At 46.5% G+C, this 230686-nt stretch carries 178 protein-coding genes, 1 tRNA gene and 1 pseudogene (2 of these 180 running past the window's edge); 92 read left to right on the forward strand and 88 right to left on the reverse strand.

Features of this window, described 5'->3' with window-relative positions:
- The 3 genes from KD145_RS24205 to KD145_RS24215 form a co-directional block, all read left to right on the forward strand.
- Nucleotides 1–280: the final stretch of a glucosaminidase domain-containing protein gene (locus KD145_RS24205; RefSeq protein WP_212002411.1), read on the forward strand. It extends 1193 nt beyond the left edge of the window; the window shows 280 of its 1473 coding nt (coding positions 1194–1473); the start codon falls outside the window, past its left edge; its stop codon occupies nt 278–280.
- A 53-nt stretch (nt 281–333) separates the two neighbouring features.
- Nucleotides 334–870, forward strand: coding sequence for a hypoxanthine phosphoribosyltransferase (hpt, locus tag KD145_RS24210; protein WP_113615188.1), 537 nt, complete (start codon nt 334–336; stop codon nt 868–870).
- 121 nt (nt 871–991) lie between these two features.
- Complete coding sequence (locus KD145_RS24215) at nt 992–2737, forward strand: von Willebrand factor type A domain-containing protein (RefSeq protein WP_212002412.1); 1746 nt, start codon at nt 992–994, stop codon at nt 2735–2737.
- A gap of 3 nt (nt 2738–2740) precedes the next feature.
- Here KD145_RS24215 and KD145_RS24220 read toward each other — a convergent pair whose 3' ends face one another.
- The 3 genes from KD145_RS24220 to KD145_RS24230 form a co-directional block, all read right to left on the reverse strand.
- Nucleotides 2741–3682, reverse strand: coding sequence for a class I SAM-dependent methyltransferase (locus KD145_RS24220; protein WP_249219543.1), 942 nt, complete (start codon nt 3680–3682; stop codon nt 2741–2743).
- Nucleotides 3683–3818: 136 nt separating this feature from the next.
- Nucleotides 3819–4988 carry a molecular chaperone DnaJ gene (gene dnaJ / locus KD145_RS24225; protein WP_212002414.1) on the reverse strand — a complete coding sequence of 390 codons (1170 nt, stop codon included), beginning with the start codon at nt 4986–4988 and terminating at the stop codon, nt 3819–3821.
- 109 nt (nt 4989–5097) lie between these two features.
- Nucleotides 5098–5691: a nucleotide exchange factor GrpE gene (locus KD145_RS24230; protein WP_249219545.1), complete on the reverse strand. Its 594-nt coding sequence runs from the start codon at nt 5689–5691 to the stop codon at nt 5098–5100.
- A gap of 109 nt (nt 5692–5800) precedes the next feature.
- Between KD145_RS24230 and KD145_RS24235 the strand changes: the two genes are divergently transcribed.
- The gene (locus tag KD145_RS24235; RefSeq protein ID WP_212002415.1) at nt 5801–6973 is read left to right on the forward strand and encodes a class I SAM-dependent rRNA methyltransferase; all 1173 of its coding nucleotides are present in this window, start codon (nt 5801–5803) and stop codon (nt 6971–6973) included.
- Nucleotides 6974–7060: 87 nt separating this feature from the next.
- On the opposite strand, the gene KD145_RS24240 is transcribed toward KD145_RS24235, so the two are convergent.
- The 4 genes from KD145_RS24240 to KD145_RS24255 form a co-directional block, all read right to left on the reverse strand.
- Nucleotides 7061–7417: a T9SS type A sorting domain-containing protein gene (locus tag KD145_RS24240; RefSeq protein WP_212002416.1), complete on the reverse strand. Its 357-nt coding sequence runs from the start codon at nt 7415–7417 to the stop codon at nt 7061–7063.
- Nucleotides 7418–7599: 182 nt separating this feature from the next.
- Nucleotides 7600–8631, reverse strand: a complete 1032-nt coding sequence (locus KD145_RS24245) for a PorP/SprF family type IX secretion system membrane protein (protein ID WP_212002417.1) — start codon at nt 8629–8631, stop codon at nt 7600–7602.
- 15 nt (nt 8632–8646) lie between these two features.
- Entirely contained in the window at nt 8647–11490 is a 2844-nt protein-coding gene (locus KD145_RS24250) for a PKD domain-containing protein (protein WP_212002418.1), read from the reverse strand.
- Between the two features lie 132 nt (nt 11491–11622).
- Nucleotides 11623–16470, reverse strand: a complete 4848-nt coding sequence (locus KD145_RS24255) for a PKD domain-containing protein (RefSeq protein ID WP_212002419.1) — start codon at nt 16468–16470, stop codon at nt 11623–11625.
- 93 nt (nt 16471–16563) lie between these two features.
- Between KD145_RS24255 and KD145_RS24260 the strand changes: the two genes are divergently transcribed.
- Together KD145_RS24260 and KD145_RS24265 are read left to right on the forward strand one after the other, a co-directional pair.
- Nucleotides 16564–17145: a methyltransferase domain-containing protein gene (locus KD145_RS24260; RefSeq protein WP_212002420.1), complete on the forward strand. Its 582-nt coding sequence runs from the start codon at nt 16564–16566 to the stop codon at nt 17143–17145.
- 6 nt (nt 17146–17151) lie between these two features.
- Nucleotides 17152–17841, forward strand: coding sequence for a rhodanese-like domain-containing protein (locus KD145_RS24265; protein ID WP_212002421.1), 690 nt, complete (start codon nt 17152–17154; stop codon nt 17839–17841).
- Between the two features lie 102 nt (nt 17842–17943).
- Here the strand turns inward: KD145_RS24265 and KD145_RS24270 are convergent, their stop codons facing one another.
- Together KD145_RS24270 and KD145_RS24275 are read right to left on the reverse strand one after the other, a co-directional pair.
- Nucleotides 17944–18732 (reverse strand): DUF4382 domain-containing protein, encoded by a 789-nt coding sequence (locus KD145_RS24270; RefSeq protein WP_212002422.1) that lies wholly within the window; start codon nt 18730–18732, stop codon nt 17944–17946.
- Nucleotides 18733–19015: 283 nt separating this feature from the next.
- Nucleotides 19016–20527, reverse strand: coding sequence for a carboxypeptidase M32 (locus KD145_RS24275; RefSeq protein ID WP_212002423.1), 1512 nt, complete (start codon nt 20525–20527; stop codon nt 19016–19018).
- Between the two features lie 57 nt (nt 20528–20584).
- Between KD145_RS24275 and KD145_RS24280 the strand changes: the two genes are divergently transcribed.
- From KD145_RS24280 to KD145_RS24300, 5 genes are all read left to right on the forward strand, one after another.
- A complete protein-coding gene (locus tag KD145_RS24280; protein ID WP_212002424.1) occupies nt 20585–21679 on the forward strand; it encodes a Nif3-like dinuclear metal center hexameric protein in 1095 nt (364 codons plus the stop codon).
- Between the two features lie 3 nt (nt 21680–21682).
- On the forward strand, nt 21683–22435 hold the full coding sequence (locus KD145_RS24285; RefSeq protein ID WP_212002425.1) for a zinc ribbon domain-containing protein: 753 nt from the start codon (nt 21683–21685) through the stop codon (nt 22433–22435).
- 279 nt (nt 22436–22714) lie between these two features.
- The gene (locus KD145_RS24290) at nt 22715–24202 is read left to right on the forward strand and encodes a lipopolysaccharide assembly protein LapB (protein WP_212002426.1); all 1488 of its coding nucleotides are present in this window, start codon (nt 22715–22717) and stop codon (nt 24200–24202) included.
- Nucleotides 24203–24241: 39 nt separating this feature from the next.
- Complete coding sequence (recN, locus tag KD145_RS24295; RefSeq protein ID WP_212002427.1) at nt 24242–25891, forward strand: DNA repair protein RecN; 1650 nt, start codon at nt 24242–24244, stop codon at nt 25889–25891.
- A gap of 116 nt (nt 25892–26007) precedes the next feature.
- Nucleotides 26008–26820, forward strand: a complete 813-nt coding sequence (locus tag KD145_RS24300; RefSeq protein WP_212002428.1) for an enoyl-ACP reductase — start codon at nt 26008–26010, stop codon at nt 26818–26820.
- Nucleotides 26821–26920: 100 nt separating this feature from the next.
- Here the strand turns inward: KD145_RS24300 and KD145_RS24305 are convergent, their stop codons facing one another.
- On the reverse strand, nt 26921–27142 hold the full coding sequence (locus KD145_RS24305) for a DUF2795 domain-containing protein (RefSeq protein WP_012794455.1): 222 nt from the start codon (nt 27140–27142) through the stop codon (nt 26921–26923).
- Nucleotides 27143–27243: 101 nt separating this feature from the next.
- On the opposite strand from KD145_RS24305, the gene KD145_RS24310 reads away from it, so the two are divergent.
- Complete coding sequence (locus KD145_RS24310) at nt 27244–27894, forward strand: ABC transporter ATP-binding protein (RefSeq protein WP_212002429.1); 651 nt, start codon at nt 27244–27246, stop codon at nt 27892–27894.
- On the opposite strand, the gene KD145_RS24315 is transcribed toward KD145_RS24310, so the two are convergent.
- The 3 genes from KD145_RS24315 to KD145_RS24325 are packed head-to-tail and all read right to left on the reverse strand — an operon-like array spanning nt 27891 to nt 31954.
- The gene (locus tag KD145_RS24315) at nt 27891–28793 is read right to left on the reverse strand and encodes a histone deacetylase (protein WP_212002430.1); all 903 of its coding nucleotides are present in this window, start codon (nt 28791–28793) and stop codon (nt 27891–27893) included. The two genes, KD145_RS24310 and KD145_RS24315, sit on opposite strands and share 4 nt — an antisense overlap.
- 9 nt (nt 28794–28802) lie before the next feature.
- Entirely contained in the window at nt 28803–29468 is a 666-nt protein-coding gene (pdeM, locus tag KD145_RS24320; protein WP_212002431.1) for a ligase-associated DNA damage response endonuclease PdeM, read from the reverse strand.
- Between the two features lie 20 nt (nt 29469–29488).
- Nucleotides 29489–31954, reverse strand: coding sequence for a ligase-associated DNA damage response DEXH box helicase (locus KD145_RS24325; RefSeq protein WP_212002432.1), 2466 nt, complete (start codon nt 31952–31954; stop codon nt 29489–29491).
- A gap of 51 nt (nt 31955–32005) precedes the next feature.
- Between KD145_RS24325 and KD145_RS24330 the strand changes: the two genes are divergently transcribed.
- Nucleotides 32006–33328, forward strand: coding sequence for an NCS2 family permease (locus tag KD145_RS24330; RefSeq protein WP_212002433.1), 1323 nt, complete (start codon nt 32006–32008; stop codon nt 33326–33328).
- Here the strand turns inward: KD145_RS24330 and KD145_RS24335 are convergent, their stop codons facing one another.
- From KD145_RS24335 to KD145_RS24350, 4 genes are all read right to left on the reverse strand, one after another.
- On the reverse strand, nt 33329–34360 hold the full coding sequence (locus KD145_RS24335; RefSeq protein ID WP_212002434.1) for an LD-carboxypeptidase: 1032 nt from the start codon (nt 34358–34360) through the stop codon (nt 33329–33331). It abuts the gene before it with no gap.
- A gap of 141 nt (nt 34361–34501) precedes the next feature.
- Nucleotides 34502–35107, reverse strand: coding sequence for a porin family protein (locus KD145_RS24340; RefSeq protein WP_212002435.1), 606 nt, complete (start codon nt 35105–35107; stop codon nt 34502–34504).
- 287 nt (nt 35108–35394) lie between these two features.
- On the reverse strand, nt 35395–36009 hold the full coding sequence (locus tag KD145_RS24345; protein ID WP_212002436.1) for a hypothetical protein: 615 nt from the start codon (nt 36007–36009) through the stop codon (nt 35395–35397).
- Between the two features lie 39 nt (nt 36010–36048).
- Nucleotides 36049–36546 carry an Lrp/AsnC family transcriptional regulator gene (locus tag KD145_RS24350; protein WP_113615159.1) on the reverse strand — a complete coding sequence of 166 codons (498 nt, stop codon included), beginning with the start codon at nt 36544–36546 and terminating at the stop codon, nt 36049–36051.
- 121 nt (nt 36547–36667) lie between these two features.
- On the opposite strand from KD145_RS24350, the gene KD145_RS24355 reads away from it, so the two are divergent.
- Nucleotides 36668–38059: an MFS transporter gene (locus KD145_RS24355; protein ID WP_212002437.1), complete on the forward strand. Its 1392-nt coding sequence runs from the start codon at nt 36668–36670 to the stop codon at nt 38057–38059.
- A 6-nt stretch (nt 38060–38065) separates the two neighbouring features.
- Here the strand turns inward: KD145_RS24355 and KD145_RS24360 are convergent, their stop codons facing one another.
- The 4 genes from KD145_RS24360 to guaA all read right to left on the reverse strand — a co-directional run bounded on the left by KD145_RS24360 (nt 38066) and on the right by guaA (nt 43792).
- On the reverse strand, nt 38066–39667 hold the full coding sequence (locus KD145_RS24360) for an ATP-dependent DNA ligase (RefSeq protein WP_212002438.1): 1602 nt from the start codon (nt 39665–39667) through the stop codon (nt 38066–38068).
- Nucleotides 39668–39671: 4 nt separating this feature from the next.
- Nucleotides 39672–40685: a ligase-associated DNA damage response exonuclease gene (locus KD145_RS24365; RefSeq protein ID WP_212002439.1), complete on the reverse strand. Its 1014-nt coding sequence runs from the start codon at nt 40683–40685 to the stop codon at nt 39672–39674.
- A 72-nt stretch (nt 40686–40757) separates the two neighbouring features.
- The gene (locus KD145_RS24370; RefSeq protein ID WP_212002440.1) at nt 40758–42062 is read right to left on the reverse strand and encodes an ABC transporter substrate-binding protein; all 1305 of its coding nucleotides are present in this window, start codon (nt 42060–42062) and stop codon (nt 40758–40760) included.
- Nucleotides 42063–42253: 191 nt separating this feature from the next.
- Complete coding sequence (gene guaA, locus KD145_RS24375) at nt 42254–43792, reverse strand: glutamine-hydrolyzing GMP synthase (protein ID WP_212002441.1); 1539 nt, start codon at nt 43790–43792, stop codon at nt 42254–42256.
- 95 nt (nt 43793–43887) lie between these two features.
- On the opposite strand from guaA, the gene KD145_RS24380 reads away from it, so the two are divergent.
- The 10 genes from KD145_RS24380 to KD145_RS24425 all read left to right on the forward strand — a co-directional run bounded on the left by KD145_RS24380 (nt 43888) and on the right by KD145_RS24425 (nt 53356).
- Entirely contained in the window at nt 43888–44619 is a 732-nt protein-coding gene (locus KD145_RS24380; RefSeq protein WP_212002442.1) for a head GIN domain-containing protein, read from the forward strand.
- Nucleotides 44620–44904: 285 nt separating this feature from the next.
- Nucleotides 44905–45825: a hypothetical protein gene (locus KD145_RS24385; RefSeq protein ID WP_212002443.1), complete on the forward strand. Its 921-nt coding sequence runs from the start codon at nt 44905–44907 to the stop codon at nt 45823–45825.
- 200 nt (nt 45826–46025) lie between these two features.
- A complete protein-coding gene (locus KD145_RS24390; RefSeq protein ID WP_212002444.1) occupies nt 46026–47162 on the forward strand; it encodes a beta-ketoacyl-ACP synthase III in 1137 nt (378 codons plus the stop codon).
- 25 nt (nt 47163–47187) lie between these two features.
- Nucleotides 47188–47586 carry a hypothetical protein gene (locus KD145_RS24395; RefSeq protein WP_212002445.1) on the forward strand — a complete coding sequence of 133 codons (399 nt, stop codon included), beginning with the start codon at nt 47188–47190 and terminating at the stop codon, nt 47584–47586.
- Nucleotides 47587–47688: 102 nt separating this feature from the next.
- Nucleotides 47689–48693, forward strand: a complete 1005-nt coding sequence (locus KD145_RS24400; RefSeq protein WP_212002446.1) for a BtrH N-terminal domain-containing protein — start codon at nt 47689–47691, stop codon at nt 48691–48693.
- A 9-nt stretch (nt 48694–48702) separates the two neighbouring features.
- Complete coding sequence (locus KD145_RS24405; RefSeq protein ID WP_249219549.1) at nt 48703–49449, forward strand: ABC transporter ATP-binding protein; 747 nt, start codon at nt 48703–48705, stop codon at nt 49447–49449.
- A 17-nt stretch (nt 49450–49466) separates the two neighbouring features.
- Nucleotides 49467–50759 (forward strand): ABC transporter permease, encoded by a 1293-nt coding sequence (locus tag KD145_RS24410; protein ID WP_212002447.1) that lies wholly within the window; start codon nt 49467–49469, stop codon nt 50757–50759.
- Between the two features lie 84 nt (nt 50760–50843).
- Nucleotides 50844–51101, forward strand: coding sequence for a phosphopantetheine-binding protein (locus tag KD145_RS24415; RefSeq protein WP_113615147.1), 258 nt, complete (start codon nt 50844–50846; stop codon nt 51099–51101).
- 13 nt (nt 51102–51114) lie between these two features.
- Complete coding sequence (locus tag KD145_RS24420; RefSeq protein WP_212002448.1) at nt 51115–52329, forward strand: beta-ketoacyl synthase; 1215 nt, start codon at nt 51115–51117, stop codon at nt 52327–52329.
- 16 nt (nt 52330–52345) lie between these two features.
- The gene (locus tag KD145_RS24425) at nt 52346–53356 is read left to right on the forward strand and encodes a beta-ketoacyl synthase chain length factor (RefSeq protein ID WP_212002449.1); all 1011 of its coding nucleotides are present in this window, start codon (nt 52346–52348) and stop codon (nt 53354–53356) included.
- Nucleotides 53357–53476: 120 nt separating this feature from the next.
- Here the strand turns inward: KD145_RS24425 and KD145_RS24430 are convergent, their stop codons facing one another.
- Both KD145_RS24430 and rpsT read right to left on the reverse strand, forming a co-directional pair.
- A complete protein-coding gene (locus KD145_RS24430; protein WP_212002450.1) occupies nt 53477–55201 on the reverse strand; it encodes a M14 family metallopeptidase in 1725 nt (574 codons plus the stop codon).
- Between the two features lie 88 nt (nt 55202–55289).
- Nucleotides 55290–55544 carry a 30S ribosomal protein S20 gene (rpsT, locus tag KD145_RS24435; protein ID WP_113615143.1) on the reverse strand — a complete coding sequence of 85 codons (255 nt, stop codon included), beginning with the start codon at nt 55542–55544 and terminating at the stop codon, nt 55290–55292.
- A 254-nt stretch (nt 55545–55798) separates the two neighbouring features.
- On the opposite strand from rpsT, the gene KD145_RS24440 reads away from it, so the two are divergent.
- The 6 genes from KD145_RS24440 (at nt 55799) to KD145_RS24465 (ending at nt 63070) form a co-directional block, all read left to right on the forward strand.
- Complete coding sequence (locus KD145_RS24440) at nt 55799–58555, forward strand: 2-oxoglutarate dehydrogenase E1 component (RefSeq protein WP_212002451.1); 2757 nt, start codon at nt 55799–55801, stop codon at nt 58553–58555.
- A 103-nt stretch (nt 58556–58658) separates the two neighbouring features.
- Nucleotides 58659–60212, forward strand: a complete 1554-nt coding sequence (odhB, locus tag KD145_RS24445; RefSeq protein WP_212002452.1) for a 2-oxoglutarate dehydrogenase complex dihydrolipoyllysine-residue succinyltransferase — start codon at nt 58659–58661, stop codon at nt 60210–60212.
- Between the two features lie 68 nt (nt 60213–60280).
- On the forward strand, nt 60281–61438 hold the full coding sequence (locus KD145_RS24450; protein ID WP_212002453.1) for an RsmB/NOP family class I SAM-dependent RNA methyltransferase: 1158 nt from the start codon (nt 60281–60283) through the stop codon (nt 61436–61438).
- A 163-nt stretch (nt 61439–61601) separates the two neighbouring features.
- Entirely contained in the window at nt 61602–61811 is a 210-nt protein-coding gene (locus tag KD145_RS24455) for a helix-turn-helix transcriptional regulator (protein WP_212002454.1), read from the forward strand.
- On the forward strand, nt 61804–62130 hold the full coding sequence (locus tag KD145_RS24460) for a HipA N-terminal domain-containing protein (protein ID WP_212002455.1): 327 nt from the start codon (nt 61804–61806) through the stop codon (nt 62128–62130). The genes KD145_RS24455 and KD145_RS24460 overlap by 8 nt, the downstream gene beginning before the upstream one ends.
- Before the next feature lie 4 nt (nt 62131–62134).
- On the forward strand, nt 62135–63070 hold the full coding sequence (locus tag KD145_RS24465; protein WP_212002456.1) for a HipA domain-containing protein: 936 nt from the start codon (nt 62135–62137) through the stop codon (nt 63068–63070).
- Nucleotides 63071–63072: 2 nt separating this feature from the next.
- On the opposite strand, the gene KD145_RS24470 is transcribed toward KD145_RS24465, so the two are convergent.
- Nucleotides 63073–63615 carry a GNAT family N-acetyltransferase gene (locus tag KD145_RS24470; protein ID WP_212002457.1) on the reverse strand — a complete coding sequence of 181 codons (543 nt, stop codon included), beginning with the start codon at nt 63613–63615 and terminating at the stop codon, nt 63073–63075.
- Between the two features lie 82 nt (nt 63616–63697).
- Nucleotides 63698–64804, reverse strand: a complete 1107-nt coding sequence (gene mnmA, locus KD145_RS24475; RefSeq protein WP_212002458.1) for a tRNA 2-thiouridine(34) synthase MnmA — start codon at nt 64802–64804, stop codon at nt 63698–63700.
- 200 nt (nt 64805–65004) lie between these two features.
- Here mnmA and KD145_RS24480 point away from each other — a divergent pair, with 200 nt between their 5' ends.
- The 6 genes from KD145_RS24480 to KD145_RS24505 all read left to right on the forward strand — a co-directional run bounded on the left by KD145_RS24480 (nt 65005) and on the right by KD145_RS24505 (nt 72042).
- Entirely contained in the window at nt 65005–66498 is a 1494-nt protein-coding gene (locus KD145_RS24480; protein ID WP_212002459.1) for a tagaturonate reductase, read from the forward strand.
- A 9-nt stretch (nt 66499–66507) separates the two neighbouring features.
- Nucleotides 66508–67902, forward strand: a complete 1395-nt coding sequence (uxaC, locus tag KD145_RS24485) for a glucuronate isomerase (RefSeq protein WP_212002460.1) — start codon at nt 66508–66510, stop codon at nt 67900–67902.
- Complete coding sequence (locus KD145_RS24490) at nt 67903–68901, forward strand: sugar kinase (RefSeq protein ID WP_212002461.1); 999 nt, start codon at nt 67903–67905, stop codon at nt 68899–68901.
- Between the two features lies 1 nt (nt 68902).
- On the forward strand, nt 68903–69565 hold the full coding sequence (locus KD145_RS24495) for a bifunctional 4-hydroxy-2-oxoglutarate aldolase/2-dehydro-3-deoxy-phosphogluconate aldolase (protein ID WP_212002462.1): 663 nt from the start codon (nt 68903–68905) through the stop codon (nt 69563–69565).
- A 36-nt stretch (nt 69566–69601) separates the two neighbouring features.
- Nucleotides 69602–70888 (forward strand): MFS transporter, encoded by a 1287-nt coding sequence (locus tag KD145_RS24500; protein WP_212002463.1) that lies wholly within the window; start codon nt 69602–69604, stop codon nt 70886–70888.
- A gap of 602 nt (nt 70889–71490) precedes the next feature.
- Complete coding sequence (locus KD145_RS24505) at nt 71491–72042, forward strand: inclusion body family protein (RefSeq protein ID WP_256441321.1); 552 nt, start codon at nt 71491–71493, stop codon at nt 72040–72042.
- A gap of 152 nt (nt 72043–72194) precedes the next feature.
- Here the strand turns inward: KD145_RS24505 and KD145_RS24510 are convergent, their stop codons facing one another.
- Nucleotides 72195–73841, reverse strand: coding sequence for a UxaA family hydrolase (locus KD145_RS24510; RefSeq protein ID WP_212002465.1), 1647 nt, complete (start codon nt 73839–73841; stop codon nt 72195–72197).
- 293 nt (nt 73842–74134) lie between these two features.
- On the opposite strand from KD145_RS24510, the gene KD145_RS24515 reads away from it, so the two are divergent.
- The 7 genes from KD145_RS24515 (at nt 74135) to KD145_RS24545 (ending at nt 84313) form a co-directional block, all read left to right on the forward strand.
- Nucleotides 74135–76096 (forward strand): heparinase II/III family protein, encoded by a 1962-nt coding sequence (locus KD145_RS24515; RefSeq protein ID WP_212002466.1) that lies wholly within the window; start codon nt 74135–74137, stop codon nt 76094–76096.
- Nucleotides 76097–76906: 810 nt separating this feature from the next.
- Entirely contained in the window at nt 76907–77749 is an 843-nt protein-coding gene (kduI, locus tag KD145_RS24520; RefSeq protein ID WP_212002467.1) for a 5-dehydro-4-deoxy-D-glucuronate isomerase, read from the forward strand.
- A gap of 20 nt (nt 77750–77769) precedes the next feature.
- Nucleotides 77770–79986, forward strand: a complete 2217-nt coding sequence (locus KD145_RS24525) for a DUF4861 family protein (RefSeq protein WP_212002468.1) — start codon at nt 77770–77772, stop codon at nt 79984–79986.
- Nucleotides 79987–79991: 5 nt separating this feature from the next.
- Nucleotides 79992–80753 carry a 2-dehydro-3-deoxy-D-gluconate 5-dehydrogenase KduD gene (gene kduD / locus KD145_RS24530; RefSeq protein WP_212002469.1) on the forward strand — a complete coding sequence of 254 codons (762 nt, stop codon included), beginning with the start codon at nt 79992–79994 and terminating at the stop codon, nt 80751–80753.
- A gap of 29 nt (nt 80754–80782) precedes the next feature.
- Nucleotides 80783–81835 (forward strand): LacI family DNA-binding transcriptional regulator, encoded by a 1053-nt coding sequence (locus KD145_RS24535; protein WP_212002470.1) that lies wholly within the window; start codon nt 80783–80785, stop codon nt 81833–81835.
- A 22-nt stretch (nt 81836–81857) separates the two neighbouring features.
- Nucleotides 81858–83051 (forward strand): glycoside hydrolase family 88 protein, encoded by a 1194-nt coding sequence (locus KD145_RS24540; protein ID WP_212002471.1) that lies wholly within the window; start codon nt 81858–81860, stop codon nt 83049–83051.
- An 8-nt stretch (nt 83052–83059) separates the two neighbouring features.
- Complete coding sequence (locus KD145_RS24545; RefSeq protein WP_212002472.1) at nt 83060–84313, forward strand: DUF2264 domain-containing protein; 1254 nt, start codon at nt 83060–83062, stop codon at nt 84311–84313.
- Between the two features lie 81 nt (nt 84314–84394).
- Here KD145_RS24545 and KD145_RS24550 read toward each other — a convergent pair whose 3' ends face one another.
- From KD145_RS24550 to KD145_RS24560, 3 genes are all read right to left on the reverse strand, one after another.
- Nucleotides 84395–84916 carry a GNAT family N-acetyltransferase gene (locus KD145_RS24550; protein WP_212002473.1) on the reverse strand — a complete coding sequence of 174 codons (522 nt, stop codon included), beginning with the start codon at nt 84914–84916 and terminating at the stop codon, nt 84395–84397.
- Between the two features lie 3 nt (nt 84917–84919).
- A complete protein-coding gene (locus tag KD145_RS24555; protein WP_212002474.1) occupies nt 84920–88876 on the reverse strand; it encodes a Pls/PosA family non-ribosomal peptide synthetase in 3957 nt (1318 codons plus the stop codon).
- A 234-nt stretch (nt 88877–89110) separates the two neighbouring features.
- Nucleotides 89111–89326 carry a hypothetical protein gene (locus tag KD145_RS24560; protein ID WP_212002475.1) on the reverse strand — a complete coding sequence of 72 codons (216 nt, stop codon included), beginning with the start codon at nt 89324–89326 and terminating at the stop codon, nt 89111–89113.
- A 484-nt stretch (nt 89327–89810) separates the two neighbouring features.
- On the opposite strand from KD145_RS24560, the gene KD145_RS24565 reads away from it, so the two are divergent.
- The gene (locus tag KD145_RS24565; RefSeq protein ID WP_212002476.1) at nt 89811–92918 is read left to right on the forward strand and encodes a TonB-dependent receptor; all 3108 of its coding nucleotides are present in this window, start codon (nt 89811–89813) and stop codon (nt 92916–92918) included.
- Between the two features lie 11 nt (nt 92919–92929).
- Nucleotides 92930–94375 carry a RagB/SusD family nutrient uptake outer membrane protein gene (locus KD145_RS24570; RefSeq protein WP_212002477.1) on the forward strand — a complete coding sequence of 482 codons (1446 nt, stop codon included), beginning with the start codon at nt 92930–92932 and terminating at the stop codon, nt 94373–94375.
- A 92-nt stretch (nt 94376–94467) separates the two neighbouring features.
- On the opposite strand, the gene KD145_RS24575 is transcribed toward KD145_RS24570, so the two are convergent.
- Entirely contained in the window at nt 94468–95301 is an 834-nt protein-coding gene (locus KD145_RS24575) for a methylated-DNA--[protein]-cysteine S-methyltransferase (protein WP_212002478.1), read from the reverse strand.
- Nucleotides 95302–95472: 171 nt separating this feature from the next.
- On the opposite strand from KD145_RS24575, the gene KD145_RS24580 reads away from it, so the two are divergent.
- Both KD145_RS24580 and KD145_RS24585 read left to right on the forward strand, forming a co-directional pair.
- Complete coding sequence (locus tag KD145_RS24580) at nt 95473–95898, forward strand: c-type cytochrome (protein ID WP_212002479.1); 426 nt, start codon at nt 95473–95475, stop codon at nt 95896–95898.
- Between the two features lie 286 nt (nt 95899–96184).
- On the forward strand, nt 96185–97453 hold the full coding sequence (locus KD145_RS24585) for a DEAD/DEAH box helicase (RefSeq protein WP_212002480.1): 1269 nt from the start codon (nt 96185–96187) through the stop codon (nt 97451–97453).
- A gap of 174 nt (nt 97454–97627) precedes the next feature.
- Here KD145_RS24585 and KD145_RS24590 read toward each other — a convergent pair whose 3' ends face one another.
- The 3 genes from KD145_RS24590 to KD145_RS24600 form a co-directional block, all read right to left on the reverse strand.
- Nucleotides 97628–98962 (reverse strand): DUF2252 domain-containing protein, encoded by a 1335-nt coding sequence (locus KD145_RS24590; protein ID WP_212002481.1) that lies wholly within the window; start codon nt 98960–98962, stop codon nt 97628–97630.
- A 115-nt stretch (nt 98963–99077) separates the two neighbouring features.
- A complete protein-coding gene (locus KD145_RS24595; protein ID WP_212002482.1) occupies nt 99078–99281 on the reverse strand; it encodes a KTSC domain-containing protein in 204 nt (67 codons plus the stop codon).
- Between the two features lie 44 nt (nt 99282–99325).
- Nucleotides 99326–100114, reverse strand: a complete 789-nt coding sequence (locus tag KD145_RS24600) for an SDR family NAD(P)-dependent oxidoreductase (RefSeq protein ID WP_212002483.1) — start codon at nt 100112–100114, stop codon at nt 99326–99328.
- Between the two features lie 151 nt (nt 100115–100265).
- On the opposite strand from KD145_RS24600, the gene KD145_RS24605 reads away from it, so the two are divergent.
- Nucleotides 100266–101276: a GlxA family transcriptional regulator gene (locus KD145_RS24605; RefSeq protein WP_212002484.1), complete on the forward strand. Its 1011-nt coding sequence runs from the start codon at nt 100266–100268 to the stop codon at nt 101274–101276.
- Nucleotides 101277–102212: 936 nt separating this feature from the next.
- Here KD145_RS24605 and KD145_RS24610 read toward each other — a convergent pair.
- Nucleotides 102213–103736, reverse strand: coding sequence for a TROVE domain-containing protein (locus KD145_RS24610; RefSeq protein WP_212002485.1), 1524 nt, complete (start codon nt 103734–103736; stop codon nt 102213–102215).
- 107 nt (nt 103737–103843) lie between these two features.
- Between KD145_RS24610 and KD145_RS24615 the strand changes: the two genes are divergently transcribed.
- The gene (locus KD145_RS24615; RefSeq protein ID WP_212002486.1) at nt 103844–104857 is read left to right on the forward strand and encodes a YafY family protein; all 1014 of its coding nucleotides are present in this window, start codon (nt 103844–103846) and stop codon (nt 104855–104857) included.
- Between the two features lie 90 nt (nt 104858–104947).
- Here KD145_RS24615 and KD145_RS24620 read toward each other — a convergent pair whose 3' ends face one another.
- The 7 genes from KD145_RS24620 to KD145_RS24650 form a co-directional block, all read right to left on the reverse strand.
- The gene (locus KD145_RS24620; RefSeq protein WP_212002487.1) at nt 104948–106513 is read right to left on the reverse strand and encodes a DUF6770 family protein; all 1566 of its coding nucleotides are present in this window, start codon (nt 106511–106513) and stop codon (nt 104948–104950) included.
- Nucleotides 106514–106530: 17 nt separating this feature from the next.
- A complete protein-coding gene (locus tag KD145_RS24625) occupies nt 106531–107919 on the reverse strand; it encodes a M48 family metallopeptidase (RefSeq protein ID WP_212002488.1) in 1389 nt (462 codons plus the stop codon).
- Nucleotides 107920–108091: 172 nt separating this feature from the next.
- Nucleotides 108092–109129, reverse strand: a complete 1038-nt coding sequence (locus KD145_RS24630; RefSeq protein WP_212002489.1) for a family 16 glycosylhydrolase — start codon at nt 109127–109129, stop codon at nt 108092–108094.
- Between the two features lie 3 nt (nt 109130–109132).
- On the reverse strand, nt 109133–110014 hold the full coding sequence (locus KD145_RS24635; RefSeq protein ID WP_212002490.1) for a PKD domain-containing protein: 882 nt from the start codon (nt 110012–110014) through the stop codon (nt 109133–109135).
- Nucleotides 110015–110027: 13 nt separating this feature from the next.
- Nucleotides 110028–111119 (reverse strand): PKD domain-containing protein, encoded by a 1092-nt coding sequence (locus tag KD145_RS24640; RefSeq protein WP_212002491.1) that lies wholly within the window; start codon nt 111117–111119, stop codon nt 110028–110030.
- A gap of 18 nt (nt 111120–111137) precedes the next feature.
- Complete coding sequence (locus KD145_RS24645) at nt 111138–112637, reverse strand: RagB/SusD family nutrient uptake outer membrane protein (protein WP_212002492.1); 1500 nt, start codon at nt 112635–112637, stop codon at nt 111138–111140.
- A 22-nt stretch (nt 112638–112659) separates the two neighbouring features.
- On the reverse strand, nt 112660–115872 hold the full coding sequence (locus tag KD145_RS24650; RefSeq protein ID WP_212002493.1) for a TonB-dependent receptor: 3213 nt from the start codon (nt 115870–115872) through the stop codon (nt 112660–112662).
- Between the two features lie 261 nt (nt 115873–116133).
- Here KD145_RS24650 and KD145_RS24655 point away from each other — a divergent pair, with 261 nt between their 5' ends.
- The 5 genes from KD145_RS24655 (at nt 116134) to KD145_RS24675 (ending at nt 126834) form a co-directional block, all read left to right on the forward strand.
- On the forward strand, nt 116134–119025 hold the full coding sequence (locus KD145_RS24655) for a triple tyrosine motif-containing protein (protein ID WP_212002494.1): 2892 nt from the start codon (nt 116134–116136) through the stop codon (nt 119023–119025).
- Between the two features lie 176 nt (nt 119026–119201).
- Nucleotides 119202–120191, forward strand: coding sequence for an AraC family transcriptional regulator (locus KD145_RS24660; protein WP_212002495.1), 990 nt, complete (start codon nt 119202–119204; stop codon nt 120189–120191).
- A gap of 281 nt (nt 120192–120472) precedes the next feature.
- Nucleotides 120473–121660 (forward strand): ROK family transcriptional regulator, encoded by a 1188-nt coding sequence (locus KD145_RS24665; protein ID WP_212002496.1) that lies wholly within the window; start codon nt 120473–120475, stop codon nt 121658–121660.
- 122 nt (nt 121661–121782) lie between these two features.
- Entirely contained in the window at nt 121783–124899 is a 3117-nt protein-coding gene (locus tag KD145_RS24670) for a SusC/RagA family TonB-linked outer membrane protein (RefSeq protein ID WP_212002497.1), read from the forward strand.
- A gap of 18 nt (nt 124900–124917) precedes the next feature.
- Entirely contained in the window at nt 124918–126834 is a 1917-nt protein-coding gene (locus KD145_RS24675) for a SusD/RagB family nutrient-binding outer membrane lipoprotein (protein WP_212002498.1), read from the forward strand.
- A 60-nt stretch (nt 126835–126894) separates the two neighbouring features.
- On the opposite strand, the gene KD145_RS24680 is transcribed toward KD145_RS24675, so the two are convergent.
- Nucleotides 126895–127830, reverse strand: coding sequence for a LysR family transcriptional regulator (locus KD145_RS24680; protein ID WP_212002499.1), 936 nt, complete (start codon nt 127828–127830; stop codon nt 126895–126897).
- Nucleotides 127831–127932: 102 nt separating this feature from the next.
- Here KD145_RS24680 and KD145_RS24685 point away from each other — a divergent pair, with 102 nt between their 5' ends.
- Entirely contained in the window at nt 127933–129051 is a 1119-nt protein-coding gene (locus KD145_RS24685) for an alkene reductase (RefSeq protein ID WP_212002500.1), read from the forward strand.
- Between the two features lie 124 nt (nt 129052–129175).
- Nucleotides 129176–130657, forward strand: a complete 1482-nt coding sequence (locus KD145_RS24690) for a rhomboid family intramembrane serine protease (protein WP_212002501.1) — start codon at nt 129176–129178, stop codon at nt 130655–130657.
- Here the strand turns inward: KD145_RS24690 and KD145_RS24695 are convergent.
- The gene (locus KD145_RS24695) at nt 130645–131331 is read right to left on the reverse strand and encodes a hypothetical protein (RefSeq protein ID WP_212002502.1); all 687 of its coding nucleotides are present in this window, start codon (nt 131329–131331) and stop codon (nt 130645–130647) included. The genes KD145_RS24690 and KD145_RS24695 overlap by 13 nt on opposite strands.
- Before the next feature lie 349 nt (nt 131332–131680).
- Here KD145_RS24695 and KD145_RS24700 point away from each other — a divergent pair, with 349 nt between their 5' ends.
- Nucleotides 131681–134101 (forward strand): DUF5686 and carboxypeptidase-like regulatory domain-containing protein, encoded by a 2421-nt coding sequence (locus KD145_RS24700; RefSeq protein ID WP_212002503.1) that lies wholly within the window; start codon nt 131681–131683, stop codon nt 134099–134101.
- A gap of 96 nt (nt 134102–134197) precedes the next feature.
- Nucleotides 134198–134437, forward strand: a complete 240-nt coding sequence (locus KD145_RS24705) for a GlsB/YeaQ/YmgE family stress response membrane protein (RefSeq protein ID WP_212002504.1) — start codon at nt 134198–134200, stop codon at nt 134435–134437.
- Nucleotides 134438–134538: 101 nt separating this feature from the next.
- Here the strand turns inward: KD145_RS24705 and KD145_RS24710 are convergent, their stop codons facing one another.
- From KD145_RS24710 to KD145_RS24735, 6 genes are all read right to left on the reverse strand, one after another.
- Nucleotides 134539–134952 (reverse strand): DsrE family protein, encoded by a 414-nt coding sequence (locus KD145_RS24710; RefSeq protein ID WP_212002505.1) that lies wholly within the window; start codon nt 134950–134952, stop codon nt 134539–134541.
- Nucleotides 134953–134972: 20 nt separating this feature from the next.
- On the reverse strand, nt 134973–135938 hold the full coding sequence (locus tag KD145_RS24715) for a c-type cytochrome (RefSeq protein ID WP_212002506.1): 966 nt from the start codon (nt 135936–135938) through the stop codon (nt 134973–134975).
- Complete coding sequence (locus KD145_RS24720; protein WP_212002507.1) at nt 135935–136633, reverse strand: hypothetical protein; 699 nt, start codon at nt 136631–136633, stop codon at nt 135935–135937. The genes KD145_RS24715 and KD145_RS24720 overlap by 4 nt, the downstream gene beginning before the upstream one ends.
- A 141-nt stretch (nt 136634–136774) precedes the next feature.
- On the reverse strand, nt 136775–137590 hold the full coding sequence (locus KD145_RS24725) for an AraC family transcriptional regulator (protein ID WP_212002508.1): 816 nt from the start codon (nt 137588–137590) through the stop codon (nt 136775–136777).
- A gap of 82 nt (nt 137591–137672) precedes the next feature.
- On the reverse strand, nt 137673–138560 hold the full coding sequence (locus KD145_RS24730) for a hypothetical protein (RefSeq protein WP_212002509.1): 888 nt from the start codon (nt 138558–138560) through the stop codon (nt 137673–137675).
- A gap of 28 nt (nt 138561–138588) precedes the next feature.
- Complete coding sequence (locus KD145_RS24735; RefSeq protein WP_212002510.1) at nt 138589–139821, reverse strand: hypothetical protein; 1233 nt, start codon at nt 139819–139821, stop codon at nt 138589–138591.
- 633 nt (nt 139822–140454) lie between these two features.
- Between KD145_RS24735 and KD145_RS24740 the strand changes: the two genes are divergently transcribed.
- From KD145_RS24740 to KD145_RS24765, 6 genes are all read left to right on the forward strand, one after another.
- Complete coding sequence (locus KD145_RS24740; protein ID WP_212002511.1) at nt 140455–141612, forward strand: sensor histidine kinase; 1158 nt, start codon at nt 140455–140457, stop codon at nt 141610–141612.
- Nucleotides 141613–141619: 7 nt separating this feature from the next.
- The gene (locus KD145_RS24745; RefSeq protein WP_212002512.1) at nt 141620–142360 is read left to right on the forward strand and encodes a LytTR family DNA-binding domain-containing protein; all 741 of its coding nucleotides are present in this window, start codon (nt 141620–141622) and stop codon (nt 142358–142360) included.
- A gap of 216 nt (nt 142361–142576) precedes the next feature.
- Nucleotides 142577–142777 carry a hypothetical protein gene (locus KD145_RS24750; protein WP_212002513.1) on the forward strand — a complete coding sequence of 67 codons (201 nt, stop codon included), beginning with the start codon at nt 142577–142579 and terminating at the stop codon, nt 142775–142777.
- Nucleotides 142778–142823: 46 nt separating this feature from the next.
- Nucleotides 142824–143192, forward strand: a complete 369-nt coding sequence (locus tag KD145_RS24755) for a LytTR family DNA-binding domain-containing protein (protein ID WP_212002514.1) — start codon at nt 142824–142826, stop codon at nt 143190–143192.
- Nucleotides 143193–143361: 169 nt separating this feature from the next.
- Nucleotides 143362–146496, forward strand: a complete 3135-nt coding sequence (locus KD145_RS24760) for a lantibiotic dehydratase (protein WP_212002515.1) — start codon at nt 143362–143364, stop codon at nt 146494–146496.
- A gap of 68 nt (nt 146497–146564) precedes the next feature.
- Nucleotides 146565–147842 carry an amidohydrolase family protein gene (locus KD145_RS24765; RefSeq protein ID WP_212002516.1) on the forward strand — a complete coding sequence of 426 codons (1278 nt, stop codon included), beginning with the start codon at nt 146565–146567 and terminating at the stop codon, nt 147840–147842.
- Between the two features lie 7 nt (nt 147843–147849).
- Here KD145_RS24765 and KD145_RS32510 read toward each other — a convergent pair whose 3' ends face one another.
- The 6 genes and pseudogenes from KD145_RS32510 to KD145_RS24790 form a co-directional block, all read right to left on the reverse strand.
- Nucleotides 147850–147972 carry a hypothetical protein gene (locus KD145_RS32510; protein WP_256441230.1) on the reverse strand — a complete coding sequence of 41 codons (123 nt, stop codon included), beginning with the start codon at nt 147970–147972 and terminating at the stop codon, nt 147850–147852.
- A 15-nt stretch (nt 147973–147987) separates the two neighbouring features.
- A pseudogene (locus KD145_RS32515) lies at nt 147988–148107 on the reverse strand (ATP-binding cassette domain-containing protein); the annotation flags it as partial.
- Between the two features lie 7 nt (nt 148108–148114).
- Nucleotides 148115–149224 (reverse strand): efflux RND transporter periplasmic adaptor subunit, encoded by a 1110-nt coding sequence (locus KD145_RS24775; protein ID WP_212002517.1) that lies wholly within the window; start codon nt 149222–149224, stop codon nt 148115–148117.
- A complete protein-coding gene (locus KD145_RS24780; protein ID WP_212002518.1) occupies nt 149208–152354 on the reverse strand; it encodes an efflux RND transporter permease subunit in 3147 nt (1048 codons plus the stop codon). Before KD145_RS24780 ends, KD145_RS24775 begins: the two co-directional genes overlap by 17 nt.
- A 13-nt stretch (nt 152355–152367) precedes the next feature.
- A complete protein-coding gene (locus KD145_RS24785) occupies nt 152368–153747 on the reverse strand; it encodes a TolC family protein (protein WP_212002519.1) in 1380 nt (459 codons plus the stop codon).
- Between the two features lie 305 nt (nt 153748–154052).
- Complete coding sequence (locus tag KD145_RS24790; protein WP_212002520.1) at nt 154053–154412, reverse strand: helix-turn-helix domain-containing protein; 360 nt, start codon at nt 154410–154412, stop codon at nt 154053–154055.
- Nucleotides 154413–154579: 167 nt separating this feature from the next.
- Between KD145_RS24790 and KD145_RS24795 the strand changes: the two genes are divergently transcribed.
- From KD145_RS24795 to KD145_RS24810, 4 genes are all read left to right on the forward strand, one after another.
- Nucleotides 154580–155749 (forward strand): MFS transporter, encoded by a 1170-nt coding sequence (locus KD145_RS24795; RefSeq protein WP_212002521.1) that lies wholly within the window; start codon nt 154580–154582, stop codon nt 155747–155749.
- A 90-nt stretch (nt 155750–155839) separates the two neighbouring features.
- The gene (locus KD145_RS24800) at nt 155840–157063 is read left to right on the forward strand and encodes a helix-turn-helix domain-containing protein (RefSeq protein ID WP_212002522.1); all 1224 of its coding nucleotides are present in this window, start codon (nt 155840–155842) and stop codon (nt 157061–157063) included.
- 172 nt (nt 157064–157235) lie between these two features.
- Nucleotides 157236–160028: a TonB-dependent receptor gene (locus KD145_RS24805; RefSeq protein ID WP_212002523.1), complete on the forward strand. Its 2793-nt coding sequence runs from the start codon at nt 157236–157238 to the stop codon at nt 160026–160028.
- A gap of 18 nt (nt 160029–160046) precedes the next feature.
- Nucleotides 160047–161249: a Ca2+-dependent phosphoinositide-specific phospholipase C gene (locus KD145_RS24810; protein ID WP_212002524.1), complete on the forward strand. Its 1203-nt coding sequence runs from the start codon at nt 160047–160049 to the stop codon at nt 161247–161249.
- Between the two features lie 53 nt (nt 161250–161302).
- Here the strand turns inward: KD145_RS24810 and KD145_RS24815 are convergent, their stop codons facing one another.
- Nucleotides 161303–161803: a hypothetical protein gene (locus KD145_RS24815; protein ID WP_212002525.1), complete on the reverse strand. Its 501-nt coding sequence runs from the start codon at nt 161801–161803 to the stop codon at nt 161303–161305.
- 324 nt (nt 161804–162127) lie between these two features.
- Here KD145_RS24815 and KD145_RS24820 point away from each other — a divergent pair, with 324 nt between their 5' ends.
- Nucleotides 162128–164947, forward strand: a complete 2820-nt coding sequence (locus KD145_RS24820) for a pre-peptidase C-terminal domain-containing protein (protein ID WP_212002526.1) — start codon at nt 162128–162130, stop codon at nt 164945–164947.
- Nucleotides 164948–165045: 98 nt separating this feature from the next.
- Here the strand turns inward: KD145_RS24820 and KD145_RS24825 are convergent, their stop codons facing one another.
- From KD145_RS24825 to KD145_RS24855, 7 genes are read right to left on the reverse strand one after another with little or no spacing between them, the layout of a single operon-like run.
- Nucleotides 165046–166374: a UDP-N-acetylglucosamine 2-epimerase gene (locus tag KD145_RS24825; protein ID WP_212002527.1), complete on the reverse strand. Its 1329-nt coding sequence runs from the start codon at nt 166372–166374 to the stop codon at nt 165046–165048.
- Nucleotides 166375–166390: 16 nt separating this feature from the next.
- The gene (locus KD145_RS24830; protein ID WP_212002528.1) at nt 166391–167542 is read right to left on the reverse strand and encodes a hypothetical protein; all 1152 of its coding nucleotides are present in this window, start codon (nt 167540–167542) and stop codon (nt 166391–166393) included.
- Entirely contained in the window at nt 167539–168789 is a 1251-nt protein-coding gene (locus tag KD145_RS24835; protein ID WP_212002529.1) for a DegT/DnrJ/EryC1/StrS aminotransferase family protein, read from the reverse strand. Before KD145_RS24835 ends, KD145_RS24830 begins: the two co-directional genes overlap by 4 nt.
- 12 nt (nt 168790–168801) lie before the next feature.
- Nucleotides 168802–169560, reverse strand: a complete 759-nt coding sequence (locus KD145_RS24840; protein WP_212002530.1) for a glycosyltransferase family A protein — start codon at nt 169558–169560, stop codon at nt 168802–168804.
- On the reverse strand, nt 169557–170252 hold the full coding sequence (locus KD145_RS24845) for a PIG-L family deacetylase (protein ID WP_212002531.1): 696 nt from the start codon (nt 170250–170252) through the stop codon (nt 169557–169559). Before KD145_RS24845 ends, KD145_RS24840 begins: the two co-directional genes overlap by 4 nt.
- On the reverse strand, nt 170249–171082 hold the full coding sequence (locus KD145_RS24850; protein ID WP_212002532.1) for a bifunctional 2-polyprenyl-6-hydroxyphenol methylase/3-demethylubiquinol 3-O-methyltransferase UbiG: 834 nt from the start codon (nt 171080–171082) through the stop codon (nt 170249–170251). Before KD145_RS24850 ends, KD145_RS24845 begins: the two co-directional genes overlap by 4 nt.
- Nucleotides 171079–172107 carry a radical SAM protein gene (locus KD145_RS24855; protein WP_212002533.1) on the reverse strand — a complete coding sequence of 343 codons (1029 nt, stop codon included), beginning with the start codon at nt 172105–172107 and terminating at the stop codon, nt 171079–171081. The genes KD145_RS24850 and KD145_RS24855 overlap by 4 nt, the downstream gene beginning before the upstream one ends.
- A 533-nt stretch (nt 172108–172640) precedes the next feature.
- Here KD145_RS24855 and KD145_RS24860 point away from each other — a divergent pair.
- Nucleotides 172641–173468: a hypothetical protein gene (locus tag KD145_RS24860; protein WP_212002534.1), complete on the forward strand. Its 828-nt coding sequence runs from the start codon at nt 172641–172643 to the stop codon at nt 173466–173468.
- 78 nt (nt 173469–173546) lie between these two features.
- Here the strand turns inward: KD145_RS24860 and KD145_RS24865 are convergent, their stop codons facing one another.
- Nucleotides 173547–176261 carry a hypothetical protein gene (locus KD145_RS24865; RefSeq protein ID WP_212002535.1) on the reverse strand — a complete coding sequence of 905 codons (2715 nt, stop codon included), beginning with the start codon at nt 176259–176261 and terminating at the stop codon, nt 173547–173549.
- A 341-nt stretch (nt 176262–176602) separates the two neighbouring features.
- On the opposite strand from KD145_RS24865, the gene KD145_RS24870 reads away from it, so the two are divergent.
- The 13 genes from KD145_RS24870 to KD145_RS24930 all read left to right on the forward strand — a co-directional run bounded on the left by KD145_RS24870 (nt 176603) and on the right by KD145_RS24930 (nt 190774).
- Entirely contained in the window at nt 176603–177148 is a 546-nt protein-coding gene (locus KD145_RS24870) for a hypothetical protein (protein ID WP_212002536.1), read from the forward strand.
- Nucleotides 177149–177186: 38 nt separating this feature from the next.
- Nucleotides 177187–178020, forward strand: coding sequence for a hypothetical protein (locus tag KD145_RS24875; RefSeq protein WP_212002537.1), 834 nt, complete (start codon nt 177187–177189; stop codon nt 178018–178020).
- A complete protein-coding gene (locus KD145_RS24880; RefSeq protein ID WP_212002538.1) occupies nt 178017–178952 on the forward strand; it encodes a hypothetical protein in 936 nt (311 codons plus the stop codon). Before KD145_RS24875 ends, KD145_RS24880 begins: the two co-directional genes overlap by 4 nt.
- 281 nt (nt 178953–179233) lie before the next feature.
- On the forward strand, nt 179234–181075 hold the full coding sequence (locus KD145_RS24885; RefSeq protein ID WP_212002539.1) for a type VI secretion system Vgr family protein: 1842 nt from the start codon (nt 179234–179236) through the stop codon (nt 181073–181075).
- A gap of 2 nt (nt 181076–181077) precedes the next feature.
- Nucleotides 181078–182424 carry a hypothetical protein gene (locus KD145_RS24890; protein ID WP_212002540.1) on the forward strand — a complete coding sequence of 449 codons (1347 nt, stop codon included), beginning with the start codon at nt 181078–181080 and terminating at the stop codon, nt 182422–182424.
- Between the two features lie 28 nt (nt 182425–182452).
- Entirely contained in the window at nt 182453–182788 is a 336-nt protein-coding gene (locus tag KD145_RS24895) for a DUF3592 domain-containing protein (RefSeq protein WP_212002541.1), read from the forward strand.
- Between the two features lie 12 nt (nt 182789–182800).
- Nucleotides 182801–187024 carry an RHS repeat-associated core domain-containing protein gene (locus KD145_RS24900; protein WP_212002542.1) on the forward strand — a complete coding sequence of 1408 codons (4224 nt, stop codon included), beginning with the start codon at nt 182801–182803 and terminating at the stop codon, nt 187022–187024.
- 2 nt (nt 187025–187026) lie between these two features.
- A complete protein-coding gene (locus KD145_RS24905; protein WP_212002543.1) occupies nt 187027–187602 on the forward strand; it encodes a hypothetical protein in 576 nt (191 codons plus the stop codon).
- A 38-nt stretch (nt 187603–187640) separates the two neighbouring features.
- Nucleotides 187641–188750, forward strand: a complete 1110-nt coding sequence (locus KD145_RS24910) for an ankyrin repeat domain-containing protein (protein WP_212002544.1) — start codon at nt 187641–187643, stop codon at nt 188748–188750.
- 29 nt (nt 188751–188779) lie between these two features.
- Nucleotides 188780–189280: a hypothetical protein gene (locus KD145_RS24915; protein WP_212002545.1), complete on the forward strand. Its 501-nt coding sequence runs from the start codon at nt 188780–188782 to the stop codon at nt 189278–189280.
- The gene (locus tag KD145_RS24920) at nt 189274–189663 is read left to right on the forward strand and encodes an SMI1/KNR4 family protein (RefSeq protein ID WP_212002546.1); all 390 of its coding nucleotides are present in this window, start codon (nt 189274–189276) and stop codon (nt 189661–189663) included. Before KD145_RS24915 ends, KD145_RS24920 begins: the two co-directional genes overlap by 7 nt.
- A gap of 78 nt (nt 189664–189741) precedes the next feature.
- Nucleotides 189742–190287, forward strand: a complete 546-nt coding sequence (locus KD145_RS24925) for a hypothetical protein (RefSeq protein WP_212002547.1) — start codon at nt 189742–189744, stop codon at nt 190285–190287.
- Nucleotides 190288–190321: 34 nt separating this feature from the next.
- Nucleotides 190322–190774: a hypothetical protein gene (locus KD145_RS24930; protein ID WP_212002548.1), complete on the forward strand. Its 453-nt coding sequence runs from the start codon at nt 190322–190324 to the stop codon at nt 190772–190774.
- Nucleotides 190775–190980: 206 nt separating this feature from the next.
- On the opposite strand, the gene KD145_RS24935 is transcribed toward KD145_RS24930, so the two are convergent.
- Nucleotides 190981–191415 carry a carboxymuconolactone decarboxylase family protein gene (locus KD145_RS24935; protein ID WP_212002549.1) on the reverse strand — a complete coding sequence of 145 codons (435 nt, stop codon included), beginning with the start codon at nt 191413–191415 and terminating at the stop codon, nt 190981–190983.
- Nucleotides 191416–191531: 116 nt separating this feature from the next.
- On the opposite strand from KD145_RS24935, the gene KD145_RS24940 reads away from it, so the two are divergent.
- Together KD145_RS24940 and KD145_RS24945 are read left to right on the forward strand one after the other, a co-directional pair.
- Nucleotides 191532–192371, forward strand: coding sequence for an AraC family transcriptional regulator (locus KD145_RS24940; protein ID WP_212002550.1), 840 nt, complete (start codon nt 191532–191534; stop codon nt 192369–192371).
- A 30-nt stretch (nt 192372–192401) separates the two neighbouring features.
- Nucleotides 192402–192899, forward strand: a complete 498-nt coding sequence (locus KD145_RS24945) for an Imm42 family immunity protein (protein WP_212002551.1) — start codon at nt 192402–192404, stop codon at nt 192897–192899.
- Nucleotides 192900–192978: 79 nt separating this feature from the next.
- On the opposite strand, the gene KD145_RS24950 is transcribed toward KD145_RS24945, so the two are convergent.
- On the reverse strand, nt 192979–194334 hold the full coding sequence (locus KD145_RS24950; RefSeq protein WP_212002552.1) for a RagB/SusD family nutrient uptake outer membrane protein: 1356 nt from the start codon (nt 194332–194334) through the stop codon (nt 192979–192981).
- Nucleotides 194335–194348: 14 nt separating this feature from the next.
- Nucleotides 194349–197309, reverse strand: a complete 2961-nt coding sequence (locus KD145_RS24955; RefSeq protein ID WP_212002553.1) for a SusC/RagA family TonB-linked outer membrane protein — start codon at nt 197307–197309, stop codon at nt 194349–194351.
- Between the two features lie 624 nt (nt 197310–197933).
- Here KD145_RS24955 and KD145_RS24960 point away from each other — a divergent pair.
- Entirely contained in the window at nt 197934–198989 is a 1056-nt protein-coding gene (locus KD145_RS24960) for a YhcG family protein (protein WP_212002554.1), read from the forward strand.
- Between the two features lie 105 nt (nt 198990–199094).
- On the opposite strand, the gene KD145_RS24965 is transcribed toward KD145_RS24960, so the two are convergent.
- From KD145_RS24965 to KD145_RS24995, 7 genes are all read right to left on the reverse strand, one after another.
- Nucleotides 199095–199874 (reverse strand): hypothetical protein, encoded by a 780-nt coding sequence (locus tag KD145_RS24965; protein WP_212002555.1) that lies wholly within the window; start codon nt 199872–199874, stop codon nt 199095–199097.
- A 29-nt stretch (nt 199875–199903) separates the two neighbouring features.
- Nucleotides 199904–200941 (reverse strand): DUF1735 domain-containing protein, encoded by a 1038-nt coding sequence (locus KD145_RS24970; protein ID WP_212002556.1) that lies wholly within the window; start codon nt 200939–200941, stop codon nt 199904–199906.
- 29 nt (nt 200942–200970) lie between these two features.
- Nucleotides 200971–202548, reverse strand: a complete 1578-nt coding sequence (locus tag KD145_RS24975; protein ID WP_212002557.1) for a SusD/RagB family nutrient-binding outer membrane lipoprotein — start codon at nt 202546–202548, stop codon at nt 200971–200973.
- Between the two features lie 26 nt (nt 202549–202574).
- Entirely contained in the window at nt 202575–206003 is a 3429-nt protein-coding gene (locus KD145_RS24980) for a SusC/RagA family TonB-linked outer membrane protein (protein ID WP_212002558.1), read from the reverse strand.
- 178 nt (nt 206004–206181) lie between these two features.
- Entirely contained in the window at nt 206182–207429 is a 1248-nt protein-coding gene (locus KD145_RS24985) for a FecR family protein (protein WP_212002559.1), read from the reverse strand.
- 79 nt (nt 207430–207508) lie between these two features.
- Entirely contained in the window at nt 207509–208186 is a 678-nt protein-coding gene (locus KD145_RS24990) for an RNA polymerase sigma factor (protein ID WP_212002560.1), read from the reverse strand.
- Between the two features lie 50 nt (nt 208187–208236).
- On the reverse strand, nt 208237–208788 hold the full coding sequence (locus tag KD145_RS24995; protein WP_212002561.1) for an antibiotic biosynthesis monooxygenase: 552 nt from the start codon (nt 208786–208788) through the stop codon (nt 208237–208239).
- Between the two features lie 166 nt (nt 208789–208954).
- Between KD145_RS24995 and KD145_RS25000 the strand changes: the two genes are divergently transcribed.
- Nucleotides 208955–210079: an FAD-dependent monooxygenase gene (locus tag KD145_RS25000; protein ID WP_212002562.1), complete on the forward strand. Its 1125-nt coding sequence runs from the start codon at nt 208955–208957 to the stop codon at nt 210077–210079.
- Nucleotides 210080–210325: 246 nt separating this feature from the next.
- Here the strand turns inward: KD145_RS25000 and KD145_RS25005 are convergent, their stop codons facing one another.
- The 3 genes from KD145_RS25005 to KD145_RS25015 all read right to left on the reverse strand — a co-directional run bounded on the left by KD145_RS25005 (nt 210326) and on the right by KD145_RS25015 (nt 213331).
- Nucleotides 210326–210871 carry a dihydrofolate reductase family protein gene (locus KD145_RS25005; protein WP_212002563.1) on the reverse strand — a complete coding sequence of 182 codons (546 nt, stop codon included), beginning with the start codon at nt 210869–210871 and terminating at the stop codon, nt 210326–210328.
- A 65-nt stretch (nt 210872–210936) separates the two neighbouring features.
- A complete protein-coding gene (locus KD145_RS25010; RefSeq protein ID WP_212002564.1) occupies nt 210937–211671 on the reverse strand; it encodes a helix-turn-helix transcriptional regulator in 735 nt (244 codons plus the stop codon).
- Between the two features lie 178 nt (nt 211672–211849).
- Entirely contained in the window at nt 211850–213331 is a 1482-nt protein-coding gene (locus tag KD145_RS25015) for a PLP-dependent aminotransferase family protein (RefSeq protein WP_212002565.1), read from the reverse strand.
- Nucleotides 213332–213452: 121 nt separating this feature from the next.
- Here KD145_RS25015 and KD145_RS25020 point away from each other — a divergent pair, with 121 nt between their 5' ends.
- Genes KD145_RS25020 through KD145_RS25030 form a run of 3 tightly spaced genes read left to right on the forward strand, consistent with a single transcriptional unit; the run spans nt 213453 to nt 219167 of the window.
- Entirely contained in the window at nt 213453–214592 is a 1140-nt protein-coding gene (locus KD145_RS25020) for an efflux RND transporter periplasmic adaptor subunit (RefSeq protein ID WP_256441231.1), read from the forward strand.
- Between the two features lies 1 nt (nt 214593).
- Entirely contained in the window at nt 214594–217752 is a 3159-nt protein-coding gene (locus KD145_RS25025) for an efflux RND transporter permease subunit (RefSeq protein WP_212002567.1), read from the forward strand.
- 23 nt (nt 217753–217775) lie between these two features.
- The gene (locus KD145_RS25030; protein ID WP_212002568.1) at nt 217776–219167 is read left to right on the forward strand and encodes a TolC family protein; all 1392 of its coding nucleotides are present in this window, start codon (nt 217776–217778) and stop codon (nt 219165–219167) included.
- 123 nt (nt 219168–219290) lie between these two features.
- On the opposite strand, the gene KD145_RS25035 is transcribed toward KD145_RS25030, so the two are convergent.
- Nucleotides 219291–220124 carry an isocitrate lyase/phosphoenolpyruvate mutase family protein gene (locus KD145_RS25035; RefSeq protein ID WP_212002569.1) on the reverse strand — a complete coding sequence of 278 codons (834 nt, stop codon included), beginning with the start codon at nt 220122–220124 and terminating at the stop codon, nt 219291–219293.
- 549 nt (nt 220125–220673) lie between these two features.
- On the opposite strand from KD145_RS25035, the gene KD145_RS25040 reads away from it, so the two are divergent.
- Nucleotides 220674–221063 (forward strand): hypothetical protein, encoded by a 390-nt coding sequence (locus KD145_RS25040; protein WP_212002570.1) that lies wholly within the window; start codon nt 220674–220676, stop codon nt 221061–221063.
- 170 nt (nt 221064–221233) lie between these two features.
- Here the strand turns inward: KD145_RS25040 and KD145_RS25045 are convergent, their stop codons facing one another.
- From KD145_RS25045 to KD145_RS25065, 5 genes are all read right to left on the reverse strand, one after another.
- A complete protein-coding gene (locus KD145_RS25045) occupies nt 221234–221785 on the reverse strand; it encodes a dihydrofolate reductase family protein (RefSeq protein WP_212002571.1) in 552 nt (183 codons plus the stop codon).
- Between the two features lie 257 nt (nt 221786–222042).
- Complete coding sequence (locus tag KD145_RS25050) at nt 222043–223416, reverse strand: S41 family peptidase (protein ID WP_212002572.1); 1374 nt, start codon at nt 223414–223416, stop codon at nt 222043–222045.
- A gap of 169 nt (nt 223417–223585) precedes the next feature.
- Nucleotides 223586–223873, reverse strand: coding sequence for a PDDEXK nuclease domain-containing protein (locus KD145_RS25055; protein WP_308219035.1), 288 nt, complete (start codon nt 223871–223873; stop codon nt 223586–223588).
- Nucleotides 223791–224207: a DUF1016 N-terminal domain-containing protein gene (locus tag KD145_RS25060; protein ID WP_212002574.1), complete on the reverse strand. Its 417-nt coding sequence runs from the start codon at nt 224205–224207 to the stop codon at nt 223791–223793. The genes KD145_RS25055 and KD145_RS25060 overlap by 83 nt, the downstream gene beginning before the upstream one ends.
- A 325-nt stretch (nt 224208–224532) precedes the next feature.
- Nucleotides 224533–224606 (reverse strand) — tRNA-Asp (locus KD145_RS25065).
- A 202-nt stretch (nt 224607–224808) separates the two neighbouring features.
- Here KD145_RS25065 and KD145_RS25070 point away from each other — a divergent pair.
- Entirely contained in the window at nt 224809–225699 is an 891-nt protein-coding gene (locus KD145_RS25070) for a DUF1266 domain-containing protein (RefSeq protein WP_212002575.1), read from the forward strand.
- A 2-nt stretch (nt 225700–225701) separates the two neighbouring features.
- Here the strand turns inward: KD145_RS25070 and KD145_RS25075 are convergent, their stop codons facing one another.
- From KD145_RS25075 to KD145_RS25095, 5 genes are all read right to left on the reverse strand, one after another.
- Nucleotides 225702–226934 (reverse strand): ROK family protein, encoded by a 1233-nt coding sequence (locus KD145_RS25075; RefSeq protein WP_212002576.1) that lies wholly within the window; start codon nt 226932–226934, stop codon nt 225702–225704.
- Between the two features lie 191 nt (nt 226935–227125).
- On the reverse strand, nt 227126–228040 hold the full coding sequence (locus KD145_RS25080) for a bestrophin family protein (RefSeq protein ID WP_212002577.1): 915 nt from the start codon (nt 228038–228040) through the stop codon (nt 227126–227128).
- Nucleotides 228041–228060: 20 nt separating this feature from the next.
- A complete protein-coding gene (locus tag KD145_RS25085) occupies nt 228061–228546 on the reverse strand; it encodes a hypothetical protein (RefSeq protein WP_212002578.1) in 486 nt (161 codons plus the stop codon).
- Between the two features lie 109 nt (nt 228547–228655).
- Complete coding sequence (locus tag KD145_RS25090; RefSeq protein ID WP_212002579.1) at nt 228656–230014, reverse strand: HAMP domain-containing sensor histidine kinase; 1359 nt, start codon at nt 230012–230014, stop codon at nt 228656–228658.
- Nucleotides 230011–230686, reverse strand: partial view of a response regulator transcription factor gene (locus KD145_RS25095; RefSeq protein WP_212002580.1) — the 3' portion only. Its footprint extends 29 nt past the window's final position; the window shows 676 of its 705 coding nt (coding positions 30–705); its start codon lies beyond the right edge, outside the window; its stop codon occupies nt 230011–230013. The genes KD145_RS25090 and KD145_RS25095 overlap by 4 nt, the downstream gene beginning before the upstream one ends.

Here is a 230686-nt window from a genome sequence, read left to right on the forward strand (position 1 = left end):
GGACGACCTGAAAAAAGTAGGAGATGTAGGGACTAACGGTACGGCTAAAGCTACGCTGCCGCCTGCATCTACGCCTGCACCGGCCCCTCAGCCTCCTGTGTACAAACCTGCACCGGCACCGGTTCCGCAGGCGGGTACCCGTTATCACGATGTACAGCCCAAAGAAACACTGTACGGTATTGCTAAGATGTATAACAAGTCTGTAACCCAGTTACAGGAATGGAATAATTTGCAGGGCTTCGATATTAAAATAGGACAGCGCCTGTTAGTGAATAAATAAGCAGTGATCCTTTTCCTGCTTATCATTGTTAAATTAGGAAATGAAGTAGTATTATGTCGGTTATTCAGGTGCATGACAAGAAGTTCCAGCCTTATATTGGCGCCACTGAACTGCAGCAACGTATCAGGGAAATGGCTGCCGAAATGAGCAGGGACCTGAAAGATGAACGCCCGCTGTTTATTGCCATCCTCAACGGCTCTTTTATGTTTGCCGGTGATCTTTTCAAATATCTCAACATTCCCGCTGAGATATCTTTTATCAAACTGGCTTCCTACAAAGGGACCAAATCTACCGGTAATGTAGTACAGGCCATCGGACTGGATGAAGATCTCTTCGGCCGTACCGTGGTGATCGTGGAAGATATTGTGGATACCGGTAAAACGCTGAGCCAGTTCCTGCCACAGCTGGAACACCAGCAACCTAAAAAGCTGCTGGTAGCATCACTGCTCACCAAACCGGAAGCCATGGTGCATCCTATCAAAATTGATTATCTGGGATTCTCTGTGCCTAATAAATTCCTGTTGGGTTATGGGTTGGATTATGATGGTCTGGGCCGTAACCTGCCTGAGATCTATCAGCTGGTAGAGTAGGAGAAGACCTTCGGAATACAAAGCAGCAAGGGTGCAAAGGGAATACAGACAGTTGCCTTTTGTGTCTTTGCTGCTTTGCGCTTTTACAGCAAAAACTGGTAGGAAATTACTACCTTAACATATGCGAAAGTTCCTTTTACTCTTATTGTTATGGGGTGGAAGTATACAAGCGCAAACAATATGGGTGTCGGGAGCGGTAGAGGACAGTATTACCCATCGTCCTCTTGCTGGTGTTACCGTGAGCGTTATGAATGATACGGCGAAAGTATTGACCAATGCTTTCGGCCTTTTTAAACTGGGGATTCCTGCTACTGTTGCGAAGCTGTTGCTTACCCGGGAAGGTTACCATCCCCTGCAGATCGCGGTTAAAAACACGGACCGTCTGCTGATAACATTGTCGCCTATACATAAAGCCCCTGACGCTATAGCGCTGGCTAAAGCCAGTGCACGTGTCCGACAGTACAGTAACCCCAACTACGGCAATGTAGGTATGGGCGTAAATGCTTTTTTCAATGAAACATATGGCACCACTTATGAAAACAGGTTTACCCGTGCAAAGGTGCGCCCGGTATCTGTTTTTGCGGTGGATGTGGACAGAGCCTCCTACAGCAATGTACGCCGTTTCCTGCGGCTGAAAGAGCCGGTGCCGGTAGATGCCGTGCGGATAGAGGAGATGGTCAATTATTTTCATTACGATTACCCATTGCCGCCGGAAGGTAAAACCATGGCGTTGTACAGCCGTTATGCCACCTGTCCCTGGGAACCGTCGCATCAGCTGCTGCAGATAGCAATAAGGGCTAAAGCTTTGCAGACAGACAGTCTGCCGCCCAGCAATCTGGTATTTCTGATCGATGTTTCCGGATCTATGGGTACGCCCAACAAACTACCACTCCTGCAGGCTGCCTTCCGTATACTGGTCAATAACCTGCGCCCGGCCGATAAAGTAGCAATCGTCACTTATTCCAGCGAGCCCGGAGTCAAACTGCCAGCCACTTCCGGCGAGGAGAAAGAGAAAATATTAAATGCGATCGATAACCTCAGCGCCGGCGGGGCTACTGCAGGAGAAGCTGCTATTAAAATGGCTTATCAGATAGCGGCCGAGCAGTTTGTTCCTGATGGCAACAACCGCGTTATTCTGGCTACAGATGGCGATTTTAATGTAGGCCTCACCAGCGATGCTGAGATGGAAGAACTGATCACACAAAAGAAAGAAAGCGGCGTATTACTGACCTGTCTGGGTTTTGGAATGAAGAACTATAAGGACTCCAAGCTGCAGGCCTTGTCCAGCAAAGGTAACGGCAACTTTGCCTATATTGATGATCTGGAGGAGGCGAGCAAAATCTTTGCACGCGAGTTTGGCAGCACGCTTTTTACTATCGCCAGGGATGTGCAGACAGAAGTGACCTTTAATCCCGCGGTGGTAAAATCGTATAGGCTTGTAGGTTATGAAAACAAGGTGTTTGATGTGGATACCTCCGTTCATGAGAGATATGGTGGTGGTATTGTGGGCAGCGGACACTGTGCGGTAGCGCTTTACGAGATTATGCCACAGGAAGGAGCCTTGCCGGCAGATAGTCTGCTGGCAAGGGTAAAAATCTCTTACCGTGATCCGCAGGACAGTGTTTTACAGTACATCAAAACAGATATCAGTACAGCTTCTTCTTCTTTTGATGTGGCGTCGGATGATTTCCGCTTTGCAGCCTCTGTGGCTTTGTTTGGTATGATACTGCGCAACTCTGCCTACCGGGGCTGCGGCGATGCCGATATGGTGATGGACATTGCCCGCAAGGCCCTGGGAAAAGACAGGGAAGGGTATCGCCAGGAATTCCTCAAGCTGGTGAAAATAGTACGTAAAACGAAGTACTGACACTTATTTGATCAGTCGGTAACATTTACGAATCATCTTCTGCTGGAAATCGAAGGGCAGGGTTTGATTGGTGATATCCTTGATCGAGGATGCGTTGATTTTGTCTTCTTCCAGTACAAAGCGCCGGTAGTTATTACTGAAGTATACTACACCGTCTTTTTTGGTGGCCAGCAGTACCTTGTTGAGTAGCTCTGCGTGGTCCCGCTGTATATCGAGGAAGTCCTTCATCCGTTTGCTGTTGGAGAAGGTGGGTGGGTCCATGATAACGAGGTCGAAGGTGTTTAATTTGAGGGTATCGAGGTATTGCAGCACATCGGCATGTACAAAAGGATGTTTGGACGGATCGAAGCCGTTGAGGCGCATATTGTCTTCAGCCCAGGACAGGTATGTTTTGGAAAGGTCTACAGAGGTGACTTCTGCCGCGCCGCCGGCAGCGGCATATACGGAGAAGGAGCCGGTGTAGCAGAACAGGTTCAGTACTTTTTTGTCTTTCACTTCATCGCGCACCATGCTCCGGGTGATGCGATGGTCGAGGAAAAGGCCGGTATCGAGGTAGTCAGACAGATTGATTTTGAATTTCAGTCCGCTTTCGTGGACGGTCATTTCCTGGCTTTCGATGCTGAGTTTTTCGTACTGGCTCTGGCGGTTTTCCTTGCGTTGCCGCTGTTTTACCCAGATATTGGCGGGTGGGATGTTCAGTACTTTGCTGATGAGTTCCAGGCAGTTGTCGAGCCAGGCTTCGTGGGCATCTTCTTCCATACCGTGTTTGCGATGATATTCCGCGATGTATACATGGTCTTCATATATCTCAATGCTGAAGGGGAATTCGGGGATATCATCATCATACACCCGGTAGCAGGTGATGTTTTGTCGTTTGGCCAGTTTGGAAATATGCCGGAATACTTTGGTAAGCCGGTTCTCGAACATCTGCAGTTTGGAATCCATATCAAATCATTTTCGGATTTTCGGATTTTTTTATTTTGGAATTTAAAATGCAGCGGAGATTATAGCAACCCAACTATAAATTATAGTCGCTATAATCTCCGCTGCATTTTAAATCCTTAAATCAAAAAATCGAAAATCAGCTAAATATATCTCTTACCTTTTCGAAGAATCCTTTTTCGGATTTTTCGGGGTTGGGTTTGAAGTTATCGGATGATTGTAATTTATCGAGCATTTCTTTTTCGTCCGCGCTCAGGTGTTGTGGCGTCCATACGTTTACCTGTATGAGCTGGTCACCTTTTTCGTAGGAGTTGACAGAGGGGAATCCTTTGCCTTTGAGGCGGAATATTTTCCCACTTTGTGTACCGGCGGGTATTTTGATTTTTGCTTTACCGTCGATGGTGGGTACTTCTACCTGGGTACCGTAAACGGCATCGGGGAAGGAGATGTGCAGGTCGTAGGCTACGTTGAGGCCATCGCGCTGCAGTTCAGGGTGTGGTTCTTCTTCGATGAGGATGAGGAGGTCACCAGGAGCGCCGCCTCTTTCGCCGGCGTTACCTTTACCGCTCATGCTGAGCTGCATGCCTTCCTGTACGCCTGCCGGGATGTCGATGCTGACCATTTCTTCGCCATACATGCGTCCTTCTCCTTTACAGTGGCCGCATTTGCTGGTGATGATCTGGCCTTCGCCATGACAGGTAGGACAGGTAGTAACAGTTTGCATCTGGCCGAGGAAAGTCTGTGTTACTTTCCTTACCTGGCCGGAGCCACCGCATGTGCCGCAGGACTGGAACGCGTTTTTATCTTTAGCGCCCAGGCCACCGCAATGCTGACAGGGAACGTATTTCTTTACCTTGATCTTTTTGTTGGCGCCTTTGGCTATTTCTTCGTAAGTCAGACGGATCTTGACACGCAGGTTAGAACCGCGGGTACCGCGACCACGGCGGCCACCGCCGCTGCTACGGCCGCCTCCTCCGAAGAAACTGCCGAAAATATCATCGTTGCCGAAAATGTCACCGAAATTGGAGAATATGTCGTCCATATTCATACCACCACCTCCTCCAAAACCGCCACGGTTACCGTTCATGCCGGCATGTCCAAAGCGGTCGTATTGTGCCCGCTTATCAGCATCGCTCAATACTTCATAAGCTTCGGCAGCTTCCTTGAACTTTTCTTCCGCCTCCTTATTGTTGGGGTTGCGGTCAGGGTGAAACTGCATGGCCACCTTGCGGTATGCCTTCTTGATTTCATCCTGGGATGCGCCTTTGGCAACACTCAGTATTTCGTAATAATCTCTTTTGGTAGACATTATAAAAGTCACTTATTACCGGTGCAAGGCACTGGTATTTATCAGTAAAAAATATTGTTTTACGTCAGCTTTCAGCATAGGCGATTGCAGTTTATGCCACATCGTCACTTTATTTACCCACTATTACCTTAGCATGACGGATCAATTTGTCATTCAGGTAATAGCCTTGCTGTAATACGTCTACCACTTTACCTTGTAAATCCGGAGTTGGGGCCGGAATTTCGGTGATGGCATCGTGCAGATCGGAATCAAAGGTGGTGTGCATACTTTCCATAGGTTTCAATCCTTTGGCCTGCAGCGTAGCTTTCAGCTTGTTAAATACCAGATTTACCCCGTCTTTCACGGCATTGATATCATTGGCAGTATCCAGCTGTTTGTTGGCCCGCTCACTATCATCCAGCACATCCAGCAAAGATATGATAACTTCTTTACCCGCTGTTTGCAATAATTCCAGTCTTTCTTTTGCAGTCCGCTTACGGAAGTTATCAAACTCAGCCTGCAGACGAAGGTATTTATCACGCATTTCATTCAGCTGCTGCTCTTTTTTAATCAGTTCTTCTCCCTCTTCTACTTCTAATGCATTAGTCATATGAGGTGTTTCACTGATATTTTCTTCAGCATTGAAATCAGGCATGCCATTGTCATTGTCTCCAGCATTGTTAGCCTGTCCGTTTGTCTGCATGTCTTGGTCTTTTTCTGTCATAATTGTAATGATTATCTGCAAAAGAGCTTAGTCAATTATTTTGCCAACCCCTGTTTAGCGGACAAAAAGACAGATCTTCTCGTTACCTTTGCAGTTCGAAATAATGTAAATGACCAAGGTTTTTTTAAAGAAACAGATACAAAACAGGGTATTGCTGGGCCATCCCTGGGTGTTTGGCAATGAGGTGTCAGAGATCAAGGGAGACGTAGTACCCGGTGATATCGTGGACGTACATACCCATCAGGGCTCTTTCCTCGGAAGAGGGTACATCAATCCCCAGTCCCAGATACTGGTGCGTCTGCTGACTCGTGATAAAAGCGAAGAAATCAACGCGGAGTTCTTCTACCGCCGCCTGCTCAAATGCTGGCAGTACCGTCAGAAACTGGGCTATGTGGAAAACTGCCGCCTGGTTTTCGGGGAAGCAGATGATCTGCCCGCCCTCGTCATCGATAAGTTCAATGACTATCTGGTGCTGCAAACCCTGGCTCTGGGCATGGAAAAATGGAAACATGCCATTGTAGACGCGCTCAACCGGATTTTCTCCCCCAAAGGTATCTACGAACGCAATGATGTGCCGGTAAGGGAACTGGAAGGCATGGAACAACAAAAAGGCTTCCTCAGCGCTCCGTTTGATACCAATATCATCATCAATGAAAACGGTCTGAAATTCCATGTGGACATCGTAAATGGTCAGAAGACCGGCTATTTCCTTGACCAGCAGGATAACCGCCGCGAAATCAACCGTATTGTAAAAGATGCCGACGTGCTGGAAGCATTCTGCTACACTGGCACTTTCTCCTGTCATGCCGGTTATTATGGTGCTAAAAGCGTGTTGGGGCTGGATATCTCCGAACATGCCGTTCAAACCGCCCGCCGTAATGCGGAGCTCAACAACCTGCAGGATATCTGTAAGTTCCAGGCAGTGAATGCTTTCGACCAGCTGAAACAATACACCCGGGATGATCGCAAATTTGACGTGGTAATATTGGACCCGCCTGCTTTTACCAAAAGCCGTGAGAATATTAAGAAGGCAGTCACCGGATATAAGGAAATCAACCTCAGAGGGATGAAATTGCTCAACCAGGGCGGTTTTCTGGTTACAGCTTCCTGCACCAACCTGGTTTCACCGGATCTTTTCCTGCAAACCATCGATGCGGCAGCGCGGGACGCGAAAAAACGCTTGCGTCAGGTCACTTTCCAGACACAGGCAAAAGATCACCCCATTTTGAGGAATATTGAGAATACCACTTATTTGAAATTCCTGATCGTAGAGATCGTTTAAGAAGGATAAAGGAGTAGCTTTCAGGTATAGGCTTTCTTTGTTAATGGGTTTATGTTAATGAGGGATGGTCAATAGCTGAAAGCTATTTTATTTTACTACATTGAACTTACCGGATTCCACCAGATTGCCACGCTGGTCGCGCAGCTGGAAGATATAAAGACCATTGTAGTAGTTGTCGAGATTTACAGTTGTTCTGCTGCTGATGCTTTTTATCTGATCAATTTTTTTCCCCAGAAAATTGTACACAATAAGATCATAGATGCGGTCGTTATTATGCTGTTGAATTTCAAAATTGATGATGTTGGTGGCAGGGTTGGGATAGAGTTTTACAATTTGCCTACCCCCCTCCGGATTGTTGTTCGGTAGGGTCCTGTCTTGAGCCTTGCCAACGAGAGATAAAAGGCTAAAAACTGTAATAAGAATGAGGGTAGAGGTTTTCCACATAGTCTTATAAAAATAAAGTTTTTTTCAAATATTTCCTAATTTTTGTTTGTTAATTCAGGCTCACAGTCCCATTTTCCTACATAAAAATAACAAACAATGCGCCATTTTGTTAATCACGCAATTTTTTTATGTAAAATTTAACGCTTTATTTTTTGAAATTTAAATTGCTGATTTTCAGCTATTTAGAATCTCGGGCAGTTCAAACGTTCCAGCGTACTGTTGCGGCTGTTGAGGAACCCCTTGAAAACCAATGACACTTCAAATCCCCCGAAACTCTTACTGGCTGTTCTCAACTGCGAGATATTAGCATCGTAACTCATCGCTACCTCAAATTTCTCCATATCGATCTTCACAGTCGGGATAATGGCATCATTCCAACGTAAAAACAACCCTCCGTAGATGGCACGGGTGGACTCCAAACCTTCGTTCATCAACCCGTAACCGATCAGCGCTCCACCGATATATTCTGAATAACTGCCCTGATGAAGCTGGTTATAATGCGCTATCAGCTTTACCCTCTCCTCCAGCGGGATGGTAATACCGGCATTAATAGACAGTTTGGGAGCCATCTCTATGTTTTTGTCATTGTAAAAGGAGATTTTAGCCCGGTTGAAGTGGTAATAAGCCGCTCCGAGGAAATAGTTCACATCTTCCCCGATTACACTGTTGTAGCTGAGCCCTACACCGGCATCCAGATAAGTATAGCCTTTGAGGGCCAGTTTGCCTTCTTCTCCGGTAGGAGCCGCCGGATCAAAACGACCACCGTTATACTGGTTGTTGAAGGTCATGTTGGTAAGGTCAAACTGACGTTGTACAATACCGCCCATAAAACCCAGTGATAAAAAGCTGGTTTTGTCTTCATTCAGTGATTTATGGTAGTTGACAGCCGGAAATATCTGGGTAGACTGTAGTTTGGACGTGCCGGCCCGGTCATAGGTCAGCTGCAGCCCTGTGGTAACATAGTCGTTACCGTTACCAACGGGGAACTTGATTTCACCACTCATGGTGCCGGTCTGGTAAGGAATGGTAACACTGTTCCACTGGTTGCGGTATACTGCCTGAAAACGCACATCTCCGTTGAAAATGCCGATCAGGGCAGGGTTACGAAGTATAGGCGTTTCATAAAACTGGGACAGGTGTATGTCCTGTGCATGCAGCCGGGTGCAACAGCTGATACAAATGAGCGCCAGTAATAGTTTGTATATAATTTTCATATGGTCTGCTTGTTATTATCTGAGTAATGTTACATTGCCTTTCAGCCTGAAAAATTCGTTGGCATCACAGTAGGCTTCCACGAAATAAATATAAACGTCGGCTGCCTGTGGTTTGCCGTTGAATGAACCATTCCATCCGGCATTGATATCTTCCACATTAATATTCTCTCTATGAAAAACTTCCTGCCCGAGGCGGTTGAAAATACGGAAGGATTTCACCAGGCTGATGCCTTTGCCGCGCAGGTAAAAGACATCATTTACACCGTCTCCGTTAGGACTGAAAGTATTGGGAATAAATATCAGGTCGGTATTGCATACCAGGTCTATCTTCAATACATCACTTTTCGTACAGCCGAACTGGTTAGTGCCGGTAATGGCGTAGGTAATGGATTTACGCACTGCCGCATTGGTGAATGGTGAAGTGGGATTGTCGAGGTAATCGGTAGGTGACCATTGCCATTTGACGATGTCTGAGCTGCCGCTGGCCATCAGTTTTACAACATCTCCGGCCATAACAGTCTGGTCATTACCAGCCTTGATGCTGGGGATGGGTTTAACGGCTACTTTCACTGACAGTGGTGCGCTCATGGGGCACATCGGGTCGTTGGTGCCGGTTACCTGGTAGGTGATATCTTCAGAAGGTGTAGTGACCGGATTGGCGATAGTATTGTTGGTGAGCCCGGTAACAGGTGTCCAGTTGTAAAGGGTGGCACCGCTGGCTTTCAGTTGTACGGAAGAACCGTAACAAGCGAAAGTATCTTTGCTGACGCTGAGGTTTACTTTAGGCACTACAGCGATATCCACAGAGTCTTTTGTCGCACACGCATACATGTTGGATGCTTCCACATAATAGCGGGTATTGGTGGTCGGGTAAGCTACCGGATCGGGGCAGTATACACAGCTGAGCCCTGCAGCGTTGAGCCACTGTACGTTTCCGTCTGACTGGGCATGTAAGGTAACATTGTTGCCTTCGCAGATTTTAGATTGAGCACTGGAGGCCCGTACAAAAGGTGTGGGATTGATATTCACATCTTTGCTGATGGAGTCCTGACAGTTGCGCGCATCGGTGATGACCAGTTTTACCGTATAGGCGCCGGAAGCGGAATAGGTAGTAGCAGCCGGTGTTTGCGAAGATGACACTTTCCCGTTGCCTAAGTCCCACTGCCAGGTGGCGATGGGGATATTGGTAGAAGGTACAGATGTATTGATAAAGGTAACCGGTTGTCCGGCGCAGGTAGCGGAAGCGTTGCCGAAATCAGCCTGCGGCGCCAGTATATTGATATTGGCGGGTTTGGTGACAACATCGTTGCAGTAGGACGGATCTTTATAGCGGATGGTCAGCTGGTCGGTGAAGGAGCCGGCAGTAGTCCATGTTTTTACGAAACGCTGATCGGTGGTGGTAAACACGGAACCGTCGCCAAACTGCCACGTGTAGTCGGCCACGAGGTTGACGGGTACATTGAGTACTTCGTAGGTGGCTTTGCTGCCACGGCAGATAGCACTTACTCCGGCGGAAAAATCAGCTTTAAAATAATAAACCGTCTGGAAACTGCTATGGCTGCAAGCATTGCCGTTTTCACCAATAGTCAGGCGTACGGTATAATTGTCGGGTGTGGTATAGGTGTGTATGGCATCGCGACTGTTCACAACCGGTGTATTATCGCCAAAGTCCCACTGAAAGGTGGAGTTGGGATTGATGCCGACAGATGTGTTGGTGAAGATAAATTTGCTTTTATCGTTGCAGTCGCGGGCAATGGTGAAGCGGGAAACAGGTCCGGTGATATTAACAGTCACCGGCGGTGCTGCGGTGTAACAGCCGTTGCTGCCGGCTTTCATATTGACGGTGAGGTTGCCATTGGCAGTAAATGCATGGCGTATATCGTTGGTGAATACTTCTTCGGTATTGCCATCGCCATAGTCCCAGCTGTAGCTGTCGGCGTATTTGGCGCTGGCGAGCAGCCTAACGGGCTCGCCTACACAGGCGGCTGAAGGGGTGGCGGTGAAACTCACCTCTGACGGCGGATTGCCGGTACGCACCTGTTTGTTGAAGGTTTTGCTGATTTCACAGCCGCTGTTGGTTTTCACGGAAACAGTCACGTTGTAGGTGCCTGTTTGCGGATATGGGTGTACGGTAGATCCCGTAGCTGTAATGAGAGAAGTACCATCGCCGAAGTCCCACTTCCATTCCATCACAGGATCGTTGAGGGCATTGACAGAAGTGGCATTCAGTGTGGCATTATAGGGTACGCAACCATTCACAGGCTGGTCCATGGATATTTCCGGAAGGGAAACGGTGATATAGGCAGTTTTGGTGATAGATGCCTGGCAACCGTTGCTGTTGATAACGGTGAGGCTGACGTTATATTTACCGGCTTTCGTATAGGCGTGCGGGGTAAATGCGTTGCTGGTGGTTACCAACGGTGTTCCGTCTCCGAAATCCCAGATACGGGTGACTGCATTGGGAGTGGCATCGGTGAAATTGGCGGTATATGATTTACAGTTGCTGGTCACATCAGCACTGAAGGACACCTGTGGGGTAGCTCCTACTTCGAAGGTGCGGTAATAGGTGCTGGAACCATTGGCATAAGTGGCTACCAGGGTAACCTTCTTAGGGCCAGAGGCGGTGTAAGTGATCTGTGGGTTCGTATCATGCGAAGTCCTGCCATCGCCGAAGTCCCAGGAATAGGCGGTAGGTTTGCCAGTACTGTTGTTTTTAAATGTCAGTGTAACAGGATTGCACATATTGGCCGGTACCGCAGTATAGGAGAAATCGGCCTGCTGGGCCAGCAAAACGTTGCCCTGCACCAGGAATATCAGAAGCAATAGCGCTCTGAGACACTTAGCCGGTAGGTATTTCATAGGATACATACCACAAATTAACGAAAAATAGTATATATATAATTTTTTGATTTATGATTTTTTGATACAACTACCCGAAATAGCCTGGGAATGAACCGGTTATTTCAGATAGTTGTATCAAAAATCAGTCGTTTATCGTATCAGCGTCACATTTCCCTTCATCAGAATCGGTTCTCCGTTATCACATACCACTTCTGCATAATAGATATAAACATCCGGGTTGAGCAGTTCTCCCTTATACCGCCCATCCCATCCGAAAGTGGGATCATCGGCATTAAATCCAAAACGTTCAAACATCAGCTGTCCCCAACGGTTGTAAATCCTGAAGGAACGGATGGTTTGCATGCCCCGGCCGCGGATGTAGAAGATATCGTTCATACCGTCGCCGTTAGGAGAGAAGGTGTTGGGAACGAATACATTTCCTCCGTTACATACTGTTTTGATGGTGATATCGTCGGTGGCAACGCAGCCGTATTGGTTCATCACCATTACATGATAAGTAGTAGATCCTTTGGGAGTGGCCACCGGTGTCAGACAGTTGAAGCAGCTGAGGTTGGTGATGGGTGTCCATTCAATTTTAGTGATATCATTGCTGCCTACTGCCGGGATGGGCACCACTGTACCGGTAGCGACTTCCATATCGGGGCCGGCATTGATTTGTGGCGTAGGATGTACGGTCACTTTTGCCAGTACGGTATCTGTGAAACAACCTATGTCATCAAAGCCCACCACCTGATAAGTGGTGGTAGTGGCAGGACTGGCCTCTGGATTGGAAATATCAGCGCGGTTAAGGCCTGTTGCTGGTATCCATTTGTATCGTTGTGCACCTCCGGACTGAAGCTGGATGCTTCTGCCGGCGCATATCTCAGCATCCTGTGTAAACATCCGGAAAGGTTGTATTACTGTAACGCTTACTTCTGCTTTGTTTTTACAGCCAAACTCACTCAATGCATTGACCACATATATCGCGTCTTTGTCGGGTTTCACCATGGGTGTTTTGCTGGTGGGATCTGAAATATTGTAGGGTGTCCAGCTGACGGTGGACAACGGATCTGTATTGGCGTACAGCTGCAGGGAAGCTCCCTTGCAGATGGTAGATGCGGCAGGCGTAGGATTGAGGGTAGGAGCCGGATGCACAACAATATTGGTATTGGCAACACCGGGGCAGGTACCATCGGCGTTAGTGATGGTGAGCCTTACCGGCGTGATACCAATGGTGCTGATATCCAGAGCCGGTGGAGCAGGGACATCAAACTGCTGGTTGTTACCCACCAGCCATATCCATTTGGTGCCTGGCAGATTGTTGGCCTCCGTGCCGCGCAGCTGCACTTTTCCGCTGATACACAACTCAGGGATGGCGGATATAGCAGGCATCGGCTGCGGAGGCACTACTACCGGCAATGTTTTACTGTCCGGACAGCCATAGTTACTGACTACCTCCAGGGTAACATTGTAGTTACCTGGTTGTGGATAAGTAAAAGAGCCATCAGTATTGGAAGAAGTATTCCCGGGTGAATAAGTCCATTTGCTGGTGTAATTCAGTCCCAGTAAGTCTTTGGTGACGGAAGTACTGGTATTTTTGAGCTTAATGACCCCACCGCCACAGGCAGCTGTATTGTCAATGGTAAAATCAGCTACCATATTGTCTACAACGATCTGGTCGGATCCATCTGCTTTTACCGAACAACCTTTTCCATCCACCAGCGATACACGCGGTGTATAAATACCGGGCCGGGTATAGGTATGGGCGGGAGCTACCGGCACCTGGGTTGTGAGTACGGTACCATCATCAAAGTCCCATTGGTAATCGCTGGTTTTATTGGCTACGGCGCTGATGGTCACGGGCAGCGGGACGCAGCCTTTTCCTGGTGAGGCGGTAAATGATCCGTCGGGCCCTTCGATGGTCACCGGGATGGTTTTAATGCTGGGGCAGTCGCCTTCTGAATATACCGTGAGTGTTACGTTGAAGGTTTTTGCCCTCACATAGATATGTTCACCGGGATCGTTTTTGGTAGAAGTACTGTTATCACCGAAGTCCCAGTGTGATTTTACAAAATCGCTGGATTTATTGGTGAACAATACTTTTACCGGTGGGCAGAGCTCCAGGTTGGGAGGGTAAGAGAAGTCGGCTACGGGATCGGGTACACGAAGAACTTTGTCTTTCGTGATCTGGTCTGTACATCCTTCCTGAGTGGTGATCTTCAGTGAAACGGTATAAGTACCAGGGGCCGCGTAGGATTTGCTGGGGCTAGCATCAGTGCCAGTTGTGTTGTCGCCGAAGTCCCATGCATAACTGGTGATAGTCCCGGCAGAAGCATTGATGAAATTGAAACTGCTGCCTTTGCAGACAACAGCTGGCGCCCTGAAATCAGCTTTCACGGTTTCTATGTATACCAACTGTTGTGCAGCCACTATACATCCGTATTTGTCTGTGGTGGTCAGTATGGCCGTATAGGCATTGAAGTCAGTATACTTGTGAGGTGTGTTGACGGGTTGGGCGGTATAATTTTCCGCAGGAGATCCATCACCAAAATCCCATTTCCAGTTGAGGATCTGGTTGCCAGCATCGATAGTGGATTTATCTGTAAAGGAGAGCAGATCATCTTTACATTTTTTACCAGTAACAGTGAAATCAGCCACAGCGCCGTGTACATCTATTTTTACCGGAGTAGCTACGCGTCTGCAACCGTTTTTGTCAACGATAGCGAGTTGTATAGTGTAGGTGCCGGATTTGAGATAAGTATGAGACAGCCCTTTGGAAGGATCGATCTCAAACCCCTGAAACGACAGTTGGGTGCCATCTCCCCAATCCCATGAATAGGAGTTGATATTGCCGGCAATGAGAGGGCCCAGGCCTACATGCAGTGATTTACCTACGCATATCCAGGGTACATCGGGCAGCAGGACAGGCTTTTCATCGATGATGTTGATGTTCATCGTGGTAACTGATTTACAGATACCATTGTCGATAGTGAGTTTGACAGTTTTACTACCGGTAGTGGTGTAGGTAAAGTCTGGGTTTTGCAAGGTAGAGGTAGCGCCACCTTCACCAAATTCCCACAGCCATTCTTTTTTAGGCACCGGATCAGGACCGAAGTCTGATTGATCGATGAATTTCCGGTGATAGAAATCCACGCAGTCGGGCTGGTTGGTGAACTTCGCTTTGGGTGGTAGTATCTGTATGTATTTGGTTTTTATGATTTCGCGGATACAGCCGTTGTTGTTGACGATCAGCCGCACATCATGCATCCCTATTTCATTAAAAACATGAGAAGGATTTTCTTGCGTGCTGGAAGTATTGTCCTGTGGAAAGATCCAGTTGTAAGTCACATCAGGTCCTTTGGGTGTGGAGAGGTTGTTGAACTGCACAGGCTCCATAGGACAGGACTTCAGGGGAGTGGCATCAAAATCCACTACAGGCGGTATTCTGGTACGGAAAACAGCCTTTTCACTTAGGTTACAGCCGCCGGCGGTGGTCACCTGCAACGTAACGGTAAAAATCCCCTGTCCGTTAAAGACATGGGTAGGGTTACTTTGTGTGGAAGTAGTACCATCGCCAAAATCCCACAGATAGCCGGTAATGGTTTCACCATTGGTGATACTGGCGCTAAACGGTAATGTAAGCGGAGTACAGGCAGTACCGCCGCTGGGCGTAATTGTGAGTATCGGCGGGGTGATCAGGATATAGTCAAATTTGCGGACTGTCTCGGTACAGTTGCCCGTACCTTTGGCCGTGAGGGTGACTGTAAAGCTACCCAGTCTGGTATATGTATGCGTTGGATTTTCTTCTGTAGAAGTAGTACCATCACCGAAATCCCACAGCCATGAAGTAGCGTTCTGCGACTGTGCCTGAAAGGTGGTGGTAAATGGTGCAGAGCAGGATCGGGTGGGTGAAGCCACCGGATTGATTATCGGCCGGGCATCGATATGAACCGTTTGTGTTATTTCCTCGGAACAGCCGCCAACAGTGGCTTTCATTTTAACGGTGTAGTCGCCGGGCATACCCACAACAAAGCCCGGATTAAAGCTGGTGGAGGTAGTACCATCGGGTAATACCCAGCTTATAAAATCCGGCCTGGGAGTAGTGGTACTGCTCAAAGTAGCGATTTGACCCACACAGCCATCATTAAGCACAAATCCGGGTGTCAGTTTTTTTATGATCACATAATCCTTTTTCTGCAATGGAGCAGCGCAGCTGTTGGTGCTGGTAGGGATCAGTGTGACAGTATAATTGCCTTCCTTCGTATAGGTATGGGTAGCATCAGTACCGGTAGTACCATCTCCATAATCCCATACAAAAGTCATAGGATCTCCGGTATTGTTGACAGTAGTATTCTGAAAGTTGACGGTCAGCGGTGCTGTACAGCTCTGGGTTTTGTCGGCCACGAAAGAGAGCACGGGAGCATTCCGGACAGTGATGGTTTTAGGTTCACTGCTGGTTCTGCAGCCTTTGCTGTTGGTGACCAGGCTGATTATGTTATAGTTGTTGGGGTCTGTGAAACTATGGGTGACGTTAGGGCCCTGGTCGGCGCTACCATCTCCGAAATTCCATACAATACTTTCTATGATGCCATCTCCCGGGGTGGATTGGTCGGTAAGGTTCACGGTTAATGGGGCGCAGCCGTTGTCTTTATCTACCGTAAACGACACGATGGGCCTGTTGTAAACAGTGATATCTACTGTCTTCACTATTTTTTTGCCGGCATAGTCTGCAGTGAGTGTCACATGGTATACGCCGGGGTCGGGAAATATACGGGAGGGCGTAGGGTTGTCGATCACTTTGGCGCCTATACCAAAATCCCATTCCAGCCGGCTATAGCCAGGATCCAGCTTGGTATTGAAGAAAACGGTAAAAGGCGGACAGTCAGCAGTTTTGTTGGGCAGTACCTCTACATTCTGTGAGAAAACATCAACTGGGTTGATCAACAGCAATAATATAGCACTGAAGAGCAGCTGAATTACAATCCTTAAGTATTTCATGGCATAGGATATTCCCTTGCGGGGGTCAATTGGTATAAAGTATAAAAATAAACAATTATGTTTGTAATTAGTGTTTTTAAGAGATAGTCACTGATGGAGAGAACCGATCCGCAATATTGGAATAACCGTTACCTGACCGGCGATACCGGCTGGGATATGGGGCAGGTATCACCTCCCCTGAAAGCATATATTGATCAGCTGAAAGATCGTGATCTTCAGATACTTATACCCGGAGCGGGGAATAGTTATGAAGCCGTTTATCTGCATCAGCAGGGGTTTCGCAACGTGACAGTGCTGGACATCGCCCCGGCATTGGTGGAGCAGCTGCGTACTGTTTTGGCCGGTACCAGCATACAAGTGGTGGAAGGCGATTTTTTTAATCATGATGCCCGCTATGACCTGGTGCTCGAACAAACCTTCTTTTGTGCGCTGGCCCCTTCCCTGCGGAAGGATTATGTGGAACATATGCATACACTGATCAAACCAGGTGGACATCTGGCAGGGGTATTATTTAACCGTAATTTCACACATGATGGTCCGCCATTTGGAGGAAGTGAGGCCGAATACCGGGAGTTGTTTGCGCCCCTGTTTCATTTTAAGACCCTGGCCAGCTGCTACAATTCCCATCGTGCGCGGCAGGGGACAGAATTGTTCATTAATTTTTTACCGAAATAATCCAGTATGTACCGTTTTTTAGTAACTGCCGTTTTATTATGCACAGGCAGTGCCTTACAGGCACAGCAGTCCAACATTGAAGATGCGGCTGCTTTTTCAAAAGATATCCGTCAGCCTGGTGTACAGGTTTTTGATGTGCGCACAGCCGCTGAGTACAATACAGGGCATCTGCCTAATGCTTTGCAGGCAGACTATAACAACAAAGCTGAGTTTAATGAGCGGGTGAAATACCTCGATAAACAGAAGCCGGTTTATGTCTATTGTTTGGGCGGAGGCCGCAGCAGCAAAGCTGCGCAGTGGATGCGGGAAAATGGTTTTAATAAAGTAGTGGAACTGGAAAATGGTGTCAACGCATGGAAACAGGCCGGTTTGTCGCTGGAAGGGGTGTCAGAGAAAAAGCCGCAGATGACCGTGGATGCTTACAACAAAGGTATCGCTAAAGGTATTGTGCTCACAGACGTAGGTGCAGTATGGTGCCCTCCCTGCAAGCAGATGGAGCCTACGTTGGTTAAGTTTCTGCAAAAAAATAAAAACGTCACCTTCGTGAAGGTAGATGGCGGCAATGATACAGATGTAATGAAAGCGATCGATGCCAAAGGATTGCCTACTCTGATCCTGTATAAAAATGGTAAAGAGGTTTGGAGGAAACAAGGCGTATCTACGATGGAAGAGCTGAATGCAGCCCTGAAACTGTGATGTATGTGATTTTTTTGATGCTCCTGATGAGTGGAGATTTTATAAAAGTGAATCGCCCATTGATATTATTCAATGGGCGATTCACTTTTTATTTTGATAATGTTATTTGAGTGTAATGGGCGCTATAGTGGTAACCTGGCCAATGCTTACGTTTACGCTGGTTACGATCGTATCTTTTACGAGGCCATCACCTGCGAAGGCAACGTTATAAGCGCCTGCATTCAGTCCGGCCAACAGGAAAGCACCGGTCAGCGGATCTGGTTTGGCGGTAGCGATCGTGTCTGTGTTCTGGATAGCGAATACGCTATTGATGTGGACGGCCGGGAGTACTATGCCCTTGATGGAGCCACTGGTGGCCTGGGTGTAGGTGCGGATCACCGGTTTGAGGATATACTTACCATTGCCGGTAGTAACGATAGAGCGGTTGGCATCAAAGTCAATCCAGAGACGGTATTCCACGTCTGCCGTGAGCGTAGCCTGTACGTTGAGTTTGAGGCCGGATTGCTGAGCGGAAGGTGTTTCCAGCGGATAGGCGGTACCATTGACCACTACGCTGTTGTTACTGCCCAGCACCAGTCTTATCTGGGAGATTTTGCCGGCCGGCAGGCCGCTGGAGGCGAGTACAGTATCGATGCCATTTCTGAAGTTCAGGAGATTGTAAACGCCCGGACGCAACAGGTGGATGGATTGCCAGCCGTTGTCTCCGGTGGAGGCATTTACCAGAACGTCCTGGACATCAATATTTACAGCATCATAATTGGCTGGAGCGTCTGTAAGGTATACGGTTAGTTTGGCGTTGCCGTTTCCGCCGGAGTCGTTTTTGTTACAGGCGCTGAAAAGCAGTGCAAGTGCAGGCATGGCCACTAAAAAAGCCCAGATTTGGTTTTTCATGATTCGGTTTTAATAATTGTGGTTTGATTGGCAATATTAATATATAAATATTAAATAATATGAATTTCGTGTGCTCAAAGTTGTATCAGTGCTCAATAGTTGACAATCTGTTGTGACATAGCGCTCGAATAGCTGCTTATTACATTCATCCTACGTTCCTGCACGTTATAGCAAATGGTAAGCCAAACAGGCTGTTGAGCGAAGTTTGGTTATTCACATTTGTGGATAGGAGAGGCCCAACTGCATTGTTTGCTGTTGGGCCTCTCTGGTTTATGAATGATTATCAGTGATTGTAGATGGAAGCATATTTTTTTTCTGCGTAGTCCATGAAGTAGCTGAACTGCAATTCTTTCCCTGTTACTTTTTTACAAAGTTCGCCGGAGGTGTAGAAGCGGCCGAAGGGGTGGATGTTGCTGCGCAGCCATTCGAGGAGCGGGTGGTAGTTGCCGGTAGCGATGGCATCATCGAGGCCCGGCACCTGTTTTTGTGCAGCGGTAAAAAACTGGGCGGCGTAGAAGCTTCCCAGGGAGTAGGTAGGGAAGTATCCGAAGCTGCCATGTGACCAGTGGATGTCCTGTAATACGCCCTGTACATCATCCGGCACGGTTACGTGCAGGTATTGACGGTAGTATTCGTTCCAGGTGTGTTGCAGATCGTTGGCAGAGATGCTGCCGTCCATGAGGCCTTTTTCGATCTCATAGCGGATCATGATATGGAAATGGTAGGTCAGTTCATCGGCTTCTGTGCGGATGAGGGATGGTCTTACCTGATTGATGGCCTGATAGAAACTATTGAGTGATACAGCAGCGAGGTTGTCGGAGAACTGCAGCTGCAGGCGTGGGTAGTGATGTTGCCAGAAGCGGAGGCTTCTGCCGACATTGTTTTCCCAGAGGCGGGATTGTGATTCGTGAATGCCCAGGCTGGTGGCTTCTCCGCAGGGGAGTCCGTACTGATCGGCAGGCAGGCCCTGTTCGTAGAGGGCGTGTCCGCCTTCATGGATACAGCTCCAGGTCATGTTACCAAAATCATTTTCATCGATGCGGGTGGTGACCCTTACATCGTGGGGGTTGAAGCTGGTGGTGAACGGATGTTCGGAGATGTCCTGTCTGCCGGCCTGGAGGTCGTAGCCCATTTCCCTGAGGAGGTCTATGCCCAGTTTCCATTGTTTATCACGGTCGTAGTGTTTGTGCAGGAAATCTTTTTCCACCTGTGGGCGGGCTTCAATTTTTGCCAGCAGTGGAGAGAGGGCTTTTTTCACATCTTCGAAAATGGTGTCCAGCATGGTGGTGGTGGCGCCTTTTTCGTATTCGTTGAGCAGGGCGTTGTAAGGATGGCCTTCGTAGCCCAGGATGGAAGTCTCCTGTTTTTTGAGTGTTATCATTTTGGAGAGGACAGGAGCAAAGATGCTGTAGTCGTTGGCTTTGCGTGCCTTGATCCAGGCGTGGTAACATTCATTGGTAGTTTGTGACATTTCGGCCACAAAAGCGGCGGGGTATTTTTTATTTTTTTCGTAGTCTTCCAGGGAGAGAGCGATGTTTTTTTGCTGAAGGGCGTCGAGGTCGCTGTGGTTATGCAGTTCATGGAGGAGAGTACCCAGGTCTTCTTCCGTAAAGAGTTCGTGGGCGATGGTGCTGAGGGTGGTGAGCTGCTGGCCTCTGAAGGCTGCACCTTTTTCGGGCAGGTAGGTTTCCTGGTCCCAGCCCAATACGGCCATGGCATTTTTTACGTCTGCAATTTTTTGCATCTTTAATTTGTACCGGGTATATTGTTCTGCCGTAGATTTGCTTCCTGTCATAACTGTGTTTTTTACAAATGTACAGGATGGCGTGAAGGAACAGTCAAATTCTTTGTTATGAAGATAAAAGAGATTATGCAGGTGCTGGAGGCGTATGCGCCTTTGCCGTACCAGGAAAGTTACGATAATGCAGGCCTTATTTTCGGGGATGCTTCGTGGGAGGTGACCAATGTGTTGCTGACGCTGGACGCTACCGAAGAAGTGATAGATGAGGCTATAGCCAGGGGATGTAATTTGGTGGTGGCGCATCATCCGATTGTTTTCGGAGGACTGAAGAAGATCAACGGGCGTTCCTATGTGGAGCGGGTGGCGATCAAGGCTATCAAGCACGACATTGCGGTATATGCGGCGCATACCAACCTGGATAACGTTCGGAACGGGGTATGTGCGCAGATGGCCGATATGCTGGGATTGGAGCGGCGCCGGGTATTGCAGCCCAAGAGCGGGTTGTTGAAAAAATTATACACATTTGTGCCGCAGGCGGATGTGGAAAAGGTGAGAGCGGCCCTGTTTACTGCCGGTGCGGGTCATATCGGTAACTACAGCGAATGCAGCTTTAATGCAGCAGGAGAGGGCACTTTCAGGGGTGGTGCCGGTACCAATCCTTATGTGGGTACGCCCGGAGAAAGACATTTTGAGGCAGAAATAAAGTTGGAAGTGATTTTTCCGGTATATTTGGAATCCGGGATTTTGCAGGCATTACTGGCCAGCCATCCTTATGAGGAGGTGGCCTATGATGTGGTGACGCTGGACAATGTCTACCAGGAGGTAGGATCCGGGCTGGTGGGTGAGTTGCCAGAGCCGATGAATGAGCTTGAATTCCTGCAATGGGTCAAAGGGCAGTTCCGGACAGGATGTGTGCGGTATACGCCGTTGAGAGGCCGTCCGGTGAAGAAAGTGGCTTTGTGTGGGGGAGCGGGCAGTTTCTTGTTGAAGCGGGCTATTGCGGCGGGGGCGGATGCCTATATTTCCGCAGATTTTAAGTATCATGAATTTTTTGACGCTGATAATCAAATAGTTATAGCAGATATCGGACATTTTGAGAGTGAGCAGTTTACTGTTGAATTATTTTATCATATATTGACTGAAAAATTCCGTAATTTTGCGCCTCTTAAATCTACGATTAAAACAAACCCGGTAAATTATTTATAATACATGGCTACCGTAAAAGAATACTCCGTTGAGGAAAAATTAGCATCTGTGCTCAGGCTGCAGAAGATCGATTCCAAACTGGATGGAATCCAGGTGTTGAAGGGGGAGTTGCCGATTGAGGTGAAAGACCTGGAGGACGAGATCGAAGGGTTGAATACACGTCAGTCTCATATCGAAAATGAGATCAAAGGTATCCAGGACTTCGTTACCAGCAAGAAAAATGCTATCAAGGATGCTGAGGCGCTGATCAAGAAGTATGAGAAACAGCAGGATAATGTGAAGAACAACCGCGAGTTTGAGGCGATCACCAAAGAAATGGAGATGCAGTCACTGGAAATCAAACTGGCTGAAAAGCATATCAAAGACGCAAACGAAGAAATAAAAGAGAAGTCCCGGACGCTGGAAGTTGCTAAAAGGGCTATTGCTGATAAAGAATCCAATCTGAAGCATAAGAAATCAGAACTGGAAAAGATCGTTGCTGAAACCGACAAGGAAGAAAAAGCTTACCGTAAGGAAAGTGAAGATGCTAAAACCAAGGTAGACCCCCGTTTACTGGCCGCCTACGAAAAAATCCGCAAGAACTACCGTAATGGTCTGGCTGTGGTAACTGTAGAGCGTGATTCCTGCGGTGGTTGCTACAATGCTATTCCTCCTCAGCGTCAGGCAGAGATCCGTCAGCATAAAAAAATCATCGTATGTGAGCACTGCGGCCGTATCCTGGTGGATAACGACCTCGAAGCTACCGTTACGATCTGATTTTAAAGCGTATACATTATTGGAAAGGGCATCTCCGGATGCCCTTTCTTTCGTTTAGCCCTTCCCGTTATAAAAATATACTAATTTATTTAGCTTTGTTTTACTAAATATGTTAGCTTTGTCCCCAGGTTACCGTACGCAGTTAGTCTGCGTAGTAGTTCTTTTAATTTGTGGCAGGAAATTGGATGGGCAATGCAACTTAAAAAAATGTGAATTGTTAATTGGGATTTGTGAAATTGTTGTGTGAGATTTGGTGATTATTCCAGGAATTTTGCCCTTATGCGTATTATTTTTTCTTTGATCCTTTTGTTGAGTACAGGGTTAACAGTTAGCGCCAGACAGAAAGTATATGATTTCAACAGCCGTTGTGAGCAGGCCTACGAAGCGATCATGCAACTACGGTTAAATGCGGGAAGAGCATTACTGGAAGAAGAGAAAAAAGAAAATCCCGATAACCTGATCCCTTACTTTCTGGATAACTATGCGGATTTTTTTCCCTTGTTTTTCAATGAAGATGCAGGCGAATATGCCAGAAAAAGAGGGATGCGGTCCATCAGGCTGGACAGGATGCTGGAAGGATCGCCGGACTCTCCCTACTATCTGTATACACAGGCAGCCATCAAGTTTCAATGGGCGATGATCAAAATCAAGTTCAATGAAAAATGGGATGCTACCTGGGAGATCAGAAAGGCGTATATGACACTGAAAGAGAATCAGCGCCGGTTCCCGGATTTTATGCCCAATAAGCTGTTGCTGGGTACCATGCAAACAGTATTCGGCACCATCCCTGAAGGGTATAAGTGGATTACCAATATACTCGGACTGAAAGGCAGCATCCGGGACGGAATGAGTAATGTGAATGCTTTTATCGATAGCAATGCGCCGGAAGCCAGATTACTCAGGGAGGAATCCTATTATTATTATTGTTACCTGATGCTTTTTATTGTGAATAAACCGGAAGAAACCTGGGAGTTTCTGCAAAGAAAGCAGCTGGATACCAAATCAAATTATCTCTATGCACTGATGGTGGCCAATCTGTCTTTAAACAACCAGAAAGCCGCCAATGGTATCAGAGTACTGGAAGAGAAGCATGACAGCAACGAATACGCAGATATTGACTACTATAACTACGTATATGGTCTGCTGAAACTGACCCGGCTCGATAATGATGCCCATGTGTATCTCGAGCGGTTTGTCAATAACTTTAAAGGCAAGTTCTATATCAAAGAATGTCTGCAACGGTTAAGCTGGTACTATTACCTGGAAGGCAACCAGGCACTGGCCAACAAATACCGGAACATGATCCTGACAAAAGGCGGGACAGAAACAGATGCAGACAAACAAGCCCTCAAGGAAGCGGAGAACGGCAAATGGCCCAACCCCTTCCTGCTGAAAGTCAGGCTGCTGAGCGATGGCGGCTTTTTCAGTGAAGCCCTGAAATTACTGCTGACCAGAAAAGCAGCCGATTTCCCGGCCATGGAAGATAAACTGGAATACGCCTACCGCCTGGGCCGTATCTATGATGAAAGCGGGCAAGACGACAAGGCAATCGTGATGTACGAAGTGACCATAAAAGTAGGAGCCAACCGGCAGGAATATTATGCTGCGAGAGCTTCCCTGCAATTAGGTTATATTTACGAAAAAAGAAAAGATAAAACCAAAGCCGTTCAATGTTACCAGCAATGCCTGGACATGAAAGGCCACGATTATAAAAACTCCCTTGACCAACGGGCAAAAGCAGGCATACAACGTGTAAACGGCAGTTGATGAGGGAGAAAAATTGTGATTCAAGTTATTTCCTGACTTATGTTACAGCGACTAATCATTAAAAACTACGCCATTATTGACCACCTGGAAGTGGACTTTTCTGGCAATCTCAATGTAATCACCGGCGAAACCGGCGCCGGTAAATCTATCCTGCTGGGCGCGCTCTCCATGATTCTGGGAGAACGTGCAGACCCTGGTGTGCTGTTCGATAAAACAGGCAAATGTGTGATCGAAGGGTTCTTCAAAGTGAAAAAATCACAGGTGGCCGCTTTCTTCGAACGCCATGAACTGGACCTGGAAGAACAGCTGATCATCCGCCGTGAAATCAGCGCCTCCGGCAAATCAAGAGCTTTTGTAAATGATACTCCTGTCAACATATCCCAACTGTCTGAACTGGCGGCCTGCCTGGTAGATCTCCATCAGCAGTTTGATACCCTGGAACTGGGCAACTCCGATTTCCAGCGGGAAGTAATAGATGCGCTGGTCAACAAACCCGCCGTCCTCCAACAATACAACAATGTATACCAGCAATACCTGCAGGTACAGAAAAAATATAAACAACTGGTGGACGACCGCGACCAGGCCAACAAAGAGCTGGACTATAACAAGTTCCTGCTGGATGAGCTGCTGGAAGCGGATTTCAGCCCCAACGAAGTGGAAGACCTGGATAATGAGCTGCAACTGCTTACCCATGCAGAAGAGATCAAAAACTCTTTGAACAAGGTATACTTTCAGCTGAAAGAAGATGAGCAGCCATTGTTGCAGCAGCTCAAACAACTGCAGTCTTCCCTGCAAAACATTGCTGCCTTTCATAAAGACATGCCTGCTGTATCTGATAGAATGCTTTCAGCCTATCTTGAACTGCAGGACATCGCCGGTGATGTGGAAAGGATCAACGACCAGGTACAATACGATGCACAACGTATTGAACTGGTGAATGACCGTATGGCACTGGGATATCGCCTTTTCAAAAAACATGGGGTGCAAACCACCGATGAGCTGCTGGCCATCAAAGACGCGCTGTCTGTTAAAGTAGACAGTGTACTGAATCTTGATGAGCAGCTGGCTTCACTGGAAAGAGAACAGGCCCAACTGCATGAGCTGCTGCTGAAAGATGCTGCTGTTATCACGGAAGCAAGACAGGAACAGTCGGCTCCTTTTGAAGTAAAGGTTAATGCCTTGCTTTCGCAGGTAGGCATGCCCAATGCGCGCCTGAAAGTGGATATTGTACAGGGTGAACTGAACCCTTATGGTCAGGATACGATTGAATTCCTGTTTGATGCCAACAAGAGCAATCAGTTTGCGCCGGTAGGTAAAGTAGCCTCCGGGGGGGAGTTGAGCCGTCTGATGTTGTGTATCAAATCGCTGGTAGCACAGTCTGTAGCGCTGCCTACACTTATCTTCGACGAAATCGATACCGGTATCTCCGGTGAAGCAGCAAGGCAGGTAGGTGTTATTCTGAAAGACCTGGCCAGAGCACATCAGATCATCTGTATCACGCACCAGCCGCAGATAGCCGGTAAAGCAGATGCTCATTATTTTGTGTATAAGGATGCCAAGGCTGAAAAAGTAACAACCAGCGTAAGGCTGTTGTCTATGGAAGAAAGAATAGACAAGATCGCGCAGATGCTGAGTGGAGAAAGGCCTACTGCCGCTGCCCTCGAAAATGCCCGCGAAATGGTAAGATAACACATGCGTAACCGTTATTGCTTCCTGTCCGGGAATCCTAAAAAGCCGGGGATAGGAAGCAATAACTTTTTTTTTCAACTATAACGACTATTTTTGCCGAAATTAATTTTGACCAAATGGCTCATAACTTATTAAAAGGAAAGAAAGGTATCATCTTTGGTGCACTGGACGAGAAGTCACTGGCTTGGAGAACAGCGCTCCGTTGTGTGGAAGAAGGCGCTGAAATAGTGCTCACTAACGCACCTGTCGCTCTGCGTATGGGTGAGATCAACAAACTGGCTGAAATCTGCAAGGCCCCTGTTATTCCGGCAGACGTAACCATCACGGATGACCTGAAAAATCTTTTTACCAAATCCATGGAGCATTTTGGCGGTAAAATAGATTTTGTACTGCATTCTGTTGGCATGAGCCTGAATATGCGTAAAGGAAAGTCCTATACAGATCTGGACTATGACTTCTCGCTGAAAACGACGAATATCTCCGCCCTGTCCTTACACCGTGTACTGCAGACAGCATACCAGATGGATGCTATCAGCGAGTGGGGTTCTGTAGTAGCACTCACTTACATCGCAGCACAACGTGCCTTCCCTGACTACAGCGAAATGGCTGATGCCAAAGCTATGCTGGAATCCGTTGCCCGCAGCTTCGGCTACCACTATGGTGTGAAAAATAAAGTACGTGTGAACACCGTATCTCAGTCTCCAACCCCTACTACTGCCGGCGGTGGTGTAAAAGGTTTCGGTGGCTTTATTGGTTATGCAGACAAAATGAGTCCGCTGGGTAATGCTACTGCCGACCATTGTGCTGACTACGTGGTAACTCTGTTCTCCGACATGACCAGAATGGTGACCATGCAGAACCTCTATCATGATGGCGGATTCTCCTTCACTGGTGTATCCAATGCTATTATGGAACAACTGGAGAAATAGTTGATATCATTCGACAATAAAAAAGCCGTTACCTTATTGGTAACGGCTTAATTTTTTTTATCAGGCAGAACGCCGGGAGTACATCTGTAATAATCAGGGTCTAATATTCATCTTCATTAAAGAAGAAGTCGTCCTGTGACGGATAGTCAGACCAGATATCTTCAATCCCCTCATAAATTTCTCCCTCATCTTCCAGCTCCTGTAAATTCTCGATTACTTCGATCGGTGCACCGGAACGAATGGCGTAATCAATAAGTTCATCTTTAGTAGCTGGCCATGGAGCGTCCTCCAGGTATGAAGCTAATTCTAATGTCCAGTACATCTTATTAAAATTTTTATTTCTTAATTTTTCGCAAAAGTATTATTTAATTTGAAATAAACAACTTTTACTATTTTATCGGTTATTTACCTTTTCTTTGAGTTATGCTAACCGCTCGCAATGTTACCAAAAATTATTCCAACTTGCCCATTCTCAAGGGAGTAGATATTACAGTCAATAAGGGTGAGATTGTGACCATCGTTGGATCTTCCGGCGCTGGCAAAAGTACCCTGCTGCATATCCTCGGAACATTGGAAACACCCACCCAGGGAGAGATTTGGCTGAATGATGTCAATCTGACGGGTTTAAGCGGTAATGCACTGGCTGACTTCCGGAACCGCCATATTGGCTTTATTTTTCAGTTCCACCACCTGCTGCCAGAATTCAGTGCCCTGGAAAATGTATGCATTCCCGGTTTTATAGCCGGTACGCGGAAAAGCGAAGTAAAGGAAAAAGCAGCCTTCCTGCTTACCACCCTGGGCCTCGGACATCGCCTGGAACACAAGCCCAATGCCCTATCCGGCGGCGAACAGCAACGAGTGGCGGTAGCAAGGGCCCTGATCAACAATCCCGACGTAGTGATGGCCGATGAACCTACCGGTAACCTCGACTCCCATAATGCCAGGGAGCTTCATAATATGTTCCTTCAACTCAGGGACCAGTTTAAACAGACTTTTATCATAGTAACCCACAACGAAGAACTGGCGCCGCTCAGCGACCGTCAGCTGCTCATGAGAGATGGCAGGATCATCTAACTGCCATAAATATCCAGTCCGGTCTTAAAGGTATTACAGTGTGCATTTACAATGTCGCTGATACGGGTAGAATAACCGCCGCCCATGGCTACGGCGCAGGGGATGTTATGTTTATACAGCAGGCTGAAGACCAACTCATCGCGCTGCAGACAGCCTGCAGCGGTGACCTTGAGCTTACCGAACCGGTCTGTTTCCAGGATATCTACTCCTGACAGGTAAAACACAATATCAGGTTTTACCTGATCTATCAGCCGTGGCAGTGTTTCTTCGAGCAGCTGCAGATAAGGGCCGGTGGTCATTCCATCGGGCAACGGAATATCGAGGTCTGAAGTTTCTTTGTGGAAAGGATAGTTATGAGCGCCATGCATGCTGAAGGTGAATACCTTGTCATTGCCGGCAAACAGGGCGGCGGTGCCGTTGCCCTGGTGTACGTCAAGGTCTGTTACCAGTATCTTTTTTGCTTTCTTTTGCTGTAACAGGTAATTGGCGGCGATGCCGAAATCGTTGAGTAGGCAGAAACCTTCTCCATGGTCGGCAAAGGCGTGATGGGTGCCGCCGGCCACGTTGAATCCGATACCGTGGTCCAGGGCATGCAGGGCGATGTCGATGGTGCCCTGGGCAATAACGATCTCCCGTTGTGTGAGCAGCGGCGATTGTCTAAAGCCGATATGACGCTGTTCCTTGTCTGATAAGGTCTGGTCTCTCAGCTTCTCCCACCAGGAAAGATCATGGGTGCCCAGTATGGTTTCCGCTGTGGCGGGAAGAGGCGCAAACAGCTGTTCGGCAACGATAACGCCTTCCCGCAGCAGCTGGGCGGGTATCAGCTCGTATTTCACCATCGGGAAACGATGGTCTGCCGGCAACGGATGCGTATATATATCGTGATAAGCAATTTTCATGATGTAACCTTAGTGTGTCTGTATAATCGATTTTCCGGCGATTACAAACACGGTTTCACCCGGAGAAGGGTTCAGGGTGGCCAGACCGGTAAAGTCGCCAAAAGCGGGTAAAATGCCGCAATGCTGACCAAAATAGAAGCAGGGTAAACGCAACCGTTGTTTGGCAGGGCCGGCCATCACCACACCGGGATGCAAGTGACCTGAAAAGGTGTACCGGTAGCCATTGCTGTCTTCACAAGGCTCATGCACAAAATGAATGTCCCGGATGGTCAGGGTGTCATGTACATCCAGCTGTAATTCACTATATATCTCTTCCTCCATAATATCATGATTGCCCAGCACCAGGTCAAAACGGATATGGGAAAACTGTCCCCGCCATATCTTGAAATACTGCACTTCATTGTTATGCCGGCTGTGGAACATATCTCCTACAATGATGATACGTACGGGCAGGAAGCGGGTAATCAGTTGCTGCAAGCGGAACAGGTCTTCCTGCATAATGCCTGCCGGCACTGCAATACCGGCTTTCCGGAAATGAGCCGATTTACCCAGGTGCAGATCTGACAGTATCAGTGTTTTTTCTTCTTCCCAGAAAATGGCCCTTTCAGGCAATAAATGCCAATGCTGCTCTTTAAACCGGAATATTTCCTTCCCCGCTGTATCCATATGTTGCATGGGCTGCAAATTATTAATTCTTAACCGTTGACTGCAATCAATTTTTTGATACGATCTTCCAGTTTTTCGCTGGTCATGGTGTCGCGCAGGCTGTCTACCTTAATGGGGAAGCAGAAAGGGGTGAGTTTCTCCGGCTGGGTGATAACGATTTTGCTGTCAGCAATGCGTTCCAGCGTTTCCCGCAGGCGGGCTTCTTCCATCTGATAAAAAAATGCTTCGTTAAAGGCCTGCTTCAGCAAAAGGTTCTGCGGGTCGTAATCCTTAAATACATTGAAGAGCAGGGAGGCCGATGACTGCAGGTGGCGGTTGGCTTTGTGTTTGCCGGGAAAACCCTGGAATATCAGCCCGGCGATGACAGCAATGTCCCTGAATTTACGGCGGGCCATCTCAGTTGCATTCACACTGGTTTGCAGCTCTGTAAGCAGGTTGTCGGTAGTGAACAGTGTTTTGGCATTTTCTTCGGTAAGTGGAATGGGCTGGTCCGACAGCAGCTCAAAGCCGTAATCATTCATGGCAATAGAGAAAGTGATAGGCTGGATACGGCTGATACGATAGGCCAGCAGAGCGGCCATCACCTCATGTACCAGTCTGCCTTCAAAAGGATATACAAAAAGATGGTAACCATCTTTGGTGTTGATTTTTTCTATCAGCAGTTCATTATCCTTGGGAATATGGGAAAGCTCCTCCTGTCTGTTGAACAGCGGTTGCAGGGCTATCAGTTCAGGATCTTTTGTGCGGCGGGACAATGCCTCGTTGAACTTGCGGCGCAGCATGCGGCCCAGGTTGGACGACAAAGGTATACGGCCTCCCTGATAACTGGGCACGATTGTACGTTTGGCGTTGGACTTGCGTACCAGCACCGTCATATCCTTGATGAGCACAAACTCGAGGTTACGGCCGGCCAGCGTGAAACTGTCTCCCGGCGAGAGGCGTGAGATAAAACTTTCTTCAATCACACCTACATATCCACCACTCATAAACTTCACTTTCAGCATAGCATCGCTCACAATGGTACCGATATGTAGCCGGTGGCGCATGGCCAGCATACGGCTTTTGCAGTAGTAGTGGTCGTCCTGTCTTTCCAGTTTTCTGAACTCGTCGTAACTGCCCAGTGCCTCACCGCCGGTAGTCAGGAAGGCAAGTATCCACAGCCATTCATCTGGTGTAAGATGCTGGTAGCAGAAGGTTTGGCGGACTTCTTCATATATCTCCGGGGCATAAAAACCATCCGATACGGCGAGGGTCATGAGGTATTGCAGTAGCACATCATAAGCCAGCAACACGGGCATCCTGCTTTCTATCAGTTCCTCTTCCATGGCTGTTTTTAGGGCTGCGGCCTCTACCAGTTCGAGTGCGTGGGTAGGCAGAAAAAATATTTTGCTGATGGCGCCAGGCTGGTGTCCGCTACGGCCGGCCCTTTGCAGGAAGCGGGCCACCCCTTTGGGGCTACCCACCTGTATGACACTGTCTACCGGCCGGAAGTCCACCCCCAGGTCCAGGCTGGCAGTACATACCACCGCCTTCAGAATGCCGTTGTGCAGGGCTTCTTCCACCCATATGCGCAGCTCCATGTCGATGGAGCCGTGGTGCAGCGCCAGGGCGCCTGCCAGCATGGGATCATATTTCAGAAGTGACTGATACCATATTTCCGACTGGGACCGGGTATTGGTAAAAAGCAGGGTGGTCTGGCTGTCTTCTATAATCGGCAAAGCCTGTGGTAGCATGCGTATGCCCAGGTGTCCTGCCCATGGATAGTTTTCTATCTCATGAGGGATCACACTTTGCAGGGAGATATTTTTTTTGAGATTGGCGCGGATGATAAGACCATTTTGGTGATAGGGACCCAGCAAGACTTCCAGGGCTTCGTCGAGATTGCCGATGGTAGCGGATATGCCCCATATTTTCAGGGACTGTCTGCCGGCGGTTTGCGATAATCCGCGTAGGCGGCTCAGTGCGAGTTCCACCATCACGCCGCGTTTGCTGCCGATCAGCTCATGCCATTCGTCTATGACCACGGTATGCAGCTGTTTGAACACAGCAGGATATTCTTTCTGGGCCAGCAGCAGATGCAGGCTTTCCGGCGTGATGATCAGCACTTCAGGCATCTGTTTTTTCTGCTGGGCACGGGCGGCCAGGGGGGTGTCGCCACTGCGGATACCTACCTGCCAGGGAAGGTCCAGTTCCCGTAATACCTCTTCCATGGCCCTTCCCAGATCTTTGGCCAGTGCACGGAGCGGAGTTATCCACAGCAGCTGCAGTCCGTTTTTTGTTTTTTGCTGGTAGTCTTTGGGATGGGCATCGATCCAGGCGATCACGGCACCCAGAAAGAGCGAGAAGGTTTTGCCGAAGCCGGTAGGTGCGTTCACTATCCCCGAAAGGCCCTGCAGATAAGCAGTCCAGGCATCTTCCTGAAATTTGAAAGGCTTCAGTTCCTTATCCGCCAGCCATCCGGTTATCACTTTCCATCCGCGCGTGTGTTGTTGCATGGAATGAAATTAGCATAAAATGATAAATCCCGAATCGCTTATTTTTGCAGCATGCTCGCGAAATTTTTCAAGCTCTCCGAAAACAATACTACTGTTAAGAAAGAAGTCCTCGCCGGATTGACCACCTTTTCCACGATGGCCTATATTTTGGCCGTCAATCCCAGTATCCTGTCCAGTACGGGAATGGATTTTCATGCCCTTATCACCGCTACCGCACTGGCGGCAGCTATCGGCACACTGGTAATGGCCCTGTACGCACGGCTGCCTATTGGTGTGGCACCCGGTATGGGACTAAACGCTTTTTTTGCTTACACGATTGTAGCGGGGATGGGCTACAGCTGGCAGTTTGCGCTGACAGCCGTTTTCCTTGAAGGGCTTATTTTTATTCTATTGTCGATGTTCCGGATACGGGAGGCGATCATCAATAGTATCCCTGAAAACCTCAAACACGCTATCTCTGTGGGGATAGGGTTATTGATAGCATTGATAGGCATGGCCAATGCCGGTATTATCGAAACAGGTATGCGGCACGTAGGTGAAGGCAAACTGGGCGGTGTGATCCTGAAAATGGGCAATATCACCAGTATAGGGCCGCTGATTGCACTGATAGGGCTGATTGTGAGTGCAGTGCTGATGTACCGCAAAGTAAATGCTGCCTTGCTCATCGGCATTCTGGCAGCGACTGTAATTGGTATCCCCCTGGGCATCACCCATCTGCCCGAAGGGCATCTGGTGAGCCTGCCACCTTCTCTGGCACCTATTGCCTTCAAACTACAATTTGATAAAATATTCAGCCTGGATATGGTGATGATCTTATTCACCCTGCTGATGGTTAACCTCTTTGATACCGTAGGTACGCTGATCGGTTTGTGTAATAAAGCCGGCCTGTTGGATGAAAAGGGACGGCTGCCCCGGGCCAAACAGGCGCTGATGGCTGATGCGGTGGGTACTACCGCTGCGGGCCTGCTGGGTACCAGTGTGGTGACGGCTTATGTTGAAAGCGCCAGTGGCATTGCCGCAGGCGGTAAAACAGGGCTGACCGCTTTTACAGTGGCGATCATGTTTTTGCTGGCCCTCTTTTTTGCCCCGGTGTTTGCCATGATACCACAGGCGGCTACTGCACCGGCGTTGATTATCGTGGGCATGCTGATGATGGGGTCTGTCGTAAAAATTGATTTTAATGATGTGACAGAAGCGATACCAGCCTTTCTTGCAATAGTGATGATGCCTTATACCTACAGTATTGCAGAAGGAATTGTATTTGGCATGTTGTCTTATGTATTGCTGAAAGTACTGACAGGACAATACAAACAGATCAGCCCCGTGATGTATGTGCTGGCCTGTTTGTTTATCATTACTTTCCTGGTGAAATAGTTATTCTTTCAGCGTTACTTTATCATCGGCCACGGTAAGAGTGTGCATCATACCACATTTGAGGGCATAGTTGTTTTTCTGGTGTCCTACCGGGAAGTTGAAGCATACTGGGTATTTAAAGTTTTTGACTTTTTCCTTTACCATATCGTATACGGTACGGCCAAATTCTTCACCCGGATCGTCGGGCTTTAATCTGTTGAAGCCGCCGATGATCAATCCTGCGAGATTGTCAAACTTGTGGGAACGTTGGATAGTGCCCAGCATACGGTCCAGGTTGTACAGATATTCTCCTACTTCTTCGAGGAACAGAATTTTACCGTTGGTATCTATTTCTGAGTCGGTGCCGGACACACTTTGTATGACAGACAAGTTACCGCCAATGAGGATGCCGCGTGCCGTGCCTTTGCGGTTGTTGGGATCAGGAGCTGCCGTGTACTGCATCTTTTTACCGGTGAGAGCCTGATAGATAGACATGATAGTGTCCTGTACAATGGGCTCTGCTTTGTTGAAGTCGTCCGGGAAGCTGTTGCACATTTTGGAGTGGAGCGTTGCAATACCAAAGTGGCGGTTGATATGGCAGTGAAAGGCGGTAATGTCACTGAACCCGATTACCCATTTAGGATTTTTCTGAAAGCGGGAGAAGTCCAGCTGATCTATGATCCGGGCGGCTCCATATCCTCCGCGGCCACACATGATAGCCTTTACATTGTTATCGTTCAGCATGGCCTGCATGTCTTTTGTTCTTTCTGCATCCGTGCCTCCGAAGCTGTAATCACGTGCTCCTACGGTTTGGCCTATACGAATATTAAACCCCCAGCTTTCCATGATGCGCAATGAGGGCAGGATCTCTTCTTTTTTAATGTAACCGGCCGGGCAGGTAATACCGATAATGTCCCCGGGTTTCAGATAGGGAGGCACCTGGAGTTGTTTGGCAGTATCTGTGCCGGTGATGCCAACAGCAGCAAGGGTTTTTATGGCTGGTATACCAGCACCGGCAGTTATAAGCGTGGAAAGAAAATGTTTACGGTTCATGGAATTAAAGTAAACATATTTTTGGGGAATAACGAATAGTGTTCACGCAAAGATGCAAAGCAGGAAAGAAAAAAAATCAACGTGTAAATTCGTTTTACTGCTTTACACCTTTGCGGATGAAAACAATGGAAGAAGGCCGTGCTACTTGTGATTAATAGTGTAAGTCAAACCAACTTTTCCGGTATTGTTATATGTCGTGGATGTCTGTTCTCTGGAATGTGTAGCAACACTATACCGTGCATTGATACCAAATCCGCAGGGCAGCTGATAACCCGCGCCTAATGAAAGATTCAGGCCTGTTCTGTTATATTGGTCTGCTACATTATAACGATGGTCCTCCAGTTGTTCGGTTGCTGCTGCCAGGTAGTTTAGTTCCGGCCCTGCTTCTATGTATAATTTAGGTGCAGCGTAATATTTGATCATAACAGGAATACTGATGTAATGTTCTTTCCGGGTGGTTTTTATCATTGGTGCAGCAGTAGTGCTTTCAGACAGTGTATGGGCGTAGTTAAACACACCACTGCCAGTGTTTTTATAATACACTACTTCCGGTTGTATAGCCCAGCGTTTGTTGAGTTTGACTTCTGCAAAACCGCCACCATAGATGCCTGTACGATAGTTGTCAAAATTGCCGGTATGATTGGAGAAGTTAAGCCCTCCCTTCAGGCCATAGCTGACTTTTTTCTGGGCATAGACACCCAATATTGCCGTCAGCACAAACAACAGCACCAATAGAATTTTTCTCATAGTAAGATGTTTGTCAGATGATGTAAATACGACTATAGGTTGTGACAGTAATGCATTACGGCTGTAAAAGTAACCGGGCAAATGTTAAAGAAATCCTTACATTATCTTTTTTGATTTTCTTTAAGATACCTGATAAGTTGATGTTGAAATGTAGTCGTGGTAATGTCTTTGTGACATCTTCATAAACCCTGCGTATATGCATGGTGGTGGTACATACTTCAGACGGGGGCTGCGGGCAGTTATCCCGACTTTCACGTTGGGTTTGACAGCACGCAGCCGCAGCTGCGCTAGTTGTGTTCCAGTGCTCTCTTGCCCGGATGGATGTTGTAGGAAAGGCCGGCGCTGCCAATACCCGATATGTCCGGGTTGAACGCATTGTTGTTGAACAGATAGGTAAAATGCAGGCCAAGGGAAGTATGGCCTATCATAAAGCGGCAGCCGGTGGTGAGCACCAGGCCAGACACATGTACCTGATCAGTCGCACTTTCTTCTTCATCCAAGTATTCCACATGACGTGTGGCATTGTGAAAGCCGTAACCCGCGCCGGTGTAGATTCCCAGCCGGGTATGTGCACTGGTCGTTGCAAAATTACCATAGTTGTAGGTGAGCAGCAAAGGAACATCAGCCATAAAGATGCTGGTGGAGTTGCCTCCGCTATTGCGGCTGTAACCTGCGTGTAAACTGCCGCCCAGCGCCAGCTGCGTACCGATGGCAAAGGTGGAACGTTTGGAAATGATGCCGAAATTGAACCGCGGCGAATAAATGATACCACCTGCAAAATGATTCTTGCCGGTATATACGCCGGCACCGATGGCATGAGCAAAATAGCCTGACTGACTCCTGGCAGGCATCATCATACATACAAGGCATGCTATGCACAGCCATGTGTAAAGCTTGAACATAGGTGGTTGGTAGGTTTAGGGAATAATTACTGTCCGCCGCTAATATACAACCTGATGTGTTTCTTTTATAACAGAGATCACAAAAATACTTTGGGTATGACTAAGATTATCTAATTCCCCCAGTTTGTTCACATAAAACTCCCGGTATTCATCCATATCCTTTACCTGTACCTTGATCATAAAATCAAATTCACCGGAGATATTGAGACATTCCGTTACTTCCTGGAAGGAGATGATTTCCTGAATAAATTTTTTGCCGAATTTTTTATTGTGCTCTTTCAGGGTGATGTAACACAGCACAGTCATGCCTTTGTTGATCTTCCGGGCGTCTACGATGGCTGCGTATTGTTTGATGACGCCGGCTTGTTCCATTTTGCGGATACGTTCATAAACGGGTGTAGTGCTGAGATTCAGCTGACGGGCAATATCCCTGATCGTCATTTTGGCATCCTGTTGCAGCAGTTTGAGAATGCCCATGTCTTTTTCATCCAATGACAGTGGCGGGTGTTCGGTGGTCTGTTCTTTTTTATGGTCCATTTTTATTATTTTTTGGAATAATGATCTTTTATATAGATAAGTAATAGGTATTTGTTCCAAAATTATTCAATGCATCCGATAGATGTTCTGATTTTTTATGTTTGTGTCGAAAATTTGTATCATGGAGAAGCGAATTATCCTGACCGTGGCATGTATGGCCATATTTTTTGAAGCATTGGATGTATCGGTATTAAACATGGCTTTACCGGGAATGGAACAGTATTTTCACTTTAGTCCGGATGCTATTCAGTGGGTGCAAACCTTATATGTGCTGGCTTTTGCCGGTTTTGTACTGTTGGGAGGCCGGCTGGCAGACATTATTGGCAGGAGAAAGATATTTATCACCGGCGCGTTGTTGTTTGTGATGGCTTCCCTGGGCGCAGGTTTCTCTATCTCTTTTGCGTGGCTGCTGGGCTGCCGTGCCTTGCAGGGGATAGGTGTAGCGTTGGCAATACCGGCTGCCATGGCTATTATCAGCCATACTTTTACTGAACCGGCAGAGAAGAATCGTGCTTTCGGTATTTTCGGTGCTATGGCTGGTATCGGCTTTGCCACCGGGCTGGCCGTGGGTGGATTGATCAGTGCCTGGTGGGGCTGGCAATGGGTTTTCTTCATTAATGTGCCGGTGATCGGTGCCGCTGTGTTCCTGGCTTTCCGGTTTATTCCCCGTGATGAAAAGACAGTGCACCGGCAACAATGCAACTGGCTGAGTGGAGCGTTGATCACTCTGTTGATGATGCTGGCCGCCTGGCTAATTCACGATCTGGGACATATTACACAACATCCTGTCTTCTTCCTGGCGCTGCTGGTACTGTTTATCATCACTGCTGTTTATTTTGTTAAAAGAGAACGCGTACATGCTTCCCCGTTAGTCGACTTCAGCCTGTTCCGGCTGAAAGGTGTCATGACTGGTAATATAGGTGCCATGTTGCTGGGCAGCACTTTCCTGCCGTATGTTTTTTTATTGACGTTGTATCTTCAGCAGGTATTGGGTTTCAGTTCTTCACAGGCAGGGCTGTTGCTGTTTCCTTTCAGCATCCTGTCCGGTGTGATTTCCAAATATGTGTTGCCGCATTTGTTCCATCGGCTGGGAGTAGTACGTACGGGCATCCTGGGCAGTACCTTTATGCTGGCAGGCATTGTATTTTTTATCCTGAGTTATTTTACTGTCTGGCAGCTGCCTTTCATATTGGGCGCGGTATTGTGTATCAATTCCCTGGGGATGTCGGTGACTTTTCCGGCTATAACAATACTGGCAATACAGGCAGTTCCGGAAACACAGCATGGCCTTGCCTCCGGTATCAATGGTACCTGTAATTCGATGGGAGGCGGATTGGGGCTGTCTCTCGTAGGACTGATGATACAACTGGCAACCGTAAATAAATGGAACATTTATGGCGCAGGTTTGGTAGCATTGGTGATTGTGGCGCTAGTGGCCATATTGCAGTTATGTCGTTTTCTGTTTCGTGAGAAAGCGGTGACGGCTGCGCGTTATGCGGAGGTATCTTCCTGATGGTGATTACGTGGAAGTGTCTCCGCTTTGTTGTAATAATGTTTTCAGATCTTCGAGAGTATTGATTTCCGCTACCGGTTTGTCCCGGCGCCACCGGTTGATACGGGGGAAACGCAGGGCCACGCCTGATTTGTGCCGGTTGGAGGCGGCAATACCTTCGAAAGCTATCTCAAATACCAGCAGGGGCTGTACGGTCCGTACAGGCCCGAACTTCTCCAGCGAATGCCGTTTGACCCAGTTATCCACTTCCGCTATTTCCTTGTCTGTTAGCCCCGAATAGGCTTTGGTAAAGGGTACCAGCTGGTCACCATCCCTGACGGCGAAGGTGTAATCGGTATAGAGGTTGGAACGGCGTCCATGTCCTTTCTGCGCATAAATCATGACTGCATCAATGGTATACGGATCTATTTTCCACTTCCACCAGTCCCCGCGTTTGCGGCCTACCTGATAGGGGGCACTTCTTTTTTTGAGCATCAGTCCTTCGCTGTTGTTTTCGCGTGATTGCTGGCGGATGGTAGTCAGCTCATCCCAGGAGGAGGCTATCACTTCGGGGGATAACAGCAGCACGGGCTGTTGTTGTGTGCTGACCAGTTGTTCGAGCAGGTGGCGTCTTTCAATCAGGGGTAGTTCGCGTATGTCGGCGCCTTCCCATTCCAGCAGGTCGTAGCTGAGGAAGGCTACGGGAGCTTCCTGTAATTGTTTGCGGGTGACATTTTTCCGGCCTATCCGTGTTTGTAGTGTCTGGAAAGGCAATGGCCGGCCATCGGCATAGGTGAGTATTTCGCCGTCTATTACAGTGCCATCCGGCAAAGTGCCGGCCAGCGGAGTAAATTCAGGGAATTTATCGGTGATCAGCTCCTCTCCGCGTGACCATACAAACAGCTGTCCTTCCCGTTTTATGATCTGACCGCGTATGCCGTCCCATTTCCATTCTGCCTGCCATTCGGCTATGGGTCCCAGTCCGCCGGGCTCTCCTTCGAGGGCGTAGGCCAGGTAAAAAGGATAGGGGCGGGAAGCGTCTGCGCCGCTGGTGCCCTGATGAAGCAGCTCTTCTATGGTGACAGTGCCGGGGTCCCAGGAGCCGCTGATCATGTGCGATAGGGTAGCGGCGGGGATGTCGTAGGTTTTGGCCAGTGCATTGACCATCATTTTCTGGGAAACGCCTATACGAAAACCGCCGGTGATCAGTTTGTTGAAAACGAAGCGTTCTCCATTGTCGAGTGCATCCCAGGTATGCAGGATAAACTGTTGTTTGTCTGTTTCCGTGGCTTTTTCCAATTGCTGCAGCTGTTGCATCCAGTAGTGTAGCGGCGCGCTGGCGGGCTGGGTACGGGGTGGCAGCAACAGGGCAATGGTTTCGGCAAGATCGCCTACTGTGAGGTAACACTCGTTGAACAGCCATTCGGGCAGACTGGTGGCTTGTATGCACCAGTTTTTCAGCTGGGTGCTGTTGACGGTGCGCTTGGGCCTTCGGCCGGAGAAGAGGGCGAGCACCCAGGTTTTGTCTTTGGAATGGGCTGTGGCAAAGTAATGGCTGAGCGCCTCCAGCTTTTCATTGGTTTTGGTACTGTTGCTGAGTAATCTGACGAGTTGGGCGAACTGTTGCACGGTGTTAGGTTTCCGGATTAGGAATTATTTCTTCATCATCATCATTATAGCTGGTACTCACCTCAGTGGCAGCGATACCTTTTTCGGTGAGATAACGGGCAAACACACTGCTGAAGCCATGTGTAACATATACCTGTGAAGCGCCGGTGGCGGTAACGGCATCCAGCAACCCATTCCAGTCTGCATGGTCTGAAAGTGCAAAACCTGCGTCAGCATTACGTCTGCGCATATGTCCCCTTACCTGCATCCAGCCGCTGCAAACACCCAAAGAAAAAGGTGTAAAGCGACGCATCCAGGTAGAATCATCTGCGGAAGGTGGGGCTATGACCACTGCGTTTTTAAAAGCAGTTTTGGGGGTTTCTGGTGTCACTCTTTCTATGGTGGGCAGGGGATATCCCTGTTGTATCAGCAATTCGTTGACCTGTGAGATGGCTCCGTGCGCCATAATACGGGTGACTTTGTCTTTCAGGTGATATAACAGCCGCTGGGCTTTGCCCAGGCTGTAAGCTGTGATGACCGATGTTTTGCCGGCCTGCTGATTTTCGTATATCCAGTTGCTGATACGGGCGAGGAGCTGCTGTTGGGGTTCCCACCGGTAGATAGGCAGTCCGAATGTGGATTCAGTGATGAAGGTATGACAACGCACGGATTCAAAAGGGGCGCAGATACCATCATTTTCCAGTTTGTAATCGCCGCTGGCCACCCATACTTCGCCGGCATGCTCCACTCTTACCTGTGCCGAGCCGATCATATGACCGGCCGGATGCAGGGATATTTTTACACCGTTCAGATAGATGGTTTCGCCATAGGGAATGCCTTGTACATCAATATCGGCACCCAGCCGCATCCGCAGCAGCGGGATACCGGACTGTTCGCAGAGGTAGTGCTGGTTTCCCGGGCGGGCATGATCGGAGTGCGCATGGGTGATCACTGCCCGTTTGACGGGTTTCCAGGGATCGATGTAAAAATCACCTGCTGCGCACCAGATGCCTTTGTCGGTAAATTGAAGCAGTTCCATATGTTATGAATATACATAAAAAAAGCGGGCCATGGCTGCTGCCATGGCCCGCTAATATCGTTTGTGGAAACGTTATTGATTCATTTTTACATCTGCACTTTCACCTTTCTGGATGATGAAGATTTTTTTGTTTTCAAAGTAGGAAGGTGTTTGTTCTCCTTCTTTGACATACACCGGCTGGAAGTCGAAGCGGGTGATGACGGTCGGTGATGACGCTACAGCACTGTTGAAATAAACGCCGTTGTTGTGCAGCAGGCGTACAAAGTAGTAGGTCATATCAAAACCTTTGTAGGCCATGTCGGAAGGACGGGCTTTGTAGGTTCTGCGGAAACTATCGAAGAGATAACGGCTGAAGTTATCTGTTTTTTCGTTGAAATAAGGAGAGGAGTAGAACACCTGTAATCCTTTGAATTCAGGTTCTTTGAATTTGAACACGTCCCAGGTAGGCATACCGAATATCTGCATGGGATAGTTAGCATGTGCTATGCTGAGTTTGCGCAGCAGATTTTTGGCACCGGCTTCATCGAGAGCGGTCACAATAATGATGTTGGGCCTGTCGGCGAGCAGATATTTGGAGATTTCTTCCGGTGTGGTGGCATCATTCCAGATGGCTTCCCGGATCCTGGTTTTTTTAGGATTGTTCATTTTGTCGTAAGAGGCTTTGAAATCAGCGGCGAGGCGGCTTTCGAAAGCGGTATTACGGCGTAACAGCACGATGTTTTTAGAGGAGAAGGCATCCTGTATATAGTTGTGGATAGCTTCGCAGTGTGTTTTAAGGGTGCTGTTGGAGATGAACAGGAAAGGGTTGTCGGTGATACCGGCATCATTCGGGAATGTGGCAGATACGAGGTTGATTTCTTTCTTTTTGGCGAAATCACTCAGTTCTTTCAGTTCCGGGTTGCTGACAGCGCCGATGATGAGGTCGGTGGCATCGAGGGCTTTGCTGTTGATGACGTTGGAAACGCTCTGGCGGCCTTTGCTGTCGTACACATTTACTTTCAGGCTGTAGCCTTGTTGCTGAAGGCTGTCCAGTGCCAGCTGGGCACCTTCATAGAATTCGAGGCCTGGCAGCACATAGCGAGGCATGGTGCGACCGGGAATATCGTTGGAGTTGACAAATACGGAGTCGAGGTACAACGGCGCAAAAAAGGCGATATTATAAGTGGATTTTTTCACTTCCCTGGCAAAAGCCGGTACATTGAAAGGGGCCTTTTCTTCTTTTTTTGGTTCCGGTTTCTTTTCCGGTGTAGGTTTGCTCAGTGACGGGGGCGGGCCATCTACACGGCTCGTGGACTTCCGGGAAGATGAACAGGCAGATATCAGCAGACACAGTGCCAGCCCGGATAGCAGGTTTTTTACAGATATTATTTGGCTCATAATGGGCGCTAATTTACAAAAATCATTCCGTGTATGGTCAAGTAAGGGAGCACAGGAGTATTCCATAACGAAGATTTTTTGTGGGATGAGGAGAAGGATATAAGGAGAAAGGCGCAGGGAGATTAGTCCGCTGCGCCTTTCTGCGATAATATCGATCAGTAGTGTTGTACTACCTGGTGTTCTTTATGAAACTACTCCCATTCGATGGTAGCAGGTGGTTTGGAGCTGATATCGTAAACCACGCGGTTGATACCTTTTACCCGGTTGATGATGTCGTTAGACATTTTAGCCAGGAATTCATAAGGCAGATGTGCCCAGTCGGCGGTCATACCATCGACAGAGGTAACGGCTCTTAAAGCTACGGTGAATTCATAGGTACGTTCATCGCCCATAACACCTACACTCTGTACAGGGAGGAGGATGGTACCTGCCTGCCATACTTTGTCGTAGAGGCCGGCTTCGCGCAGTCCTTCAACGTAGATAGCGTCTGCTTCCTGGAGCATAGCCACTTTTTCGGGGGTGATGGCACCGAGGATACGGATAGCCAGACCTGGTCCGGGGAAAGGATGGCGTCCGAGGAAGACTTCGCTGATACCTATTTCGCGGCCTACACGGCGTACTTCGTCTTTAAAGAGGAAACGCAGTGGCTCAACCAGCTGCATATTCATTTTTTCGGGCAGTCCGCCTACGTTGTGGTGTGATTTGATCGTCACGGAAGGTCCGTTAACAGATACAGATTCAATCACGTCAGGGTAGATGGTACCTTGTCCGAGGAAAGCGATATCTGTCAGCTGTGCAGCTTCATGCTGAAATACTTCGATGAAGAGGCGGCCGATGATCTTGCGTTTTTTCTCCGGATCGCTCACATCGTTGAGCTGGCCGTAGAAGAGGTCTTTTGCATTAACGCCTTTTACGTTGAGACCCATATGTTTGTAAGACTCCAGTACTGTTTCGTATTCATTTTTACGCAACAGCCCGTTGTCAACGAAGATACAGAAGAGATTTTTGCCGATGGCTTTGTGGACCAGTTCGGCAGCTACGGTAGAGTCTACGCCACCGCTCAGTGCCATTACCACTCTTTTATCGCCTACTTGTGCCTTGATTTTTTCCACAGTTTCCTGTACAAAAGCAGCCGGGGTCCAGTCCTGCTGGCAGTTGCAGATATGTACGAGGAAGTTGCGGATGATCTGTTTACCTTCCAGGGAGTGGGTCACTTCCGGGTGGAACTGTAAGCCGAAGATAGGATTGGCGGCCAGCGTGGTGCTTTTGAAGGCTGCTACCGGGATGTTTTCGGTAGTCGCGATCACCTGGAAGCTCTCAGGGATACGTTTGATGGTATCAGAGTGGCTCATCCATACCTGGCTGTGGGTGGAGATGTCGTATAATAATTTTTCCTCTTTGTCATTGTGCTCCATAAAGGCACGGCCGTATTCGCGGATATTGCTTTTGGCCACTTCGCCACCGAAGTTTTTAGCCATCAGCTGGGCGCCGTAGCAGATACCCAGTACCGGTACTTTCGCGGCAATGGCAGCGATATCCAGTGTAGGGGCTTTCTCATCGTTTACAGAGAAAGGACTGCCGGACAGGATAACGCCTTTGATGGAATCGTCCCAGGCGATGGGCTGGAGACAAGGTTTGATTTCGCAATAAACATTCAGTTCCCGGATGCTGCGCGCGATCAGCTGTGTATATTGGGAACCGAAATCGAGGATAAGTATCTTTTCTGTCATGGTCGTGCAAAGATAAAGCCCTTCCTTCAATTTCGGATTCCCGAAAATAGAAAATAGGAAATCTAGTTGTATCTTTCTTTTTATAATCTAAACTTATGCAAACCAAAATTACCCTGTCCTGTATGGCACTTGTCGTGTCCATCACGAGTTTTTTTAGTGCCTGTAATGTGATTGGCCAACATGTAAAAGGAAGTGGCAATGTTATCAAAGAAGAAAGAAAAGTGCCCTCATTCCACAAAATCAAAGTAGAAGGCAGTATGAACGTATACCTGGCTCAGGGGCCGGAAAAAAATGCGGTCATAGAAGCAGAAGACAATATAGCCCCGCTGGTGGAGCTGATAGATGATGGAGGAAGGCTGAAGGTGCGTTTCCGCAATAATGTGAACATCAGTACACGGAAAGGCGTAAACGTATACCTGACCACTCCGGAAGTAGACGACATCTCACTGGCCGGTGCGGGTGACCTGAAGCTGATGGACAAGTTTAACAGTAAAGAAGACATGAAGATCAGCCTGTCCGGTTCCGGTAACGTGAAAGGGACCATTAATGCCCCGGCAGTAAAGGCTTCCATTGCTGGTTCCGGCAATATGTACCTGGAAGGTGAAACCCGTACCGTGAATATTTCCATTGCTGGTAGCGGCGATTATGTAGGCGACGGTCTGTTGTCTGAAGAAGCTAAAATCAGTATAGCCGGCAGCGGTGATGCTAATGTGCACGCCAGTATGAAATTGGATGCAAAGATTGCTGGTTCGGGTGATGTGAAATACAAGGGCAATCCTTCTATATCCAGTTCTGTGGCGGGTTCTGGCTCTGTGCGGAAGATCTAGAAAATGAAAATTTGCAAATTTTTAACATTTCAATTATCATATTAAGAACGCTTTTGCAGTTATTTACATTGGTTTTGAAAAAAATCTAAAGTCCTTTGGTCCAGATACTGCCGCAGCATCACAAGCCGGCTGAGGCAGTATCTGGCTGGGGCACAAGCCAACTTTAACACCTCCACACCTCCCATATCTCCGGAATGCATACTGTCAAATTATCATTAAATGACATAAATAATAACTCCTTTTTTGTATGTTTACAGTTTGAATTGTTGAACTCCTATTCCTTTTATGAACGAAAGACCGAAGGTCCTGGTAGTATATTATACTCAGACAGGCCAATTAAAAAGGATCATTGATCATGTGTTGGCACCACTGGCAGACAGTGTAGACATTACATACGAAGAATTGGTTCCGGTAACACCGTTTCCTTTTCCATGGGGCAAACAACAGTTTTACGATACAATGCCGGAAACTGTACAGGGAACGCCGCGTGGTATCAGGCCGTTAGAAGTGGATGTGAATGCACATTTCGACCTGGTATTGCTGGCATATCAGCCCTGGTTTCTGTCTCCTTCCCAGCCTACAGCCGCTTTCCTGCAAAGTGAAGCTGCTGCCCGCCTGTTGAAAGGCAAGCCGGTAATCACGCTGCTGGGCAGTCGTAACATGTGGCTCAACGCCCAGGAAAAGGTAAAAGGATACCTCCATCAGGCAGGAGCCAGACTGGTAGGTAATATTGTGCTGGTAGACAAGTCACCCAACCTGATTTCACTGATCACCATTCTTCGCTGGGCTTTCAAAGGAAAAAAAGAAGCGACCCGCTTTCTGCCACAGGCGGGTGTACAGGAAAATGAGATCCTCACTTCCAGGCGTTTTGCAGCACCTATTTCCCAGGCATTGAACAATAAAAAATGGGAAGAGCTGCATCCACAGCTGATGTCACTGGACGCGGTAGAGTTATTGCCTAATCTTGTGCTGCTGGAAAATAATGGTATCAGCGCTTTCCGCTTCTGGGCAAAGTTCATCAGTGCCAAAGGAGGACCAGGAGCCGCTGCCCGCCAGGGAAGGGTAATGATGTACAGATTGCTGCTGCTGGCGGGAATCTTTGTATTAACCCCCATTACACTGATATCTTCCCTGATCAAACTCAATCTCAAAAGGAATGAGCTGGAACAGGAGGTGGAATACTATAAAAGTATTCGTTTACGCTAACTTCATGATTTACCGTATAACCGGTAGCTTTGCAGGAAATGAGTAGTGGCGTGATAATTGTAATTCGGATTAGAATTCTATATTTACGTCCTCTTAAAATGTATATAAATCAAAACATGTTTATAACCGCAGGAAGGCTGGCATTAAGCGCTCGTCACTATGGGTATTGCATGCAGCCTTAAAAGACGAATTATTTTCAAATGAAGGAAGTTTATATTACCAGGCTATCTAAATTTTTACCCAACAAGCCTGTTGAAAATGATGAAATGGAGAGCATCCTCGGAATGGTAGACGGAAAAGCTTCCCGTGCACGGTTAAAGATTTTGGGCAACAACAAAATCAAAACCCGCTATTATTCTCTGGACAAAGAAGGCAACTCCACCCATTCCAACGCAGAGATGACCGCAACAGCGGTGAATGCATTGTTTGATGAAAAATACCCCATCAGCAATTTACAATTACTGGCCTGCGGTACTACCTCTCCGGACCAGCTGCTGCCTAACCATGCTGCTATGGTACACGGTCTGCTGAAATGCCAGCCGGTAGAACTGATTGCTGCCACCGGCGCCTGCGCCGCGGGTATGCAGGCTTTTAAATATGCGTGGATGTCTATCCGTTGTGGTAACACCTCCAACGCTGTAAGTACCGGTTCTGAGAAATTTTCTGCCTGGATGCTGGCACAGAAGTTCCAGCCAGAAGCAGAAAACCTGAAGAGCCTGGACGAGAATCCGATCATCGCTTTCGAAAAAGACTTCCTTCGCTGGATGTTGTCTGATGGTGCCAGTGCGGCGCTGTTCCAGGACAAGCCTAATGAAGAAGGCCTGTCGCTGCGTGTAGACTGGGTAGAGATCCTGTCTTATGCCAACGATCTGGAAACCTGTATGTATGCCGGCGCTATCAAAAATACCGATGGCAGCACCAAAGGCTGGATCGATATGACACCGGAAGAATGGGCACAGCACAGCGTTTTCTCCTTCAAACAGGATACCCGCCTCCTCGGCAAAAATATAGTGCCTTCCGGCGCACAGATGTGGAAAGAACTGGTAGAACGTCACAACATCAACCTGGATGAGGTAGATTTCTTCCTGCCACACTTATCTTCCGAATTTTTCCGGTTAAAGATTGATGAGGAAATCACCCGCCTCGGCGTTCCTATTCCGCTGGAGAAATGGTTTACCAACCTGGCGAATGTAGGTAACGTAGGTACGGCATCTCCTTACCTGATGCTGGAAGAACTGATGAACACCGGCCGTTTCAAAAAAGGACAGAAGGTGATCATGATGGTGCCTGAAAGTGCCCGGTTCTCCTATGCTTATGCGCAAATCACCGTTGTATAAGGATAACTTCTAAAACACTGCACTCATGAAAAAAGACGAAGTGCCACAGGATGGCGATAACCTCCATGAAGGCACATTCAAACAGATTATGTATGCGGTAGATAACTCCGGTAGTTATGTACAGGTGCAAAGTGCAGGATGGGAGCCGGAAAACATCGCCCTGTCACAGGCCTGGGATGAAGTAAACGAAAAGGTAGCGGCCGCCAAAGTGTTGGTGCAATCCGGTGAAATCAGCCCTGTTGCTTATTACATGGAGAAATGCCTGATGGATCTGGCCTTGCTGGCCAACTACGTAGGGAAGTTCCAGTGGCAGGTAAAAAGGCATATGAAACCGGCCGTGTTCCGGCGCCTCAGCGACAAGATGCTGCAACGTTACGCAGATGCATTTAAGATCAGTAAAGAAGATTTACTGCATATAAAATAATATTATCACAGCAGTCGCAAAGTTGCAAAGCAGCAAAGGAAACATATTGGACACTCTTTGCTGCTTTGCAACTTTGCGATTTTCTGTGAACATCCAACAATTATGAACAACCATCAATTCCGTCATAGGCAGACTGCACACTGTGAAAGTGGCGTTATCTCCAACCTGTTGGGACATTACGGTTTACAGATCAGTGAGCCAATGGCCTTTGGCATCGGTGCCGGTATCTTTTTTGGCCACCTTCCTTTTGTGAAAGTAAACGGGGTGCCCGGCACTACTTACCGCATATGGCCGGGAGCTATCTTTCAGCGGGTATGTAAGCGCCTGGGCGTAAAAATGGAATTGGCTAAATTCTCCACACCGGAAAAGGGTATGGCCGCACTGGACAGGGTAATTGACACAGGAACACCAGTAGGACTGCTTTCCAGTGTTTATTATCTGCCTTACTTTCCTCCTTCCTATCGTTTTCACTTCAATGCCCACAACATGGTGGTGTATGGCAAACGGGAAGGCCAGTACCTGGTGAGTGATCCGGTGATGGACACCGTAACGGAAATTGATCCTGCAAGTCTGGCTCAGGCCCGCTTTGCCAAAGGATTTCCTGCCCCTAAGGGAAAAATGTACTATCCTGTACATGTTCCTGATAAAGCTTCTTTCGAAAAACCTATCAAAGACGGGATAGAACAAACCTGTCATTATATGCTGAAGATACCTTTACCGATGTTCGGTGTGAAGGGTATCCGTTTTCTGGCCAAGCGGGTAAAGGATTACCCGGAAAAAGCAGGCGAACGTAAAGCTGGCCTTTATCTGGGCAATGTTATCCGGATGCAGGAGGAGATTGGTACCGGTGGTGCCGGTTTCCGTTTCGTATATGCGGCTTTTCTGCAGGAAGCGGCCGTATTGCTCAACAAACAGGAGCTGAGCCAACTGGCCGGTGAACTTACGAAGGTCGGTGACCTTTGGCGTAACTTTGCTTTCTCCGCCGGAAGGGTATGTAAGAGCAGATCTGCTGATAATGTGTCTTACCGGGATCTGAGCGAAATGTTGTTACAATGTGCAGCAGCAGAAGAGACATTTTTCAGGAAACTGGCGCAGGTGAGATTTTAATTGTGTGAAATGGCCAGCATATCAGTAAAAGAATTAATCAAAACATACGCGGGAGCAGCAGAACCAACGCTGAAAGGGCTTTCGTTTGCCTTTCCCGAAAAGAAGATAGGTGGGCTGCTGGGTCCTAATGGTGCCGGCAAAACCACCACGATCTCTATTTTGTGCGGACTGGTAAAAGCCGATGGTGGTGAGGTAATGATCCATGGCTTGTCACAGGATAATGCCAATCGGGAACAAATCAAAAGGATCATTGGTATTGTACCGCAGCAGATTGCATTGTTTCCGCAGCTTTCGGCGGTGGAAAACCTGACTTACTTTGGTAACCTTTATGGCTATAAGGGTCAGTCGCTACAGAAAAAGATCATGCGGCATCTGGAGGTTTTTGGCCTCGAAAAAAGTGCCCATAAGGAAATATATAAATATTCAGGCGGGATGAAACGCAGAGCCAATATCATTGCTGCCATCCTGCATGAGCCTGATTTGCTGATACTGGATGAACCTACTGCAGGGGTGGATGTACAATCGCGCAGCATGATCCTGGAGTTTCTGCGGACCTACAACGAACAGGGTGCCAGTATCCTGTACACTTCACACCTGCTGGAAGAGGCACAGTCGCTCTGCCACGAGGTGGTGATTATGGACGAAGGCAAAATGATACTTCAGGGAGAACCTGCTTCATTGATAGCAGCGACGCCCGATTGCCGCAACCTGGAAGATGTGTTTTTGCATTGTACCGGACATGCCTTGCGGGATTAATAAAAAGACAAAAAGCTATGCTTAGATTACTGGCTACCATAAGAAAAGAATGGCAGCTGTTGTTGCGCGATAAAATGGGACTTACGCTCCTGTTTGTGATGCCGCTGGTGCTGATCACCGTGATGGCATTGATACAGGACGCGCCCTTCAAAGACTATCAGGATGTAAAGTTTGATATACTGACAGTAGATAATGATCACGGACGCCTGGGAAAATATATCCGGGAAGGGCTGGCATCCGGCGGCCAGTTCAACGTCATCGATTCTCTGGATGGAAAAGTGGTGACGGCAGAACAGGCAAGAGAACTGGTCAACAACGGCCGCTATAAAATCAGTATCGTAGTGCCGGCAGGAGCTACCGGAGCGATCGTGAGTAATGCCAACCGCATCGTAAACGATATCACACAACGGATGGGCATGAGCGTTTCACTGCCGGTAAAGAAAGGTGCCGACTCACTCAACGTGGTCATTTATTTCGACCCTGCTGCCAAAAAAGCTTTTAAAGGCGCTATCCACCAGGTATTGGACAACTTCCTGACCCAGGTGGAGACAGATATGCTGCTGGACCGCATCAAACAACAGCTGCATAACAAGGATGTACAGGCTACACCGGAAGATACACTGCCTATCCGCCTGCAGGCCGTCGGTTTGAAAGAACGGGCCACGGGCACGGGCAAACAGCTGGATGTAGTGTCTAATTCCGTACAGCACAATGTACCGGCCTGGAGCATTTTTGCCATGTTTTTTATCGTCATTCCGATAGCTGGTAATATGATCCGGGAAAGGGAAGATGGCAGTCTTTTAAGGATGAAGCTGATACCAGGTTCCTATCTGTCTATTCTGGCCGGAAAAATGACGTTTTTTATAGGCATTTGTATACTGCAGTTTTATCTGATGATGCTGGTAGGCATTTATCTGATGCCATTGCTGAATCTGCCCAGGCTGGTGATGGGACATGCGCAGGGCGCCACTTTGCTGGTAGCCGCGGGGATAGGGCTGGCAGCTACCTGTTATGGTATACTGATCGGCACGCTTTTCAAAACACCTAATCAGGCCCTTAACTTCGGCGCCATCTCTATTGTAATCCTGTCTGCCATCGGCGGAATATGGATACCACTGGAAGTGATGCCAGGCAATATGCAGGCCTTGGGGCATCTGTCGCCACTCAGCTGGGGACTGGAAGCTATCAATGATATTTACCTTCGCAACGGTGGTATTGGTTATGTGTGGAAAAACGTATTACTGCTGGTGCTCACCGGATTGGTGATGCTGGCTGTAGCCGGATATGTGGAAAAACGAAGAATGAACTAATAAATATTTTCAAAACAATAGTATTTTTACCCCCCACATGGGCCATCTCCTGTTGGGTACAACAGGTGATAAACCTACAACATTATGGAAGAATTAAAAAGCAAACTCAAAGCGCAGATCATTGAAGCATTAAATCTGCAGGATACAAAACCAGAAGATATCGAGGATAACGCCCCTTTATTTGGTGAAGGGCTTGGTCTCGACAGTATTGACTCCCTCGAGCTGATGGTATTGCTGGAAAGACAATATCAGATTAAAGTAGAAGATCCTCGCGAAGGACGTAAAATCCTGCAGTCTGTGCAGTCTATGGCTGAATTTATCCAATCCAGGCAGCGGGCCTAAGTAAACAGCTGATATGGCGGAAAGAGTGTTTATAACAGGGATGGGAATGATCACCGCCATAGGTGATAGTGTAGCTGAAAACCTGGAACAATTGCGGCAACAACGCAGTGGATTGGGTTTTACCAGTTATATTGATACCATTTACAGGCAAGTGCTGCCGGTAGCGGAAGTAAAACATACCAACGAATCACTGGCAACGCTTGCCGGTACCACACCCTGCGAAGGATTAACCCGTACCACCCTGCTGGGAATGGCGGCCATGAAGGAAGCATTACAGCAGGCAGGTATCAGCGATGTACAATCTGCTCCTACAGGTTTTATCAATGCCAGCACTGTAGGCGGTATGTGCGACACCGAAAAGGTATACTTTGATATCATCAACCCCGAAAAAGACGGGACTTTTCTACAATACATTGATACCCTGGACTGTGCCGACTGTACCCAACGTATAGCCGACGCCGTAGGTTTCTGTGAGCATATTGCCACCATCAGTACTGCCTGTTCCTCCTCTGCGAACGCATTGATGTTTGGCGCCCGCATGATCAAACAGGGCATGCTGCCCAGGGTGATATGTGGTGGCACTGAAGCGCTCACCCGCTTTACCTTAAACGGGTTCAACTCGCTGAAAAACGTAGATAAGCAGTTCTGCCGGCCTTTTGACCAGCAGCGCACGGGGCTTAACCTGGGCGAAGGCGCTGCCTATCTGGTGCTGGAAGGAGAATCTTTTGCCAGGGCCAATAACAGCAGGATACTCGCGGAACTGACCGGCTACTGCAATACCAACGAAGCATTTCATCCTACCTCTCCCTCCCCGGACGGTGACGGAGCTTACGAAGCGATGAAAGCTGCGCTGGCTATGAGTGGCAGATCAGCAGATGCAGTAGATTATATCAATGTGCATGGTACCGCCACGCTTAACAACGACGTGTCGGAAGGAAAAGCGCTGGAGCGGCTGTTTGGCAGTAAGGTGCCGCTGTTCAGCTCCACCAAACCCTTTACCGGGCATACGCTGGCGGCAGCAGGTGCTATTGAAGCTATCTTCGCTGTGCTGGCCATACAAAACGGGTTGATATTCCCGAATCTCAACTTCTCGGAAAAAATGGAAGAGCTTAACATCACTCCGGTAACACGGCTGATAGAAGGCGTTTCTGTTAATAATGTTATTTCAAATTCATTCGGCTTCGGAGGCAACAACGCTTCCCTGGTGATCAGCAAATATGAAGGTTAAGTGTTACATACAAGGAATGGCGGCCATTTCCCCGCAACAGACTTTTAACGGGGATATTTTTTCGGCGCCGCTGGTGCATACAGACAGTAACCTGCTTCCCTGTATTGAACCTGATTACAAGCCGTTTATCCCGGGTAACAGCCTGCGTCGGATGACGCGTGTGCTGAAGATGGGGCTTACTACCGCCCTGCAATGTGTGCGGGACAGCGGACTGGATACCGTAGGCCCTATTGTAACAGGCACCGGTAAAGGCAGTCTTCAGGATACCGAAAAATTTATCCGCGAGATAGAGCAGTATAAGGAAACAGCGCTCAATCCCACCCCTTTTATCCAGTCTACTTACAACTCTGTCAATGGCCTGGTGGCGTTGCAACTGAATGCTACTGCCTATAACAATACCTTTGTGCATCGTGGTTTTTCTTTTGAAACCGCATTGCTCGACAGTGTGATGTTGCTGGCAGAAGGAGCTTCCAATACGCTCACTGGTGCTTTTGAAGAAATGACTGCTGAACATTTTTATATCAAAAGCCGGATTGGTTTCTGGAAACAGGCACCCACTGATAGTCGCAGCCTGTATGAACAACAGTCTCCCGGCAGTGTTGCCGGAGAAGGGGCCGTTTTCTTCTCCCTGACAGCAGCGCCAACAGACAAGAGCTATGCGGCAATAACAGGTCTTAAGCTGCTCTATAAACCTACCGATGAAAAGCTGGCCAATACCCTGGCTACTTTTGCGGAAGGTGCCGATCTGATATTGACCGGCAGAAACGGAGACAGCCGTTATGAGCATTATTACCAGCAAGCCGACCGCCTGAACATTCCTCAGCTGCCCTTCAAACATCTCTGCGGAGAATATGATACAGCCGGCGCTTTTGGTATGTGGCTGGGCGCGAATATCCTGCGTTCACAGCAGGTTCCTGCCCAGTGGTTTCCCATGCTGGAAAAGATACCTGCTACCATCAACCGCATTTTACTCTACAATCATTTTTATGGCGAACAGCACGTGATGATCGTGCTGGAAAGGGTTTAACATAACGAATTTATATTGCAAAAAACCGTTATTTAAATTGGTCAGTCACTGTCTGACCAATTTAAATAACGGTTTTTTATATAGTGAATTGGTCAGGCAGTGTCTGACCAATCCGGAATTTTATAAAATTCTATACACTGGATACCGCATGTATTCCGGTTCTGCGTAGGGAGAGTTTTTATAGATGAAGTTCAGTTGTGCGCTGGCATTGTTGGCAAAAGAGGTGTCGGTGGCCTTTCTCTTGTCCAGCATGGTTTGCAGCTCAGGATGTGTTTTCAGGTATTCGGCACCGGTATCTTCAAAAACATAGGGTGAATAACCTTCTTTCTGTCCGAGTATAGCGTCAAAGAAGTTCCATGCGAAGTAGGAGTCGCCGGCGCTGGGTTCCAGTGTTTCCATGAGGAAGCGGTTGGCCGTTTGATTCATGGGAATATAGTAATCACCGCTGCGGAAGTGGATGGAATCGCGGCTACCAGAGACTTTGATGTCGGTATGCAGGTAATGTTTTTCAAAAGGTTTGGGATAGGTTTTGAAGTCTGCGATATGATATACTTCCACGTAGATGGTGGTATCCTTTTGCAGGCGTTGCATATTGACTTTATTGTTTTTCAGCAGATCGATGACTGCCCACCATCCCTGGGGGATGATGTAGGCTTTGGGTTTATCCACATAATTTTCCGCGTTGGCGTAGTTATAGAATTTCACCTGTTTTTCATAGGGCCTGCTGCGATCGTAGTAGAGGCGGGGCAGCCCGGAAATGTTGCTGGGCTTGTGTCCGGAGGCGAAGCCTTTAAAAGTGATGAGGCTGTACTTGTTCATATCGAACTTCCAGGAAAGCGGGAAGCTTTTTTGGGAGATGGTGGTTTGTTTGGCCTGGTCGCGTAGTTGTTTGATGGTAGCGCTGTGTTCGCTGGTGAACTGAATAAATGCCTGCATCAGGGCGTAGGTGGCTTTAACCCGTTGTGGATAAGGTTTGAGCATATGTGTTTCCGGAACGAAGCCGAAGGTATGGAAGAGGGTGGTATATCCGGAGGAGTAGCGGGGCAGGTCGGAGAATTCGACCCAGCCGCTGTCGGGTGTTTCGTCGAAGTGGTTGACATAGGGAACGAGGTCATACCCTTTGGCTTTCATGAGCTGGTAGAGGCCTGGTTCAAAGGTATTGTGGAGGAAATCGCCCATGGGGCCACCGAGTTTATTGTACTGGGTAGATAGCAGGGTGATGATATGTTGGTAGTCGGCGCCGTTACTGACGTGGTTGTCGATAAAAACGTCCGGGTCTGTGAGGTGGTATATCTGCTGGAAGGTTCGGGCATTGCGGGAATCGGCCTTGATGAAGTCGCGGTTGAGGTCCAGGTTTTGGGCGTTGCCTCTGGATCCGAAGGCATCGGGGCCGTTCTGGTCTACCCGGTAGAATGCGGAGCGGTTGAGCATGCCACCGATATTATAGACAGGGATGACGGCGAGGACGATATTATCGGGGAGAACGGCTTTGCCTTGGGCAAGGTCACGGAGCATCATCATGGAGGCATCGATACCGTCGGGCTCGCCGGGATGTATGCCATTGTTAATCAGTATGATGCGTTTATTCTTTTTATGCAGACTGTTGAAGTCGAAATCCCGGGAGGGGGAGTAGGTGATCAGATGGAGGGGGAATCCGGCGTCTGTGGAGCCTATGGTGGTCATTTTGAGCTGCGGGTACCGGGCGGAGAGTTGCTGGTAGTAGCGGATTACTTCGGTGTAGGTGGCTGTTTCCCGGCCATTGGTTTTTTCGAACCGGGTGGTGAAATCCTGGGCTTGTGTAGCCATAGTCAGCATAAGTACTATGACTGTGAATAACTTACTCATGAGAAGAAATAAGGTTATGAAAGTGACAGGAAAAACAAAAAGCCCTTCCTTTGTGAGGAAGAGCTATAAATATTTGTTACTGAAAAGATTAAGCTAAAGCAGCTACTTTTTTAGCCAGCTTGCTTTTCAGATTTGCAGCTTTGTTCTTGTGGATAACGTTACGTTTAGCCAGTTTGTCAATCATAGATGCCACATCAGACAGTTCTTTTTCTGCTGCCGCTTTCTCAGTTATCGCCTTCAGATCACGGATGGCATTACGGGTAGTTTTGCCGTAGTAACGGTTACGCTCATTGCGTTTTCTGCTTTGACGTACGTCTTTTTTCGTTGCTTTATGATTTGCCATTTTTCAAATTTCAAGTTTCGGAGGGCAAAGGTAAGTATATTCCAAATACCAAACAAACAAAAAGTAAGTTTTCCATCCGGGTATAAAAGTAATGGATAAAATCATCTTTACAATCAAAGGAAATCATATGATATTTTCTCATTTTTTCCATCCTCTGTATTGAAAAACGAGCGATATTTGCAATCCCATATATTAATATATCGGGACACCAACAGAAAAGTATTTGAACTGAAGATCAGCAAAACTCGTTGTAAATGAAGGACTTCTCATTTGTCACCAATTCACATCCTGCTTACATTGAATCGTTATACCAGGATTTCCTCAAAGATCCCAATTCTGTAGACCCTGATTGGGTGAAGTTTTTTGAAGGATTTGATTTTGCGGTATCCACTGCAAATGGTAAAGCGGTAAGTGCGGCTCCGGCAGCAGGCGGCGGCTCTTTGCCGGTGAGTGGTGATCAACTGGCCAAGGAGTTGGGCGTATACCGCCTGATTCAGGCATATCGTAAAAAGGGCCATCTCATTGCTAAAACCAACCCTATCCGCGAAAGGAAAGACAGAAGGGCCAATCTGGACCTTGCCAGCTATGGACTGGGAGATGCTGATCTCAAAACCCAGTTCTACGCAGGTACTGTGATCGGCCTTGGACAAGCTTCCCTGGAAGATATTGTTGCCTACCTGAAAAAAATCTACGCTGGTTCTGTAGGTATTCAGTATACCTATATCAACGACCGTGATAAATCCAAATGGCTGGAAAGGGAATTTGAAAAAGTAATGACACAGCCTTTATCGCTGGAGCAGCGCCGTCGGGTGATGCAGAAGCTGAACCAGGGCGTTATTTTCGAAAAATTCCTGCACACCAAATATATCGGTCAGAAACGTTTTGGTTTGGAAGGTGGTGAATCCACTATCCCGGCACTGGATGCAATAATCAATGTGGCGGCAGAATATGGCGTAAAAGAATCCGTAATCGGTATGGCACACCGTGGCCGTTTGAACGTACTGGCCAACATCCTGGGTAAAACCTACGAACAGATCTTCAACGAATTTGAAGGCCTGGCCGTTCCTGACATGACCATGGGCAGCGGCGACGTGAAATACCACCTGGGTTTCCGTTCTCAGGTTACTACACCTTCCGGTAATGCGGTGAACCTGCAACTGATGCCTAACCCTTCCCACCTGGAAGTGGTAGACCCGATCGTGATCGGTTTTGCACGCAGTAAAGCAGACGTTATCTACGACAGCGACTACGATAAAATACTGCCTATCCTCATCCATGGCGACGCCGCCGTGGCCGGACAAGGTATCGTTTATGAAGTGGAGCAGATGAGTAAACTGAAAGGTTACTCCACAGGTGGTACCATTCACTTTGTGATCAACAACCAGATCGGTTTTACCACCGATTTTGATGATGCCCGTTCTTCCGACTATTGCACCAGCGTTGCTTCTATCGTGCAGGCACCTGTATTCCACGTGAATGGGGATGATGCCGAAGCAGTGGTAAAAGTATCCCAGCTGGCCGCCCGTTACCGTCAGGAATTCAATGAAGATATCTACATTGACATGGTGTGCTACCGTAAACACGGTCACAACGAAGGTGATGAGCCTAAATTTACACAACCCAGTCTTTATGCGCTGATCGATAAACATCCGAATCCGCGTGAAGTATATACCCAGTACCTGCTCAACAACGGTGAGTCTGATGCTCAGGCCATGGCGAAAGAAATGGAAAAAGTTTTCTGGGACGATCTGCAGGCACGTCTGGACGAGGTGAAACAACATCCGCTGCCTTACTCCAACCAGAAACCGGAAGAATGGTGGCAGGCATTGCGTAAAGCTACTCAGCAGGATTTCGAAGGTTCTCCTGTTACTGCTATCAGGGAAGAAGATTTCAAAAATCTGTTTGACGCCCTGATGAAATGGCCGGAAAACTTCGTGCCGCTGCGCAAGGTGAGCAAACTGCTGCAGGACAAAATCAAATTATACCAGGAAGAAGGTAAGGTGGATTGGGCTACCGGTGAACTGCTGGCCTATGCAAGCCTCCTGATTGAAGGCAAAGACGTGCGGATGAGCGGTGAAGACGTAAAACGCGGCACTTTCTCCCACCGTCACGCGGTATTGTTTGATGAAAATACCAACGAGACATATAACCGCCTGAGTAATCTCACTGAGAAACAAGGCAAATTCAGAATATACAACTCATTGCTGAGTGAATACGGCGTACTGGGCTTTGAATATGGCTATGCGATGGCCAACCCCAACAGCCTGGTGATCTGGGAAGCGCAGTACGGCGACTTCGTAAATGGCGCCCAGACCGTTATTGACCAGTATATCAGCAGTGCAGAACAGAAATGGACTACACAGAATGGTTTGGTAATGTTGCTGCCTCATGGTTATGAAGGTGGTGGACCAGACCACTCCAATGCCCGTCCGGAGCGTTTCCTTCAAACCTGTGCGGAAGAAAATATGGTGGTTACCAATATTACCACTGCAGCCAACTTCTTCCATGCGTTGCGCCGTCAGCTTACCTGGCAGTTCCGCAAACCACTGATCAACTTCTCTCCAAAAGCTAACCTGCGTCATACCGGTGCTTATTCTACCATGGAAGAATTTACCCAGGGTGGATTCAAGGAAGTACTGGACGATCCGTTTATCACTGATGCTTCAACCGTGAAGAAAGTGTTGCTGTGTACTGGTAAAATGTATTTTGACCTGAGCGATAAACAGGCCAAGGAAGATCGTAAAGACGTAGCCATTGTAAGGCTGGAGCAGCTGTATCCGCTGCCGGTGAAACAACTGGAAGTGATCGCGCAGAAATACAAGGGCGCTACCTTCTTCTGGGTGCAGGAAGAACCACTGAACATGGGTGCTGCAGCTTATCTGCAGATGAACCTGAAGCAGATCAACTATGGTGTTATCAGCCGTAATCCGAGTGCGTCTACTGCTACCGGTTATGCCAAAGTGCATGCCCGTGAGCAACAGCAGATCATTGATACCGCTTTCAACATCTAATTAAAACAGCAAACAATAAACAGAAACAAGTGTTGAGCTGTTAGCCTTTATCGATGCGTAAATGTCAGCAGCCAGACACTGGTTCACCATCAACTGATAAAATATGGTTATCGAAATCAAAGTCCCTACGGTAGGAGAATCTATTAGCGAGGTAACAATTGCAAAGTGGTTGAAAAAAGACGGAGATTATGTGCAGCAGGACGAGGTGTTGTGTGAAATGGAGTCTGAAAAGGCCACCTTCGAACTGAATGCAGAAAAAGCAGGTATCCTGAAGATTGCAGCACAGGAAGGAGCCACGCTGAAGATTGGTGATGTGGCCTGTACAATTGATACAGCAGCAGCACCTGCACAGGAGGCGGCACCGGCGGCAGCGCCTGCAGCACCTGCTACCGAAGCAGCACCGGCAGCTCCCGCAGCACCGGCTGTCAATAAAGGGGTTATTGAAATGAAAGTACCTACAGTAGGTGAGTCTATCAGCGAAGTAACTCTGGTGAAATGGACCAAAAAAGATGGTGATTATGTAGAAAGAGATGAAGTGGTATGTGAACTGGAATCAGAAAAAGCCACTTTTGAACTGAATGCAGAAGAAGCCGGTGTATTGATCCTGGTTGCCAAAGAAGGTGATACTTTAAAGATAGGCGACATTGCCTGCAAAATAGATACCAGCGCTGCCCGTCCGGCAGGTAAAGCAGCTCCGGCAGCACCGGCAGCGCAGCCCGCCAAAGCAGCGGCACCACAGCCTCAGCAGGCACCGGTGACCAGTATCCCGAACGATATCAAAGCTACCCCGGTAGCTGCTGCCGTCATTGCAGACAAACATGTAGACCCGGCTACCATCAAAGGTTCCGGCGCACACGGCAAAATCATGAAAGATGATGTATATGCCGCCCTGCAAAACCCAGGAGTAGCGATCGGACAGGAAATGTTCAGCCGCCAGGAACGCCGCGAAAAAATGAGCAACCTGCGTAAAACTGTTTCCCGCCGCCTGGTAGAAGCTAAAAACACCACCGCCATGCTCACTACCTTCAACGAGGTAGACATGACCAACATCATGGCGCTGCGTGCCAAATACAAAGACGTATTCAAAAAGCAACACGAAGTGAACCTGGGCTTTATGAGCTTCTTCACCAAAGCGTGCTGCTTCGCCTTACAGGAATTCCCGTCTGTAAACGCTTACATTGACGGTGAAGAACTGGTATATCACGATTACTGCGATGTATCCATCGCCGTATCCGCTCCAAAAGGTCTGGTAGTACCGGTAATCCGCAATGCGGAGAGCCTGGATATGGCCGGCATCGAAAAAGCGGTAATGGAACTCGCTACCAAAGCGCGTGAGAACAAACTGACCATTCCTGAAATGACCGGTGGTACCTTCACCATCACCAATGGTGGCGTATTCGGTTCCCTCATGAGCACTCCGATCATCAACATCCCGCAATCCGCTATCCTGGGCATGCACAAAATCCAGGACCGCCCGATGGCAGTAAATGGTCAGGTAGTGATCCGTCCGATGATGTACATTGCGCTGAGCTATGACCACCGCATCATCGATGGCCGTGAGTCTGTAAGCTTCCTCGTAAGAGTAAAAGAAATGCTGGAAAATCCTGAACAGCTGCTGTTCGGTAAAGATCCGCTGAAAGCACTGCTGAAACTCTAACAGCATCAAAAGATAATAAACGGGGCGAAGAGCAATCTTCGCCCCGTTTTTTTAGGATATCTTTGCGTATGACCCGTTGGGAGAATTACTTAGCAGCAGCAGCAAAAATTATCGGTGCCTATCAGGGCAGCCTTCCGTTACATCATTTCCTGAAAGCTTTTTTCAAGGAGCATCCCTACATGGGAAGCCGCGACAGACGCTGGATTTCCCAGCTGGTATATCATTACTACCGCTTAGGCCACTGGGGTAAGGAACTACCGTTAAACGAACGTATCCTGGCCGGCACCTTCCTGTGCGAACATACTTCCACCGATTTACTGAAGGCGCTTCAACCCGCCTGGGACGAGCAAATACAGCTACCACTGGAAGGTAAGGCTGCTTTACTGGGACTACCGGTAACGGCTACACGTATTTTTCCGCTGGTGACAGAGCTGTCTCCCGCCGTGGCTGCGGAGGCATTTGGGTTGTCGTTTCTGCAACAGCCGCGGTTGTTTATCCGTGTGCGGAATAACAAGCTGGACAAAGTGTTGAAGCTGTTGCAACAAGCTGCAGTACACTATGAAGTATTTGAAAATAACGCTACCATTGCCTTACCGAATGGTACCAAAATAGAAACCCTGTTGCCCGAAAAGAGCTGGTATGAAGTACAGGATGCTTCCAGTCAGCAGACCGGCAATTTGTTTCGTCCGGGTAAAAATGAGCAATGGTGGGACTGTTGCGCTGCCAGCGGGGGCAAATCCATCCTGCTGAAAGATCAGCAACCTGGTGTACAGCTGCTGGTAAGCGATGTACGCCGCTCCATCCTGGAGAATCTGCAACAACGTTTTGCCGCCGCCGGTATTAAACAATACGAAGCCCGCGTGGCCGATCTTACCTCCGATCGTTTTCCTGCTACTATGGGCCAGCAGAAGTTTGACGGTATCATCCTCGACGCACCCTGCAGCGGCTCAGGCACCTGGGGACGTACACCGGAAAGCGTCAGTTTCTTTAATCAGGAAGAAATCCTGAAATACCAGCAGTTACAAAAGCGTATAGCCCATAACGTTATACCCTTCCTGAAAAAAGGTGGAGCGTTGATTTATATCACCTGTTCCGTTTTCCGTCAGGAGAATGAGGAAGTAGTGCAGTATATCGAGGAAAACAGTGCTTTACGGAAGCAGGAAGGCGGGATTATTGCCGGTTATGGTGAAGGGGCGGATACGATGTTTGCGGTAAGATTTTCGTAATCAAAAACCGATAGCTTTCTTCCGATTTAAATCTCACTTTTCGAAAATAGGGAATGCTAAAATTATACCCTAAAGGGTATAGTGTTGGCTCGTGTGAGTATATTATACCCTTTAGGGTATAATTCTCTTTAAATTAGTATATTTATACCTAAAAGGGTATAAAATGACTGGTTTATCCGAATTAATCAAAAGTAAGCGAAAACAGTATGGCATGACCCAACAGGATCTTGCTCTTAAATCAGGATTAGGATTAAGATTGATTCGGGAAATAGAACAAGGAAAAACCACCATGAGAATGGATAAAGTTAATCAGTTATTGTCGTTGTTTGGAATGGAGCTTATTCCTGGCGTTAAAACATACCAACATGAGTAAGAAAGGAAAGGTTTATTACGGTGATCAGCTGGCGGGCATTATTGCTGAAACTGATGAAGGGTATACTTTTGCCTACGATCCGGAGTATCTGAGTAGCAAGCATGCAATGCCCATTAGCCTGACTATGCCTTTAACAACGGGTGTGTATTTAAGTAAAGTGTTGTTTGCTTTTTTTGACGGGTTAATACCGGAAGGTTGGCTGTTGGACATCGCAACGAAGCATTGGAAAGTAAAGCCCAATGATCGTTTTGAACTCTTATTGCAAACGTGTAAAGATGCAATAGGTGCAGTTAGTGTAATTCCTGATGATAATAATTGATACGATGGCAAATTGCTGGTTTTGTTATAAAGATGCAGGTGATAAGCAATATCATAACAGATGTTGTGTGAATTTTTTTGGTAAGCAGAAAGTACCGGAATTAATACTTGATAAACAATTGCTTCAACAACTGGCAGAAAAAACCATTAATCAGAGAATTGCCATTACAGGGGTGCAACCTAAACTATCTGTTACACTCGAGAATATCGATGGGAATAATCAGGATTCCAGATTGACTATTGTGGGATTATGGGGTGACTACATCCTGAAACCACAACATCATGGATATCATATGATGCCGGAAAATGAAGATTTGACCATGCATTTGGCTTCTTTATTCAAAATACAGGTATGTCAGCATACATTGATAAAAGCAACGGATGGTAGCATGGTTTATCTGGCGAAAAGACTTGACAGGGAAAACGGCAGGAAAATTCATATGGAAGACTTTTGTCAGCTATCGGAATTTCTGACAGAAAACAAGTACAAGGGTTCTTATGAGAAAATTGGAAAGCTGATAACAAAATATTGTACCAACACAGGGTTGGATTTACTCAATTATTTTGAATTGGTAATATTTTCCTATCTCACGGGGAATAATGATATGCATCTGAAAAATTTTTCACTACTGCATCGGGAAAAAGAAATATTATTAAGTCCTGCTTATGATTTATTGAATGTAAACCTTGTTAATCCTGCAGATGATGAAGATCTAGCTTTAACGCTAAATGCCAAAAAGAAAAGATTAAAATTGTCAGACATTATTGCATTTGCGAACAGTTTAAATATTCCCGAAAAAGTCAGGCAGCATACATTTAAGAAATTTATGTCAATCAACGATAAAGTTGAATCGCTGATTGATGCTTCCTTTTTGGATGAGAATAGTAAAAATAGATACAAATTAATATGGAACCAAAAGCAACGGATTTTTGAAGCGTAACATCACTCTTTCACCAGCGCCCACATATTAATATCAAACAACCTTCCGTCCCATTCCATCCATTTTTTAAGCGTTCCTTCCTGATGGAAGCCGTTTTTGACGAGCACTCTTTCAGAAGGGGTGTTGGCGGGCATCACTTCTGCTTCGATGCGACTGAGCTGTAATTCCCGGAAGCCGAATCTGACCATTTCGAGGATAGCTTCGGTCATGAGGCCACGGCCCCAGTGGGGGTGGGCGAGGGCGTATACGATGACGCCGCGGTGTATTTGGGGGAAGCTGTTGAAGCCGATGGTACCGATGAGTTTGGACTGGCCTTTGAGGGTGATGCCCCATCGGATGCCCAGCTGATCTTTATAGCGGTGATGGAAGTAGGTGATCACTCTTTCGGCGTCCAGTATGCTTTTGAGGGGCATGACATGGTAATATTCCGTGACGCGTGGATCTCCGAAGAGTTCGAGGATATCAGGGGCATGGGAGGGTTGAAGTTCGATCAGGTCCAGCCTTTGGGTGTGGAGTTCAGGGAATATATTCGGTAATGGGTGCATACAATTGTGGTTATCAAACTAAAGTACATAAAAAGGGCGGGATAAATTCCCGCCCTTTCTGTGATATGATGAAAAAGGTTTGTTACAATGTGATCGGGCCGCGTTGGATGATGCCACCGCCGATTACGTCGTCGCCTTCGTAGAACACGGCGGATTGCCCGGGGGCGATGCCTTTTACGTCTTCGAAGAAATTGACTTTTACTTTGCCGTCTTCGTTGTAAAGGGTACTCAGGGCGCCGGGATCTTTATACCGTATTTTGGTGATGGCTTCGAATCCGTCGGTGATGGTTTCATATTTACCCATGTTGAGGCCGCTTACAAACATTTCGTTTTTCCTCAGTTCATCTTCGTTGCCGAGGACGACGGTGTTGGTTTCCGGGATGATTTCGGTGACGAACACAGGGCGTCCGAGGGCGATATCGAGGCCTTTACGCTGGCCGATGGTGTAGAAGGGGTAACCTTTGTGTTTACCCACGATAGTGCCGTCGGCGAGCACAAAATTGCCGCCGTTGACTCTTTCTTCCAGGCCTTCCACTTTCCTTTTGAGGAATCCGCGGTAATCGTTATCGGGCACGAAGCAGATTTCATAGCTTTCTGCTTTTTTGGCCAGTTCGGGGTATCCGAAGTCGAAGGCCATCTGCCTGATTTCTGTTTTGCGGTACTTGCCTAAAGGGAGGAGGGTGCGGGAAAGTACATCCTGCTGGATGCCCCACAGCACATAACTCTGGTCTTTTGTTTCGTCGATGCCTTTGCTGATGACCATGCGGCCGTTGTAGTGGCGGCGGATCTGACCGTAGTGTCCGGTAGCAATAAAATCACAGTCCATGGCATCAGCTCTTTTCATCAGGGCGCGCCATTTGATATGTGTATTGCACAACACACAGGGGTTGGGAGTACGTCCTGCAATATATTCGTCTACGAAGTTATTGATGACAAAGTCCCCGAATTCGTCGCGGATGTCCAGCACAAAATGTGGAAATCCATGATGTACCGCGGCTGCGCGGGCATCATTGAAAGAGTCGAGGTTACAGCAGCCGGTTTCCTTCTTACTGGAACCAGCAGAAGCATAATCCCAGGTTTTCATGGTGATGCCCACCACTTCATAGCCCTGTTCATGCAACATCAGCGCTGTAACGGTACTGTCGATACCACCGCTCATGGCCACCAGCACTTTACCATGCTTGCTCATTTTTTAAAAGTTTAAGGACGCAAATTTACTGAAAATCCAGGCAAACGCCTATTGATAGAATTAATGGGGGCATTGAGACTGATTATGAGATTGTATCATTTTAACCAGTTTTAGCTAATATTTGTCCACACACTACAATTTGTTAAATCAACATTATATATTTAATGTGTCAAGAACCTATTTAGCATAATTTAGAAGCAATGCTGCATACATTAAACAAAGAGTATATATTAAGCAGTGCGAATTCCGGCGTTCATGAAAAAACCTTCCATTTCCCGGAAAAGATCCTGCAGTTTGGTACCGGTGTGCTTTTGCGCGGACTGGTAGATTATCTGGTTGACAAGGCCAACCGTAATGGTATTTATGAGGGTCGTATTGTGGTGGTAAAGTCTACCGATGGGGATACTACCGAATTCAGCAACCAGGACGGCCTTTTTACCACGCATATCAAAGGGATTGCCCAGGGAGAACTGGTTGACCAGGTACTGATCAATTCTTCTATTAGCCGGGTTTTGCAATCGAATGCAGATTGGCAAGCTGTGCTGGGCGCGGTTCGGCAGCCGGCGTTGCAAACCATCATTTCCAATACCACGGAAGTGGGCATCCAGTACGTACCGGAGAAAATCGGTGCGTCTGCACCGGCCTCTTTCCCTGGCAAACTGCTGGCAGTGCTGAAAGAGCGGTATGACTATTTCCAGGGCAGCGCCAACACGGGCTTTGTGATCGTACCCACTGAACTGGTGGTGGACAACGGTCGTTTATTAAAAGAAATCGTATTAAAGCTGGCAGCATATAACGACATGCCGGCCACTTTTATACAATGGATTGAAACAGACAACCGCTTCTGTAATTCACTGGTAGACCGTATTGTGCCGGGTAAACCCCGTAACCTGGCAGAGATAGCGCAACAGGCTGGTTATACAGACAAACTGTGGATTGAAGTAGAACCTTTCCTGCTGTGGGCGATAGAGGGAGATGAACATATACAGTCTGTACTGGGTTTTCATAAGACTGATGAGCGGATGCTGATCACACCCAGCATCGTTCCGTTCCGGGAGCAGAAACTCCGTATCCTGAATGGCAGCCATACGGCGGCAGTACCGCTGGCCTTCCTTTCGGGATTAAATACAGTATATGAATGTATGCAGGACGAATACATGCGGCATTTCTTCCATGAAGTGATACTCCGGGAGATACTGCCTACTATCCAGGACACCTGTCCGCAAGCCACCAGCTTCGCACAGGACGTACTGGATCGTTTTGCCAATCCATTCATCGCACACAAGCTCATCAGCATTACTTTCCAGGAAAGTTCCAAAATGAATGCGCGCAATGTGCGTACACTCGTGCGTTATTATCATCAATATAAAACCATACCCGAATACATGAGTCTTGGTTTCGCGGCTATGCTCCTGTTCCTGAAGCCCACCCGTGTTGAAGACGGTAAATACTTCGGAATGCGCGGTACAGAAGAATACACGATCACGGACGATAACGCTCCCATTTTTGCTGCCCACTGGGCCAGTTATACTTCGGCCCTGCAGCTGGCAGAACGGGTATGTGCAGATGAGAAACTGTGGGAATCAGATCTGGCCACCATCCCTCATTTTGCGGAAAAAGTGGCTGCCCACCTCGAAGAACTGATGAAAAACGGCGTGAAAAACTTTATGCAACTGCAGCAACAAAAAAACTAATCACAGTATATGAAGGGATTTCTGACCGAAGATTTTTTACTGCAAACAGAAACGGCTAAACGACTATATTTTGATTATGCACAGTCCATGCCGGTGATAGATTATCATAATCACCTGCCACCGGACGAAATAGCCCAAAATAAGGTATTTGAGAACCTCACCGCCATCTGGCTGAGAGGTGATCATTACAAATGGCGCGCTATGCGTGCCAATGGAGTGGCGGAAACGTTTATCACTGGCAACGCTGACGACTATACGAAATTTCGGCACTGGGCGGCTACCACGCCCTATACTATGCGTAACCCGCTCTATCACTGGTCGCATATGGAACTGAAAAATCCTTTCGGTATCACTGACCTCCTGAGCGAAGCCACTGCGCCCAAAATCTGGGAGCAGGCCAACGAAAGGCTGCCACAACTCTCCACCCAGGCCCTGCTGCAACATTTTAAGGTGGAAGTGGTATGTACCACCGATGACCCTACTGATTCGCTGGAACATCATCGGGCAGTAGCGCATCAGCCTTTTGGCACCCGTGTGCTGCCTACTTTCCGGCCAGACAAAGCCATGGCTGTGGAAAACCCGGCCATGTTCAACGCTTTTGTGGATAAGCTGGCGGAAGTGACCAACAAAGACATACGGTCTTATAATGATCTGGTAGAAGCCCTGCGCCTGCGGCATGACTATTTCCATGAAATGGGCGGGCGGCTGAGCGACCATGGTATTAATACCTTCAGCTTTGCGGCTTACACGCAAAAAGAGCTGGACAATATTTTCTCCCAGGCCCGGCAAAATCAGCCTGCCACCGCTCACGAAAGTGAGCAGTTTAAGACGGCCCTGCTGCTGCAGATCTGCGAATGGAACCATGAAAAAGGCTGGGCACAGCAGTTTCATGCAGGTGCCATCCGCAACAACAATTCCCGTCTGCTGCAGCTGCTGGGTGCAGATGCCGGTGTAGACTCCATTGGCGACTGGAACATGGCATCGGCCATGAGCGCCTTCTTTAATGAACTGGATAAGAAAGACAAACTGGCAAAGACCATCCTCTATAATCTCAATCCGGCCTGGAATGAAGTGTTTGCTACTATGGCGGGCAATTTTCAGGATGGCACGGTGCCTGGTAAAATTCAGTTCGGGTCTGGCTGGTGGTTCCTCGACCAGAAAGACGGTATGGAGAAACAAATCAATACCCTGAGCAATATGGGGCTGCTGAGCCGTTTTGTAGGCATGCTGACAGATTCCAGGAGTTTTCTATCTTTTCCCCGCCATGAATATTTTCGTCGTATTTTGTGCAATCTCATTGGCCGTGATGTGGAAAACGGTGAATTGCCCAACGACATTCCGTGGTTAGGGAAGATGGTCCAGGATATTTGTTACTACAACGCTAAAGCATATTTTGATTTTTAGATGAAGTCTGTAAAAGTTATCACCTTTGGAGAACTGCTGTTACGCTTGTCTCCCGACCTGGCCAACAACAACTCGGCTGTTTATGTAGGTGGCGCAGAAGCCAATGTAGCTGCGGCATTGGGCCGCTGGGGTACGCCGGTGGCGTATATCAGCAAAGTGCCGGAAAACGGTTTTTCGAAAGAGGTGCTGCGGCAGCTGAGCGACAGAGGCATTGCCACCGACAGGATGCTGTGGGGCGGCGACCGTATCGGTATTTATTACCTGGCTCAGGGCAGCGACCTTAAACATGCGGAAGTGGTGTACGACCGCAAGTATTCTTCCTTTAGCCAGATAGTACCGGGAACGGTAAACTGGGACGAGTTGCTGGGAGATGCTGAATGGTTCCACTGGAGCGCTATCAGCCCGGCACTGAATCCGGATGCGGTGCTGATCTGCAAAGAGGTGCTGGAAGCAGCTACCCGCAAAGGAATGACCATCTCCACTGATCTTAATTACCGCAGCAAACTGTGGCAATACGGTAAAAAGCCCCACGAAGTGATGCCGGAGCTGGTGGCATATTGTGATGTAGTGATGGGTAATATCTGGGCTGCCAATAACATGCTGGACACCCCGCTGGATACGGCCGCACTGGAAGCCGATACCCGGGAAGTCTATCTGCAGGAAGCCATAAAAGTGGCAGCCGCAATAACGGAGCAGCATAAACGCTGCAAACGGGTGGCCTTCACCTTCCGTTTCAGTAAAGCAACTACACACAATTTATACTATGCCTTCTACTATCATAACGGACAGGTAAGTATTTCCCGCGAATATGAAACCAACGATGTGGTAGACAGAGTAGGTAGCGGCGACTGTTTTATGGCAGGCCTTATCCATGCCCAGCTGCAGGGGAAAGACGACCAGGGCATCATCTCTTATGCTACTGCTGCCGCCTATTCCAAGTTTTTTGTGAAAGGAGATTTTAACACTACCTCTGCCGAGGATATATTAAAACTGATTTAGTATGGCACCACAACCGGAGATTATTATAGCTGCATTTGAGCAGAGCGGTATCATCCCTGTTTTTTACCATGAAGACGTTGATGTTTGCTGTGAAGTATTACAGGCCTGTTATGATGGTGGGCTGCGGGTATTTGAATTCACCAGCAGGGGCGCTAATGCTCAGAAGAATTTCGCAAAGCTGCGGGAACTGAAGCTGGCTAAAATGCCGGACCTCTATCTGGGTATCGGTACTATTAAAAACGCTGCTGATGCGGCCACGTATACAGAGCTGGGCGCTGATTTTATCGTTTGCCCGGTTACAGATCCCGAAACCGGCGCTTATTGCCGTTCCAGACAGATACTGTGGATCCCTGGCTGTATGACTCCCACAGAAGTGTCTGTGGCGGAGAAACATCAGGCTAAGCTGGTAAAGCTGTTCCCGGGTAATGTATTGGGACCAGGCTATGTAAAGGCTATCAAGCCACTTTTTCCACAGATGAAATTTATGCCTACCGGTGGTGTAGAACCTACCCGTATCAGCATGGACGCCTGGTTTGATGCCGGTGTGGTTTGTGTGGGTATGGGCAGTAATCTGTTGTCCAAATCCATGATCGATAGTAGCGATTGGGTATCGCTAAAAGATAAAATTGTGCAAACGATTGCATTTCTCGAGCCTAAGCCGTAATTTGAAGCCAACTTATAATTTTCCAAATCAGCCGTAATGAATTCCACAACTTTAGGTAACTATCGCTGGCGTGTGTGCGCGCTTCTATTTGTTGCTACTACGATCAACTATATTGACAGGCAGGTGCTTGGTTTGCTGAAAAGTGATCTTTCAAGCGAATTCAACTGGACAGAAAAGGACTATAGTAACCTGGTCATGATCTTCTCTGCGGCTTACTCTGTCGGGTTATTATTTTTCGGGCGGTTGGTAGACAAAATGGGTTCCAAAAAAGGATACAGTATTTCCATCGTTGTGTGGAGCCTTTCTGCGATGGCGCATGCGCTGGTGCGGTCTACCATGGGCTTTGGCGTAGTACGTTCCATACTGGGCGTCAGCGAAGCGGGTAACTTCCCTGCAGCTATCAAATCCACTGCGGAATGGTTTCCCAAAAAGGAAAGGGCCCTGGCTACGGGTATATTCAACAGTGGTTCCAACATCGCTGCGGTAGTAGGTCCTGTACTGGTATACTGGCTGGCCCGCAACCACGGCTGGCGTCATGCTTTCTTATGGACCGGTGCCATCGGCTTCATCTGGCTGATATTATGGTGGGTCTATTATGAAGTGCCCGCCCGTCAGAAAAGACTGAGCAAAACAGAATTTGATCATATCCACTCTGACCAGGAAGTAGAAGAAGCGGCTCCTCAGCCGGTAAAATGGGGAAAACTGCTGGGTATCAAACAAACCTGGGCTTTTGTGTTCGGAAAGCTGCTCACAGACCCGGTTTGGTGGTTCTTCCTTTTCTGGCTGCCCGGTTACCTGGAATCTATTTTCCATGTAGACCTCAAAGCCAACCTGGGTTTACCGATCATCATCATTTATTCTGTCACCAGCTTCGGCAGCATCGGCGGAGGATGGCTTTCTTCCTATCTGATTAAAATTGGATGGCCCATTTTTAAAGCCCGTAAAGTGTCCATGCTGATATTTGCCTGCTGTGTAGTGCCTATCGTATTTATACAATATACCCACAGTCTGTGGTTCGCGGTAGCACTTATCAGTCTGGCTACTGCTGCGCACCAGGCATGGTCTGCCACCATCTTCACCACTGCTTCAGACATGTTCCCCAAAAGGGCTGTCAGCTCTGTCGTAGGCATCGGCGGCATGGCAGGTTCCATTGGTGGTACACTGTTCCCTATCGTGATCGGTAGCATGCTGGATTATTATAAAGGCCTGGAGCATATCGGTATTGGTTATAATATCCTTTTTGCGATGTGTGGTGTTGCCTACCTCCTGGCATGGATCGTGATGCATTTCTTTGCACCGAAGATGGAACAAGTGAAACTATGATGAATAGGAGGAATGCTGATATTCCTGATGAGCGAAGATTGAATTGTGATGAATGAATGGAATGATGTACATAGATTTCCAATAATCAACAATAAACCGGGCTGACCAAAAAGTAAAAATAAAGCATTTGGTCAGCCTTCTTTTTTAGGTGATAAATTTTCACTTTTTTCAAACTCAGATCTGACCTTTGATTTACTCTTAGATTAAAGCGACGGAAGTGTTGATTCATTTTGATATCACCGAAGCAACTCTCCATCTCCTGTCCCCGCCGTCGTTTAAGTAGATCTCCTTTTTCACTTTTCAGATTTTGCCAGCTCAATTGATGACACTACTTCTGCTGTTAAACGCAGGATAGTATCTGTTATATATGTATCCGTACACTGTATATATATACTGGCATTGCTTCTTTGTACCTATTATGTTCCAGATCTGCACTACCTGCCCAAAACATGCTGCCATCAGGGCCTTCACTCAAAAATAGTTCACCATAGCCTGTGCGGATTACCATATTCTCTGGCGTCATCTTTCAATTGATTTAATGAAATATTAAGAATATCAAAAGATATGATAAAGACATCGTTGTATTATTATCAATCATTGAAATTACAATAGTGATTGACACAAACTATGTAATAAAATATTGTGAAGATAACAAGATTGACCTTACCAAGTATACACAACAAAACCCTTATCCGATAGACCATAACAGCGAATACATGGTTTGTACCGGATCACGTGGAATCATCAGTGGTCAGGGCACAGCCGATTTAAGCTTCAAAGCACATGTAGAGGATACCGTTTCTTTCCGTGCTGTATCTGCTTCTGACAATCAGGATAATGCAGTGATTTTGTACAATATCATTAAGAACACGAACCAGAATATAGTGCCTAATGATGATGTATTTGACAAATTTCAATATACCCCTATAACAAGAATAGGTGCAGCAGTACCCAATCCGGATCCAAATTCAAATGGATTGCCTGCGCAACCCAAATCAGTCACCTTTTATTCGTATAAGGCAACTGTGGGTCAACCTGGAACCGAAGCATTTAGGGTAAATTTTGCGCTATATAAGTTGGATGATTCTGGAAATAATCAAACACTATATGGCTATTTCCAATGGGATCCAACCATTACGGTACCAAAACAATAACACACACGCATATCCGAAATAAAGGCGGACTAAAAAGCATATACCCGTTATATGCTTTTTAGTCCGCCTTTATTTCTATCTACTTAACTAATCTACTTAATTAATCTTCGTTCATCAGGAGCATCTGCACTTATCAGTATTCATCACAGTTGTTACAGGGATACGCCTCTTTTCCACGGAATAAAGTCATCCTGGTTCAGTTGTTCGGCTTTGGTATGTACCTCACCGCTGGCCGTTTTGATGACGTATTCGAGGATCTGTTCGCCCATTTCAGCGATGCTGTGTTCGCCGCTGATGATGGTACCGGTATTGATATCGATGATATCTTTCATGCGGGTGGCCAGTTTGGTGTTGGTGGCCAGTTTCACTACGGGAGCAATCGGGTTGCCGGTAGGAGTGCCGAGGCCGGTGGTAAACAGTACCACGTTGGCGCCGGAGCCTACTTCAGCAGAGGTGGACTCTACATCGTTGCCGGGTGTGCACAACAGGTTCAGACCTGGTTTGGTAACGTATTCCGTATAGTCGAGCACGTCAGTTACGGGGGAGGTACCACCTTTTTTGGCTGCACCGGCAGATTTGATGGCGTCAGTGATCAAACCATCTTTGATATTGCCGGGAGAGGGGTTCATGTAAAAACCGGAGCCAACAGACTGGGCCTGGTTTTCATATGCTCTCATGATGCGGATAAATTTATCAGATGTATCCTGGGTTACACAGCGGTTGATCAGTTCCTGTTCTACACCACACAACTCGGGAAACTCAGACAGGATGGAAGTACCGCCGAGTGCTACCAGCAGATCGGAAGTATGACCTACCGCAGGGTTGGCAGAGATACCGGAGAATCCGTCGGAGCCACCGCATTCCAGTCCGATAACCAGCTTGGACAGCGGGCTGGGCTGACGGGTTTGTTTGTTGACTTCTATCAGCGCCAGGAAAGTGTCTTTGATGGCCGCAGACAGCATGGCAAATTCAGAAGCACTTTTCTGCTGTTCGTATACCAGTACAGGTTTGTTGAACTGCGGATTAAGTTTTTTCAAAGACTCCTGCAGGATGGATACCTGTGCGTGCTGACATCCCAGGCTGAGGATGGTAGCACCTGCCACGTTGGAGTGATGGATATAACCTGCGAGGAGCGCGCATAAAGCGTCTGAATCCTGCCGGGTGCCACCGCAACCGCCTTCATGAGTCAGGAATTTAATACCGTCTATATTGGGAAATATAATATTACGTTTATTCGTTTCCGTTATATTGCCTGCTTCGTATTGTTTGATGGCATCCATGTCACCGCTTTTGTAAAGCGATACGAGGTCTTGTACCTGTTCGTTGTAAACCTCTGCAGGAGCGAATCCCAGCCCTTTCTCAAAAGCTGTTTTGATAACATTGACATTTCTGTTTTCGCAGAAAACCAGCGGAATTACCAGCCAGTAGTTACGGGTACCTACCTGCCCGTCTTCACGGTGATAACCCATGAAGGTGGCATTTTTCCATTTGTTGACATCCGGTGCTTCCCAGACAGAAGAGCTGTCTTTTTCATGGAATGCATTGGCATCGTGTACAATATTTTCAATAGTGATGCTTTCTCCTTTTTTCAGCGAACGGGTAGATTTGCCTACCAGTACGCCGTACATGGTAATAGGCTCGTCGCTGTTGATATCGTTGATCAGGAATTTATGTTTCGCAGAAATATTTTGCTGAAGCTGTATGTCGTGACCATTAAATGAAATATTGGTCCCGGCCGGGATATCCTGTAGGGCAACCAGCACATTATCATTCGGATGAATTTGTAAGTAAGTGTTCATAAAGGCTAAAGTAGTAAATAACGTTACCGGCTGTTAATACTATAATGTTAATCCATGATAAAATTTTGACTATTTGACAAACACGCTGTAACGTTTGATGGTAGCAAGTTACGAATGAATTATGATTTAAATGTTGTGCTTAACAGGTTAAAAAAACAGCTGTGTGAAGACTGATATTTTTTGATCGTATCCTGATATATTTTTGATGAAAAAACTATGGGAAAGGGATTACGAAAACGATTGCATAAAAAAACCTGCAGCATATTTTTTATCTTCCCCCAAACAATTGTTGTATGCGCATTCAAAAGATCTTCACGTTTTTATTGTTGATGTTATGGGTAGGTTGCCTGTATGTGACCGCGCAAGACCATAAAGCAGCACGCAATTATCTGCATGCAGCCTGGGAAAAGGCCGGTGGCAATGCGGCTTTTAATGCCACCGACAGCTGGCGGAAACAACGGTATACCGCTATTCAGGAAGCGATACAACAATTGCCGGTATCTACCCGTCAAACATTCGTGAAGGAGGCAGATAAGGCTATGAGCTTTACCTGGCCTGCATTGCCGGCGTCCTTGTATTTACAGTACCGCGATAATGGTAACCGGGTGAATTTTGAAAGTGTACAGTCGGAGCGGCGTAGAGTGCTGTCGGCGCTCGTGGTGGGAGAACTGGCAGGTGGTAATGGAAAATATATCCCGCAGATTGCAAACGGACTATGGGCTATCCTGGAGGAAAGCACCTGGGTATTACCTGCGCATATCGGTGCCCAGAAAGCCGGTACAGACCTGGCCGATCCGGCAGAACAGGTGATCGATCTGGTTGCCGGGGAAACAGCCGCTGCCCTCAGCTGGACCCAGTTCCTGCTGCGGGAACAGCTGGATAAGTATTCTCCGATGATCAACAAACGGATATCCTATGAACTGAACCGGCGTATCGTTGTGCCTTTCCTGGAGCGGAATGATTACTGGTGGATGGGATTCAATGGTAAACCAATGAACAACTGGAATATCTGGGTCAATACCAATGTGCTACAGACAGCTTTACTGGCGGTAAACGAGACGGATACACGCAATAAAGTGATTGAAAAGGCAGTACGTAGTGCCGACTTTTTTCTGAATGGTTATCCCGAAGATGGTGGTTGTGATGAAGGCCCCAGTTACTGGGGACATGCCGGTGGCAAGCTGATTGAATTCGTTAACTGGCTGAACAGTGCTTCCGGTGGTAAAGTGAGTTTCCGGGATAATGAGCTGATACATCGTATAGGCGCATATATCTACAAGATGCACATCGACAGCAGCCGGTTTGTGAACTTTGCAGATGCTTCTGCCAGCACTATTCCGCCGCCGCATACAGTATACCTCTATAGCCAGACCTTTCAGGACCCGCTGATGAAGGGATTTGCCGCTTATCTCTACCGGCTGGCCAATCGGGATACTACACGTATCAATACCGGTTCGTTGTTGTTTTTCATATATGACCTGGAGTGCCGTAATGCTTTGCTGGCTGCACAGCCGGCAGCGCCTTTTACCGGTGTGAACTGGTTGTCGGACCTGCAGGTGTTATCGCTGCGTTCGGAAGCAGGCAGTGCCAGAGGCTTGTATTTTGCGGCTAAAGGTGGTCATAATGCGGAAAGCCATAATCACAATGATATCGGCAATTTTGTATTGTATATGGATGGAAAACCCGCTATTATCGATGTGGGAGTAGGTACCTATACCAAACAAACATTCAGCAAAGACCGCTACAAGTTGTGGTATATGCAGTCACAGTGGCATAACTGTCCGACGGTGAATGGTGTTCAACAACAGGATGGGCGTATGTTTCAGGCTAAGGATGTATCCTTTAAGGATAACCGTACCAGCAAGGTGCTGAGCATGGATATTGCGGCGGCCTATCCGGAAGCTGCTATGGTAAAGGCTTTGAAGCGGACTTTCACCTTTACTCCCTCATCATCCGGTTTACAGCTGGCAGAGTCTTATGAGCTGGAAGCCTGGAAAGCACCGTACCTGCTGCATTTTATGACATCGTTGCCGGTAGATGCCGCTACTCCCGGAACGGTAGTGTTGCAAGGTAGTGAAGCCCGGCTGTTGCTGACTTATGATCCCGCTTTGTTTGAAGTAGTGGTTGACAGGCAGGCCATTGATGATACCCGGCTTTCTTCAGTATGGGGCAGTGCAGTGTCGAGGGTTACACTGAAGGCTAAAGGCCAGGCCCTACAGGCGCATTATACGATTGATTTTACGATGAAACGATAGTTGAATGGGTTTTCCGGAGCCTAGGATGTAGGATTTCTGGAAAACAATACAAAAACAGCCGAACACCCGGTGTATACGCCGGGTGTTCGGCTATTTGAAGGGAAATGTAAAAATTACTTTTAAAGAAGCCAGATTTTTTTCTTTAAATACTTTGTATTTTGCAAACGTTTGCATTACTTTTAGATACGCTGACGCCAACAGAGCGGAGGATAATTTCTCCGGGCTTATGTGCAGTGGTAGATATTTGGAAATGAAAACAGTGCGGGGGCAAACAGCTTTTGCCGTAGTCGTTTATGTACCACCATGCACAGTTGCAGCTAATTAAACGAAGTTGCAGTACGAGTAAACGTTGTGGTAGTGCCGGATCAGGTGTTGAGAGGACACAAACCACTTTTACCGTGGTCGTTTTAAGTAGCCATGCACAGCTACAGCTGATTAAACGAACTGCAGTAAGAATAGACGTTGCGATGGCACTGTATCAAGCGCCATCCGTGATGATACCAGAGAACAGGTTGGCCGGAATACAGGTCAACCGCCATATGACACTCCTGAAGGGATGTCGTGAAAACCGGTAAGGCACAACAGAGGCCTGCTGGTCAGACAGTGAACAATGCGGAAATGACTGCTATCCGGAAGAGGCAGTGCCACGTTAGTTTTTGCCGGCAAGCCACATCGCCGCCAAGAGACAGCCGTACGCCACCGTGAGACAGCTGGAATGAAACCAATGAAATCAGGGAGCCCGCACTTATTGTGCAGGGACGAGTGCTGCTGTTGCAGGAACGAATGAAAATCAACAATAACAATTACGATATGAGCACACAGTATGAATCAAGGTATGCCAGCAGTCCGGCTGAGGTGAAAGGTATGGATACCGAAGCGTTGAGAAAGGCATTCCTGATCGAAAAAATTTTTGAGGCAGACCAGATTTCCTGGGTGCATACACATTACGACCGTTACCTGACAGCCGGAGCTATGCCGGTAAAAGGGGCGATTGTTCTGCAAACGATTGATCTGCTGAAAGCCTCGTATTTCCTGGAGAGAAGAGAGCTGGGCATGATCAATGTTGGCGGCCCGGGTATGGTGGAAGTAGATGGAGAACAATTTGAAATCGGCTTCAAGGAAGCCCTCTACATTGGCAAAGGCAAACAAAACGTTGTGTTTCACAGTAAAGATGCCAGCCAGCCCGCCAAATTCTATCTCAATTCCACCCCTGCGCATCATACCTATCCTACCCGTAAAGTGTCCAAAAACGAAGCGGAAGTAGTGACCCTGGGCGCACTGGAAACATCCAATCACCGTACGATCAACAAACTGCTCGTGAACTCGGTGCTGGAGACCTGCCAGCTGCAGATGGGCATGACGGAGCTGAAAGCCGGTAGCGTCTGGAATACCATGCCGGCGCATACACATGACCGGAGAATGGAAGTATATTTTTATTTTGAAGTACCGGAAGGTCAGTCAGTATGCCATTTTATGGGACAGCCCCAGGAAACAAGGCATATCTGGATGCAGAACGAACAGGCCGTGATTTCTCCGCCCTGGTCAGTACACTCCGGTGCAGGTACCAGCAACTATACCTTTATCTGGGGCATGGCTGGTGAAAACCTGGACTATGGCGACATGGACCATTGCAAGATCAGCGAATTACGTTAAACCCGATCAACCAATTTATCATGAAAATGAAAAACATCATTGCGGGAAGTCTGCTGGGCCTGTCGGTCCTGCAAGCGGGGCTGTGTGCCGCTACGCCGGTGCAAGCTGTTGTACAGGTATCCGGGCCGGACATTTTCACGGCGCAGTCTATCCGCTCACAGATGGAGAAAGTAGCCAACTGGCAATGGCAGTTCATTCACAATAAAGGCTGGGCCAATCCGGAGACCAACTGGACCAACGGTGCCATGTATGCCGGAATGGTGGCCCTCAGCAAAATCACCGTCAATCCCTTTTATACACAACGGCTGATGCAGATAGGCCGGGACAACGACTGGAATACAGGCCCGGACCGTTTTTTCGCCGATGAATATTGTATCGGTCAAATGTATGCGCAGCTGTATACCGCTCACAAAGATCCGGTGATGATCACAAAGTTCCGCCAGCTGGCAGACAGTATTGTGGCTGCGCCGCATACAGAACCGCTGGACTGGAAAAACGGTATCCATCACCGTGAATGGGCCTGGTGTGATGCTTTGTTTATGGGTCCGCCCGCGCTGGGTTATCTCTCCACCGCTACCGGCGATCCCCGGTATCTTGAAACAGCTGATAAGCTGTGGTGGAAAACAACCGACTTTTTATTCGATAAAGCCGATAGCCTTTATTACCGCGATGCCCGTTATTTCGATCAGAAAGAAAAGAACGGTGCCAAAGTATTCTGGAGCCGCGGCAATGGCTGGGTAATGGGCGGCCTGGCCCGTCTGCTGGATAATATGCCCGCTACTTATGCCAACAGAGCCCGTTTTACAGACCTGTTTAAAAAGATGGCCTACCGCATTGCTGCGCTGCAAACAGCTGACGGCACCTGGCATGCCAGCCTCCTGGATCCTGAAAGCTATCCTGCCAAAGAAACCAGCGGTACCGGATTTTACGTATATGCACTGACGTGGGGTGTCAACAATGGTATCCTGCCGGAAAAAGATTTTATGCCGGTTATCCGTAAAGGATGGCAGGCACTGACAGACTGTGTGCAACCCAATGGGAAACTAGGCTTTGTGCAGGTAGTGGCTGCTGCTCCGGGCAAAGCTACTGCCGATGATTCGGAAGTATATGGCGTAGGTGCTTTCCTGTTAGCCGGCTCTGAGCTGATAAAATATGATCTCCGTAAAAGCAGTCCGGATGATATCACCCTCAACAATACTACCGGTCTTTACCGTGAAGACGAGATCGTTGAGATTCCTTACGATCAGTTTATTGCTAAGCTGGACAAGGAAACCCGGAAATCTTTCAAGGTGACCGATGTACTGTATGATCAGGAAATCCCTTACCAGTTGGTATATGAGGGTGGTAAAACACCGAAAAAAGTGTTGTTGCTGGTAAACATCGCGCCAGCGGCCAGCAAATATCTGGCGGTAAAAGCAGGTGCACCTGCTCCGGTTAAAGCCAGGGCCTATGGACGTTTTGTGCCGGAGCGCAAAGATGACTATGCCTGGGAAAATGACCGTATGGCTTACCGTATGTATGGCCCGGCACTGGAGAAGACACCAAAGGAAATGGCCTATGGTATTGACGTATGGGCTAAACGTACTACGGATATGGTGATAGATACCTGGTACAAACTGGATAACTATCATCATGATAATGGCCAGGGGCTGGACTATTACAGCGTAGGGCTTACCCTGGGCGCCGGTGATACGGCACCTTATGGCAAAGACACTATCTATTTTCCGAAGAACTACCGTACCTGGAAAAGACTGGACAATGGCCCGCTGCGTACCACGTTTGCACTGACTTATGATACCTGGCAGGCTGGAAATATACCCGTGTCCGTTACCAAAACCATCTCCCTGGATGCTGGTTCCCAACTGAATAAAATGCAGGTGCAGTATACCTTTAAAGGTGAACAGCTGCCTGTAGTGACCGGCATCGTGAAACGTAAAGACCCGGGCGCTGTATTGCTGGATGAAAAGAACGGTGTGATGGGCTACTGGGAACCACAGCATGGAGAAGACGGTACACTGGGCCTGGGATGTGTTTTCCCGGTGGCCGTACCTGGTATGAAAACAGATAATGTGCATTTGCTGAGTCCTGGTACCGCCAATAGTCAGCATCCCTACGTATATTATACCGGTGCTGCCTGGAACAAGGGTGGCCGGATCACTTCCGCCACGGAGTGGTTTAATTATCTGGAGGCTTTTGCACAAAAAATCAAGGAACCGATTAAAGTAACGATACAATAACTCATATGGACCTGTTTCAACTGAAAGGAAAAACAGCGCTGGTAACCGGCTGCAAGCGGGGCATTGGCAAGGCAATGGCGGTAGCACTGGCATCTGCCGGCGCAGATATCATTGGAGTATCTGCCTCGCTGGAACTGAGCGGGAGTGAGGTGGAAAAAGAAGTGACCGCGCTGGGCCGCAGCTTTAAAGCTTACCAGTGTGATTTTTCCGACCGTGCATCACTGTATGCCTTTATTGGCAAAGTACAGCAGGAAGTAAAGCAGATAGACATCCTGGTAAACAATGCCGGTACCATTCTGCGCAAACCCGCAGCAGAACATCCTGACGAATACTGGGATGAGGTGATCAACACCAACCTGAATGCTCAGTTTATCCTTACCCGTGAAATCGGAAAAGGCATGATTGAAAGAGGCGCCGGAAAGATTATCTTTACAGCCTCGTTGCTCACCTTCCAGGGTGGGATCAACGTACCGGGATATGCCGCCAGCAAAGGCGCTGTAGGCTCGCTGGTAAAAGCATTCGCCAACGAATGGGCCAGCAGGGGAGTGAATGTGAATGCTATCGCACCCGGTTATATCGCCACGGATAATACTGCCGCCCTGAGGGCAGATGAAAAACGCAGCAGCTCCATTCTGGACAGAATACCGGCAGGACGCTGGGGAGAACCGGAAGATTTTGCAGGCCCCGTTATATTCCTGGCTTCAAGGGCTTCAGATTATGTACACGGCACCATACTCACCGTAGATGGCGGCTGGATGGGCAGATAATGAGAACTTTTACAGTTAATGGCTAATACATGAGCAAACGCACAGAAAAAACAATCGTTGATATTGCAGAAGAACTGAAATTATCGGTATCTACTGTATCACGCGCACTGAACGACAATCCTAACATCAGCGCACGTACGAAAGACAGGGTTAAAAAAATGGCCCGTAAGCTGGGCTACCGTCCCAATGCGCTGGCTGCCGGCTTGCGCAACAATAAAAGCAAGACCATCGGATTGATCGTTCCGCGTATCTCCATGTTTTTTCCAGCCACTATCAGTACCATTATCCAGAATAAATTACAGGAACATGGCTACAACCTGATCATCTGCCAGTCCAACGACTCCTATGATCAGGAAGTAACCCTGGTCAATACCCTGTACTCTGCCCGTGTAGATGGCCTGGTGGTAAGCACTACCCTGTATACCACCGACTTCTCCCACTTCGATATCTTCAAAGACAATAACATACCGCTGGTATTTTTTGACCGGGTACCCAAAGATTATAATGTGAAGGTGATCAAGGGAGATGACTACCTGGGCGGATTTACAGCCACCAGTCACCTGATTGAAAGAGGATGCCGGGATATCGTGCATATCTCCGGACCGCTGAGTTGTAACCTTTACCTCGAAAGGGTAGCGGGCTATAAAAATGCATTGCAGCAACATAAACTGCCTTTCAAAAAAACAAGGATTTTCTATCAGGAGCTTACCCGTGATAACGCCTGGCAGACCTGCGAGAAAATTTTTGCACAGAAACCTTATCCTGATGGGATTTTCGCTTCCAACGATACCACGGCCATCACGACTATGGAATATTGCCGGAAACACAATATCAGAGTGCCGGAAGACCTGAAGATCGTAGGATATTCCAACGACCCGCGAACCGAAATCGTAACACCGCCCGTTACCAGTATAGACCAGTATCCTGCCATGATGGGCGAAAGAGTAGTGGCTGCCCTGATGGAACTTATTACCAGCAAACAAACAGGAGCTCCCCGTTATTCACAGGAAATTATACCTATTCAACTGATAGCAAGGGAATCCAGTGCCGGCAGCACCAAAGCCGTCACGAAAAAAAAATGATACAACCTATAACTAACTTTTTATGAAAAAGAATCTGTTCTTTACCCTGCTGATGTTGCCGGCGATGTTTATGCAATCGTATGCACAATCTGGTAAAGCCAACCAGGAATTGCTTCGTAAAGCGGATGAAACATTACAGTTTGCCGCCAGACAATATAAGGGGATGATGACCCATGTGCCGGACAGTGTAATGCCCCGCAGCACCAATAAAGATGGTAGTCTGATGACTTCCAACTCCACCTGGTGGACATCCGGTTTTTATCCCGGCACCACCTGGTACCTGTACGAATACACGAAAGATCCTGCCTTTAAAGCAGAAGCTATCAAACGTATGCAGCTCTGCAAAAAAGAACAGTACAACACCCGTACCCACGACCTCGGGTTTATGATGTATTGTCCCTTTGGCAATGCCCTGCGTATCACTGGTGATACCGCTTACAAACGTATCCTGATCACCAGCGCCAACTCCCTGGCCACCCGCTTTAATTCTACAGTAGGCTGTATCAAGTCATGGGACCATGGCACCTGGAAGTTTCCGGTAATCATTGACAACATGATGAATCTGGAACTCCTGAACTGGGCCAGCCGTGAAACCCGTGATCCCCGTTATGCCATGATTGCACGTACCCACGCCAATACCACTATGGAACACCATTTCCGTCCGGATTACAGCTCTTATCATGTGATCGACTATGATCCCGCTACCGGTGATGTTTTCCAGAAGAAAACACACCAGGGCTTTGCCGACAGCTCTGCCTGGTCACGCGGACAAGCATGGGGACTGTACGGTTACATCGTGATGTACCGTGATACCAAAGACAAATCTTACCTCAACGAGGCGCGTCATATTGCGGAATACATCCTCAACAATCCGCATATGCCGGCAGACCTGATTCCTTACTGGGACTACAACGCACCGGATATCCCCAATGCCTTGAGGGATGTTTCTGCCGGCGCTGTTGCGGCTTCTGCACTCCTGGAGCTAAGCCGCTATACCAATAAAACGGAAGGCAAACGTTACTGGAACGCCGCAGAGAAAATGCTGACAAGCCTCTGCAGCCCTGCTTATCTGGCTAAAGAAGGGGAAAACAATCAGTTTATCCTGATGCATAGCGTAGGCTCCCTGCCTCATAAATCTGAAGTAGACGTTCCTTTGACCTACGCGGATTATTATTTTGTGGAAGCGCTCCTGCGGTATAAACAATGGGCTAAATAACTGATATCTTGAACAGACGTTTTTTTCTGAAAGCAGTCCCGATGGCCGGCATCGCTGGTTCCCTGAAAACGGATAAAAATATACTGGCGGATATAGCCGGCCCTGCGCCGGCCAGCGACCGTCAGTATAACCTGGATCTGTTACTTCGTATATGCGATCCCGTAATAAGCAGTCTTGCTAAAGGACAACTCAAGGCTACCATGCCTACGGCCGTAGCTCCGCATTACGGCAAGCCAGTCGACAAGGTCACCTACCTGGAGGCATTCGGCAGAACATTGGCGGGGCTGGCTCCCTGGCTGGAGCTGGGACCTGACAATACGATGGAAGGCAGCCGCCGTATCCTGATGCAGGAGAAAACGCTGAAAGCCATCGCGATGGCGGTAGATTCGGCATCACCGGATTTTATGAACTTCACCAATAAGTTTGATCCGCAACCGCTGGTAGACGGGGCTTTTATGGCGCATGGACTGTTGCGGGCTCCGGAGCAGCTGTGGAAGCCACTCTCCGACACCACCAAACAACAGGTAATAGAAGCCTTTAAAAGTCTGCGGAGCATCAAAACATTCAGCACCAATAACTGGGTGCTGTTTGCAGCCATGATTGAAGTGGCGCTGCTGCAGTTCAATGGGGGCTGGGACCGCAAACCGGTGGACTTTGCCATTGAGAAAATACTGGAATGGTATAAGGGAGACAGCATGTACGGTGATGGTACTCATTTCCATTATGACTATTACAATTCCTTTGTTATACAGCCTATGCTGGTAGATGTGTTGAAAGTGCTGACGGATCACCAGGAAGGTAATAAAGAACAATATGAGCTGGCGCTGAAGCGTATGCAGCGTTATGGTGTAATATTGGAGCGGCAGATATCGCCGGAAGGTACTTTTCCGGTAGTGGGCCGCTCGATGCCATACCGGAACGCAGCTTTTCAGGCGCTTGCACAGCTGGCACTACAGGAAAAACTGCCGGCAGAACTAACACCGGCACAGGTGCGTTGTGCACTAACGGTAGTGAATAAACGAATTTTTGATACACCAGGTACCTTCGATAAAAAGGGCTGGCTGCAGATAGGCTTCTGTGGCTATCAGCCGGAGATAGCGGATGTATACACTTCTACAGGTAGTCTCTATTTATGTACTACCGGTTTTCTGGACCTGGGCCTGCCGGCGCATCACCCTTACTGGTCTTCACCGGCAGTTGAATGGACAGCACAGAAAGCATGGAAAGGTAAAACTGTTTATAAAGATCATTCACTGGATTGAGCAGCTGAATAATTGCGATAATAAAAGAGCGGGAGAAGCATCATGCTTCTCCCGCTCTTTTTATGTGAAATAGAAATAATGCTATTGCTCCGGAAACAATCGTACGGTATCCTTGCCATCTGGTGTCAGCCATTTTTCGTAGACTATTCTAACCGGTTCATATTGCTGAGAGGCCAGGAACTGCTGCATCCGGTGGTTATTGCTAAGGGTATAACGTACGATCCTACGGATGCCTTTACGGATGTAAAGGGCTTCCAGTGCATCGTTGAGCTGACGGTAGATGCCCATTCTGCGGAAGGCGGGGGCTACGTATCCATCGGACACATAAAGTGTATTACCGGTATAGTCTTCAATGCGGCTTTCGTCGGGTTCTTCCACATAGGCGAAGATAAACCCTGCCGGTTCGTTGTCTTTGGTGGCCAACAGGCAGGTGCCATCGTATTCTTCCTGTGTGGAGATCACATGTTGCATGTAATCGGCCCGGATGTTTTCCCAGGCGGCTGTTTTACGAAAGAAGTCCAGTTCAGAAAGATGCAGTTCTTTCATCATGGCAGCCAGCAGTTCATAATGATCTCTGATACGTATAGGCGTAATCGTTACCATGTGTTATTCCGGTTTGATAGGGCTACCGGTCCAGTCGGTACCGGGTTGCAGTTTTTCTCCTTTCATAACGAGCGACAGTGGTGTAATGTTGACATCGTCGCCTATTTCGCTATCGTAGAGGATAATGGTGCGGGCACCGATGCTGCAGCGTTCGCCGATTTTGATGGCGCCTATTTTCATCACTCTGTCTTCAAACAGGTGGGTTTGCGGGCCACTGTCTTCATTGAGTGCGGAGTCGTGGCCTATTTCCACCATATCAAATTCGGTGATATCGGTGGTGTTGAGCCATACGCGGTAACCGGCTTTAACGCCCAGCATCCGCAGTAATACGGGCAGCCAGGGGGTACCCCGCAGGAAGTCGAGCAGGAAAGGTACCGACAGTGCTTCGTAGGTGGAAGTGGTGCCTTCGCTGCGCCATACTTTGGATGTCCACATCGGGCTTTGTATAGAACGGTACTGGCCGGTGAGCACCCACTTCATGACAACCGTGAAGAAGAATGCGGGCAGTCCGAGGAAAAACAGGTAATAGAAGGGGAATCCCAGCAGTACCTGCCACCAGGCTCTTTCTGTGACCAGATCATGTGCATAGGCAATGAAGAGGATACTGCAGCATATCACGATGGTTTCGGGGATGAGGATACGTATAAATTCCATGAATCCTCTGGCCATTTTCCTTTGCGGGGAAGGGTTGGTGGTCAGTTCCGGCGGAAAGAAACGGCTTTCCTGGCGGCGCGGGAGGGCGATCGCAGGGGAGCCGAACCAGTCGCGGGCGGTGCTGTTGGCCATCTGCTCTTTGGTAGGCGGGATAGAGAGTACCCCGATGAGCATATTGGGTGGCAGTTCGTATCCCTGTGGAATGAGGGCGCTGTTGCCTACGAAGCTGGTATCGTGTATAACTGTTTTTTCGAGTATCAGTCTTTGTGCACGGATATCGGACTCTCCCAGTGTTACCGCATCTGCAATGAAGGCACCATTGCCTATTTCAAGCAGGGGATGGGTAACGCTGCTGGCAGTGGATACCTCTGTATTTTTCCCGATGCGGGCTCCCAGTGCGCGGAACAGGCTGGAGATATATACCGTGGCAAAGATGGGATGTATCACGATCAGTGTCAGCGACATCAGTTGGTCGGCAAACCATTTACGCACATAGAACAGGCTGTAAATGGGATAGGTGCCGGGTTTGATGCCCCACTGTAACAGGCGGCTCAGCAGAACTGTCTGCGCGGTGAACAGGATGATATAACTCAGGGCCAGTGACGGCGTGATGATCATGTAGTTGAAGTTATAATCCGGAGCGGCGTTATCCAGCTGGTTGAGCGTGATGATGGTAGGCAGCAGAGGCAGCAGGATAGTAAAGGGGAATACCAGCAGGAACAGTGAGAAGATCAGGCTGTATTTTCTGCGGGTGGTAGCGGATACCGGCAGTGGTTGCGGCAGTTCGCTGATTTCCTTTTTTACTTTGAGTTGTGCGGGGCTACCATGCCATACTTCGCCGGAGGTGATGCGGCTGTTGGCCGGCAGGTAGCTCAGGTCCTGCAGTTCGCTCCAGGGTTCCATTACGGTATCACCGGCAATAACGGCGCTGCTGCCGATATAGGCATGATCGCCGAGGTGTACGGCGCGTAATTTGAGCCATCCGTCTTCCACAAAAGCGTTGTTGATGACTGCCTGTGAGCTGATGCTCACATCGCTGCCGATGGTGACCAGGTCTTCGGCGCCGATGGTAACAGCACCGAGTTGTGCATCGGAGGCTATGTTCACGCCCAGGAGACGGAGGTATGCCGGATAAAGTGGTGTGCCGTTGAGGAACTGTGAAGGCATGAGCCGTTGCATGGTTTTCACCAGCCACCAGCGGAAATAATATTGTCCCCACAGTGGGTAGTCGCCTGCTTTCATTTTGCCGATGACCAACCATTTGATGGTAATGATCAGGGCAGAGAAGATAGGCGGGAGCAGGCAGAACATACACAGTGCGGTGATGATGGCATATCCCAGGTTGCTGGTTTCCTGTTCCACATAGTAGTAACCCAGATAAGGCAGGAATATCTGCATGGCAAAGAGTCCAAATATCAGCAGCAGGGATACTGTTTGTGCTGACCAGCAGAGCAGGTGCCGCCACCAGGGCACTTTGTTGAAGCTGCGTTCTTTCTTTTTACCGCTTTGTGGCTGTGCACTCCAGGTGTCTACGAGTGATTGCAGCGGGCGGTGGATATAGATGTCTTTCAGTGAAGCCTGTGGTACATTGGCTTCCCGGCGCAGGCGGGAAACAAAAGCAGCGGCGAGCAGGGAGTGCCCACCCAGGTCGGTAAAGAAATCCTGTTGCAGGTTGATGTTCCTGTCGGGGAACACTTTGGTGAGGATGGCCAATACTCTGTCCTGCATCGGCGCGTCGGCATCGATGGCTTCATGCGTAACGGGCTGGGCAAAGGCAGGGGGCAGCGGCAGTGCCTTACGATTTATTTTTCCGCTGGGCAGCCGGGGCATGTCATCCAGTTCGAGGATGGTGCCGGGTACCATGTAGGGTGGCAGCACTTTGGCCAGTTCTGCCCGGAAGTGCCCTTCATCAAATGACTGGACATCATCCATTACTACATATCCTACCAGCTGGTCCTGTTCGTTGTTATCTTTTTTAACGGCCACGGCGGCGGCTACTACGCCGGCGATGGCGTTGAGCCTGTTTTCTATTTCACCCAGTTCTATGCGGTAGCCGCGTAATTTGATCTGGTCATCGAGGCGGCCCTGGAAGTCGATGTTGCCATCGGGGAGGATGATGGCGGCGTCGCCGGTACGGTATACCATGTCTCCGGGGAGCATGTCCATGGAGGCGGGTTTGGGCACGAACTTTTCGGCGGTCAGTTCGGGCCGGTCTATATAACCGTAGCCTACGCCGGGGCCGGTGATCACCAGCTCACCACGTTCTCCGAGAGGGAGTATGTTTAGCTTGTCGTCAACCACTGCCATATTGTAGTTGGGCAGCGGATGACCGATAGTGATGGGATCTCCTGGTTTGAGTGCGGCGAAGGTGGCGCTCACTGTTGTCTCCGTAGGGCCGTAACTGTTATAAAAGAGACGGGGAGGTGCGCCCCACCGGGCCAGTACCTGTGGGGTACAGGCCTCTCCTCCGGCATTGATCAGGCGGAGGGTGGGTATATCATCTTCCATAACGGCCAGCAGACTGGGTACGGCATGGAGGATGGTAATTTCTTCCTGGCGCAGGGTAGAAGCCAGTTCATCGATGGCTTTGGCGGTAGTAGTATCCGCCACCCAGAGGGTGGCCCCTGCAAAGTAACTAACCCAGGTTTCTTCGCACCACATATCGAAGGATACGGAGAAGCCCTGGTATACTTTATCGTGGGAGTTGATTTTGAGAACGGTTTGTTCTGCCCTTATCAGGTGGCATATCTGCTGGTGGGTGATAGGGATGCCTTTGGGCTTCCCGGTACTACCGGAGGTATACAGCACATAAGCAATGTTTTCAGGGGAAGGGCCGGTGGAGAGGTTGAACTGCTCTGTGATATCAGGTACCGGTGGTACGGAGAGAATAGCAGCGTCGAGGTGCAGCGATTCCTCACTAAAGCAGGCGGCGGCCTTTACTTCTGTGAGTACGCCTTCTACCCTTTCCGCCGGCATTTCACGGTCAAGCGGAACATAGGCTGCCCCGGCTTTTACAATACCCAGGATGGCTGCATGCAGTTCCAGTCCCCGTGGCCACCATACGCCTACCACACTGCCGGGCCCAATACCTCGTGCTTGCAGCATCGCTGCTACAGCGTCACTCCAGTGGTCCATTTCGGCGTAAGTGAGGGATTGGTGCTGGAATATCAGCGCGGTATGATGTGCATGCTCTTTGGCTGCAAATCTGAAAATATCCGCCAGGGTTTCCTGATGTATTAATTCCTTTAGCTGGGGCCCTTTTACTATACTATAACCATTCATAATTTTGCTTCCCGTAGTATTCATTAGTCTTGGTATTAACAAAGTTACAGGGTACAGTGATAGGTCGTAATTATAATTCCCTTAAAAATAAGTTATTATGGGCGAATTTACGCTTATAATCTGTCAAAATGCTATAATTCAGGGTGCTGCTAAAAAGTTAATTTCTTGAAGGTTGCCGCCAGACAAGGCCGGATCCGGAGCCGCCGGGCTGATTTTTGACCCTCCATCAGGAACAATGAAGAAATCGTCATGCGTTGCTTATTCTGAAGCGTGCCGATACGCCAGGCAGATCAATTTCATTCTGATCACTTTCACTTCGGTGACTCTGGTAACGGTAATGGTTATACCGGCTGCTGTGGTGTAGGTGTCTCCCGGCTGGAAGGCAGGCAGGGCTTTATTATCCAGCCAGGTACCGAGAATGGGTTGACTGAAGAGGATGGTCCAGGCCTGCCCGGAAAAAATATTTTGGCTCATTTTTAATATGTAACAATTTGTTTTTGAATTGTTTTTAAAGAGATTCTTGTTGTGATATCAATGCTTTCTTCTGAAGAGCAGTAACAGGGTAAATTTTTTTTTATATTTTTATTCTAACCTATAAAAGTGTAAGTAGAGGATAACGATAGTATTGCAACCAAAATCTGAATTAGTGATACTGCTGTGAAGCACTGTAGCATAGATAAAACCAAAATCAGAATCAGTTTTTCTTAACAAGTAAAATCAAAATTTAAGCTAACAAAAGTTTATCTAAGCGAAAAAATCTAAATCTAATTATGTACAGCCATGCTGTAGAATCAGTGCTGTAGAACTATGGCCAGTAATCTTTAAGAGGAATTATTTAAAAACTCAAATGCGATTTTAATACCCGTCATGAGCAGTCATGATGCTGGGTGAGCTATGACCAAAATCTGATTACATCAGCATTTATTATTTATTAATCTAAACCAAAATCTGCAATTACATGAGGAAATTATTACTCGTGGTGACCAGTATGCTATTGATAGCAGCTTCGTTGCTGGCACAAAATCAACGCACTGTTACGGGCAGGGTTACCGATGAGTCGGGGAATCCGTTACCAGGTGTAACAGTGAGTCTGCCTGGTGGTAAAGCCGGAACTATTTCGGATGCCAATGGCAGCTTTTCTATTTCTGTACCTCAGGATGCGAAGGCGCTGAGAGTTTCATTTGTTGGATATGAGTCCCGGACAATGGTCATTAATGGTAACAGCGTTGGGGCTATTAAGTTAAAAGCTGATACCAAAGCCATCTCGGAAGTGATTGTGGTGGGTTATGGTACACAGCGTAGAAAAGATGTGACGGGTAGTATAGCCAGCGTTAAAGGTACTGCTGTAGCGGAGTTGCCGGTACAGAGCTTTGAAGCTGGTTTGGGTGGTCGTGCTGCAGGTGTGCAGATCACCGTTCCGAATGGTGTGGTGAATAACCCTCCTGTATTCCGTATCCGTGGTGCCAACTCAATTGCCGGTAGTTATCCGTTGATTGTTATTGACGGTGTTCCGACTTTTACCGGTGATGCGGGATCTACCAATGCTCCGTTGAACCCTCTATCCAGCATCAATCCTTCTGATATTGAATCTATTGATGTGCTGAAAGATGCGTCTGCTACTGCTATTTACGGTAGCCGTGCAGCTAATGGTGTGGTACTGGTTACCACTAAAAAAGGTAAAGCCGGCAAGGTGAGGATATCCTATGATGGCTGGGTAGGTGCTACTGTTCCCACCAGACTGCCCAAGCTGCTGAATGCACGTCAGTATGTAGCTATTAAAAATGAGGCAGAAAAAAACAACCCAAGCAGTAAAGAACGTTATGCACTGAATGTGGATGCTAACGGAGATACCATTGATACTGACTGGCGTGATGTAGTATATCGCAGTCGCGCTATCTCACAAAGTCATACTGTTTCTGCTTCCGGTGGAAATGAAAATACCGTTTACTATTTTTCTGCTGGTTATACCAAACAGGAAGGTATCCTGAAAAGGAATGACTTCATCCGTAAAAACCTGCTCTTCAACATTGACCAGCGTTTGGGTAAAGTGGTATCATTGGGTACCAAACTGTCTTTCTCCAATGAACAAAGCCTGATCTCAGGATCTTCCGGTTCACTGGAAGGAGAATCGTTTGCTTCCGGTGGTCTTGCCAGGCTGGCATTTGTGACTTCTCCGATTGTAACACCCTATAACAAAGACGGCAGTTACAATATCGCCGGTCAGTACATCGGTAACTACGACAGTTCTTCCCGTACCGGTTTGTACAACCCGCAGGTGTTGCTGGACCTGGACCATTCCAATACAGAGAACAACCACGTACAGGGCAACGTATATCTGCAGGCAAAACCATTTGAATGGTTAACCCTGCGTACGCAGTACGGTATTGACTATATGTTCCTCAACAACGATATCTACCAGAACAATATCCATGGTGATGCGTGGACACTCAACGGCAGAGCATACGGTATCTTTATGCAGAGCAAAAGATGGGTATGGACCAATACCGCACAGCTGGAGCACAGTTTTGGAAAACACAATGTAAACCTGTTGCTGGGTAGTGAACAGCAGCGTGATAACCGTCAGCGTTATGGTATCGTGCGTACAGGACAAACAGATAAATACTTTACCAACGTACAGGGTGGTTGGAGCCTCAATGATCCTTCCGGAATGTTACGTCGTGAGAACTATCTGTTGTCAGCCTTCAGCCGTGTGAACTATAACTATGCAGATAAATATTTCTTAAGTGCTAACCTCAGGCAGGACCAGTATTCTGCTTTTGGTCCAGACAAAAAGAAAGGTGTATTCTATGGTTTTGCAGCCGGATGGGAAATCGCGAAAGAAGATTTCTGGGCTGATGGTGCATTGGGCAAGGTTTTCAACAGCTTTAAACTCAGAGGTAGTTATGGTAAGGTGGGTAACTCTGCCGGTATAGGTGATTTTGATGCGCTCGCCTTGTACACTCCAACACTGTACGGTGGTGATGGCTCCCTGTATTACAGCCAGACCGGAAACCCGCAACTGGGATGGGAAGTAAGTAAGAAAACAGACATTGGTTTGTCTTTTGGCTTGTTTAACAACAGAATCACTGGTGAAGCTGCTTATTACTATAACAATATTGATGGTTTGATCCTGTTCCTTACACAACCACCTTCTGCAGGTGTTCCGACCACTATCCCTACCAACATCGGCCGCATGTACAACAGAGGTTTTGAGTTTTCCGTGAATGCAGCTGCTATCAATAAAAAAGATTTCCAGTGGAACACTTCCTTCAATATTTCCTTCAATAAAAATGAAGTGACTGACCTGGCCGGATCAGCTGTTATTCCTTTCACCACCAGTAGTCTTGAACAAACCAGCGCCAATGCCGTAGGGTATCCGGTATCCATGATTTTCCTGGTAAGAGAAGGCGGTGTGGATCCTGCTACCGGCAGAAGGATATTCATCAATAAAGCCGGCGAAAGCGTATACTTCGATGCCAGTTCCAGATCCTACAGTTATGCTGATGGTAAAAAAGCAGCTCCTGTGGGCATAGGCGATGCGGTACCTTACAAAAATACCAACCCGAAAATCCTGGGTGGTTTTGAAAATACTTTCCGTTACAAAGCATTTGAACTGAACGTACTGTTGACCTACCAGGCGGGCTTCTACGTGTATTACGGTAGCCGTGCCGGTTTGCTGGATCAGCGTTTCTGGAACAACAGTACCGAAGTACTTAACAGATGGCAGAAACCTGGTGATGTTACCAATATTCCGAAACTGGTATTTGGCGACAACGTTTCCAATGGTTCCAGCTTTGCGAATTCATCTAACGTGTTCAAGGGTGATTTCATCAAACTCCGTAATGTAGGTCTTACTTACAATGTACCTGAAAGAATTGCGTCAAAAGCGCGTATGACAGGAGCACGCATATATGTAAGGGCTCAGAATCTGGCCATTATCACCAAATATCCCGGACCTGATCCGGAAGTATCTTCCAACGGTAACAATGTTTCCGGTCAGGGTATAGACCGTAACACACTGGCTAATGGCCGCACATTTACGGTAGGTGTTAATGTTAATTTCTAAACTGAATGAAGATGAAAAGAACCAATTTATATATCCTTTTATTAGCGACAGGATTATTGGCCAGCTGTCAGAAAGAACTGCTGAAGCCTGTTCCTTCAACTGATATTTCCGCGTTTTCTGCATTCGAAAATGCAGAACGTATTGCCAACCAGGTGAATGGTATGTATAGTGTGATGAAGAACGGAAAATTTCTGGGTGGAAAACTGGCAATTGCCAATGAGGTAAGGGCTGGTGATTTTGTGGTGGAAGGCAGTAACAGTGTGACTTTATATCTCACCTGGAGCATGATACCCAACGGTACTGCCCAGGAAATCACCGAAACCTGGGAGCAGGGATATTTGACCATCAACAATGCGAACGTATTTATTGATGGAATGAATGCGGTAGGAACCAAGGTGGTAGGTGATGAGGTGTCCAAAAAATATATCGGAGAAGCGAAATTTGTACGTGCGTTGAGCTACTTTACCCTGTTGCAGATTTATGCCCGTCCATATTGGGATGGCGCCGGCAGCAAGCCAGGTCTGGTACTTCATACACAGGGACATACCAAAAAAGAGGACTATAGTAAAGCCCGGGCCAGTGTGGCAGAAGTATATGCACAAATCCTGAAAGATCTGGATGATGCAGAAGCAGCTTTACCCGCAGCTACTGCCGGCCAAAAAGCCAGCGTAACGCACGCAACTTCCACCGCTGCTATTGCTTTAAAGACAAGGGTATATCTGCATATGGCTAACTATGCCAAGGTTATAACAGAGGCCAATAAACTGGTATCTGCAGCGGCGCCTTTTGTTTCACCTACCAAACATGCGCTGGCGCCTGATATCACGAAAGTATTTGCTACCAACTATCTGTCAACGGAATCCGTTTTCTCGCTGCCGTTCACCAGTGTGGCAGGAGACTACCCGGGTACCCAGACCCAGCTGGGTTTTTATTACAGTACAGAGTATTCCATCGATACCAAGTCAGGTGTTTTTGCGGATGCCACCTGGAAAGCAGGCGATGCACGCAGGAACTTTATCCGGACTGCAGGCGCAAAATCTTACTGGAACAAGTTTTCCACTCCCAGCCCTTATACAGACTGGATTCCGGTTATCCGTTATGCAGAAGTATTGTTGAATCTTGCAGAAGCGAAAGTACGCAGCACCAACACGGTGGATGCGCAGGCTGTTGCGCTGCTGAGTGCTGTAAGAGGAAGAGCAGATGCCAGCACTACTTACACTACTGCTAATTTTGCAGATGCCAACGCTTTGCTTACTGCTATCCAGAACGAAAAACATATCGAGTTTATCGGAGAAGGTATGAGAGGAAATGAGATTACCCGTCTGGGGCAGACCATACCGGGGAAATCCAATCCAGCAGTGACAATTGATCCGGTGCCGAGCAATTCATCCAAATATATCTGGCCTATCTCCGCGAATGAACTGCTTTATAATAAGCTGTGCGTAGATAACCAGTAAAAGAATATCCTCTAATTAACAGACAGGCATTTTCCAATGCTGGTCCTCTTTCATAAGCAAATAGGGCTGCCCTTCACGAGTGGGCGGCCCTTTTATTTCGCAGGATCTGTTTTGGCAGCTTCCCATCCGATCATTGCCTGTTTGCGCACATTGCCCCAGTGATACTGACCAAATTCGCCGGTAGCTTTGATCACCCGATGACAGGGTATGAGGAAAGCCACGGGGTTTTGTCCTACGGCAGTACCTACGGCCCTGGAGGCACGCGGACTGTCTACTGCTGCTGCCAGTTGCTGATAGGTGGTGAGATCGCCCATCGGTATTTTCAGCAGGGCCTCCCATACTTTCAACTGGAAAGCGGTGCCTTTCAGGTGTAGTTTTATTTCAGAAAGACGATGCTGTTCTTTGGTGAAAATATACAGGGTGTTTTGCTGTATGAAGTCTACCATCTGTGTGAACTGCGCATTAGGGAAGCTGGCTATCAGCTCTTGTAAAGCAGCTTTACGATCGTCGGCAAAAGCCATGTGGCAGACGCCTTTTTCGGTGGAAGCTATCAGAATATTGCCGAAAGGACTCTCTGCAAAACTGTAGTTGATATGCAGGGATTTGCCTCCGTTTTTATATTCCCCTGGTGTCATGCTTTCTATGTTGACGAAAAGGTCGTGCAGCCGGCTTGTGCCTGATAATCCGGTTTCAAATGCGGCATCAAATACGGTTGTTTTTTCCTGTTTCAGGATATGTTTGGCATGATGGAGCGTAAGGTATTGCAGGAATTTTTTAGGTGTTACACCTGCCCATTCACTAAATACCCGCTGGAAATGAAACGGGCTCATATGCACAGCGGCCGCCATGTCCTTCAGTTCTGGCTGTTCCCTGAAATGATCGTTGATGTATGTAATTGCCGTGGCAATCTTATCGTAATTGTTCATGACTTTATTGTTTATGACAAAATTACCACGACGAAAGTCGGCAAAAAACCCGGAACTTGCGGAACCTAAAGCTTTTGCAGTCCTGCCTGTCATCAAAAAAATTCTATTACATATATTATTTTTTGTAGATTCCCCATCAGGAAGCTTACATACTTATTAAAATCCATGGTCATGAAAATGAAAAAAACATTCATGGTAGCAGCAGCACTTACAGCAGCAGTTACCTTGTGTTCTCTGGCATTGCCTCAGGAGAACGAAAAGCCTAAAAACCTCAAAGTATTACCGAAAAATATCAGCCATGATGAGCTGATTTCCACCATGCGCTCGTTTAATACCGCTTTGGGTGTAAAATGTAATTTCTGTCACGCATCACAGAAAGATGACCCTAAGAAACTGGATTTTGCGAGTGATGACAACCAGCACAAGGATGCGGCCCGCGAAATGATGAGAATGACCAACCGTATCAACAAAAAATTCTTTAGGCACAATGATGTCATGAAAGTATCCTGCTATACCTGTCACCATGGTAACGAAGAGCCTAAGAGCAAACCTGACGCAGCAGCAGCGCCGGCAGCAACACCGGCGCCCGGCAAGTAAGGCTGGTAATGATATGTTAAAAGGGCCGTCTTCCTTTGGGAAGAGGGCCCTTTTTCTATGTATAAGGTTTTGATCAATAGGGTTTTGGCAGCAAGCGTATTTTAAGATATAGTCATTATTGATCATATTACTGATTTACTGACCGGAAAATGCTTATCTTTACCGATGTTATGTTGAGTTCAAAGCATAAGGCTCTCTCCAGAATCTTTCTTTACTGCTCTCCTCAATGCTGAACGCTGGTGAAAAAAAAGCGTTTTATTTTAATTACGAACAGATTTAATACAATATGCTATTTGAGCAATTAGGGCTGATTGAGCCCATTTTAAAAGCGATAAAAAAAGAAGGTTATACCCAGCCTACCCCCATACAAGTAAAATCCATTCCTATTGTTTTAGAAGGGAAAGACCTACTGGGATGTGCACAGACAGGCACTGGTAAAACAGCCGCATTTGCCATCCCTATTCTGCAACAGCTTTACAATACCAGGTCAAGTGTTGAAGGCGGTTATAAACATATCCGCTCATTGATCCTTACGCCTACACGTGAACTGGCATTACAGATCGATGAAAGTTTTGAGGCGTATGGAAAATTCACCGGCCTTAAACATGATGTTATCTTCGGTGGTGTACCACAGCACCGGCAAACGATCGCGCTGCGCAACGGAACAGATATCCTCATTGCCACACCGGGCCGTCTGCTCGACCTGATGAACCAGGGCTATATTTACCTGGACCATCTGGAGATATTTGTGCTGGATGAAGCAGACCGTATGCTGGACATGGGTTTCATCAACGATATCAAAAAAGTGATCCGCGAACTGCCGCAGCAACGGCAAACGCTGTTCTTTTCGGCCACTATGCCGCCGAACATATCCAAGCTGGCCAATTCCCTGTTGTACAATCCGGAAATGGTGGCTATCACGCCAGTATCTACCACAGCGGAAAGAGTGGAGCAGTCGGTATATTTTGTGAAGAAGAAAGACAAACCACTGTTGCTGGACCATATCCTGAAAGATAAGACCATCCGCCGCACCATCGTGTTTACACAAACCAAACATGGCGCCGACAGGATTGCTAAAAACCTCCGGAAAAGTAATATCAACGCGGATGCTCTGCATGGCGACAAGTCGCAGTCTTCCCGTCAGAATACCTTAACCAACTTTAAAAGCGGCAAGCTGCGTGTACTGGTGGCCACAGATATTGCTGCCAGAGGCATTGATGTAGATTCGCTGGAACATGTGATCAATTACGACCTGCCCAATGTGTCTGAAACCTATGTGCATCGTATAGGCCGTACCGGTAGGGCCGGTGCTGCCGGTTACGCGTTGTCTTTCTGTGCACTGGAAGAAAGGCCGTTTCTCAACAGTATCAACAAACTCACCAAACAAAAAATTCCTGCGGTGAGCCATCCGTTTGAAGAGTCTGCGCTGATTGAAGCCAACAATGCAGATCCGGAAGCACCAAAGGCAGCACCCAGAAAGCCAAAGCCCAAAAACCGCAACCGCTACGGGCGCAACGGCAAAGCGGACAAACGTGATCAGAAAATTGATTTTTGATCCCAGGGCTAAAGCCCTGGGCTATATTAGATGGGACTTGGGCTATATTAGCTGAAGTCCTGGGCCATATTGGCTTAAAGCTCTTCATTATATTACTAAAGCCTTAATCTATTGGCTCAAGCCTGGATTAAATGAAGCAAATCAAAATTAGCCCAGGGCTTTAGCCCTGGGAAATTAAGCTATTTCCACGGGCAGCCGCCCATTTTTGATGGCTTTGGTAAATTCCGCGAAGTCTTTTTCGGTTTGGTTGGCGTAGGCCACTGCAAATTTGCCGATGGCGGTATCCATTAACTCACTCTTACCCATATACGCACTGATCTGTTCCGAGGGGCCTGTTTTGGCATGGGCGCGTGCCAGCATGCGGCCACAGAGGCCTGCATAAGCCATCAGTACTTCTTTATCAAAATGTTCTACATCGGGGGCTATCTTACGGTCTCTTAGCTGCCGCAGGTAAAAATGACGGTCATCGTCGCTGGTGCTCCATCCCAGAAAGATATCACTGGCTGCCTGTACGAGGCGTTGGCCCTGTACTACACGTTCACCTGCATGTTTGTATTTGCTTTTGGCGGTGAAGTTTTCCAATACGCTGGTGCGGGCTTCCTTTACCTGCAGAAACAGCGGTTCATCTTTATCATTCATCAGGAGCACTACGAAGCAACGGGTACCTACACTGCCTACACCTACTACCTTCAGGGCAACGTCTACCACATGATATTTGCTGAAGAGATAACGACGGTCTTCCTGGAGAGTATGGATATATTCTTTGAGGAAGTTCCGGATATTGGCTTTCTCCTTTTCCAGGTCCAACGGATGATAGATCAGCGGATGCTGGTCGGCGATTTCAAAAGTGCCCAGCACGTTTTGGGTGATCTTGTAGAAGACATGTTGTGGTGTGGCTTTCTCTGCTTTGGAGATAGCATCCCTTAGCATGTTTCTCACTTCATCGCTGGTGGTATTGTTCATCAGGGCATGCATTTCGAATTTCATATACCAGAGGTCGAGGGTGTTCATCCGGGAGTATTCGTACATGCTATGCCGGTAGGAGGTGCTTACTTTGATGGCCATATCACGGGCATCTGTTTCCTTGAGCTGGTTGTGACGGGCCGCGAGCACAAAGCTGGTAGCCAGTCTTTTGACATCCCATTCCCAGGTGGCGGGAAGGGTTTCATCGAAGTCATTGGCATCGAAGATGAGTGTTCGTTCGGGGGTGGCGAAGCCGCCGAAATTGCTCAGGTGGCAGTCACCGATGGCCTGTACTATCAGCTGGGTATGGGGTAGTCCGGAAAGGTCGAGGGCCATGAGACCGGCCATACCGCGATAAAAAGCGAAGGGGGACGCGCTCATCCTGCCATGGCGGATGGGAATCAGCTTTTTTACCCTTCCTTCATTGGATATCCTGATAGCTTCCAGTACACTGGGGCGTTGGGGAGAGAGCATAAAATCACCCTGTGAGGTGCGGGGAACGGTGGCCCTGATGTTTTTTCCGGGGGAATCTTTTTCAACAGTCATAAGCAACTGCGACTAGTGATGGATGTGAAGACACCAGCCGTTTGTATAAAATTACGAATTATCAATTACGAAATACGAATGAATGATCTCAGCATTCGTAATTGATAATTCGTAACTATTTATCCTGGTAGCGGGTGAAGCGGAATTTGTCTTTGATGGCTTTGTTGAAATAGGTGCCTTTGGAGCTGGCGTTTTTCATGGCGCGGTATATGGCTTCTGGTACGGCTTCATAGTCGTATATCGCGCCTGACATAAAAACGATGCGTAGTACCGCATGCAGGCCGTCGTAGTAATATGCCCGGATAACAGAGGACGGCATGACTGGTGTATTCGGAGTAGGCGCCTCAATTATCGTACCCGGACTTAGTCGGCTACGGAGCCGCAGGATAGGTTGATGACTGCACCGGTGATGGCGCCCGCCTGGTCGGAGGCCATGAAGGCGGCGGTATTAGCTATTTCGCGGACAGCAGGGAGGCGTCGCAGCATGGTACCACTTTCCATGGCGGTTTGGAATTCTTTGGGATCTTTCATGCCCATCGCCTGAGTGAAGATGTTGAGTACATTTTGTACCATGGCTGTTTCCGGCATAGCGTTGGCGCGCAGGCATACCACTCTGATGCCGTGAGGGCCCAGTTCGGCTGCCAGCGTACGGGAGATGGATTCTATGGCGGCCCAGGCGGTGGCCATGCCTCCAGCCATTGGAGCTGCGAGTTTTGCCGGAGTGGCTGAAATGCTGAGGATTACGCCGGAGCCCTGTTTGATCATATGCCTGGCTGCAGCAGTGGCGGTGATGAAGTTGGAACGGGAATAGGTGGTTACCGGCAGCATAAAATCATCGGGCTGGAGGTCGGCCATCCATACGCCCTGCATGCCCTGCTGGGGTATGGAAATAGCGTTAAAGATGATGTCTATCTGTTGGGCCTGGTCCACTATTTCCCGGAGGTGTTGATTAACCGCTGCCTGATCGAGTGCATCTACGCTGGCAGTGAAGGCGATTCCACCATCGGCCCGGATCTCGTTGGCCACCTGTTCCAGTGTGCTGGTGGTACGTCCTGCGAGGTATACGACAGCTCCTTCCCGGGCAAAAGCACGTGCTACCGCACTACCAATATCTCCTCCGCCACCATAGATGACGGCATTTTTGTTTTTCAACAGCATATTATTGTTTTCACAGTGATGAAATAAATCTACTGTAAAAGTAGTGGAAAAGCTATCTTTAGGGCAGTGGCATAAATGACATTCTGAGGGGTTGATATTGCCATAACGTGTCTGTTATGATTAACGGATAATAATTTGCAGTCTTATGCGTATTGCTATTTTGGATTATGAAAATGTTGTCCCTTCCAGTGTTGCAGGTCCTGCAGACATCCTGGCGGCGATAGCCCGTACTTACCCGTTGCTGACCGGCACGCCTGTCAGCGTCCGTTTTGATATTGACTTTATCAGTGTTAAAGACAACTTGTTATGGCGAAGGGCCATGAATACTGTCGTGCCGGCAAAACTCCGCCGTCAGGAAGTGTATGATCTGGTGATTATTCCGGCGATGGAATCAGATAAAATACTGCCGGTGATACAACGGGAAAAGCGGCTGATAGACTGGCTGCGGCAGCAGCATCTGCAACAGGCCGAGCTGGCCAGTATCTGTGTGGGCGCTTTTATGCTGGGGGCCACCGGATTGCTTGATGGCAAAGCTGCCACCACCCACTGGATGTTTGCTGACCGGTTCCGTAAAATGTATCCGCTGGTAGATGTACAGGATGATAAGATCATCGTAGATCAGGGGAGTATCTACACCTGTGGCGGCGCTTTCAGCTTCACCACTTTTATGATGTATCTGGTGGAAAAATTCTGTGGTCATGAAGCGGCGATCATCGCCTCCAAAATATTAATGATCAATATGCATCAGTTGCCGCAGGATTCATTTTCCATTTTCCAGTTGCAACATGGTCATGCAGATGATGTGATCAGTAAAGCACAGCGGTATATCGAAAAAAATTATGCGGAATCTGTGAGCATAGAAGCACTGGCCAGCCAGTGTAATATGAGTATACGAAATTTTATCCGGCGCTTTGAACAGGCCACCGGCAATACACCATTGGCATATCTGCAGCGGGTACGTATCGAAGCCGCTAAAAAACTGCTGGAGAACAGCCATGAAGGTATTGAGCAGGTAGCACAACGTTGTGGCTATGAAGACATGAGCTTCTTCCGGAAAATATTTAAGCGTCATGTAGCCATGACGCCTAAAGCATATAAAGACAAATACGGTAAAAACGGCCTGCGGCTTGTAGCTGCCGGCATGGACCATGTGTGAGATTTCTCTCTGAAAAAAAATAACAACAAACGGCAGGGCAAAAGGGCGCAACAGGACTAAGGTTTGCCCCTAAGAACAAACAACTGCGTCATACCACTAGACTATCCCGGTTTCCCGGAAGCAGGAATCGAACCTGCGTTTCAGCTCCCAAACGAAGTAACCCGTTGCTACGGCACCCGCGTTGTTGTTGTATCAGGGTAACAAGTATGATGGGGTTAGATTCAGAAGACGAAGTATCCCATCAAAACGACACCGGATTTTTTATGTTGAATGCTTCTCTTTCAGAGGCATTATTATTCGATGAAAAAGGGCAACAAACATGATAGGATTGTTTTTCAGTGATAGTGAAGTATCCCATCATAACGGCACCTTTTTTTATTGTACATACCCGTCATTGCAGGGTATTATTATCTCATTCAAAAAGAACAACAACAGCAGGGCAAAAGGGCGCAACAAGACTGTGATCTGCCTATAGCAGACTGCCTGCGTCCTACCACTAGACGATCCCGGTTTCCCGGGAGCAGGAATCGAACCTGCGTATCTGGCCTGGAGCGAAGTAACCCGTCGCTAACGGCACCTGCCGCTGTTGTCAAGGGTAATAAGTATGATGGGAGTTGGATTCTGGATAAAGAAGTATCCCATCAAAACGACACCTTTTAAGTTGAATTATATCAATTTATGTTGCCCGGACAGGATTCGAACCTGCATTTTCATTGCTGAACAGTATGGCTGTAAATACGCTTCCCTACTAACATTGAAGTGTTCGGTGCACTGTAAATTCTGATCATTACAGGGCGTGCCCGTAACGATATAGTCCATACACTCCGCGGCTACGTAATTTTTCCGCAGCTTTTTCCCTTTAAGCTACCGGGCCTGGTGGGCAGCGCGCCCTTTCAGCGCGCTGCATTGGGTAGTTAACAAAACCGGATGAATATTTTACATCGTGATGTTATGAATATGATCCAGTGCGGTCTGACCGTTTTCGATGGCGTCCATTACTTCAAACACTTTATCACTCCATCCACCGATCAGGTGAACACCATTCTGTTGTACATCTACCGGTGCGGTGCCATGGCCCTGCAGGTCGAAGATGTATAGTTTGGCATTGGGTGCGATTTTTTTATACTGCGCCCAGTTGTTCGCAAAAGGATTTGTTTGTCGGTTGCCCTGGCTGTTCCACATCTGACAGTCGGTGAAGAGCATGATTTTATCTGCCACATATTTTCTTGTGATCAGGTCCTGCAATACCAGGTGTCCGTTGGTGGAATAACCCACTTCTCCTTCTCTTTTGTAGAATGCATCCACATTGGCGAGGATATTGTCTCCCGGCAACGCGATGGTTTTCCATCTGTCGCCGAATATACCGTTGACAACGTGCTGGCATTTATGCTGGAGCAGCATACCGAGCATCAGTCCGATGTCGTAGCCTTTGATTTTGCTTCTTGGCGAGATCGGGAACTGCATGGATCCGGACACGTCGCAGGCAATTACCACGCGGGTGTTGGTATCGAATCCTTTCAGGTGCTGTACGCTCTTTTTAACGGCTGTTTCCAGCGCTTGCAGGATATGTCCTGTCATACCATGTGGTACGGACTGCAGTTCTCGGTAAGCTGCCAGGAATCTGAAAGGCAGCTGTTTTGAATTCAGTACGGCCTTATCGTTGGACAGGTGGTCGCACACCATTTTTATATGATCGTTGCTGACATTACTTTCCAGGATGTTGCGCAGGTTACGCAGGAGGGCCATATATCCCAGCTGGTTGCTGGTGATCAGTCCTTCCCAGGCCTGACGCATGGCGTCCTGTTTGGCTGTTGCGGTGGCAAACTGCTGCTGCCCGGTGGCAGACAGAGTGGTTTCCCAGGTGTAAGGCGTAGTCAGTGTATCGTTTACGATTTTATTAAACAGCTCCTGCTGTGTATCGCTTTTGGCTTTCGGATGTACGAGGAACAGCGCGTCTTTCAGCGTGATAGCTGTCTGGCGGTTGTACTTCGCAAACTGATATTCGTCGAAACGGTTGAAAGCCTGCGCCAGTCCTTTCTGTACCTGCTTGCTCAGCTTATTCAGCTTTTTCATTTCCACACGCTGATTGGCCAGGGTATAATAAGACAGCATTTCTGTGATTTCATCTGCACGTTGTATTACACGCGCTACTGTTTTACCTACCAGGCTGTTACCGCGGTAGCGTTTCGCCATTTCTACGGCCAGTACCATCGGGATGCTGCGCAGATGCATTTTTTCCCGGGTGTATACTGCCAGTCTGGCTACGAAAGCGGGGTCGTTCTGGTCGATCAGTGCGCCGATACGAGCCAGTCTGTCACCGGCTCCTTCATAAAACTGATCGCTCAGGGATGCCGTTACTACACTGGTGTACAGCGCCAGTTCCGGTGTCAGCTTGTATGCTGGCGCTCCTTCGTGATTTAGTGCCTTTTGGGTGCCTTTGGTAGAAAGATTGAATTTCATATCGTTTTGTATTACTTTGTTATTGATGATACAAAGATGTCCCCCTATGTGCGCAGTCTTTTTGCGCAGATGATTTTTTTATTTATTTTTATTAAAATTTTTTTCCGATGCCTGTTAACCGTAACGCATTAATAAGATATAAAACCATTGATACCTGCCTCCGAAACCGCCGCCGGCGCTGGACTTTAGCTAATCTGATCGATAAAGTTTCCGAAGCTCTTTATGATTATGAAGGCATGGAAAAAGGAATCAGCCGTCGTACTATACAGGCTGATATACAAATGATGCGCAGTGATAAGTTGGGTTATAATGCGCCTATTATTATAGTAGACAAAAAATATTATACCTACGAAGATGCTGATTACAGTATTACCAATATCCCGCTGAGTGATCATGATCTCACCCGCATGACGGAAGCAGTAGAGGTACTAAAACAGTTTAAAGGGTTTACGCACTTTCAGCATCTGAATGATGTGGTGCAGAAGCTGGAAGGCCACGTATATGCTTCTGCGCATGATCAGCGTACGGTGATTGATTTTGAGAAGAATGAGCACCTGAAGGGATTGTCACACCTGGCGCTGATCTATGATGCCATTATCCGGGAACAGCCCCTGCTGATAAAATATCAGTCCTTTAAAGCTAAGTCGGCCAGCAGTATGCATCTGCATGCCTGGTGGCTGAAAGAGTTTAAAAACCGCTGGTTTGTGGTGGGTACCAAAAATACTTCCGCTGCCATCGTCACCCTGGCACTAGACAGGATAGAGACCGTACAAATCGATGAAACAGAACTTTACCGGCCTAACACCGGTGGATATACGCCGGAAGAATATTACCGACATGCCATCGGCCCCACCGTGTCGAATATAAGGCCGCAGCTGGTGACCATTCTGATCACACCGGAACATGCGCCTTATGTAATCACCAAACCGCTGCATCATAGTCAGCAGGTCATATCTGTCAGTGAAGAAGGTACCGTGATCTCCATTGAAGTGGAACATAATTTTGAACTGGAGCGGGAGATATTGGGATTTGCAGAAGGGATGAAGGTATTGGCGCCGGAGAAATTGCGGAAGATGATTCAATATAAGCTGAACAAGGCAGCAGAACGATACCATTTTTGATTTAGAGATTTTTTGATTTAGAGATTTAGAAATTTTGGAATTCTTCCCAAAATTTCTAAATCTCTAAATCAAAAAATCATAAATTAAAAACTATCCCAGTTTTTCAATTCTGAAGTCGAGTCTTTTATCTTTCTTAAAGTATTCCATGATCATAACGGAACCACTTTTGGCAGGCAGTACCTGCATACGGCTGGCTTTGGATTTCAGCTCGATTTTGTCTTTGCTGAATTTAGTGCCGTTATAACGGATAGAGTTAAACGTTTTTCCTTTGTAATTAGCTGTTTTTTCCCAGTCGCTGTAACAAACAACAAAGTTGTTCTCATCCGGGTTGCCAGTGGTAAACTCATAGTCGAAGTAGCCCTGCATTTTAATGAACATGGCCAGTGCGTGCTGGCTGGCGTAATCTGCCATTTCTCCTCCGATAGCTGTATTATCCCGTTTCTCGTGGATGGAAGCGCCTTTCAGCTTAAAGTCCTTATCAAATTCCATCATCACTAAATCGGTCACTACAATTTTGGTCACACCGGCACTCCTGGCGCTGCGGGACATGACACTGAGTGCTGTCAGGGCAATACCTGCAGCATCGGCCTGTCTTTTATATCCTTCTCCTACAACAAAGATCTTTCCGTCTGCTGTCTGGATCAGTTTATGAACATACAGGAAGCCGATTTTGTCGATTTTGCCTTTATTGTTGGTAGGCAGGTAATGAGCGATTTCCTTGGTCCAGCTGTTGTATGTTTTGTTTAATACTTTACCGTTTGCATCCAGTTCATAAATGGCGAGGCCTTTGCTGAAGTCTTTCAGGATATTGGCATCTTTATCGAAGTAGCTGCCCATCACGATAAATTTACCATTTCCTTTTACTGGCAAAATGCTGGCAGGAACAAAGGTGACATCATCATTTTCATCGTCCAGGTCAAATACTTTCTTTTTGGTTTCATGATTAATACAAACCAGGTGGGCAGTGCCGCTGCCGCTCATTTTCCTGTTTTTCTTGGTTACTTCCAGAAAGATCAGGCTGTCGGTAGCCATCAGGAATTCAGCCTGGGCAAAACGTTCCTTGTCATCTTCCGGTTTGTATGTCCACATTTTTTTCTTGTCAGAGGAATACACGTCCACTTCATAGGTTACATCGCGGCCGTCTCTCAGCGGCATCACGGATACAAAACCTTTTGTACCCACCTCAAATACATTCTGGTTCATCCCCTCATCAGTATGCAGGGTTTCATACTGGTTCATCAGGGCATCGGTCTTTTTGGTATATGGCCGGGTGTAGGTATATTTCAACTTACCATCCAGGTCATATATTTTCATTTCCAGGGTCCTGTCTTCTCCGTTTTTAAAGAGGAAAGCCAGGGTGTTACCGTTAAAGGAGGATTCGAGCAGACTTAATCTTTTAGTGTCTTCAAACTTGATATCCTTCCCTTTGTTGAGGTTTTCGTCGAGAATCTGGAGGGTATACTCATTTGTCTTACGGTCAATTTTATCACTCTGATAGAGATAATAATAACCTTTGATCTGGTCTTTATCGGTGATAGCGCCGCTGCTTCTCAGGTAGGCGCTATACACTTTGTCAACAGATAATTTTGCCTGGGCCGATAAGGAATGGGCACCAAGGCTACTCAGCAGCAGTACTGCAGATAGTTTTCGAATCATGGTATAAGGATTATAGGTTACTGTTTTATAAAAAGGGAACTCTTATTTAATTGCTCTTTGAAGGCAGGGTAGCTGCTTAGCTCTCCGGAATATTGCTGGAGATAATGATAACCTACTTCGGCATACTCTTCCAGATAAAGGTTCTGGAAGAACTGAAGTACCAGGTTATATCCGGGTGTAAATTCCGGAGCCGGGAGGTCTACCATTCTGCCCAGGGTATGGGCTTTCCGGGCGGTGTAGCTGCTATTCATGATCCTGCCTATCTGTGTGACCAGGTATGGATCTTTCGGGTATTGTTGTAACAGTATAAGCGTGTGATAGAAGCTGTTGGAATATTTTTCTGCCTGATAGGCGTATTCAATGATTTCGTATTTAAAGGTGTTTTGCAGGGTGGAGAATCTTTCCTTACCGGTCAGATACAGTTGTCCTTTAGCAGAACCGTTTTGGGCGATAGCCGGCTCCAGCAGACGGATACGGGTCTGGCAGTCGGGGTGGGTTTTGAGTGAATCATCCATATCGCCTTTGGCTTTTACAGAAGCTCCTGCACCCAGGATACTGCTGCTTTTAGCAATCCATTTATCCCGGAAAGGGAAGGTAGCGGGGTTTAATTCTCTTTTGAAACAGGCCGCGATATCGATGGTGTCTTTATCAATTTCATCCAGCAGTTTTAATGCGGTGACAGCCCCGGAAAGGTCAAATGAAGTGTTTTTCAGCAAGGCTAGGGCCATGGAGTCGGCTTGTGATTCATGGTCTCTGCTGTGACGGCGGTGATTAAAGGCCACCTTTTTAGTGAGCTTCTCCAGCAGTTCCCTTTTGCGGAATTCGGTATGTTTTACCTTACGGAGTTCCTGTTGATAGCTAGTACTGTTGATGGTGCTGATATATTCTGAAATGCTGTTATCACTATGCTGCAGTACATAGTGAGCTATCTCATGGCATAATACAAAAGCGGCCTGACTTTCGTTTTCCAGTTTTTCGAAGAGGCCCATATTAAAGAGGATGATCCCCTGGCCGATATAACTGGCATTGGGTTCGCTGGTACGTGAAAAGTAGCAGTGTAGTGGATATGCCTTGAGGGAAGGATTTCCTTTTACGATAACATCCACCAGATCTGCTATGTACTTGCGGGCAGGTTCGGCTGTATAAACCTCTTTCCGGTCGAATACGCCTTTTATATGCTCCCATCTGGAATTATACACTTCCTCGTAATCCTTGCGGTATTTCGATGGCAGCGCGGTGATGGTGAGCGCGGTTTTGTGTTGCTGTTCAAACTGAGCAACCAGTTTGTTGAGCATTGGCTGGTCTACGGTGGCCGGTGTAAATGGAGCGTGCTGTCCCACTACGGGACCTGCTATAAAAAAAATAGCACTAAAAAATGACAGTGCAAATCGCGTAACAGTTGACATACAACAGGTTATAGGTACATTGGGATAATGGGGGCAAATATAGCCAAATAGCAGAAAGGGGCTTGTAAATTTTTACATAAAGATATCATGTGCCTGATGTAAACCAGGATGGTCATTAAAAGCAGAAAGCCGGCCCATGGACCGGCTTCTGTTCTCTCAAAACATTCCTCTTTTAATTTCTGTATACTCTTACATAATCCACTTCCATGGTGTTGCGTGTAAAAGCGGGATCGATGGCACCGCCAAAGTTGCCGCCCATGGCGAAGTTGAGCAGAATAAAAAAGTCGTGGTTAAAAGGCAGCCCTGCTGCATTGTTGAAGGTGAAGTAAAGTTTATCATCTACATACCAGCGGAGTTGTTTGGGAGACCAGTCCAGCGTGTATTTATGGAAGGCTCCCGTTTCGTTGGCTACCATGGTAGTGCCGCCGTCGCCGTTACTGCCGGCATGTCCGGGATGATGTACTGTTCCGTAAATTTTCTGTGGTTCATTGCCTTTATGTTCCATGATGTCAATCTCTCCGGAAGCAGGCCATCCAACGGTGGAGATGTTACTGCCCAGCATCCAGATGGCGGGCCAGGTGCCGCCGGCAGCGGGGAGTTTGGCGCTTACTTCTATTCTGCCGTAAGTGAAATTAAATTTGCCTTTGGTGAGCAGTCGGGCCGACGTATAGGCCATACCGTTATAACTTTCTTTAATGGCATTTATTTTCAGTGTACCATCTGATACTACGGCATTTTCCAGCCGGTTAGTATAGTATTGTGCTTCTGCATTGCCCCATCCGTTGTCGCCGGTGCCGATATCGTAACCCCATTTTTTAGAGTCGGGGGCGCCGTCGTTATTAAATTCATCAGACCATATCAGGGCTGTTGAAACGGGTACCACTACCGAAATGGTTTTAGCGAGTGTAAGGCCATCGGCGCTTTTGGCGGTGACGTTAACGGTATACGTATGTTCTCCTGGTGTATTATAGGTATAACTCGTATATCCGTTGGCGGTAGATTTAATATAGCCGTTACCGAAGTCGTAGTCAAAACTTACGGCGTGTTCGGCGGTGGCGGTAAAGGTTACGGTGCCGGTGCTGTCCTGGCTCACAGTGGTGCTCACGGTGAGGTTGAGCGGCGCTACTTTCTCAGCCGGCTTAGTTTCTGTTTTCCCGCAGCTGGTCAGGCTGACCAGCAATGCCATCATTATTCCTGTTAACTGTTTCATACGCTATTGTATTGCTATAATTTTTACATACCAGGCTCCCGGGTCCTGTACACAACGAAGGGTCATATGGGTATCGGTTCTTTCCAGTACCTGGAATTTATGTGTACCGAGATACATGCCCATATGTCCTTTCACGGGGAAGGTGATAAACTCTGTGGTAGCGCTGCCATCGTATCCGAATGTTTCGGTGTACTCGGCGGCTTTGGGACCGGTGAGCGTGTAGTCGCCGGTACTGGTAAGTGTTGGATCAAAATCCTTCAGGTATTCCTTTTTGCCAAAGAGGTCGTTGTTGGTGGTATGGGTGAACACGTTGCCGCTGGCATTAAACGTATATACGTCATCGTAGATGCCGAGACCGTCTTTTTCATTAGGACCGGCAGCCCACCAGGCGGGTGTGAACACATCGGCGGAAGATACGCCCAGATGGCCGGGGGCGTCTTTGTCTACCCGCCATTTTTTGATGCCGTTGTTGGTCAGCATTTTCACCAGATCGGGGTTGGGAGTGAAGGCGCGGTATATTTCGACGTCTACGGTGCTGGAGCTGGAGATGCCTGCTTTACCGGAGGCGATTACGGTGATGGTGAATTTTTTGGTGCCGGTATGTTTATAGCCATAGGAGATGTTACTGACAGTACCTGTTTTAGGCTGCTGACCATCGCCGAAGTCTACTTTGTAATTATAGGCATGTGCTGAGTTGATACTCAGTTGTATGTTGCCGGTTCCGTCGCCATAGGGATGGGTAGCGTCTTTCCCGTTGATGGTGACGGTGAGTACCGGTTTGCCTGGCGTGGTAAGGTCGCCGAAGCTGTAATCATTTTTGTCGCAGCCGCTGGCAAACAGCAGAATGACAGCTAACAGGAACGGATATATGATAGATCTGATCATGGTCAATGTGCAATTAGTTGGTTAAAACGATGTCGTCAAACAGTATCGTATAGTTCTGGCTGCCGTCGCCGAGGGTACCGTTGTCGAGGAAGAAAAGGATGTTCTGCAGTCTTTTGCTGTTGTCAGTGATTTTACTGCTGAAGTCGAAGGTCAGTTCTTCCCAGGCGTTGGCAGTGGTGGTAACGGCTTCCACGTTTTCCATGAAGGAGTTGTCGCCGGACCTTTCCAGTTGCAGCAGCACACGAAGCCCCGGACGGAAGGAATACACTTTCACCTTGAATTTTTTATTGCTGGTGAAATCGAGGGGACTGCTCATGGAGATGTAATTGCCTGCCCAGGTCTGGTCTTTTGTTTTCACGATTTTACCCACAGTAGCGCTGGTGTTGATACCGGAAGGGTAAGGGTTGGGGATGATGGTGGTGTTACTGCCGCCAAAATCGCCCCAGGCGTAGTTGACATCTGGTTGCTCGAAGATCATGGGCAGGGTGAGCGCATTGTAGATAGTCACATCTTTGGTGGCGCTGGTGCTGGCAGCGCCTCCGCTGAGGGCTTCCACTTTTACGGTGTATTTACCGGCGCTGGCGTAGGTATGTGTAACACTGGCACCTTCGGCTATGAGTACGGGTACTTCATTGGCCGCATCGCCGAAGTACACTTTAAACCCACCGGTTGCATATAACGCGGAGGCCGACACGGTAAGATCGTGCAGGTTGGCGTTGGCAGTGATGGTTAAGCTTTCAGGTGCCCGGAATGTTACAACCAGTTGTTTGATAGTTTCTGATTTCAGTCCGGTGATGCCGGTGGCGACCACTTTCACAGGGTATGTCCCTTCCTTATAGATGTGGGTGGTGTTTTGTCCGGGCAGCACACGGGTTGGCGAGATGGAGGCATCACCAAAATAGATATCGTAGGCGGTGGCCCCGGCGCTGTTGGGCGTGATGGTAACCAGGCCGGAGTTATCGTTGCTGATGTTGAAATTGATGGCCTGATCTGCAGGCGCGGTGCCTGTTTTCAGGAAGTCGGTATTATCAAAATTGTCTTTGGTGCAACTGCTGCCGGCGAGGGCTATCAGCAGCAGGAGCGGTTTATAGCTAAGTTTGTTCATGCGATGGAATTTAGGCGATTAGTAACCGGGATTTTGCGGCAGCTGAGAGATGTTCACTTCCAGTTGTGGGATAGGGAACAGTTCATTTTTACCTGCTTTAAAACCTGTGATAATGGTGGCGGCGCGGCCTGTTCTTACGAGGTCAAAGAAGCGGTCGCCTTCCATGGCCAGTTCCAGCCTGCGTTCGTCCCAGATGGCTTGTTTGAGAGCGGTACCGGAGGCGGTGACATCGTGGAGGTTATCGCGGAAGGCGCGACGGCGTACCCTATTGAGATAATCCCTGGCTTTGGCATCGTTGGCCGTAGTAGCGCGGTTGTTGGCTTCTGCGGCCAGCAGCAGCACTTCAGCAAAACGGATAGTACGGTAGTTGTTGAGATAGTTGAGTTCAGGCTGACCGGAAGTCTCGCCTTTGCGGGGCAGATACTTCTGATTGTAGAGGCCTGTGTTTTTATAAGGAGCTATCTGATAGGAGATATTGTAGTCGGGGTGGGCCGTTTTATAGGCTTCTATATCCAGTATGGTGGCGTCTTTGCGCTGATCGCCGGCGGCATATGCTTTGGCGAGGTCCTGTGAAGGCAGGTTGGTACTCCATCCCGGCGCATAAGGACTGGAACCGTTGAGGCCACGGATACCGCATTGTTGTACGGCATAGTTGCCCTGGCCGCGGGTGGCGGCGCCCCAGTTGTAATAAGGGAAGAGGTTGGAGTACTGTATTTCAAATACGGACTCAGCACCGTTTTCACCTGACTGCAGGAAGATATCTGCGAAGTTGGGCGCCAGGTTAAAGGGCCCGTTGACCACGTTTTCGAGCATGGTGGCAGCGGCATCGAATTTATTCTGATAGATCAGTACTTTACCCAGCAACGCCTGTGCGGAATAACGGGTCACACGGCCTGCCTGTGGATTGGAGGTGGGCAGCGCAGCGATAGCAGCGTTGAGGTCTTTTTCAATCTGGGCGTATACTTCAGCCTGTGGTGATCTTTTGAGGGTCCTGGAATCGGACATGTTCAGCCTTCTCTCATAAAACAGGGGCACATCACCAAAAAATCTCACCAGGGTGAAATAATAATAGGCACGTAGGAAATATACTTCTCCGTAAAGCGCATCTTTACCAGAGAAATCGATGCTGAGGCCAGTCAGGTTTTTATCCTTGTACTGGGTGAGATAGTTGGCGCGGTTGATACCTTCATAAGCCGACTTCCATATTTCAGTGAGGTAGTCGTTGTTGGGCGTATGGGTATAGTCATCGATCTGTTGCAGACCCAGTACGTCTGAAGCGTTTTCACCACCGGTAACGGAGTTGTCGGAAGCAATATCACCGATAGGGACGGTCTGGTTGAGCCATTGCAGGGGAGAATAAACGCTGACCGTCATCGTTCTGTAATCGTCAGCCGTTTTGAGATAATCCAAATCGGTTACGTTATAGTCTTCATGCGGGTCGTAGTCTACCCATTTTTTACAGGAGGACAGCAGCACGATGGTGATGAACAGTCCGGTTATATGGAGTAAGTTTTTCATTTTCTTCTTTTTACGTTAGATCTTACAGTTTAAAATCGATGCCTACAGACCAGGTACGGGCCTGTGGATAAGCGCCACGGTCCACGCCGGTGTTCATAATGGCGCCGGCTATTTCGGGATCAAATCCGGAATATTTTGTAAAGGTGAACGCATTCTTTACCTGTACGTATAGGTGTGCCTGTGAGAAGCCTGCTTTGCGCAGGAAGGAGTTGGGCAGCGTATAGCCGAGCAGGATATTTTTGACTTTCACAAAAGAGCCATCTTCCACATAACGATCGGAAGCTCTGATGTTGCTGTTGCCATCGGTGAAGGAATAACGCGGATGACGGGCATCGTTGGTGCTTCCCGGGCCGGTCCATCTGTCGAGTAGGTCCCTGAATTTATTGGTATAGTTGGCGTTTCTTTCGTAGGCTCTGTAAACGTCGTTGCCTACAGAAGCATAGGTGAACACGTTGAGGTCAAATTGTTTGTAGGCGAGAGACAGGTTCCAACCGAGGGTGAATTTAGGGAAGGGGTTACCGATTTGTGTCTGGTCTTTTGCGTTGATGACACCATCACCGTTTACATCTACAAAGCGAATGTCGCCGGGTTGGGCGCCGTCCTGTTTGGGGGCTTTCGCGATTTCATCCTGTGACTGGAACAGGCCATCGGTTTTATAACCATAGAAGTAGCCGGGTGCTTTGCCGGTTTCGAAACGGGTTACGTTTTGAGACACGCCATTGAAGTAGCCACCTCCTTCTATGTAGGCGCTGTTGTCTGTATTGGTGGCGGTTACAATGCTGCGGAAGGTGGTGAAATTGACGTTGGTATTCAGTTTCAGATCACGTCCGATGGTTTCGTTATAGCCTACGGTTATTTCCATGCCACTGCTGCGGGTGGAGCCGATGTTAGCATTCGGCACATCAGCAGTACCCATGTACAGGGATACGAATGGTTTGAACAGCAGTCCTTTTACTTCTTTACGGAAGTAGTCTGCGGAGACAGAGAATTTATTTTTATAGAAGGTAATGTCGAAGCCTATGTTGCCCTGTGACTGTTTTTCCCAGTTGATATTAGGATTGGCATAGGAGGCAATGGTGGAGCCGGGGGTGAAGGTGTTACCAAACGTATAGCCGTTATTGTTACCATCAACATAATTAGGGCCGCCGATGGTTACTTTAACGATAGGAGGTCTTACGCTTTCGTTACCTACCGTACCATAACTACCTCTTATTTTCAGGAAGTTGATAAAGTCGGACTGGAAGAAGTCTTCCTGGGAGGTTACCCAGCCGGCGGAACCGGAGAAGAAGTTAGCAAAGGGGTTGTTAATACCGAATGCGAAGGAGCCGTCCCTTCTGGCGGTGAAGGAGGCCAGGTATTTGTCTTTGTAGTCGTAGTTGATACGGCCAAAGTAAGACAGATTGCGGCGGAAAGAGTAGTAGTTGCTATTCGTACGGGCATTCAGGTTAGGAGCTACATCGCCGCGGGGATCACGTACCTGTGTGGAGACGCCGTTGATCACGGTGTCCCTGAAATATATCACGCCGGCTGAGTTGGTACCGGTGGCGGCGCTGAGGTCTGCCAGGGTCCAGGAGTTGTAAGGCACGTCCTGGGCGGTAGCTGTGAGGCCATTGGAAGTGGTTTTGTACATGGAACCACCGGCCACTACATCAAAATGGTGATGTTCTTTTACCTGGAAGGTGTAGTTGGCAAAAGCTTCAGCGGTGAAGCTGAAGTCACTGTTTTTGCTTTGGCTCACGCTGTTGTGGGCACTGGAGGAGATGCCACCCAGGCCATTTTTGATAACCACAGGAGTACCGTCGGCATTCATGGTGTTTTCCACATTGAGTGGTCCGTAGAAGGCCAGCGGCGTAAATGTTTTGCTGGTATTGTCCCAGTTGGTATAACCGAAGCGGCCGGTGAGTTTCAGGTTTTTGATTACATCATACTGTAGTTCCGCTTTCCCAAACAGTTTATTACCATTGTTGAGGTTGAAGGTGTTTTCCAGTTTGGTGAGCGGGTTGAAGATTTCAGACAGCAGCAGATTGCTGTAGCTGTATTTGCCGACCGTATTGGTTTCATTATATACCGGTACGGTAGGATCGAAGTTGAGTGCGCTACCGATGATGGAGTTGAATGCGTTTTCCGCAAGACCTTTGCTTCTGATATTGGTGAAGCTGGTGTTGAGGATAAATTTCAACCGTTTGGTGACGTCGAAGGAGAGGTTGGCTGTGGCATTGATTCTTTTGAAATTGGATTTGCTGCCACCGCCTACGATACCATCCTGGGCCATGTATCCTGCGGAAACGAAGTAGGTCATTTTATCGCTGCCACCGCGTGCGCTGGCGTTGTAGTTCATGATCGGTGCACGTTGGAAAATTTCTTTTTGCCAGTTGGTGCCGGCGCCCAGTTTGCTGAGGTCGGAGAAGATGATATTGCCGCCGGAGGCTACGCTGCCTTCGTTGATAATGGCGCCGTATTCTGCGGCGTTGAGTACAGGCATCATTCTCATGACTTCCTGGGTGCCATAGTTGGCGTTGATGGTCAGCTCTGATTTCTGGTTTCTTCTACCGCTGCGGGTGGTGACAACGATAACGCCGTTGCCGCCTTTTACGCCGTAGATCGCCGTGGTGGCGGCATCTTTGAGTACGTTCATGGATTCGATGTCTGCGGCATTGATGGCGTTGAGGTCATCGAGTGATTGCATTACCCCATCGATGATGACGAGGGGATCTGTTCCATTGTAGGAGGGGATACCCCTTACCAGCACAGTGGGTTTGGCACCCGGAGATCCGGTTTGTATCACGCTGACACCGGAAGCACGGCCCTGCAGGGCTTCTTCGGGCCTTACCGGCCTGAGTGCGGCAATGTCGGCACCTTTGACAGTGGTAACGGCGCCGGATACTTTAGTTACTTTCTGGGTACCGTAACCTACCACCAGTATTTCGTTCAGCTCACTGGGAGCGGTTTGCAGCACGATACGCAGGGGAGCTGCGGTGATAACCACTTCCCGCTGTACAAATCCGATAGCTGATATCTGGAGGGTTTTTTCGCCCGGGATGACGCTGATGTGGAAGGACCCGTCCGGACTGGCGGCAACAGCTGTCTTGCTGTTGCGGGACACAATCGATGCTCCGGGGATGGCTTCTCCCTTTTCATCGGTTACTTTACCAGTGACCGTAATGTTCTGCGCCCATGACATATTGGCAAACAATAACAGTACAGGCACCAGCATGCATTGAAGAATTTTTTTCATACGTGAGTTAGTTTTTACAGTTTCATACGGGATGGATGTCGCGCGATGATGCTGATGGTCTTTTCAGTTTCTTTTAGAGATTCCGGTTTTGATTTTAGTTGACAGGATTGTTGTTCTGGATGTGGTAAAATTATAGGATCTCTTTTGGTGCCCAAACAAATGCAGTACATCTCTACTACATCACAATTATTCAGTTTGTTGATTATCAATAAATTTCCACTACATCATTACTACATCATCCTAATTTTATATCTTCATTTCATGAGAAAAGTAGGGTTGCTTATCTTATTATGCCTATACACGTTTACCTGTGCCGGACAGAATACAATAGGGTTACCGCAGATCATTAATTACAGCAAAACTGATTTTAAGGCAGGCACGCAGACCTGGGATATTCGTCAGGATAGCAGGGGGATGATGTATTTCGCCAACAATGAAGGCATGCTGACTTACGACGGTAGTCACTGGAACGTATATCCGTTACCGAATAAGACCATTGTCAGGGCGCTGGCCATGGACAGCGCCGACCGCGTATATGTGGGTGGTCAGGATGAAATCGGGTATTTCTCCCAGGGAAAAAACGGAGTACTCACCTATACCTCCCTCAAACAATTACTGCCAAAATCGCAGAACAGATTCGCGGATATCTGGAGGATAGAGCTGTTTGGGGAATCGGTTTTTTTCCAGGCGTCGGACCGTATCATGGAGTACCGCAACAACAGCATCAAGATATATACTACCACCAGCGAATGGATGTATCTGCGAAAAGCGGGTAACAAACTGTATGCACAAGATAAGACCAACGGTCTGTTGCAACTGGAGCGGAATGAATGGAAACGGGTGATCACGCAGCAGCCCATGAATAATGTGCTGATTTCGGGCATGCTGTCAATCGGCCACGATAGCCTGCTGATCGCCACTCAGACCAATGGTCTCTTTTTACTGGATGCTCAGGGTGCTCTTTATCGCCAGGACAGCCGGCCCCCGGTCAATGTGAACCTGTCGGTATGTACCCGGATCAACGCGGGTGAACTGGTGGCAGCCACCACTTCAGAAGGCTGTCTGGTCATGGATTTTAACGGACGCATTGTACAAAAGATCTCCCGGACGGAAGGACTGCAGAATAATAATGTGCTCAGTGTTTTCCTCGACAGGGATAACAACCTGTGGGCAGGATTAAATAACGGCATCAGTTTTATCGCCTATAATGCTGCTATTAAATATATCAGTCCTAGTAAAACCAATGAGGTATCTGGTTACTCGGCCAGAATCTACAAAGGACAATTATATATCGCCACCTCAGACGGTGCCTATTATGTACCCTTGTCGGGCAGCGGTGATCTGAGTTTTTCGAAAGGTGATTTTACCCGTATTGCCAGCGGGCAGCATGAGGTATGGCGTTTCGATGAAGTTAACGGACAGCTGTTGATGGGGGAGCATATTGGTTGTTTTGAAGTTAACAATAATAGCAGTCATCCTTTGGCTTACGGACCGGGTACCTGGTTGTTTAAGCCTATGTCGTCGGTATATCCGTCTGCTCAGGTGCTGGCAGGTACCTATGCCGGGCTGCGGCTGCTGGAGTATGACCAGGGCCGGTTTACAGATAAAGGAATGGTACCCGGCCTGCAGGAATCCATCCGTTTTCTGGAAATAGACAACAACAATACCATCTGGGCTTCCCATCCTTACCGCGGTGTTTATCAGCTGCATCCGGCCCCTGACCGTAAAACGCTGTCCTTTCAGCTGTTTACCGACAGTGCCGGCCTGCCTTCTGCATTGAATAACTTTGTTTTTAAAGTGAAAAACAGAGTGGTGTTTGGTACCGTTAAAGGGATCTATGAGTTTGATGCCACTACCGGACGTTTTGTGCCTTCTGCTTTTCTGAAGCCGGTATTTGGTGATATGGAGGTGCGTTATCTGAATGAAGATGCGGAGGGCAATATCTGGTTCTGCAGCGGAAAAAAAATCGGTGTGGTCAACTTTCATCAGCCTTCTGCCGGCAAACCCTTTACCATCACCTATATCCCGGAACTGGATGGTAAAATACTGCTGGGCTTCGAAAACATCTATCCTTATAATAAGGAGAATATTTTCATCGGCTCCGAAAAAGGCATGATCCAACTGAATTATGAAAAATATGCAGGCAACAAACAAAATGTACACATTCTGCTGGGACAGGTGAGAGCCCTCGGAAAATCCGACAGCCTGATATTTGGCGGCTACTTCGACCGGACCACCAAAGGTTACCGTCAGGGAGAACAACAGGTGATGTCCCTGCCAAAAGGATACAACTCGTTTCATTTTGAATACAGTTCACCGGCATACGGACAACAAAACAATATTGAATACAGTTATCAGCTCGAAGGCTATGACAGCCGCTGGTCGGCCTGGTCATCACGACCGGAGAAAGACTATACCAACCTGCCAGAAGGGAGTTATGTGTTCAAAGTAAAAGCACATGACAACCTGGGGCATGAATCGGAAGTGATTAGTTACCGTTTCAGCGTAATGCCTGCCTGGTACAAAACCATCTGGGCCTATATTATTTACGGACTGTTGTTCCTGGCATTGCTGTATCTGTTGCATCGCTGGCAGCAGCGGAACCTGGCCCTGCAGCAGCGCCGTTTTGATGAAGAACAGAACCGTCTTAAATATATACATCAGCTGGAACTGGAGAAAAATGAAAAGGAGATCATTGAACTACAAAATGAAAAACTGGCCAGTGAAATCCGCTTTAAAAACAACGCTCTGGCAGATGCTTCACTGCATCTCGTAGAAAAAGAAGATGCCCTGGTAAAGGTAAAAGACATTCTGGCCAGCGTTTACAAAAAGAATGGTAACAATCCGGAAATCAAAAATGCGCTTTTATTGCTGGGTGATGTGGAAAAGAATAATGCCAACTGGGAACAGTTTGCTTCACATTTTGATGAGATCAACAATAATTTTCTGAAGAAACTGAAGACCAGATATCCGGTGCTAACCAATACAGATCTGAAGTTGTGTGCTTACCTGCAGCTGAAGTTGTCCAGTAAGGAGATTGCGCAGCTGATGGCTATATCCGTGCGGGGTGTGGAGATCAAACGATATCGTTTGCGGAAGAAACTGAACCTGCCTACCGAACAGCAGATGACTGATTTTTTTCATACCATATAACGGGATGTATTATGCGTATCAACAGAAGAGATTTTTTGAGAACGTCCAGCCTGGGCGTTCTGCCTGTATGTTTGCCGGCTGTGGTAACAGGAATGGCTATATTGTCCGGGCTTATCGTCAGGCAGTTGTGAAAGCGGTGTGAGACAGGGAAATTTTTAATATCTAAAGGAGTATTTATGGGAATGATAGTAAATGATCAGGAAGGAGGGTGGCATGAGCTTGGCCGGTCTTTTGTGCCGGGCGGCGGTCAGGAGCCGTTACTGGTGAGGGAGCGGAGGGAGAAGCTCAGCTTTTCTTTTGGCAACCTGGAGCTGGTGGAGCTTTCATTGCCCGACATCTACATTGTGTATGGAGATATGCAGTTAAAACATTCTCATTTCAGGATCCGGTCTATGGATATGCCGGATACGGTGGAGCTGCATTTTTCCCTGGGGGGCGAAGGGATATTGGAAAACCATGCCTGTGGCCGGACTTACCACTTCCGTCCGAATGAGCATAACATTGTATATATCCCCGAATTTGACTGTAGCATCAGTTATGCGAATGACCAACCTTTCCGTTTTTTTGAGATTCATTTTTCCCGCAGTCGTTTTTTAGAGTTGGCAGAGCATACCACGGAGACGATGCAACGTTTTCTGGAGAATGTGGATAAAGGCCGGCATGGTGATCTGGGACAGGAAAGTATGCCTATTACGCTTCCAATGCACCAGTGTTTACAGGAGATTATGCATTGTAAGTTTACCGGTGGACTGAAGTTGTTGTTTCTGCAAGCTAAGTGTATGGAGGTGCTGACCTTACAGGCAGAGGCTTTTGACAGGGTTAGTCAGCGGCAGCCACAGACGGTTATCCGTTCGGCTTATGAAAAGGAACGTATCCTTTATGCACATGAATATCTGCTGTCACATATGGCGGAACCTCCTTCCCTGGAGCAGCTGGCGACTATCGCCGGTATCAATACGTTCAAGCTGAAGAACGGATTTAAGGAACTGTTTAATAATACGGTTTTCGGGTTGCTTACTGATGTACGGTTAAATACAGCCAGGGAGCGTATCCTTTCCGGCGAAGCTATTAAAGACGTGGCGGATGAACTGGGTTATTCCTCTGTCCAGCATTTTGGTACTGCTTTCAGGAAGAAGTTTGGTGTTACCCCTGGCACAATAAAATAATAACAATAAATATCCCTTCCCCTTTGTCTTCGCTCATCAGGAGTATCAGTATTCATCACATTAAATCACAGTTACTACATCATAGTTATCTATTTCTAATACAGAATTAACAATTACATAATAACTTCACGCAAAATTTTGATAATTATATCGAACTAATTAAAATTTTCATGAAAGTTCTTGTTCAATTTTAGAAAGTTTACCTATCTTGAACCAGATTTTCACGTATAGAAAGATCGCTTTGTTATTAAATTGTGACCAGTGCAAAATTATCAATCAAGATGGTGTCTGATCGCCAAGAGTTATTCAAGAAGACAATACTGAAACACCTTTATTTCAACAAGGAGTTGTCCTGTACCGACCTGACGCAGTTGACCGGCAAGAGTCTTCCGCATACAACCAAGGCATTAAATGAGCTGGTGAAAGAGGGATTGGTGATGGAATCGGGGTATGCCATTTCTACCGGAGGGCGCAGGCCGCAGATGTATTCTGTGCGGCAGGATTACATGTATATACTTTCTGTGGCGATGGACCAGTTTATGACCAGTATATGTATACTGGACATGGGCAACAAACTGATCGGAGAAGAGCACGTACTGGAATTGAATTTATCTGCTCATCCGGATGGTATTTCCATACTGGGGCAGGAGTTGAAGCAGGTCATTGAGCAATCGGGTATTCCCAGAGATAAGTTTGCCGGCATTGGTATTGGCATGCCGGGATTTGTAGATGTCACAAAGGGTGTCAACTATTCTTTTTTTGACACGTCTGTCAACAGTATTAACGAATATCTGGAGTTGGTGACCGGTGTACCGGTGATTATAGATAATGATTCGAGCCTGATAGCACTGGCGGAATGGAAGCTGGGTGAGGCCCGCAACCGGCAGCATGCTTTGGTGGTGAATATTGGCTGGGGCATTGGTTTGGGCATGGTATTGAATGGCAGCCTTTTCCGCGGAGAAAACGGTTTTGCCGGTGAATTCAGTCACATTCCTTTGTTCACCAACAATAAGATCTGCAGTTGTGGTAAGATGGGTTGTCTGGAAACGGAAACATCGTTGTCGGTGATTGCAGAAAAAGCGATGGCTGGTATCCGGGATGGCAGGACCACTGTTATGAAAAATCTGTCAATGGAAAACAGGATCGCCACTTATCATCAGATCATGGATGCGGCGATCAAGGGAGATAAATATGCGGTAGAGTTATTGTCGGAGGCAGGGTATCATATAGGCAGGGGGATCGCGATACTGATCCATCTGTTTAACCCTAAACTGGTGATACTGAGCGGACGGGGAACGAAGGCCGGCAAGTTATGGCTGGCGCCCGTGCAGCATGCATTGAATGAGCACTGTATACCAAAAATCGCTGAGAATGTAGAGATAAAAATTTCGTCGCTGGGCTATGCTGCGGAGAGATTAGGTGCAGCAGCACTTGTTATGGAAAATATGGACAGAGGCCAACTGAAATAAGCATCATTTTAATTTTTTAAGGATCATCAAATATAAAACGGCACCGGAAGGCTGTATGGGGCTTCGTGTGCTGTAACAAAACTGTGTCTTCATTTATTTCATAAAAATCAAAATTTACCGCAATGAAAAGGTGGTTAGGCTTTTTGCTGCTAACTTGTTTAGTGGCCATCTGCTGTCAAAGCGTTTATGCGCAGGAGAAAAAATGGGTATCCGGTACCCTGAAGGATGGCTCCGGCGCTCCTATTATCTATGCAACCGTACTTGAAAAAGGTACTACCAATGGTGCTACCACCAATGAAAAAGGTGCTTTCCGCCTGCAGGTGGGTTCGAATGCTACCCTGGTGATCACCAGTGTTGGTTTTACCAAACTGGAAGTACCAGCAGGTGGTAATCTGAACCTGGTGATGGAAGATGCTTCCAAAGGATTGAATGAAGTAGTGGTAACCGCTTTGGGTATCAGCCGTCAGAAAAAATCCGTGGGTTATTCCATGCAGGAAGTAAAAAGCAACACGCTGGTAGAGGCGCATGAAACGAACGTGACTAACGCGCTGACCGGCGTGGTGGCAGGTTTGCAGATCAACCGCTCCAGCACCGGCCCTGGTGGTTCTTCCAAAATCAACCTGCGCGGTAATAATTCCCTGACAGGTAAAAACCAGCCACTGATCGTAGTTGACGGAGTACCTATCGATAACTTCGTGGGCGTAGTAGGTGGTAAAGACGGTACCAACGATTACTGGAATCCTTCCACAGATATGGGTAACGGTCTGGCTGACCTGAACGCCAATGATATCGCCAGCATGTCTGTACTGAAAGGCCCTGCTGCTGCTGCGCTGTATGGTAGCCGTGGAGGTAATGGTGTGATCCTCATCACCACTAAAACCGGTAAGAAAAACAATGGTGTAGGTATCACGGTATCGTCTACACTGGGTTTTGAAAGCATTTTCATGCGTCCTGAACGCCAGAAAACCTTTGGACAAGGTTTAAATGGCTCTTTCAGCCCGACAGAAAGTGCGAGCTGGGGTGCGAAGATCGAAGGCCAGGAAATATCCAACTGGGATGGTAAAAAAGAAGCACTTCGTTATTACGACAATGCAAAAAGCTTTTACGGTACAGGTGTGAATCATAACCAGAATATCTCTTTCCAGCAGCAACTGGACAAAACTTCTGTGTACACCTCCCTGAATTATATGAACGACAAGAGCATGGTGCCTGGTACCAAATATTCCCGCGTAAACCTGACCAGCAGGGTTACCAGCAAATTTGGCGCTCAGGACAGGCTGACCACCGACTTCAAGGTACAGTATAACAATACCAACGCGTTAAACAGACCTGCCACAGGTTCTAACGCCAGAAACTACGCTACCCTGTTGTATACCATGCCTACTTCTATAGATGTTACCCAGTTCAAAGATCCGCTGAATGAATTCGGTAAAATGCGCTGGTATTCCAATGGTAATGATGTAAACCCTTACTGGTCCAGCAAGTATATGCTTAACCAGGATATCCGTAACCGTTTTATCATGAACGGTAGTGTGAAATATCAATTCACTGATTGGTTGAATGCGGAAGTAAAAGCGGGTGGTGATATGTATACTACCAATTTCGATAGCAAAACATATGTAGGTAGTCCTTCATCTCCTAATGGTGCTTACAGTGTCGGAAAACAGACTTTTTCTGAAATCAACTACAGTTCACTCATCACTGCCAAAAAAGATAACCTGATTGGTAAACTGAGTGGTACTGTGAGCGTTGGCGGTAACCTGATGAAACAGAAGAGTACCCGTCTGGCTACTTCTACCGGTGAGCTGGTGGTGCCTAACCTCTTTATGATCAACAACTCTGCTGGTAACCCCAGTATTACCGATGAACAGTTTGATCACCGGATCAATTCCCTGTATGGTGTAATGGGCCTTAACTGGGACAGTTATCTGTTCCTGGATGTAACAGCGCGTAATGACTGGTCTTCTACACTGAGCCCTGATAACAGGTCTTATTTCTATCCTTCCGTAAGTCTGTCTTACCTGTTCACTGAGCACATCAAATCACTGCCTGAGTGGCTGAGCTATGGTAAGGTAAGAGCTTCCTACGCTGTTGTGGGTAATGATATGAACCCTTATCAGCTGTATAATACCTATGTGATTGGTAAAGATCCGAATGGTAATGTTACTGCCGCCAGGAAGAATATCTTCTTCGATAAGAATGTAAAGAGTGAGCTGATCAAATCAAAGGAAATAGGTGCTGAATTCCGTTTTGTGGACAGCCGCTTTGGACTTGATTTTACCTACTACAAAACCAATGCGACCAATCAGTTAATCGATTTACCTATGGATCCTGCCAGTGGTTATGCTTACAGGAAAATCAACGCAGGTAATATCCAGAACAGTGGTATCGAGATCATGGCAGATGCTAAAATCCTGAACGAAGGAAAACTGGTATGGAATGTTTCCGGTAACCTCTCTATCAACCGTAACAAAATTATTGATATCAACAGTGCTGCAGGTATAGATATCTATCCGCTGGGTGGTTTTGATGCCGTGTCTATCCTGGCTAAATCCGGTAGCCTGTATGGTGATATTTACGGTAGTAAACTGAGCCGCGTAACGGATGTGAAGAGCCCTTATTACGGTCAGGTAATAGTAGATAAAAACGGTCTTCCTTCTATCGACGGAAAGAGTGTATTGCTGGGTAATCAGCAGTCCAAAGCAATGGTAGGTATTACCAACAATTTCGTCTACAAAAACTTCAGCCTGTCTTTCCTCGTGGATGCACGTATTGGTGGCGAGATGTATTCCGTTACCCAACTGGCTATGCAAAAATCCGGTACTGCGGCTGCAACTGCACCTGGTGGCGTAAGAAACGACATGGTAGTATCTGGTGTAATAGACAACGGAGGTGGCAATTATGCGCCTAATACAAAATCCATCACACAGCAGCAATACTGGAGAGCAGTGACCAGTGGTAACCTGGGTGCTGGTGAGATGAATATCTATGATGCTACCAATATCCGTCTGCGTAATGTGCAGGTGAACTACAGTCTGCCTAAAAAAGTATTTGGCCGTATGCCTATACAGGCAGCGAAAATTGGAGTATCCTGCAATAACGTATGGATGATTTCCAGCCATATGAACGGACTGGATCCTGAGTCTGTATTTGCGATAGGTTCCAACGCTACCGGTTTTGAAAATGGTGCGCCTCCAACCACCCGTTCTTTCCTGGTGAACCTTAGCCTTAGTTTCTAACCTTTAATTGCAACTGAAATGAAAAGAATCCTCATAAAATCAGGTTTGTCACTGGCAACTTTTTCCATGCTGTTGTCTGCCTGTAATAAATTTGAAGACCTGAACAAAAACCCGAAGGAAGCTAATGAAAGCCAGGTGCAGGAAGAGTTTCTGATCAATGGTTCTATCATCAATGCACAGATGGACCCGGGCGTAGCTGAACGTTCCTTCGTGTTGATCTGGAAAGCCGCTGCTCACCAGCAACTGGATGATGGTATTACTTCCGGTATCGGAAATGATGAATGGTCCAATGCTTATTATACTTCCTGTACTGGCTGGCTCACCAGCATTAATGCTGCCATTCAGCTGAGTGAGCAGAAAATTCAGGCCGGCTCTGTTAATGAATATACCAGCAATCTCCTGCAGGTAGCCCGTATCTGGCGTGCTTATCTGTTGAGCGAACTGTCCGACAACTATGGTCCTGTTGCTATAGATGCTTATAAGAGCACTAATCCTGACTTTGCGAGTGTAAAGGATGTGTATTATTATCTGCTGGCTGAACTGAAAGATGCCAGTGCCAAGCTGAAAACAGACCAGGCTCCTACAGAAGCCATGAAAAAGCTGGACCCTGCATATAACTACGATTTCAAAAAATGGCAGCGTTATGCTAACTCCATGCGTCTGCGTCTGGCCATGCGTTTATCTGAAGCAGATCCTGCCAAAGCCAAAGCAGAGTTTGAAGCTGCAGTATCCGGTGACCTGATCACTGATATGAGCCAGGCTTTCCAGGTACAGGAAAAACCAGGATGGGACCCGCTGACCGGTGTAATGAGCCGCGAGTGGAATGAGCAGATGATGTCTACTACCATGGAGAACCTCTATAACGGTTTAGGTGGTGTTAAAACTGCTGACCAGCTGACTGATGCTGTTTACCAGCCTTATATCAGACCAGCTGACTGGGCAGGTCTGCAACTGACCGACCATTTCCCGACTACTTCCAATGATCCGCTGGCTGGTTTCTGGTTTGACGGTCTGCCTCAGACCATCGATCCACGCGCCTATAAAGCGTTTATCCCTGGTGGTGATTTCTCCAATCCTAACTTCTGCCGCTATCCTTCCTGGAACCGTAAGGCATGGGAACAAACAGCGCGTCCGCTGATGAAAAATTCTACAGACACTGCTGTATTACTGGATGGTAAAATGGCCTGGAATGGCTCTACCAACGGTGACTGGGGTGATAAAGGAACCAACAACCGTTCCTACTTCTGGCCTGCGGCTTATCCCCGCATGACGCAGCAGTTCCGCAGCAGCACCAGCAAACGTATCTTCTTTGCTCCATGGGAAGTACAGTTCCTGATTGCAGAAGCAGCCGTAAGAGGATGGAATGTTCCGGTATCTGCCAAAGCAGCCTATGAAAAAGGTATCGCGCTGAACTTCGAATACTGGGGCGTATCCAACTTCCTGGGAACCTACCTGGCTTCCAGCGATTACAACACAGTAGGTACTTCCGTAAACTTTGACCATATTGCTGAGCCTCCGGTAAGCCATACCATGAACTTCAAAAATGGTTATACCGGCGCAGCCGGCACTGTGGATATCAAATATCCGGTTAACAATCTGTATAAAAACGGATCTGCGAAAAATGACCAGCTGACCAAAATCATTACGCAGAAATATATTGCGCAAATGCCATGGTTACCGCTGGAAGCATGGAATGATCAGCGCCGACTGGGATTACCATTCTTCGAGAATCCGAACGTAGAACAGGCACTGCCTGGTCTGCCGGCCCTCAGCTCTTCCAACTACATGACGAGCAGCGTGAAGAATTTCCCGCAGCGTATCAAGTATCCTGCTCTGGTAAGAAATACCAATCCGAAAGGATATGATCAGGCCGTACAAAATCTGGGTGGTGCAGAAGAAATCACTACGCCGCTGTGGTGGGCTAAAAAACAATAATTTTTTGCCTAAACCATAACTGTCACCGGGGCTGACCACATCATGGTCAGCCCCTTTTATTTATAAAGCCGCCATTTCTTTCAGGAAGATATCTTCCACCATTTTTATTTCCTTGTAGTAGATGGTTTTTTTCCTGGACCCGAAATAAAGTGTGTTCTCCACACAAACATCCCCGTCCCATACTACCTTTATTTTACCGCTTTTAATCTCATCCCGGCAAAGAAAATCAGGTATGATGGCAAACCCTTCGTTGCCACCCAGGCAGCGTACAATAGAGCTGATATTGGGCACAATATAGTTGGGCTTGAAGTCGATGTTCTGCCGCAGGTTCAACTTCCAGAAACGTTTGAGATGTTCCATATCAGCAGCGGTGCTGTACCATATCTGTTGTTTGAGCCATTGCTCCAGTTCGGCTATCCTGGCTGATTTGAGCCGTTCGTCTTTTACAGTGGCATCTTTCAGTAATGTTTTAAGCTGTTTGATATTGGTGCTGGAACCGCATACCATCACGATTTTTTCTTTGGAGAAAGGTTTGAATTCGAGGTTGGGCAGATCACTTTTTTCCGGCGTCACGATCATGTCCAGCACGCCTTTGTCAAGGTCATGGATCATTTCGGGGTATAAACCGAATTTGACGATCACATTAAACGGGAGGGAAGAAATATATCTTTCGAGGGTGAACTGAAATGTCTCGAAACACATACCGATGCTGATGGTGGCGCGGCCTTCCCGGCTGCTGCGGTGAAACACCTGTTCAGCCATTTCCAGGCGGCCCATAGGCTCCTGGATAAAGTTGTACAGCACTTTAGCCCTTTCTGTAGGGACCATCTTTTTGGCAGAGCGGTCAAATAAGGTGTAGCCGGTGGCCGCCTCCAGGGAATTGAGGTGCAGGCTGACGCCGGGTTGCGAAATATATAAAGCCTGTGCTGCCGCGGTAAGGGTACCTTTCTCATAGATGGTTTTAAAGGTCCGCAGCCATTCCATATTAAGATTCATGATCTATCATTTTTCTGATGCAAAGGTACAATTTAACTTATTTTGATGATAGTGTTATCTGTGTGAATTTTGTCCTGTGAAATTTTTAAAACGAATTTGGACATGCTTTTTACACAACATACAGTAGGAAAAATTACACTGAACAACAGAATCGTGATGCCACCTATGACCCGCTCCAGAGCTGGTGAAGGAGATGCTGCCACCGATATGATGGCCGAATATTACGGACAAAGAGCTTCTGCCGGCCTCATCATCGCGGAAGGCACACAGATAAGCCGTCAGGGCCAGGGTTATGCCTGGACACCTGGTATCTATAGCCCCGAACAGGTAGCCGGCTGGAAAAAAGTAACTGCAGCCGTACACCAGAAAGGCGGACGCATATTTGCCCAGTTATGGCATGTGGGCAGGTTATCCCATGTATCGCTGCAGCAGGACGGGGCGTCACCTGTGGCTCCCTCCGCTATCCTGGCCGAAGGCGTAAAAGTCGCGATACCAGCTACCAGCAAAGGACCTGCCGGCGGTGTGCTTATGGAACAGCATTCCATGCCACGGGAACTGACCATCCCTGAAATCAAAGTCATCGTTAAAGAATACGCTGAAGCTGCCAGAAACGCCATCGCTGCCGGATTTGACGGGATTGAGCTGCATGGGGCCAATGGTTACCTGATAGAACAATTCATCGACTCACAAACCAATCATCGTACTGATGAATACGGTGGCTCCCTGGAAAACAGATTACGATTTCTTAAAGAAGTGGTGACCGCTGTGGCCGACGCTATCGGCAAAGAAAAAGTAGGCGTGCGTCAGGCGCCGCTTACCACGCTGATGGGCGCGCAGGACGACCATCCGGAAGAAACCTACATCGCGGCCGCTAAAATGCTGAATGAAATAGGCGTCGCCTATATCCACGTTGCGGAAGCCGACTGGGAAGAGGCGCCTGTAATGTCTGCCGGTTTCAAGGAAGCCTACCGTTCGGCTTTCTCCGGCACGATGATCTATTCCGGTAAATACACCAAAGCCAGGGCCGAAGAGGCATTACAGAAAGGATGGGCAGACCTGATCGGTTTCGGCAGACCCTTTATCGCCAACCCTGACCTGCCTTACCGCCTGCAACACGATCTCCCGATGAATACACCCGACAGGACCACCTTCTTCGGTGGTACCGAAAAAGGATATATTGATTACAGCTTTTATCAGCAGCCGGCATCGGCACAAGCATAGCATAGTGGCATGATAAGCCCGGCCATGGCTGATCCGCAAAGCCGGATCAGCCATGGCCGTTTTGTGTAACCGTTGCTGCCATATCTCTGCAACAGTGGTTATCTTTGGTAGATAACGACTCCCTATGTCTCCCAAAATCTACCGGATAAAGACTTTTTTCCTTCCTTTTCTGTGGATACTCCTGTTGTTTATAACAGGCTACAGCTTCCTGAACTGGCTGTTGTTTACCCATTATGCTGTTTTCCCGGTAAGGGAAGAAATACTGGATGTTGGATTGCCGGTTGTATTGAGTTTAGTGCCAGCCTGGGTATGGATGTGGCCCCGCATCAAAATGTTTTCGTTGCGTGAGAAGGCTGATGGGTTGTATTATTTTGTGGTGATCCTGGGAGTGGTCATTCCTTCCGTGATAACGCAATCGTATATACGAAAATTAAATGAAGGTCTGGTAAAACTGAACACTATCAGTGAAATCACACAATATCACGCTGATGCTTATCAGGTCAATAAACTGTATATCGACAAACGGCGTGCCTCCTCATGGTCGTATGCTACCATAGAAGGCAAAAACAGTACAGCGTATGTTTACCACATTTATATTGCCGCTCCGCTATTGAACGATGTGCGGGATACCGTCAGTACCCAGTGTGCGGCCTGGTACGGTGTAAGGTATCGGGCAACGATCAGCAACCGTTTATCGGAGGAGGAAAAAGACCGGCAATGCCGCCAGTATGCCCTGTTGTGTGAACAGCAATTTCAGGCTGCTGATTTAAAGGATTTTGTTTATCTCGAGCGGTTGGGTAATACGAATCAGCGGCCTTTGTTTCTGCAGGCAGCTGCCAGGAATCTCTGGTTCCAGGCCCCGGAAAATATAGTGCTGATGCCTGTGAAGGAATCGTTCGGTATAAGGGCGGATGGTTTTTTGCCCTGGATCTTTGGTACGGTGGCCGCTTTCCTGGCACTCTGGCTGGTTATGTGCCTGTATACGGAGTTAAAGATACCGGAGCAGATGGCCGGAAAACAGCCACCAGACTGGAGGTGGCCAGCAACCCATCTGCTTGCCTGGATGATGGGTTCTTCTTTGTTCTTCGGGTTGATAACGCATGCGGTGGCCTATGGCCTGACAGCATTGGGCGCCAGTTCGCGGCCACTGGTACAGGGTGGTCAGTGGTGGCGGTTGTTACTCAGTATTTTTCTGAACATTACCATTTTACAGGGCTTCTATACCGTGGTTTTTTACCTGGCAGGTTATATACTGGAGCCATTGCTGAAATGGAAGTGGCTGTTGTTATGGCTGGTATGCGGGCTTGCGGGAAATATTATGAGTATAGTTATGAATCCTGACTATCTGTTCTTCGGGGCTTCCGGAGCGGTGTTGGGCTGTTGGGGCTTTTTGCTGGTATTTATTTTTGCTGGTGTGTTTTCGAAAGATACTGGTACCAATCTGTTGTATGCGATAGGGTGCCTGGCGGTGGTGGTATTAGGGCTATTGCTGGGCTTAAAAGGTACTTCCGATAGCGCTGCCGATCTGGGTGGGCTGGCATGTGGTATACTGCTGGGCATACTGTACTACCGGAAGCACCGTGACCTGGCTGTTTATAAAGACTGATATGGCATAGCATTCAATAATATGTATTCCCGGTGATAGCCGTTAAATTTTGCGTCCTTGTCGGAAAGCAGGACGGGCCTGGTGACGATCAGTTCATCGCTGATTACGATGCCTTTACGGAAGGTGGTAATGCCTGTCCAGTGGGATGTGCCGGTTTTGAGCTGCAGCCGTAGTTTTTTCCCTTCCAGGGTAGTGATGTCGAGTTGTTTGGGATCGTTGTCATGTGGCCCTTCACTATGACCTTCTCTTTGCAGGGTGATGGTTTGATGCTGTTCATCTATTGAGATGACTTTTACCGTTTGTGTGCCCACACCGCCCAGTTCCCAGGGGATGGTAATTTTGTTTTGCCAGGTATCTCCTTCGCGGACGCTGGCAGGTATGGGGCCCCAGATCAATTCGTTGTACAACAGGCTGCTGGCGCTGGTATTGGTATAGGTTTTATCCTGGTAGGTATTGTTGCCGTCCAGGCCGATGACGGAAACGGAGCGGCTGATGGGCCGGCCGTCGTAGAGGTCCGCTTCCTGGAATACCGGTTTCAGGGGATTGTTGTCTGTCACCTGATAGGTGCTGGTACCACTGATTCTGAATACGAGGGGGGCGAAACTGTCTCCGGAATAGGTAATGGTCCTCGAATAAATATTGGCCAGTGAATCCCCTTTGGCCAGCTGAGGCATTAAATACGTCTTACCTGTTTGGCATCTGCCTTGATAAGGTATTGTTAATATTAACAGTAGAAATAGTAATGGCTTCATACTTTTCTTATATTTTGATTTTATGGGTTAAAGGTGGGCATAATGTGACAACAGCGGAAATCATTTAAACGGGAGCAAGCATATTTTCAACTACCGGGATTACTCATTCAATATTTCTGTCTGTGCAATGGAGGGGGTGGCATTATTTATCGTCTTAATAGTACTACAACTGCTTTTGATGCTGCAAACCTTTATCTGTACTTGCAAGGGATGGGCCGTGTTTTTTTGCTTACTGTTGTCAGCCCGAATGGTTTGTGGACAAGGTTCCGCGATGACCCGAGGAAAGGTGGTGAACAAATTCACAGAGGAACCATTACCATATGCTACCGTGTACTGGAAATACGCCGATCATGGCGTAATGACAGACAGTGCCGGCGAATTTAAATTAAAAAGAAGCACACGGACCAGCGATACGCTTATTGTCCGCTATGTGGGATATGTTACGAAAGCTATACCGCTGGCAGCTACAGACCAGGTGCCGCTGGTGATACCGCTGGAAGCCACCATGAACGTGGGCGTAGAGGTAAAAGCCAAAATGGACAAGGGGCTGGTATGGTGGCGGCAGGTAGTAGCTCACCGGGCAGAGAACGCACCCGGACATTACAATAGTTATTACGCAGAACTGTATAATAAGCTGGAGATAGATCTCTCCAATATCAACAAACAACGCTGGGAACGTTCGCGTATCATGAAACCGTATGCCTTTGTAGCTCAGCGGGTAGATACCACCTCCGAAACAAAGCCTTTCCTGCCGGTGTTTCTCAGCGAATCCGTTTCCGATTATTATGTGGCCGGCTCTCCGGCCAAAGTGAGGGAAGAGATCCGCGCCTTAAACACCAGCGGTATCAAAAATGAGTCGGTGATGCAATACCTGGGAGGCATCAACCAGAAAATCAATACCTATGATAACTACCTGTATATCTTCGGACGGGAATTTATCAGCCCGGTGAGCAGCGTGGGCGACCGCTACTATCATTACAAAGGATTGGACACCGTTATACAAAACGGTCAGCAATATTTTCACCTTGCCTTTACTCCCCGTCGGGAAGGAGAAAACCTTTTCTCCGGCGACTGCTGGATACAGGCTTCCACCTGGGCTTTGCAGAAGATCAGCCTTTCGGTGTCAGGAGCAGTGAACATTAACTTCGTAAAAAGACTGGACATTATCCAGGAATTCAGCCAGCGCAACGAAAAAGAATGGGTGGTGACCAAAGACCGTTTTATCGTGGAACTGGCTTTTCTGGGGAAAGGAAAAACAACCTTTATCGGCAGAAAAACAACGTTGTACCATAACATCGCTGTGGACCAGGATTTTATCGTCCGGAAACTGAACGAGAACCGCCGTAAGGAAGAAGTAGTAATACCAGACAGTGCCACTGTCATCGGCAAAAGTTATCTGGAACAACACCGCCCTGATCCACTGACTACCAATGAAAAACATGCTATAACGTTGGTGGATACACTAAAATCGATGCCTTCTTTTAAAAAGCTCAGTAACACGCTTACCTTCCTGGTGGATGGGCATATTAAAATGGGTAATGTAGAAATAGGCCCCTGGTATAAGTGGATCAGCCGTAACAGGATAGAAGGGATGCGTTTCCGTTTTGATCTGGGCACTACACCAGAGTTCAGCCGTAATCTGCGATTGTATGGTTATCTGGCCTACGGTACAAAAGATGAATCCCTGAAAGGGAAAATGGCAGTGTCTTATATATGGCCCGGTGATAATGGCTGGAGTACGCTGGCTTCCTACAAAGACGATCTTGATAATAATCAGCGCGGCTTTAACGGAGAGGAGGTATCTCTGGATAACATCTTTGGCCAGGTGGTACGCCGGCATGGCATCCCGCAGAAATTTATCCGCGAACAGGAAATGCAGCTGACGGTAAGGAAGCGGTTCCCTGAGCAGTTTTCTCTGCAGGGCACTGTTTCGCGAAGCCAGTATATCACCTATGATCCGCTGCCACCGCACAGTATATTCCGGTCATCTCCCAATGACAGAAGCCATATCGTGAATGCTGAGCTCAGGCTGGGCTTACGGTATGCTCCGGGTGAGAAGGAAATACGCACTTTCCGCAAAACACGCAGAGTAAAGAGTAATCTGCCGGTGATTGATGTGGCTTATGCAATTGCTCCATCCGGTGTGCTCAACAGCCGGTATCAGTATCATAAAGTTAATTTCAGTATACAGCAGCAGTTTCCGCTTAACCGCTGGGGACGCGTGAATTACATGGTTTATGCCGGAAGGATTTTTGCAGACAAACTACCGTTTGTATTACTGCAGATCCATCCGGGTAATGAAACCTACTATTATAATAAAGATGCTTTCAGCCTGATGAATAAATATGAGTTTGTGAGTGACCGTTATGCGGGCTTCAACATAGAACATAACTTCAATGGCAAACTACTGAACCTGTTGCCTTTTATGCGCAAAACGGGTATCCGTCAGTTCTGGAATGCAAAAGCTGTAATAGGGGACCTGTCTCATGCTAACCGCGTATACAATCAGATAGAATACGGCCGTTATGGTATGCGTTCCCTGGATGGGAAAGTATATACCGAATTGGGTACCGGCTTTGATAACATTCTTCGTTTCTTCCGGGTAGATGCTGTATGGCGGCTTTATCCGCAGAAGGGAAATGTGTCTTACAGCAGTTTTGGTGTGTTTGGGAGTTTCAGATTACAGTTCTGATGTGCTATCTGTCCCGGAAAATAATACGCATTAACAAAAAAGATTAAATAACATGAAAATTATGCCTAAATTGAAGTAACATTAAAACGTTATTTTATGATCTGGACTATTATTATCGGCGGTATTGCCGGTTGGCTTGCCGGTAAACTGATGCGTGGTGAAGGGTTCGGGATAATTGTAGATATCCTTGTGGGTATTGTTGGCGGCTGGCTGGGTGGCTGGCTTTTTGGTAAGCTGGGCCTGCATATGGGCAATGGCCTGATAGGGTCGCTGATAACTGCCCTGGTAGGGTCTGTCATTCTGATATGGTTGGTCCGGCTGGTAAAGCGAGGATGATAACAGATTGTCAAAAAAAATTGCGCCGGCCGTAAAATGGCCGGCGCTTAACGTTTATGTATATACGTAAATGCCTGTTGTTTCCTTTTTTGTTTTGAAAATTATTCTGCTACTTTAATATACCCCCATCCTTCTTTTTGTTTGGTGATGATTTCATAGATGGCGTCGGGCACAACCTGTACGCCGGGAATCAGTTCACTGGCGTTTTTGTTGTTTCTTTTCATGGTGGCGCCACATACTTTAATGTTCAGGTTTTTATGATTTTTGATGAGGTCGGAGATGGCGGGTTCCACTTTTGATTTATCTTTTAGTACCATGTCCAGGGCATCTCCGTATACGGCTACTTCGAGTTGTGCGTTGGGATTGCCCTTCAGGATACCATTGAGTTGCCGTATAATGGTGTTTTGTGCATCCGGGTTTTTACTGGTGATATCGAAGATTACTTTATAGTCTGCTTGTGCATAGCAGAAAATGTAACCCAGTAAAAGTGTAAAAGTGATTAGCAGCTTTTTCATAATGATCATTTTTAGGTGGATTACTTTTTTTTATGCTGCCGGGCGATAGGCCCGAAGGGCCCGTATTTGTGTTGTATAGCGGAGTAAGTATCGCTGAAAGGGCCGTAAGGATGATCAGGCGGTTTAGTACGGATATCGGGCCAGTCGGCCGGGAATGCTTTTTCCGGCCGGGGCTGTGAGTTGACGAAAGCCGCCACGTTCCAGGCTTCTTCATCGCTGAGTTGCGGATGCTGGTAATCGATGCCCTGCGGCATGTTATATTTGACATAACCGGCGAATCTGGATATTCTGTATAGTCCGGCTCCGGTGTTATAACTGTTTGGACCCCAGAGCGGAGGATACAGGTATTCTGTGCTGCCGGGTTTACGTTCACCTGCACCATCCGGGCCATGGCAGCGCTGGCATTTTTGCAGAAAAACGATCTTGCCTTTCGAGGTGTCTGCCGGTATTGGAAGATATTCCAGGTCTTTGATACCGCTGCCGGGTGTTTTATAGCCTTTGGGCAGATCTTTTCCGAGCCAGTGTATATAAGCGATGATGGCCTGTAGTTCGTGGCTGTTGCTGTCGAGTGCCTGGCCATTGAGACTACGGACAAAACAATCGTTTACTTTTTTTTCTATCGACTCCACTGTGCCGCTGCGGGCTCTGAATTTGGGATACAAAGTGGCTGTACTGCCGTAGTTGTTACCCCAGGGCCTGGTGCCGGCGTCGAGGTGGCAGTTCTGGCAATTCATACCATTGCTGATGGCTGCTACACGGCCATGCGGACCGAGATACTGCGCAGTATGCGCGATCAGTTCACGGCCATATCGTATCTGCTCGCCTTCGGTGGTATGGGGAATGGAGGCGGTATCCGGTGCCATCCACAGATCTTCCTCACCTTCCACCCACACGTTGGCGCGGCGTAGAAGTTGTCTGATCACCAATACCAGGCTTACGGCCAACAGTCCTAATAGTATTACCGTACGCCATTTTATTTTTTTCATCCTGCAAAACAATAACCACAGTTTTTCTCCTGTGCACGTGTGATGGCCCACAATCCCGAAGGCAACAACTGTACACCAGGCAACATGCCATCTGTCCATTCTTTTTTCACTGCCTGGGGATCGAGAGACATTTTTTGTGCTGCCACAGCACTGTACACAGTAATCGCCATATTACAGGCGCCGAACAGTACACCGCTGGACTGTAGGTCATTAATACCAATGGCCACATTGCCGATGCCAGGGACAGTATAATCACCTGGTTTAGGCTCCCAGAAAGGATTCCGTGTGGCCGCCGCTTTGGTCTTAGGATCATCTATTTTGAACATTTCACCCAATTTATATTTTTCCCATAGCTCATTTTTCAGGGCATAAGGGATCGCTTCATGCCGTAGTACCACTACAGCGCAACAATCTTTTTCGGGTGTACCGGCAGCATGATTGCTGATCAGAAATACCCTGGGCCAGGCGAAGGGATATATTCCGTGGGGTTGTGGAACATCCAGTACCATCCTGTGTTTCCCTTTGATTTTACTTAGCCAGTTTTCAGCACTGTTGGTGCTCATATGTTTGCTTTCCTGATCTACAGCAGTCCCGATGCCAAAGGAAATGGAAGGTATGCTCAGCATGGTCGCTCCTGCAATCATCTTCCCCAGAAAATCACGGCGGTTGGTACCCCCATTACTTGGATTGTTCATAACATTTGAATTTAGAGGTGTACAAGGATCGGCTATTTATAATAGGCGCCTTTCCCATAAGATGTGGGCAGATACCTGAAGAGAACGGGAAATAAATGTAGATAATTAAAGCAGCGTCCTGTCGGATAAAAGTGACAAAATTTATAGCGTCCACAGCTGGTCTGTGTCTTGCAGCGCATCTGAAAACTGATGGGGCAGGCAACGGGTGAAATAGCGGAACTCATTGATAAAATGGGTCTGGTCGCAATACCCGGTTTGACTTGCCAGCAGGCCCCAATGAGGATAGCGCATCCTGGTCAGGTATTCAATAGCTTTCCGGAAACGTACAATACGGCAAAACATTTTCAGATGCAGCCCGGTTTGTTCGAGGAAAGTACGTTCCAATGTACGTTTGGTAAGGAATACGGCTGTTTCCAGTTGCCGGATGGTGATATTACCATTGGCCGCCAGGATGAGCCGTATGACTTCTTCAATATTTCTTCCGGCGAAATGTTTTTGTGCGCTCAGCTGTTCCAGAAGATAGGATTCCAGGATATGGATCTGTTGCTCGAGATTGTTACAGGCCCTGATACGATGCCCTGTTTCAAGGATCTCCGGGCCAAGGAACACAGACAGGTCGGTGCTTTTGTTACAGCACAGATGGGGCGGAATCCTGAAAAACCTGTACCAGGCGCCAGGTTGAAGGCTGGCCACCAGATGTTTCATGCCTGGTGCAATATACCATTCGCAGATGCTGTCGTGTGGTCCTGTTACGATGGCAGGAGCGAGGTATTGCCGGTGATGTACATCATAGACGGTTCTTTCCTGTCCGAGGTTAAATAACAGGTGCTGGCTGTAGTGTGGTAAAAGGGTCATGCGCCTGTTGCTTTCTTCCGGGAAATCGCTTTCCAGGACCTGATAGGAGCGAATGTAGTTGTGAAGCAACCCATGAGGCTGAAAATGCCGGACTTTAAACATGTTCAGGCGCTTGAGGAGAACCCAATGCAGCACAAAGGTCACAAAATTTCCTGAAGGAAACCGTAACTGTTTAACAGACGGATTAGTTGACCATTCCCTGCAAAGCTTGTCTGGCGGCCTGTACAAACAGCTGGAGACTTATTCTGGCATCATCGGGGAAACCGTTGTCTGCTTCGAGGAAAGCGGAAGCCTGCTGGTGGAAGGTGCTGTATTGTTGCAGGCAGAAACTTTCAAAAAGCAATACATAGTTGCGGATGAGCTCCTGTTCTGTTGTCTGGGGCTGGTAATGTTGTACGGCTGGTATGAGGTCTACCAGAAAATGATGCGCATGATGCAGGAAAAGCGGACCATGCAATTGTTTGGTCAGCTGCTTTAATGTTTGAGGCATCACCTGATAGAAGGACAGATTGCCTCGTTGCTGGTAGTAGGTTGCGTGTTCAGCTGCCGGTATTTTGAGATCGGGGAGTAAGGGGGCGCTGCCGCTGAGCAGGAAGATCAGGATCTGGGAGGCTGTTTGAACAGCCTGTGCTGCTTTTCCGGCGGCAAATGCTATACGGGCAACATGATGGTATTGTTGTATCCGCTCAAAAAACAGGTGGTGATAGCCTTTGGCTTCCATATGTTTGAAGAGCAGCATGGTATCTTCCACCATGGCCGTGGCGGCGCTCAGGTTGCGGGTTTTGTAGAGGTAATAGGTTTTTTTCAGCAGATAATCCAGTTGCAATACATGCCATAGATGGGTATGGATGGGCAGTTTGTCCATATAGTGTTTACTTCTGGTGAAGTAATGGTCTGCCTGATGGATGCGGCCGCCCCTGGCGTGATGGAGGCCTTTGGCATTATAGCTGGATATGGCATGGAAGGTACATTTTTCATGATGACTGAGCGGTTTCAGTAACAGCTCGTGGGAATAATCTTCCAGTTTGGCTCCGGTGGTATGGAGTGTAGTCGGTGTAATCTTATTGAGCATAGATTTTTTTTAGCATGAAACCGGCGGGTTACAGCTTTGGAAGCAGGCCGGCAGAGAGTAATACACGGTTAGGCAGGTTTCTGCTGAAGACAGGGCAATCGTCGTTGCTATCATCTGTTTTCAGTGTGTTGCCGCCGCAGAGTGGTAGTTGCTGGCAATACCTGCAAGGGCAGCCGGTGGCAAACAGGTGTTGAACAAACGTATCGGTGTAATACTGGGCAAACATTCTGGTAGAAGGATATTGGTGCAGGCGGTACAGTTCTTCCTGTTCCAGTACGGCCGGGACTTTGAGTATCTGTATGGTGCCGGGCTGGAGGCTGTTTTCCAGTAGTTGCTGGAGGCTCACCTGCATATCGGGTCTTACGCTGAAGGCAGCTGGCGGGAGCCATTCACAACGGATATTCTGGGCGCTCATGAATTTCATGAAAACCAGTTCATCGGCTTCAGACAGGTCGGGATAACAGAAAAGGGTGGCCTGTGGAAGGGCAGACAGTCGTTGTAATATATTGATCATCTGGGCGTCCCAGTTAGTCCAGCAGTTACCGGTAATGAGCAGGGTAATGCTGAGCTGCAGATGGGGGATGGATTCCAGTTGTTTGGCCAGGTGTAGCAGCATGATAACGGTATTGTCTATACGTTTTGGCTGCCACAGGTTGCCGATTACCAGGTGGATGTTGTTTTGCAGGGTATGTTTTAAAGAGGGGGCAACAAAGGCATCTTCCGGATGAAGGTAAAGCATCTGGAAGGCAAAGTCTACCCGGTAGGTATTGCTCAGCTGCAGCAGATGCTGGTCGAGATGATGCAGCCAGGAAAGGTCCATATTGTGTTCCTGGAGTACGAGCAGCAGCCGGATGGTATGTTTAACATCTTTTACTCCGGCAGCCGGCAGTTGGCGGCATGCGGAGGCAATACCCTGATGGAGCTGTGTGATAAATATATTGTCGGGTTCCGGATGAAACGGCAGCAGCAGCGTGGTGGTATTAATGGCATGATCAGCTGCGATAGACAGGTTGCGGGTGATGATGGTGTCTGTTTCATATTCATCTGAGGGCACCAGCATTTCATGCTGTATCAGTGTTCTGAAAAGGGGCATGGGCAGGTCCTGGTGTTCTCCGGCATGTATAATGTCAAGGTATGGGCGGGATATGCGAATGGTCTTACCGGTCCGGGTGCTGTACAATAGTTTGTCAGCAGCATGGTCCTGTTCAAATGCTGGGATGGATATTTCCATGGTGAACCTGGATAGCTTGAACTTCATCATATTTAGACCTTATTCTTGATATAATCGTTACTGTTAGGGATACTGGGTAATCAGTTCTGGCAAGGTATTCGGAGCAGGAAGCAGCGGTTTTCAGGACATACAGGTCCATGGCTACAGGCTACGGTACTAAATAAAACCCTGTTCAGAGCTGGTAGCCTGGTCTGCCGGTCCTCCGGATAGGTGGCCGGAAAGAGGACTCCTGCCGCCGTAGCAACAGGAGTGCTCTCGTCAGCCAGGTTACCTGTTATTACCTTTGCTCTGCGGGGTAACAACGATGGATGTAAAGTAGGGTTGATATGGATAGTCTGAATATTTTTATGGATATATTTCCCAGGGAATGATAGCTGTCGTGTTTGGCATTTAGTTGTCAGTAGTGTTTGGCATTTAGTTGTTTTCTGATTTCAAATTTGGTGTTTATAGCCCGCTGGATGAAACTTTTTAGATGTAATGTGCTTCTTCCACGATAAAATGCACTTTCCCTTCAACATTATGTTTTATCAGTTGAATTATAGGCATTTAACATATTCATAATATGTTAAACCAGGATTTAATTCCTTACCTATAAATTTTTTTACTTATTTTCCGGTACAAAAGCAACTGAAATCTAATCGAACAAGCTTTTGTGAACGACCAATGCTAACCTTTTTTAGACGTAATGCCGGTGAAGTGCCAACAGCGCGACAGTTACTGACAGATAGATTTGCCCTTTTCCTGTCAGACAAAAAATACACCCGGGGTATCAGATGGACGATCCATTTGGTAATGTGGCTGGCGATGATCCTTTTGTATACGATGATGATGTCCACATATTTTTCCGAAAGTATGAGCGTAACCATGGTGCTGGTGACGAGGAATATCGTAGGCTCTATGGTATTTTTTTATTTTACTTTTTATTTCGTGATACCGCTGATGTTGCGGGGGTATGTGGTGCCGGCTATCCTTTGTTTGTGTCTGCTTTTTTATTTCTGGTCGGTGATCAGTTATCTTTCTTCCCTATTGCTGGTGGAAGATTTTTATCTGACCAACGATCAGTTGAAGCGTGAGCTGATGCGGGTAGTAGGAGGAGGCTGGTCCACGACTTTCAGTGTGATGCATATTCTTCGGATATCCCTTGGGGTTATAATGGTAGTAGCACCTCCCATGGTTCTGAAACTGGTGGTAGACTTTACACGTTCTGCCACCCGTAGTCTGCGGCTGGAGCGGGATAATCTCAACCTGGAAGTAAGTTTTCTGAAATCACAACTGAATCCGCATTTTTTATTCAACACCCTGAATAATATTTATTCGTTGTCGATCCGGAATGATTCGCTGGCATCAGACCTGATCATGTACTTGTCTGAGATGATGCGTTACACCCTGTATGATTCCAATACAGAGAAAGTAGCCCTGAGCAAGGAAGCAGAGTTTCTGAGAAACTATGTGGAACTGGAAAGCATCCGTTATGGAAAAAATGCTGACATTTATTTTAAATGTGATCCGGAAAGTCTGGAATTGCATAAGATTTCACCATTGTTAATGTTCCCTTTTGTGGAAAATGCGTTTAAATATTCGCATAGCACCACAGCAGACCATTGCTGGATTCATGCTTCCATGCAGATGGAAGATGGCCGCCTGGTTTTTGAGATTGCCAACAGTAAAGGCGAGATACCCAAAAATAAAGAAGGGGTGGGAGGCATCGGCCTTGCCAATACCCGTAAACGCCTGGCACTGCTGTATCCCGGAAAACATGACCTGAAAATTGTTAATGAACCGGATGTGTATAATGTGAAACTTGTGCTAACATTGATATAACTGTTTTATGGACCAGATGATTACCTGTCTTGTAGTAGATGATGAACCATACGCAAGGGACCTGATGGAAAATTATATATCCAGGATTCCTTATCTCCAGGCGGTGGCTTTCTGTGAGAAAGCCTTTGACGCCATAGATGTACTGCAGCAACAATCCGTCGACCTTTTGTTTTCAGACATTCAGATGCCGAATATCAATGGTATTGAAATGATCCGTTCCCTGAGCAATCCGCCTTTTGTGATTTTTGCCACTGCTTCTCCCGACTATGCGGTAGATGGTTTTGAGCTGGATGCGGTAGACTACCTCGTAAAGCCTATTTCATTCGAACGTTTCCTGAAAGCTGTCAATAAAGCGAGGGGCCATATACAGCAGAAACGCCCGCAAGCCTTGCCTGCGGCTCCGCCGGCACCACCCGTGGCCAACCACCTCTTCGTAAAGGATGGCTACAAACTCTCCAAAATACTTTTTGAAGATATCTACTATATCGAAGGCATGAAGGATTACATCAAACTGGTATGTAAACAGAAAAATGTGATCACCTACATGCGCATGAAAGCCATTGAAGACGCCTTGCCGGAAGATCAGTTTATCCGCATTCACAAATCATATATCGTAAGGGTCCAGGCTATCAAGTCGATCATCGGCAATACGGCCGAACTGATCAACAACGAGTCTGTAATCATCTCCAAATCCTGCCGCGCCGATCTGAATAAACGACTGGGCATTAGTGGGTCACAGGAGAAATAGCCTATATCTATACTATATTTTTCAGGGCCATCCAAAGCGGATGGCTTTTTTAATGCTTGTATCCATCACTATTTTAACGGATGATGTCGCTGTCATCTTCCGTTCGTCGAAGACAACCCGCATTACGTCTAATAAAATGTGTTAAAATGTGGAATATTCGGATGTTTGTAAGGTCATCATTAACCAATGTCAACTAACACGCATTAAACGAATTGTATGAAAAAATCAGCTATATCCTCGGATTCCGCCTTCCAGCTTACGCTGGATAAAGAAATCATCTCCAAAGCAGACGCAATGGATATCGAGAATCTGAACTTTATGAAAAAACTGCCGGAAGGATCTCAATTTTCACTTCTTCCTACTGTTCCAATTACTACTTTCAGCTTCAGCGCTAAAACACTGCTGACTAATATCTGATTTTGTTTCCCCACCCTTTCATCTACCGGTTGTCAGTACATGACTTATGCAATACAGGTGCGCAATAATAGATGACGAACCACTGGCGCTGGATATACTGGAAAGTTATATTCAACGGACGAATCAACTGAAGTTGATTGCGAAAACCAGTCAGCTAGCCACTATTATACAGCTGGTAGATGAAAAAAGGGTAGACCTGGTATTGCTGGATCTCAATATGCGAGGGATCAATATGGACAGCCTGCAATACCTGCTCAGTAAGGATTGTCGATTTATCCTGGTTACGGCATATCCCCGTGACGTACTGACGGATAAAGGCCTGGACAGCGAATTTGGCTATATAGCAAAACCAGCCAGTTACAAACGTTTTATCAAAGAAGTGGAAAGAGTGGTCGAAGGAGTAACTCATCACTAAAATATATCATTGCCCATTGCCGGGTTTAATGGCAGGGTAGTGCAGGGCCATCACGTCTAGCATTGGTCTGAAAATAAATCCGGTATATTTATATTTACTGGAGCTCCTGTACTACACCTGCCGTTAACCAGGCGGCTAGATGTTTTTTTGATCAAACCGGATTGCTGTTATGTCAGAACTCGTGCCACTCAACTTTTATCTGCTTCGTTTGCCCCTGCTTCCTTTTGGGAAGCCGGTTCAACTGCCGGAAGAACATATTGCTTTTGCGACAGCAATAGCTACTATCTATGAAAACCCACTTTTACAGGAAGCCATTTACCTGGCCAGCCCCGCCTTACATCAGGAAATGATGAAATGGCTCCACTCGCCCGCCCAATCAGATACCAGACATCAGAAGTTAATCCTCGCCCTTTACCGCTACCTCCTCAGGATGAGCGTAAGGGCAACCCCATATGGCCTTTTCGCCGGATGTGCCACCGGTACCATCACCGCTGCCCCATCCCGCCTGGAGGTGACGCCCACCCGTGTTATGCAAAAGATAACGAGGCTGGACATGGGCTATCTTTCCGAAATAGCCGCGGCCCTCGCCAAAGACCCCGAAACCCGCCAGAAGATCAGGTTTTTCCCCAACAACAGCCTCTATCTCAGCGGGGAGTCCTACCGGTATTTTGAATATCAGCAACAGGATAAAAGACGCCGTTATTTTCTCAGCGGATTTACCTGTACCCCCTACATCGCAGCAGTAGTGGTAGCTGCAGCCAAAGGTGCCTGGCTGTCTGAACTGGTGAATGTGCTCACCGAACAGGGCATCCCTGAAGCAGAAGCCACCAGATTCCTGCATCTGCTGATAGACAACCAGATATTAACCGCAGAAACAGATCCTGCCGTAACCGACAGTGATTATCTTTCGAGAATGATCAACCTGTTACAGGATGGCCCTGAACCCCCTGCCATCGTTGAACCTCTGCAGGCGATACAACAGCTGCTTCTTCATCAGCAGCACGGTATACAGCGGTATCAGCAGATCCGGGAAATAGTGCAGGCCTGTTTCCCCGCTATTGATGGAAAAGACCTGATACAATCCGATCTCTTTTTTACGCCGGCAGCCAATACGCTGAATGCCACCACCGTAAAACAACTGGTGTCAAAATGTGCTGCGCTGGCGGTACTCACCCGGCCCGTGGAATGTGCAGACCTGGCCACCTTCCGGCAGCAGTTCTATCAGAAATTCGAAGAGCGCGAAATACCGCTGATGCAGGCACTGGACAGTGAATCCGGTATCGGCTATGGACTGGTATCCGGCGATAATTCCAGCTATACCCCGCTGATAGATGACCTGGTGATGCCCGGTCAGAAGAATGCTGGTAATATCGCATGGAACTATTACCACCGTTTTGTGATGAACAAATATCTGGATACACAGCGGCAGGGATTAACCCGTATCGATATTACCTCCGAAGACCTGGCAGCACTGGCTTCCGAAGACCAGCAACCGGTGATGCCAGCTAGCCTGTTTCTGATGGGAGCCCTGGTGGCTGATAATGCGCAGGCCCTCGATGCCGGTGATTATTCGTTTATTCTTAAATCATTTGCCGGTCCGCAAACCTGGTCCCTGCTCGGGCGCTTTGCCGCAGGCAATGATAGCCTGGCGCAACAACTCCGGGAACAGGTACGGCAGGAACAGCAAAACAATCCGGACCGTATTATCGCGGAAGTGGTACACCTGCCTGAAGGCCGTACCGGTAATGTGTTGTTACGCCCCCGGCTATACGATTATGAGATACCTTTCCTGGCCAACGCTTCTGTAGACCAGGATTTTCAGATACCTGTCAGCGACCTGCATATCAGTGTCCGCAACAACAGGGTGGTACTGCGTTCCCGCCGGCTGGGAAAAGAAATCCTGCCCCGCCTTACCAGTGCGCATAATTTTGAACAGGGACTGCCTGCCTACAAATTCCTCTGCGATCTGCAGCAGCAGGAACATGCCAGAGGTTTCATATGGGACTGGGGTTTGTTAGGGGAACAACCTTTTCTGCCTTCCGTTCATTATGGAAATATTGTATTGAGTAGGGCCAGATGGTACCTGACAGGAAAGGAGTTTCAGTCTTTACAGTCTCAAACCAGCCCTACTGAGGTCCTGCTGACGATGTGGAAAAAGTATCATCTTCCCGATCAGGTATTGCTGGCAGAGGGAGATAATGAACTGTTGATACATATCCACAATCCATACGGACAGCAGCTGGCTGTGGAAAAACTGAAGAAAGGAAATATAGTGCTGCTGGAATATTATTTCGGCCCGGCATCCAGTCTGGTAGCGGGCGAAGAAGGTGCCTACAGCAATGAAGTGATCATCCCCGTTCTTAATAAATCCTATGTTCATCAGCAGGCCTCGCCTGCGCCGGCTCTGCCGGAAAGGGTACAGCGTGTATTCCCTCCCGGTAGCGAATGGTTATATGCTAAAATTTACTGTGGCCCCAAATGGATGGACAAACTGCTGGTCCGTGAACTGTTGCCCCTGATGACTGAACTGCGGGAGAAAGGGTTGATACAACAATGGTTTTTCCTGCGTTATCAGGACCCCGATCATCACCTGAGGATAAGACTCCTGCAAACGCCGGCACCCGCCGGCAGTAATGTGCTGACAGAGCGCTTACGGCAGCTCATTCAGCCATATATAGAAAATGATGTAGTTAAAAAACTGCAATACGATACCTATGTTCGTGAGTTGGAGCGTTATGGAGAACAAACCATGCCGCTCAGCGAAACACTGTTTTTTTATGACAGTGAGACCGCAGCAAGGCTCCTTACTTTTATCCCCCGAAATGAAACCAATGACCGGTGGCTGTTGACCCTGAAAGGAGTCGATGACCTGCTCTCCGCCTTCGGGCTGAAAGACACGGAGAAACTGGACCTGTGCCGCCAGCTGTACAACGGATTCTTTACCGAGTTTAATGGTAATGATACGTTATTATTGCAACTGAACAACAAATACCGCCGCCATATGCGGCTGATTGCTGATCTGTTGCAACAATCGCCACAACAGGCAGTATGGCCGCCACAGGTGACAGCCGTCTTTGAAGAACGTGCTTCGCGGCTGGCCGGCATACGCTGGCAGCTGCACAGCATGGCTGCAGACGGTCTTATTCCGGAAAACATGTATCTGGAGCTGTTGCCACATTACATCCATATGTTCATGAACAGGATGTTTATTGCCAACGCCAGAATGCATGAACTGGTGGTACATCACTTCCTGATGAAGTATTATACCTCCCGTGTAGCCCAGCGTGCCAGACAAATGTCATGATCTATTATTCTGTACGGAAACATTACAAGACCAATAACCCATTTACCTGGAAAAAACAGAAGGATTTTATGAAACTACTTTTAACCTCCCTGCTTTCCCTTGCCGTGATGCAGGCTTTGGCACAGAAAACATTTGTACAATGCGGTAAACTGATTGATGGTACCGGGGCGGCACCCCGCCAATCGGTCACCATTGTGATCGAAGGTAAAACCATCAATGCTATCCAGAACGGCTATACGACAGGCGGAACAGGCGATGTGACCATCGACCTGAAAGATAAAACCGTATTGCCTGGCCTGATCGATTGCCATGTGCATATTGAAAGCCAGTATAACAAAGGCTCCATACTGGACGGTTTCCGCCTGAATGATGCCGATATTGCCTATAGAGCAGAAGGCTTTGCCCGTAAAACACTGCAGGCCGGATTTACCACCGTACGGGATTTGGGCGGCACTGGTGTTAACATTGCGCTGCGCAACGCTATCAATCAGGGTCTGGTAGAAGGTCCGAACATCCTTACCGCAGGCACGGCCATTTCCGCTACCGGCGGCCATATGGACGAATCAGTAGGACTGCGTGATGAAATGCATCCTCCCTCCAGCCCTGAAAAAGGTGTGGCCAACGGAAAAGATGAACTGGTGAAAGCTGTTCGTTATCAGTTTAAAAAAGGAGCAGATGTGATCAAGATCGCTTCTACCGGTGGTGTGCTGGATCTGAGCAAAGATGGTTCCGGCGCACAGTTTACAGTAGATGAGATTAAAACAGTAGTGGAAACTGCCAAAGATTACGGTATGCGGGTTGCCTGTCATGCACATGGCGCTGAAGGCATCAAACGGGCTATCCTCGCTGGTGTCAACTCTATCGAACATGGTACTTATATCGATGATGAAGGCATGAAGCTGGCCAAACGTAATGGTACCTGGTATGTACCAACCATCATCGCCGGTAAATCAGTAGCGGATTCTGCGAAGATCCCCGGTTTTTTCCCACCTGTGATTGCGGGTAAAGCCAGCGAGGTAGGACCCAGGATGCAACAGGCTTTCGCCAGGGCTTACAAAGCCGGTGTGAAGATTGCTTTTGGCACAGATGCCGGTGTATATGAACACGGAAGAAATGCATTGGAGTTCCAGTACATGGTGGAAGCCGGCATGCCGGCCATGGCAGCCATTCAGGCGGCTACCGTGAATGCTGCTGAACTGCTGGGCATCAGTAAGGAAAGAGGATCCGTTACCGCCGGTAAAATGGCCGATCTGATTGCGGTAGACGGTGATCCTTTGCTGCATATCAAAGTCCTTTCTGACGTGAGTTTTGTGATGAAGGAAGGAAAAGTATACAAGAAAAAATAATATACGATTACAGCAGCTGGGTTTTCAGCGCTGCAATAGTACTGACATGATGAGTGATCAACAATACAATCTTTCCCTCAAAATAACCTTCTGTATTCTTAAACAGTTGGTGCTCGCTAACGCTGTCCATTGCTGAAGTGGATTCGTCGGGGATAAATATCCTGACGCGCTTCAGCAATGCGCGGGCAATGGCAATCTGTTGTTTCTGTCCGCCGGAAAGACTGATGCTGCTATCGTTTTTAAACTGAATGCCTGCGGCTTTTATGTATGTTTTAGTGTGCTATTGTCCAGATGCCTGCACTACCTGGTTTTCGCTCATCAGTGGCTTTTTTCACCAGGGTATCGCCAACGGCTATATTACCAAATATCTCGGTACCCGCATCTACGGTCATTCCCTGTCTGACATCCACCCATTCTGCTTTCCCGTCTTTTACTCTGATGACAAACTTTTTCTCTTGTGTGGTAACAACCGCAGAGAAAGGGACTATAAAGGAAGGGGTGCCTCTCTCCAGTGGAATTTTTACATAACAGAAAACACCTGCTTTTAAGTGATGGTCGCTGTTGTTTACCTGGAACTCCCACAGTTCTGTTCTGGTATTGGGATCTATCGTCTCGGACTTGCGGGTAAGTACAGCTTTAAATTGTTCGGTAGGATAGGCATCTACCCTGAAGTCTATGTTTTTTACGGCGCTGGCGGCAGCCACATAACTTTCAGGAATGGCTACACGCAGACGGAGTACTTTGTTGTTTTGCACCGTCAGCAACATAGCGTTGGTGCCTACCAGTGAGCCAGGATCGGCTTTGCGCGCGGTGATCACACCATCAAAGGGGGCTGTGATATAAAGGTATCCTGATACTGCCTTATAGGATTGTGCCTGTTTGGTAGAGGCCACATAACTGGCGCTATCGGCCAGCATTTGATTGCGGCTGCGTTCCAGGTCTGCCGGGGCTACGATACCCGGTGTACGGGCCTGTGATGCACGATACAGCCGCTCATAGTTGTCGCGGCTGGAAGCCCATTTCGCTTTGGCCGACTGCACGGCCGCTTCGGATTCTGCCAGGCGGCTGTTTATTTCCGGCGCTTCTATCACTGCCAGCACCTGGCCTTTTTTTACACGGTCTCCCATGTCTACTTTCATCTCTTTTACAAAGCCCTGTACTTTGGCAAACAGGTCTGCATTTTCGTAGGGTACCAGTTCAGCAGGGAACTCCGCTGTTTTTTTCAAAATATCCTGTTGTAGGATAAATACCGGAACAGTATCCGACGTGGTTACAGCTGCCGGTGCCTGCTGATGATGGTTACAGGCCGAAAGCAAAGCCAGTAAAGAAAAGGAGGCGATCGCCCGCATGTAGCTGTATTGTATGTTAGGAATGTTTGTCATAGTAAGTACTTTTTTCATCATCAGGATCAAGGGATACATATTTAAATGTTTTTCTTCCAACCAACAGCTGATATACATGTGGCAGGAAAAACAACACGCTGATAGCGGAGAATAATAATCCTCCTATAACGGCAATGCCTAAAGGGGCTGTTTGATCACCGCCTTCCGACAGCCCCAGTGCCATGGGGATCATACCGGCAATCATGGCAGCAGTGGTCATCAGGATGGGCCGCAGCCTGTTTTCTGCTGCCTGTAACTGTGGCGCCTCTACGTTGCTTTTCCGGTAATGTTCGGCGTTGGTGATAAACAGTACCGCATTGGCGATGGCAACACCAACGGCCATGATGGCGCCCATATAGGATTGTATGTTTAATGAATTGCCGGTGAGCAACAGAAAGAGCAGGGATCCCGCAACAACAGCAGGAATCACGGATAATGTTGTGAAAGCAACACGGAACGACTGGAAATACACAGCCATTACGAGGAATATCACCACTACGGCGATGAGTAAACCGAACTGTAGGCTGGTGAGTGTTTGTTGCAGCAATGCCGGCTGTCCGCGCAGTATGATTTTGGCTCCGTTGGGCAGCTGTCCCATACTGTTGATGGCCTTGTTTACTGCTTTAAACACAGTACCCAGGTCCTGATGGTGAACATTGGCTGTTATCGTGATATACCGCTGTTGATTCAGCCTGTCGAATTCTCCGGTGACCGTCATCCGTTTCCAGGAGGCCACTTCATTGAGGTAATGTGAGTTGCCTGTACCACCTGAAACAGGGATGGCTTCCAGCTTGCTGGTACCGTTCATTTTAAATTCGGGATATTGTACCTGCACCTGATAGGCGGTGCCGGTGCTTTTGTCGAGCCAGTAGTTGGGCGTAGTAAAACGGCTGGAAGAAGTGGCTGCCACCGTAGAGCGGGTTACCTGATCGCTGGTGAGGCCGAGCTGGCCGGTTTTTACACGGTCCATCTCTATTCTGATAGCAGGATAATCCAATGGTGTAGCGATTTGCAGATCGCGTAAAGAAGGGATGGTGGCTAGTTTTTGCCGGAGTAATACCGCTGTTTTTTTGCCTTCGGCCAGGTTTTTATTAACGATGGCGATCTCTATGGGATTGCTGCTACCGAGGTTTAACACCTGTTCTACGATATCTCCCGGCTCAAAGGATAGTTTGGCTTGGGGGATGGTTTTACCTGCTGCTGCCCGTAGTTTTTCCCGGAAGGTGGCAATGGGCATCACTCCCCGCTGTAGTTTAATTTTGATGACGGATTCATGCGGGCCACTGGTCCAGAGATGTATGTAGTTGACCGGATAACTGGAGGGCTGGGTACCCACAAATGCGGAGGTGATGGCTACGTTTTGTTTTCCGGCGATGCTGTCTGTGAGTGAGAGCAGTTTGCGGGTGGCATCTTCTGTTCGTTCAAAACGCGTACCTACGGGCATGCGTAAACGTACCTGTGTTTGTCCGCTGTCTGTTTGTGGAAACAGTTCCGTGCCGGTAAATAAAAAGAGCAGCACCACCAAGGCGGCAGATATCAGCAGAAATAATCCGGTAGCCCATCGGTAGCCGGATTGCCGGCGTTTCCCGGCTGCCACATAACGGCGTTTGATGTTATCAAAAAATCCGCGTTCCTTTCTTTCCTTCTCTGGCAGTGATGCTTTAAACAACCAGTTGGAAACTACTGGCACAAAAGTCTGTGATAAAATAAAAGAGGCAATCATCGCAAAACCAACGGCCAGTGACAACGGCATAAACATCGCTCTGGGTACACCGTTCATAAACATGGCAGGTACAAACACAGCCAGGATGCTCAGCAGAATCAGTAGTTTGGGTCCGGCTATCTCCATGCTGCCATCAGCGATGGCCCTGGCTTTTGTTTTACCGGCCTCCATATGCCGGTGGATGTTTTCTATGGTAACGGTGGCTTCATCCACCAGTATGCCCACCGCCAGGGCAAGACCTCCCAGGGTCATGATGTTGATGGTTTGGCCGGTGAGATACAACAGGATGGCGGAAGACAACAGTGCCAGCGGGATGGTCATGATGACGATGAGCGCACTTCGTTTGTCGCCCAGAAAGAGCAACACCATCAGGCCGGTAAGGATGGCTCCCAAACCACCTTCAAACAAAAGGCTTTTCAGTGAATTGATCACATAACCGGATTGATCGAAGGCATAGGTGACTTTTATATCGTCGGGGATAGCGGCCTGCATATCGGGTAGCGCGGCTTTTACCCGTTGTACCACCTCCCAGGTAGAAGCATCTGCTCTTTTGGTAACCGGAATATATACCGAACGTTTACCATTGATCAGTGCATAGCTGGTGGTGACATCGGCGCCCAGGCTTACATTGGCTACATCTTTTACATAAACGGAGGGGCCTGCGCCAAGTTGTAGCGGTGTGTTTTGCAGGTCCTGCAGTGATTCTATGACGCTGTTTTGTGGTGTGATATACGTAGTGTCGCCAATGCGCACATTGCCGGCAGGAGAGATGGTGTTGAATTTTGCGATGGCCTGTACCACCTGGTCGGGGCTCAGGTTGTAACTACGTAGTTTGTCAGGATCTATGGTGATCAGTACTGTTTTCTGATTACCTCCAAACGGTGGCGGGGCCGATACGCCGGGTAAGGTGGAAAACATAGGTCGTACACGGAACAGGGCCAGATCGGAGATCTCACTTAAAGACCTGTTGTCTGAAGTGAAGACCAGCTGGCCTACCGGCACACTGCCTGCATCGAAGCGGGTAATGAACGGAGGTACGGTACCGGGCGGCATAAATGCCCTGGAGCGGTTTACATAGCCTACCACTTCCGCCATCGCCTGGCTCATATCTGTGCCTTCATTGAATTCTATCCTGATGATAGCAGCACCTTGTATGCTTTTGGAGTCTACTGATTTTACGCCGGTGATATAGAGGAAATGATATTCATAATAGGAGGTGACAAAACCCTCCATCTGCTCCGGCGATAGCCCGCCATAGGGCTGGGCCACATATACTACCGGCAAACCCAGGCGGGGAAAGATATCTACTTTAGCCTGCCGGATAGACAGATAAGAGAAAAATAAAATGGCAACAACAACTACCAGGATGGTGACCGGATGTCGTAATGCCGAACGGATTAGTTTCATGGTGTTGATATCGTTATTTCAGGTTGTCTGTAAATGTTGTCAGCTGTCCACCGGATACGGCTATATCCAGCAGCGAGCGCCATACCTGGAGGAATGCTGCTGCTTCGTCTGTTTCTGCCTTCAGCAGGTCATATTGACCTTGTGTGAGTCTGGTGAAATCTATCAGGCCGCTGGTATAACTGAGTTGCAGCCCTTCATAGGCAAAGCTGGCAGCCTGTGACCGGACTGCTGTCTGTTGCAGGACCAGGATGTTCTGATCATAGTTGAACCTGGCGGTGGCCTGTTGTTTCTGAAGGTCCAGCGTAATCTGACTGAGCTGTGCTTCATCTGCTTTTATCAAAGCGCTGTATTGTTTCTTTTTGATACGCACTTCAGAAAACTGTAGTATGGGAAAGCTCAGTTGTATGCCAGCGGCATAGTTGCTGCGGGAGAGCGACCAGCCATCTGCCTTATGGACGCTGCCATCTGCTGCCACACCGGAACCCCGTGCGTATGCATTGGCATAGATGTCCAGTTTGGGACGCCAGGTGCGTTGTATTTCCTTAAGGGTGCTTTCGCTGACTTCTTTTTTGGTTTGATAAAAACGTAACAGCGGATGGGCGGAGAAGCCCTGTATGGTATCGGTAGCGGAGGGCAGCTGTCCCATCAGGGAGGTGTCTGATAACTGAATGTTGTTGGGTGAGTCAGGCAACCCGGTTAACCGGGTTAGTTCTGATACCTGGGTATAATACTGTCTGCGTGTTATTAACAGATCGGTGGTTGCCTGTGCCAGTGCTGCCTGAAACTGGGTGGTATCAATACCGGGTCTGATACCTTCCCGGGCCAGTACCAGCGACTGCTCCAGGCCGGTGCGGGTACGGGCTATATTGGCCTGGTGTGTTTGCATAAGTTTTTGCAGAAAAACAGCATCCAGGTAAACATAGATGGCTGTATACTGTTGCCTGAAAAGTGCTTCGTTGTAGGAGCTGCCGGCCAGTCTGTACAGGGCCGCGGCCTTTTCCACTGCTGCCTGCCGCTGACCAAAAGTAAGCGGATTCCATTTAATCAGCGCCCCGAGGGCGGTACCCGGAACCGGATCATACCTGTTGCCGGCAGATGGTGGTCCGCTGATAGGCAATATCAGGCCCGGATAACTCATCCCGGTAATGTTGTTGTAGGTGGCATATCCTGTCTGATAACCCACATTGACCTCCGGCAGCAAGGTGTTTTGGGCAAGGGCGATTCCATATCTGCTGCCTTTAACCTGTTCTTCATAGGATTTCATTTGTGGCTGGGACGACTGAACAAGGCCCGGCAAATCCCTTATATGGATTGCCTTCTGCTGGCTGTGCACTGGTAAGGAGCATACCATCGCAGTACCAAGGACCAGTAACATTTTACGATAAGCGTACATTCATCTGTTGTTTATTGGAAGTATGTTGTTAAGGTATTGATTTCAGCAAAAGCCCGATGGCAGCCAGCTTCAGAAAATCACTCATACCAGTAAGCTCACATCGTCATCACTTAAAAATAGCGTGAATGATAAGGTTTGGTCTATTTTTTACGCTTCACCAGTTCTTTATATAGAAAGGCTTTGGCCTGTAAATTTTTTGAAATCCGCTTAAAATGGCACTGGTCAGAAAAACCACCCGGTCATCGAATTCATATTGCCAGGATGTAACTGCAATATAAATGGATTTATAAAAAACGATGCAGGTATTATTGCTTCCGGGGAGGATATTCAATCCCGGCCTCCTGAATTAATGAAAATCCGTATTTCATGATCGTTTCGATGACAGGGATGGCTTTACGGCCTTTTTCTGTCAGGCTGTATTCCACTCTTGGCGGTACTACCGGGTATACTGTTCTGCTCACCAGCCCTTTGGCTTCCAGCTCTCTGAGCTGTGAGGTCAGCATTTTGTCTGTAATATGAGGAATATCTTTTTTTAGTTCACTGAAACGTTGCGGACTTTCCTGCAGCCGCCACAGTATCGGCATTTTCCAGGTACCACCGATATGGCTCAACGCAAATTCGATAGGTGTATAGTACAGTCTTTTATCATGAAAAAATTCAGGCATAACATTATTTTTTTATTCTGCACGGCTTCCCTTCCATACTGAGCGGCAATATACGATCCTCTGCCGTTGACACATACTTTCCTTTTTGTAAGTATATCACTAATGGGTAAGTATACCCTTTTTAGCCAGCGACTATCCCAAATTTGCAGCCGGAAAAATTATTTAGCATGAAAAAAAATCGAACCCTATTCGTATTGGCGCTGGGCATTTTCGGGATCACTACCACAGAATTTGGCGTAATCGGTATCCTGCCTGAAATCGCATCTGCATTTGCGGTCAGCATGGATAAGGCGGGGCTTTTGCTGAGTGCATTTGCGATCGTGGTTGCGCTCTCTGGCCCTTTTATCATCATAGCCCTCTCGTCTTTTGACCGGAAGAAGGTGATGGTATTTTCCTTGTTGATTTTTGCAATAACGAATGTATTATCTGCACTGGTAAAAGATTTTCACTGGCTGTTGTTCATCAGGATGCTGCCGGCTTGTTTTCATCCGGTTTACTGGTCGGTAGCGTTGTCGGTGGCTGCGAAAAGTGCCGGTACACGTGATGCGTCGAGGGCGGTGAGTATTGTATTTTCGGGCCTGACTATTGCAACAGTACTGGGCGTGCCTTTAGCCACGTTGGTGTCCAACGTGTTCAACTGGCAGACTTCATTTCTATTATCCGCGTTGATCAATCTGATCGCTATGCTGGGCATCCTGTGCTGGCTGCCTCCGATAGGGGCGGGGGACAGGGCTACGGCCTTTCCCGCAAAGGAAATGCTGAAAAACGGTCGGCTATGGGTAAATGTATTACTGGCTTTTATGATGATCACCGCCATGTATGCCACCTATGGATATATGGCTGATTTTCTGAAGACCGTTTCCGGAATGAATGGAAAAGCTATCAGCGGGATGCTGCTCTTATTTGGCATAATGGGTGTTGCAGGCAACAGGCTGGCAGGTAAATACATGGGACGTTTCCCTTATCAGACGACGCTTGTTTTTATTCTCCTGTTAACGTTGAGCCATCTGCTTTTATACTACCTTGGAAGCTTCCTGATGCCGGCTGTTTTGGTAGTAGGGATCTGGGGACTGATACATGCCGGCGGTTTTCTGATCAGTAATATCAATGTAACAGCCGCAGCAGATAACGCTCCGGAATTTATTAACAGCATCTTTACTTCCTGTGGAAACTTTGCCGTCACAGCTGGCTCTTTACTCGGCGGGTATTGGATTTCAACATTTGGTATTCATGAGGTGGTATGGTCCAGTATAATCTGTTTAATAGCGGCGTTGCTGATACTCCTGTTGCGTGAAAAGCTTTTGCGGAAGCGGGAAACAACGGGAACGCCTGTATGATATATCTTTTATTCTCTATGCGAGTGTGGCTGCAAATAATAATTTCTTAACACTGGTTATGTAGTTTCACACCCGCAAAAGAGTCATTCAATGAAGTATATTATTCTTTTAGGGGCTTTCCAGGCATTGGTGGTATTTAGTATTTTCATTATCAATCATAAAAAAACATCGGCTGATAAGATATTAAGCTGGTTTTTGATGTGGGTATTTATTCATCTGGGCAGCGCTTTTCTGCTGCATGTTCTTTTTCCGAATGCGGAAATCCACAAACAGTTTTACACTTTTATCAGCCTGATATATACACCCTTGTTCTGGACCTATGCAGCGCAGCTCTCCGGCCGGTATCAGCATATAAAAAAGAAGTTCCGTTTGCTTTTCCTGCCGGCGTTGATGGCGGCAGTCGTATATTTCAGCATCGCTGGTTATGTGATAGCGCATGACGGCGCAACACCTCCGGTTATTATCCTTTATAATAAAGCTGTAGGCTATGCTTCTGTAATTTCCAGCATCATATATGGGATTTTATTACTGGTAGAATCTCGTCATATACCGTTTTTCTGGCAGTCGGAGCGAAAATTGATCCTGTTTATGGGCATTGTATCTTTGATCATGTCTTTGTTCTCGGCGGGGCTGATGATCAACAATATGCTGCCTGATACTTCCCGGTTGATACTGGACAGCCATTTATGGGGCAGGATAGTAACCTACCTCTGCCTGCTGAGTGTTTGCCTGGCTATTGGAAGGCTTAAAATATTATCCCTGATTTATACAGATACTCAGGTGCCGATTTTGGAAACAGCCCGGGAGGTGTTGGCAACAGTGATCGACGAACCCACTCCCTTTACAGAAATGGAAGACATGGAAGCGCCGGAAACAGCCATGCAGGAGCCTCCCAGCCAGCACCGGAAATTACTGTTGTCTCCCGATCAGCAATCGGTTATTGCCAGAGATATCAAACGCTGGATGGAGGGAAAGGACCTCTATAAAGACCCCGAACTGACTTTAGACAAACTGGCGGCTACTATGGAAATATCCAGACATCACCTTTCTGAAACCCTCAACCAGTACCTGGGCCAGTCTTTTTATCAGTTTATTAATGAATACAGAATCAGGGAAGTGGTGAGGTTGATTGATGAACACCGGGAAAATAAGGTTACGCCCAACATCCTCTCCCTGGCTTTCGAAGCAGGCTTTCATTCCAAATCATCTTTTAATCAATACTTCAAAAAAGTAACCGGTAGTACACCTTCAGCTTATCTGAAAAGTACGAATACCGTTCCCCGGTTCACGAACATCTCTATCAATAACGCTTAGTATCTGCGTTTTTTTGCGGCTCTTAACAATATGGTAATATAAATTAACTGATTGACTTTCAGTGAATAGAAATCGATGTAGTCCTCTCTGACCGACACGGTCGTACGGATTTATCCAGAAGGACGACTTCTTTAGCAGGCCGGATCAACTTTGCGGAAAAAATAATTCGCTCATGAGTAGCCGGCTTTTGTTATTGATTTTACTCCTGCCTGTTTTCTGTACAGCACAGCAGATCAGGGGGAGCATTTTATCCAAAGAAGGACCGTTGCCTGCCGCCACTATTATCATTGATGGAACAGGGACACAGACCGATCTTTCGGGGGCTTTTGATATTGTTGTCAGGAAAACGGGAAAAGTAACGCTTAAAATCAATTATGTTGGGTTTGCCGTCAAAACGATGGAAGTGGATGTAAAACCTGGCATCAATCAATTGGGGGCGATACTGATGGAGCCAGCCAGCGATGTACTGGGAGAGGTAGTGGTAAAGGGAGCTTCCGCCGGATCGCAGGTGCGCGCCATCAGCATTAAAAAGAACGCACAAGGCATTATGGAAGTACTGGCCGCTGATGCCATCGGTAAACTGCCCGATCGTAATGCTGCCGAAGCGGTGCAACGTATACAGGGCGTGTCCATCGAAAGAGACCAGGGCGAAGGACGTTATGTATCTGTTCGTGGTACGCCTATCCAATGGAGCGCCACCTTGCTCAACGGCAACCGCTTGCCTACCGCCAGTCTGGACTATACAGACCGCCGCATTCAAATGGATATCTTTCCTTCTGAACTCATAGAATATGTACAGCTGTCTAAAGCGATCACGCCGGATATAGAAGGAGATGCCATTGGAGGCTCCATTAATTTTATTACCAAAGCAGCCCCCATGTCCCGTACACTCAGGATCAACGCTGCAGGTGGATATGGAGACCAGGCCCGTAAAGGTTCCTATAATGCTTCTGTTGTTTATGGAGACAGACTGATGAAGGGCAAACTGGGTTTTGTGCTTTCCGGCGTGATATGGGACCGTACCTCGGCCCAGGACCGTTATAATATGAATTATGATTTTACCAACCCTGATCGTAAACAGTCCTATTCCATTACAGACCTGCAGCTGCGGGACTATATCGCGCACCGCAGAACCACTGGCTTAAACGCAGGCCTGGAATATAAATTCAATGACAGGCATAAAGTCCAGTTCAAAGGTATTTACAGTGACTTCCTGGATGGACAGATGGTACGAGAAACCTATTTTTATTTCAACGCCAAAAATGCAACCATTACCTCCAGGGCTTCCAATTACCTCACCAGTCTGTATTCCGGAGAACTGAGTGGACAGTCCGTCCTCTCTCCTAAAGTAAGTCTGGACTGGGCTGCCAGTCTGGATAAATCTAAATTCCGGTTTAAAGATCCCGGTTATTATCCGATGGCTGTCTTCCAGCAGGCCACCACTTATGAAGGGCTGGCTGCCGATGGAAAAAAATACCTGGCCATGGATGCTCCGGATGGCAAAGGAGATGTGATTGATGCGGTATTGCCTCATTTATCACCATCCACACCTATCAGCAGCACTTCCATGAAACTATCTCAGGTAATTATGGTGCGCAGCACCAACTGGGAAGAAAACAAACGTTTCGGCTTTAACTTAAAATATACACCAGACAATAAGCTTCATCTGAAATTCGGTGGTAAATTTATTCATAAGGATAAAGTGGTGCAGACACCATACAATATTTATCTGGCGGGTATTCAGGGCGCTGCGCCTACCATGGCCGGTTTTGGCAGCGAGCCATTCCCTTACAACGGTGGTTTCCTGACCGAAATAGGTTCGCCTTACAACAATGTGATCATCGACCAGATGCCGCTCAGTCAGCTGAAAACACTGGTAACACCTGAAGGTATCAGTAATAATAAGTTGTTTCCTTACCAGGTGGACTCCGCTACCAATATATCCGGTGCTACCAAATATTTTACCGGTGTGGAAAACGTGTATGCCTTATACGTTATGGGCGAATACAAAGCATCGGATAAGTTAACACTGACAGGTGGTATCCGTAACGAATACAACAAGGTTACTTTCAACGGTAGTAAAGTGAGCACCAGCACCAAGCAGGTCACAGCGCTTACACAAGACAACAGCTACAATGCCTTTTTGCCTATGCTGCATCTGAAGTATAACCTGACCGATAAAGATATTATCCGCCTGGCCTATACCCGCAGCTTTGCCCGCGCCGATTTCAATAACCTGAACCCCGGCACCACACAGGATGATGTCAACAAAACCATCAGCAGAGGCAACGCCAATCTGAAACCTACTTTCGCCAATAACTTCGACCTGATGGCTGAACATTATTTCGGTGGAATAGGCATGGTCAACTTCGGCGCCTTCTATAAAAAACTGACGGATCTTATCTATACCAATCAGTCTTCCGAAATGGTGGGTGGCATACAATACATGGTCAGTGAGCCTGAAAACCTGCAACATGCATGGTTGGCCGGTTTTGAAGCGGGTTTTGTAAAAAGATTTACTGGTCTCCCCGGCTTCTGGAAAGGATTTGGTATAGATGCCAATTATACCTATACCGATTCCAGAGTGAAGATCCCCCGTTTTACCGGCACTGAGAAAACAGAAGATGAAAGTGCGATACCCAAACAGGCCAAACATATCTTCAATGCATCAGTGATATATGAGTACCGTAAGTTCATGGCCAGGGTTGCCGGCAACTACAAAGGAAAATATCTGGATGTGATCCGCCAGGCTGCAGGTCCTGATCATTACCGCTGGTATGCCCAGAACTTCACCGTAGACTTTTCTGCTTCTTACGCGATCACTCCTAAAATCAGGACATTCCTGGAGCTGAACAACATCACCAATGCGCCGGTACGCTATTATCATGGCACCTTCGACCGGGTGGAACAGGCAGAATGGTATTCCATCAGAGGCCAGATAGGCGTCAATGTAAAAATCTTCTAATCATAAAAAACATTCATTATGCATACAATTATTAACAGAGCGTTGGCTGCTGTACTGCTCTCCTCTGCAGCCGTGGCTGGTTTCGCCCAATCTTCCAAAAAAACTTCTGCGCAGCTGGATGCGCTTAAAATAAATCAGGTGCAGGTACTGGGTACGCACAACAGCTATGCACGGCCCGTTGACTCTGCAGTGCTGGCTTATATTGATCCTATTCTGGAAAAAATGGCGAAAGGCTATTTTGCAGGTATGTCTAAGGAACAGGCGGCGGCTTTCCATGAATTTCATCCGAATGAGATGAAGATGAGTGAGGGATTAAAATATAACCATCCTCCCTTTGATGTGCAGCTGGATGCAGGCGTACGCAGTCTGGAGATAGATGTGCATTACGATCCTACCGGTAACCGTTTTAATGATCCCGCATCGTACCGGGAGTTGCGTAAGAAAGGATATGAGCAGCTGGCTCCATTTGAAACCAAAGACCTGGACAAACCCGGCTTTAAAGTGTTGCACATGGCCGATATTGATTTCCGTACCCATTACACCACCTTCAAAGGTGCATTGTCTGCGATGAAGTCCTGGTCTGATGCACATCCTGATCATTTCCCCATTTATGTGATGATAGAAGCGAAAGACAAAGGTCTTCCTCTTTTCCCCAATTCCGCACAGGTATTGCCCTTCGATGAAAAAGCCTTTGATGAGCTGGACCAGGAAGTAGTGAGTGTACTGGGCCGCGACAAGCTGATCACGCCGGATGATGTACGGGGCAAATTCCCTACGCTGCGTGAAGCAGTACTGGCCCGCAACTGGCCTACTATAAAAGCTGCCAGCGGCAAATTCATTTTTCTGCTGCTGCCTTCCACAGCGGGTATGAACCTGGTTTCTGACTACGCCAAAAACAAACCTAATCTGGAAGGCCGTATCATGTTTATGCAGTCACTCCCGCAGGATACTTATGCAGCCTTCTTCCTGCTGGACAATGCTATTGTTCGCAAAAAAGAGATACAGCAGTATGTGCAACAGGGCTTTCTGGTGAGAACACGCGCGGATATTGAAACGTATGAAGCGAAAGTAAATGATCATACCAGGGCTGACGCAGCTTTTGAAAGCGGTGCCCAGATCATTTCAACGGATTTTTTCCGTAAAGGCAACGGATATGGTACACCTTATTTTGTGAACCTGCCCGGTGGAGGAGAGGCCAGAGCTAATCCGGTTAACAAGTAATTATATTCTATAATAAAGCCGCATAAATCAATGGATTTATGCGGCTTTATTATTTATGATTCGTTATACCATTCGTTATATTCACGTTTTCTGTTTTCTAACCATTTTTCAACTTTAAGTTCCTTAAATTTTTCTTCCAGGTTTTTACATTCTTTGGCTGCGGTGTCGGGATGTAACAGTTGGACAGGTACGTCATGTAATAAATGGCACAACCAGTATAGGGGTTTGTTGCCAGTGGATTTCCCGTGTATTTCGAGGTCAGTGAAGGCGGCTTGTAAAAGAAAGGCGAGGTATTCTCTTTTGTTTTCTTCAGGAGCCAGGTTGGGAAACTGTTGGAGGAACTTCTCTTTTTTATCTTCCAACCATTCTCCGCCCGTTTCCAATACCCAGGCATATCCTGCCGCAGTCCTGTCTTCCTCTAATAATTGAAACGGTACATTATGAAAGAGGTGCGATAACCTGTATACCATATCATCATGGTTTTCTATTGCTTGTACCCTGAAATCGATAAGGGTATAAGATAATATGCTGCATAAAAATTTCTGTTCGTGCATGTATTGTTATTTTATAATTCTCATTGCTTGCGCTGCTGCAGTGGCATCAGTTAACTTTAGAAAAGACAAAATCATATCTTATGATAAAACTTTACACGTGAACCTTTTCTGTTGAATAATGTGGGATTCTGTGCCCCGGTCCTCATCTGTATGAACTATTTCCCCGCACGTATAAGTCTGAATCAATACTTATCCTGATAGACCTATAGCCATAAGGTATTGTTTGTCTGTATAGTCCGTTTGTTATTACCTGCATCACCGGCAGGTGTACTATAACTATGCCTTTTTTTAACCCACAATTTCATCACCCAAATTAAAATCCTTATGAAGAAAGCACTATTCATTTTATTAGGGGTTTTGCTAACCTCTCCTCTCCTCAAAGCCCAGGTAAGCAAGGGCGGAAAACCTTACAGCTTCACTGCTAAGCTGGCACAACAGGATATCAATGTTAAAACGGTTGCAGCGTTACCGGTACAAAAACTGCAACTGGAAGATGACCAGAACCTGAAACAGGGACTGCCACTGCGTATCGGTGTCATCGCACCGGTGTCTTACTCACTTTCTAATTCCGGTACCTGGACCAACCTGCCCGGAGGTGACCGTTTATGGCGCCTGAAGATACAGGTACAGGGAGCAGTGGCCACCTCCCTCTATTACAAAGACTTCCTGTTGCCGGAAGGTGCCAGCCTGTATATTTATAATGGCGACAACACCCAGCTGATCGGAAGTTATACCAGCGCCAATAACGAAGGAACAGGCATATTTGCTACTGAAATACTAAAAGGAAACACCTGCGTACTGGAATACTACGAGCCTAAAGCTGTAAAAGGCAAAGGCCATTTCACCATCACCGGTGTCAATAACATCTACAGCAACAAAATACCGGAATCAAGAACGACCTCTATAGATAAGACCGTTGGCGCTTCCGGCACCTGTGAAGTGAATGTAAACTGCCCCGAAGGTGCCAACTGGCAAAATCAGAAAAGAGCGGTGGCTAAAATATTGTTGAAACTGGGTTCCAGCGCCTACCTCTGTTCCGGTTCCCTGGTCAACAACGCCCGTAAGGATTGTAAGCCTTACTTCCTTACCGCCAACCACTGCGGGTCTAATGCTTCTGCGACCGACTTTAACCAGTGGATTTTTTATTTCAACTATGAATCCGCCACCTGCACCAACCCTGCCAATGAACCGGCCAGCAACACCATTACTGGTTGCGTACAACGTGCCCGTGCTGGTGAAAGTGGTAGTGTAGAAGGATCCGATTTTCAGCTGCTGGAATTTACGCAGGCTATTCCATCTTCCTACAATGTATATTATGCCGGCTGGAACGCAGGAGCAGCAGCTAGTCCCAGTGGTGTTGGTATCCATCATCCTGCAGGTGATATTAAAAAGATATCTACCTATAGTGCACCATTGACAGGAGCCAATTATGGCGGTGGTGGTACCGCTCCTTATACACACTGGCAGGCCAACTGGGTACAAACAGTAACTTCATGGGGGGTTACTGAAGGTGGTTCATCCGGTTCTCCCTTGTTCAATAACTTAGGTCAGATAGTAGGTCAGTTATCCGGTGGTCCTTCCAGCTGTACAGTTGCCAACACCAGTAAATACGATTATTACGGACAGGTGTACCGCAGCTGGACATACGGTACAGATGCCCTTCACCAGCTGAAACCCTGGCTGGACCCGGATAATACAGGGGTGCTGTCACTCAATGGTACCAATTATCCTTGCGGCGATACTACCGTTCCTACAACCTGTACAGACGTATACGAACCTAACAATACCCTGGTTACAGCTGCCAGCATACCAACAGGAACGGATATACGTGCTACTATCGCTACCGCCACCGATACAGACTATTTTAAAATACAGGTATCTGATACCAGCAGGCTCAATATTGTACTGGATAATCTCCTGGCCAACTTCGACCTCAGATTGCTCTCCGCCAGCGGCGCACAACTGGGCATCTCACAAAATACAGGCACCACTGCAGAATCCATTGTATATAACGGCCCTGCCGGTACCTATTACATTCAGGTATATGGAAAAAATGGAGCCCGCGCGGACTCTATCTGCTACCGGCTGAATGCTGGCGTCACCAACCTGAACGGCTGCAACGACCAGCTGGAGCCTAACGATACACAAGCCACTGCTGCCGCCATTGCAACGGGAACGAATATACGGGCACAGATCGCCACCGCTACAGATGTGGATTACTATAAGTTTACCACTACCGGTACCAATGATCTGAGCATCCGCCTCGACAGCCTCGCCGGCGACTACGACCTTGTGCTGCTGAATGCTTCCGGCACACAGCTGGGTATTTCCCAGAACAGTGGTACTACCGCTGAATCAATCACCTACGGCGCTGCCGCAGCAGGTACCTATTACGTGAAAGTATATGGTTATAACGGTGCATTCAGTAATACAAAATGTTATCTGCTCAATGTTACCGCTACACCGGTAACTGCCTGTACAGAAGCATACGAGCCGAATGAAACACGCACTGCTGCTGCTACCATACCCGTTAATACTGTGATCTCAGCACAGATATCTTCTTCAACGGATAAGGACTGGTATAAGTTTACCAACACTGCCGCCCAGCCGTATATAGAAGTGCTGCTGACCAATCTCCCGGCTGATTACGATGTGGTATTGTATGATGCCAATGGTACACAACTGGGCATATCACAAAACTCCGGTACTACCAACGAAAGGATTGTTTATAACGTCGGTACAGTAGGTACCTATTATATACAGGTATATGGCTACAGCGGTGCATCCAGCACTACCCAGTGTTATAAACTGGCCGCTAATATCGGCAGCTCTCCCAAACAGGCTCCTGTTGCGGCTAAGAGCGATAAACCCGGTGATGTGGCAGCTAAAGACCTCCATGGAAACATCCGCCTTTATCCTGTACCGGTAAGGGATGTGGTATATCTGGAACTGAACAGTCAGCATGACATGCAACAACAGGTGATCATTACCGATATCAATGGTAAAATCGTTTACAACCAGCAACATCGTGTTGTAAATGGTTTCAACCGCCTGGAAATACGTTTGCCGGCTTCATTGAAAGATGGTACTTATATTGTTTCCACCAGCAGATTACATTCACAGAAATTTATTTTACAACGATAATCCAGCGCTAAAGCCCTGGGCTAATATAATTCCCACAAATTAGTTCAGGGCTTCAGCCATAATTATCATCTATAATAGCCCAGGGCTTCAGCCCTGGGTTAATAGGTGAGCATTCTCCTGGCCGCATTATATTGGGGAGTGTAGTGCTTTAATTTCTCAACGATTAAATCAGCCACCTTGTTTCCATAAATATTGTCAGTGTCCTGATGAGCCCAGCGGGAAGTGTTGTCAAAGGCATTAAGGGTGTTGTGGCAGATGAATTTTTCCGAAACCGGAGGAAGTAACAGGTTGCCGCCGGCATCCAGGATGGTTTCAGGACGGTCTGTTGAATATCGTAAGGTAAGACAGGGAACACGGAGTATATGTGCTTCTTCCTGCAGTCCTCCACTGTCTGTATAAAGCCCCAGGCAATAGTCAGAAAGCATAAACGATATAACATCAAGATAGGAAGGCCATAATTCACATATTTTGACGCCTGCCTGTTCGGTAAGCCTGAGCTGTTCTTCCAGCCCGAACTGATGAATGGCGGCCATCATCGCATTGGATTTTACCAGCAATATATTCATCCCTTCCCCGCTTAGTCTGGCGATGCCGCTGAGCACGGCTATCAGCCTGTCGGGAATAAGGTTTTCCCGGCGATGCAGGTCTACCCGGAGCCATTTTTTTCCTGATAAAAAAGGATAACGATCCAGAAAATCTTCTGTATGCGTATATTTTTTCATTAGTTCAACTGCATCACTGCTCAATGATCCTGTCACCATAATATTTTCTGCAACATATCCTTCATACAGCAGATTGTCCATATTTCTCTTCACCGGAGCAAGCAGTAATTCAGAACTGATGCTGGCAAGCCTGGAGTCCATTCCTTCCGGGAAAGGATCATTTACATACCGGGTCCAGTCCCATCCGGCCTGATAAAGAACGTTACCATCCTGCCATCTGTCTTTGTCTGCCGGGCCATAGGAGCGTAACCCTGCTTCTACATGAACACTCCGTGCCCCCGCCGAGAAATAAAACAATTGTGGCAGTATGCCCGCGGAAAAGGTATCTCCTGATACCACCGGAATGATGTCAGGCTTTTCCGTATATGTTGCGAGTACACTCAGGAAGTCTGTTACAGATTGGCACATCGTGATGATCCGTTCATTAAAATCACGGCCATTGGAATATAAATTAGCACCAATCTGTTGTTTATAACCAAGTTCGTCAATCTGGGCTGTCAGCAGTTGATCATAATGCTGGTTACTGTTTACCAGCAGGAAAGGTAGATCATGCTGAGTCATTGACTGTATCAGACTTGCCATTTTGATGAAGCAGGGTTTGGTGGCAATGATGGGAAGATACAGGGGACGCTTCAGGTCCATCGCTTTTTCAATGGCAGCCTCCATCATGCCTGCGCAGCCTGGATTTTGTAATGTGTATTTCATAATACTGATAAGCTGGTTACCGGGAAAGTGTTTCAAAGTAATCCGTCTTTAAAACCGACAGCGCATCCGCTATTTCGGCTAAATGCACAGGCACCAGATAACACCCCTGGTTCACCTTTACTGATCCGATACTGTCCAGCAGTACCATGGGCGTTTCTTCGGGTGTGTGCATGATTTTTCCTTTTTTATTATCTGATTTCACCGACTGCATTACCTTTTCAATATCTGTTTGTGCAGTTATCCGTAAAGGACATTCACAGAGCCGCAGCAGTTCTACGTGTTGTATAACCGCTGCTTCACTTATCCATCCTCTGCGTTGGGCGATGAATGCTGCCGCCAGCATGCCCAGTCCTACAGCCTGACCGTGGAAAAGCTGATGGGTATTCAGTTCCAGGCTGTGGCCAACGGTATGGCCATATTCCAGGATGATGCCGATCTCTTTCTCATGAGGGTCCTGTTGCAGTAATCCCCGTTTTTGCATAATCCCCATTTCTACCAGCTTCATTAGTTTTCCGGGTACCAGCGGTGACTGTAGAATATTGGACAGGTCAGCAATCGCATGTGGATCAAAAGCCAGACAGTTCTTAACAATTTCAATAATTCCACCATGAAGATGTAATACGTCCAGGGTGGCGAGATACTTGATGTCGATAATATTGAGTGCCGCTTTGTGATAGAGGCCGAAACTGTTTTTGGAAACAGGACCGTTAACCGCCTGTTTCTGGGAAAGTATCGCATCTGACATTGCGAGCAGGGTGGTGGGAATATGTATGAGCTGAACACCTCTGAATAACAAGCCTGATATAACCCCTGCTACATTGCCGGTAAGGCCGCCACCAAAGGAGATAATGGCACAGGAGCGGGAGGGGGCTGTGGCCATGATGGATTCCAGCAGCCGGGAAACAGTGGAAAGTGTTTTCTCCTTTTCGGTTGCATCGATGGCGTATATCCGAACAGGTAGTATGGCTGAAAGAAGCGCATACACTTCATTGTACCAAAGTTCATTTACATACTGATCAGCTATGATGATGGCTTCGGTGCAATATGTTGTTATCATTTTAAGTTCGTCTGCCAGGATCTCATGACCAAGCCTGATGGTTGTTTCGGCGTTGCCAAAGGGGAAGGTAATTGTCCTGGTTCCCGGATCAGCAATGGTGGATATGTTCATTGCACGATGGTTTTTATTTTTTTAATACTATTCACTATATCGTTGATATCCTCATCATTCCCCAATAACATGGAATGATGAAGCAGCAAATGGGTATTATATACTTCCCAGCAGCCGGGTAGCTGGTATCTGGAAGGATTCAGCTGTTCCCTGCGGGAGGCAAACCGCGGATCATCCGTTACGTACAAGGGGTGTTTGTTCAGCGGAATATAAGGCTGATGAATCCAGATGCCCAGTTCTGCGCTGAGCATTTCGCATAAGGCTTTTATTGTTATGTTTCCAAAGTGTGAGAGGTTGATCCTGAGCGGCAGGTGGTAGGTGGAGACGCTGGTAGTGCCGGGGGCGCTGTCTGTCATGCTTACTCCTTCCACATTATTCAGCAGTTGCCTGAGCATATGCCGGTTATTGTTTCTGATTTCATTTTCCTGATCCAGCGATTGCAGTTTGTTGAATAAGATAGCGCAGGAAATTTCACTCAGGCAATAGTTGGAGGCAAAGCTGTCGCCGGAGTCTTCGAGTTCCATGTAGCCGGCGCTGGGTTTGCCGCTCATTTTTTTTCTTGCGTTGGTACGTATGCTGTAGATCTTATCTGCCAGTGTCTGATTGTTGGTAACAACAGCGCCTCCTTCGCCGGAGGTCAGTATTTTCCCTTGTTGCATGCTGAATGCTCCCACCGCGCCTATTGTGCCTACCCGCTTACCCTGCCAGGTGGCGCCATGTGCCTGTGCGCAGTCTTCAATAATCGGGATGCCGTATTTCTCACTAATGTGGAGCAAAGCACCCATGTCGGCGACAGCACTGTAAAGATGCACTACCATAATAGCTTTAGTCCGCTCTGTTATCGCTGCTTCTACTTTTTGCGGTGAAAGACAGAGGGTATGCTGATCTACATCGACCATTACCGGAATAGCATTCAATGAGGCCACCGTGATGGCGCAGGCCACCCATGTAAGTCCGGGTACGATTACTTCATCATCGGGGCCTATGCCCAATGCCTGAAGAGAACACAGAAGGGCAGAAGTGCCGTTGGCTGTTGGTATACAAAAGGCGGCATTATTAAAGTCTGCAAATGCGCGGGCAAATTTTTCCTCATAGGAAGGCTGATCCTGGTAAAATCCGCTGACAGCCCATCGCTGGCTGCGCAGGCATTGCATCACTTCTTCTTCCAGCGCAGGACTGGAAGCCGGCCACCGGGGCCATGCCTGTTGCCTTACTGGTTTCCCTCCGTGGATAGCTAGTTGTTCCATCTGTATGAATGGTTAATTGGTGCGATAGTTAGAAACACCCCCCAGGTAATACCGGATGGTGGCCATTCCCGATCCTGCGATAGGCAGGTGTAGGGATTGAATACGGGCAAATAGTTTATCATCTTCACCCACCCGGTTGATCAGATCGTGTTCGCTGAAATCAAAGTCCAATCCTATCTGCTTCAGTACGGCGGTGTCAAAAAGCCATTCGTTCATATCAACGGTGGCCAGCCGCATGGGGTCCGGAACAGATACCGGCCCGTCGCGCATGACCGGCTGTCCCTGCACCATTACACCTGCTTCCACACACCACTGCCATCTTTTGTATGCTTCCTGCTCATCACTATGCCAGGGATACGACATGCCATCAAACTGGCTGCCGTCGCTGTATAACAACGATCTCCAGGAATAGGCTGCAAATACCTGCTGCTGTGCCATGATAGTCATAAGGCTGCTAAGATGACCAGACTCCATTTCATTGTCATCATCCAGAAAACAGACATACCGCTCTGAAACGGCGGATAACGCATGCTGACGCAGAGCGGCCATCCGCGGAGAAGAAGGCCCGCGATGCGGAACTCCTTCTAACGGAAAAAAGTCAGTAGTATCTCTGCAAAAATCCAGTCGTTTATCTGCTGTCAACTGTGCCTGATTCTCTGAAAAAACAATATGTCGTACCGGTATCCCCTGTAATAAAACACTCTTTATACAGCGAATAAGGGAGTCCACCCTGTCAACCGTAAATGTTATCACACAGATTTCCTTGTTCATATGACCATGTTTGTTTTTGACCAGAATCTTTCTCCCTGATGCATGTTCATGTAATTCCGGACGGCAGTAATATCCTTTTCTGTCACCTGTGACCTGTAAAACCGGAGCAGGGATAAACGTTGCTCCAGTACGCTGAGATCTGTGTTGATCTGTGGATACAGGTCTTTGGTTAGTTTGCTGATCCAGCGGGTATATTCCTCCGGACGGATTTCTCCGGCGTAGGGAAGTTCTTCATAGTATTTTATCTTTAAAGGGAAAACATGTTCGGCACATTGCCGTACCAGTATATGATCGATATGGCCGCAAATTCCCAACGGGGAATAAACCTCTGCAGGCCTGAGACTTTCGTTCAGCATGGCGAGATCGCTGGAGATGCGCTGTTTTAGCTGCTTTTCATGATCAATATCACAGGTATGATCAAAGATATTGTTGACAGACCATCCTCTCAGCAGTGCTTCATCATAATCAAGCACGTGTGCCCTGACGGATATTTTTTTACAGAAATGTTTATGCTCTGTATACCTTAAAGCAGATATTTTCTCGGTGTCCGACAGGGTGGAATAGGGCGCAAAGGAGCTTCTGGAGAAGATAGTGACAATCGTGGTGTCCGCTGATATAACACCAGAAAGCAGCAGCCCTGCCATTGAATAGGCGGTATCATCAAAATGGGGTTCCAGGATCAGTGTGCTCATTGTCGGTGATGTTGGAAGGGATCTTTAAGCTGAAAGACGTAGATGCCTGCATTGCTGTCTTTTTGCCGGTCGAATGGAATGAACTGCCGGAGATCAAACCCGGCCATCCCTGCAAATGTTACAAGCTCCTGCTGTGTAAGTAATTTCTGTCGCAGCGTTTTATACACGGTTTTTTCCACTTCTCCATTCCCGCGGATAAAATCGAAGGTCTGGTGTGAACAAAGGATGCCTGATGTAGTGTCGTAATCCTCCCAATACTTCATGGATGCTGAAAACGTGCCCTTGTCTGTATGAACACCATGCACAATGCCGTAGGTATAGATATTTTTCGGGTAACTATGTTGTGCCTGGCGGAGCTTTTCTGTGTCCCGTATTCTGAGATCTGTGATAAAGCAGCCATCAGGCTCTATGCAGGCGGCAATTTGCCGGAAAATATATAACACGCGTTCTTCCTCAAGAAAGTGCGTAAGAAAATCATCCACTGCTATCGCAATATGATGACTGTCTTTTATCACGGCTTCAGCGCCATTGGCACGGATTGTTTTTATCCGGCACTGGATATGCGGAGGAAGATCATGGATCTTTTTGTCCAGGTGGGTGAGCATGCTTTCGGAGATGTCAACACCGGTGACGGTATGTCCTTTGTCTGCCAGCTTAAGGATGACCCGGCCTGTACCGCAGCCGTATTCGATTATTTTCCGGGGTGTGTTGCCTATAAGGTCGAAGTATAGCTCTTCTGCTTCATCAGAATAAGCATCGCCGGCGGCAGCGTCAAACAAGGCAGGGTCGTAGAACTGGTCTTCCCAGGGGGTTATCAGGGTATTATTCATTGGGTAATAATTTCACTGTAATTCATCCAGCTCGCATCGATCAGGTATTCGAGGTCTGCATACCTTCTTTCATAGCACCAGTTGCAATCGGCGCAGCTGGAGATATATCCGCCGTTTAATGCCTGGAGATGCTCTTCCCGGAGGCGTTTCATTTTTTCACCCTGCCAGAATGATCTGAAGCCATCTTCACCCTGCCATTGCCCCCAAACAAATTCAGCGACGCCATTGAGGTGATCACAGAAGCCCAGTCCGCCTTTTGAGTTAACATATAAATAGGTGAATGGGTGAATACAGAATTTTTTAACCTTTTGTACGTTGGTGTTTTCGTGAAGCAAAGAGGCTGAATATTCTATTTTCAGATAGGGGTGCTCTTTCACGAGTTGTGTTAACTGAGCAATGGAATGGTTGACCTCCTGGGGATGATGGATGAGATTGGAAGGGTCTTCCGGCGTGGTTTTCAGGGGTTCCATCTTAAAATGTGTGATGCCGAACTGCATTCCCAATGTTACAATCTCACGCAGCTGATGAATATTGTCACCACTTGCAGTGATACAGAAGTAGAGGTTGTCAGCCACTTTATGATGGTTGCTCAGTAGCGCATCCTTCAGTATTTCCATGTTCTGAAGAACCCTGGTCATGGAGGCGCCGCCTCTGATGTGTTCGAATGTTACTTCATCGGCAGCATCGAAGGAGATACCTACCAGCACACCTTCGCGGCCCAGTTTTTCCCAAAGTGCGGGCCGGTTGATAGTGCCGTTGGTAATCAATTTGATCCGCTTTTTATAACTCAGCGCTACGTCGAGATAGTCATCGAAGTTCTTCAGCAGCGTACTTTCTCCCCATCCACGGAGATCAATAAATTTAGCATGAGGAAAGAGGTTCTTCGCGATGTCGAGATACATCTCAAAAGGTAATACATCTCCCTTAAAGCCGGCAGAGCGGCACATCGGGCAACTCAAATTACATCTGTCAGTAAGCTCAATATAGAGTGCCTGGGGGTAGTCTGATAATTGAGGGTCTATCATAAGATGGGGTTTTAGTTATGTCTTTACATTGTTCTTACCTGGAGTGTATGCTGATTGCTCTTTCGGATGGGATGGGTACCAACTGATTGGATGGGGTTGTTTTTTTGCTTCTCTCAGAGATGATATATGATATTGTGTTCACACATCAACACTTATTCCAATTTAGCGTTTTTTGAGAATATTGTAAAATAAAATTTAGTATGGATGGCTAACATTTTGCTGACGGGCTGAGGCTTTTGGGCGATCTGTCTTTTTGGACCTGTCTGTTTTTTAAAACAACGTGGACCCGATGTTGTTTATTACCCGCTGATGAATCTTCCTGTTCAGGAAGAAGGGATTTTTGTCCCGGATGGGGTCTGTTTAAGTTGGAAGCCCGGGAATGCTTAAAACCTTGTTAAAATTCAGTCTGTTTCCGGTATAGTCGCCGGTAAACATAATAACTGCGTAGTATATACGTTTTTGACTAAATTTGAGCCAGAAAAACTTATAGCCAACAAATCCGGATGACAATAAAGTCTCCGGTCCAATCTGATATGAAGAAGAATATTATTACAGCTGCAGCATTACTCCTGGCCTCCTGTGCCTTCGGTCAAACCAAGCCGCTCATTGGTATTGTATTCAAAGGCAGTGACAGCACGGGCCACCAGGCTGCGATCCGGAATGCCGTGGAAGATGCTTTCCTGCGCGCCAAACGGTTTGATTTTGTAGAACGGGAAGCCATCGACCAGGTAAAGGGCCAGTCGTCTGAGAATGCGCAGCTGACAGCCATGAAAGAACTGAAAGCCCAGTACCTGCTGGTAGGCAACGTGGTGAGTGTCATGGAGGACCAGAAACAGTCCAAACTGCCGGTGCTGGGTACTACCGTAACCCCACAAACGGAGATCATCTTCAATGTAAAAGTGATGGACGTTAATTCCGGTGAACTGGTGGCTGCCGGCAACTTCGCCAATACCGGCAAAGGCAAAAACGCTTTTAACGACGCTCTGCTGGGTACCCGCAGCCGCCTGGATAAATTTGTTAAGGATAACTTCAGGCTGATGGCTTCCATCGCCTCCATCGAGGAAAAGAACGCCTATGGCGATGCGGTCAAAGTACTGCTCTCCGCAGGTAAGGCCGTGGAACTGAGAGAAGGAGATGAATTTAAAGTGTATGAGTCGGTAGAAGTAAATGTGGATGGCAAAAAGATCACCCGTAAGAAAACAGTCGGCAAAATCGTGGTTTCCCGTATCGAAGACGAACATTTCAGCGTTTGTACGGTACTGGAAGGTGCCGGCGAAATCACCAAACTGATCACCGGCGGTGCCACGCTCCGATGCGAGCTGACTGCCGAAGCTCCCAAAAAACTCTTTTTCCAGAAATAGATTTTTTGTTTCGTGTGAAGCTGCAGCTATGGGAAGATAGCTGCAGCTTTTTTCATTTCTCCCCTATAAAATAACACCCTAGTTTTTCGCGGTACTGTTCCCGAATCTCTTCACTTTCACCGGGCGTTTTTGCACCTGTATATGCAATCCTACTTTTACAGGAGTGCTGGTCGTTAATGTAATTTGCTGTGGTGGCTCTACATACTGATACTTTTCAGGCAAACTTCCCGCATCAACCGTGATGGTATATGTATTTGAAGGGGCATATAATGTGAAGATGCCATTTTCGTTGGTGCGTGCCATAAAGATTTTTCCTGTGGGGTCTTTAGCAGTAACAGCTATTGCTGCTACACTTTCATCTGTACTATAACTTAATGATTCTTTTTGCAGCATTACATGCCCCTGAATCACCCCTATTTTGTGTAAAGGAATTTGTATATGTGTTTTACCATTCACCGATATCACCCTGTCGCTTGTAAAATACCCCCCTGCAGATAATATGGAGATCTTTACTGGACCATTGGGCAGGTTTTTAAACGTGATTCGTCCTTCATTACCGGTAACAAAAACCTCCTGATTGATCCGTACCATTACATTCCTGGCCGGATGCTCACCAGGGTCTAATGAATAGTTGCTATTATCATCTTCAAAAAGGAAAATATCCAGTGTTCCAATAGTATTCAATGGTACCTTATTACCGCCAAATTGTTTCCTGACCCCTATATCTATTCCATTGATCTGCTCACCAAAACCGCCATATATCCTGTTGTATCCGGCCTCCAGCGTCAACCGGGGGCTTACCCTGTAAATAGTATTAACAGAGAGGTTATTGTATAAACGATTAAAACTACTCTGATAAGTAATATAATCGAACACCTGAAACGACAGCCTGTTATGAAACAGGTGTCCACTATAACCCGGACTTATGGAGATCAACTGGTATTTTTTTCCTGGCAGGACATATTGATTCATTTCACCAGCCAGATAAGGCCCATGCTGAATAAACGCATTTAAAAGAAAATGTTTGTAGGTCAGGCCGGAATAGATCCTGAAAGCAAAAAAATTCGTGTATACGGCAGTGTTGCCTTTATTAACCCCCATGTCTGCGGTGATCCAGAAAAGTTGTCCATTTTGTCCCTGATAGCGAAGGTCTCCGCTTAACCTTACTGATTGTAGGGATGGAGAAATCATTCCAAATCCATTGCTATACTCCGTATGCTCTTCATAATAATAAGGCTTCAAACCCAATTGCCAATGTTCATTGAGTACTTTGGTTGTCCCAAGTTCCAGCGTGCGCAGGAAATAGTTGTCATAGTAGCCTTTATATACCGGGGATATATACTGAGGGGTAGCACCAAACTGGCTGTAACGTATGTACCAGGGTTGTCCTCCACTGGGTGTAAAAATTATTTTTTGGTCGAGGTTCAATACACCTTTCCGGACGCCGGCATAGAATGGTGTGCTGTAATAATTAATAGATATCCCCTGCCATCTTTTACCTATATAGGTATAATTAAATGCCCCTGCAAAACCGCGGGCATTTTTACTATCATGTTCATATTCCTGTGTGGTGCTGTAGCTGGTGTATGCGCCACCTTCCATCTGATGTTTTCCATTCGGGGATTGCCAACCCACACTCCCTCCACCCAGTACATCATCTTTTCGTTCCTCCGGATTTTGTTGAAAGATAAACTGCGCATTTCCATTTACAGCATCGGATAAATGAAAAGATGTGTGTAAAAAGTAAGCATTATAGGGGGTATAGAATTCATTATTGCTGCCAGTAAAACTGCCTATCAGATTGTAATTTCCATTTACATATCCGGCTTCAAATTTAAATAATGTATCTGGTGTAAGTATTGCCGCTGCACCTCTTCCGCTTAGCATCATTTCATAACTCCGGAAGATGCTGCCTGCAGTGAGGTCACATGCAGGGTTTTGATAGTTGATAAAAGTATTGGTCAGCATCCAGGTTTTAGCGTGAGTAAAGTAACGGGCATCTGCCTGATATCTTAACTTCTTATTTTCTGTCAGATCTGCCTGGCCTCCTGCCAGTGCTTCCAGGTAGTGGTAGTCTGAACCAGTCATCCGGCTATAGATAGCAACAGTATGCCCCGGTCCTGTGGCATTACCTTCCGGAGATAGGTCTGCAGCATAGTTACGTTGATTGGATACATTGTATACAGTGACCGGCAAAGTGGCAATAATATCGTTATTGGCGTTTTGCCCTGTAATGCGCAGCTGATTACGGGTATTAGCCATTAACGCATGTGGTATTCTAATCCGGAAATGTACAATGGTATCTGAAAAACCATTCACCGTTAGCGTTGATAACGTCAGTTCCTTTTGTGACTGCAAAGGGTCCGTAACAGCGATTGTTACTTTTTGTGAAATATTGCCGGTATTACTGCATTTCAAGCTCACATCCGCTTCATTTTTTCCGCTCAACAGATATATGTCCGGTTCCAGTACCTGCAGGGATATACGATTCACCGGGGTCAGGCTAATAGTGGTGCTATCCGTTAATATGTGGTCCGTACTGATAGCCTTCCAGGTGATCAAATAGTTTTTATCTGCAGAAGTACTACGGGGAATGTACATGGTGGCCGTTAGTAAAGCACTGTCTCCCGCTGCTACAACAATTTCCGGTTGCTGGGTAGTGATTTGCTGAAAAGGTGTGCAATACAATATTGGCCGGTAAGAAATACTTTTTGCCGTATGGTTGCTGATAACAGCCGATATCGTAAGTGTGGATCCTGAACTTATTTGTGTATAACGTTGTTGTATACGCATAACTCCCTGTGCGCGGACATTTCCTGTTATACATATATACGCGTATAACAGCGCAAAGCGGAGTATATATCTGGAATTTTCAGAGGGGCTCAATTTCCAATATGTTTAATGAGGTTGGTGTAACTGAATGGTTATCCACAATTTCATCTGGTTGACAGATTGCATTCCTAATCTTAAATGTACAAATAAATAAAAACGATTAATGAACTACATATACATATATTTCAATTATATAAAAAATAAATTAATATAAAAGTGAATCTGATTTTCAATTATTATTGTAGCACAATACTTCTCAATAACATTCAAATGCTTTGTTTAACACTCCCAAACTATCATTTATGATTACCAAAATTCGCATGTTTATTCTGGCGGCGGTACTTTGTTTTCCGTTCGTATCTAAAGCCCAGTTTACTCCAACGGCAAGTACCACATTAACAGTAAACCTTACGGCACTATCAGGTATTGTATTAAATGCCGCCGGGCTTAATCCCACATTAAATTATTCTACGTCTTCTGATTATGCAAACGGCGTAACATTATCGCAAACGGCTGCACTCTCAGCTTTCAGTACGTCGCCTTACAGTATTACTGTTTACGCCAGCGGCCAGTTGGTAAATACGACCAATAGTTCCAACACTATCCCCGTAGGAGATGTAACGATAACCCCGTCACTGGCAGCAGCTAATCCGGCTATCACTATTACGCCGCAGGCTATACCGGTTTCCGCTGGTAGTGCCCTGAAACTGATTGCTTCTACTGCCGGCACAATATTGCAGAATTTCAATCTTGCATATTCTACCGTAGGCGCTCCAACAACTGATTTTATCAACAAACTGGCAGGTTCGTATACTACAACCATCACTTACGCCATCACCAACCCCTGATCACTTCAAAGGCAGGATTATTTTAAAATAGTTATATCTTGATGAGGTTATTCTTTATGATGATTGTGCATATACTGGTATATGTACCTGTATATGCACAATTAGGTATCGCAGCTGCTCCCATGCAATTAAAATTCGATGCAAATGCAGGAGCCACCCAAACACAAAAAGTAATCCTGAGTAATCCCAGTAAGGGATCTGTTATGGTAGCCGCTGAATTCTCAGACTGGTACCGCGACAGTACCGGTAATATCATTTATGCTCCACCTTCTTACCTACCTGCATCCTGCTCCGGATGGTTGAAAATTTTTCCTGCCAGCGAATTTGTATTACAACCGGGAGAACTTAAAGAAGTGACCATTATGCTCAATATGCCGTCCAATGCGCTTAAAGAAAGTACCAACAGCATGTTGACATTTACACAACTGAATAAACAGCAGGTAATGTCCCCACAAGGTATTGCTATTAACCTCGCTGTAAGAGTTGGCGTACAAATCTATAACGTACCACCAGGTGTACATATAAAGGAAGTGGATATTGATCAGTTTACAGATACTTTATTTAAAGGGGGAAATATCGCAGGGAAACAACTGCTCCTAAGGCTCCGTAATTCAGGGGAGTTGTCTGCCGAAGGCAAAGCCAGTATTGAATTAACCCATAAGGAAACAGGCATAAAAACCGCTCTTCCGGCTGTTTCATTCTATACACTTCCAGGCGCCATACGCCAGATAAGAATACCATTAGCCGACAGTTTGCCTCCGGGGAGATACAGCGCAGTTGCATTAGTGGATTACGGAGAAGATCAGGAGCTGAGGGTAGGGGAACTGGAGTTTACATATACAGCAGGCAATGGGCTAAAAGTAGTAAAATGAGATGGTTAACCGGTTGTATGTCCATCATCATACTATGCTATAGCTGGAACCTATCAGCGCAAACATTAACGGCTAATCCTGTGACGGTAAATTATACCACCTACAGTCAGCTCACCAGTACCCAGACAGCCACCAACCGGGCAGTTTTAACAGGAGGACTGGCGGTTACTGTAACCCTGTCTATAAAAGCCAGCGGCCCACTCACATCTACTACAGCTCCAAGCAATACGATCCCTCTTAGTGATGTTACCGCACAACTTACGGGGGTTAGTCCCGCCCTGGCAGGTATGACAGTACCCAGCAGCGTGCTAACCCTTACCACCAGCAATCAGGCATTTGGTACCGGTCTTTTATCTTTAGCTCCTGTCACTTTCACAATGAGCTATAATATTGCGGGAGGCAGTAATCTGATGGTGCCACCAGGCACCTATGTAACCACACTTACATACACGGTAACAAATACACTTGGGCTTTTTCCTACGACTACGGGCACCGCGCTGCTATCACTTGTTATCAGTCCAATAGCAGGCATTGCGCTGCAAAATGGAGGTAGTAGCGCTACTCTTGCATTCACAACATTTGCCAATTATACAAACGGTGTAACCATTAATCAAACCAACGCACTGGCAGCATTCAGTAACGAACCCTACAGCATTACAGCAAACACTTCTTCTGCCAGCCTTGCGAATGGAAGCAATTTTATCAATGTTTCAAATATCAACCTGTTACCATCGCCTGTAGTTACCAACGCCCTTATCACTACCAGGTCAATAGCATTGTCAACAAGCACTCAAAACATTGTCACCTCTACTGCCGCCCCGGGCGTTTACGATTTTAACCTGCAATACCAGACAACTGCCGGCAATACCGCGTTCCTGAAGCCAGCAGGCAGTTATAGTACTACGCTTACGTATACGATCACAAATCCATAAACCGATGATCTTACTTTATTAGGGATAGTTTTTTAAGAATATGAGAACCAAACTGTTGCCAATTGTTCTGCATTGCTGAATGACTGCACTGCACAATAGCCGCTCTCCTGGCCTATAATAATTTACCGGAGAAGTTTAATTACATGGATTTTAGTTAGATTTATACCATTAACGATTGTTGACGCCTGGATGATTAGCAGTTCTGATTATTTGTGATAACTCATTTCGTTTGTTTCCATTTTACAATCCTTTTCCCGGTTAGGAAATCCAAAATCCACTGTATGTCCCAACTTACTGATACCATCTTTAGTATAAATGGTAACCCCGTATCGCAGTTCTCTTCTTTTTCTCTGAAGCAGAGCATCGCTGATCACCATCAGTTTGAATTTATCTGCCCTGCCGAAACGATTGATGGGATAACCGGCATTTTTACTTCTTCGCGGGAGATGATCGGTGCTACTTTCGGGGCGCACATATCCGGTGTAGGCCTTAAAGGAGATCTGTTGTTTAACGGCATTATCACCAGTGTGGAAACCGCCCGCGTGAATGGCGATTACGGAGAGGTGATTATTTCCGGGTTCAGTCCTACCATTATGCTGGACAGCGGTCCGCACTGTAAAAGCTGGGAACAAAAAACGCTGAAGAATATAGCGCAGGAGGTGTTGAAGTTTTTCCCGCCTAACCTGCTGGAGCCTAAAGTGGATCCTCTGTATAAAGAACCCTTTGAATACATTGTACAATATAAAGAAACAGCCTGGGAGTTTTTAAAGCGGTTGACCGCTGAATGCGGGGAATGGCTGTTCTGGGACGGTCATCGTCTGATCATTGGCCCACCGGCCGGGGATGTAAAAAATGAGCTGGTATATGGCCGTACCCTGAGTGACTTCAGCATTAGCCTGAATGCCAGACCTGCCCGGATGCAATATATGGGCTGGGATTATCAGAACAGTAAGTTATATAGCAGTCTGCCTGAAAATGAGCGTGTAGGCCAGAAGGCAGGGTTAAACGCCCTGGGTGAAAAGGTATATGAGAAGGCGCAGGTAGTATATGGAACGCAGCCTAAACAGTGGAACTTTCGCTATTCCAATAGTAAAAAACAACAGGACGACATGGCCACCTTGTATAGTGCCATGGAAAGCAGTAAGATGGTGCTTTTGACCGGTAAAAGCGGTCACCCTGGCGTAGCTCCGGGGACAAGGATTGAAATCTCCGGTAATAACGTATTCAATGGCAGCGATGAGGAATACGGAGAATATCTCATTACCGCCATCCATCATTATGTGGATACCAAAGGTGAATACAGGAATCAGTTTACAGCTATTCCCTCTTCGGTTAAACTGCCACCTGTTACGATACCGGATGCGCCGGTTTGCGAAACACAAAGTGCTATGGTAACGGATAACCATGACCCACAGGGACTGGGAAGGATCCGTGTAAAATTCCACTGGATGAACGGTGATGAGAAAACGCCCTGGATACGCGTAACCACACCCCATGCCGGTGGTGGCAAAGGGATGTTCTTTATCCCTGAAGCCGGCGAAGAAGTGATCGTTGGTTTTGAAGGCGATAGTGCTATCAGGCCCTATATTATCGGCGCAGTATATCATGGCCAGGCCAATAACAGTTTTGGTAATGCAGCCAACGATGTAAAGGCGCTGCAAACCAGAAGCGGAAATAAAATTATTCTGAACGATAAGGATGGAAGTGTATTCGTGGAGGATAAGAACGGTAATAATATGATGATGGACGGGGCAGGCAATATTACTGTAAGAAGTAAAGTGAGTATTGCCCTGGTATGTGGTGAAGGAGAAGCCGTTAAGAGTGCTATCACCCTGAATAAAGAGGGAGAAATTACGATTTCTGCCGAAAAAGATATTATGCTGAAAGCGAAAAAAGTTTCAGGAGTAGGTTCTGAATTAGTATCCATGGGATCAGGGACCGGAGAAGGGGATTCTTTCAGTGGTTCCGGATTTTCAATAGAGCCGGATAAGGTAAACATCGGCGCAAAACAAAAATGCAGTATCGCTGCCAAGGATGAAATGGAAGTGGCTACAGTCGGTAAACTAACCATGCAGGCTGGGGGTGAATCTTTTCTGGTTGGTTCAAAAGTGAATATCAACTAAGCATGCAGAATAATGCGATTATGCAGCGGGTGCTGCAACTGAGTGATCTGTGGAGCCAGGAAGTAAAAGCCCATCCGGACGTAAGGACATTTGCCATCATGGGAGCCAACCTGGTGGAGTATAAAACCATAAAGGGTTTTGTCATGTTTCAAACTTCGGCGGAAAAAAGCCTGCCGGATACTTTTCTGTTATATCCCCAGCCTTTTGAAGACGAGGGAGGAATTTATGCCTGTAGGTTATTACAATACCTGCATCAGTATTTTCAGCAGTTTAATCAGGATAGTCATTTAGTGGAAGAATATGGCAGCAAGGTTTTGTGGGAGCATCCTTATCCGGAGAAGTCTGCCATCACCCCCAAAGAGCTGGTGCTGGCCTTATCAGAGCTGGCAACGGTATTACATATCAATGGGGATAACGGTGTGTTTGCCATTGCGCTGTTCCCGGAGCAGGTAAACGATTTTAATAAACTGGCTGCATGGATGGAACAACTGGCGGCTACTCAGATCCCGCGTTCCCTGCGGTTTATATTGTATGATAATACAGAAGCCGGATTGTATAAAAAACTTATTAAAAACAACCCGGCTGCAAAGTATATCAAGCCCGACCTGGACATACCCGGCGCCATGAACCAGATCTTAGAGGAGGCAAAGGCGCAGAAAACCTCGCAGCTGGAAATAGATATGATTCACTTTCAGCAAAATCTCATCAAGCTGAATGAAGCTTCTACCTACGCCAGTGAAAAGGATATATTGTTTTATAAAAAGGAATGCTGTACCATCACCCAGCGACACCGCTGGCTGCAGCAGGAGGCGATCGTTTATTTTTTCCTGCATAATTTCTATTCGGGCATCGACAAAAAAAAGGCCCATGAAAGTATAGACATGGCCATTCACTTAAGTGATGAAGCAGTGCTGAAGGGATTGGCAACCAACAGTCAGGAACAGTTTCAATACCGGATCGCCAAAGGGAACCTCTACTATTTTGATAAAAAGCTCGCAGAGGCAGCTACTGTTTATAAAGCTGCTTTGGCGCTGGACCAGAAAGACAGCAATCCTATGATGCTGGCCGGACTTTATCAGATGCTGGCTTCCTGCCAGCGTCGTACAGAGGGAAACAAAGCCGCTGCAGATACCTTGCAGACTGGCTGGCAGTTGCTGATACAAATGCCGGAAGAAGAATTAAAAGAAAATCCCATGCCCCTGTTTTATGCAAAAGATATGCTGGAGCTAAACGATCCTGCACTAAACAAACACCAGCCCTTCATGGATCAACTCTGGGGAGAAGGCTGGTTACGCAGGATCAGGAGTAATAAGGCATATCAGGAGTTTGCAGGTGCCAGGGAAGATTAACCATATTGATTAAAAAGAATGTTGAAAAATGGAGAAATCAAAAACGATTATGTACGTCATTGTAGTGGTGGTATTAATTTCCGTGGCATACACCGCCTGGAGTTTTATACAACAGCAGCCAGACAAAAAGAAGTATAGGAACTACCAGCCGGTAACCGCTGCCATTACAGACAAGCTGGCCGGCAGGGTAAGCCGCTATGGTGCCAAACCTACCCGTTACCATATTGTTTTTACCACAAAGGATGGGAAAAAATACACCGCTTCCAACGTTACATTAGGAGAAGATCTGAAACCAGGTGATACCATAACTGTTTATTATAACCCTGATAACCCCGGTGATGACGTTGTGCGATCATTGCCCTAAAGCCCTTTAGTGATGGCATATATAAGAATAAAGAACGATCCCTTATCCCCCAAAGCGCCCATTGATCCCAAGCCTGTCGCCAAACATTTTGATATTGTTCTGGGACTGGACTTTCACATGTTGAAAGTTCCCTGGCCTTTTACCCCTTGCCCGATAACACCTTTTGCCGCTTTGATTTTTGATCCGATGGATTACATTCATATCACTATACCGGCTATACCGGTGTATAGTGAAGGTGGTGGCTTTAGTTTGGCCCGCAATGTGCCCACCGGTGGAACCGTTTATTTTAACGGCATGCACAAGGGAGTGGCGCAGGGAGCCTTGTGGGGATTGCCTTCTGTACCACCCTTCCTGGGAAAACTGAAGGGCCTGGGAAAAGTTGTCAACAAAATCAACCTGCTACATTCCGTTTTACCACATCCGTTGTTTCTGTTACCAAAGTTTTTTCATCCACATGAAGGGCAGCTTTCGCATGGTAGTAAAACCGTTATCAGCCAAGGTATGTATCAAAGTACCTGGCTGTGCAGGGCTTACTCCTGTCAGGATGTAGGGAAAATATTAATGAATAACCCTACTGGTGGTTTCTATCTTAATTTTCTTACGGCAGTCATGGTGGTATTGCCCATCGGTAAGCCGGTTATGATCGGAGGCATGAAAGAGGAGCAGCAGTTAAAGCTCTCCGATTTGATGAATGCCCTGTTCTTAATGGGACTGATGCATGGGTTGAAGTTTTCATTAAAGATGTTGGGTAAATTGCTGACCCGCATACTGGGAAAACTGGAGGCCCGTTTTCCCCGATTCGCTAAATTCAGAGCTGCGGTTCAGCCCTTTATTTGTAAATACCTGGGAGAGCCGGTAGATGCTGCCAGTGGCCATATGGCCAGTTATCTGGAGGGTTTCAGCCTGCCAGGCCCGATTCCTTTTACCTGGGATGCCAATTATTACAGTGATAGCAAATATGATGGTCCGCTGGGAAAAAATATCTATCACAGTTATGATATCACCTTATTGGTCAGTGAAGAAGATGAAGCGGTGGTGATGAACGATACTGCAGGCAGACCTGTCGTATTTCCAATACTGAAGCCTGGTACCAGTTTTTACAATCCTAAAGAGAAATATGAGCTCCACTGCACAACAGCAGGGGAGTATTATGTAAGCAGCAAAAACGGCCTGCAATACCATTTTTACCGTGTAGGCTACAGAGACAATGGACATGCCAGATTGCGCAGTATCACGGACCGGAACGGGTTTTCCATCCGGTTTTATTATAATCAGGAAGGGCAGCTGGAAAAGATGACTGACAGTGCTCATCGGGATATTTTTGTGAAGTATAATGATCAGAACCTTATCGCATCCATACAGGCCCCTCACCCCGAACTGGGCGACAGGGGCATATTGGTGGAGATGATGCGTTATACCTATGATGATAAAGGAAATCTGAAGGAGATGTATAATGCGGAAGGGTATTATAATACCTTCAGCTGGGAGGGCCGGCACATCATTGCCCGCCGCTTTAATAACGACACCACCTTTACCTTTAGTTATGACCGTCATGGCCGGTGTACGGCTGCACTGGGGCCAGCCGGCTTGTTCAGTTACACCTTTGAATATTTTGAAGATTATACCGTAGCCACTAACAGCCTGGGATACAAAAAGACCTATTATCATGCAGGTGGTATTGTAAACAGCATCACCAACAGCGATGGGGGAGCGAGACTATTCGTATATGATGCTGCAGACAACCTGGTATCCGAAACCAATGAGCTGGGCATTGCCACTACCTATGACTATGATGATAAAAGTAATCTGACTGGCCTGCATCTGCCTGGCCGGGGAACTTTGGCCATCACCTATAATCACTTACAGCAACCCCTTACCATTACACAACCTAACGGTGGGGTTTGGGAGTATGCCTATGATGCAGCGGGTAATCTGTTGCAGCGCATCAACCCTCTGGGGGCGGTTACTCAGTTTGAATACCAGCAAGGTCAGGTGGACAGGATCATCAATCCATTAGGGGCCGTTACCCGCCTGCAATACAATACACAGAACCTGCTCAGCAACATACTGTTGCCTGCTGGAGCAGCGGTGAGATATACCTATGATCAGCTGGGGCGTGTAACGGATATTACAGATAGCGACGGAGCTGCTTTGCAGCGGGAATATAATTTGTTGGGCAACCCGGTGCTGGTGAAGGGCAGTTCCGGTAATACCATTAAGCTGCAATATGACAGCATGGGGAATGCCATCGTAGTAAGTGACAAACATCAGGAGGTAAACCTCCGGTATAATTTTTTCGGAGACATCATCCAGCGCGAACAGGGCGGTGCGGTCATACAAATGACCTATGATACAGAAGGACAACTACGGCGTATCATAAACGAACACCGGGAAGCCTATAGTTTTGAGCTGGACGGAGAAGGAAATGTACTTACAGAAACGGGCTTCGACGGACTGACCCGCCGTTACCTGCGCAACGCCGCAGGACAGGCGGTGCGTATTACCTTGCCCGATGGCAGCGAACAGGCTTGTGAGTATACTCCTGCCGGATGTGTTGCCACTGTATATTACGAAAAGGATGGTAGTGCTGAAACCTTTGGGTATAATGTCATGGCTCAGCTCATCAGTGCGCAGAACGATCACGCTACCGTACAGTTGAAACGTAACCTGTTGGGATGGATAGAGCAGGAGCAATGCAACGGGCATACCCTGAACAGCCAGTATAACCAGCTGGGTCAGCGTACTGCCCTGCAAAGCAGTCTGGGTGCGCAACTAAATCTGCATTATGACCCTGTGATGAGCTGGTTGGAGAAAATGGAAGCCAACGGATGGAGTACACAGTTTAAATATAATAGCCGTGGCCAGATCTCCGAAAGAACCATGACCGGACAGGTGGTGCAACAAAACCAGTACGACCTCATAGGCCGGCTTACAGAACAGATAACAGGAAAGGGCAACAAACGGTTACAACGCCATTACTCCTGGGATGGTGACCGGCTGACCGGCATACAGGACAGCACCACCGGTACCCGGCAGTTTAAACACGACGTATATGGCAACCTGTCCGAAGTGATTTATGGTGATGGCAGCGTAGAGTATCGTATGCCCGACGCCGTGGGTAACTTATTTGAAACCCCGCAACAAACCGACCGACGCTATGATAAAGGCGGAAGACTCTTAAAAAGTAAAAACGCTACCTATCAGTATGATCAGCTGGGCAACCTCATACGCAAGGAAGAACGCAATGGACGGGTATGGAAATATCAATGGAATCCCGCCGGCATGCTGGAAAGCGTGCTGCGGCCGGATGGGGAAACCGTCGGCTTTAAATACGATGCCCTCGGCAGGAGGATTGAAAAAAGATATAAACATACCATCACTAAATGGGTGTGGGATGGGAATAAACCACTGCACGAATGGAAAGAGTTTGATGCGAAAGATAGCTCAGCGGATGATTTAATCACCTGGGTGTTTGATCGTTATAATTTTGCACCCGCCGCCAAAATAAAAGGTACCAGAAAATACAGTATTGTTACAGACCACTTAGGCACCCCAATACAGGGTTATGATGAAACAGGCAGTCTGATATGGCAACGGGAAATAGATAGTTACGGGAATACCCGGATGCTTCATGGTGAAGCCGGTTTTTGTAATTATCTTTATCAGGGACAAACATCTGATCCTGAAACAGGATTGGCGTATAACCGGTTCAGGTATTACAATCCGGAAGATGGCCTGTATATCAGTCAGGATCCGATACAATTACTGGGAGGGCTTTCTTTTTATGCGTATGTATTTGATCCAAATAGCTGGATTGATCCTCTGGGTTTGGCACGAAGAGGTAATTGTGCCACACAAAAGCATATGGATGATGTACGGGATCAGTTTATGAACGATAATCCTAATGCAACACATGTAGCAGGAGGTAGAGATAAATTGAACAACAATGTGGATTTACCGGAAACCTATCTGCCCCCCAATACCCAACTGGCAAGCAGCAGAGCCGGCAGTTCGTTTACAGACATGACGTTTGACGTCAATGGCCAAACGGTGTATGTACAAACTGTGGATAAAGGAAGTGTACACGGAATGTCTCAGCGGGAATGGGATAATGCAAACAGAATAACCAGACAGAATCCTGATGCGGTAGTGGTGACCGTTGTAAAAGGTAACCCGCTTAATCCCGGAGATCTGGATGTCAGCAACATGAACCCTGGAAGCATTTATAGATTTTAAATATGAAAAAAGGAAACAATATTATTAAGCAGTTGGGCTTGTTTATGACAGCTGTTGATCAGAATGAGTTGTCAAAATTACTGTCAGATTCTTTTGAAAACATCCATTTTATTGATACTGCAAGGAGCAATGACAAAAGTATAAAAGAACTGACTACGCTTGCTGAGACAACTGTTGCCGCAACCATTCTGAATGCAGCTGTTTTCTCAATAGAGGAATACAGGCAGCTGGTAGACACGCAGGATACACCACCTTATAGTTTTCCAATGGTTGGAAAAGGAATGATACAATACATACCCCCCACCGTGGCCAAATATGATGATAAATGCCTGAAAGATGGCTATCTGGGCGTGTCATATAATGTTAATGATAGTGAGACGGAAGCCTTTGTGAAGAAGGTCTTCAAAATGGTTGGTGAGAAAGGTAAAAAAGTTTTTTTAACTGCCAGGAATAAAGACCTTGTTGCAGATACGGCTGAAAAGAACATTGTGGCATGGCCAGATGCAGTGAATGAATATAGTGGAGTAAATGGAAAATACTTAACCCAGACAAAAGAAAGGTATCTGATTGCTAAATAAGAACCAACGACTCGGAAAGTCGCCTGATTAAAGGGGTAATGGTGGTTGAAGATTGTAAAATGAATTTTAAATACAGCGATGTCGATAAAGCTATCGACGAAAGGAATTTCAAAATTCTTGAAGAAATAAACTTAATATCACCAGCAACACTCCGGGAAGCTTATAATGGTGACTATGCATCTCCAATACATTATGCAGCTAAATTCGGAGATGCCGAAGTGTTGAATTTTTTCCATACAATTGGCCTTGATTTAACTATTGAAGACGCTAATGGTATTAATGCGCTGGATGCTGCATCAAGTGGCAACAATATAAAGACAGCAAAGTGGTTGCTTGAAAAGGGGGGATCTATTGAGGGGGGAGCAAAAGCAATAATATCTCCTTTGATGAGTGCCGTTATGCTTGGCCATTTGGAGATGGTGAAGTTTCTGATCGAAAATGGGGCTGATGTAAACAGAGTGCATGTAAGGACAGGGAAACTACCACTGGATGCAGCCCGGTCCAGAAAATATGATGAAATTGCAGCGCTGTTAACACAGCATGGAGCCAGAAGCTATTCTACATTACCGGATTGGATAGAGAATGATATAAAAGGAAGTGGTATTCTTTCTCATGTTACATTGAGATTAGGCGAAATATTGCCTGTTGACATACCAACTCCAATCGATATAAAACCAGTTGTGTTGAAGCTTGTTCAGACAAATGGTGATAAGAACCGGGTGTTATTTACATTTGGTCTCTTTGACTTTCATAAACCTATGCTGGAGTTTTTCCTTGTGCTTCCTCAATATTGGAACTTTTATAATAAGGAAGATGGAAATCAGTTTCCTGTTTTGTTTTTAAGTAAACTGATCAACCATATTAAATCAGGTTGGAGTGTTAAAGAAGGGGATTGCTTACTCGCAGAAGATAGGATGTTTAATGATTTGAAATGGCCGGAGGGCATAGCGGGGCTATTTATCAGTGATGTAAAGTGGAAGTCGGGGAAAAGCACGGAAGAACTAAACAAGGATATAGAAGAGAGTGAACAGGTAAAGTTATTTACATTGATTCCGTTAAAAGCTATAAAAGGTGGGTACGCTAAACTATCTATTGAAAAAGGCAGAGAATCAGGATGGACGAAGCTAACAGTACCTATAGAAGGTTAGGGTTACACGTGAATAACTCAAGTAATAAAATGAATCTAAAGGATATTAACTGGTTTGAAAATGTAGGTGTTCTTAATCGCACTGATTTTAAGATTGAATCGAACCTGGTGGATAAGAAAAAATGTATCAGTAGTATCAATTCTTTGAAATGGGAAAACTTTGTTTTATATGCCATTAACAGATTGTCCTGGTATATACAAAGTAGCCACAAGGAAGAATCAAATAACTGGAACAATATAGTCAGAGGATTTAAAGCGGAGTTCGATAATGATAAGGCGTATATATTGGAAAAAGCCAGTGTAAAAGATGTGCCGGAAGAAATAATGGTCGATACTAAAGGAGTGGTGACGATGTTTCTTGTGGAGAACTATTTTAAAGAAATGTTTGGAAATGCTGTCCCAATCCAGTTTGATTATCTTATGGATGTTTATGTGAAGGGACATATCCCTTGTGGATGGGATGGGCCAATGCCTGAAAATAAAGGCGCTGATGCAATTGATTTTAGCAACGGGAAAATATTAGTATGGTAACAACAGAAATACTATCAATACTTAGTGTAAACAATATTCCGGTTTCGGAAGTGGAGGCATTTGTGCAGTTTTTACCCAGGAACGGTTTTAGTTTTTTGTCCGATAAGGAGCTTGATTCAATGTTGATTTTTCTTGGTCAGCAAGAAGATGATTTAAAGGAAATTCTCCCTATCCTCACGGATAACAATTCGAATTTTTTATGCGTATTTGTGACAGGAAATCACAAAGGGCAAGTTTGTTATTTATCTCATGATGAAATTAATTTAAATCCTATTTTTAGGAACATACCTAATTTGGTGAAGGCAATAAACGAGCATCCTGATTCATGGGATGTGACAGAACTTCCTCCTGATGTTTTCGATTTTGAGAACCTACCATTTTAGACATTTCCGGAAGAGTCAGATGGTTATTGATACTGGTTAAAAATGAGCTTTAAGCTATTCTGAATCGAACATTGCAATATGGACCTTTACAAGATAGGGAACGATTTTGAATATATAGACTTGTCCTTTATTAACAAGGAAGATGTCCGTTTGTATGCTTCTTTTAAAGGACAACCTATTTCAGATACCTGGCATGAAGATGTATTTGAACTATCAGAAGATAAACTACAGAAAGGAAAGTCTTCAGATTTTGAAGCACGTTGCTATGGATCTACCTTAATTGTTCAGAAAGAATTTGAGCCTGAATTTAAAGGTCGTCTGGATGGTAACATAGAAGTAAAACCCATAAAAGTTAAAGGGATTAATAAACCTTTCATTTTTATTAATCTTTTAAATGTGATACCGGCCATCAATTTTGAAGGAGTTTCGACTCAGGAATCCATGAAGCTGATACGTGAAAATAATATTCCATTTGATCTGAGTATTGTAAAGGAAGAGTTATTGTTTAGAGATGTGAAACTTAGCTTTTATTATTGTACGGATGCTTTTGTGGACTTTGTGAAAAGTTTGGGAATTAAAGGGCTGAAGTTTGAAGTAGCAGGTAAAGCAGCTCTGAAAAATTAGGATATAAGTGTTACCTCTATAAATATTTAATAAAATGAAAAGAGGCAACAATATTATTAAGCAGATAGGGCTGTTTATGACAGCTGTTGATCAGCATGAGTTGTCAAAATTACTGTCAGACTCTTTTGAAAACATCCATTTTATTGATACTGCAAAGAGTAATGACAAAAGTATAAAAGAACTGACTACGCTTGCTGAGACAACTGTTGCCGCAACCATTCTGAATGCAGCTGTTTTCTCAATAGACGAATACAGGCAGCTGGTAGACGCGCAGGATACACCACCTTATAGTTTTCCAATGGTTGGAAAAGGAATGATACAATACATACCCCCCACCGTGGCCAAATATGATGATAAATGCCTGAAAGATGGCTATCTGGGCGTGTCATATAATGTTAATGATAGTGAGACGGAAGCCTTTGTGAAGAAAGTCTTCAAAATGGTTGGTGAGAAAGGTAAAAAGGTTTTTTTTAACTGCCAGGAATAAAGACCTTGTTGCGGATACGGCTGAAAAGAATATTGTGGCATGGCCAGATGCAGTGATTAAATATAGTGGAGTAAATGGAAAATACTTAACCCAGACAAAAGAAAGATATCTGATTGCTAAATAGAAGTTTCTAAAGACCCAAGGGCCCCATCATACTTCGATGATCGGGGCCCGATGTAGTAACTCTTCCGGGCAAGATACCCGCACTAATCCTTCTCTCCAAGCGTAATCCGAAGCCGGTTAAGTGCATTCATCAGCGAAATACTGGTAGTGAGATCCACCACTTCTTTTTCGCTAAAATGTTGCTCTAGTTTTTCGCGTATCGTCTGAAGATCATTCTGCATCAATGTGACTGCTTCTGCCCATAACAATACCAGTTCCTGCACCGGATCAAAAGCTTTGGAATGTTTCCAGCCGGGCAGTTTATCGAGTATATCCTGGTTGATACCCATTTGTCTTAATTCATTGTTGTGAAAGCTGCAGCAATAGGCGCATCCGTTTAATTGGGATACCCGTAGTTCTGCCAGTGCAATCAGTTTGTTGTCCAGGCCTGACTTTCTGATACTGGCATGTGATTGATACAGAAAGCCGATTGTTTCTTTTGAGATGGTTTTGTAATCCATGTACTGTGTTGTCTTCATTTATTGTTTCACAAAATTGGTCATCTTACCCACCACCTGACGGTAATGTCATCTGAAAAAACAGTAACGTGATAGGAAATGGCTTTTGCCTGGGCAGGAGTTTGTATTTTTGTAGTATGGAGCACCTGCATGATACATTTGCTGTTGAGATCGCTGAATACGAGGACTGGAGCGAAAGAAACCGGAAGAATAACTTCTTTGAACTGGTATATGTTCTTCGGGGGACGGGTTTGCAAAGCGTAAATTATGTCAAAAGGAAATATGCTAAAAACGGTATTTTCCTTCTTCCTGCGGCTAAATGCCATATGTATATTATAGAAGAGCCAACACGTTTTCTTTTTATCCGTTTTACCGGAAGTTACTTTGCATCCAGAGGAAAAGACCAGATCGATTACAGTTCATGGTTTAGCCATCTGAATTTCATTCTGGGCAATCATGATCGTTTTCCGGGAGAGATCATCAGCGATCCTGTAGAGAAAAGCCGGGTGAAGAGATTGCTGGATGTGGTGCTTTCCGAATACCAGCGAAAAGATGCCTGTTCTGCTTTTGTTATCCAGAATACCTTAGTATCTGTGTTGGGTATTCTGGCACATAATATTCAAAAAAAGGTATTGCAGGGACGTACGTTTAAAGACAGCAGATTTACCGAATTAATCAATTTTATATCCTTTAATATTTTAGACCCGGAAAAGATATCACCTGCGTATCTTTCTGATAAATTTAATATTTCGGAGAGCTATTTCAGCGAATACTTTCAGAGGAATGCCTCCGAGCGTTTTCAGGACTTCGTGTTAAAAACCCGTTTACAAATTGCGGAGTCCAGAGCTATCTATACCAGTACACCTATAACAGAAATCGCCTGGGAGCTGGGGTTTACGGATAGCAGTCATCTGAATAGAATGATGAAAAAACATTTTGGCAGAGGGATGAGGGAGCTGAGAAAAGGAGTCATGTGACCCCAACGATTATTGCTATAAATAAATAATATGGTATTCGGACAGGAAAATATATTCACCATCGACGCAGACTTGAGCCAATCAGGCTATTACACTTTTATTAATTGCTGTTTCCGGGTTAAAGAGGTGACCATTGGAGATATAACACAGTTGTCTTTGTTAGGGGTAGCGCAGCCGCTCTTTAAGAAGATCCTGTTAAAAGAAGGCCAGCGGAGTGCTGCTGCATTGGAGAAAAACAGTGCTGACGAAATCATTCATCTGTTAAAAGAGGCGAAATCCGGTGACAATGAGGCCGCAGAAGCACTATTGGAAACATTGGAGATAGACCTGAATGGTATCGAATGTTTTGATGGATATTATTTTTTTCTGATAGAAAGCCAGGGATTTGACCGGCTGCTTATCAGTGATAATGTAGATAAGAAAAATTATGAATTTAAGTTGCCTAAAAATCATTTCTATAAGAGCATCAAATTGTTGCTGTCATGGATTAATGATGTTACTTACATTGCCCTGAAGACTGATATGTAGAGATGCTATCGTATGAAAAAAGCTGTCTCCTGTTCATACGAAGCATAGGAGACAGCTTCTTTTTTTACTTCATCGGATTTTATCTGTTCTCTTTATAAATATCCCAGTTCACTTCATCGGCGGGCCTTTCAAGCTGCGTGAAAACGCTGCCCTGGTCCTGTGCTACGGGGATCTCATTCAGGCGGTTGTAGCGACGGAGGTCTATCCAGCGGTGTCCTGCCGGCTCAAACCAGAGAGAGTACCTCCGCTGGAAAAGTATTTCTGTAATGAGGGCTGGAGTGTCTTTCGTACCATTGTAGGGTGTAAGGCCGGCAGCGGAACGTATGCGGTTAATAGCCGCAATAGCATCTTCCGGCTGATTCAGCTGGGCTTTGGCTTCTGCATAGATCAGGATCAGCTCTTCGTTCCGGATATAGGGGATAGGGCTTGTGTTCTGCGCCCAGCGCTTATCCTGATACTGGCTGGATAACGGTACTGCACCTACGGTGTTGATCAGTGGTTGTTTTCTTAAAAAGAATTTTTCGGTTACTCTTTTATCGCCCGGCAAAGCATCTGCAACAAGCGAAGGATGCACTACGGGCACCCCGCTGAAACTGCCATCCGGCAGGTAATAGAGCGGATTAAAACCATCTGGCGGTGCGCCGTATATATGAGCTGGTCCGGCGTTCAGATTACCATTGAGATCAAAGAAGGAGCTGGAAAGCGCATCCAGTGCCCCCTGCCAGTCCTGCTGATAAATGGCTGTGCGGGCGGCCAGCGCACGGTTTACTTTTGCCAATCCTGCCGGAGTGCTGAAGTTGCTGTAGCCGGCTGTAAGCCTGAATGGTAGTGTGTTTCCAGCTTGTGCCAGTGCTTTGTAGCCGCTGTCCAACACATTCCTGATTGCTTTCAAAGCGTTTTCATAACTCACGAAGTTGCCGGGATTCAGCTCATCGCTTACTGCTATGCGTATACCGCTTTTATACTGGCTGTTGGCCGGGATGAGATACTGGTATCCCTGAATGGTGAGCGCAAATCCAATGTAGGACTGCTTTTCAATATCACTCACGGCCTGTGTGTTGTTCACGGCACTGATGAGCACATTCGCCTGTTTGATGGTCTGGTAGGGAGCTGCATAAGCGGTAAATACACCATAGAAGTTGGCATCTGGCTTGCGCCCGCCCTGACCCAGCCAGAACTGTATGTTTCTGGAATCAGCGGAATTGAAATACCAGATTTCCCGGCCGAAGGTGCCAAACGCTGTAGCGGCATTGAAGAGGTATTCCCTGCTGCGCGTTTCCAGGCCGGTAACAAGGCTCTGCAGCTGGTTGCGGGAAGCATTGGCCGTAACGCTTGCCACGGATGGATTGTTCGGATCTGCAATAGGATCCAGTTTGCAGGAGCCTAATGTCATTGCAAAAAGTATAAAGAGTGTAGTGATCTTTTTTTTCATCATCAGTAATTAAAAAATTAAAAATCCACTTTCACATTAAACAGGATACGTTTGGAAGACGGATATTGAAAGAGGTCCGTTCCTGCATTGATGGCCTGTGTACCAAAGTTGGACGCTTCGGGATCATAACCGGGATAGCTGGTAACGGTAAACAGGTTGGTGGCTGATACGCCGATTCTCACCTGGTCTACTGCATTCCTGAAAGCCCGGCTGATCAAGGGTTTTGGGAAGGTATAACTGAGACTTACCTCGCGGAGCCGCAGATAACCTGCGTCCTGCACGTATACGCCTGCACCGGTGCCTGCTCTGTCTTTCCCATTAGGTATACCATTGTGGTTATAATCATCGTTCCAGTCTTTGGTAGTGCCGCCGTTGTCGGTGTTATACAGTGTGATGTTCAGTAAGTCACCGCCTTTTTTCCAGTGCAGCAGGAACGAAAAATTGAAATTATGCAGGAACTGAATATCGTTGTATAAGGAGCTTTGGAAGTCGGGTTGCGAATTGCCGTACACGGTGTATTCTCCTTCCGTCGTCCGTGGTACACCTACGATGGTGGTGGGAGAGTAACCTTTACGGATCAGGTATGTGCCGAAGGTAGGGCCATAGGAGCCCGTAGTATAGGAAGGTACATCCAGCCTGGTGATTTTGCTGGTGTTTTTCCAGAAGAGCAGGCGGCTGGTCCAGGTCAGGTTACGGGTGGATACCGGCACACCGCTCACCGCTATTTCCACGCCTTTGTTCACCAGTTCTGCCGCATTGATTTTCTTGGTGGTAATACCGGTGGAAGAAGCCAGGGTGAGGTTCTGTATGAGGTCAGTCACACGCTTGCTGTAATAGGTGCCTTCAAAGTTGAGGCGGTTATTGAAGAAGCCTGCATCGATGCCCAGTTCCAATTCTCCGGCGCGTTCCGGTTTAAGATCCGGATTGCCCGCCACACCTGATACTTTGGAGCCGATCAGTCCTCCGTTGATGGCAGGCTGCAGGGAGCTGTAGGTATCGCCAAAGGAAGCCAGCCCGCCTGTCTGTCCATAAGCTGCTCTCAGCTTAAGTTGTGAGACGGTACGTGATTTCCAGAAACTGAATTTGCTCACATTCAACGCCACCGATGCTTTTGGAAATGCATAGTACTGATTCGCATCACCATTTAAGGTGGATTTGTCGAAACGTACGCCCAGCGTAGTGATCAGCTTATCATCGAAGTTTACTTCTTCCTGTGCTACAATACCGGCATCTTTTACCTGCTGATCATACTGCTGCAACAGCGACTGCACAGCTGCCTGAGATATATTCTGTTGTTTGGCCACCAGTCCCTGTCCGCGGTTAAGTGTGCTGTTGGATTTTGTTTCCAGAAAAACCGTTCCGGCCTGTGTGCTGAAATTGATTTTGCCAACAGTCTGCTGGTAGAGGAGGAATGCCTGGAGATTGGTGTTGATGGCGTTTTCCTGCCCCAACACAATATCGCCGGGATAAGCTTCGCTGCGTTGCGCCTGTAGATCATCGGGGAAGTATACTTTGGTTCGGCTGCTGAGATAATCCACACCGCCCTGTATGGCAGCAGACAGACTGCTGCGGGCGTTGCTGAAGAGTTGAATATTCAGTTTGCCAGACTGTATAAAGCGGTTCACGTTTGAATTGTTGATGGCCTTATCACGCAGTGCCAGTGGATTTTCAGATTCCGAATAGGGATTGTCCGGATAGTTGCCGGCAGCATCAGGGAATGGATTGAAATAGTTGGGTGTGTAACCGATAATATACCCCAGGCTTGCACCAGCGTTGTTTTCATTGCCGGTAAAACCTCTGTCGGTATTACTGTTGATATAGTTTGAATTGATGGAGAAACTGATACGCGAGCTCAGTTGATGATCGAGGTTAAGCCGTATGGATCTGCGGGAGAAGCCGGTATATTTGATGATACCATTTTCCTTTGACAGATTACCGGAAACATAAAACTTTGTTTTCTCTGTTCCGCCTGAGATGTTGAGGTGTGTATTCGTGAGCAGGGGTGTTTCGCCGTACAGGATCTTTTCATAGTTGAAAGGGCCGCCGTTAGCCAGTGCGTCGTGATAGCGCTGCAGTTCCTGTTCCTGCCTGGATGATGGGAAGAACTGACGGATTTTGTTTTCATCCCAGGGAGCGCTGTCCATGTAGTGTTGTATTTTGGCGAAGCCGATTTCCTGGCCGAGACTTACACGGGTGCGTCCTGCCTTTCCCTTTTTGGTGGTGATGATGATAACGCCGGCGTTGGCGCGGGTACCGTAGATAGCAGAGGCAGAAGCGCCTTTCAATACTTCTACGGTGGCAATATCATCGGGGTTGATGTCTGCCAGCCTGTTAGCGGCATCGTCTTCCTCTTTGCCGCCGGCGCCGGTGATGGTGGATCTTCCCGTGCGTATCACGCTGTTGTTGAGATACACGCCATCGATGATATAGAGGGGCTGGGAAGCGCCTTGTAGTGAGCTGATACCACGCAGCTGTATAGAGAGGCCGCCACCGGGTGCGCCACTGTTGCTTTTGATATCGGCGCCAGGAAGTTTGCCATAGAGGGTATTGTCAAGTGTTTGCGGAGTAGCAGTGCCGGTCAGCTCTTTGGCAGAGATGGATGTCACTGCGTTGGCGAGGTTGGCGCGTTTGGTGGCAGAGGCAAGCCCGGATACCACTACTGCGTCCAGTGATTTCACATTCTCTGTCAGTTGCACGAGCAGCTTCCTGTTGTCTGTTACCCTAATGTCCTGCGGCAGGAACCCGATAGCGGTGAAGTTAAGCACCTGGGTGCCCGGTGGCAACAACAATCTGAATGCACCCTGGTTGTCTGTAATGGCGCCTGTGGTCTTTCCTTTCACCGTTATAGTGACGCCTGGCAGTAATGCGCCGTCTGTGGCGGATCTCACCTGACCGGTAACGATGTTGTCCTGGGCCTCCGCTGCCCTCGATAACAGCAGCAGCATGCACAGGAAGTGCAGCATTTTTCTCATTTGCATGTTTATTTTTTGTTGAAATTGTACAGTTGGCTGATGGACATGGTATTCCCTGTACCGCTGTTGCGGAAGAAAAAACATGAAGCAGATTGTGGTGCTGACGGTGCTGGTGGTGGGATTGGCAGCAACAATAAGAGAAGCCGGTTATGCTGTTATGCTACAGCATTTACAATAATTATTCAGGCGCATAGTTTCATTTCTTGCCTGCAAACCTATGTGAATTTTATAAGTCTACAAAATTTGTAGACTAAAAAGTATTTTGTTTTTTGCTAAAAAAAGAAAGAGGATGTATCCTGTTTTGTAAACATGGGAGACATCCTCTTCTGCGTAGGGAAAGTTATTGTATCAAGTACTCATTAAAAAGCGCTTGCCTCACATCTTAAATCATTATATCGATTAATTACAATTGTTTTAATGAATGTCCATCGAGAAATCCAAATAATAATAATCGTATCTTAGTAAACGAACGTTAACCTCAGTAAGTAATATAAACCGACCGGAGAAAATTAAAGTGAAATCGACTAACTAATCGACTAAAACTAAAAACCTGCTCAGTGAGCAGGTTCCTTCAAATTTTTTCGGGCTGGACAAATGCACTTGAAATCTTTCAATTTAAATTATTCTGGAATGGGGAATACATTGGTAAAAGGGGAACAATTGTTATTTAACGAAATAAAACATCTAATTGAAAGTAGCAGACAGAAAGTGCTGGTGAAGGTAAATACGGAACTGGTACTATTATATTGGAGTGTGGGTACAAAATTAAATAAACATGTTTTGGGAAATCAAAGGGCTGACTATGGGAAAGAAGTTGTAAAGAAATTGTCTAACCAATTGATAGAGGCCTTTGGTAAAGGATGGGACGATAAGACTTTACGGCATTGTCTCCGCTGTGCGGAGACTTTCTCCGAAGCACAAATTGTCTCCGCAGTGCAGAGACAATTAAGTTGGACACATATAAAAACAATTGTTTATTTAAAAGATGAGTTGCAACGTGAATTTTACCTGACAATGGCTTCCAATGAACGATGGAGCAGCCGCCAACTACAGGAACGGATAAACTCTATGTTGTACGAGCGTACTGCAATTAGTAAGAAGCCGGAATTAGTCATTCAAAATGACCTTGAACTTTTACGAAACAACAAAGGAATGACAACGGATCTGACATTCAAAGATCCATATATTCTGGATTTTTTAGGTTTACAGGATACATATAGTGAAAGAGATCTGGAGCAAAGTATTATATATCAATTGCAGTTATTTATTTTAGAGTTAGGTAATGATTTTGCATTTTTAGCCAGGCAAAAACGAATTTCTATAGATGATACCGATTATTATATTGATCTTTTATTTTATCATCGTAAGTTAAGACGACTTGTCGCTATAGATTTAAAACTAGGTAAATTTGAGCATAGCCATAAAAGTCAGATGGAATTATATCTTCGCTGGCTGGCTAAGTACGAGCAACAACCACATGAATTATCTCCAATCGGACTAATACTTTGTGCTGATAAGAATGATGAATTGGTCGAACTATTAGAACTCGATGCAGCAGGTATACATGTTGCCCAGTACCTTCTGGAACTGCCTCCAAAGGAAGTATTGCAACAAAAGTTACATTTAGCAATACACTTGGCTAAACAGCGGTTTGAAGTGAAAAATAAAGCTGGAGTAATTGATTAAAAATAAACAGGGAGCCTTATTTGCTCCCTGTTTGTTTCAGCAGATTCAGATCTGCGAAATATTAGTGATCTGATAGCAGAATACCGCGTTTACCGCAAATAATAATTAATAAACATCATACGGTGGCTTAAGGGTATAGTACCAGTTTAATTGTGCCAGGTCCCCCTTTGTAAAAACATAATAGGGGTTGGTACCTGCATCAAAATCAGCTGGTGCGCCGTTATATCCTGTCAGGGAATAGGTGGCGTTATAGCTCGACATTATTGCGAGGGAAGGATCTTGTACTGTATTATGTGTATTGGGAATCGCCATTTCCGTTACATTGGTGTCATAGTCACCGCTGCTTACCGCGCCGGTATGTCCGTAGCCCAGGATGTGCAGGAATTCGTGGATGATGAGTCTGGTATAATATACATGCGCCCAGGATAAATCAGTTTGATTTAAATCGAGGTTGACAGACATCAGATCTCCTACCTTTCCTGTACCATCCGGAATATGTGACCATGCAGGTGCGGAATTTGTTCCGCTGTTATCTGCTCTGATCACCACATCATAAGTGGTACCCAAGGGCGGGAGTACATCGCCATAGGTGATGCTGGTAATGTTGATATTGGGAGATATCTGACTGAGATACTTCTGGGCTACGGGAATCGCAGCGTTAATTGCTTTTGCGACCACATTTCCATCGGCGCCGGAAAGCCTGTTATCAACAAATACCCTGATGTTTTTACTTTTTGAAAAATCTACCTTTTTATTAAACCAGATATTGTCTGTCGGCTTAATGCTTGTCAGGTTGTTTTCGAAAGACAGCTCCTGCTGCTGGTTTGATTTGGAGCAGCTCAGACAAAGTAGCAGTGCTGCCAGGATAATATATTTTGGTTGCATAAAAAACGTGTTCCAGGTTAAAATATAGTTTAGGGTCTGTCGCTTATAAAAGTCAGGTTATCATAGAACCATACTTTCGATCCCTGCCATCCTCCTTTAAAAGTGCCATCGTACATTAGATAATAAACCTTTACATTCCGGGTGGCCGGGTCCCATTTAGAAGCAGCAGCTTCTGCCGGAGCAGGACTTAAAGCAGCATAACGGCCCCTTACAGGGTCAGGCTGTCCGAAGTAATTGGTTACACGGATGATCTGACCACTCCCATTTGGATCAAAATGTAATACCGGACAAAAATATCCGTACCAGTTCCAACTGTTGCTGGCAGTACTCCAGAATATATGTGCATTTAATGGTTTACCATACGGGTCAAGGCCGGAGTTCTTATACGCGTAGGCGTCTCTCATAATACAGGTAGAATCATCTATCGTCACCAGGTCGACAGTGGTGTTGCTAATAGCAACATTCTCCGCAAACTGATAGTCGGTCATGCCGCCGGGGCGGAATGAATAATAACCATCGTATTTGTTTCTGACAACCAGTTTGTAATACACATAAAACCTGTCGGCACTGATAGATAGCGGCTTGGGCACTTGAGCAATATTGTAGGCGACCATATATTTGTCGTCCGATTTTACATCGAGTGTATTCACCAGCAATTTAAAGTAGCCTACATTTTTACCTGCAGGTATCGTCACTTTTAAATTTTCGCTGACGATCGTGTTCTCCGGAAAAAAGCTCCAGTTCGTTCCTTTAGCGATGTTATATTTGGTAATGGCAGCGGTATCCCGTGCAAGCGTCACCGTTATATCCTGGTCTGAAATACCGGTAGTACTGCCGAGATAAACCGGGATAGTGATAGTATCTACCGCTTTAAGGGTAGAAGGCAACCGGTTGATCGTTTTCATACGACTATCTATCGATGTGGTGGCGCCATCATCCACAGGAGCCAGTTCCACGATTTTAGTGCCTGGAATATCCGACAGGGATGTGCCAAATTTATCTTTCATGCAGGACTGCACTGTTATTGCCAGGAGACTTATATATATCAGGTTAAAATGTTTTTTCATCTTTCAATGTTTTGTAAGTACATTCAAAATTATCTACCCCAGAATATTTTTTTGGTAAGTAGGTCTTCTCCCTGAGCCTTTACGTTAGCCGTATTGGTGGCATATTCCACGCTTGGATAAAATACTCTTTTGGGTAAAGCCGGCGCTCCGGGATATTTGGAACCATAAATGTAAGTGGGCCATCCGGTGCGACGGAAATCGGCGTAAGGTTCAAATGGATTGACCCCATTCATGGCAATCCACTTTTGAGATAAGATGGTTTGCAGAGGGTCGGTAGTCAGCTCTATATTGAAGTTGTTGACCTTGCCTGAAGTCTGCGCCATATAACCATTTGCGTCTGCAATAGCATCGTTGGGCTGATAGAAAACATTACCGGAAGGATCTGGCAAAGAGCCTTTGTATAAGTAGGTGAAGTTGGCACGAACCCCGTTTTTGTATAACTCTTTATAGTCCCCCGGAATCAGATTTCTATAAGCTGCCTCCGCTTGCAGGAAATAACTTTCGAATGACGTAATCATCGGAATAGGCTGATTGACATTCTTAATAATGCCAAAGCCGTTGGTGCCGGAGAAGCTACCATTTACGTTATCACCCCAGGACAAACCTGATAACGTATCATTATTAGCGGTAGGCACACCAAAATAAGCACCCTTAAAATGGTTCGGATTATTATCGTATGGGGCATACATTCTATACAGCCGCCAGTCGCCATAGCCATTGAAGCCATCCCAGTAAAAATTAACAGCGGCTGCATTTGCCCTGAAGTAGTTATAGTTGGACGTTTGCTGATTCTGGCTGATATTCCAGAATCTTTCTACCAGTGGATTGCCCTTTCCGCTTTGATTAAAAAATCCGGGGTTTACATTTCCTTCGTTTTGTACACTTGAAATGTAACCGTCAGCCGATGCACTGCTGAGCAAATGCTGTAATGCAGTGGCATAATAGGGTGGTTTGGTACCTAGCTGACTCACTCTGAGTATCAGTCTTAGCTGGAGCGTATTGATAAATTTAATCCAGTTGGCCTTATTCCCATTGTACATAATATCCCCTTTGGGCACGTTTCCTGTCCAGTTCTTAATCAGGTCTCTGGCACTATCCAGTTGCTGGTACAAATCATTGTAAATAGTGGCCGCATCGTCATACACAGGGGTAGGGTATTTATCGATCTGCAATGCCTGTGTGTAAGGAATATTTCCAAACAGGTCAATCAGGTTATGATAACAAACTACATTCATTGTTTTCACAATACCTCTGTAAAAGTTATTGCCATTGGCGTGTTGGTCAATATACTGCAAGTTTCCAAGATAGCCGTAGTAGCTGGTCCACATACCCTGGAACCACTTGTTGTCAAAGGTATAATTGAATACATATGAGTTCACAAAGGAACCGCCGCCGATAGTCCAGTAACCCATCCAGTACGACATGTCGTCTGATCCCATATTCTGTATGTAGGCGATGCTCCTTAATTGTGGAGACAACACCAGATCGATATCTACGTTGTTGGGATTATTGGGATTATTTTCATTTATATCAAAGTATGTTTTTGAGCAAGCTGACATCCCTGCTATCAACAACAGAACGAGTAAATATTTAGTTAATACTTTCATTTTGTAAAAGTTTCCTGTTGAAAAAATTAAAACCTGACGCTAACGCTTCCACCTATAAATCTTGTTGGCGGCGTTTGTGAAGTGTTCGTAGTACCGTCTGCGTTATAGGCGCCACCAAGATTAAATTCGGGATCGGTCCAGATATTTTCTGCTGGTCTCCACATAAACAAATTTCTGCCGGTAACCGCTACTGTAGCGCCCTTGATAGTTTTAAATCCGCTGAAAAGAGATGCTGGTAAGGTGTAGGACAATACCACTTCTCTGAGTTTCCAGAAGGCATTGCTGGTAACATAGGGTGTTCCCATGGTGCTATATGCCTGCCAGAACTGGTACACATTGGCAATTTGCCTGGATTTGTTGTCTACATAATGTCCGCTTCCGTCATCATAAACGGAATTAGGGAATACAAATCGTTGGCGATCACCATAGGTAGAGTGTTCAGAGGAACCGGTCCAGTCTAATGTTTGTCCGATCTGGTTAAACAATACACCGCCACCTCTGTAGTCCGCTACGATAGTGAGTCCGAAATTTTTGTAGGAAACGGAAGTCGTCAGGCCCAGGCGGTAGGGTTGAAAGATGGATCCCATGAACTTATAAGCTGCTGCACGTGTAGGGTAGCCGTTATGATCAACGATGACCTTTCCGGTGGCAGGGTCTCTGGAGAAATCGGTTACTTTTAAAGCCGGGAAAGCATAGCCTACTACTGCATAAGCGTCATTTGTCATCGATAAATCAGCACCATCATTAGGCAAGGAAATTACTTTATTGTTGATATAGGTGAAGTTGGCGCCCACATCCCATCTTAAGCCAGTGGATCTGTTATCAATGAGCGTTAATTTGATATCTGATTCAACACCGAAATTGGAGGTTTCTCCACCATTCACCAGCATAGCAGAATATCCTGTTGTGGGAGATACCTGAGTAGGAATCGTTTGGTTTTTTGTTCTTTGTTTGAAAACCGTTCCGGTAAAGTTAATTCTGTTTTTCAGGAAACTAAGTTCGATACCTCCTTCTATTTCCGTTGTGCGTTCATCTTTCAGATTGGGATTGGGAGCCATTGTATTTTTGCTATAGCCCACACTATTATTAAATGGATAATTAGACGCAACATTGAAGGAAGGAGTGGTCAGATAAGCTCCGTAAGTACTGATGGTGTTTAGATTTACCTGGCCTGTCTGGCTGTATGCGATTCTTACCTTTCCAAAATTCACCACGTCATTATCGAATAATTGCGGCAACACATCAGAAAGAATAAACGCCGCATCGGCTGATCCATAGGAGAATCTTCTGTTGGAAGCTGTCAGGATTGAGGTCCAGTCAAAACGATAGCTACCGTGTAAAAACAGGTATTTATTTATACCAAAAGATAAATCAGCAAATGCCGCCTGCTGATTTCGTTCCGCCTTGGCTTCGCCGGCAGTTTGCTGGCCAATATAGCTGGATACATTATAGAAGTCATTAAATGCGAGTGTGTTTGCATTAAAGTTTTCACTATTATATCTATCCTGTATAATGGAGTGTCCTAATAAGAGTTTTGAGTTGATATTTTTTGACAACTCCTTTTTAAATGTCAATAACAAATCGCCCGTTATACGTGATTCAAAGGTTGATCCACCGCCTGATGTAGGCAGTAACACCTTTCTGTTGGACGCCTGGGTACCACCCGGAATATTATAGGGATTGCTTTGCTCGTAGTCAGAGTATTTCCAGCCGTTACCGGTATTTTTATAGTTGTAGGCACTGTAAGTGTAACCGAATCGGTAACTGGCTTCTATATTGTCTGTTATCGCGAGCCTTGCTGCTACATTCCCTACAAACTTATTATCAGTGCTTTTTGTTCTGAAGTTATCCACGTTCCACCAGGGATTATCATTCCAGGCGTTGAAGTAGTTATCAGGAGAAGAGAAGAAACCACTTTTGAACCAGCCTAAATCAACGTGTGCCGGGGAATTCAGGATTTGGCTGTATATGGAGCCTCTGTTCCATACCTGGTCAGTGTTAGTATTGGTATAGCCCAACGCATAATCGAGGCTTACAATACTGTATTTAGTGCTCCCATTCAGTTTAAAGAAGTTTTTCGACAGCTTATTTCCCGGAACGATATCTGACCGGTCTGTTCGCTGGTAGGCTACATAAGTCGATGAGTTCTGAGTGGCGGTGCCCAGTGATAAATCATACTGTTTGGTAATGCCTGTCTGGAAAAAATCGGTACGTGATCCTTTTTTCGGCGAGTACGTGGTTTTTATCACGGTGTCTTTATAGGTACCGTCGTTGTAAAATATCCGCTTTGGTGTTCCTACTTCCACAGTACTTCCATCGTACTTAGGCCCGAATTGCTGATTTTCAAAGGGAACATTAACGGTTTGTCCTGTTACAGGATCTACATAGCTGGATTCGCCTCCCCAGCCACCATAGGTATATTGCAGATTCGGCAGTTTGGAAATACTTTCCCACTGTACGCTGGTTTTAAAGTTTACTTCTGTTTTACCAACAGCTGGTTTCTTAGTGGTAATAACCAACGCGCCATTGCTACCATTAGATCCATACAATGAAGCTGCAGCGCTGCCTTTGAGCACGTTTACACTTTCAATGTCATTGGGATTGATATTACTCAGAATATAAGGTGCCACAATTGCTCCGTCCAGCACAACAAGAGCAGCATTATTCCCGGTAATAGATCTGTTGCCGCGTAAGTTGATTTTATAGGAAGGATCCAGGTTGTTGTCCTGTGTTTGAATGGACAGGCCGGATACTTTACCAATTAACCCGGAAGTGGCGTTGATGTTTTCCGCCTGGTTTAATTCTTTACCACTGATAGTGGTAGCAGCATATCCCAGTTCCTTTGGCTGACGTTTGATGCCATAGGCGGTGACTACTATTTCCAGCTGGAGATTGTCCTTTTGTTTTAAGTGTACAGCAACGGGATCTTCGTTAACCACCGGTATTTCTACCGTTTCTGTTCCAATGTAGCTGAACACCAGAACTTTGGAACTGTTGGCAGGAACGGAAATTTGAAAACGACCATTCGCGTCTGTACTGGTGCCGAGTGGAGTGCCTTTGATCCTTATCGTTACACCCGTTAATGGTGCTCCTTTTTCATCCGTTACTACACCTTTGATAAGCAGGGATGACTGTTGATTAGCAGTATTACGATTAGGAGACTCTGATTTTAATACGATGATGTTGCGTCCTACAATAGAGTAGCTCAGTGGTTGTCCTTTTAAACAGGTGGCCAGCGCGTCGGATACAGGAACGTTATTGAGATTTACCGTGACAGGAGTGGTAGACTTCAGTACATCATCTTTGTAAAAGAAAACGTAGTCAGTCTGGCGCTCTATAGCCGCAAATATTTGCGGAATATTCAGTTTTTCTCCTTTCAGCGTAACGTTCTGTGAATACGATTTGGCGCTCAGTTGCATACTGACAGCCAACAGAAAAACAAAGATTGTTTTCATCTTGTATAGCGTTAGGTTAGGGCGTGCAAATAGCTGTATCCTCTCAAATACAGGGTTTAAGAAAATCATATTTTTTTGGTTGAGTAATGAGCAATAGACTTCGGTCTCTCTTAAATTCAAAAGCGCTTTTGTTAATTCAGTGATCCCTTTTCGATTGATCCCACCAGGGGAGTTATTGTTAATTTTTAATAATAATTGTGGAATTATTTATTTCATATTTGATATTATTCAGGTCTAATATTTTTAGGAATTCAGATAGATTCTCGTTGCGTTTTAATTTACCGGTGAATTTTATATCTGTGACATGATCTTCAAATTGAACATTTACATCATACCATCTTTCTATTTGTCGCATTACAGCGGAAAGGGGGACAGAAGAAAATTGGGTATAGCCGTTTTTCCATGCTATTATGGCATTCACATCTATCGTCTTATTGAGGTTCATTTCTCCTTCCCGGCTTATATTTACCTGCTGGTTAGGCAATAATACCTGTGATTGCGTGGTGCTGTGCGCGTGTACTCTTACTTTTCCTTCCAATAAGGTGGTACTTACAAACGGTTCATTGGAGTAGGAGTTAATATTGAATTTCGTTCCCAAAACTTCCACCCTATAGCCGGCATTGGCTGCTGATTTGTTATCTGCTTCAACAATAAATGGTACCGGTTGATCATGATTGCCTATCAGGTGCTTCACTTCAAAATATGCCTCTCCTGTTATATATACCTTTCGTTCCCCGGCAGGAAAAGCTACCGGGAATCTGATGGAGGAAGCAGCATTCAACCATACTTTACTGCCATCTGATAGCTGCAGAGAATATTGGCCGCCACGGGGTGTGGTGATGTTGTTATATAATATCTCTTCGTCTTTCTTTTCTTCTGCACTATAAATGATTTCACCGGTTTTAGTTTTTACGACACGCCCTGGTCCCTGCGTTGCAAGCAATCCGTTTTGGGCACTATCCAATACGATGGTTTGTCCGTTGCTCAGGGTAAGGGTAGCTTTGTTACTGCCACTGGTGATATTCAGATCAGATGGCGTTATGCGGGCCACCTGGGATAATGGCTTGTTGCCGGAATGGTGAACGTAATAATAGCCTGACAGGCCAACAAGTGCAGCGACCATGGCTGCCGATGCCCAGTGCCACCACCTGGAAAATGATACCTTTGGTTGTGTATTGGTTTCAGTAGCTACATCAGGTGTGTTGGAAAGTATTTCTCTTAATATATTTTCGGCATCTGCAATACTCAGAAATGTACTTATTTGTACCGGATATTGATCAATATCCTCAATGGTTTGGGCAATCAGCTCCTTTACCGTTATTTCATTTCCGGTAAGGGAAAATAATTCAAATAATTCCGATAGTTCTTCCTCGGAACAACTATCATTCACATACTTGTGGAATAACTCCAGCAATCGGTCCTGCATAAACGCTGATATAAGTGCCACTAAAAATATTAGACGCATGGCATTTATGCAAAGGGGTAGATAAATAAAAATATTTTTTTCAGAAAACTACGGTATTGTCTAAGGTGTTTGAAATCAATATATTAGCATCATTAGAAAGAACGTGGCTTTCATGAGGGTGTGGGGAGAATTCACCAAAATCATGTGTATAGTCGCAAACGCATAGGAAAATTACCAGTAAGAAACTTTGGTCGCGCAAAAAGGTTTGTACAATTTTGTTGGCGGCCATAATATGTTTCTTTACGGTTTCTTTGGAGATATTTAGTTGTGCAGCTATTTCATCATGACTAAATCCTGCTGTTCTGCTTAGATGGTATACATGTTTTTGCTGAGGGGTTAATAAACGGGCGGCCCGGGATAAAGTAGCCTGCAGGTCGCGCAACTTAATGGATTCTTCCGTACCACTATCCATATCGACGCTGTTTTCCTGAATCGTTCTGATAACTTTTACTTCCGCCTTCTTTCTTCTTAACTTACTATAAATATTGTTCCGCACCATGGTATGCAGGTAGGCGTCAAAGTTTTCAATTTCATGGAGCGACTCCCGGTTTAGCCAAATGGTCGTAAATACTTCCTGCAATACATCTTTGCTGCTAATGTCTGATTTCAATAGCTTTTGGGCAGCGAAATATACTTTCGCCCTATGTTTTTCAAATAATCTTACAAATGCAGTTTCGTCCCCCTCCGCTATTGCAAGCAAAAGCATTTTATCCTCCATTGTTAGCCAATTACTTAGTCGGGCTAAAATAGTGAAAATATATTTATAAGTTATTTATAAAGCCATTTCCTGATCCATTTGGTATAATGTGGCATTACCAGATAAACCATCAGTAGCACAATAACACCCGAAATGAAAAACGAATCAATAAATCGTATGTGGGGAACTTTCAGGAATCTTAATACCGGAGCTAAAATCAGCGGCATAATTGTGGTCAAAGGATAAATTGCCGACCATGTTACAAGAAACTGTTTCCATCGGACAGGTGGTTTTACTTTGTCTTTTTCCGGTGTGAACAAAAAATCCAGCCCGTTTTTTATATGGTAATTGTCATCTGTTACCAGGAGCGGACGGATTTTTTCAATGAAGCGTTTCCTGTCCGGAGACTCCATCCAGCGTTTCAGATGGTCTATTGTATCAAACCGTATGATGATGGTGTATAAATAGGTAAGACCAGGAATCGGGCGAATAATATGCCAGTCAATATGCCCAACAGTGCTTCTGCAAAGTGGACCGATTTCATTCAGCCATTCTTCATATTCCTGATGTTTTCCTTCGATAACCTGGTGTGATATAACCACCGTTGCACCGTCTTTTTCCATAAAAGAATGTATAATTATTAATTGTTATTTTATCCGAAATGGTTGATCTTTAGCTATAGATTCAAAAATATAAATTTTGAAATGATTATTGAGCATTAAAGCACATGAAATGAAGGATTCATAGGCCGGTAGTATAAACATAACAGTGTAAAATCCCCCAAACTGTATGAAAATAATAATTATAGGAGGCTCTATCGGTGGACTCAGCGCAGGTATTGCACTTGATTGCAAGGGATACGATGTTGAAATTTATGAACGCTCTGCAGGCCGTATGCAGGACAGAGGTGCGGGATTAGTTATTCAGCCGGACATGATGAATTATTTGCAGGAACACCATATTTCTGCAAAAGAAGTTTTTGGTGTGCCGGCGTATGAAAGACAAGTGCTGAATAGTAATGGTGATCCTTCTTACACATTCAAAAACGATACTTCATTCACCTCCTGGAATTACATTTGGCAACAACTCAAAGATCACTTTCCGGAAGACCGGTATTACTTTGGTCATCAATTGGAAACGATAGCGGAAAAAGACAATCATGTAGCGGTAACTTTTGCCAACGGCATTAGGAAAACAGCCGACCTGGTTATTGGTGCAGATGGTTACAGCTCTGTAACGAGAGCTCATTTTTTGCCGGAATCAGCGCCCGCTTATGCAGGTTATGTTGCCTACCGTGGGTTGATACCGGAAAGTAAAATGACCGATGAAGAAATTGCTTTTTTTGAGAATAGATTTTCCATTTATCCATACCGGCATTCTCACTTGCTTTGCTATATGGTGCCGGGTACAAAAGGAGAATTAAACAAAGGACAACGTTTATACAATTGGGTTTGGTATCTTAATAAATCGGAACAACAATTAAACGAAATACTCACGGATAAAGACGGCAAAAAGAGACTATATGCCGTGCCTCCTGCTTTCCTGAGCAGCAAATCCATCAACGACCTTCATCAACTTGCCAACGATGAACTTCCTGCAATTCTCAGGGACAGGGTCCATCAAACCGAAAATCCTTTTGTTCAGGTAATTGTTGACCTGGCTGTTCCCAAAATGTATAGCGGACGTATTGCGTTGCTCGGCGATGCGGCTTTTGTTGTAAGACCCCATACCGCTTCCGGCACTGCTAAAGCCTATCGTGATGCTATTGCACTGGCAGATTGTTTGTATTATCATAAAGATGATATTGACAGCGCATTACCTCACTGGAATGACCAACAAATAAGAGAAGCATCCCACCTCATACAGTATGGCAAACAATTGGCACTAAGAAGCGGGCTTGGAGGGAATATTTAAATCACGGACATCATTCGATAATTTTCTTCAGTTCAGCCGCCGGATGGTAATACCATTAACATAAGTGGTCATACAGCTTGCCTGATGAAAAGAGATAAAACAGGCATTGGGTTGTGGTTGGTGGATAATCCTTTTGGTGCGGCAGTGCTGGAAGTCTGATAGCTCCCGGCTAACTAACCGACAAAAAAACAAAGCCCTCAAATCGAAAGATTTGAGGGCTTAAAGCTCGCGAGGCGAAAGTTATGTTTAGTTTCCTGGTTCATAGGTAAGTTGCACAACACCCGATTTAAAAACATTGGTTTCAATCAACTTTAAACCTATTCGTTCCTTTATGTCTTCAAACAATGGTTTACCAGTTCCCAAAACTACCGGATGTACCGATATTTTATATACGTCGATAAGACCTGATTGTATAAATGTCTTGATAAGACTTGCTCCACCATATAGCCAGATATCTTTGCCTCCTTGCCGTTTTATTTCAGCAACCTGGTTAACTACGTCGGAACTTATGAATGTAGCATTGCCATCTTGTCTGCTTTGACGTGAAAAAACAAATTTCTTCTTTGAATGTATTCCTTGCCACATCTCTTTTTCTGCCGGACTGGTTGTTGTATCTGGTTGGAAATTCCCCCAGGCGTCATAACTTACTCTGCCGTAAAATATAGTGTCGATGCTTGATATAAAACTACCAAAATCCATATCATCATCCATAATGCACCAATCCACTTCCCCATTTGGCCCCTCAATAAACCCGTCTAAGGTAACGGCTAAATTCAAAATTATTTTTTTCATTCAGAATACTTTTTTACAAAAATACATACCTGGCCTTGTTTCTCTTTTGGAAAAAGGCGACAAAATTAAAATTGAGCGGGAGTAAGACCCGAGTGCCGTTTTATTTCATTCGTAAGATGTGCCTGATCATAAAAGCCACATTCAAAAGCTATATCTGATAAGCTTTTCTTTTGGTTTATATCGTTCATCATAGAAAGAACTGACTGGAAACGAATAATCTTTACATATTCCTTAGGTGTTAAACCAATATGAGTTTTAAAAAGCCGTTCTAATTGCCTGACAGTTGTAAAATTCCTTTTAGAAATTTCACGGATGCTTACATTTCCTTTGGAAATATGAATATCGTTCAGGACAGACTGAAGCGACTGGTTGATACTTCTTTTCCTATCTAAAAAATATCTGTTGAGGTAAGCATAGGGGGCTTTATTTATCTTTCCAATATCAAATGAATAGGGCAAATCAAATTCAAAAGTATGATTGGTTAATTCATTTTGTGGAGCATAGTTGTAAAAAGACGAAAACACAGCAGGTTTTAAACACACTCCTAACAGATGTGTGTTCCTGTCAATAAAACTATCCTTAAAAGTAGTCATTGCCCCTACCACGTATGTTTTACCATAGTCCATAGTAGTCAGGCCATTATCCGTTTTGCAGGGTTCCCCTAAATTTATAATTATCCCGGGACACCCATCAGGAAATATTCGCTCCCATTGGTCGTCGCTATCATCACCTTTCAATTCCCAGAAAGAATGGATATAGGTTTCTAATTCCGGGCAAGGTTGAGCCTCATTATGTTTCATTACTAAAACTAAATTGGTTATTTATAATCTGGATATGGAGCCGATATAGTGGCTCCAGGATAATTAGGCATTGTAAGATAACTATCTTAGAGGCGATCGCGCTGCGGGACGCTTCTGTTTTTCCGGATGTTCCATCAACCGCGACTAACGCTACTGTTATTATGGCTGCTGAACTTTCTCATTTTCCTATTTTATCAGTTACATTCTTTATTATGGCCACTGTTTCATCTATTTCTTTTTCGTTTAATCCTGCAAAGCCAAATCGTAGAGAATTCAAATGGTTTGTTCCATAACTATAAAATTCTCCATCATTCATGAACATACCATTAATTGCCACCTGTTTGGAAATTTCGGGTAAGGAAAAATCTTCATTGAATTTAACCCAAACCGCAAGGCCTCCTGCTGGCTTTGCAAACGAAACTACATTTCCCAGTTGCTCCTGTAGTTGATCACATAAACGGTTCCTTCGGGCACGATACAATTTTACTGATTTTTTTATATGCTTCTGCATTTCCCCGTTTTGCATTAAGGCAGCGAAGGCTCCTTCGAACAGGTAATCGTTTCTGTAATCCAGAATGGTTCTCACTAAAACCGCTTCCTGAATAAAATTGCCGGGAGCAATCATGTATCCTAAACGGACGGAAGTAGTGAGTGATTTGGTAAGTGAACCAATGTAAATGATATTCCCGCCATGATTCCCGCTTGCTAATGGCAATATTGGACTACCATTATAATGAAAATCATAATCGTAATCATCTTCAATCACCGGGAAATGGTATTTCCGGATTAAGTCCATCAATTTTATTCTCCTGTCAGTACTCAGTGTTACTGTTGTTGGATGGTGATGGTGTGGGATGATATATAAAAGGTCAGGTTTTTGAGTCTTACAGAATTGTTCAATAAAGTCTATTTTCATTCCATTTTCATCCATGGGAACTTTTACCAGTTTTGCGCCGAACTGCTCAAAAATCAGATTGGCCAGAAAGAAATTGGGCTCACCTACCAGCACAGTTGAGCCGGGGCGGAGTAAAATTTTGGCAGCTATATAAATGGCCATTTGCCCACCATGTGTTAGCAGGATATTATTGGTGTCAATATTTAATCCTCTGCTATCTGATAGATATTCTACCAGTGCAGATCGCAAACTCAATGAGCCCATTGGACTGCTTTGATTGGGAGTATGTCTGTGCGAAAAACTATGGAACAAACTACGGTATTCTCTCAGCAGCAGATCTATTGGCGCTATTCTTTGGTCCGGAAATCCGTCGTTGATCACCAAACGATATTCTGTGGATTGAGGAGCCAAAGCCGGGAAATCAATTATTTTTTTTACTTCAAAGCCGGTGTCCCTGGTGTAGGCAGACGTTATTTTGGATTTATTAAAATCCCTGGGATTTATCCGGGGTAGTTTTTCTGCGACCGTAACATTCTTTCTTGGCTCAATTTCAACCCAGGCCTGTGCTTCCAGTTCCTGATATGCAGCAACTATTGTTTTTCTGTGTACGCCAAGTAAAACCGCCATTTCGCGGGTTCCGGGCAAAGTCGCTCCTGGTTTAATAATACTGTCAAGAATAAGCTCCGTTAATTGATTGGATATTTGTTGATATAAAGGTGTACTGGTATCCTTGTCAAGTTTAAGCAGTGTCTTAAATGGAAGCATATGGACTACATTGAATGTTGAAACTGGCCCCCAAAGGTAAATGAATGCCTTTATAGTTTTGCGAGTGAATAGTAACTGATCACTATTTATTTTTTTATCTAAAAGGCATCCATGTCACGCCATGTTCTGTAATAAACTTAATAGTCTCGTCTTCCTGTTGCTTCCTGTAATTGTGCTAAACTCCTGTGGGAGTAAATCGCAGCATCAAACAGAAACCTCCGCGCCAAAGGAATTTCCGGTGTTAACTGTTGAAATGAAAAACACCAGCTTATACAGTGATTATCCTGCTACCATACAGGGTGTACAAAATATTGAAATAAGACCAAAGGTAGATGGTTTTATTGAGAAGATATATGTGGATGAAGGAGCATCTGTACAAAAAGGTCAGGTTCTTTTTAAGATAAATGCGCCTCAATATGAACAGGAAATGCGTACAGCGGCGGCCGCTATTAAAAGTGCAGAAGCGGAGGTGGGTACAGCCAGAATGCAGGTTGAAAAGGTTATTCCACTTGTTAAAGAGGAAATAGTCAGCAGCTATGAGCTGGAGACTGCAAAATTTATATTGCAAACTAAAGAAGCCGCGTTGGTACAGGCAAAAGCCAGTCTGGTCAATGCGCATATAAATATTGGATATACTACCATCCTAAGCCCTGTTGACGGAGTGATTGGAGGCATTCCTTATAAAACCGGAAGTCTGGTAACCGGTAGTTCCTTGCTACCGTTAACAACTGTGTCGGCAATAAAAGAGGTATATGCTTATTTTTCAGTTAATGAAAAACAATTCCTGTTATTCTCCGAAACACACGCTGGTATTACGCTGGAAGATAAACTGAAAAAGCTGGCGCCTGTTTCATTGATTCTTTCCACTGGGGTTGAATACAAAGAGAAGGGGCGTGTGACAACAGTGAACGGTTTGATAAATACGGAAACAGGGGCAGTCAGTTTCAGGGCAACTTTTCCTAATGCATTAGGGATAATAAGAAGTGGAGGAAGTGCCATTGTTCGTATGCAACAGGAGATCCCTAATGCATTGCTTGTACCTCAGAAAGCTACTTATGAAATGCAGGGCAAAAGGTTTGTTTATAAACTTGATGAAAAAAATACAGCCAATAGTACAGCGATAGAAGTTGTTGAAGGTGTACCCGGAGATTTTTTTGTAGTTCAGAATGGGCTGAAGGTGGGAGATCGGATTGTAGCATCTGGTGTAGCTAATCTGAAAGACGGAATTAAAATTAAAGCAACAACGACTTCATTACAATAGTATGTTACGAAAATTTATTGAGAATCCCGTACTATCTACGGTAATATCTGTTATTATAGTAATTCTAGGTTTACTGGGATTATACTCTTTACCTATTACCCAGTATCCTGACATAGCACCGCCTACCGTAGAGGTTACGGCAACCTATCAGGGCGCCAATGCGGATGCTGTTATGAAGAGCGTGATTATTCCGTTGGAAGAGCAGATCAATGGTGTGGAACATATGACCTATATGACTTCCAGGGCGAGTAATGATGGAACAGCTGTAATAACAATTACCTTTAGCCAGGATGCCAACCCGGATATGGCTGCAGTGAATGTTCAGAACAGAGTGAACAAAGCTATCAGCCTGATGCCAGCAGAAGTAGTGAAAGCTGGCATTAGTACAACAAAACGCTTAAGCAGCGAAATATTCAGTTTCCTGTTATACAGTGAAAAAAAAGAGTACGATCAAAAATTTCTGGAGAATTATCTCCGGATAAATGTATTGCCTAAAATAAAGCGGATAAGTGGGGTAGGAGACCTCTATATCTATAGTGGACAGGAATATAGTATGCGGATATGGCTTAAGCCTGATGTAATGGCATCCTATAACCTTATGCCTGCGGATATTATTGCGGCGCTCACGGAGCAGAATATTGAGGCGGCACCCGGTAAACTGGGCGAAAATAGTAACCAATCTTTCCAGTATACCTTAAAATACACTGGCAGGTTGGAAAAGCCGGAACAATTCGGCGACATCGTTCTTCGTTCTGTGGGGAACGGCCAGGTATTACGTCTTAAAGATGTAGCGAAAATTGAATTAGGCGCAGCATCCTACTCCAGTACTACTACAGCCCAGGGCTATCCTGCACCTTATATTGCCGTTAATCAGACGTCAGGCTCCAACGCTCATGATATCATTAACAAATGTGAGAGCATATTGGATGATGCAGCCAAAGAGTTACCCAAGGGATTGAAATTTACTGTTTACACCAATGCTAATGATTTTTTGAATGCTTCCATGGATAAGCTGGTACATACATTAATCGAAGCTTTTATGCTGGTATTTATTGTGGTATTCATTTTTCTGCAGGATTTGCGTTCAACGCTTATACCTGCAATAGCGGTTCCTGTTGCAATCATCGGTACTTTCTTTTTTCTGAAGCTGTTCGGTTTTACCATTAATCTGTTAACGCTATTTGCGCTGGTGTTATCAATTGGTATTGTGGTGGATGATGCTATCGTAGTCGTAGAAGCTGTACACGCCAAGTTGGATCAGGGTGCGCGTTCTGTAAAGAAGGCAACCATCAGTGCCATGCATGAAATCAGTACCGCCATTATATCCATTACTTTGATTATGACTGCTGTATTTGTTCCCGTTACTTTTATCACGGGTTCAGTAGGCGCCTTTTACAAGCAGTTCGGTTTAACCCTTGCCGTTGCTATTATCATTTCTGCGATAAATGCGCTCACACTAAGCCCTGCTTTATGTGCATTATTGCTAAAGACACATACCGCTAACCACATACCAGAAAGGAATTTACTAAAGCGGTTTTCTCAAAGCTTCAATACTGCATTCGCGGCTATGACAGCGCGTTATTCAGAAGCGTTGACGTTCCTTGCCAGAAGAAAGTGGTTGGCCATTGTGGCTGTAGGCGGATTCTCTATGTTATTCTGGTACCTGGCAAAAACTACCCAAACCGGGTTCGTACCTAATGAAGACAGTGGATTTATATATAGCAATATTATCCTGCCCCCGGCAGCCTCACAGCAACGTACAGAGGCGATTGTTTATAAGATGGACAGTATTGCCAGATCAATACCCGAAGTCGGCTTATCATCATTGGTATCCGGCCGCGATCTGATCAGTGGTGCCGGTGGTGCTTATGGATCTTTGTATGTTAAGTTGAAACCATGGAACGAGCGTACGCATAAAGGGCAGGACATCAATAGTATTGTTGGAAAACTGGTAGCGCAAACAGCTGGAATAAACGAGGCCAATATTATTTTCTTTACAGCACCAACACTGCAGGGATTTGGTAACAGCAGTGGCTTTGAGTTTCAGTTGCAGGATAAAACAGGCGGAGATTATCAGTCATTTGATAAAGTGATTCAAAAGTTCATGAAGGCTTTGCAGGAAAGACCAGAAATCATGTACGCAACAACGCCCTACAATACTAACTATCCACAGTTTGAAGTAAGCGTAAATGTTGCAAAGGCAAAAGAGGCCGGTGTGCCGGTTAATTCAATTCTGCAGACATTACAGGGCTACCTGGGAGGGATCTATGCTTCGGACTTTAACCGTTTCGGAAAACAATATAAAGTGATTATTCAGGCTGACGCGTTGCATCGGACTTCAGCAGAGGCACTTCAGGGTATTTTTATAAGAAATGGTAAGAACGTAATGGCACCTGTGTCTGAGTTTATTACACTTAAGAAGATCTATGGACCAGAATTCATCAATCGTTTTAACCTTTTTAACTCAGCCTATATAAATGGTTCACCCAATCCAGGCTATAGCTCAGGCGATGCTATCCGGGCCATTCAGGAGGTAGGGGCCACAACGCTGCCAAGTGGCTACGGATATGAATTTTCCGGCCTCACCAGAGAGGAGATTATAAGCGGTAAGCAAACAGTGTTGATATTTATTTTATCCATCGTATTTATTTATTTTTTATTGAGCGCCCGGTATAAAAGTTATATACTGCCGCTGTCTGTACTGCTTTCACTTCCTGTAGGGCTGGCTGGCGCTTTTCTGTTTGCCCGTTTATTCGGATTAGATAATAACATCTTTCTCCAGATCAGCTTAATCATGCTGATAGGGTTGCTGGCCAAGAATGCCATCCTGATAGTGGAATTTGCTGTAATGCACAGAAGGAATGGAGAAGGACTGGTACATTCGGCAGTAGCGGGGGCCACTACCCGTCTGCGTCCAATTCTGATGACTTCCTTCGCGTTTATATTCGGCCTGTTGCCTTTAATGTTTGCTACTGGTGCTGGGGCCATCAGCAACCGGTCCATTGGTACGGCTGCCGTGGGGGGCATGCTTATTGGGACATTGGTTGGGATATTTATTATTCCGGTTTTATTTATCATTTTTCAATCCCTGCAGGAAAGGATTGGTGGTCATCCTTCAAAAAAAATCACCCGGGAGTTAAGCCCTGTTTCAATTGACTGAGCGTATTTCTAAAAGAATAATAGATGAAAGATATTTATAAGTGGTGGGTTCTGTCCATAATGACCGTTTTTTTGGTATCCTGCAAAATCACACAAAAATATCAGCGGCCGGACATGCAGGTGAATGGCCTATACCGGGATCGTTTAGATACTGACACAAGCAGCATCGGTGGCATGCCCTGGGATACTTTTTTTACTGATTCCCTGTTACAGCAATTAATTATAAAAGGAATAAATCAAAACCTGGATCTCAAAAAAGGTATTGAGCGCATAAGAGCATCGAGGGCTGCTTTTATACAAAGCAAAGCAGTCTTTTTACCTGATGTAGCTGGCAATGCTGGTATTTCCAGGTCACGTTTGTCCTACCCGAAGGGATTCGGCATCATTAACTCCACAACACAATATGACGTGGGGATAAGTGCCAGCTGGGAGGCAGATATCTGGAATAAACTTGGTAGCGCAAAACGGACTGCCCTTGCTCAATTGCTGAAAGAGGAAGCTGCACGGAAAGTTGTGCAGACTCAAATTGTAGCTGACATTGCCGGGAATTATTATCTTCTGCTGGCACTGGATCAGCAATTGGAAGTATTGGAAAAGACTGTGTTAAACCGAAAAGAAGATGCCCGTGCAATGAAAGTTCTGAGAGAATCGAATGTAGTGAATGGGGCCGCCGTGGTACAGAGTGAAGCTAATCAATATGCAGCAGAAGTGGAGGTGCCAAAACTGAAACGGCAGATCAGAGCGACCGAGAATGCAATAAATGTATTGCTTGCAGAACCACCAGGTATAGTGAGAAGAAGTAGCCTGGCGGAACAACAGATAAATACTGCCTCTCTTCAGATCGGAGTACCGGCAATGCTCTTAAAAAACAGACCAGATGTGCAACAAGCTGAATATGCATTTCGGGCTGCTTTTGAAAATACTAATATCGCACGAACATATTTTTATCCTTCCTTCAATATTACCGGAGCAATAGGTTTTTCAAGTTATAGTTTTAAGGAGTGGTTCTCTGCTGCTGGTTTTTTTGCCAATATTGCCGCAGGCCTTGCTCAACCTATTTTGAACAAGGGACAGAATAAAGCCCGCCTGGAAATTGCAAGAAGCCGGCAACAGGAATCATTGTTGAATTATCAGCAGTCGTTAATTATTGCCGGGCAGGAAGTTTCCGATGCCTTATATGATTACCATACCGCTGCAGATCAACAGATAATCCGCTATAAACAATTAAAAGCATTGGAAAAATCAGTGGATTTCACAAAAAAGTTGTTGCGATATAGTACGACTACCAATTACACAGATGTGCTAACATCAGAACAAAATTTGCTCTCGGCACAGCTGGATAATATAAATGACAGACTTTCAGAATGGCGGGCATTGATTAATCTGTATCGGGCATTGGGGGGAGGTTGGCAATAATGTAATAGTAGTATGATTGTCGTATTGCAGTTGTGCTGATTGTCTGCGAAAGCCACTTTTTAGGTGGCTTTCGATATTTGACAAAGCATCAGACGGCCCTGTTTCTTTAAATGAATCCTCCATCTATAGAAGATTATGCAGTGATTCATATGACAACAATTCCCCGTCAAAAAGATCCTCTGTTTTATGCTGTTTAAGAGCTGCTGCTGAATCTCTGATCTTTGTCAGGGCAAGACTAAATAATAAGGGACCAAGGCTAACCCTTGCTACCCCGGCTGCCTGTAACCGTTGCAGATCTCTGATCGATTCAAGGAGAAGCACATTAATCGGCAGAGGGGACTTTTCAGTAATTTCCTCCACTTCTTCATATGTTTTTACAAGAATCGGGTATATACAGTCTGCTCCTGCATCCGCATATGCTTCAGCTCTTATTAAAACCTCTTCAACTGGGTTTTTTATATCCGGATTAAAATAAACATCTGTTCTGGCATTGATAAACAGGTGAACTCCCAGGTCATTAGCAACTTTCCGGATAGTAGCTATTTTTTTACATTGTTCTTTGATATGCAAGAGGTCACTATGATTAACATTACTGTCTTCAATATTTATTCCCACAATTCCGGTTTCAATGAGTGCAGCTATATTTTCCTCTAGTTTATTGATTGAATCTGAAAACCCACGTTCTATATCAACCGTGACTGGAAGATAATCAGCTGCAGCTGTAATTTTACGTACCACTTCCAAAAGCCTGGGAAATGGTATATGCTCTCCATCCGGATAGCCGTTTGAAATTGCTGTGGCTATACTGGCTGTTCCAATTGCAGGAAAGTTCAGCTTTGTTATCAGCTTTGTACTGACGTAATCCCAGACATTCGGTAATAGTAGTAATTTGTCAGAATGGTGCAAAGCTCTAAATTGGTCAGCTTTCTGCGCCTGATCAGGTTTCGTGTTTGACATATATTTATTGCAATTTTTAAATCGGGAGTCATTTTTTCTGCTCTGCCGGATTTTTCAACAGTGGCTTCTTTCGCCCTTTTTAGCGGACAATTGCGCATTACAATTATTCGCAGTTGGTTCGAGTTTACCCAATAAAATTATTGATATAATGCAGCGTTTTTAGGAGCCAGATTTAATATTCATTGTAGTCCACCCCGTGCAGATGAACCGTGGTAAACAATGGCACAATAGATTACAGTTCATGGTTTAGTCGGTTGAATTTTCATTTTAGGAGTAATCGCATCATATCTGCTCCATTATCTTTTGATTCGAAACATTTGCAGTTGCTGTAGCGCCGCAGGCATGTGTACTAATTTTAGCCAGAGGAACAAATAGGAAAATATAAATTCAGTTAAAAAAATATCTGAATGAGATTGAAATAAAAATATTTTAACTCCTCTTAGTTAGTACCATCAACATTTGTTACCCGTTTTTGAACCGGCTATTAACCCCATTTTTAGCTGTTATTATTAACCCCTAAACTTTAATTAGTAAAATCCATTTTAGATTATGAAAACGCTATTGATGCTTTTGAGCACTTCAATCATGTTGCTGTGTACCAGTGCCACACCGACAACAGTTAAATACCGGGAAACAAAAAACGCTGCACTATCTGCTCCGGTAGCAAGGAGGATAGCACTCGTTGTTTCGGTTTATTGGACAATTGGCAGCAGCCCCACTCCAGCGCCTCAGGTTTTGATTAAAAATGAGACCACCAATCAGACGGCGGTAACTGATGCATTAGGACGAGCTGTTATAAATGCAAATGAAGATGACGTAATTTCCGGAGTAAGAATTCTTCAGGAATTTGATTATTTCATTGGATCTGCAACTGTTTCCAATACTGAGCTAAATACGAAAAACGTATTTATACAACTTCACGGGCCGATGCATTTTTAAAGCGTAATTGTAATCAATTTCCTGGTACTTAAAAATACTCATCAATTGGTTCTAAAATATACCGGTGGGCTGATCAGAGGTTACTTTTTGGTCAGCCCGAACGGCATAATATGTTCAAAAGTAGAAAAATACTGTTCCTCCACGCAAACCATCTGGCGCAAATTCTTCTGTCACTGTTTCAAGTAATGATGTGCTACACATCCGGATTTGAAAATTATGGTATTAACCAGCTTTAAATTAAGGTTTTCGTGAAGGCTGCCGACATCCAGCAATAGTCTTCCTTTCCCCACAATCACCGGATGAACAACTAAATTAAATTCATCGATAAGGCCTGCTGTTATCAATTCCGGAAGCATACTCACGCTGTCTACTGAGATTTTTTTGCCGGGTTGCTGTTTTAGTTTCAGTAGTTCTTCTGCGGGATTGCTACGAACAATCCGTGTGTTTTCCTGCACACTGTCTAATGATCGTGAAATAACAACTTTGTCGATGGAAGTAAGTTTTTCCGCAAATCTATTTTCATCTGCTGTGCCGGATTGATCTTTTGCAATATCGGCCCAATAGGGGAACATGAGCTGATACATGATACGGCCGAAAAAGAGCAGATCGACGTCGTCCATCATCCCTGTGAAATAGTCATAAAGCTCTTCACTGGGATTAAAAGCAGTGTGATCGCAATAGCCATCTATACTAATATTCATACCGAATGTTACAGGTCTCATTTTAATAGTTTTTGTTTGATCATTAAAGATATAAGTCGAAAATAAGAATGACACTAAATATGGTGGGGACGATCCGCGACAAAAAAAGGATCTTTTAATCTCATCTAAAATAAAATAAAATAAATTAATTTAAACGATGATCTGGTAGGAATCCTCAACTTTTGTTAACAAGCCTGGCGGTAGAGTTCCGAAACTCTCATCCTGGTTCAGGTCTTCCAATGAGTGTCGCTGATCATAGCCAAATCTGCTGCAGCCTGTCAAAAGCCTTCATGTGATCCTTGTTTTTTGATCATTTCCTGAACGAATGCTTTGGCCGGATCCCTGCCAATAATGATATCTTCACGCTGAGGAATAACTATATGATCAGGCTGCACACCATGGCCATCATTCTTTGATGGATTGATTTGATAGGAGTGGCTGGCGATGTAACAAACGATTTTTGTATTGGGTAAAATATACTCCTCAGCATCACCACTGATCTGTGTGCGATTACCACCCGTTTCTTCTCCAATAAATGCGGCCCGCTGCGATTGTTGTAGATACGCGCTTACAATTGCCGCATTGGAAAAACTTCCTCCGTTGATTAATACATAGAGCTTTCCTTTGAAACAATGCGATGCAGGCAAAATCCACAATGCTTCTTTACTGCCTGACAGGTAATGGACGGGCTTTTTGATAAGGTAGGATAATAACAGTTTGCCAGGAGCGAAATCGCCGCCCTGGTTATCTCTCAAATCAAGCACGAGATGCTCTACCTGGTCATGTTGTATTGTAGAGAAGATTGCATGGATAGTGCTGTCGAAATTTTGTTCATATAAGGATTCCAGCAAATCAACATTAAAGGTTTTAATAGCGAGCAGCGCTGTATGCGCTAATGGCCATTTTTCATAAATAATACCTCGCCCTTTTTTTGAAACTGCAGACTGTAGATCATTAATGGATTTGTAAAATTGAATACTGTCTTTCGGTAAAGCCCCAATAGCAGCGGTTCCTATTCCGCCATCCTTTTCTTTATACTGTAAAATAAATGTTGTGGGGTAACCAAATAAAAAACTGTAGTACTCTTTAAAATAATTGCTTATAACCCACTGGGCATATTGAAGATTATTCCCGTCCCTGATCTGCCTATCGAGTAATTGTTGGACGATGGTAGCAACAGGTTGGCTGTTGATGCTGATAATTTCTGTGCCGCGCGCCAGTGAAGTATCTTTCAAACAAGGTATTTGCACAAACAACCGGTTGCCTGAAACGAACACATGGAAAGGGAAGAACAAACTGTTTCTATTGTGATACATTCGCGTGGCTTCGCTCAACAACTCCATCGTATGCCCATCTTTGACCTTTCCGTTTAATAAGGTAATCAACCCATAGAACGTTCTTTCCGTCATAGGTTGTTGAATAGCGTTGTGCAGGCTATCCATAAAAATCACAAAATTTTTCCGGGGAGTATACTGGTACAAATTAGGATGCGTTGTTTCCAGTTTGTAGCGCAGGTATTGCAAGTCTTCCTGCAATGCCTTTACAGGAAATACGCGGTCCGGTTGAAACCCGTTATCCTGCCCGGATGCAAGAGAGAGTACAAAAAATACGTTTGCCAGCAACAGGATTAAAAGAGCAGGAAGCCTGATCATTGTTATTCATGGTTTCCGCATGTTACGTATTCTCTGGCACATTTGCAAGGCCGCAGGAGTAAGAGGTGCTGGAGGTAACTTGGTTTTCTTTGACGAAGCCATACCTGTTTTTAAACAAGTATAGACAAGCTCCAAATTGTCGAACTGGTAAATTATTGACAGCGAGACGTTAAGGGAATTTATTATCCTTTTCCTCAAAACTCACTAACTCTTTATTTACCTCATCCAATAATTGCTTTTCAGTTGGTAGGTAAAGCTTATACTGGCTGGCAATGATTTGCTTTTGTCCTTCTGGCAGCGTAAATTTCACTACCGCATCATTTTTATTCGCACAAAGCAAAATACCAATGGTGGCGTTTTCGTGTGGCAACTTCTCAATCCGGTCGTAATAATTTACATACATCTGCAGCTGTCCTATATCCTGATGGGTTAGCTTTTGGGGCCCTAGCATCCTCATTATCAACACTTAATAGCAATTTATACTGAGTCCAGCTCAATTGCGTCCGCAGTGCGGACGCAATTGGAAATGTGCGGTAAAACTGGCGATAACGCTCTAACTGTCTGGTCGAAAAACCGCTACCAAACTCCGGTTGAATCTTTTCAGAAAGGTACTTTATCAGATAGGTACCATAGTCCGCCCGGTCTTTTCCCTCTTGTTCTTCTTCAAAAATACGTTTACCAATATGCCAATACATCAGCGTCCGCTGATGGTCTACTGTGCGAATAGCATTTTCTCTTGAATCTGAAATGATCGATTTGATGTCTGTAATAAAAGACTGGTTGATTAACATAACTATGGTTTTAACAATAGATATGATTAATGAGATTTCTTTATTTTTTCACAAAACCTTTACTCGTGGCTCGCTTGGAAATGACACCTTTGGATATCATTCGGCATGGTTCTATGCTTCACCCGGTGAGGTATTGTCGGCTTTTCTTTTGGTACAAGCGCGTTGCTGGTTCCGCTGAGAACCAACCCTCTAAAAAACAAAACAGCGATAGAAATTCGATGAGAATTTGTATCGCTGTTTTGTACTATGCGTGGAGTCGTACCCGTCCCAGGAACAGGTTAAAATTAAAAGCCTCCAAACATAGTCTGAAGGCTTTATACTCTTGCGGACTGGACGGGACTCGAACCCGCGACCTCCGCCGTGACAGGGCGGCATTCTAACCAACTGAACTACCAATCCGTTTGTTGCAGTGGGTGCAAATGTAAAAATAATTTATTCATTTTATCAAAAAAAGTTTGATAAAACCTGAATACTGCAGAATTATTTCACTACTCACCGAAGATAAGCCAGCCACCAGAGAAGTTTTTGGTTATTATAACGGGAATGCATACCTTGTATGTAATTTTTTTCGAATACAACCTGACCCTATAAACCATTCCGAATGAATTCCCAGCAGTATATGCAAATGTACTGGCAGCAGCTCAAAAATATGGGCCTGAACAATGATGCGCTTGAGATGTACCGCCAGCAAATGGAACAGGCTATGAACGGCCCGTTGAACCCATTTGACGAAAACTTAAAACAGTTCAACCAGTTCTTCACCGGCGATGATGCCGACGAAGAAGCACTCTGCCGCGAACCGGAAGCGGTACGCTTAAACCCCGCCAGCCTCCTGACATCTGAACAACAATGGGCTGTCGCCTGCGGGGCCGACCTGGCCTTCCTCAACGGGCAATACCTCAACGATATCTCCACCGGTATCACCAGACACGAATGCCGGCAGCTGTTATCTGAATGGTGGGACATAGACAGTACGGAAGAACTGACCGAAATGTTCGACTGGCTGCGCGACAGCGGCCACCGCATAGAATACGATATCATCCTGCAGGCGCTCAACAGCGTATCCATGAAGGAAAGCAAGGCTTTCCTGCGGGAATACATTATTGCCAACGAACTGGAGGAAGCAGTGGTGATGGAAAGGCTCCGCAATACCCGCGATGCCCTGGAGCTTTTCAGAAAGAAAAACCTGATATACGACAAACTGCAGCCCGATATGCTGATATGGGACTTCGCCCGCATCATCAACCTGGCCCGCGCCGGCTTTGACGCCGGTTATATCAGCCAGGAACAGGCACTGCAGGAAATCATGGAATGTGTACCGGCCATCAGACGAACCTACAGCTCCTGGAAACATTTGTCCTTATCCTATCAGTTTGCCCGCTGCGTGTGGAATGGGGTAGAGGAAGACAGCTTCCAGGCCTTGCAAAACAACATGGACTACCTGTTACAAGCCACAGACAGCCCCTGGACGCTACTATCCTGGAAAGCATAAAATCATAACATATCAAACAGCTTATTGCGGGCCAGCAGGGAAGCACCGATTACGCCTGCTTTGCTGCCCAACCTGGACAATTTGTACTGCGTATCGTTGTTGACAAGGCTGAGTGAATATTTATTGATAGCACTTCTCAAAGGAAGGAATATAGCTTCGCCCGTGCCCGACAAGGCGCCGCCGAGAATGATCAGCTCCGGGTTATACAGGTTGATCAGAATGGCGATACCCTTACCCAGCTTTTCCCCGATGCTGGCAATCAGCTCTATGGCCAGCGTATCATCGTGATTGGCAGCATCCAGGATATCTTCAAGGGTGATATCTTTTACATTCGGGATTTTTTTGGTGATACTGGAAGTAGCCCCTTCTTTCAACCGCTGCCTGAACTGCCGTATCAATGCCTGGCCCGAGGTCTCCGTTTCCAGACAGCCCTTTTTGCCGCAATGGCACAGGATTTCATTGTCAAAAAAGGGTATATGGCCAAACTCCCCGGCAAAGCCGGATTTGCCATAATACAACTCCCCATTGATCATAACGCCCAGGGCTATACCATAATCGGCATTGATAAAAATGACGTTCTTCTCGTTTTTAACCACCCCGCTGCAGAACTCTCCATAAGCCATAGACCGGGAATCGTTTTCTACATAGGTTTTGATACCCAGCTTCTTTTCAATCACCCGGGTAAGCGGCTCCTCGTTAAAATAAAAATAACTGTAACTATACCCTGTACGGTAGTTGATACGGCCGGACAGGTTGATACAAATACCGGAAATCTTGCGGGCAGCACCTTTCAATTCTTTGATAAACTGGTTGATCAGGCGGCAAAGCTCATCCAGCGAGGCTTCGGTATTGCTAAGCTCATAAGGTATCTTCTCCTGGAACTTCACCAGCTCCTTCTGAAAGTTGAGCAAACCAATGTTGATATGCGTGTTTTTTACTTCCACACCCAGGAAGAACAGGGAATTGGATTCCAGCCCGTAGAGGTTGGGCCGCCGGCCTACAGCCGATTCTGTTTTGCCGTAATCCTTTACCAGATCAGCTTCTATCAGTTCATTGATCAGCTCCGCAATTTTAGGTGAACTCACGTTCAGCACCTTGCTCAGATCAGCAATAGTAGTGCTTCCCTGATTGGCAAACCATGATAGAATGTTCTTCTTTAGTTGCAGATTTTTGTAGGCTACCCCTGTTATTTCCTCATTATACAAGTCGCTGAGAAATGAATTATTCCTTGCCATTAGTGGTTGATAAAGGATTTGATAGATATACAAGATAGTGATTTTCTTTCATTGGGGAGAGATATATGTATGTTATAAAAATATAATGTATTTGAATGAAGAAAAACCCCGGTATAGACCGGGGTTATATTTATAACGCTATAAAATTTACGTCCCTTATTCAGACGTTTACTGACACATGAGCATTTTGTCTACAATACATAATACTTTTGCGTTACGAGCATGTCTTCCTGTGGCTCATACTGTTCCTGCAACATCTGCCGCAGGTCTTTTTCAATATTGCGTGCAATGGTTGTCACCGGCGTATCTGTAGGTTTATTTTCGAAAGGGTCCTGCAGATTGATGCCCATCTTTTCTATCAGCAGGAAAGAAGCAGCAATCGCAATCACCAGCGGTATCTCCATAAAACCCATCACATCTATCAGCGCAAAAGGCAGCAGGAGTATAAAAAAGATCAGCGTAAAGTGCGTATACAGACTATAGGTAGCCGGAAACACCGTGTTCTTGATCCTTTCACATCTACCCATGGAATCAGTAAGCCTTGACAACGTTTCGTCCATGCACATCTGCTGGTACTGGTTGATCCAGCCATTGTCCAGCGCCAGTTTGAGATCTTTACCATGTAAAAGCAACAAGGCAGCTGGCACATTATCATATTTCATCAAATGATTTAACTCCCTCCTTGTTAATAACCTGTCCAAACCTTTTAACGGATCGGTTTTTCGTAGTGACTGACCAAGACTAAAACACCAGGCTGCCTGTCGCTTTACAAATCGTTCCTGGAAATGGGCCAGCTCTTCTGACTGATACGTTGCATCCATCAAACTCAGGACCTGCCTCGTCAGGGAACGAGAATCATTGACAATAGCGCCCCAGATGGTTCTGGCTTCCCACCAGCGATCATACGCCTGGTTGGACCGGAAAGCCAGCAGCAAAGACAAGACAGTGCCCAATACCATCGGAACAGCTATAGGAATACTGATATCGGTAAAATCAAAACGGTAGTACAAGGTGTTGATCGCCATGGTATAAACGGCCACCAGCAGGATTTCGTAACGTATTTTACCAAATACATATTTTAAGGGGATATTCTTCTTTAGTAACATAATACCCTGTTTTTAAAAGTTTACTCTGTAGCCATCAACAGCGCGGAAATGGTAGATCGGGTCACCACTTTATGGGTTCTGGCCAATGTTGTTTTGAGAATCGGATACTTTGAACTGCTGATCAGTTTGGCAGGATTGTAACTCCTTTTAGACGGACACAGATATTCATTGTCTGTAGGCAATACAATCAGATCTATATTCTGCGCCAGACAGAAATTACGGAAAGCCGCACGGGTATTGCCATGGAAGAATTCCACTTTCAGCTTGCTGACAGATGATGCATATTTGTTGCGGATGATCTCACAACCATCTTTAAAATCAGCCGTGATCAAATCAATATGCCGGCTGTTACGGGTATACGTAATAAGTTCAAACAGTGAATCCGGCATATTCAAAGCATGCATGAAGATGATGTTAACAGTTTCGTTGGGGTGTTGTGCAACCACACTGTGCACATATCCAAGTGAGCGTATGCTGAAGTCCGTAGGAATGAGTATATTTTTCATAGCTGTTGCTTTTATAACAACAAAACTAGAACCGCGATATTAGTAACTGGTAAGAAGGAAGTTAAAAGGTTGTAAGAATATGGTAAGAAAACGGTAAGAATAACGGCCGCTACAGTGGAAGCTCCACCCTGATCTCAGTTCCGGCGTTTACCTGACTGTGTACGATAATATCACCTTTATGCATCCGGATAATATTCATGGCCAATGGCAAGCCGATACCATAACCCTTGAAGTGGCCGGTATTGGAGGCCCGAAAGAAAGGAGAGAAGATATAGGGAAGGTCCGCTTGCGGAATACCGATACCCATGTCTTTTACATTAATGAGTACTTTCAGGTCAGTGGCCGCCAGCGCGATGGAAACGGGTTGGTTGTTGGAATACTTGATGGCGTTCATCACAATGTTGCTCAGCGCCAGCTCCAGCAGTTGCTCATTGCCTGACACAGAAAGCTTTTCCTCTTCTTCGGGGAAAAGACTGTAATCTATTTCTACCCGGTTGCCAGGATGTATTTTATCAATCGTGTTTTTGATGGTGAACAGCAGCTCGTCCATTCGTACCTGGCCCCAGTCCTGCTTTTTGCCGTCAAAACCTGTTTGTGCCAGATGCAACAGGCTTTTGGTAATATGTTCCAGTCTGCCGGCCTCACTGAGGATATTCCGTAAAGCGGCCACATAGTTTTCCTGCGTCCTGCTTTTATTGAGGGCCAGCTCCGCTTCTCCGATGATGGCGGTAAGTGGTGTACTTAGCTCATGCGAGGCATTGCTGACAAAGTTGTTCTGTGTTTCGAAGGCTGTTTCCAGGCGGTCCAGCATGTTGTTAAATGTCGTGGCCAGTTCGTTGATCTCATCCCGGCTTTGTTTGGCATCCAGCCGCAGATGCAGGTTACGCGAGCTGATGCTTTTTACCTGGTTCATGATATCCCGGATAGGCCGGAGGATATACCGGGAGAAGAAGATACCTGTGCCGATGAGGATGGCTGCCGAAACCACAAAACAGATCAGCAGTATCTTACGCAGCCAGGCCAGGTATTCACTGCTGTACTGGTTGATGGCCGACACTATAACGATATACAGCCCCTGCTTGCTTTTATACAGCACGCCTTCATAAAAGCGATTGCCATTGCGGTGGGTGGCCTTGTTTTGGGTGAGCACCTGGTGATAAAAGCTGGCAGGCAGTTTCAGCGTACTGTCCTGGTTGATTTGTCCTCTTCCGCTTACCTGCAGCAGGTATTCTTTTTCTGAGGGTAGTTTTTCCAGATGTTCATCGCGTATTTCGTTATAGATCACGGAGTCTTCCTCATAATAGGGCAGGGAAGCCTTAGCGGTAATGTAGGCGCGTATCTCCAGCCGTTTGTAAAAATCTTCAAAGGAATGCTGGTTGGCAAAATAATACACCAGGATGCTCATCACCATGATGGTGGAGATGGTGAGCCCTGCAAAGATGAGCAATATCTGGGTACGTATCTTCATTCGTTTTCCTTCAGCATGTAACCCAGTCCGGTAACGGTTTGTATCAGTTCCGGCAGGTTGTTTTTGTTGATTTTTTTCCGGAGATAGTTAATGTAAACATCGACCACTTTTGTATTGGTGTTGAAATCGATGCCCCACACCTGTTCCAGTATTTCCATACGCGACAGTACTTTGCGCGGATTTTTCATCAGATATTCCAGCAACCGGTATTCGGTGGCGGTGAGCTGTATGGTGTTCCCCTGTCTGTTGGCGGCTTTGGTGTCGGTATTTAGTTCCAGGTCACCCAGCTGAAGCAGGGCAGCCTGTTCTGCTGCCGGTACTACGGGAACGGCTATATTACTTTTCCGCCGCAGCAGGCTGCGTATGCGCGCTTCCAGCTCGGCCAGCTTAAACGGTTTTACCAGATAGTCGTCTGCGCCACTATCCAGTCCCATGACAATATTTTCTGTGGTGCCCAGTGCGGTGAGCATCAGGATAGGAGTAGAGAGCTGTGCATTACGCAGTGACCGGCATACTTCTATCCCATTCATATTGGGCAACATCACATCCAGTATGATCAGTACAAAAGAGGGATTGTCCAGCGCCATACGCAGACCGCTGGTGCCATCAGGCGCTACGCTTACCTCATAGCCGGCTTCCGCCAAACCGCGTGTGATAACCGATACCACAGCA

Source organism: Chitinophaga sp. HK235 (assembly GCF_018255755.1).
In the GTDB taxonomy this organism is placed as follows: domain Bacteria; phylum Bacteroidota; class Bacteroidia; order Chitinophagales; family Chitinophagaceae; genus Chitinophaga.

What these genes read in the sequence shown, in the direction of transcription:
- hpt (WP_113615188.1), top strand. Translation starts at nt 334, where the DNA reads ATGTCGGTTATTCAGGTGCATGACAAGAAGTTCCAGCCTTATATTGGC.
- KD145_RS24215 (WP_212002412.1), top strand. Translation starts at nt 992, where the DNA reads ATGCGAAAGTTCCTTTTACTCTTATTGTTATGGGGTGGAAGTATACAA.
- KD145_RS24220 (WP_249219543.1), bottom strand. Translation starts at nt 3,682, where the DNA reads ATGGATTCCAAACTGCAGATGTTCGAGAACCGGCTTACCAAAGTATTC.
- dnaJ (WP_212002414.1), bottom strand. Translation starts at nt 4,988, where the DNA reads ATGTCTACCAAAAGAGATTATTACGAAATACTGAGTGTTGCCAAAGGC.
- KD145_RS24230 (WP_249219545.1), bottom strand. Translation starts at nt 5,691, where the DNA reads ATGACAGAAAAAGACCAAGACATGCAGACAAACGGACAGGCTAACAAT.
- KD145_RS24235 (WP_212002415.1), top strand. Translation starts at nt 5,801, where the DNA reads ATGACCAAGGTTTTTTTAAAGAAACAGATACAAAACAGGGTATTGCTG.
- KD145_RS24240 (WP_212002416.1), bottom strand. Translation starts at nt 7,417, where the DNA reads ATGTGGAAAACCTCTACCCTCATTCTTATTACAGTTTTTAGCCTTTTA.
- KD145_RS24245 (WP_212002417.1), bottom strand. Translation starts at nt 8,631, where the DNA reads ATGAAAATTATATACAAACTATTACTGGCGCTCATTTGTATCAGCTGT.
- KD145_RS24250 (WP_212002418.1), bottom strand. Translation starts at nt 11,490, where the DNA reads ATGAAATACCTACCGGCTAAGTGTCTCAGAGCGCTATTGCTTCTGATA.
- KD145_RS24255 (WP_212002419.1), bottom strand. Translation starts at nt 16,470, where the DNA reads ATGAAATACTTAAGGATTGTAATTCAGCTGCTCTTCAGTGCTATATTA.
- KD145_RS24260 (WP_212002420.1), top strand. Translation starts at nt 16,564, where the DNA reads ATGGAGAGAACCGATCCGCAATATTGGAATAACCGTTACCTGACCGGC.
- KD145_RS24265 (WP_212002421.1), top strand. Translation starts at nt 17,152, where the DNA reads ATGTACCGTTTTTTAGTAACTGCCGTTTTATTATGCACAGGCAGTGCC.
- KD145_RS24270 (WP_212002422.1), bottom strand. Translation starts at nt 18,732, where the DNA reads ATGAAAAACCAAATCTGGGCTTTTTTAGTGGCCATGCCTGCACTTGCA.
- KD145_RS24275 (WP_212002423.1), bottom strand. Translation starts at nt 20,527, where the DNA reads ATGACAGGAAGCAAATCTACGGCAGAACAATATACCCGGTACAAATTA.
- KD145_RS24280 (WP_212002424.1), top strand. Translation starts at nt 20,585, where the DNA reads ATGAAGATAAAAGAGATTATGCAGGTGCTGGAGGCGTATGCGCCTTTG.
- KD145_RS24285 (WP_212002425.1), top strand. Translation starts at nt 21,683, where the DNA reads ATGGCTACCGTAAAAGAATACTCCGTTGAGGAAAAATTAGCATCTGTG.
- KD145_RS24290 (WP_212002426.1), top strand. Translation starts at nt 22,715, where the DNA reads ATGCGTATTATTTTTTCTTTGATCCTTTTGTTGAGTACAGGGTTAACA.
- recN (WP_212002427.1), top strand. Translation starts at nt 24,242, where the DNA reads ATGTTACAGCGACTAATCATTAAAAACTACGCCATTATTGACCACCTG.
- KD145_RS24300 (WP_212002428.1), top strand. Translation starts at nt 26,008, where the DNA reads ATGGCTCATAACTTATTAAAAGGAAAGAAAGGTATCATCTTTGGTGCA.
- KD145_RS24305 (WP_012794455.1), bottom strand. Translation starts at nt 27,142, where the DNA reads ATGTACTGGACATTAGAATTAGCTTCATACCTGGAGGACGCTCCATGG.
- KD145_RS24310 (WP_212002429.1), top strand. Translation starts at nt 27,244, where the DNA reads ATGCTAACCGCTCGCAATGTTACCAAAAATTATTCCAACTTGCCCATT.
- KD145_RS24315 (WP_212002430.1), bottom strand. Translation starts at nt 28,793, where the DNA reads ATGAAAATTGCTTATCACGATATATATACGCATCCGTTGCCGGCAGAC.
- pdeM (WP_212002431.1), bottom strand. Translation starts at nt 29,468, where the DNA reads ATGCAACATATGGATACAGCGGGGAAGGAAATATTCCGGTTTAAAGAG.
- KD145_RS24325 (WP_212002432.1), bottom strand. Translation starts at nt 31,954, where the DNA reads ATGCAACAACACACGCGCGGATGGAAAGTGATAACCGGATGGCTGGCG.
- KD145_RS24330 (WP_212002433.1), top strand. Translation starts at nt 32,006, where the DNA reads ATGCTCGCGAAATTTTTCAAGCTCTCCGAAAACAATACTACTGTTAAG.
- KD145_RS24335 (WP_212002434.1), bottom strand. Translation starts at nt 34,360, where the DNA reads ATGAACCGTAAACATTTTCTTTCCACGCTTATAACTGCCGGTGCTGGT.
- KD145_RS24340 (WP_212002435.1), bottom strand. Translation starts at nt 35,107, where the DNA reads ATGAGAAAAATTCTATTGGTGCTGTTGTTTGTGCTGACGGCAATATTG.
- KD145_RS24345 (WP_212002436.1), bottom strand. Translation starts at nt 36,009, where the DNA reads ATGTTCAAGCTTTACACATGGCTGTGCATAGCATGCCTTGTATGTATG.
- KD145_RS24350 (WP_113615159.1), bottom strand. Translation starts at nt 36,546, where the DNA reads ATGGACCATAAAAAAGAACAGACCACCGAACACCCGCCACTGTCATTG.
- KD145_RS24355 (WP_212002437.1), top strand. Translation starts at nt 36,668, where the DNA reads ATGGAGAAGCGAATTATCCTGACCGTGGCATGTATGGCCATATTTTTT.
- KD145_RS24365 (WP_212002439.1), bottom strand. Translation starts at nt 40,685, where the DNA reads ATGGAACTGCTTCAATTTACCGACAAAGGCATCTGGTGCGCAGCAGGT.
- KD145_RS24370 (WP_212002440.1), bottom strand. Translation starts at nt 42,062, where the DNA reads ATGAGCCAAATAATATCTGTAAAAAACCTGCTATCCGGGCTGGCACTG.
- guaA (WP_212002441.1), bottom strand. Translation starts at nt 43,792, where the DNA reads ATGACAGAAAAGATACTTATCCTCGATTTCGGTTCCCAATATACACAG.
- KD145_RS24380 (WP_212002442.1), top strand. Translation starts at nt 43,888, where the DNA reads ATGCAAACCAAAATTACCCTGTCCTGTATGGCACTTGTCGTGTCCATC.
- KD145_RS24385 (WP_212002443.1), top strand. Translation starts at nt 44,905, where the DNA reads ATGAACGAAAGACCGAAGGTCCTGGTAGTATATTATACTCAGACAGGC.
- KD145_RS24390 (WP_212002444.1), top strand. Translation starts at nt 46,026, where the DNA reads ATGAAGGAAGTTTATATTACCAGGCTATCTAAATTTTTACCCAACAAG.
- KD145_RS24395 (WP_212002445.1), top strand. Translation starts at nt 47,188, where the DNA reads ATGAAAAAAGACGAAGTGCCACAGGATGGCGATAACCTCCATGAAGGC.
- KD145_RS24400 (WP_212002446.1), top strand. Translation starts at nt 47,689, where the DNA reads ATGAACAACCATCAATTCCGTCATAGGCAGACTGCACACTGTGAAAGT.
- KD145_RS24405 (WP_249219549.1), top strand. Translation starts at nt 48,703, where the DNA reads ATGGCCAGCATATCAGTAAAAGAATTAATCAAAACATACGCGGGAGCA.
- KD145_RS24410 (WP_212002447.1), top strand. Translation starts at nt 49,467, where the DNA reads ATGCTTAGATTACTGGCTACCATAAGAAAAGAATGGCAGCTGTTGTTG.
- KD145_RS24415 (WP_113615147.1), top strand. Translation starts at nt 50,844, where the DNA reads ATGGAAGAATTAAAAAGCAAACTCAAAGCGCAGATCATTGAAGCATTA.
- KD145_RS24420 (WP_212002448.1), top strand. Translation starts at nt 51,115, where the DNA reads ATGGCGGAAAGAGTGTTTATAACAGGGATGGGAATGATCACCGCCATA.
- KD145_RS24425 (WP_212002449.1), top strand. Translation starts at nt 52,346, where the DNA reads ATGGCGGCCATTTCCCCGCAACAGACTTTTAACGGGGATATTTTTTCG.
- KD145_RS24430 (WP_212002450.1), bottom strand. Translation starts at nt 55,201, where the DNA reads ATGAGTAAGTTATTCACAGTCATAGTACTTATGCTGACTATGGCTACA.
- rpsT (WP_113615143.1), bottom strand. Translation starts at nt 55,544, where the DNA reads ATGGCAAATCATAAAGCAACGAAAAAAGACGTACGTCAAAGCAGAAAA.
- KD145_RS24440 (WP_212002451.1), top strand. Translation starts at nt 55,799, where the DNA reads ATGAAGGACTTCTCATTTGTCACCAATTCACATCCTGCTTACATTGAA.
- odhB (WP_212002452.1), top strand. Translation starts at nt 58,659, where the DNA reads ATGGTTATCGAAATCAAAGTCCCTACGGTAGGAGAATCTATTAGCGAG.
- KD145_RS24450 (WP_212002453.1), top strand. Translation starts at nt 60,281, where the DNA reads ATGACCCGTTGGGAGAATTACTTAGCAGCAGCAGCAAAAATTATCGGT.
- KD145_RS24455 (WP_212002454.1), top strand. Translation starts at nt 61,602, where the DNA reads ATGACTGGTTTATCCGAATTAATCAAAAGTAAGCGAAAACAGTATGGC.
- KD145_RS24460 (WP_212002455.1), top strand. Translation starts at nt 61,804, where the DNA reads ATGAGTAAGAAAGGAAAGGTTTATTACGGTGATCAGCTGGCGGGCATT.
- KD145_RS24465 (WP_212002456.1), top strand. Translation starts at nt 62,135, where the DNA reads ATGGCAAATTGCTGGTTTTGTTATAAAGATGCAGGTGATAAGCAATAT.
- KD145_RS24470 (WP_212002457.1), bottom strand. Translation starts at nt 63,615, where the DNA reads ATGCACCCATTACCGAATATATTCCCTGAACTCCACACCCAAAGGCTG.
- mnmA (WP_212002458.1), bottom strand. Translation starts at nt 64,804, where the DNA reads ATGAGCAAGCATGGTAAAGTGCTGGTGGCCATGAGCGGTGGTATCGAC.
- KD145_RS24480 (WP_212002459.1), top strand. Translation starts at nt 65,005, where the DNA reads ATGCTGCATACATTAAACAAAGAGTATATATTAAGCAGTGCGAATTCC.
- uxaC (WP_212002460.1), top strand. Translation starts at nt 66,508, where the DNA reads ATGAAGGGATTTCTGACCGAAGATTTTTTACTGCAAACAGAAACGGCT.
- KD145_RS24490 (WP_212002461.1), top strand. Translation starts at nt 67,903, where the DNA reads ATGAAGTCTGTAAAAGTTATCACCTTTGGAGAACTGCTGTTACGCTTG.
- KD145_RS24495 (WP_212002462.1), top strand. Translation starts at nt 68,903, where the DNA reads ATGGCACCACAACCGGAGATTATTATAGCTGCATTTGAGCAGAGCGGT.
- KD145_RS24500 (WP_212002463.1), top strand. Translation starts at nt 69,602, where the DNA reads ATGAATTCCACAACTTTAGGTAACTATCGCTGGCGTGTGTGCGCGCTT.
- KD145_RS24510 (WP_212002465.1), bottom strand. Translation starts at nt 73,841, where the DNA reads ATGAACACTTACTTACAAATTCATCCGAATGATAATGTGCTGGTTGCC.
- KD145_RS24515 (WP_212002466.1), top strand. Translation starts at nt 74,135, where the DNA reads ATGCGCATTCAAAAGATCTTCACGTTTTTATTGTTGATGTTATGGGTA.
- kduI (WP_212002467.1), top strand. Translation starts at nt 76,907, where the DNA reads ATGAGCACACAGTATGAATCAAGGTATGCCAGCAGTCCGGCTGAGGTG.
- KD145_RS24525 (WP_212002468.1), top strand. Translation starts at nt 77,770, where the DNA reads ATGAAAATGAAAAACATCATTGCGGGAAGTCTGCTGGGCCTGTCGGTC.
- kduD (WP_212002469.1), top strand. Translation starts at nt 79,992, where the DNA reads ATGGACCTGTTTCAACTGAAAGGAAAAACAGCGCTGGTAACCGGCTGC.
- KD145_RS24535 (WP_212002470.1), top strand. Translation starts at nt 80,783, where the DNA reads ATGAGCAAACGCACAGAAAAAACAATCGTTGATATTGCAGAAGAACTG.
- KD145_RS24540 (WP_212002471.1), top strand. Translation starts at nt 81,858, where the DNA reads ATGAAAAAGAATCTGTTCTTTACCCTGCTGATGTTGCCGGCGATGTTT.
- KD145_RS24550 (WP_212002473.1), bottom strand. Translation starts at nt 84,916, where the DNA reads ATGGTAACGATTACGCCTATACGTATCAGAGATCATTATGAACTGCTG.
- KD145_RS24555 (WP_212002474.1), bottom strand. Translation starts at nt 88,876, where the DNA reads ATGAATACTACGGGAAGCAAAATTATGAATGGTTATAGTATAGTAAAA.
- KD145_RS24560 (WP_212002475.1), bottom strand. Translation starts at nt 89,326, where the DNA reads ATGAGCCAAAATATTTTTTCCGGGCAGGCCTGGACCATCCTCTTCAGT.
- KD145_RS24565 (WP_212002476.1), top strand. Translation starts at nt 89,811, where the DNA reads ATGAGGAAATTATTACTCGTGGTGACCAGTATGCTATTGATAGCAGCT.
- KD145_RS24570 (WP_212002477.1), top strand. Translation starts at nt 92,930, where the DNA reads ATGAAAAGAACCAATTTATATATCCTTTTATTAGCGACAGGATTATTG.
- KD145_RS24575 (WP_212002478.1), bottom strand. Translation starts at nt 95,301, where the DNA reads ATGAACAATTACGATAAGATTGCCACGGCAATTACATACATCAACGAT.
- KD145_RS24580 (WP_212002479.1), top strand. Translation starts at nt 95,473, where the DNA reads ATGAAAATGAAAAAAACATTCATGGTAGCAGCAGCACTTACAGCAGCA.
- KD145_RS24585 (WP_212002480.1), top strand. Translation starts at nt 96,185, where the DNA reads ATGCTATTTGAGCAATTAGGGCTGATTGAGCCCATTTTAAAAGCGATA.
- KD145_RS24590 (WP_212002481.1), bottom strand. Translation starts at nt 98,962, where the DNA reads ATGACTGTTGAAAAAGATTCCCCCGGAAAAAACATCAGGGCCACCGTT.
- KD145_RS24595 (WP_212002482.1), bottom strand. Translation starts at nt 99,281, where the DNA reads ATGCCGTCCTCTGTTATCCGGGCATATTACTACGACGGCCTGCATGCG.
- KD145_RS24605 (WP_212002484.1), top strand. Translation starts at nt 100,266, where the DNA reads ATGCGTATTGCTATTTTGGATTATGAAAATGTTGTCCCTTCCAGTGTT.
- KD145_RS24610 (WP_212002485.1), bottom strand. Translation starts at nt 103,736, where the DNA reads ATGAAATTCAATCTTTCTACCAAAGGCACCCAAAAGGCACTAAATCAC.
- KD145_RS24615 (WP_212002486.1), top strand. Translation starts at nt 103,844, where the DNA reads ATGCCTGTTAACCGTAACGCATTAATAAGATATAAAACCATTGATACC.
- KD145_RS24620 (WP_212002487.1), bottom strand. Translation starts at nt 106,513, where the DNA reads ATGATTCGAAAACTATCTGCAGTACTGCTGCTGAGTAGCCTTGGTGCC.
- KD145_RS24625 (WP_212002488.1), bottom strand. Translation starts at nt 107,919, where the DNA reads ATGTCAACTGTTACGCGATTTGCACTGTCATTTTTTAGTGCTATTTTT.
- KD145_RS24630 (WP_212002489.1), bottom strand. Translation starts at nt 109,129, where the DNA reads ATGAAACAGTTAACAGGAATAATGATGGCATTGCTGGTCAGCCTGACC.
- KD145_RS24635 (WP_212002490.1), bottom strand. Translation starts at nt 110,014, where the DNA reads ATGATCAGATCTATCATATATCCGTTCCTGTTAGCTGTCATTCTGCTG.
- KD145_RS24640 (WP_212002491.1), bottom strand. Translation starts at nt 111,119, where the DNA reads ATGAACAAACTTAGCTATAAACCGCTCCTGCTGCTGATAGCCCTCGCC.
- KD145_RS24645 (WP_212002492.1), bottom strand. Translation starts at nt 112,637, where the DNA reads ATGAAAAACTTACTCCATATAACCGGACTGTTCATCACCATCGTGCTG.
- KD145_RS24650 (WP_212002493.1), bottom strand. Translation starts at nt 115,872, where the DNA reads ATGAAAAAAATTCTTCAATGCATGCTGGTGCCTGTACTGTTATTGTTT.
- KD145_RS24655 (WP_212002494.1), top strand. Translation starts at nt 116,134, where the DNA reads ATGAGAAAAGTAGGGTTGCTTATCTTATTATGCCTATACACGTTTACC.
- KD145_RS24660 (WP_212002495.1), top strand. Translation starts at nt 119,202, where the DNA reads ATGGGAATGATAGTAAATGATCAGGAAGGAGGGTGGCATGAGCTTGGC.
- KD145_RS24665 (WP_212002496.1), top strand. Translation starts at nt 120,473, where the DNA reads ATGGTGTCTGATCGCCAAGAGTTATTCAAGAAGACAATACTGAAACAC.
- KD145_RS24670 (WP_212002497.1), top strand. Translation starts at nt 121,783, where the DNA reads ATGAAAAGGTGGTTAGGCTTTTTGCTGCTAACTTGTTTAGTGGCCATC.
- KD145_RS24675 (WP_212002498.1), top strand. Translation starts at nt 124,918, where the DNA reads ATGAAAAGAATCCTCATAAAATCAGGTTTGTCACTGGCAACTTTTTCC.
- KD145_RS24680 (WP_212002499.1), bottom strand. Translation starts at nt 127,830, where the DNA reads ATGAATCTTAATATGGAATGGCTGCGGACCTTTAAAACCATCTATGAG.
- KD145_RS24685 (WP_212002500.1), top strand. Translation starts at nt 127,933, where the DNA reads ATGCTTTTTACACAACATACAGTAGGAAAAATTACACTGAACAACAGA.
- KD145_RS24690 (WP_212002501.1), top strand. Translation starts at nt 129,176, where the DNA reads ATGTCTCCCAAAATCTACCGGATAAAGACTTTTTTCCTTCCTTTTCTG.
- KD145_RS24695 (WP_212002502.1), bottom strand. Translation starts at nt 131,331, where the DNA reads ATGCCTCAGCTGGCCAAAGGGGATTCACTGGCCAATATTTATTCGAGG.
- KD145_RS24700 (WP_212002503.1), top strand. Translation starts at nt 131,681, where the DNA reads ATGACCCGAGGAAAGGTGGTGAACAAATTCACAGAGGAACCATTACCA.
- KD145_RS24705 (WP_212002504.1), top strand. Translation starts at nt 134,198, where the DNA reads ATGATCTGGACTATTATTATCGGCGGTATTGCCGGTTGGCTTGCCGGT.
- KD145_RS24710 (WP_212002505.1), bottom strand. Translation starts at nt 134,952, where the DNA reads ATGAAAAAGCTGCTAATCACTTTTACACTTTTACTGGGTTACATTTTC.
- KD145_RS24715 (WP_212002506.1), bottom strand. Translation starts at nt 135,938, where the DNA reads ATGAAAAAAATAAAATGGCGTACGGTAATACTATTAGGACTGTTGGCC.
- KD145_RS24720 (WP_212002507.1), bottom strand. Translation starts at nt 136,633, where the DNA reads ATGAACAATCCAAGTAATGGGGGTACCAACCGCCGTGATTTTCTGGGG.
- KD145_RS24725 (WP_212002508.1), bottom strand. Translation starts at nt 137,590, where the DNA reads ATGTTTAAAGTCCGGCATTTTCAGCCTCATGGGTTGCTTCACAACTAC.
- KD145_RS24730 (WP_212002509.1), bottom strand. Translation starts at nt 138,560, where the DNA reads ATGCTCAATAAGATTACACCGACTACACTCCATACCACCGGAGCCAAA.
- KD145_RS24735 (WP_212002510.1), bottom strand. Translation starts at nt 139,821, where the DNA reads ATGATGAAGTTCAAGCTATCCAGGTTCACCATGGAAATATCCATCCCA.
- KD145_RS24740 (WP_212002511.1), top strand. Translation starts at nt 140,455, where the DNA reads ATGCTAACCTTTTTTAGACGTAATGCCGGTGAAGTGCCAACAGCGCGA.
- KD145_RS24745 (WP_212002512.1), top strand. Translation starts at nt 141,620, where the DNA reads ATGGACCAGATGATTACCTGTCTTGTAGTAGATGATGAACCATACGCA.
- KD145_RS24750 (WP_212002513.1), top strand. Translation starts at nt 142,577, where the DNA reads ATGAAAAAATCAGCTATATCCTCGGATTCCGCCTTCCAGCTTACGCTG.
- KD145_RS24755 (WP_212002514.1), top strand. Translation starts at nt 142,824, where the DNA reads ATGCAATACAGGTGCGCAATAATAGATGACGAACCACTGGCGCTGGAT.
- KD145_RS24760 (WP_212002515.1), top strand. Translation starts at nt 143,362, where the DNA reads ATGTCAGAACTCGTGCCACTCAACTTTTATCTGCTTCGTTTGCCCCTG.
- KD145_RS24765 (WP_212002516.1), top strand. Translation starts at nt 146,565, where the DNA reads ATGAAACTACTTTTAACCTCCCTGCTTTCCCTTGCCGTGATGCAGGCT.
- KD145_RS32510 (WP_256441230.1), bottom strand. Translation starts at nt 147,972, where the DNA reads ATGGACAGCGTTAGCGAGCACCAACTGTTTAAGAATACAGAAGGTTAT.
- KD145_RS24775 (WP_212002517.1), bottom strand. Translation starts at nt 149,224, where the DNA reads ATGACAAACATTCCTAACATACAATACAGCTACATGCGGGCGATCGCC.
- KD145_RS24780 (WP_212002518.1), bottom strand. Translation starts at nt 152,354, where the DNA reads ATGAAACTAATCCGTTCGGCATTACGACATCCGGTCACCATCCTGGTA.
- KD145_RS24785 (WP_212002519.1), bottom strand. Translation starts at nt 153,747, where the DNA reads ATGTACGCTTATCGTAAAATGTTACTGGTCCTTGGTACTGCGATGGTA.
- KD145_RS24790 (WP_212002520.1), bottom strand. Translation starts at nt 154,412, where the DNA reads ATGCCTGAATTTTTTCATGATAAAAGACTGTACTATACACCTATCGAA.
- KD145_RS24795 (WP_212002521.1), top strand. Translation starts at nt 154,580, where the DNA reads ATGAAAAAAAATCGAACCCTATTCGTATTGGCGCTGGGCATTTTCGGG.
- KD145_RS24800 (WP_212002522.1), top strand. Translation starts at nt 155,840, where the DNA reads ATGAAGTATATTATTCTTTTAGGGGCTTTCCAGGCATTGGTGGTATTT.
- KD145_RS24805 (WP_212002523.1), top strand. Translation starts at nt 157,236, where the DNA reads ATGAGTAGCCGGCTTTTGTTATTGATTTTACTCCTGCCTGTTTTCTGT.
- KD145_RS24810 (WP_212002524.1), top strand. Translation starts at nt 160,047, where the DNA reads ATGCATACAATTATTAACAGAGCGTTGGCTGCTGTACTGCTCTCCTCT.
- KD145_RS24815 (WP_212002525.1), bottom strand. Translation starts at nt 161,803, where the DNA reads ATGCACGAACAGAAATTTTTATGCAGCATATTATCTTATACCCTTATC.
- KD145_RS24820 (WP_212002526.1), top strand. Translation starts at nt 162,128, where the DNA reads ATGAAGAAAGCACTATTCATTTTATTAGGGGTTTTGCTAACCTCTCCT.
- KD145_RS24825 (WP_212002527.1), bottom strand. Translation starts at nt 166,374, where the DNA reads ATGAAATACACATTACAAAATCCAGGCTGCGCAGGCATGATGGAGGCT.
- KD145_RS24830 (WP_212002528.1), bottom strand. Translation starts at nt 167,542, where the DNA reads ATGAACATATCCACCATTGCTGATCCGGGAACCAGGACAATTACCTTC.
- KD145_RS24835 (WP_212002529.1), bottom strand. Translation starts at nt 168,789, where the DNA reads ATGGAACAACTAGCTATCCACGGAGGGAAACCAGTAAGGCAACAGGCA.
- KD145_RS24840 (WP_212002530.1), bottom strand. Translation starts at nt 169,560, where the DNA reads ATGAACAAGGAAATCTGTGTGATAACATTTACGGTTGACAGGGTGGAC.
- KD145_RS24845 (WP_212002531.1), bottom strand. Translation starts at nt 170,252, where the DNA reads ATGAGCACACTGATCCTGGAACCCCATTTTGATGATACCGCCTATTCA.
- KD145_RS24850 (WP_212002532.1), bottom strand. Translation starts at nt 171,082, where the DNA reads ATGAATAATACCCTGATAACCCCCTGGGAAGACCAGTTCTACGACCCT.
- KD145_RS24855 (WP_212002533.1), bottom strand. Translation starts at nt 172,107, where the DNA reads ATGATAGACCCTCAATTATCAGACTACCCCCAGGCACTCTATATTGAG.
- KD145_RS24860 (WP_212002534.1), top strand. Translation starts at nt 172,641, where the DNA reads ATGAAGAAGAATATTATTACAGCTGCAGCATTACTCCTGGCCTCCTGT.
- KD145_RS24865 (WP_212002535.1), bottom strand. Translation starts at nt 176,261, where the DNA reads ATGCGTATACAACAACGTTATACACAAATAAGTTCAGGATCCACACTT.
- KD145_RS24870 (WP_212002536.1), top strand. Translation starts at nt 176,603, where the DNA reads ATGATTACCAAAATTCGCATGTTTATTCTGGCGGCGGTACTTTGTTTT.
- KD145_RS24880 (WP_212002538.1), top strand. Translation starts at nt 178,017, where the DNA reads ATGAGATGGTTAACCGGTTGTATGTCCATCATCATACTATGCTATAGC.
- KD145_RS24885 (WP_212002539.1), top strand. Translation starts at nt 179,234, where the DNA reads ATGTCCCAACTTACTGATACCATCTTTAGTATAAATGGTAACCCCGTA.
- KD145_RS24890 (WP_212002540.1), top strand. Translation starts at nt 181,078, where the DNA reads ATGCAGAATAATGCGATTATGCAGCGGGTGCTGCAACTGAGTGATCTG.
- KD145_RS24895 (WP_212002541.1), top strand. Translation starts at nt 182,453, where the DNA reads ATGGAGAAATCAAAAACGATTATGTACGTCATTGTAGTGGTGGTATTA.
- KD145_RS24900 (WP_212002542.1), top strand. Translation starts at nt 182,801, where the DNA reads ATGGCATATATAAGAATAAAGAACGATCCCTTATCCCCCAAAGCGCCC.
- KD145_RS24905 (WP_212002543.1), top strand. Translation starts at nt 187,027, where the DNA reads ATGAAAAAAGGAAACAATATTATTAAGCAGTTGGGCTTGTTTATGACA.
- KD145_RS24910 (WP_212002544.1), top strand. Translation starts at nt 187,641, where the DNA reads ATGGTGGTTGAAGATTGTAAAATGAATTTTAAATACAGCGATGTCGAT.
- KD145_RS24915 (WP_212002545.1), top strand. Translation starts at nt 188,780, where the DNA reads ATGAATCTAAAGGATATTAACTGGTTTGAAAATGTAGGTGTTCTTAAT.
- KD145_RS24920 (WP_212002546.1), top strand. Translation starts at nt 189,274, where the DNA reads ATGGTAACAACAGAAATACTATCAATACTTAGTGTAAACAATATTCCG.
- KD145_RS24925 (WP_212002547.1), top strand. Translation starts at nt 189,742, where the DNA reads ATGGACCTTTACAAGATAGGGAACGATTTTGAATATATAGACTTGTCC.
- KD145_RS24930 (WP_212002548.1), top strand. Translation starts at nt 190,322, where the DNA reads ATGAAAAGAGGCAACAATATTATTAAGCAGATAGGGCTGTTTATGACA.
- KD145_RS24935 (WP_212002549.1), bottom strand. Translation starts at nt 191,415, where the DNA reads ATGAAGACAACACAGTACATGGATTACAAAACCATCTCAAAAGAAACA.
- KD145_RS24940 (WP_212002550.1), top strand. Translation starts at nt 191,532, where the DNA reads ATGGAGCACCTGCATGATACATTTGCTGTTGAGATCGCTGAATACGAG.
- KD145_RS24945 (WP_212002551.1), top strand. Translation starts at nt 192,402, where the DNA reads ATGGTATTCGGACAGGAAAATATATTCACCATCGACGCAGACTTGAGC.
- KD145_RS24950 (WP_212002552.1), bottom strand. Translation starts at nt 194,334, where the DNA reads ATGATGAAAAAAAAGATCACTACACTCTTTATACTTTTTGCAATGACA.
- KD145_RS24955 (WP_212002553.1), bottom strand. Translation starts at nt 197,309, where the DNA reads ATGCAAATGAGAAAAATGCTGCACTTCCTGTGCATGCTGCTGCTGTTA.
- KD145_RS24960 (WP_212002554.1), top strand. Translation starts at nt 197,934, where the DNA reads ATGGGGAATACATTGGTAAAAGGGGAACAATTGTTATTTAACGAAATA.
- KD145_RS24965 (WP_212002555.1), bottom strand. Translation starts at nt 199,874, where the DNA reads ATGCAACCAAAATATATTATCCTGGCAGCACTGCTACTTTGTCTGAGC.
- KD145_RS24970 (WP_212002556.1), bottom strand. Translation starts at nt 200,941, where the DNA reads ATGAAAAAACATTTTAACCTGATATATATAAGTCTCCTGGCAATAACA.
- KD145_RS24975 (WP_212002557.1), bottom strand. Translation starts at nt 202,548, where the DNA reads ATGAAAGTATTAACTAAATATTTACTCGTTCTGTTGTTGATAGCAGGG.
- KD145_RS24980 (WP_212002558.1), bottom strand. Translation starts at nt 206,003, where the DNA reads ATGAAAACAATCTTTGTTTTTCTGTTGGCTGTCAGTATGCAACTGAGC.
- KD145_RS24985 (WP_212002559.1), bottom strand. Translation starts at nt 207,429, where the DNA reads ATGCAGGACCGATTGCTGGAGTTATTCCACAAGTATGTGAATGATAGT.
- KD145_RS24990 (WP_212002560.1), bottom strand. Translation starts at nt 208,186, where the DNA reads ATGGAGGATAAAATGCTTTTGCTTGCAATAGCGGAGGGGGACGAAACT.
- KD145_RS24995 (WP_212002561.1), bottom strand. Translation starts at nt 208,788, where the DNA reads ATGGAAAAAGACGGTGCAACGGTGGTTATATCACACCAGGTTATCGAA.
- KD145_RS25000 (WP_212002562.1), top strand. Translation starts at nt 208,955, where the DNA reads ATGAAAATAATAATTATAGGAGGCTCTATCGGTGGACTCAGCGCAGGT.
- KD145_RS25005 (WP_212002563.1), bottom strand. Translation starts at nt 210,871, where the DNA reads ATGAAAAAAATAATTTTGAATTTAGCCGTTACCTTAGACGGGTTTATT.
- KD145_RS25010 (WP_212002564.1), bottom strand. Translation starts at nt 211,671, where the DNA reads ATGAAACATAATGAGGCTCAACCTTGCCCGGAATTAGAAACCTATATC.
- KD145_RS25015 (WP_212002565.1), bottom strand. Translation starts at nt 213,331, where the DNA reads ATGCTTCCATTTAAGACACTGCTTAAACTTGACAAGGATACCAGTACA.
- KD145_RS25020 (WP_256441231.1), top strand. Translation starts at nt 213,453, where the DNA reads ATGTTCTGTAATAAACTTAATAGTCTCGTCTTCCTGTTGCTTCCTGTA.
- KD145_RS25025 (WP_212002567.1), top strand. Translation starts at nt 214,594, where the DNA reads ATGTTACGAAAATTTATTGAGAATCCCGTACTATCTACGGTAATATCT.
- KD145_RS25030 (WP_212002568.1), top strand. Translation starts at nt 217,776, where the DNA reads ATGAAAGATATTTATAAGTGGTGGGTTCTGTCCATAATGACCGTTTTT.
- KD145_RS25035 (WP_212002569.1), bottom strand. Translation starts at nt 220,124, where the DNA reads ATGTCAAACACGAAACCTGATCAGGCGCAGAAAGCTGACCAATTTAGA.
- KD145_RS25040 (WP_212002570.1), top strand. Translation starts at nt 220,674, where the DNA reads ATGAAAACGCTATTGATGCTTTTGAGCACTTCAATCATGTTGCTGTGT.
- KD145_RS25045 (WP_212002571.1), bottom strand. Translation starts at nt 221,785, where the DNA reads ATGAGACCTGTAACATTCGGTATGAATATTAGTATAGATGGCTATTGC.
- KD145_RS25050 (WP_212002572.1), bottom strand. Translation starts at nt 223,416, where the DNA reads ATGATCAGGCTTCCTGCTCTTTTAATCCTGTTGCTGGCAAACGTATTT.
- KD145_RS25055 (WP_308219035.1), bottom strand. Translation starts at nt 223,873, where the DNA reads ATGAGGATGCTAGGGCCCCAAAAGCTAACCCATCAGGATATAGGACAG.
- KD145_RS25060 (WP_212002574.1), bottom strand. Translation starts at nt 224,207, where the DNA reads ATGTTAATCAACCAGTCTTTTATTACAGACATCAAATCGATCATTTCA.
- KD145_RS25070 (WP_212002575.1), top strand. Translation starts at nt 224,809, where the DNA reads ATGAATTCCCAGCAGTATATGCAAATGTACTGGCAGCAGCTCAAAAAT.
- KD145_RS25075 (WP_212002576.1), bottom strand. Translation starts at nt 226,934, where the DNA reads ATGGCAAGGAATAATTCATTTCTCAGCGACTTGTATAATGAGGAAATA.
- KD145_RS25080 (WP_212002577.1), bottom strand. Translation starts at nt 228,040, where the DNA reads ATGTTACTAAAGAAGAATATCCCCTTAAAATATGTATTTGGTAAAATA.
- KD145_RS25085 (WP_212002578.1), bottom strand. Translation starts at nt 228,546, where the DNA reads ATGAAAAATATACTCATTCCTACGGACTTCAGCATACGCTCACTTGGA.
- KD145_RS25090 (WP_212002579.1), bottom strand. Translation starts at nt 230,014, where the DNA reads ATGAAGATACGTACCCAGATATTGCTCATCTTTGCAGGGCTCACCATC.